Below are 205,450 nucleotides of genomic sequence, written 5' to 3' on the forward strand. Positions count from 1 at the left end.
CTTAATTATTTTCTGCCGCCTGCAAGCCCGCTGATCGGACTGATTACGCAAGTTATTCAAAGCGGTACAGCGGTTAATGAATATCATATTGATCTGTCGTCGCCGCGTATGGGCACAGAGCGTATGGTGGATGTGCAGGTAACGCCGGTCAGTGAAATACCGGATCACGTGGTTATCCTGTTTAAAGAAACAGCCATGGCGGAGAAGCTCAATCGCCAGATGAGTCATCGTGGTGCGGCACGCTCAGTCACCGGTCTGGCGGCAATGCTGGCGCATGAAATCAAAAATCCGCTTTCGGGCATTCGCGGTGCGGCGCAATTGCTGGAAATGTCTGCCCGCGATGCTGCCAACGAAGCAGATTGCGAGCTGACCCAGCTGATCCGTGATGAGGCCGACCGTATTGTCGCTCTGGTCGACCGGATGAATGTGTTTTCTGATGAGCGTCCGATTGAGCGCTCTGCCGTCAATCTGCATACCGTTCTGGGGCATGTCAAAACACTGGCCAGTCATGGCTTCGCCTCTCACGTCACTATTCGTGAGGAATATGATCCGTCCTTGCCACGTGTCTGGGGCAATCGGGATCAGTTGATACAGGTCTTTCTCAACCTGATTAAAAATGCGGCTGAGGCGATTGAGCCGGAAGAACGCACGGGGCGAAAGGGCGAGATCCTTCTGACCTCTGCCTATAAAGCCGGTATGCATATGATCGTACCGGCGACGGGTGAACGCCTGTCTCTGCCGCTGGAATATTGCGTGATTGATAATGGCGGAGGTGTCGCACCGGATATTCTGCCGATCCTGTTTGATCCGTTTATTACCACCAAAACCAATGGCTCCGGTTTGGGCTTGCCGCTGGTTGCGAAGATCATTGCAGATCATGGCGGTATGATTGAGTGCGAAAGTTTTTCAGGAAAAACCATCTTTCGTATTTTGCTGCCGATATGGAAACAGGACAGTGCGGTTATCTAAATTTAAATATTAAAATATCGATCTAATGTGATGTAATATAATATTTATATATGTGGGAGTGAGGCATTGAATGAACTGGTAATCATCGTTGCTGAAGATGATGCAGCCATGCGTACAGTGCTCAATCAGGCGCTGAGCAGAGCAGGTTATGCTGTGCGCCTTGCCAGTAACCGTGCAGCGCTCTGGGCGCTGATTACGAGCGGCGAAGGTGATCTGGTGATCAGCGACGTGAATATGCCGGACGGTTCTGTGTTTGAAATCCTGCCACGTATCCGCAAAGCGCGCCCCGACCTGCCGGTTGTGGTGATGAGTGCGCAAAACACTTTCATGACAGCTATCCGCGCCTCGGAGGCCGGTGCCTATGATTATCTGCCGAAACCATTCGACCTGAGCGAAATGGTAAGTCTGCTGCGTCGCGCACTGTCCGAACCAAAACCGGTGCAGACAAAACAGGATGTGGACGAGCAGGCGGAGAATATGCCGCTTGTCGGTCGCTCGGTCGCGATGCAGGATGTCTATCGTGTGCTGGCGCGTATGATGCAGACTGATCTGACGCTGATGATTACCGGTGAGTCCGGTACGGGTAAGGAGCTGGTTGCCCGCGCTTTGCATGAATATGGCCGCCGCCGTAATGGGCCGTTTGTGGCGATCAATATGGCAGCTATTCCACGTGATCTGATTGAATCTGAATTATTCGGTCATGAAAAAGGGGCATTTACCGGCGCGCAGCAGCGTTTTTCAGGTCGTTTTGAGCAGGCCAATGGTGGTACGTTGTTTCTCGATGAAATCGGCGATATGCCGATGGAGGCGCAGACGCGTTTGTTGCGCGTGCTTCAGCAGGGCGAATATATGACTGTTGGTGGGCGCACGCCGATTAAAACCGATGTGCGTATTGTGGCGGCGACGAATAAGGATTTGCTCAAAGCGATTCATAAGGGGCAGTTCCGCGAAGATTTATACTACCGGCTCAATGTGGTGCCGCTGCGTATGCCGCCATTGCGCGAGCGCAGCGAGGATGTGCCGGATCTGGTGCAGCATTTTTTCCGTCTGGTGGAAAAGGAAGGCCTGTCGCCGAAACAGATCAGTGCCGAGGGACTTGCTGCGCTGCGCCATTACTCATGGCCCGGCAATGTGCGCGAGCTGGAAAATCTGGTGCGCAGGCTCGCGGCACTCTATCCGCAGGATGAAATCAATGCGGAGATTATCCGTCACGAATTACAGCATTTGCCGCCGTCATTGCATGCAGATGAGACAGGGCTGAAAGCCGATCAGATCACCAATTTACGTGAAGCAACAGAGATTTATCTGCGGCAGTATTTTGCCTCCTTCAACGGTGAATTACCGCCGCAGGGGCTCTATGACCGGATTTTGCACGAGATTGAATATCCGCTGCTGGCTGCAAGTTTAACAGCCACATCCGGCAATCAGATCAAGGCCGCAGAATTACTGGGTCTGAACCGCAATACGCTGCGCAAAAAAATCCGCGATCATGACCTCAATATTTTCAGGAATAGCTAATATAGTGAGGATCAGCAGCGATATCGTTGCATATGTGCAACATTCTGTTGCATGACGGCAACGGTTTATAATAGATTAACAGAATGGATAAGACGAGTCTGCTTGAGTGGTTGCGCGAATTTAAACCTGCACGGGTGAGTGAACAAAGACGTTTGCTGGCTCTTCCGGGTGTGATCATTGTTGTCCTGTCGATCATTGCGTCACTTGTCTCCTTTCTGATTATGATCGGTGTTACGCCGATTGTTCCTGATCTGCATGTGACCTTGACGCTGATCATCATCAATGTGGTGCTGGTCGTCAGTTTGCTGGCGCTGATTATTCGCGAGATTTTCCGCATCACACAGGCGCGTCGCCATGGCCGTGCTGCCGCGCGTTTACATGTGCGCATTGTGGCGCTGTTCTCGCTGATTGCGGCAGTTCCGGCGATTGTTGTGGCGATTGTTGCCAGTGTAACGCTCAACCTCGGGCTGGATCGCTGGTTTGAAACCAATACGCGCAATATCGTCAATTCATCGATCAGCCTTGCCAATGGTTATATCAATGAAACCGCACGTAACCTGCAAAGCACGACCTATTCCATGCTGCAGGATATGGATGCGCAACGCACGCTCTATAGTCTCGATCGTAACGGTTTTGTGCAGCTGATGACCTTGCAGGCGCTGGGTCGTGGTCTGCTTGGCGCACAATTATTGCGCGAAGACGGCTCTGTTGCCTTGCGCAGCGAGCAGGGCGGCGCAAATCTGCCGCAACCGCCGTCAGAGGCGGTTGAAACGGCACGGGACGGCAATCCGGTGATTATCCCGCCGGGTCCGACCAGTAACTTCGTTGGCGCGATTATCAAAATGCGTGAGATACCCGATGTGTATCTCTACACCGTACGTGCGGTTGATGCGCAAATTCTCGATTCCATGCGTCTGATGGAGGCGAACACCAAGCGCTATCAGGATATGGAGGCGAACCGTATCCCGACGCAGGTGATCTTTGCCCTGCTTTATTTCGGCCTGATGCTGATTGTTTTGCTACCGGCTATCTGGACAGGTATTGCTGTGGCAGACCGTCTGGTGCGGCCGATCCGCCAGCTGATCGGTGCTGCTGATGAAGTGGCTGTCGGTAATCTGGATATTTCCGTGCCGGTGCGTTCCAGTGACGGTGATCTCGGCGCATTATCCGGCACTTTCAACAACATGGTTGCTGAACTGAAAAGTCAGCGTACGGATCTTTTGGCAGCCAAAGACCAGATTGATGAGCGTCGTCGCTTTTCCGAGGCTGTGTTGTCCGGTGTGACCGCTGCGGTGATCGGTGTGGACGCGCTGGGGCTGATTAATATCGTCAACCGCTCGGCAGAGCAGATGTTCTGCCTTGAGACGGATGAGGTTATCGGCACCAGCCTGAGCACGCATATTCCGGAAATCGGACAGGTTTTTGAAGTGGCGCATGATTCCGGCCGCGCGGTTTACCGCGATCAGGTGTCGATGATGCGTGGCGGTCTGACGCGTACCTTCAATGTGCAGATCACGATTGAGGACGGTACAGGCGATGAACGCTCCTATGTCGTTACGATTGATGATATTACTGATCTGGTGCAAGCGCAGCGCTCAACGGCATGGGCTGATGTGGCGCGCCGTATCGCCCATGAGATCAAGAACCCGTTAACGCCGATCCAGCTTTCTGCCGAACGTATCCGCCGCCGTTATGGCAAGGTTATTACTGAGGATCGTGAGGTTTTTGACCAGTGCGTGGAAACGATCATCCGTCAGGTCGGTGATATTGGCCGTATGGTGGATGAATTCTCGTCTTTTGCACGGATGCCGAAGCCGAAAATGGAAACCATCGATTTGCGGGATTCGCTGAAAGAAGCTGCATTCTTGGTGGAAGTCAGCCGCAGTGAAATCAGTTTTGAGCAGCAATTGAGTGAAGTGCCGCTCTATGGCCATTTTGACAGTCGTCTGCTTGGTCAGGCTTTTGGTAATATTATCAAGAATGCTAGTGAGGCTATTGAAGCGGTTACTGATGAAGATAATTATCACGGACATATTTTGCTGAAAGCCTATCAGGACAAGGATCAGCTGATTGTCGATGTGATTGATAATGGCAAAGGTTTGCCCGGTGATAACCGGCAACGGTTGCTGGAGCCTTATATGACAACACGCGAAAAAGGCACCGGCCTTGGTCTCGCGATTGTCCGTAAAATTGTTGAAGATCATGGCGGGCATATGGAACTGCATGATGCACCGGCTGATTTCTATCAGGGCAGAGGTGCGATGATCCGTATGGTTTTCCCTGCAACGCCACCGGGTATTACAGGCGCGGGTATGGCAGGGACAGATATAAGTGAGGAGTTGCAGGCATGACAGACAGATGCAGGCAGCTGAATGATAAATACCTGCGGATAGATCACTTTGTGGTAAATCTGCGGGATAATGGGAACAAGGCAGGTGGATTAAATGGCTTCTGATATTCTCGTCGTTGATGATGAAACGGACATCCGTGATCTGGTTGCTGGTATTTTAAGCGACGAAGGTCACGAAACCCGTACCGCTTTTGATGCGGACAGCGCATTGGCCGCGATCAATGATCGTGTACCACGGCTGATTTTTCTGGACATCTGGTTGCAGGGCAGCCGTCTGGACGGGCTGGCATTGCTGGATGAAATCAAAAAACTGCATCCGGATTTACCGGTTGTGATGATCTCCGGCCACGGTAATATTGAAACTGCTGTCTCGGCTATCCGTCGCGGTGCTTATGATTTTATCGAAAAGCCGTTCAAGGCAGATCGTCTGATCCTCGTGGCAGAGCGGGCACTGGAAACATCAAACCTCAAGCGCGAAGTTTCTAATTTACGCAAACGCTCCGGTGAGACATTCGAACTGCTTGGCAATTCGCTGGCGATGAACCAGTTGCGCCAGACCATTGAACGTGTAGCACCGACCAACAGCCGTATCATGATTACCGGTCCTTCGGGGTCGGGCAAGGAAATGGTGGCGCGTGCCATTCATGGGCAGTCGAGCCGTGCTAGCGGACCTTTCGTGACTGTGAATGCCGCTGCTATTACGCCCGAACGCATGGAAATCGAGCTTTTCGGTACTGAAATGGACGGTGGGGAACGCAAGGTCGGCGCACTGGAAGAGGCGCATGGCGGTATTCTCTATCTCGACGAAATTGCCGATATGCCGCGCGAAACCCAGAACAAGATTTTACGCGTTCTGGTTGATCAGCAATTTGAACGTGTTGGCGGAACCAAGCGCGTGAAGGTTGATGTGCGTATCATTTCTTCTACGGCTCAGAATCTTGAAGGTATGATTGCCGAAGGGCTGTTCCGTGAAGACCTGTTCCATCGTCTGGCGGTTGTTCCGGTGCAGGTGCCGCCACTGGCACAGCGCCGCGATGATATTCCGTCACTGGTCTCCTTCTTCATCAATCAGGTGGCTGAACAGGCCGGTATCAAGCCGCGCCGTATCAGCGATGATGCGATGGCGGTTCTGCAATCCCATAGCTGGCCCGGCAATGTGCGCCAGCTGCGTAACAATGTGGAACGCCTGATGATTTTGGCGCGCGGTGATGATGTGGATGCGCCGGTAACGGCTGATCTGCTGCCGGCGGAAATCGGTGATACGTTGCCGCGCACACCGACAGATTCAGACCAGCATATTATGGCACTGCCGCTGCGTGAAGCGCGTGAAATGTTTGAAAAGGAATATCTGGTCGCACAGATCAACCGTTTCAGCGGTAATATTTCACGTACGGCTGAGTTTGTGGGTATGGAGCGTTCCGCTCTGCACCGTAAACTCAAGTCGCTCGGAGTGTAATTATGCGCATCATTATCTGCGGTGCCGGTCAGGTCGGCTTCGGTATTGCTGAGCGGCTCGCTGCGGAACATAACGATGTATCGGTGATTGATACATCGGAAAAGCTGATCCACGCCGTGCGTGATCTGCTTGATGTGCGCGGTTTTGTCGGTCACGGCTCGCATCCGGATGTGCTGGAAGCGGCCGGTGCCGATGAAGCAGATATGATTATCGCCGTTACGCTTTACGACGAAATCAATATGGTGGCCTGTCAGGTTGCCCATTCGCTGTTTAATGTGCCGACCAAAATTGCCCGTATCCGTGCGCAGACCTATCTGCAAAAGCAGTATCAGGAGATGTTTTCGCGCGATAATATGCCGATTGATGTGGTGATTTCGCCGGAACTGGAAGTCGGCGACATGGTGCTGCGCCGTATCGCTTTGCCGGGTGCTTCCGATGTGTTGCGCTTTGCCGATGACAAAGTGGTCGCTTTTGCCATTGAGTGTATGGAAGACTGCCCGATCATCAACACACCGCTGAAACAGCTGACCGATCTGTTTCCTGACCTGCCGTCAACGGTGGTTGGTGTGGTGCGTAATGACAAGCTGTTTGTGCCGCATTCCGAGGATCACCTGCTGGCAGGCGATCTGGCCTATGTGGTGACAACGGTAGAGCAGGTGCGCCGTACGCTCGGCCTGTTCGGTCATGATAAACCTGAGGCGCGACGGATCATTATCGCCGGTGGCGGTAATATCGGGCTCTATGTTGCGAAAAAGATGGAAGAGCGCCAGCCGCATACGCGGCTGAAAATCATTGAACATAATCGTGAGCGTTCGGCTTTTGTGGCGGATGAGCTGGATAAGACAATTGTGCTCAACGGCAGTGCGCTGGATCAGGAATTGCTGCGCGAGGCAGAAGTTCAGGATGCTGATCTGATGGTGGCGCTGACCAATCAGGATCAGGCGAATATTCTGTCAGGGATTATGGCGAAGCGCCTTGGCTGTAAGTCGAATATGGTGCTGATTAATAATTCTGCCTATCAGGAATTTATTCATACGGTTGGTATTGATTCTTATGTCAGTCCGAAAAATGTGACGATTTCCAAGATTTTGCAGCAGGTGCGGCGCGGTCGTATCCGCTCAGTCCATAGTGTCTATGACGGGCGGGCGGAGCTAATTGAGGCAGAAGCCCTTGAAACTTCACCATTAGTCGGCGCGCCATTGCGTAATATCGACCTGCCGGCCGGTCTGCGGGTGGGTGCGGTTTACCGTGACGGAAAAGTTATTAAGCCACATGGTGATCTGCATATTCGCCGCAATGACCGCGTAGTGATGTTTGCAACAAGTGATGCGGTGAAGCATGTAGAACAGATGTTCCGCGTGAGTCTCGATTTCTTTTAAAGACCTTATGTCAGAGCAGTTCCGGTTTCTGTTGCATCGTTGGAACTGCTTTGACTGTTTGTTTTAACGTATTGCCGACGCAAAGCAGGCTCCCGCTGTTTGGTTCGGCAATGCTATAAATTGAGTATGCTTTATGGATATTTGTACATTCTGGTACGGCAGCCAATTACGGCCGGTGGATCATATGTGCCTGACTTCCATGGTCAGAACAGGACAGAAGGTTAAGCTGTTCAGCTATCAGCCGGTCGAAAATCTGCCGGAAGGTGTGGAGCAGCATGACGCTGCAACGATCATGCCGATTGAATCATTTCGCCGTCTTGATCCCGGTTTTCCAAACCTGAAAGATAATCTGACAATTGTTCAGTTCAGCGATATTTTTCGCATCAATCTGATGAAACATCGTCAGGGTGTGTGGCTGGATACAGATGTCTATCTGCATAAGCAGTTCCATCCGGATGCATCCAAACCCTATCTGGCGCGTGAAAACAGGGAGCGCGTCGGTGTTTCAGCTTTGTATTTTCCGCCCGATCATCCGGTGATTGCCGAGTTTGATGCCTATATGGCCGGTGATTATCCGCTGCCGAAATGGCTCGGTTTGCGCAGACGGGTTTTACGCCCGCTCTGGTACCGCCTCATTGGTAAGGAAGTGACGCCTGCAATGATCGGCATCACCATCTTTGGCAATGACGGCATCTCAAGGCTGGCCAAGAAATATGACTGTTTTAACGATGCGGCACCTAAAGAGAGCTTCTATTACTGGACGGCGCGTGACTGCCTGAACATTTTTGATCCGAAATATGGTCTTGAGCCGCTGAATCATCCTGAATTTATCGGCTTTCATGTGCATCGCAAAAGTCCGGAAGAGCTGGTTATACGTAAGGGCAGCTTCTATGAATGGATGCTGAAGCAAACAGGTGAGCTGACGGAAACTGTTTAAGCGCCATGAAATGTCCGGTACAGGCGGTTATAAAATATATTTGGCCTGAATGGCATAGTTTTGGCTGTGCGGCAGCTAATCATCCGGCAGCATACAACATTTTGACGTTGCGCAAAAAATAGCGGCCTGTTAACCCTTTGCGGAATGTGGGATTATTCCCGCAACTATTGATTCTGTATCAATATACAGGTGCAATATCTGGGGCAGATGATAAAACCGGAACGCAGGAAAGATTTTCTGCTGTTTCTTCGGAAATGATCTGTTTGTGAACTATGCGCTTCAGGCGGCATGTTTGTAAACAGGGTGGATGTCTCCCCGAAATCAGTGCTGGTTGCGGATCGAAATAAAGGAATAAAAAAATGGCTGAACGATCGCAAAATCTTCAGGATCTCTTTCTGAATTCTGTACGTAAGCAAAAAATCTCTCTGACGATCTTTTTGATTAATGGCGTTAAGCTTACAGGTATTGTCACATCCTTTGATAATTTCTGCGTCTTGCTGCGCCGTGACGGACATTCACAGCTGGTATATAAACATGCCATCTCAACCATTATGCCAAGTCAGCCTGTGCAGATGTTTGAAGGCGAAGAAGAGTAAGTATTACAAGTCATTACGACTGTTTGCTGAAATTTCGAGATGTTTTTATATCCGCAGTGCCTCTAGGCCTGCGGATATATTTGTTTGTAAATACGGGAATAATTATCTGAGGCGCGCTCATTGATGCAGGCAGCCCGGATGATTATCTGATGGGAACAGTAGCCGTGCCGGTATGAAAATGACCGGCAAAGGCGATACATAAATCAGGATACACATTTGAAAAAACGCAATGATCCGGCAGCTGATCTGACGCCAGAAACAGAGATGCCAGAAACATATGAATTATCATCCGATGATCATTATGATGATGGCGCTAAACAGAAAAGCAGCAGAAAGCCTTTCACAACAAAAGTAGAAGATACACGGGCTTTTGTTGTCGTGCCGATTTTGCCGGAACGTTATGCGCTGGTCGTCGATCAGGATGAGAGCGAACGCCCGAAATATCGCCGGAGTGATGAAGCGCGGCTTGAAGAAGCTGCGGGACTTGCACGGGCGATTGATCTGAAAATTATCGACAGTTTTCTGGTGCAGACCTCCCAGCCGCGTCCGGCCACTCTGCTTGGCACGGGTAAGGTTGAGGATATTGCTGAACGCATTGAGCGTGAAGAAATCGAGCTGGTGATTGTCGATCATCCGCTGACACCGGTGCAGCAACGCAATCTGGAGCGCGAATGGAAAGTCAAGGTCATCGACCGTACCGGTCTGATTTTGGAAATTTTCGGTCGCCGTGCGCAGACCCGTGAGGGTAGCCTGCAGGTTGAGCTGGCACATCTGAATTATCAGAAAGGCCGTCTGGTTCGTAGCTGGACGCACTTGGAGCGTCAGCGTGGTGGCGGCGGCTTTATGGGCGGTCCCGGTGAAACCCAGATCGAGGCCGACCGTCGTATGCTGCAGGAGAAAATCCTGCGGATCAAACGCGAACTGGATACAGTTGTGCGTACCCGTCAGCTGCACCGTCAGAAACGCCGTAAGGTGCCGCATCCGGTCATCGCACTGGTTGGCTATACCAATGCGGGCAAGTCTACTTTGTTCAATCGTCTGACTGGTGCTGATGTGCTGGCGGAAGATATGCTTTTCGCGACGCTTGATCCGACTTTGCGTCGTCTGCGCCTGCCGCATGGCGATATGATCATCCTGTCCGATACAGTTGGCTTCATTTCCAACCTGCCGCACCATCTGGTTGCCGCGTTTAAAGCGACACTGGAAGAGGTGATTGAGGCGGATCTGATCCTGCATGTGCGCGATATGTCAGACCCTGACAATGCGGCACAGGCTGAGGATGTGGAAACAATTCTCAGTGGTCTCGGCATTAAAAAAGGCGATGAGCGTGTCATTGAGATATGGAATAAGATCGACCGTTTGAGCGAACCGATGCAGGATAGTGCGGAGAATCTGAGCAGCGGCAGTCATGAAGATGCGCGGCCTTTGCCGCTGTCTGCGCTGACGGGGCAGGGTACGCCTGAATTGCTGGCTTTGATTGAAGGTCGTATTTCCGGTGCGATGGAAAAAGTGCAGGTCAGCCTGCAACCGGATCAGTTCGGTCTGATTGACTGGATTTACCGCCATGGCAGCAATGTGCGTCGTCAGGATGGGGAAGACGGCTCGGTGATTATTGATGTGGATATGACTGCCGGTTCCGCGCAGAAATTCCGCGATAAATATGCCTCCGTAACAAAACGCAGCTAAGGATGTGCAGACTATCTGCCGTCATTTAGATTTCGGTAAGCATGAAAGATTAGACAGGGGCGGAATAGGGCGTTTATAGCGCAACACCTTGCGAAACGGGTACGCCTCGCCCTATGTATTGAGTATTACGAATCCTGACGGCAGTGTTTCGCTCCGTTCTCCGATAGCCAAAGGCAGTTAATGATGAGAGATCCAATTGAAACCGTTATGAATCTGGTCCCGATGGTGGTTGAGCAGACTGCACGCGGTGAGCGGGCCTATGATATTTTCTCGCGTCTTCTGAAAGAACGCGTGATTTTCGTGAACGGTCCGGTTGAAGACGGCATGGCTATGCTGATCTGCGCGCAGCTTTTGTTCCTTGAAGCGGAAAACCCGAACAAGCCGATTGAAATGTACATCAATTCGCCAGGTGGCGTGGTCACTTCCGGCATGGCAATTTATGACACGATGCAGTTCATCAAGCCTCCGGTTTCCACACTCTGCATGGGGCAGGCGGCATCCATGGGCTCGCTGCTGCTGACAGCCGGTGCAACCGGTCAGCGTCTGGCACTGCCGAATGCGCGTATCATGGTTCACCAGCCATCCGGCGGTTTTCAGGGGCAGGCTTCTGATATCGAGCGTCATGCGCAGGATATCATCAAGATGAAGCGCCGCCTCAATGAAATCTACGTCAAACATACCGGCCGTGATTATGAAACCATCGAGCGTACGCTTGATCGCGATCATTTCATGACCGCTCAGGAAGCGCTCGAATTCGGCCTGATCGACAAAGTGATCGAATCACGCGATCTCGGCGAAAAGAAAGACTGATAAATTGGATTCTGATCCGTTTTACCTTTAAAGCGGATCAGTTTTCTGAAGACCGGAATTTCGTAACAAGTGGTTTTCCGGCAGAAATCTTCGGCATTGTATAATTTTAGCCACATTTTTTCTGCCATTACCGCTTTTACTGTACTGTCGTATAAAACAGTGCGGTAGACAGGTTGTAAAACTGTCTTTTGCCTGTTTATGCTAAAGCATGTCGCAGCTAAATGATCTCATTTACGTCCGCGAACATGCAATGAAATAAAAAAAGCCAGAGCGAGCGCAACGCGTATAATGTAATGCGGCACGCTCTGAATGCTGTGTTAAGTGATTGTTTGGGTCTTGTGCCTAGAAAGACGACTGCCGTTCGTGTCGGTTTCGGTCGGGAAGACATGACGGTTAGAACTTGGTGCCTGTTGCGGACAGCGGGCGGCCATTACTGAAAGGAAACTGCGATGAGCAAAGTCAGCAACGGCGGTGGCGATTCCAAAAATACGCTCTATTGCTCCTTTTGCGGAAAAAGCCAGCATGAGGTGCGCAAGCTGATTGCGGGGCCGACCGTTTTTATCTGTGATGAGTGCGTCGAGCTTTGCATGGACATCATCCGCGAGGAAAACAAATCCTCGATGGTGAAGTCGCGTGAAGGTGTTCCGACTCCGCAGGAAATTATGGCGGTTCTCGATGATTACGTCATCGGTCAGAGCCATGCCAAGCGTGTTCTGTCGGTTGCGGTTCATAATCACTATAAGCGTCTGGCTAACCAGCCAAAGAGCGGTGATGTTGAGCTGGCAAAATCCAATATTCTTCTGGTTGGCCCTACCGGTTGCGGTAAGACCTATCTGGCACAGACACTGGCGCGCATCATTGATGTGCCGTTCACCATGGCTGATGCCACGACACTGACCGAAGCCGGTTATGTCGGTGAAGATGTTGAAAATATCATTCTCAAGCTGTTGCAGGCTGCCGACTACAATGTCGAGCGTGCGCAGCGCGGTATCGTCTATATCGACGAAGTGGATAAAATCAGCCGTAAGGCCGATAATCCGTCGATTACCCGTGACGTATCCGGTGAGGGCGTACAGCAGGCCCTGCTGAAGATCATGGAAGGCACTGTGGCTTCCGTACCGCCGCAGGGCGGACGCAAGCATCCGCAGCAGGAATTCCTGCAGGTGGACACAACCAATATCCTGTTCATTTGCGGCGGTGCATTTGCCGGTCTCGACAAGATCATTTCGTCCCGTGGCGAAAAGACCTCCATCGGCTTCAGCGCAACTGTAAAAGCGCCGGATGAACGCCGTATCGGTGCGATTTTCCACGAGCTGGAACCGGAAGATCTGGTGAAATTCGGTCTTATTCCGGAATTCGTTGGTCGTCTGCCGGTTATTGCGACACTGGAAGATCTGGATGTGGCCTCTCTGGTCAAAATCCTGTCTGAGCCGAAAAATGCTCTGGTGAAGCAGTATCAGCGCCTGTTCGAGATGGAAAATGTTGAGCTGACATTCCATGAAGATGCGCTGCTGGCAATCGCAGGCCGTGCGGTAGAGCGTAAGACCGGTGCCCGTGGTCTGCGTTCGATCATGGAAAAAATCCTGCTTGATACCATGTTTGACCTGCCGACACTGGAAGGTGTTCAGGAAGTGGTTATTTCCGGCGAAGTCGTGGATGGCAAAGCGCAGCCGCTTTACATCTACGGTGATCGTAAGGAAGAAAAAGGCACGGTTTCCGCTTAAGGAAACAAACAGCCTGTCAGCTGTGACGAAAATCAAAAACGCTCAGGAGCAATCCTGAGCGTTTTTCGTTTGATGACATATTTATAGAGTCCATGTTTTTATATTTATGAGTTAAAATATCATATTTTATTGTGCTGGATTGTGGACGATAGGGGAAACACGGCGAAACCGGCACTTTAGGCGTTTCTTTAACCGCGAAACCGCTTTAAAAGATGAGCATGAAAATTGCATTTTGATCCGGTGGTCATAAATGCGCTGATTTATTCTGCTGTATGAAGCATAAACAGTGCTTGAAATAGCGGCAACGGGTGGCCAATTATACAGTCGATGCACACAGTGATTTGCTGATGAAACGGGGATCATTGTGTGGCGATCGGGTGGTTAACCCGGGAAAGGACCTAAAATGACGGATACAGAGTTGAAGACATCGGTGGGTGGTCAGGACGGGCTCTATGCCGTATTGCCATTGCGCGATATTGTTGTCTTCCCGCATATGATTGTGCCGCTTTTTGTCGGCCGCGAAAGATCAATCCGTGCGCTTGAAGAAGTGATGGGCGTTGATAAGCAGATCCTGCTTGCTACGCAGAAAAATGCTGCCGACGATGAGCCGGCCAATGACGCGATTTATGAAATCGGTACAGTTGCCAATGTGCTGCAGCTGCTGAAATTGCCGGACGGCACTGTAAAAGTGCTGGTTGAAGGTATTGCACGCGCCAAGATTTCCAAATTCAGCGACCGTGAAGATTATCACGAAGCCTATGCTGACATTCTCGAACTGCCGGAAGAAGAGCCGGTGGAAATCGAAGCGTTGTCCCGCTCGGTGATGAGCGACTTTGAAAATTACGTAAAGCTGAACAAGAAGATTTCGCCTGAAGTTGTTGGTGCGACCAGTCAGATCGACGATCATTCGAAACTGGCCGATACGGTAGCCTCGCATCTGGCGATCAAGATTGCTGAAAAGCAGGAAATGCTTTCGATCCTGTCGGTTCGTGAGCGTCTTGAAAAAGCTCTGGAATATATGGAATCCGAAATCTCGGTTCTTCAGGTTGAAAAGCGCATCCGCTCGCGTGTTAAACGCCAGATGGAAAAGACCCAGCGCGAATATTATCTGAACGAACAGATGAAGGCGATCCAGAAGGAACTGGGCGACGGTGAAGACGGCAAGGATGAACTGGCCGAGCTGGAAGAACGCATTGCCAAGACCAAGCTGAGCAAGGAAGCTGCGGAAAAAGCGCAGGCTGAAATGAAAAAGCTGCGGTCGATGAGCCCGATGTCGGCGGAAGCCACAGTGGTGCGCAACTATCTCGACTGGCTGCTGTCCCTGCCGTGGAACAAGAAGTCCAAGGTCAAAACCGATCTGGCTTTTGCCGAGGAGGTTCTGGATACAGAACATTTCGGTCTGGATAAGGTCAAGGAGCGCATTGTCGAGTATCTCGCGGTACAGTCACGCGCTGCCAAGATCAAAGGCCCGATCATCTGTCTCGTAGGCCCTCCGGGGGTTGGTAAGACCTCGCTGGCGCGCTCAATTGCCAAGGCAACCGGTCGTGAATATGTGCGTATGTCGCTTGGCGGCGTGCGTGATGAGGCTGAAATCCGCGGTCACCGCAGAACCTATATCGGCTCCATGCCGGGCAAGGTTGTGCAGTCGATGAAGAAAGCCAAGAAGTCCAACCCGCTGTTCCTTCTCGATGAGATTGACAAGATGGGGCAGGATTTCCGTGGTGATCCGTCATCGGCTATGCTGGAAGTGCTGGATCCGGAACAGAATGCAACCTTCATGGATCATTATCTGGAGGTCGAATATGACCTGTCCAACGTAATGTTCGTGACGACTGCAAACTCACTGAATATTCCGGGTCCTCTGCTTGACCGTATGGAGATCATCCGTATTGCCGGTTACACTGAGGATGAAAAACTTGAAATTGCCAAGCGGCATTTGCTGCCAAAGGCAATCAAGGAACATGCTTTGCAGCCGAATGAATTCTCGGTTGATGAAGCAGCCATTCTTGCTGTGATCCAGCACTACACCCGCGAAGCCGGTGTACGTAGTCTTGAACGTGAAATGATGAAACTGGCGCGTAAAGCTGTCACGGAAATCGCACGTAAGAAGACCAAGTCGGTTCATGTGACTAAGGATAATATTTCTGATTATCTCGGCGTCATGAAGTTCCGTTACGGACAGATCGACGGCGAAGATCAGGTTGGTGTTGTTACCGGTCTGGCATGGACAGAAGTGGGCGGCGAATTGCTGACCATTGAAGGCGTGATGATGCCGGGTAAAGGTCGTATGACCGTGACTGGTAACCTGCGTGATGTGATGAAGGAATCCATTTCGGCTGCGGCATCCTATGTCCGCTCCCGTGCGGTGGATTTCGGCATCGAGCCTCCGCTGTTCGACAAGCGCGACATCCACGTGCACGTACCGGAAGGTGCGACACCGAAGGATGGCCCGTCTGCCGGTACAGCAATGGTAACGGCAATTGTTTCTGTGCTGACCGGTATTCCGGTACGCAAGGACGTTGCTATGACCGGTGAGGTTACATTGCGCGGTCGTGTTCTGCCAATCGGCGGCCTGAAAGAAAAACTGCTCGCAGCTCTGCGTGGCGGTATCAAGAAGGTGCTGATTCCGGAAGAAAACGCCAAGGATCTGGCTGAAATTCCGGACAATGTGAAAAACGCATTGGAAATCATTCCGGTCTCTTATGTCGGTGAGGTGCTTGAACATGCACTGATCCGCAAGCCGGAGCCGATCGAATGGGTTGAACCGGAAGTATCAGCCATTGCCAAAACCGGCGATGATGATGCTGTTGTGGGCATGGCTCACTAATCATCTGCAATACAAAATCAAAAGCCCCGCAAGTCTGACTTGCGGGGCTTTTTGCAGAGCATTTCACAGTCAAGTTGGTTCAACTTGGACTGTCCGGGATAATGCGACAAACTAAAGAATTGAGACGCGAGCACTGCGATTCAACATGGACGTAAACCGCTCTAGTTCGGATAGATCGGCAAGGTTACATTCCAGCGGTCTTGCGGGGCGGGTCGTCCGGTATCAGCGCAATTGACAGTGATGCGTTTTGCCTGATCCGCATCATCTCGCCATGCTGTATCCAGTGGCAGCAGACATTCAGGTACAGCCACCTTGGCATTAACAACAGGAAATGCCCAATTGCTGTTCTGCTCTATGTTTTGATGATTGATAAAACGCGCGGCAACGGCGGCAATCTCATCAGGATTTTGCATTGTTGTATTTACCTGCCTTTGGTGTTCGGCAAAAATCGCATAGCACATACGCAGATTATCGAGGCCGAAACGCTGGCGGCAATAGATGCGAATGTCATCAATACGAGCCAGCGACAGCTTTTCAAAAGCCTCAACATCACATTCCCCGCAAACAATCGGATTAACAAAGAAGAGTTGCAGAGAGGGCTGTTGCTTGACGAAAAACGTATAATCCGTGTCATGCTCGCGATATTTTACCTCAATGCCTGTGAACAGAGCCGCTGCCAGTAACAGTGGCGTCAGGCCGAGGGCGGCGAACAATGCAAATTTTCTCATGAGAGAGTACCATTCTTAAAACAGATATCTCTGCCATAAGCGGAGACAAAATGAATGGCAAATATAAAAAAGACCAGTATCAAACTGGTCTTTTCACCTTGGGAGGCTTTATATTTTTTAGTGCTCTGCGCCTGAGCCGCCGACAGCAACAATGCTGAATGGCTGATCGGCCACAGGAATGGTACGGTCTTCTTTAAAGCTTTCAATATCAATCAGGCGTACCAGACTATGGCGCGGATCGGTAATCGCAATATGGTCACCCGCAACGGCCAGACGCGGGCGCGGATCACGCCAGTGGCCATCTTTGCTGTAAGGCTCGGTCACCTTCGCAGAACGGGTGATTGTGCCATCCAGAATATTGATGAGATGCAGCTGGCCGTCTTCCGTCAGCACATAGGCATTCTTCAGGCGGGCAGGGTCGAGCACAAAATCCACACGACGGGTTGGCAGATCAATCAGGCGGTAAGGCGTGTCGCTTTCCGGATCGATCAGCGCAATCTTGTCCTCACCATAATTGCCGAGAAAGAACTGCATCGCCTTGCTGCCAAGCAAGGTGCTGACTTTGCCCTTTGGCAGATCAGCACCATAGGTCAGCATTTTCAGTTCCGCTTTTTTATCCTTGGACGGGCTGGCGATCAGCACACCTTCCTCACAACCAAACGCAGCGAGACTGGCGGAGAAGGCTTCGCCGTGCAAGGCCGTGCAAGTCGCAACATCGCCGGTTTGCGCACCGTCAGATTCAAGAACACGCAGGCCAAGGCGTGGCGGCAGGGCATCGGGTTTGGTTTCTGCTTCCAGATTTGGCACGGAAGCCAGATATTGATTGCCGAAAGGCACAATCACACCATGATGCGGCGCAGTTGCATCAATGATTTTTGCCTGCGGCTTGCCTTTCAGAATATCCTGCTCGGACAGTTCATGGCCTTTGCCTTCCTTGTCGAAGAACAGCACAACACTGTCACCATGCATCACCGCATGAACCGGCCGTTTGCCTTCAAATTTCTCATCCAGCAAGGCTGTGTCTGAAACTTCCAGATCGCGATGGTCGCCATGATCGGAAAGGCTGATGCCGGTTTTAATGACATTCACCTGATCGGCATCGGATTGCACGGCAAATACAGTTTCACCGGATGCACTTGCCGTCAGACCGGCATAGCCTTTGATATCAAATTTTCCGAGTTCTTTGCCGCTCTCCAGATCAATTGCGCGAACAACCGGTTTGGTATGATCGGCAATAAACAAACGCCAGACCTGCTTATGTTCCTCATCTGCACCGGCATGACCGGCAATCAGTAGGGAACCTAATATGCCGAGCGTCGTTGCGCATTTTAGCTGTTTTAGCATCATAAACCTCAAGTCGAAATGTAATAACATTACGATTGATAGATGCGTTCACCTGACATGTCTATGCCGCAAAAGAAATTATTGTAATTTTATAACATAAATAGAGCGATTTGATTGAAACTTAATCGTCAGAACCGCTCTATCATTTTTATCCTCGCATTGTCCGACGCAAACCGCTTCGCACTTTGCTGGAAATGCTTTTATGGCTGCGTTTATAAACGCAGCCATTCCTTTGCACGGGTAATATCATCCTGCGAGAGCTGATGACCTGCATTGAGTGTCTCTGCCGTTAAGTTAGCGCCTCTATTGCTGAACCATGTATTCAACCCTTCAGCATATTTGCCGTAAGGATCAGATTTACCGGCCAGTGTCAGCACCTCTGTGCCGGACAGGTCAGCCTGCGGTACAGCTTCCAGCACCTGCATCGGGCGGCACAGAATGGCGCGGCGGATCAGTTTCGGAAAAAGCGCCATCACTGCAGCAGCAAAATTTGCACCATTAGAATAGCCGAGCACCGTGATATCTTCCGGTTTCAGGCCATAGGAAGCAATTGCCCCTTCAAAAAAGGCGTTAAATGCCTCAGCCTCCGAGCGGATATCCGCCTGATCGAACTGCGTGGCGCCAAAGCGGCGGAACCAGCGGGCAGTTCCTTCCTCATGGCTGCGTCCGCGCACGCCGAGCAGGGTAGCGCGCGGGTTGATGCGATGCGCCATCGGCATCAGATCGGCTTCATTGCCGCCGGTACCGTGCAATAGCAGAATAACACTGCCATCGGGATTTTCCGGTGTGTAGAAGCGATGCACAAAGGGCAGGTCACGCATGGCAATTCTTTCCTCTCCGGGTAAAGCAAATTGCGGCATTATTACTTTCAGATCCTGTGCGCGCTCCTGATTATGCGGTGGCACAAACAATGTTTCACCCAGATGCTCCGGTGTTTCATCAATGGTAAAACCGGGTCCGTCGGTTGCCAGCTCGATCAGCGTTCCGCCCGGTTCACGCACATAAAGTGAGGTGAAATATTTGCGGTCATGGAAATTGGTGATTGACGAATTGAGGCGTGACAGTTCTGCTTCAGCCGCTTTGACTGCATCGACATCTTTGGCACGGAATGCCACATGGTCGGCAATACCAGTTCCGGGAATTCCGGGCACAAAGCCGGTGACATTGCGCACGTCCACGAAATCCGTGTCGGAAACCATACGCAGTACGGTTTCTTCACGCTGACCTTCACTATAGCCGAAGCGCTTGATGAAAGCGGCGGTTTCTTCCTGCGTTTCGGTGAAGAGGGTAACGCTGTGCAGGCGGGTGGGTGCAGAATTCCACGGATGTGCAGCCGGCATGTCATGACCGACCAGCTTGACGGTAACGCCATCCGGATCTTTCAGGCGTAATACCGGTTCACCGAATTCACGCTTTGGACCTTCCACGCGAATTTGCCGGGACAGGGCGCGTGTCAGCCAGTCCCCGATTGTTTCCGGCGGGACTGCCAAGGCAATTTCCGCAACCTGACCATGGCCGACACGGCCGCGCGCACCCTCTTCCCAGACGAGAAATGTAATCAGTGAACCCGGTGAGCCAAGCGCATCGCCGTAAAACAGGTGGAGCTGCTCGCCGTCTTCAAAGCCGCCGGTTTGCTTGACCAGACGCAACCCCAGAAAACCTGCATAAAAATCAATATTGGCCTGCACATTGCGGGTGATGAGGGTCACATGATGGATACCGGAGGTCATATTGGCCTTTCTGAAATATGTGGGGCAGAGAATGAAATTTATCTCTGCCGAGCCTGTCTGCGCTTTGTATTATATTATCGCAGATTTGTATTTTTGTAATATGGGCAGGGTGAACAGTGTATCAACACCATTCAACTGCCGAAAAGTTGATCTGCCTCACACGATATAAAAAAAGCCCCGCATTGCAGAGCAATACGGGGCAGATATCGAGTAGGTATCATGAGGAGATCAACTTGGTGAAAATATCATCTGTTGATGGGATCAATATACGCATGAATGCATATTAAAATAGTCCAATATAAGACTGGCAAATATTTGTGGTCTCATCATTTTGAGTTTCATGTAATCATCATAATCGTGTGAAAAATGCAACTCTGGGTGCAATTGTAAGCCGTACCACACGTTACCTTATTTACTTTTAAGTTCATCATATAAGTATATTACCATACGATAAATGTGGGGGTACTTATGAAAGAGCTCTTATTAGCAAGTACAGTACTTAGCGGTGTATTTATTTTCAGTTCAGCTGCGAATGCCGCACCATGTGTAGTCAATGCAAACGGAACCTTTACCGTTAACAACGGCAATAATCAAAACGGATGTTCTGTATCATCTGTCCAAAATATAATTGGTAATACATCTTCAGGAAATGTCGGTTTTCTCATTTACAGTCAGAGACTTAATCGTGTTTTGACAATTGAGAATGATTTCACAACAACGGTTAAGGGAGCTGTAGGTATCTCAGTTTATGGTACGTCTCCTGATTTTACCTCAACATTTGACGCCGCCGGTAAAACAATTAATCTAACGCTTAAAAACACTGATGCAAACTCTGCTACGCCTGCAGGTGATAATGTTCCAAAAGGCGGAGTAGGGGTAAGCCATGGCGGTCTTTTAACCATTGGTACGTTAAATCTTACTATGGAAAATTTACCCGTCATCGGTAATGCATTTAGTTCTGCGGAGCATTATGGTGTTGTTACGGGTTCTTCTGTGAATGCAGCAGAGGGCACTGCTTTCAATGGTAAGAGGTCATCAGCAATCTTTGATAATTTGAATATCAAGATGCAATCCGGCGCAGTCGGTGGATTTTTGGGTGGTGGAAACCCGCTGTTAAACGGTATTCGCGCGATTCAGGGGGCAGGTGGAGGTGCAAATTCCGGACAGGGATCTGCAGGATATGTGGAAGTAAAAGGTAATCTGGCAATCGATATTGATGCGGCGTCAAATGATGCTATCGGTATTTATGTATCAGGTTCAGCGCAAAACGGCAGGGTACCGGAAGTCAGGCTAAACAACAGCAATATTAAAATTAAGAGTACATCCGGTCGTGCCAATGCAATCCGTCTGGGTAAAACTGCTAATGTTGGTACTGGTGAAGGCCGCCTGACCTCACTTGGTCACATGGAAATTGATACAACGGCTGCCGCCAACAGTTCCGCCATCGCTGTTATCTGGCAAGGGGCTGTTTTGGACGCCAATACCAATACTTCAAGTACGACCATTAAGGCCGGCCGTGAAGCCATTAGTGTCAGCGGTAATTTCAATCAATCCAATGCACAGACCGACACGATGTTCAATAATCTTGTTGCGTCTACAACTTCAACAACAGCAAACCTTGTTGAAGTTGCGAGCAATCAACAAAATTATTTGCTGACTGTGCGTGGCACGGATAGTTTGCTGACGGCTGCCAGTGGCGGATATCTGCTTAATGTCGGCGGAACTACTCGTGCCCCAAGTATGACCACATTCAATTTTTCAGAAGGAACGATGCTTGGCCTGACCAATAAGGCCGCTGTATCCACTTTGAATCTGAATCTCGATAAGAAGGCAAAATGGGTTTTGCAGGAGAAAACCGGTTCTGCACCTTCAACCACAGCTGTTTTCACCAAGCTTGACCTTAAAAAAGCCTCCGAAATTGTGGCCTACGGATCAGGCGGTGCTCCCGCTGCGTTTACATTGCAGGGAGACATCAACAACATTGGCGGCATTCTCAACCTGTCAGATAGCAAAACCGGTGATCAGTTGATTCTGCGCGGGCAATATGTGGGCTCACAGGGGGCTGTTGCCCATCTGGATACATTCCTTGGAGCCAGCGGCTCAGCTTCTGATATGATTGTGAATGACGGTGGCACAATTTCCGGACAGACCCTGCTGCGTCTTAATAATAAAGGCACGAAAGACGATGGGACTGATACCGAGCCGGGGCATGGTATCAAGCTCGTAAATTCCATTAACGGCGGGACAACAACCGCAGATGCCTTCATGCTTGATGCCAGTGCAGAGAATGCCTATCAGTTTAACGGCAAAACTGTTGTTGGTGCCGGCGCCTATGCCTATTCCTTATATAAAGGCCCAAATACCAAATCCTCTTCCGCATCTGATGACTATTCAGACAGTGAGATTGCGGATGACTGGTATTTGCGTTCTCAGCTCGACAAGAAAGATCCTGTTGACCCGGTAGATCCAGTTGATCCGGTGGATCCTGTAGACCCGGTCGATCCTGTCGATCCGCACTTTACACAAGGTGTGCCTGTTTATGAGGCTTATCCGCAAATTCTGTTGGCGCTGAACGGCCTGCCAACCCTGCAGCAACGCGTTGGCAATCGTTACTGGAGTCATGCCGGTAATATTATGATCGAGCAGGGCGCGGACGTGATCGGTACTCCGGCTGTTCCGGCGGCTGAAGCCGGAAGTTTTACCGAACGCAACGGCATCTGGGGGCGGATTGAAGGCCAGCATCTGAAATCCAAACCGGCAATCACCACATCAGGTACACAATATGATGCTGATATTTTTAAAATGCAGGCCGGTCTTGATGGTGTTTTAACAGAGACTGATAACGGTCTGCTGATTGGCGGTATTACTGTTCATTATGGCCACGCATCTGCTGATACCCGTTCGGAACACGGTCTTGGTAAAATCTCTGCCGACGGTTATGGTTTTGGTGGCACACTGACCTGGTATGGAAATAACGGCTTCTATGTTGATACACAGGCGCAGGCAACATGGTATGACAGTGATCTGAGTACCAGAGGCGCAACTGCAGTCTCTCTCGTAGATGGCAATAACGGCTTTGGCTATGCTTTATCGGCTGAAACCGGTAAGCGCATTACACTGAATGACCGCTGGTCGGTTACGCCGCAAGCACAGCTTGTCTATTCCAATGTCGATTTTGATAGTTTTACCGATCAGTATAATGGTGCTGTTTCCCTCTACAAGGGCGACAGTCTGCAGGGGCGTATCGGTGTTTCTGCAGATTACCAGAACTCCTGGTACAATGACAAAGGCATGGTAAACCGTTCTTATGTCTACGGTGTTGCCAATCTGTATTATGAATTCCTCGACGGTTCAGCAGTTGATGTATCGTCGGTACGTTTTGCCAGCCGTAATGACCGCTTCTGGGGCGGGGTTGGGCTGGGTGGCAGCTATAACTGGGATAATGATAAATATTCCATCTATGGCGAGGGATCGGTAAACACCAGCCTCAATAATTTCGGAGACAGCTACGCCTATAAAGGAACCATCGGACTTCGCGTTAAATGGTGATAAGGTTGAGAGTATTTTAAAATATAAAAGCCCTGAAGATATTCGGGGCTTTTTTTTATAAGTCAGCAAACATTCTATAATGCAAAAGCGACTTTGAAAGGTAACTGTGCGTTATTTCAGGAGAAAGTGGTGAGCGCGCACGGGTTCGAACCGTGGACCTACTGATTAAAAGTCAGTTGCTCTACCGGCTGAGCTACGCGCTCTTGCAATTTCTGAGACGGAAATCTCTGTCAGGAGCATCTCGGTAATGCTCTGCAAGTGGGGCGATACATAAGATGGTTTGATGTTATCGTCAACACTAAAATCACTGTTTAAATTCAAAATCTTAAGTTTATACACAAGACAGATACAAAGACAGATTCAATGCGCAGGCAAACAAGCTGTTCAAATTTAAGAGAATTTTATGTGATGAGAAAGTGGTGAGCGCGCACGGGTTCGAACCGTGGACCTACTGATTAAAAGTCAGTTGCTCTACCGGCTGAGCTACGCGCTCTTGCAATTTCTGAGACAAGAAGTCTCTGTCAGGAGCATCTCGGTAATGCTCTGCAAGTGCGGCGATACATAGGTGCCGTTATCGCGATCGTCAACACCAAAAATCATTGTTTTTGAAGTGAAAGTGGATTTTTTGAAGTTTTTCCGGTTTTTCCCCATATTGAGGTGCTGAAATCACACTCATATCATGCATATTTGATGTTTTTAGTGTCTCATATGAAAAATCAGAGGGGCGATTCATGCTTTCAAATAAGATTCTCCTAAAAAATGATTCCGGCAAGTCATTGTTTGTATGATTGATTCCTGAAAGCGCCCCGTACTTCTGCCTGAAGCATATGCCTGATATCGAAAATTGACCGATATTCACGCCTGCGGTTTCTATCCTGAACAATAATGGCTATAAGACCGCACGAACATAAGCAGCACCATACCCGTGAGATCGCTATGAATCAGCGGAGCAAGGCTGGAGGTTGCTGAAAGTCGCAGATTTCGTAATTTGACAGGGAATTAATATGGCAATCGACATTTCTTATCTGACTGCTGTTGGTGCCGGTGCGTTATCTTTTCTCTCTCCCTGTGTTTTGCCTCTGGTGCCGCCATATCTTTGTTATATGGCAGGTGTGAGTGTGGATGATTTTCGCAATGGTGGAGAGGCCTCGCAGGCCACACGTAACCGCATCCGGTTGCTGGTGACATCATTTGCATTCGTTCTCGGCTTTACCACTGTGTTTGTGGCACTTGGCGCCGGTGCATCGTCAATCGGCCACTTCCTGCGTCAGTGGCAGCAGGAAATGGCAATTGCCGCCGGTCTTGTTATTATTGTGATGGGCTTGAATTTCCTCGGGCTGATCCGCATCCCGTTGCTGTCACGGGAAGCCCGTTTTCAGGCGAATTCCGCCCCGGCAACACCTTTGGGTGCCTATATTATGGGGCTGGCCTTCGCATTCGGCTGGACACCATGTATCGGGCCGGTATTGGGGCCAATCCTGACGCTGGCAGGCTCAAAGGCATCGGTGCTGGACGGCGCGTCACTGCTGGCTGTTTATTCACTGGGGCTGGGTATTCCGTTTATGCTGGCAGCGCTGTTTTCCGGCCGTTTCATGCGCTTCCTGTCACGTTTCCGCGTGCATATGGGGAAGGTCGAAAAAGTGATGGGTATTTTGCTGGTGCTTGCCGGTATCCTGTTCCTGACCGGCGGTATGGAAGCTTTTGCTTTCTGGCTGCTTGAGACATTCCCTGTGCTGGGCAAGCTCGGCTAATCACAATACGTACCGGATGTTTCTGAAAAGTGACCGGCACAACCATAAATCCGAAACAGGAAACTGTTTAAAAACAGAATAATACCGCGATTCATACAAAATCATCGGCGCCTTGCTTGTTTTGTGTAAATGAATCTATACGTTTTGCCTTTAAAGTGGTTCTGATAATTCAGACCTCTTTGCCAGTTATGAAACACGGAATTAATATGGCTTCCAGATCCTGCCTGACCATTATCCTCGCTGCCGGTGAGGGTACCCGCATGAAATCTTCCATGTCCAAAGTCCTGCATGAGATTGCCGGTTTGCCGCTGGTGGGGCATGTGGTTAAGGCCGTGCAGGGAGCCAATGATGCAAAAAGCGATCAAGCTGATTTGGCCGTTGTAGTCGGGCGCGGCGCGGCGGATGTGCAGAAGGCTGTCGGTAAAATCAGCGATACAGCGCGTTTCTATGAGCAGACCGAGCGTCTGGGCACTGCGCACGCAGTGCTTGCTGCCCGCGAAGCGCTGGCCGAAGCGCATGATGATGTGCTGGTGGTTTTCGGCGATACGCCGCTGATCGAAGAAACATCACTGCGCGCTGCCCGTGGCAAGCTGGCCGAGGGCGCAGATATTGTGGTGATGGGGTTCCGTCCGGAGAATCCGGCCGGCTACGGTCGTCTGGTTGAAGAAGATGGCAAGCTAATTGCAATCGTTGAAGAAAAAGACGCGACGGACGAGCAGCGCAAAATCACATTCTGCAACGGCGGTCTGATGGCGCTGAACGGCAAACATGCGTTGAAGCTGATTTCTGCCGTGAAGAACGATAATTCCAAAGGCGAATATTATCTCACCGATGTGGTGAAACTGGCGCATGCACAGGGGCTGAATGTCATTGCCATTGATGTACCGGTTGAAAATGTCATCGGCATTAATAATCGCGCTGAACTAGCGGAAGCCGAAGCCCTGTGGCAGACACGCAAGCGCCGCGATGTGATGCTCTCCGGTGTGACGCTCATTGCACCGGAAACGGTTTTCTTTGCGCATGATACGCTGATTGAAGCCGATGTGCTGATTGAGCCGAATGTTTTCTTTGGCCCTAAAGTCACCGTTGAGAGTGGTGCAGTCATTCATGCATTTTCCCATATTGAAGGTGCGCATATTGGCGCCAATACCAGCGTAGGGCCGTTTGCGCGTCTGCGTCCGGGTGCAAAACTGGCCGAAAAATCCAAGGTTGGCAATTTCTGCGAAGTCAAAAATGCCGATATCGGTGCAGGTGCCAAGGTCAATCATCTGTCCTATATCGGCGATGCAACCGTGGGCGCTGATACCAATATCGGTGCCGGTGTGATCACCTGCAATTATGACGGCTATAATAAGTTTAAAACCATAATCGGCAGCAATGCCTTTGTTGGTTCCAACTCTGCTTTGGTTGCACCGCTTACCATTGGTAACGGTGTTTATGTAGCCTCAGGCAGCGTGATTACAGATGAAGTGCCTGAGAATGCACTGGCTCTCGGTCGTGCGCGGCAGGTTAATAAAGAAGGCCGCGCAGAAATATTACGCGAAAAATACAAATCTATTAAAGCAAGTAAAAACAAATAATTATCATAAAATCATTATTTTTAGATTTAAAGTGGTGATGGAAATTGTGTGGTCTTCAGTCCGCAAGGTCAGGCCTTTAAAACAAAGACGCAACAGGAACAGACACTTATGTGCGGAATTATTGGTATTGTCGGTAAACAGCCGGTCGCAATGCGGCTTGTGGATGCGCTGAAGCGTCTTGAATATCGTGGTTATGATTCAGCCGGTATTGCGACTCTGGTGGATAATCAGATTGCCCGCAGCCGTGCTGAAGGCAAGCTGGTTAATCTGGAAAACCGATTGGCGGCAGAACCGCTGAGCGGCACAATCGGTATCGGTCACACACGCTGGGCAACCCACGGTGCGCCGACAGAGCGCAATGCTCACCCGCATGCCACCGAACAGGTTGCGATTGTCCATAACGGCATTATCGAAAATTTTGCTGAACTGCGTACAGAGCTGGAAGCTGAAGGCGTAAAGTTCCAGAGTGATACGGATACTGAAACCGTAGCGCAGCTGGTCGCCCGCAATATCCGTTCCGGTGATGCACCGGTTGAAGCCGTGCGTAAAGTGCTTGGCCGCCTGCGCGGTGCTTTTGCACTGGCTTTCCTGTTTACCGGTGAAAATGAAATGCTGGTTGCAGCCCGTCGCGGTTCACCGCTGGCTATCGGCTATGGTGAAGGCGAAATGTTCCTCGGCTCCGATGCTATTGCACTGGCACCGTTCACCGATAAAATCAGCTATCTGGAAGATGGTGACTGGGCAGTTCTGACCCGCGACAGCGTAACCGTTTATGATGAGGGTAATCATCCGGTCACCCGTGTTGTGCAGCAGTCCTCCGGCGCTGCCTATGTTGTCAATAAAGGCAATTACCGCCATTTCATGGAAAAAGAAGTCTATGAACAGCCGGAAGTGATTTCCCGCACACTGGCGCATTATCTGGATTTCTCATCCTCGTCGATCCGCACCGATGTTAATAATATCGACTGGTCAAAGATCAATCGCATGGCAATGTCTGCCTGTGGCACCGCTTATTATGCTGCAACCATCGGCAAATACTGGATGGAACGCTATGCGCGTCTGCCGGTAGAGATCGATATTGCCTCGGAATTCCGTTACCGCGAAATGCCGCTTTCAACCGATACGCTGGCATTGTTTGTCTCGCAGTCCGGCGAAACCGCCGATACGCTGGCCTCGCTACGTTATTGCCGTTCACAGGGGCTGCCGATTGCCGCTGTGGTCAATGTGCGCGAATCTACCATTGCCCGCGAGTCCGATATTGTTCTGCCGACATTGGCTGGCCCCGAAATCGGCGTGGCATCGACCAAAGCTTTCACCTGTCAGCTTTCGGTTCTGGCTTCGCTGGCGCTGTCTGCTGCCAAGGCGCGCGGCACAATCACTCCGGCTGAAGAAAAAGAGCTGGTTGATCAGCTGGGCAATCTCTCCGGTGTGCTGCATGAAGCACTGAAACTGGCACCAAAGGTCGAGGCCATCTGCCGCGATCTGATGAATGTCAAAGATGTGCTTTATCTCGGTCGTGGTACTTCCTATCCGCTGGCCCTTGAAGGTGCGCTGAAGCTCAAGGAAATCTCCTATATTCACGCAGAAGGCTATGCAGCCGGTGAGCTGAAGCACGGACCGATTGCCCTGATCGATGAAACCATGCCGGTGATTGTGATTGCGCCTTTCGACCGCCTTTATGAAAAGACCGTGTCGAATATGCAGGAAGTGGCAGCGCGCGGCGGCCGTATCATTTTGATTACCGACAAGGAAGGCGCGAAACACGCCAATGTGGATGCCCATTCCGTACTGATCATGCCGGATGTGCCGGAACTCATTTCGCCTCTGGTTTATGCTCTGCCGATCCAGATGCTGGCTTATTACACTGCTGTCTTCATGGGGACAGACGTGGATCAGCCGCGTAATCTGGCGAAATCCGTGACTGTTGAATAGGTCAAGGCAGTCTGTTTTTTCAAAGCCCGCTTGTCTCAGATAAGCGGGCTTTTTATTTATAGATCATGAGCAGCGGGAGAGTGGTTATGCTGGTGCAGCAAGGCAGATTGGCAATCCGTGATTTGCAGAAAAACGATGCGCCGGTGATGCTGCACTGGTTGCAGGATGAGCGGGTGCTGGAATTTTACGAAGGGCGCGACAAACACTTCGATCTGCAAACGGTCATTGAAGTTTTTATCGAGGATCAAGGTGAAACCACACCGTGTCTGGTGTTACTGGATGATAAACCGCTTGGTTATGTGCAGTTCTACCCGCTGGATAGCGAAGATAAACAGGCGCTGGAACTACCGGTTGAGGATGTGATCTACGGGCTGGATCAGTTTATCGGCGAACCGGATTTCTGGGGGCTGGGACTTGGCACGCAGCTTGTTTTACTGGTGCGCGATTATCTCATAACAGACAAGGCCGCACAGCGCCTTGTTCTCGACCCGCAAAGCCGCAACTCACGCGCAATTGCCTGCTATGAAAAATGCGGCTTTGAAAAACTCCGCATGCTGCCCGCCCATGAAATGCATGAAGGGCAGCTGCAAGATTGCTGGCTGATGCAGTATTATCCCGCGCGCAGCAGTCTGATGGCTTCGTCACGCCCGAAAATATAGAGCAGCAGGCGCAGCGCCTGACCGCGCTCAGATTGCAGGTCAATATCGCGCTCCAGCATCAGACGGGCATCTTTGCGAGCGATCTCCAAAAGATCAGTATGCGCTTCCATCGACGCGAGCTTAAAGCCTGGTGTGCCGGACTGACGGGTGCCGAGAAGCTCGCCTTCACCGCGCAGTTTCAGGTCTTCCTCGGCAATGCGGAAACCATCTTCCGTTTCGCGCATCACTTGCAAACGTGCCTTGGCAATCTCACCCAGCGGGCCTTTATAGAGCAGCAGGCAAGTGGATGGCTTATCACCACGCCCGACACGACCACGCAGCTGATGCAATTGCGACAGGCCGAAGCGCTCGGCATGTTCGATCACAATCACTGTGGCATCCGGCACATCAACGCCGACTTCAATAACGGTGGTGGCAATCAACAGGCGGGTATCACCACGCTTGAAGGCCAGCATGGCATCGTCTTTTTCCTGTCCGGTCATGCGGCCATGAATGAGGCCGAGCTTGTCACCAAACACCGGTAGGAAGGACTGAAAGCGCTCTTCTGCAGAGGTCAGCTCAACATGTTCTGATTCTTCCACCAGAGGGCAGATCCAGTAGATTTTCTGCCCCTCGGAGATTGCCTTGCGCATCCGGTCAACAATTTCACTCAACCGCTCACTCGGCACAATTGCTGTGGTGATCGGCTGGCGGCCTGCCGGTTTTTCTGTGAGCTTGGAAACATCCATATCGCCAAAGGCGGTCAGAACCAGCGTGCGCGGGATCGGCGTTGCAGTCATCACCAGCATATCCGGCGCAGTGCCCTTGGCCGTCAGCTGCAGGCGCTGATGCACACCGAACCTGTGCTGCTCATCAATGATGACAAACACCAGATCATGATATTCAACTTTATCCTGAAACAGCGCATGAGTGCCGATAATGATATGGATAGTACCATCAGCCAGCTCGTCGAGAATGCGCTGGCGCTCTTTGCCTTTTTCACGCCCTGTCAGCAAAGCAGCTTTCAATCCAGCTTTTTCAGCCAGCGGCGCAATGGTTGCAAAATGCTGTCGCGCCAGCACTTCTGTCGGTGCCATCAAAGCAGATTGTCCGCCCGATTCTGCCGCATGTGCCATAGACAGTAAGCCAACCACGGTTTTACCGGCACCAACATCACCTTGTAGCAGACGCAGCATACGTTCCGGTTGCTTGAGGTCGCCGATAATATCTTTAACCGCCTGTTCCTGACCTTTCGTCAGGCTATAGGGCAGGTTAGCCAATATCTGTGCGGTGATTTTGCCTGTGCCATTGAGCGGGCGACCGGAGAGACGCTTGGTCTTGGCGCGCACCAGTGCTAGTGCCATTTGTCCGGCGAGAAATTCATCATAGGCGAGGCGGCGGCGCGAAGGGCTGTCTTGCGCAATATCTTCCGGCTCTTCCGGCAAATGCAGATGATGCAGCGCTTGCGTGAAAGACGGAAAATTCTCCCGCTGCATCAGCGTCTTGTCCTGCCATTCCGGCAGATCAGGAATGTGAGTCAGCGCATCGCGCATCGCGCGTGCCAGTGTTTTAGGTGAAAGACCGGCAGTTAGCGGATAGACCGGCTCAATCAATGGCAGATCATCACTGCCGTCAATCGGCGCAATATGATCGGGGTGCACCATCGAGGCGCGACCGTTGAACCATTCCACCTTGCCGGAGACGATAACCTTTTCGCCAAGCGGCAGGCTTTTTTCCAGCCACGGGCGCTGAGCACGGAAGAACACCAGCGTTACTTCGCCCGTATCATCATGGGCATAAATGCGATGGGGCACAGAGCCACGCATAAAAGCGCCTGATTTGCCCCCCGATGGTGAGAACTGATATTCATCAACCGTCACCTCCAGCGTGACCACGGCACCTTCCTGCGCAAAAGCCACACCCGGACGGTTGCGCCGGTCGATTACACTGTTCGGTGCCAGAAACAGCAATTGTCCCACACGCGGCTCAAGCATCGCCGCGCTTTCCGCGCCGAGCAGTTTCAGCAGCAAAGCAGAGACTTTAGGCCCGATACCGGTGAGGGTACGAACCGATGCAAACAGGGGATCAAGCAGACTTGGACGCATAAAAACTAACTTACCCGCTTCTTATTGACTTGCAAGGCTGACATCGCGTTCATCCCGCGTTATATGGCTGGTAATGTTATTGAATGCACAGATGTTAATCCGGAGAATGTTATGAGCACAGGCAGTAAATTATCGGGCACCGAAGCAGGCGCACAGCTGGATCCGCGTCGCCGCAAGCTGCTGTTCCGCTCGTGGCACCGTGGTATGAAAGAAATGGATCTGATCTTCGGTCAATATGCCGATCAGCATATTGCGACCATGGATGAAGATACTTTGAATGAATTTGAACGTCTGCTCGAAGTGCTCGACCGCGATCTGTTCAAGTGGATTACCGGTGAAGACAAAACACCTGAGGCTTTTGACACGATTTTGTTCCGTGATCTTATTTTGTTCCGCGATAAAATCGACTATTGATTTTTCTCAATCAGAAGCTCGAGTAATATAGCAGAGACATCCTATGCCCGTATTTTCCAAACTTGGTCTGAAACCGGTTCTCGTCAATCATGTACTGATTGATGGTGTCGCCGATGGTTATGAAGCCTTTGTGCTGGCCAAGATTTTGGAGGAGGCGGGTGATAAGGGGCCTGTCTTGTTCATTGCCCGCGACGGGCAGCGCGTGGCCGATATTGAGCAGGTGATCGGCTTTATCATGCCGGAACTGCCGGTATTGCATATTCCGGCGTGGGACTGTCTGCCCTATGACCGTGTTTCTCCCGGTGCAACAGTCTCTGCCAGACGTCTGAATGCGCTGAGCCAGCTGAGTGCCCTGCGGGAGCAGAAACATCCGGCGCTGATTATTGCCACAGCCAATGCGGTGTTGCAGAAGCTGCCGCCGCGCGCTGTGCTGGCTGAACAGAGTTTCTCCGCACGTCCGGGCAACCGCGTGAATATGGATGAACTGACCCAGCGCCTTGAGCGCAACGGCTTTGAGCGCGTGCCGACTGTGCGTGATGTCGGTGAATTTGCTGTACGTGGGGGTATTCTTGATCTGTTCGTGCCGGGAGCAGAAGAACCGCTGCGACTGGATTTCTTCGGCGATACGCTGGAGAGCATCCGCGCGTTTGATCCGGCCTCGCAGCGTACGACCGAGACACGCAAGGAGTTCACTCTCCAGCCGATGAGCGAGATTACGCTCTCACCGGATATGATCAGCCGCTTCCGTAAGAACTATATCGCTGCCTTTGGTGCGCCGTCACGCGATGATGCGCTTTATGCGGCAATCTCGGAAGGACGCCGCTTTGCGGGTATGGAGCACTGGCTACCGCTGTTTTATGACGAGATGGAAACGCTGTTTGATCATACAGGGCCGATGCCTGTTGTATTCGATCATCTGGTGCCGGAAGCCATTGCCGAGCGCCACAAGCTGGTGCTTGACCATTATGATGCCCGCCAGAAGCAAGCAGAAGGCAAAGAAGCAGCAGATGCTATTCCTTATAAGCCGGTAGCACCGAGCCAGCTCTATATGTCGCTGCGCAAGGTGGAAGAGGCGGCAGAGGCCAATGGCAAGCGCTATGACCTCACGCCTTTTGAAGCACCGGAAGCCAGTGGCCGGCATATTATTCATGCGGGTGCCCATAAAGGCCGCAGCTTTGCTGAGGAACGCGCCGCTAAAGACGTTAATCTGTTCGAGGCCGTAACCAAATATATCGCTGAACTTCGCGCAAGCGGTAAAAAGATCATGATCGCCGCTTGGACAGAAGGTTCGCTTGACCGTCTGTTGCAGGTGCTGGACGAACATGGTCTGGAAAAAATCGAGACGGTTAAAGACCTGCGGACAGTCAAAGCCCTGTCGCGCGATAAGATCACTGCGACTGTGCTGGCGGTAGAAAGCGGCTTTGATGCTGGTGATCTGGTTGTGGTGGCCGAGCAGGATATTCTCGGTGACCGCCTGATCCGACGCACCAAGAAACGCAAACGCGATGCGGATTTTATCTCCGAGGCCGGTAGCCTGACCGCAGGCGATATCGTGGTGCATGTCGATCATGGTATCGGTAAGTTTGTCGGCTTGCGCACAATCACCGCTGCCGGTGCGCCGCATGATTGCCTTGAGCTGCATTATGCCGGTGACGACCGTCTGTTCCTGCCGGTTGAAAATATCGAACTGTTGTCGCGCTATGGCTCGGAAGGCTCATCCGCTGTTCTGGATAAGCTCGGCGGCGGCGCATGGCAGGCACGTAAAGCCAAGCTCAAGAAACAGCTGCTGGAAATGGCCGGACAGCTGATCCGTATTGCTGCGGAACGTGCTATGCGTGGCGCGCCGGTGCTAACCCCGCCGGAAGGGGTCTATGGCGAATTTGCTGCCCGTTTCCCTTATGATGAAACAGAAGACCAGCAACGCGCCATTGATGCGATCTTTGATGATCTTGGTGACGGCAAGCCGATGGATCGTCTGGTTTGCGGTGATGTCGGCTTTGGTAAAACCGAAGTCGCGCTGCGTGCGGCTTTTGTAGCAGCACTCAACGGTTATCAGGTCGCGGTTGTGGTGCCGACCACATTGCTGTCACGCCAGCATTTCAAAACCTTCTCCACGCGCTTTAATGGTCTGCCGATCAATGTTGCCCATGCCTCACGTCTTGTCGGTGCCAAAGAACTGGCGCTGACCAAGAAGGGTGTTGAAGAAGGCACAGTTGATATTGTTGTCGGCACCCATGCGCTGCTCGGCAATTCGATCAAGTTCAAAAATCTCGGCCTGCTGATTATCGATGAAGAACAGCATTTCGGCGTGAAGCATAAAGAACGCCTGAAAGACCTGAAATCCGATATTCACGTGCTGACACTCACTGCAACGCCGATCCCGCGCACCTTGCAGCTGGCGCTTACAGGTGTGCGTGAATTGTCGCTGATCACGACACCACCGGTTGACCGTATGGCGGTGCGTACCTTCATTTCACCTTTTGACGCGCTGGTCATCCGTGAAACACTGATGCGCGAGCGCTATCGTGGCGGTCAGAGCTTCTATGTCTGTCCGCGTATTTCCGACCTTGCCGAGATCAAAGAATTCCTCGACCAGCATGTGCCGGAACTGAAAGTCGCTGTGGCTTTCGGGCAGATGCCTGCTGGTGAGCTGGAAGACATTATGAATGCCTTCTATGACGGGCAATATGATGTGCTGCTTTCCACCACCATTGTGGAATCCGGTCTGGATATTCCGACCGCTAATACCATGATTGTGCATCGTGCGGATATGTTCGGTCTTGCGCAGCTCTATCAGCTTCGTGGTCGCGTTGGCCGTTCCAAGCAACGTGCATTTGCGCTGTTCACGCTGCCTGCGGGCAAAACGCTGACGCAGACAGCCGAACGCCGCCTTAAAGTGCTGCAATCGCTGGATACTTTGGGCGCTGGTTTCCAGCTTGCCAGCCACGATATGGATATTCGCGGTGCGGGTAACCTGTTGGGTGATGAGCAGTCCGGTCATATTAAAGAAGTCGGTTTCGAGCTTTATCAGCAGATGCTGGAAGAGGCGGTTGCCGAGCTGAAATCCGAAGGCCCTGTGGTGGATAGCCATTGGTCGCCACAAATTGCGGTTGGCACGGCGGTGATGATACCGGAAACTTATGTGCCTGATTTGCAATTGCGTCTGGGGCTTTATCGCCGTCTGGCCGATCTGGAAACAACGCAGGAAATTGACGGTTTTGGTGCCGAACTGATCGACCGTTTTGGCCCGCTGCCGGAAGAAGTGCAGCACCTGCTCAAGATCGTGTTTATCAAGGCGCTGTGCCGCAAGGCCAATGTTGAGAAATTGGATGCAGGACCGAAGGGCATTGTTATCCAGTTCCGTGAGAAGACCTTCCCGAATCCGGCAGGTCTGGTGCAGATGATTGCGGCACAGGGCTCGCTGGCGAAGATCCGGCCGGATCAGAGCATTGTGTTTATCCGCGATTATCCGACGGCGGAAAAACGCCTGACCGGTTCAGCCGTAATCATGACGCAGTTGGCAAAAATCGCCGGAGAATAAGCAAAACAGGGGAATAGAATGCAAAAACAGCTTGTTGAAACCAGACATGGTTGCCTTGAGGTCATGACAAGCGCCGGTAAAGGCGCCCCGGTTTTGTTTATTCATGGCAATTCCGCTTGCAAGGAAGTGTTTCACAAGCAGTTTGAATCTTCTCTGGCACATGATTTCCGGCTGATCGCTTTTGATTTGCCGGGACATGGCGCCTCTGCCAATGCTGCGGATCCGCAAAAGACCTATACATTGCATGGCTATGCGCAGGCCGCAGCCGATGTGCTGAAGGCGCTGGATGTATCATCGGTAGCGGTGTTTGGCTGGTCGCTCGGCGGGCATATCGGACTGGAAATGATTGCGCAGCAAGCACCGGTCAGCCGTCTGATGATTACCGGTACGCCGCCGTTTTCTAAAGACCCCGATGCGGTCGGTCGGGCTTTTGTACCAAGTGAAGCGCTGAAATATGGTGGCCAGCGTGATCTGGACGATGCGGAGGCACAATCCTATGCGCGCCATGTGGTGCATCCTGATAAGCCGACACCGGATTTTGTAGTGAATGCCGTGCGCAGAACCGATGGACTGACACGCCAGACAATGTTTGAGAATATTCTGGCTGATAATATCGCTGACCAGCAGCATATGGCTGAAAATTGCCCTGTACCGCTGGCTATTCTCAATGGCGCCGAGGATCATTTCATCAATAATGCGCATATTGCATCGCTGAATTATAAGAACCTCTGGGAAGAGACGATTTTCCTGCTGCCACAGGTCGGCCATGCGGCTTTTCTGGAAAAGCCGCAGTTGTTTAACCGCATATTGGAACGCTTCCTGCGCGGCTAATCTTATGGTTTGCGCAGGCGCACAATCCATGCAATCGGCGTGACGCGCGTATCGGCAACAACGTCTTCTCTTGCGGCCAGTTCTTCCGAGGCCATTGGTTCAACACTGGCCTCGAGAATGAAACCTGCAGCGGTAATCATCCCGATCCATTCGCTCAATGTCCGGTGAAAACGCGGAATATTGAATGGTTTGGATTGTTCACGCTCTTCCTTAGGCAGGCTTGAGAACCACCAAGTCTCCACGTTGCCGTCGATATTGGCAAAATAATCTGCCACTTGTACCGCAACGGCTTTACCACTCTCATCACGAATATTCTTACGAAACGGCGGCACAAAGCACGGATGCAGAATGGTGAACTGGAAGAAGCCTTGCGGTTTCAGAATGCGGAACACTTCTTTCAGCACATCACCTTGTTGCGGCATATCCATCATTGACATAAAGGCGCTGGCAAAATCAAATTGTGCATCATCGAACGGCAGGTGCAAGGCATCTGCGATTTGATAACGGATACCGAGCGGTTCCTTTTGTTCATATTCTGTCGCATGGCGCACAAAAGTCAGAGCAATATCAATACCGGTCATATTGGCACCGGCACGAGCCAGTGAGCGGGTATTCGCACCTTCACCGCAACCGACATCCAATCCGTTTAAGCCTTTGATGTCCGGCAGCATTTCCAAAAAAGCCGGTGTATGCAGCGCGTCACGATAAATGTCGTAACCGGCGCGGACATGTTTCGTCCATGTCTCGGCATTGGCTTCCCAATGGTCAGACACTGAGCGTTTCAGCACATCATTGTCTATTTTTTCTGTCATGGGAAATGCTCCTCGGTTTTACTTATAAAGACGAAAAAGGCTCTCCGGCGTGTGCCAAAGAGCCTTAGAATAGTATTGTTGCAGTGGTTTAAAGATCAGCGATCTTCGCTCAGACCCGGCTCATAACCTTCCGCAATCTGACGGATAGCATCAGCCATGGCCTCGGCGCTCTGTGCACCCATAACCGCATATTTCTGATCGAGAATGAAGCACGGCACACCGGTCACGCCCATCTGGCCTGCTACAGCAATTTCCGCACGAACATTATCGCTGTCCGTGTCACCTTCGAGCAGGGTTTCGATAATGGTATATTCCATACCGGCATCTTCTGCGGCTTCGATGAGGATTTCATGGCTGCCGATATTTTCGCCTTGTTCAAAATAGAGCGAGAATAATTCGCCGACAACGCGATCCTGTACTTCCGCGCTGACTTCACCCGCCCAGCGGATCAGGCGATGGGCATCCAGCGTATTTGGTGCCACTTCAATCGCATCAAAGTCGAACTCGATGCCTTCTTCTTTGCCGATGGCGATCAGCTGGTCATGCACTTCATTCACGCGGCTCTGGGAGCCGAGTTTTTCAACCAGATAGCGTTTGCGCTCTTTGCCTTCAGCCGGAATCGTCGGATCAAGCTGAAACGGACGCCAGCGTACTTCAACATTCAGTTCCGGCAGCATTTCAAGGGCGGCTTTCAGGCGCTGACGGCCGAGAAAGCACCACGGGCAGACGACATCGGAAATAACATCGATTGTGATTTGTTTGTTTGTCATGAAATTACCAGTCATCATTGGTTGGCAGAGGTGGTTTCAGTCCACCATGTAGGGAATTGATAGCCGTAAAGCGAGTTTTTTTGTGGAATTTTGATCCGCTCCCACCGTGCAACCTGCTGTTTCGGCAAATAATAAAGCGGCAGATAATAGCTGCCGGAGATCAGCAACCGGTCAAAGGCGCGCACTGCATCGGTAAAAGCAGAGCGGTCTTTGGCGGCGAGCATAGCTTCAATCATCGCATCAATAGCCGGATCCTGTGCACCCGGATAGTTGAAACTGCCGGATGCATCACGTGAGCCGGAGCCCCAGCGCATCCATTGTTCATTGCCGGGAGAAAGCGAGGCCGTCAGCGCACCGATAATCATATCATAATCGAAATTCTGCAAGCGCTGCTGATATTGCGCATCATCGGCACTACGGATTTCCGCAACAATACCCAAACGTGCCAGATTGCGCTTATAGGCCAGTGCCAGCTTTTCCTCATCAACTGAGCGGGTCATGATTTCAAAGCTCAGACGGGTGCCTTCCGGCGTGGTAGCCACACCGTTGTTAAACGTAAAACCTGCCTGTTCCAGCAAATCATAGGCTTTTTTAGCAGGCTCACGATCATGACCGCTGCCGTCGGTTGTGGTCGGGCGCCATGTGCCGTCCATCGTTTCCGGCAGTATTCTATCCTGATAGGGGGCGAGTAACTGCTTTTCACCGTCGCTCGCCGGACGGCCGACAGACGATAATTCCGAACCCTGCCAGAAACTCGCCATACGATCATATTGACCGGAAAACAGTGAGCGGTTTGCCCATTCAAAGTCAAAGAGTTCGGAGAGCGCGCGGCGCACTTTAACATCAGCAAATTTTTCGCGTCGCGTATTGAAGACAAAGCCGAGCATATTGGCCGGCGTACCTTTGACGAAAGTGTCCTTAATGACTTTTCCTTGCTTTACCGCAGGAAAGTCATAGGCTTTGCTCCAGTGATTAGGTGAGCCGTCAACATAAACATCGATAATCCCCTTCTTGAAAGCCTCGAAATAGGAGGTTTCATTACGGAAATATTCGATGGTGATGGTTTCAAAATTGTTGAAACCGGTGCGGCTTGGCAGATCTTTTGCCCAGTAATCCGCATTGCGCTGATAGGTAATACGTTCACCCGGTTTTACATCTTTAATAAGATAAGGGCCGCTTGCGACCGGAGGCTTCAGCGAGGCCTTGCCGAAAGTCTCTGGATCAACTGCATGTTTCGGCAGCACCGGCATAGTACTTGCCAGGAGCAACGGAAATTCACGGTTCGCCTTATCGTTGAAGGTAATACGAATGCCGTGCTCGCCTGTTTTCTCGATTTTGTCGATCTGCTTCATACGGGCATTAAACGGCGGACGGCCTTTTTCCGTCAGTATTTCATAGGTGAAAAGCACGTCTTCCGGTGTCACCGGTTTGCCGTCTGACCATCGGGCTTTCGGGTTCAGCGTAAATTCAATGAAACTGCGTGCATCATCAATCTCAACGCTTTCGGCCAGTAAGCCATAGAGCGTAAAAGGCTCATCAGTTGAGCGCTGCATCAGCGGCTCAAACACCAGATTGCCGAAATCCCCGTCAATGAACATACCGCGCGCTGTGGTGCGCATGCTCTGCAAAACAAACGGGTTCAGACTGTCGAATGTACCGACGACACCATAGGTGATATTTCCGCCTTTAGGTGCTGCCGGATTGGTATAAGGGAAGTGTTTGAAGTCGGCTGGCAGCGCAATGTCACTATGCATGGACAATGCGTAGGATGGCACGCTGTCTTGTCCGGCAGATGCGGTTTGGGCTTGTGCTGTGCTTTGGGTAAAGGGCAGGCCGGTAGTGCCAAATGCAGTTGCCAGAACAGAGGTTCCCAGCATTGCAAGCAGATGACGCCTGTTGATGATGTGCGGGAAGGGCAGGAACGGCTGTGTCATTGGTCAATCACTATCCGGTAAAATTTTAAGAATGCTCTGATTTGTCAGAATTTTGCGTGTTTTTGATTAATTTTGAGAATGTTTGAGGATTATGCCGGTTCGGTACCATATTTGATTCGTATCAGATGCACTGTATAAACCGCTTTTTTAGCGGGAATATGCAGCAAGCTACAGAATTATAATATGAAATATTGACCGGCCGGTTTTCGTTTTATGATAAGTCAGGCGGGAAATGCGTTGTTTTTATAGCGCAAATCGACGTTAAAAAACTATGGTTAATAAAACGGCACTGGATAATACGTTGCAGTCAGTGTAACACCGCAAATAACGCAGGGTCACGCTGTTGCCGTATTTTATCCGCAGTCATGGTTGCGAAAATTCGGTTCACTTGCTGATCCGCAGGGGGAAAACGTTGTCTTGCCAGTCTCGATGATAATTCCCGTAAAAAATACAGGCTGTTTATTTCTCTGAAACAGCATAGCCAGAATTCAGATCAGAGTGTTGAAAGGAACCTGTTGATCATGACCAGCACGAAGACATTCGCTGCCGCATCGGCAATTGCCGGCGCCGTTGCCCTGCTTGCAACCGCGACCCTTCCGGCCACAGCTCAACAGTTGCCGCCGCAGGGATGGTTCAAGGTCTGCTCGAAGCAGGAAGATAATGATATTTGCAATACACAGAATATTGTGACTGCAGATTCCGGTCAGCTGCTGACCGCGATCAACCTGATCGAAATCAAAGGCAAGATTAATCGTAAGATTTTTCAGGTTTCCGTTCCGACCGGTCGTCTGATCCCTGCCGGTATCGGTATGCAGATTGATGCGAACAAAACCACCAAAGTTGAATACGGCATCTGCTTCCCGGATCGCTGCATTGCAGAAGCTCCGCTGACAGATGAAATGGTCAATGCGCTGAAAAAAGGCGGTAAGCTGACCCTTACATCCGTAAACTTCCAGAATAAGCCAAATCCGATCACTGTTCAGCTCACCGGTTTCTCCGATGCACTGAATGGCAAGGGTCTGCAGCAGAACGAACTTGAACAGCGCCAGAAAGAACTTCAGGACGCAGTTCAGAAGCGCCAGAAAGAATTTGAAGCCAAGATGAAGGCAGAACAGGAAAAGGCGAAAGCCGGTAACTGATCTGGAACATCCGGAAACAGATTTTAAAGGGCGCCTCTGGCGCCCTTTTTTATTGGAGGAAAAATGATAAGACCTGAACTGACAACGCAACGCCTGAAACTACGGATATATACACCGCAGGACGCTGCTGAAATGTACAGCCATATCACACCGACGCTCACCCGTTTTATGGCGTGGGAACCACCTGCATCCTATGAGGAGTTTCTGGAGAACAAACCTTTTTGGGAAGAGCGTTTCCTGCAGGGGACGGATTATCATTTCGTTGCCAGAGATATCCAAAGCGGGCGTTATATCGGTATTGTCGGTGTGCATCGGGCAACAACGAGCACACCCGAATTTGGCGTTTGGATGTGTGAGGACGTGCACGGGCAGGGCTTCGGTAAGGAGGCTGTCACTGCTGTGTTCGGTTGGGCAAAGGAAGCGTTACAGGCAGATTATTTTGTTTATCCGGTGGCCGAAGAAAATCGGGCAAGCCGTAAGATTGCCAAAGCACTCGGCGGGCAGCTTGTCACTTCCGAGCCGAAGCCGAAATATATGTCTGTGACCTATCATATTCCGGCCTGAAACATACGCGGAGTATAGCTGGTAACGTGTAATTTCTTGGAATTGCCGCGTAATGCTGAAGTCATATCATCGGGTTTTCTTTAAAAGGAAGCCCGATGATACCAGAAATTGAAACAACGCGTATGATCCTGCGTCCGTTCAGGGCAGAAGATGCGGATGAAATCTGGCCATGTATGACGGCGAATTTAGCACGTTATATGCTGTGGAATCCGCCGAAAAGCGCTGAAGATTTTAAAAACATCTGGAAGAATTGGCCGGCAATACAAGAAGAAGGTAATTCCTATGTTTTTGTCGGAAGAGTGAGGAAGAATGGCTCTTTGGCGGGGCTGTTTAGTGCGCATAATTTCACCACGCCGGTTCCGCGTCTTGCTTTATGGGTATGTGAGGAGCACCAAAGACAAGGTTATGCCTCAGAGGCCCTGAAGGGGATTATGCATTGGGTGGGGCAACATTTTCAGCCGGATTATTTCAGCTATCAGGTTGCCGAACAGAATGTTGCCAGCCGCAAGCTTGTAGAAAGTCTTGGCGGTAAAGCTGTTGGAGTAGAAGAATATCCCAAGTTCACGCTGATTATTTATCACATTCCTGCGTGAGATTTTTTACATTTATTATGGCCAGATATGTCCTGTCATTGTCCTGATATTGGCTTTTTCATTATGTTTTAGCGCGGTAATTTCTGTTATACAACTTTACAGGAGTTACCTAAAATGTCCGCCAATGATACTGCTATGATCGTTATTGATGTTCAGGAATCTTTTCGCCAGCGCGCCGTGTGGCAGGATGGTATTGCTCGTCCTTTTATCCGGAATGTACAGGCGCTGATCGACGGCGCTGCTAAACGTAATATTCCTGTCGTGCAGATTTTACACACGGATAATGATGATGTGTTTCAGCTGGAAAGTGGTTTTGTGCGCACATTGGAAGGTCTGGAGATCGAGCCAACCGTGCAGTTTTACAAGAAGCGTCACTCTGCTCTTGTGGAAAGCGGTCTGAATATCTGGCTGACGGAGCGCGGTATCCGCAAGCTGATTATCTGTGGCATCAGAACCGAACAATGTTGTGAAACGACAACGCGTCATGCGTCTGATCTGGGCTATCAGGTTGATTATGTAACGGAAGCCACTCTGACTTTTCCGATGCAGCATCCTTCAGGACAGGTCTTCTCCGTTGAGGATATCAAAATGCGTACGGAACTGGTTCTGGCTGGACGTTTTGCGCGCATTGCTACGGTTGAAGAAGCACTTCAGGTTGCCTCAGTATAAGGAAATTTGGTTGTGAATAAGCAAAGTGGCGCAACGGCTCCTAAGGTCATACCTGTCTATGTTGTTGTGCCGCCGCATATCTTGCTGCTGGATGTGGCGGGGCCGGTGGAAGTGTTGCGCCGTGCTAATGCCGAGCAGCAGGACATTTTGTTCGATTATCATTTTGTCTCAACGCAAGCGGAGCAGGTGAGTTCAATCGGGTTGGCTGTTGCAGGGCTTGAACCATTACCTGCACAGCTGCCGGATGATGCCTATATTCTTGTCTGCGGCACCATAACAGCACCGGCAGAAGCAACCGATCCCGAGCCGGAATACCGGCAATTGGCATCATGGTTGAAAGCGGTTTTCCGGCCAACAATGTACCTGGTGACGATCTGCTCCGGTGCCCTGATTGCTGCGCGTGCCGGTTTGTTCGATGGTTATGCCTGCACGACCCATGCATTGTCTGTCGATGAGTTGCGTGAAATTGCTCCGGCGGCGCGTGTACTGGATAACCGGCTCTATGTGGAAGACGGTACGCGCTTTTCGAGTGCAGGTATCTCCACGGGAACTGACCTTATGTTACATCTGGTGGCAAAGCTGACATCACCGGTCGTGGTGCTGAGCATTGCCCGCTATATGGTTGTCTATATCCGGCGTACCGGCGGTGAGCCGCAATTTTCACCGTGGCTGAGTGGGCGTAATCATATTCATCCGGCAATTCATCGTATTCAGGATGCGATTATTGCTGATCCGGCGCAATGCTGGTCTCTGGCAGAACTGGCCGATACCGGTTTTATGAGTGTTCGCAATCTGTCGCGTCTGTTTCAGGAGCATACGGGACTGACGGTGACGGAATATGTCAATCTGATCCGCGTAACACTGGCCAAAGATATTCTGACCAATTCACCGCTGGATATGGAAAATATCGCGGAGAAAACCGGTTTTACCTCAGCCCGCCATCTGCGCCGTGTCTGGTCGAAATATAATGCGGTGCCGCCGAGCCATTATCGCCGGATTACCGGACAGGTATAAGATCACGTTGTGCAATACCGCAAATCACTGCCAGCAATAACAATCCGGCTGAAGCCCACAGGCCACTTGAGAGGCTATGTGTCAGGTCATTGATAAAGCCGATCAGCACAGGGCCGACAATCTGCCCGACAGAGAACATAACGGTCATCATGCCGATTGCTGCTGCCCAGCCTTCCGGCGGCAGATTGCGGCGCACATAGACTGTGGTTGAGGCAACAACTGCGAAAAAGGCACAACCGAAACCGGCAGCAGAAATCATCAGCAGAGACGTGCTGGATGAGAAAATCGGCAGCAGTGATGCAATCAGTGTAATCAGCGAGAGCAGGGCGAAACCATAACCATGCAGCACTTTTTTCTGAATGCCTGCGCAAACCCATGGTGAGGAAATTGCGCCAAGCCCGATCACAAACCAGAAGGCCGATTGCAGCATGGCGCCGCCGCCGGAATTCTGCACCCATGCGATCATAAAGGTCATATAGGCAATATAACCGGCACCGACAAAGAGATATCCGGCTAAAATGCCGCTCATGGCTTTGTAGTCAACACGGTAAGGTTTGCTTTTCTGATCCGGCTTGTAGAGCGTTACATTTTGTCCGCGCGCGCCGATCAGCAACAGTGCCAGAGGGGCGGCGATCAGTGCCAGCAAGGCCCATGCATAAGGCCATGAGCCTGCACCCAAACAGGCAATCAGATAAGGAATGACGAGACCGGACAGGAAAATACCGATGCCAGGCCCTGCATAGAAAATACCGAGAATAACCGAACTGCGCTCCGGATGGCGTTGTGCAAGACCGGTTGTCAGCAGGCCACCGGCCACAAAAGCCAAACCTGCACTGAGTCCGGCAATAAATCGCAGCAGGTTGAGAATAAGCACATCGCGGAAGACCGCGCAGAGTGCCAGTGAAGCGACAACCAGCCAGATATTGATGATCATCATTTTATAGGCACTGATATAGCGCAGCAGACGCGATGCGAGCAAAGCGCCGAACAGATAACCGATCCCGTTGCTGGTATTCATCCAGCCTGCATCCGCATAGGACCAGTGCAGATCGGCACGCATATCCGGCAGCACAAGCGCATAGGCAAAACGCGCAAACCCTAATCCCAGTGCCGGAACCATTGCTAAGGCCAGCACAACGGCTAAGGCATTTTCACTTTTTCCGAACGGGTTTTGGGTTGTCATTACAGGTATTCCGATATTGTTTTACAGTATAACTTATAGCGGATTCACATCGTAGCGGTGATGATTAATCCGCATGAGAGAGCGTGTTCAAATAGAAAAAGCCCCGCCTGATTATTCAGGCGGGGCTTTTACAAATCATGACTGATTAAGCAGCCATTGCTTTCTGCAGGTTTTCGTCGATCTTGTCGAGGAAGCCTGTTGTCGACAGCCAAGGCTGATCGGGACCGATCAGCAGAGCCAGATCTTTGGTCATGTAGCCGGATTCAACTGTATCTACGCAGACTTTTTCCAGTGTATCGGCAAAGCGCTTCAGCTCAGCATTGTCGTCGAGCTTGGCGCGGTGCGCGAGACCACGGGTCCATGCGAAAATCGAAGCGATCGAGTTGGTTGAGGTTTCCTCACCCTTCTGATGCTGGCGATAGTGACGGGTTACAGTACCGTGAGCAGCTTCTGCTTCAACGGTCTTGCCATCCGGTGTCATCAGAACCGAGGTCATCAGGCCGAGCGAGCCGAAGCCCTGTGCCACGATGTCGGACTGCACGTCACCGTCATAGTTCTTACAAGCCCAGACATAACCGCCGGACCATTTCAGAGCCGAAGCAACCATGTCGTCGATCAGGCGGTGTTCGTACCAGATCTTGGCTTCTTTGAACTTCTCAGCAAATTCAGCCTGATAAACTTCTTCAAAGATATCTTTGAAGCGGCCGTCATAGGCTTTGAGAATGGTGTTTTTGGTCGACAGATAAACCGGATAGCCGCGCTGCAGGCCGTAGTTCAGCGATGCACGGGCGAATTCGCGGATGGATTCGTCGATATTGTACATAGCCATTGCTACACCGGCGGATGGTGCATCATAGACTTCGTGTTCAATGGTTTCGCCGTCTTCGCCAACGAATTTGATCGACAGCTTGCCTTTGCCCGGGAATTTGAAATCAGTCGCGCGGTACTGGTCACCGAAAGCATGACGGCCAACGATGATCGGCTGAGTCCAGCCCGGCACCAGACGCGGTACGTTTTTGCAGATGATTGGTTCGCGGAAAATTACGCCGCCGAGAATGTTGCGGATGGTGCCGTTTGGCGACTTCCACATTTTCTTAAGCTTGAATTCTTCAACGCGGGCTTCATCAGGGGTGATGGTGGCGCATTTCACACCAACGCCGTGCTCTTTGATAGCATTTGCTGCGTCGATGGTAACCTGATCATTGGTTGCATCGCGGTGTTCTACCGACAGATCATAATATTTCAGATCGATGTCGAGATACGGATGGATGAGTTTGTCTTTGATAAACTGCCAGATGATGCGGGTCATCTCATCGCCGTCAAGCTCAACAACGGGATTTGCAACTTTGATCTTTGCCATTAAAACCTCTCCTTCATGAAGTTGCGCCTCTCATAGCACTGCTTAAGCGAGAGGCAAAGTGCTAACGACGCCTTGAGAACAGGAATAATAAAAAACGCCGGAGATAACGGGTTTTTATACTGTCAGAGGGCAATTTATTTGTTCACGATGGTGTGAGATATGCTTCGCTTCGCTGCATGAGAGAGCCGGTACAGGTTGCTGGCGATTCAGTTTTTTAAGCTGATACCTGTTTAATTGTTATGCATGATTTGAATTTCACCACTCTTCCGTTTAAGAAAAGCGCGAAAAGCGCATACGGAATGTCTCGTTTTGCGCGCGAAATTTGAGTTTTGAGAAGATTATGGCCGGTACAGACAAACAGCGCCCGATGATTTCAGAAGGTCCAGCAATCATTCTTGTGGAGCCGCAATTGCCGGAAAATATCGGTATGGTGGCACGCGCTATGGCGAATTTCGGCCTTGGCGAATTGCGTCTGGTCAATCCGCGTGAAGCCTTTCCGAATGACAAAGCACGCTCTGCCGCCAGCAAGGCTGACCATATTATCGATAGTGCTGTGCTCTATGATGATCTGCCGTCAGCACTGGCTGATCTGAATTTTGTTTATGCCACGACCGCCCGCGAGCGTGACGGTTTCAAACAGGTGCGCGGCCCTGTGGAGGCAGGTAAAATCTTGCGTCAGAAATTCCGTAACGGTGAGAAAACCGGCATCATGTTCGGCCGTGAACGCGTCGGCCTGAAAAATGATGAAGTCGGTCTGGCTGATGAACTGGTGACTTTTCCGGTCAATCCGGCATTTGCCTCGCTCAATATAGCGCAGGCTGTGCTGCTGATGTCCTATGAATGGATGAAATCCGGTCTGGAAAATGAAACGGACACGGTTTTCCGCGGGCCTGAACTGCAACCGGCCAATAAAGAATATCTACACGGTTTCTTTAATCATTTGGAGGAAGCTCTAGATACGCGCGGTTATTTCCGCCCTGAAGCGCGTAAGGAGATCATGGTGAATAATTTGCGGGCAGTACTGACCCGTCCGGCATTTGCGGAAGCTGAAATCCGCTTGCTGCGCGGCGTGCTGACCTCACTGGATTATTTCTCACCGAAGAGCCCGCGCGGCTCCGGCGCGCCTGAAGGCCGCGCCAGAATACCCAATGATGCCGCGCCTGAAGGACGTGCCAGAGTTTATAAAGACGAGACACAGAATACTGAGCAGGATAAACCGGACGAAAAGTCCTGAGGCAGGTTTGCGATGCACCATCTCGCGCAATATACAGCAACCAATATTTCCAGCAGGCAGGATGCGCCGGTTATCGTTTTTGACAGCGGTATCGGCGGCCTGACTGTGTTGCGCGAGGCGCGGGTGCTGATGCCCGACCGCCATTTTATCTATGTGGCTGATGATGCGGGCTTTCCCTATGGTTCATGGGAAGAACCGGCTCTGCGCGAGCGCATTGTCGGCCTGTTCGCTGATCTGATCCGCCGTTTTCATCCTCAGCTTTGCGTGATTGCCTGTAATACGGCGTCCACACTTGTGCTGGATGATCTACGGCAGGCTTTTCCCGATACGCCTTTTGTCGGTACAGTTCCGGCGATTAAGCCTGCAGCTGAGCGCACACATTCCGGTCTTGTCTCGGTTCTGGCGACACCGGGCACGGTTAAACGCGCCTATACGCGGGATTTGATCCAGTCTTTCGCCTCGCAATGCCATGTGCGTCTTGTTGGTGCCGACCGGCTGGCCACATTGGCGGAAGCGCATATTCGCGGCGAAAAGATTGACGATGAACTGGTGCTGGAGCAGATCACACCGTGCTTTATCGAGCAGGATGGTCAGCGCACTGATATCGTGGTGCTGGCCTGCACACATTATCCGTTTCTGGCGAATGTATTCCGCCGATTGGCACCGTGGCCGGTAGACTGGCTTGATCCGGCAGAAGCAATTGCGCGACGCATGCTCTCTCTGTTGCCGGAGGCGAAGGATAAAAGCCTGCATCACCATGAGGATCTTGCGGTATTTACTTCCGGAAAACCTGATTATGCAATCCGCCGTTTGTTGCAGGGTTTTGGTCTGAGGAACTGATCGATATTTGCTCTAAAATTAAATCTAAACTATAATTACTCTGTATAAATAACTGTATTTATTGTTTTTTTATGGAGTTTTATCGTGAGGATTTTAAAAATTTCTGCGGCGCTTATTATTGCAGTTTCAATGTTTTCCGGTGCCGCTTATGCAAAAACACTGAATTTTGAAAGCAGTTTGTCGGGTAATAAAGAAATTCCGCATGTTGTGACAGCAGCCAAAGGGCAGCTTAAAGCCAGCTATAATACAATCAGCAAAGTACTGAAATGGCATGTCAGCTATAGCGGTCTGAGTGGCACTGCAACAATGGCGCATTTTCACGGGCCGGCAACGACCAGACAAAATGCCGATGTGATTATTCCCATTAAGCCTGATGCATTGAAGAGCCCGATTGAGGGCACTGAAAAGCTGACCAAAGAGCAGGAAAAACAACTGCTGTCAGGACATTGGTATTTCAACATTCATACGGAAAAACATCCGGGTGGTGAGATCAGAACACAGCTGACACACAAGTAAAACTGTTTGTAATCATGATAAAGCGCTTCCTGAAAGGATGCAGGGAGCGCTTATTTTTTGCTGAAGTCAGTTTGTCAGTGAAACTTGCTTGACCTTACCCTAAGGGCAACCCTGCATAGCTTGTGCGATGAGACTCACAAGGAGATAGTATGCTGACAATCGGACAAATGGCGCGCTCACAGGGCGTAAGCACCAAGACCCTGCGCCATTATGATAGTATTGGTCTGTTCAGCCCGACATTGAACGGACAGGATAACGGCTACCGTTATTACCGGCCGGAGCAGATTGTAACACTCGGTCGCATCGTCTGGCTGAAACAGCTGGGTATGGCATTGGATGAGATCAAAACACTGGCAGTTGACGGCGGCTTGGACAGTGTAGAAAAGATGCATGCAGTGCTGGAAAACCATGCCGTTCAGCTGGAAGCTGATATAAACCGCCGTCAGAAAACGCTTGGCCATCTTCATCGCTATCTCGCACAACCGGAGCGCACAATGCCTGAATTACAAAAGCCTGAACAGGTTTTCTTCGCCGCACAGCGTATTATCGGCATGTGTTGGTATCCTGAGGACGAGGGCAGTATTGCGCAAATGTGGGATCGTTTTGAAGCGCGCGAGCATGAGATTGAGCGTCTGGAAGAGCCAGTGGGCACTTTCGGCATTTGTCAACCGCTAGCAGACGGGCAGTGGCGCTATATTGCAGGCCTGCCGGTTGGCGCAGATGCGGCTATTCCTGACGGACTGATCGCGATGGAGATTCCGGGGCGTTATTACGCTAAGGTCGAACATCACGGTGAGGTAACAACTTTGCCGGAAACATTCCGTGCTGCATATTCGGAATGGCTGCCAAGCGCAGGCATGCAGCCTGATGAAGGGATAGAGTTTGAATATAGCGGTGCGCGTTTTCTCGGGCCGATGAATCCGGAAAGCGTGACCGAGATCTATATTCCGCTGAAATAATCAGCATTCAAAGATGAAATGATAAATGAGCGACCTTGATCATGTTTCAGGGCGCTCTTTTTCTATGATTGGATTTTACTGCCGGTAACGAAAAAGAATATCAGCGGAGATTGTAACAATGAGACAGACAGTAACTACATTGGCGGCAGGGTTAAGCATTTTGACACTGACAGGCAGCTTTGCGGCCATGGCAGAGCAGGTTGGTTTCCGGCAAACTGAATTGGCGGATAAGAGCGGCAAACGTGATTTGAAAATTGCGCTTTGGTATCCGGCATCGGACACAAAACCAGTAGAGACGATTGGTGAAAATCCGGTGTTTAAAGGCATTCAGGCAATACCAAATGCAGCGCCTGACGGTAAATCCCATCCGCTTGTGATTTTGTCTCATGGCTATGGTGGCAGTTGGCGTAATCTGAACTGGCTGGCGGGTGAGCTGGTCGGGCAGGGTTATATCGTTGCCGCGCCGGATCATCCGGGCACTACCACATTTAATCGCGATCAAGAGCAGGCTGCAAAGCTCTGGGAACGCCCGCATGACCTTAGCCGTGTGATTGATATTGTGACCTCTGACAGCGCTCTGGCAGGCAGGATTGAGCCTGACCGCATTGCCGCGATTGGCCATTCTCTCGGTGGCTGGTCAGTTGTCGCTCTGGCCGGAGCACAGTTTGATCGGGAGCGTTTTGAGAAAGACTGCAAAGACAATCCCAATCCGCGTACTTGTGGTTTGGCAGAAGAGCTGATCAAGCCGCAGGGTGATGTTGCAGCTGAAAAACTGAAAACAATGAAAGCCGATCCGCGTGTGGATGCGATTGTTTCGCTCGATCTGGGGTTGGCGCGTGGTTTTACACCGGAGAGCCTGAACAGTATTTCAGTGCCTGCACTGATCTTTGGTGCTGGCGTTGATATTGGTGACCTGCCTGCCAAATTGGAATCCGGCTATATCGCAGCGAATATGTCCGATAAAGCCACGCAATATTTCGAGATCGCTGATGCCGCGCATTTCAGCTTTATGCAGATATGTAAGGCGGGAGCAGCTGAGTTGATCGAAGCGGAAACCCCAGGAGACGGTATTGTCTGCAAAGACGGTGCAGGGCGCAGCCGTGAGGCGATACACCGTGAAGTGGCGGACATGATTATTGCATTTCTGGCAAAATCCATTCCCGCCCAATAATACAAAAAGGCCGCTATAAAGCGGCCTTTTCTTTTAGAGAGCCTTGGGAGGCTTATTGAGTTTTCAATTCACTGACTTTACCGACAGTGAAGAACTGGGTTTCACCGCTGGAACCGTCAACACCGTCATTATCGGTCACGACATAGCCAATGCCGTTTTTGTCGATGGCGAAGCCTTCAACCTTGTCCGGTACAAAGCCATTGAGTTTCTTGAGATCAGGAATGAAATCATAAACTAATGTCTTGCTGACGACCGGCAGTTTCTCGCCGATTTTAGCCGGTTTCAGGTCTGCCAGAGCCACTTTGTAAAGGCGCTTGTTGACAGCTTCCTTGCCGATGAGATTATCACGCTCAACGATATAGAGCTGGCCGTCATGGGCAGTCACTTCAGAGAGACCAACCCAGCCCTTTTCTTTCTTATCCAGCGGATAGGCAACCGCAGCCCATTCTTCACTCTTCAGATTGTAGCTGAGGATTTTGACGTTGCCCTTTTCGTCGTCAGCCCATTCGCGCTGTACCACCATCCAGAGCGTTTCATTATCGCCTTCACCGGTACGGGTAATACCTTCAAGACCGAAACGGGTCTGGTGCTTGAGCAGGTCTTCAGGCAAAGCGATTTCTTTTTTGATCTCGCCTTTGTCATTTACATTGAGAATTGCATGCGGAACGAGCTTCTTCTGGTCGCCTTCATTGGCCAGCCAGAAGCCGCCTCTACCATCCGTCGTAATGCCTTCAAGATCAAGCTTTTGCGCTGCATCTTTACCGCGTTTTACCAACAGAGCTGAAGTGATTTTCGCAGGCTTCTGGTTGGCATCAATCGTATAGATGGTTGGTGCTGCATAATAGGCGGAGTCAGAGATGGCATAGAGAATACCGTCTTTGCTTTCATCTGCAACCAGACCGGACAGAGCGCCCCAGCCGATTGGCGTGCCTTCTTCAGTCAGTTCCGAAACCAGCTGCGGGTAGGTGGCAGGTTTGTCCTGCAGTTCATAGATCATCACATGAGAACGGGCACCGCCGTCTTCACCCAGATCGGTTTCATTCGCCGTGACCAGCAGGTTGCGTGACGGGATCGCCAGAACACCTTCAGGGCCGATGCCGGATGGCAGCAGTTGCACGAATTCAGGGTCTTTACCGGTGTCTTTATAAACGCTGACCATCGAGCCGCGTTCGCTGGCGATAAACAGGTAATCTGTATCATCGAAGCGACCAACTTCAGCGCCTTCCAGCTCTACGCCTTTTTTATTGCGCTTTTCAGGATAATGACCGTGCGCTGCAATCTTATGCTCCAGCGTATTGCCTGAATCGTAGAGCACTTTGCCGCTTGTGTCGAAAATGGTGAAACCGCGGGAGCCGCCTTTATAATCACCTTCATTGGCGGTCAGAAGACGGTCATCACCAACCCATTTAATGGTATCCGGCTCGCGGGCAACATTCTTCATTTCGCCGTTGAACTTGATCTGGCCGTCTTTCTTGGTGTCGATCTTGTCGAGATCAACTGTGCCGGCAGAGAAGTGCGATGTGATTTTGCCGGAAGCCGCATCAATAATCGCGATATGGTTGTTTTCCTGCAGGGTAACAGCAATTTCATTCTTGCTGTTGAAGGAAACAAATTCCGGCTCCGGATCTTCCGGCGCGATTTCCGCAATGCCGGTCATATCCACGAGTTTCATGGTTTTGCAGTCAGGCTTACCGTCTTTGAGGTCGAGAATAACCAGATTACCGGCCGGAAGCTGCGGCAGTTCACCGTCATTCAGCTCTTCATCGCGTTCATTCTCAATGGCGACTGCGAGGAATTTCTTGTCAGGAGAAACAGCAACAGAATCCGGCTGGCCGCCGAGATCGCAACTCATTTCAACTTTGCGCGACGCAATATCAATCACATCCAGACGACCGGATGGTTTGACATAGCTTTCTGATGTGTTGACGCCGGCGAGGATGCGTTTGCCGGCGACAGTCACTGAAGTCGGTTCGCCTTCAACTTTGAGTACACCACCGGCTTTCGGGTTTTTAGGGTCGGTAATGTCAACAAAACCGATACCACCATAAGGACTGTCGGAATAGATTAGCGTATTGCCATCTTCCGAAACCGTAATGATTTCCGAAGAGGTTGCTGCTTTGACGTCTGCATCTTTCGGCAGATTGTCTGTTACCGCAAAGCTGGCAATACGGTTGAAAACCGGCTCTGCCGAAGCGGAAAAGGCAACAGAGCTTGCTAAGGTGGCAGTAAGAGCGGTGATGAGAGAAAGTCTCATTGAGCGGCGCGACATGAATATCCCCGAATGTTGCGATAAATTCCGGATCTCTGATCCAAAAGTCGCCTTGCTTTGCTGTAAATGGCTATTTCTGCGCTTCCGGTACTCACGTAATTATATATACGCTGCGTTCCGGTGCTCGAAATCACCATTTTGCTATGGCCTGCCACTTTTTGATTCAGACATTGAGGGGAGGTTTCGCCGTTCTCTGTTGCAGGCAAATGTCACTTCCGTGAAGAAATGATGACATGACTTTTATTAGCATTTTATTCGCTAACAAAACGGTGGGTAAATGGAATGCAATTATGAAGAGAAAACGCTGAAACGCTTGCAGATTGTATTATCTCCGGTGCGATAGCTTTGGAAACCGATTGCGTCATAATAAGCAAGCCCGTTGGCATTATCCGCGCCGATAGTTGCGTCAATATTTTGCAGATTTGCGTTTTCAGCTGCGAGTTTTGTTGCGGCGAACAGAGCCTTGCCAACACCGCGGCGGGCTGCGTTCGGGCTGACATGGGTGCCGATAATGCCCCAGCCTGCTGCGACACCATATTTATTGTCCTCAGCAGCGCGGATCAGCGATTGAAAGCCCAAAACCTCACCATTCTCATCTTCTGCAACGCTGCACAAAATGCCGTGCGGATTATTGATATAAGTGTCGCACACAAAATCCTGATCATGCGGACGCTGCCGTTGTGTAACTGCAATAATATCTGTCAATACACGGCTCATGGCCTCAGCATCATTCAATCGGGCAGGTCTGATAATCATATTTTATCTTCCATATAAATACTTGAAGGCATTTATTTATCTGACGGTGTCTGCGGGCGGGCGAGGTTACCTTTACCAAATGTGTAGCCGGTTTCCACTGTTTTGGAGCCGAATTTGGAGCGTAGCTTATCAATGGCAGTTTCAGCCGCTGCACGCTTACCTGCTTTGATATCCACCAGATCAGGCGGATCGGCTTTCACCGGATCGGTGAGGTCGGTAACACCGATGCCGAGCAGACGATATTGAGTGCCGTCAATTTCCTTTTGCAACATATAAAGACCGGTGCGGAAAATCCTGTCTGCAAGCTGCGTGGGATCGCTCAGACGATGATTGCGGGTACGGCTCTGGAAATCCTTGGTCTTGAGCTTCAGCACCACTGTATGACCGGCAATCTCGCCATGCTTCAACCGTCCGGCAACTTTTTCCGACAGTGCACGCAGAACCGGCACCAGCTCCTCAGCTTTGGCGATATCAATATCAAAAGTGGTTTCATTGGAGATGCTCTTCATCTCGCTTTCCGGCTGCACAGTGCGCGTATCCATGCCACGGGAGAGGCGGTAAAGCCGCTGCCCCATCACGCCATAGGACTTCATCAGCGCAGATTCCTCCATTTGCTGCAGTTGCCCTATGGTCTGAATACCGTCAGCATTGAGCTTGGCATTGAGCGCCTTGCCGACACCCCAGATCATGTTGACAGGTTTGGACTTCAGAAAATTCTGCGCTTCTTTTTCTCCTATCACCGAAAAACCGCGCGGCTTCTCCATGTCTGAGGCAAGTTTTGCCAGAAACTTGCAATAGGACAGACCGACAGAAACCGTGATGCCGATTTCCTGTTCAATACGGCGGGCGAATTCTGCCAGCACAAGAGCAGGCGGTGCACGGTGCAATTTGGCCGTGCCGCGCAGATCCAGAAACGCTTCATCAATCGAAAGCGGTTCGACAAGCGGCGTGAGATCAAACATCATCTGGCGAATCTGATGCCCGACCTTGCGGTATTTCTCCATATTCGGCTTAACGAATACGGCCTGCGGGCAGAGCTCAATAGCTTTGAAGGTCGGCATGGCGGAGCGCACGCCGTGGATGCGCGCAATGTAGCAGCAGGTGGAAACGACACCACGCTTGCCGCCGCCGACAATCACCGGCTTGTCACGCAGTTCAGGATTGTCGCGTTTTTCAATGGAAGCGTAAAAAGCATCACAATCAATATGTGCAAAGCTTAAATCATAAAGCTCTTCATGGCGCACCAGACGCGGACTGCCGCAAGCGCTGCAACGCGGGCGTGGTTCAGTGCGGCGCTTTTTCTGCACAGTCAGGCAATCGCGGCAGAAACCTGACTGCGGATCGGCCTCAGCAAAATAACCGGAAACACCGTTGACCATCGTAAAAACCTGTATCATGATCCGAACATAAGCGGAACATTTGCACAATACAGGCAGATGATTTCAAGTGCCAGCGAATTTTATACACAATCTGCAGCGATGCAAAAGATTGCACTTACATGGATTGGTCGTAAGCACTGTCACCGTTTGGCAGAAAGCGCAGCGCTTGATTCATGCTTTCCGGCTTGTGACCGGTTGCTTCGCAAAACTGCATGAGCGTTGGCTCATGTGCCAGATAGAACTGTAATACACCGGTCAGAAAAGCCGGTTCACCTGCGGCTTCGCGGATGGATGAGACTTCAATGCCGGTGAGGGACAGAAAGCGATTCATCAGATCCGGCTGCTGTGCCAGAAAGACCAGAGCTTCAATGGCCAGATTTTCAGCATCGCTTTGATTCAAGACAGTTTTTGACATTTTATATCCGCTGGCTTTTACGTTTTGGCAACTTTAATTGCATCTTTAGCTGTATGAAAACTGTTTAGGGTCAATTTGGTCATTGTTCAATGCTATGCTCTTCGGGTCGGAATAATTATGGTCTCTGTGTGCTGTACCCGTGAGTGGTAATTGACGTGAGCCGAAAACTACGAAATGCTGCGGCCAGGCACGCGGATATATTCAGATAATATTCTGAGTAATAAGGTATTTTCTCATGACCAAAAAAGTAATGATCGTCGAAGATAATGAGCTGAATATGAAGCTTTTCCGCGATCTGATTGAAGCCAGCGGTTATGAAACCATCCGTACACGCAATGGTCTTGAAGCTATGGATCTGGCACGTATTCATCGTCCTGATCTGATTTTGATGGATATTCAGCTGCCGGAAGTCTCTGGTCTTGAAGTCACCAAATGGCTGAAAGAGGATGACGATCTGAAAGCCATTCCGGTTATCGCAGTCACGGCCTTTGCCATGAAGGGCGACGAAGAGCGTATCCGTCAGGGTGGTTGCGAGGCCTATATTTCCAAGCCGATCTCCGTGCCGCGCTTTATTGAGACAATCAAATCCTATCTCGGTGACCTGTAGTTACAGGACTTCGCCTTATTGAGGTGAATGATGAATGTTCCCAAGTTCCGCATCGTAAGACCGACAGATAATCTGGATGCGCTGCTTCCCTTTTATCAGGATGGTTTAGGACTGACAGTTCTTGATCGTTTTCAGGATCATGATGGTTTTGACGCGATCATTATGGGGCGTGAAAATGTGCCCTATCATTTTGCATTCACACGCACCAACAAACATCATGCCGGTAAGGCACCAACCAAAGAGAATCTGCTGGTTTTTTATTTGCCGGATCAGATTGAGTGGGAAAATGCTGTTGGCCGTATGAAAGCTGCCGGCTTTTTACCTGTGAGCTCCTTCAATCCTTACTGGGACAAGAAGGGGATAACCTTCGAAGATCCGGACGGTTACCGTATTGTGTTGCAGCAGACGGATTGGGTGGCTTAATCAAGGCTTTTACTCAGATTGCCAATCGGAAACGCTCCGTATTCAGGCAATAAAAAAAACCGGACTGATAACAGTCCGGGTTTTTTAATAACCGAAACCAGAATTATTTGATTTTGGTTTCTTTGAATTCGACGTGTGCCTTAGCAACCGGGTCGTATTTACGCTTTGTCATTTTTTCAGTCATTGTACGGCTGTTCTTCTTGGTTACGTAGAAGAAGCCTGTGTCTGCGGTCGACAACAGCTTGATTTTGATTGTTGTAGCCTTAGCCATAACGTTATCCTGCTCTTTAAAAAAATAAAACCGCCTGCGATTCCGGCGATTTCATCCGGGTGCGGGAATTTGGCGCGACACTACGGATACGCGCCGAAAAGTCAAGCCCGCTGTTTACGAACTACCAGTCTGATAAGCAGAATTATGATAAATGCTGCAAAAAAGAGTGATAAAGTGACCGGGAAACCTGTTGCTCCCAGCAAATCCATGCCGACACCAGCTGCCTGAGGCCCTGCCAGCATACCGATACCATAGCAGAAAATGAACGCGGCATTGGCTGAAGCAAGCTCACGTCCCTGCAATTGCGAACCAAGATGGGCGAGGCCGACAGTATAAAGACCGGCAACCACACCGCCCCAGATCAGCAGCAGAACTGCCATCAGATACCAGTTAGTGACAACATAAGGCAGCAGTACCATACCGGCAAAGCCGATGATAGCACAAATTAGCAGCAGAATACGGCGGTCACCGATACGATCGGAGACCAGGCCGAGCGGAATCTGCATCAGCACATTGCCGAGACCGACCATGGTTAGCAGCAGCGCCGCATCACCTTCATTGAGACCAACACGTGTGCCGAAGACCGGAAACAGTGCAAAGCCGCCGGTTTCTACTGCACCATAGACGAAAACCGCCATTGTCGCTGCCGGAACAGCAAAAATATAAGGCAGGAAGGGCACATGCTCGCCTTCCTCGAATTCAGGGCTGTCTTTACTGGCAATCATGACAGGGAAGGCTGCCAGCGCAATAATAACGATGCCGATACCAAACGGCATGAAGCCGCCGCTGCCGATGATTGAGAACAGCCACGGGCCGACTGCGAAGCCGAGAGAAAGACAGGTCGCGTAAATACCAAGTACCAGTCCGCGTTTGGCAGGCGGGGCAGAGGTGTTGACCCAATATTCAGACAGCACAAACAGCACGGTGAGCGCGAAATGTAAGGAAACGCGCAGTGCAAACCATGCAATAATATTCGGAAACAGATAAAAGCCGAGAAAGGACAGACCGCTGATGAACAGCATCAGCATCATCGAACGTGCAACGCCCAGATAGGAGCCAATGCGCGCGGATAGCGCTGCACCAAACAGTGATGCAAGACCGGCAACAGCCGTATTGGCACCGATGGTGCTGGCTGAATAGCCGCGGCTTTCCAGAAGCACACTCAGCAGCGGAATACCAAGGCCGATCGCTGCACCGACAGCGCTGATCGTGGCAATGGCTGCGCCCAGCGAGCGCCATTGTGTTGGCTGTATCACCTCTGAGGCGGGTTCAGTTGAAAGATGGTCTTGCTGCATGAAACTTAAATCACCTCACGGACATGACGGCCATGCCGTTTACGATAGAACGGAACCGGATATATAGAGGACAAATCCCTGTCTTCGAGCAGGAGTTTTTCGATATCCCGTAAAATAATGCGCGTAATCGCTGCAATATTGAGATTAAAGGCCTCGGAAAAGCTCACAAATTTCAAATCAGACAATTCCGGCTCATTATAAGCAGATGATTCTATAGCACTTATGTCAGCCGGATTGCGGTTTCGGGCAGGGAGTTCCGGGCTGATTTCATCCAGAAAACTGGCAAAGAACCGCGCATCATAGCGGCGCACATGACCGGGCGGCGTGATCGCGCGCGCCACATAGCGCAGCTGCGATAAATCAGGCAGGTGATTGCAGCGGGCAAAGCCTGTCCACGGATGTGTTTGCGCCTCCTCATGCGGCGTGCCGAGCAGCAGGCCGGTTTCCTCATAGGTTTCGCGTATCGCGGTCATGGCCAAGGCGCGGGCACGTTGTGTGCTGGAACGCTTGCCAAGTCCTGCCAGCAATTTGGCTTCATCCTGTGGTCTGAGGCTGTTGGCAGCATTAATTCTGCCGTCCTGCGCTTCTGTACCGCCGCCGGGAAAGACAAACATATCCGGCATGAAATGCATCGCACGGGCGCGACGTCCCATGAGAAGACGCGGTTCTTTGCCGTTGCGGTCGATGAGGATGAGTGAGGCGGCATCACGCGGCCGGATCGTGCGGGATGCTGCGGTGCCCTGATTGTTCAGGGCTGCCGCATCATCCGGCCGGTGCATATTCTGTAAAGCGTGGTCTGTTTTATGTCCTGACATTTGCGTCAGATATATTCCTGCTGACTTTCTTTATCAAAGCCATGCATATAGAGCGCCCATTGCAGGCCGATGGTGGCACCTTTGATCGGTTGCAGCAGCACCAGTGACATCAGAATGGTCACCGGCCCCCAGATGGCCAGATGCCCCCAGAGTGACAGGCCGCCCATATTTTCCACCATCATGAACAGCGCGACCACGATGTGGCCGACAATCAGCACAGTCAGATAGGCAGGCAGATCATCGGCGCGCTGCGGCGTGTAATCTTCATTACAGACAGAGCAATTGGCGACCGGACGCAGGAAGGAGCGGAACAATTTGCCGTCACCGCAATGCGGGCAGCGGGAGAGAAAACCGCGCTGCATGGCTTGTCCCAACGGGCGCGGTGTGCGGGCGGGCTTTGTCTTCTCGCCGCCGAAAACCTGCGTTTCCGTCTGTGTCAGGGTCTGATCGCTGCTCATCATCGTCTCCCAGTACCTGTGTCGGGGTTATCTTTTGCTTTTACGCGAAATATGGGCTGGTTTGCCTCTGGCCGGACCGCCGGTGCGGGATTTTCCCGCCTTGCGGCTGAATTTGGTAGCTTTATGGTGCGATTGCAAGGATGCAGGCAGCAAACGCGGTTCTGTCAGCATTTCAAAACGCAGTGCTCCGGCAACCGGCTGCGCTTCAACCAGCCGTACTTCCACACTGTCGCCAAGACGATAGCCTTTGCCTGACCGTTCACCGGCGACAGAATGACCGGCTTCATCATAGTGATAATATTCCCGACCCAAAGTGGAAATGGGAATAAAGCCGTCGGCGCCATATGTCGCAAGGGTCACAAACAGACCGGCTTTGGTCACACCCTGCACACGTGCCTGAAACTCATTGCCAACCTGTTCTGCAAGATGATGGGCAATCAGGCGATCTGTCGTTTCACGTTCGGCCAGCATGGCGCGGCGCTCTGTCTGGGAAATACTGAGCGCAATGGCCGGCAATTCGCCAATCTCGTCATTGCTCAGACCATCGGGACCCAGATTGAGCGCGCGGATCAGTGCACGATGGACGATCAGGTCAGCATAACGGCGGATCGGCGAGGTGAAATGCGCGTAATGGCGCAGATTCAAACCGAAATGGCCGATATTGTCGGTATTATATTCGGCCTGACTTTGTGAACGCAGCACCACCTGATTGACCAGTTCTTCGTGATCTGTACCCCGAACGCGGGACAGAATGCCGTTGAACTGGCCCGGGCGCAGTTCCGCTCCACGGGCAAGGCTGATTTCCAGTGTTTTGAGGAAGTCGCGAAGGGATTCCTGCTTGGTCAGCGACGGCAGATCGTGAATACGATAGATCAGCGGCTGGTTTTTGGCTTCCAGCGTTTCAGCGGCGGCGACATTGGCCTGAATCATAAATTCTTCGATGAGTTTATGCGCATCGAGCCGGTCAGGCACGATCACTTTCAGCACCTGTCCCTGATCGTCGAGGATCAGTTTTTTCTCCGGCAGATCAAGCTCCAGCGGCTCGCGCTTGTCGCGGGCTTTTTTCAGCGCCGCATAGGCCTTCCACAGCGGTTTCAGGCTGATATCAATAACGCGTTCGGTCTTCTCGTCCAGTGCACCGTCAATGGCTGCCTGAGCCTGTTGGTAAGCGAGGCGGGCAATCGAGCGCATCATGATGCGGTGGAAGCTGTGCGAGCGTTTGCGGCCATCTGCGCCGATGATGATGCGCACCGCCATGGCCGGACGGTCAACACCTTCACGCAGCGAGCACAGATCATTGGAAATGCGCTCCGGCAGCATCGGCACCACGCGGTCAGGGAAATAGACCGAATTGCCGCGCTTCAGTGCTTCATGGTCAAGTGAGGAGCCGTGCAGCACATAATGGCTGACATCGGCAATCGCCACGACAATGATAAAACCGCCTTCATTGGCCGGATCAGTATCCGGTTCGGCAAAAACCGCATCGTCATAATCTTTAGCATCAGCCGGATCGATGGTGACCAGCGGCAGTGAGCGCCAGTCCTCACGATGAGCCATAGTGGCAGGTTTAGCGTTTTCCGCCTGCTCAATCGCTCTTTCAGGGAAAATATGCGGAATTTCATATTCGTGAATCGCAATCATCGACAGCGCTTTTTCACTGCCGATCGAGCCGATGACCTGTTCAATCTTGCCCTGCGGCAGACCAAAACGGCTCTTTTGATGCGGGATCGCTTCAACCAGATCGCCCGGTTCAGCGCCGTTCAGATATTGCGCATCAATACTGACTTCACTTTGTTTGCGGTTGACCGGCTCAAGACGGTATTCGCCGCTCTGCAACTGGCGCAAAACACCCAGCACGGCATTATCGCGTTTTTCCAGTTTTTTGATAACGCGACCGGTATAGGGCGCAGCGCTTTTATCGGAACTGGCAAAGATTTTCGCCAGAACCTGATCGCCGACACCAACCGTCGGGCCTTTATCCTTATGCGTCCGGCGCAGCAGAACCAGCGGAGCAGCTGTTTCACTATTCCACTCAATCGGACGTGCAATCAGGCCGCCATCGCTGTCGCGACCGGTAATGGTCAGCGCTGCAATTGGCGGCAGGCTGTTCGGGCGTGACAGTTTCTTGGCACGCTTCTCCACCTGTCCGTCATCGGCCAGTTCGCGCAAAATATCTTTGAGATAAATGCGGGCATCACCCTTGAGATTGAACGCCTTGGCAATATCACGCTTGGCAGCGCGATCCGGATTTTCAGTGATGAAGGTGAGGATATCTTCTTTGCTCGGAAGATAAGCTTCCGAGAGCGGTTTCACTTTGGATTTGCCGGAAAGCGCCTTGTTCTTTTTCTCACCCTTCCGGTTTTTCAATTTGTCCGAACCGCTGTTGCGGTCAGAAGAAGGGGTCATTCTGCGAGCCAATCCGGTCATCCTTAATATTTACTTTTCATAAAGTCCTGAAAACTCTTTAAAGCATTTCAGCACAGAATGGAAACATTTGCTTGCGCTTGTTTCTGCCGGAAAAGATGAACATTATAGCATTTCCAGTAAAAGTGCGGAGCGCCTCCGCAGGGAAATCAGTTCGCCGGACCGATTGATTTCTTTTCCTGCTGCGATGCGTCGGATAATGCACAAAACAAGCAGGTACAGCGGTTCCAACGATTCAGTCTTAACTGGAACCTCTGTAAAAGCAGAGTGCTGTAAATAAAAAGGGCACCATAATGGTGCCCTTTATTCTTAAAACTGATGGCCGGTTATTCCGCGGCATCTGCTTTCTTAGTCTTGGCCGTGGTTTTTTTCGCAGCCGGTTTTTTAGCTGCTGCCTTTTTCACCGGTTTGGCTTCATCATCCGCAGCCTTGGCTTTGGTTGTCTTCTTCGGAGCTGCCGCTTTTTTCGGTGCGGCTTTCTTCGTGGTCTTCTTGGCAGAGCCGGCTTTCGCTGTAATCAGCTCCAGCGCTTCTTCCATTGTCACCGTTGCCGGATCTTTGCCCTTTGGCAGCGTGGCATTGACCTTACCCCAATTAACATAAGGGCCGTAGCGACCGTCACGCACAGTAATGGAGCCGCCATCCGGATGATCGCCAAGCGTTGCCAAAGCAGCCGGTGTCGCGCGGGTGCGACCGCCTTTAGCGGCTTTTTCTGCCAGCACAGTCACAGCGCGGTTGATGCCGATCTCAAACACATCCTCAATACTGTCCACATTGGCGAAAGCGCCGTCATGGGCAATATAAGGGCCGTATCGACCGAGGCTTGCGGTGATCATCTTGCCGCTTTCCGGATGCGGACCCACATCGCGTGGCAGATTGATAAGCTGCAAGGCTTTTTCCAGATCAAGTTCGGCCAATGACCAGCCTTTCGGCAGGCTGGAACGCTTGGCTTCTTTGCCTTCACCGCGCTGAATATACGGGCCGAAACGGCCAGTACGCGCAGTGATATCTTCACCGGTTGCCGGATCCTGACCAAGTACTTTTGGCTCGTCCGATGCAGCTGCCGCATCACCTTCGCCTTCACCACCAAGCTGACGGGTGAATTTGCACTCCGGATAGTTGGAGCAGCCGACGAAAGCACCATATTTGCCGAGCTTCAGCGACAGGTTGCCGGTGCCGCAGGTCGGGCAGATGCGCGGGTCCATGCCATCACCGCGATCCGGAAAGGCAAGAGCGGAGAGCTGCTCATTAAGCGCATCCAGCACATTGGTGACACGCAGTTCCTTGGTGCTGTCGACATTGCCGGAGAAATCCTGCCAGAAGTCGCGCAGCACGTCTTTCCATGCCAGCTTGCCGTCGGAAATCAGATCGAGCTTTTCTTCCAGCGCAGCGGTGAAATCATATTCCACATAGCGCTCAAAGAAGCTTTCAAGGAAGGCGGTGACCAGACGGCCTTTGGCCTGCGGGATCAGCTTGCGCTTATCCATCGTGACGTAATCGCGGTCACCCAGAGTTTTCAGCGTTGCCGCATAAGTCGATGGTCGGCCGATGCCAAGCTCTTCCATGCGCTTGATGAGCGATGCTTCGGAATAGCGCGGCGGTGGTTCAGTTGAATGCTGGGTGGCGTCGATTTTCTCGCGCTTCAAAACCTCACCGGCATTGATCTGTGGTAGACGTGCGCTGTCCTCGTCTTCATCTTCTTCTTCACGGTGATCCGTATAGGCCGCGAGAAAACCGTTGAAGCGAACAACAGAACCATTGGCACGCAATACAGCCGAGCGGGCTCCGTTTTTGGCTTCAATATCAACGACTGTGCGCTCAATATCGGCAGGCTGCATCTGACTGGCAATGGCGCGTTTCCAGATCAGCTCATAGAGGCGGGCCTGATCCTCATCGAGATATTTGCGCACTTCTTTCGGATGACGGCTGAAATCGGTCGGACGCACTGCTTCGTGCGCTTCCTGGGCGTTTTTCGCTTTCGTCGAGTAGTAGCGCGGCTTTTCCGGTACGTAATTGTCACCGAATGTGTTGCCGATCGCTTTACGCGCAGCAGAAATTGCTTCCGGCGCCATCTGCACACCGTCAGTACGCATATAGGTGATCAGACCGGTGGTTTCACCGCCAAGCTCGATACCTTCATAAAGGCGCTGTGCAACCTGCATAGTGCGCGATGCGGAGAAGCCGAGCTGACCGCTGGCTGCCTGCTGCAAGGTGGAAGTGGTGAATGGCGGGCCCGGATTGCGCTTGGTCGGCTTAGCGTCAACGCTCATGACATTGAAGCTTGCGCCTTCCAGCATGGTGCGGATACCGGTTGCCTGCTCTTCATTTTTAATGTCGAGCTTACCGAGCTTTTTGCCGTCAATAACAGTCAGGCGGGCAGTGAAATTATGCTCACGCGGTGTCTGGAGCAGGGCGGCAATATTCCAGTATTCTTCACGGATGAAGCGTTCGATCTCGGTTTCGCGGTCGCAAACGAGGCGCAGTGCCACCGACTGCACGCGGCCAGCAGAACGCGAACCCGGCAATTTGCGCCACAGAACCGGCGACAGCGTAAAGCCCACCAGATAGTCGAGTGCACGGCGCGCCAGATAGGCGTCGACCAGCGGCACGTCGATTTCACGCGGATTGGCCATCGCTTCCAGAACCGCATTTTTGGTAATGGCGTTGAAGACCACACGTTTGACCGGCTTGGAGCCGAGCACTTTTTTCTGACGCAGCACGTCCAGAACATGCCATGAAATCGCTTCCCCTTCGCGATCAGGGTCAGTTGCCAGAATCAGTTCATCACTTTCCTTGACCGCTTTGGCGATCTCGGAAAGGCGCTTGGAAGAGGCCGCATCGACCTCCCAGCTCATGGCAAAATCTTCATCGGGACGAACAGATCCGTCTTTTGCAGGCAAATCGCGGACATGACCGAAAGAGGCCAGAACCTTATAGCCTGAGCCTAGATATTTATTGATTGTTTTGGCCTTGGCGGGCGATTCAACGACAACGACATTCATATTACGGGTCCAGATTAACGTACACAGCCGGATATGCCCGGATTGCGCCAGTGTTGAAAATCAAGCGTTGAAAATCATCAGGCTGGCAGGATATTTGTCATTCAAATGAACAGCGAAATCGGATTGGTCAAGAGCAAGCCACTGTTTTTTACGCAAAACAACGACAGGTTGACATTGTTTGTTTTGTAATCATAGGTTGATTTCAGGCATTGTACATATGAAATTTGTCAGTTCCGGTTTCAATAGAATGACATTTTATTTGGTTTATTAATTTATATATTCGCGCTGAAGGCGGGCTCATGAAGGAAGATAAAGAGAAGTCCTATCATGAAATCATTTATGTTCATGATAAATTACTGGAATTGCGCCACATTGCTCAGTCAAATCACTATCCTATGCTGGCTTATTTCATTGAAATGGCATGGGTTGAGGCATCAGATGTTTTGCGGACCCAGTCAGGCCGGATGACGAAAAACTGATTACTGTGAGGGCAGCAGGGCAACCAGACCATTGTCACTGCGTTGCAACTGCCCCGCGAGATCAAGCTCCAATAATGCCAGATGCACGGCGGAAGCACTCAGCCCTGTGTGGCGGATAATCACATCCGCCGAGACAGGAGTATTGCTGAGAGCGTTGCGGATACGCTCATAATCATTTTGCGCAGAAACCGGACTTTGACCGGCATCAAAACCGGTGCTTGCCGGTTGTTTCATCAAAATCTGTGCTGTGTTTTGATTGAACAATGTTCCGGCCTGCATTGGTGCCGCATCACTTGTGCGCAGCATCGGCTCCAGCGCATCAAGTATATCCTGCGCTTCGGTGAGCATGATGGCGCCGTTTTTAAGCAGGGAATTGGCACCATTCGCCCGCGGATCAAGTGGTGAGCCGGGGACAGCAAAAACCAATCTGCCCATTTCTCCGGCCAGTCGCGCACTGATGAGCGAGCCGGATCGCTGTGCCGCTTCAATCACTGCAAGCCCGAGTGACAGGCCGGCGATAATGCGGTTGCGGCGCGGAAAATCCTGTGCGCGTGGCACCCAGCCCATCGGCATTTCAGTAATAATGACCCCGCCATTATCAATGATCCGGTCGAGCAACGGAATATTTTCCGGCGGATAGGGGCGGTCAAGCCCGCCTGCCAGAACGGCAATCGTACCTGTCTCGAGGCTGGCTTTGTGTGCTGCCGTATCAATGCCACGGGCAAAGCCGGAAACGATGGCGCAACCGGATTGCCCGAGATTGCGAACCAGCTGGCTTGTGAAAGCGCAGGCTGTGGCGGAAGCATTGCGCGCGCCGACAATGGCGACCGGAGGCTTGCTAAAGAGTTCAGTATCTCCAAGCACAGTCACAAGCGGCGGCGGAGTGGGCATCTGTCTGAGATAGGGTGGATAATCCGGTTCACCCATTCCGATAAGTTTGGCACCGGCGCGTTCTATCGCTTCCAGTTCCTGTTCTGCCTCATCAATTGTATGAATACGCAGCGGACGTTTGGCTGTGGAGCGCACCAGCTGGGGCAGGCGCTCAAGTGCGGCAGCTGCACTGCCGCAATAGGCAATCAGATCGCGAAAACTGGCAGGCCCGACATTATCGCTGCGGATCAGCCGCAACCAGTTGAGTCTCTGCTGATTTGAGAGACGAATTCCTTTTGACTGCGAACCCGTCTCTGCGATCATTTATTTTGATCCTATTTTGGTTTCTGTACCGCTCAGTAACCGCTCAATATTCGCACGGTGCTTGATAAAAATTATCACTGTCAGAATTGCAAAGAGCAGAGCTGTTTTCGTCAGTCCGAGATAGAGAATAGAAAGCGGAACGATGATACAGGCGATCAGCGCAGAGAGCGAAGAATAGCGTGTGAGGAGAGCGATAACGATCCATACAGCTGCAAAAACCAGTGCACCCGGCCATGCCAGACCCAGCAGAATACCGAGATAAGTGGCAACACCTTTGCCGCCTTTAAATCCAAGCCAGACCGGAAAAATATGGCCGAGAAATGCGCCAAGCCCTGCGGCCAAGGCATAGTCGCGGCCGAAATAGGCCGCAACCAGCACGGCGATCGTGCCTTTAAGCATGTCGCAAAGCAGGGTTGCAGCAGCAATTTTCTTATTACCGGTGCGCAGCACATTGGTCGCGCCGATATTGCCGGAGCCGATGGAACGCACATCGCCCAGACCGGCCATGCGCGTGAGTAGCAAACCAAAGGGAATTGAACCGAGCAGATAGCCAAAGACCAGCGCTGCAAAAATGCCAGCCGCGCTGCCGGTGATAATCAGTGGTTCAAGCATGAAGTCCCCTCAGAGTGATTTGTCCGCGCAACCGGACAGCAGAAATTAGGCATAAAATCCGCACCAAAACAATATTGATCTGTGGTTAAACTGCAAAGACTGTTTTGCCGTTGACCACAGTACGGATTACGCGCCCCTGAAATTTAGCATCTTCAAAAGAGCTGTTTTTCGAGAGTGAGCGTAATTCTTCAGCCTTCACGACCCATGGTTCATAAAGATCAATCACGGCGAAGTCAGCCTTTGCACCGACCTTCAATGTACCGGCATCAAGACCATAGAGTTTGGCCGGAGCGGTGGAAAGCACTTCAATTAGACGCAGCAGGCTGAGACTGTCATTGTGATAGAGCCGCAGCGCCGCACCCATCAGGGTTTCCAGACCGATCGCACCGGCTTCCGCATCGGCAAATGGCAGACGTTTAGTATCAACATCCTGCGGATTATGTGCAGAAACGATCACATCAATCGTGCCGTTGCGCACAGCTTCAATCATCGCCTGACGGTCATCTTCATTCCGCAGCGGCGGTGAAAGACGGAAGAATGTGCGGTATTCGCCGATATCATTTTCGTTGAGAGACAAATGATTGATCGAGACGGCAGCACTGACTTTTGAATTCGTTTCTTTGGCGCGGCGCAGAACCTGAGCCGACATATCGCAGGAGATCTGTGCAGCATGATAGTTGCCGCCGGTCATGCTTGCCAGACGCAGATCACGTTCCAGCGGAATCACCTCTGCTTCGCGCGGGGCGCCGGAAAGTCCGAGCCAGCTGGCATAAAGCCCGCTATTCATCGCACCGCCGCCTAGATACGGGTCGATGGTTTCATGTGCGATAACGGCGCCGAAATCTTTTGCATAGGTCAGCGCACGGCGCAGCAGCAGCGTATTGGCCAGCGATTTGCGGCCTTCAGTAAAGGCAACCGCACCGGCTTCGCGCAGCAGGCCCATTTCGGTCATTTCCTCACCGAGCAAGCCGCGGGTAATGGCAGCAGCAGGATGCACATTGACGATCGCGGTATCGCGCGCGGTACGCTTGATGAATTCCACAAGCGCCACATTATCAATCACCGGATCGGTATCCGGCATCATGATCATGGATGTTACACCACCGGCGGCAGCCGCCTGACTGGCCGAGGCGATGGTTTCGCGGTGTTCTGTGCCTGGTTCACCAATAAACACGCGGCTGTCGACCAGACCCGGGATCAGTACATTGCCGTTAAGGTCGATAATCTCCGCACCTTCCGGCGTGCCTTGGTTATTGGTATCGGCACCGCTGGCAATAATAATGCCGCCCTGAACAATCAGCGTGCCGTTTTCATCGAGGTTGCGTGAAGGGTCAATGATGCGGGCATTGGTGTAAACTGTAGTGCTCATCATCAGGCTCCAACACCGTTAAAATTTTCAGGATTTCGTCGCGGATCAAGCAAAGCTTCCATCACGGCCATGCGCACGGCAACACCCATTTCCACCTGTTGCTGGATCACGCTTTGCGGGCCGTCAGCAATGTCCGAGGCAATCTCTACGCCGCGGTTCATCGGGCCCGGATGCATTACCAAAGCGTCCGGCTTGGCATATTTGAGCTTTTCTTTATCCAGCCCGTAGAAGTGGAAATATTCACGCACCGACGGCACAAAAGAGCCGCTCATACGCTCACGCTGCAGGCGCAGCATCATCACCACATCGGCGTCTTTCAGACCTTCTTTCATCGAGTTGAAAACTTCAACGCCCATGTTTTCAATGCCGGATGGCAGCAGGGTGGATGGTGCAATCACCCGTACCCGCGCACCCAGCGCATTGAGCAGCAGAATATTGGAGCGGGCCACACGCGAATGCAGGACATCACCGCAGATAGCCACAATCAACCGGCCGACTTTGCCTTTGGCACGGCGGATGGTCAGAGCATCGAGCAGGGCCTGAGTGGGGTGTTCATGGGCACCGTCGCCGGCATTGACCACCGAACAGCCGACTTTCTGCGCCAGAAGTGCTGCGGCACCTGCAGAAGCATGACGGATTACCAGAATATCCGGCTGCATCGCATTGAGCGTCATCGCCGTATCAATCAGCGTTTCACCCTTTTTCACCGACGAGCTGCCAACGGACATATTCATTACGTCGGCGCCGAGGCGCTTACCGGCAAGTTCAAAGGAAGATTGGGTTCGGGTGGAATTTTCAAAGAAAAGATTAATCTGCGTACGACCGCTTAGGATTGTTTTCTTTTTTTCCGGCTGGCGGGAGACGGCAACTTCACTGTCGGCCAGATCCAGCAATGTGGTAATATCGAGAGGAGAAAGGCCTTTAATCCCGAGCAAATGGCGATGGGGAAAAAGGGGCGCGGGAGATTGTTCTGTCATCACAGCTATTCCCATATTTTGTTTGCAGAGAAACTTGTTTGCGGCCTTATATATGCTTTTGCGGCTTTGTCGAATAAACAGTGTGGAGAAAAACGGATTATTGAGGGGATATTTATAATTTTGCCGCAAACAATGCCACAAGGCGGATATTAGAGATTCGCGTATAGATTTTAAATACAAAAACCGGCGGCTGAAATCTCCGGCTAAATGGATGGAATATGTCGGTTAACACTCCTTTAGACGTTTCTGAAGTGACCAATCAGGCGCCGCAGCGCACCAATTTTGCGCCGGATACGTCTCCATATTCCGTGACCAAAAATCTGAACGGGCAGGCTGCTCCGCAATATAACGCCTATCTGAGTGATCCGCTGCTGCTGCAATGCGCCGCGCGTTTTCCGGAAACCTTGCAAAAGGAGCTCGAACAGACCGGCCGTTTTGTCTTGTCTGCCGATGCGCAGGAAATGGCGCGTCTTGCCAATTCCGAAGTACCGCGCTTGCAAACCCATGACCGTCAGGGCAACCGCATTGATCAGGTGGAATATCATCCGGCCTATCATGCTTTGATGCGCCGCTCCGTTGCGCATGGCCTGCACTCATCCATCTGGGAAAACAGCCCGCAGCAATCTCCTGAAGCAGGCCGCCGCCATCAGGCGCGTGCAACACGTTTTTATCTGACTGCACAGCTTGAATGCGGCCATCTTTGCCCGCTGACTATGACAAGTGCATCACTTGCAGTGTTGATGACCTCTCCGGCGCTTTATGATGAATGGTCGCCGCGTATCCTCACCCGTAAATATGACTCGTCCAACAAGCCGCCTGTTAAAAAAGCCGGTCTGACGCTTGGAATGGGCATGACAGAAAAGCAGGGTGGCACTGATGTACGCGCCAATACCACCCGCGCCGATCATGCGGGTAATGGCGTCTACCGTCTCAACGGCCATAAATGGTTTATGTCCGCACCGATGTCTGATGCCTTTATGGTGCTGGCGCAGGCCAATGGACAGGCTGCCGGTGATAACAAGTCCGGCCTGTCCTGTTTCCTTGTGCCGCGTTTGTTGTCGGATGGCAGTGGCAATGGTTTCCGTTTCCAGCGCCTGAAAGACAAGCTCGGCAACCGCTCCAATGCCTCTTCCGAAGTACAGTTTGAAAATGCGCTCGGCCAGATGGTTGGAGAGCCGGGGCAGGGTGTGAAGACCATCATTGATATGGTGACACTGACCCGTCTGGATTGTGCTGTAGCCTCCGCCGGTCTGATGCGCGCCGGTCTGAGTGAAGCTGTTCATCATGCCCGCCACCGGCATGTCGGCGGTGTGCCGCTGATCAGTCAGCCGCTTATGCAGCGTGTTCTTGCTGATATGTCGCTGGATGTGGCGGCTGCTACTGCTCTGTCACTGCGTCTTGCCCGCGCTTTTGATATGGCGGCCAATGATCGTATGGAAGCTGCCTTTGCCCGTGTTATGACGCCAGTGGTCAAATATTGGGTGGCAAAAATCGCACCGGCGCTGCTTTATGAAGCAATGGAATGTCTCGGCGGCAATGGTTATGTCGAAGAAAATCCGCTGGCGCGGCTTTATCGCGAGGCTCCGGTCAATGCGATCTGGGAAGGTTCCGGCAATGTGATGGCGCTGGATATTGTGCGTGTTCTGCACCGTGCGCCGCGCCTGTTTGACGATGTGCTGGAGTGGATCGGCACACAGCTTGGCCGTCGCGGGCAGGGTACTGTTGCCGTGTTGCGGGCTGCGATGCAGGTGACTATGACCGATGAAGGCGCAGCACGTATGCTCACCGAGCAAATGGCGCTTGCGGCCAGTGCGGCCTGCCTGAAAGAGCTTGGTGCCGATGATATCGGCGATGCTTTCATTGAGACCCGCCTTGGCGGCCAATGGCGTACGACTTATGGTATGATCGATGCCCGCCATGATGCGCTGGGCATTATCAATGCGCTTTATCCGCAGGAATAAATCACAGTGTCGCGCTCGGAGCGTCTGCTGGAGCTTTTGCAAATTCTGCGCCGTCACAGGCATCCGGTCAGCGGGCAGGATTTGGCGGCAGAGTTAGGCATTAGTCTGCGAACGCTCTATCGTGATATTGCCAGTTTGCAGGCGCAAGGTGCTGTGATCGAAGGTGAGGCCGGTGTCGGCTATGTGTTGCGCGCCGGTTTTACTCAGCCGCCGTTGATGTTCTCGCAGGAGGAGATCGAAGCTCTGGTGCTGGGATCGCGTTGGGTGACAACGCGGCATGATACGCAACTGGCACAGGCAGCGCGTAATGCACTGGCCAAGATTGCAGCGGTTTTGCCATCAACCTTGCGCGATGACCTTGAGGCTTCCACGCTGCTCGTGGGGCCGTCTGCGAATAAAGAGCGACCGGTTCCGGTTGATCCCGATATTCTGGCGCAAATCCGGTTAGCAATCCGTCAGCAATCCAGGCTTGATCTGCATTATGCTGATGCAGACGGACAAGCATCGCAACGCATTATCTGGCCGTTCGGACTTGGTTTCTTTGATGAGGTACAGGTTGTGCTCGGCTGGTGCGAGTTGCGTCAGGATTTCCGGCATTTTCGCACCGATCGCATTCAGTCTTTGATAATTTTAGAGGAGCGCTATTCCCGCTCACGGCAAAGCCTGCTGAAAGACTGGCGTAAAGCACAGAATATTACGCGCGATTTTTAAACACTGCTGACAGAAACTGACACATGGGCGGTTCATATCCTTTGGTATCCAATGAAGGAGTTATATGATGAACCATCCCGATAATCTGATGCTCTATGTAGCAAAGCCAGAAGCAAGTGCCACATTCTATGCTGAGCTGCTTGGCATTCAGCCAACCGAACAATCTTCGACCTTCGTGCTTTTTATTCTGCAATCCGGTTTGAAACTGTCACTCTGGTCAAGGCACACCGTTCAACCGGCACCGGCGAATAGTGGTGGCGGCTGTGAATTCTCTATGCGGGTTGAAACGCGTGATGCGGTGAATGCGCTTTATGAGAAATGGCGTGATCTGAAGGCCGATATTCTGATGGCCCCTGTGCAGTTGGAGTTTGGCTGGTCTTTTGTGATTGCTGATCCGGACGGTCATCGTCTGCGTTTTTATGCATTGGATACGTAATGACAGAACACGGGCGAAAATACTGGCTTGCTATTGCCAGTGCTGATCATGTGCAACACGGGCGGGCAGAGGGTTTCATGCAGGTTTGTCATGGCAAATCTGCACCTCTGCGCAGATTAAAGAGCGGAGATGGCGTGATCTGTTATTCGCCCGCGACAACCATGGGCGGTAAAGACAGGCTACAGTCTTTTACAGCGCAAGGCTTGGTCAGCAATGATGCTGTTTATCAGGTTGATATGGGGCAGGGTTTCCTGCCCTTTCGGCGCGATGTGCAATGGAATGATACAAAGATCATTCCTATTCGCCCTTTATTAGACCGGTTAGAGCTGACTCAGGGTAAATCAAACTGGGCTTATCCGTTCCGCTTCGGTTTGCTGGATCTCAGTGAGCATGATTTTAAACTGATTGCGGAAGCTATGGCAGAGACCTAATGAGATTTTTGCGTATCAAGATGCACAGCTAATCAGATTAATGTGCACCAGGATACGCGAATGATTTAAGCTCACGCTACACATGAGATGATTATAAATTGCACTATATGATGTAGCGACAATTATTGCAGAAGCGTGCATCCGCATATTGAATATTCTTACAAGCGGGGCAGATTACATTTGCTCTGTTATCGTCATTCCGGCCTTTTGATGCATAATTGCGCTGGAATATCTGGCATACATAATTAATCATAATAATCTCCTGTGGTTGAGGAGGCTTATATAAACAAGCTCTGGTCGCTATAGGAGCAATAGCTAATTTTTATTGTTATGATTTTTTTATAAATAACTGATTTTATAGTATTATTTTGACATTGTAAAACAGTCAGGATTTTGAAAATTCTGACTGTTTCGGGTGTGGTTAAATTGTCCGAGAATGTTTTAAGTCGCGGCTTGCTGACCGCAATTGCCGCAAAATTTTGCACCTGCCATCATCGATTGATTGCAAGAGCTGCATTGAGCCGGAACGAGAGACAAACCGCAATTATTACAAAACCGTGCATCTATGGCCTGAGGTCTGCGGCAGTCAGGACAGTTCTGAGTTTTTGCAGGCGGGAGTTCCATTTGTTGAGGCATTCCATAATAGGAAGTTTCATTGCGGCCATGCTTTGAGCTGTGGCCATGACCACCATAACCGCCGTGGGAATTATAGCCCCCGCGTAAAAAGGATTTGATAAAGCTCATAACAGTCTCCTTAAAAGAAACATCAGGAGATATTTTTGTAAAAGCTCTAACCGCTATAGGAGCAAGACCTAATATTCTTAAATTTATTTAATCTTGCTCGCTGTCACGACGCAGCATATGCAGGCGGTCAAGAGCGCCTTGCAGAATGAATGAAGCGGCCGCGGAATCAATTCGCTCTGCACGTTTGGCGCGGGAAACATCCATGCCGATCAAAGCGCGCTCTGCCGCAACGGTTGAAAGACGCTCATCCCAGTAGATGAACGGAATATCGGTGAGCTTTTCCATATTACGAACAAAGGCTTTCGTGGCCTGAACGCGCGGGCCTTCTGTGCCGTCCATATTGACCGGCAGGCCGATGACGGCAGCAGCAACCTTTTCTTTCTGCAGCAGTTCCAGCAGTTCCTGTGCATCCAGTGTGAATTTACGCCGTTTCAAAACAGGACGCGGATGCGCAAAAGACATACCGAGATCCGAGACCGCAATGCCGATGGTTTTGGTACCCAGATCAAGACCGGCAACCAGCTGTCCGTAGCTCAAGCTTGTTGCAAGCTCTTCAATTGTTGATACAGCCATATCTCGTTTCCTGATCCGGTAATGTCATACTATATTGCAAAGACAGCGCAGTGCATTCTAACTGTGCCTATAACAATATGCATCGGCAAAGGGAATATCATGAAAATCACCTGGCTCGGCCATTCTGCTTTCCGCGTTGAAACTTCGCAGGCGGTAATTCTGATCGACCCTTTTATTAGTCAAAGCCCGACCGGCTCAGGCTTGGATTTTGCTGAAGTGACTAAAGGTGTAACGCATATTGCTCTGACACACGGCCATGGCGATCATGTCGGCGATACAATTCGCATCGCCAAAGAAACTGGCGCAATAGTTATCGCCAATGCTGATCTTTGTGACTGGCTGGCGTATCGCGGCGTGGCAAAGGTCGATCCGGCCAACACCGGTGGCACAGTCTTTCACTCCGGATTTTCTGTGACTTTCGTCAATGCGCTGCATTCTTCCGCGAGTCTGACGGAAGACGGTGTTTCCCATTCGCTTGGCAATGCCAACGGGCTGGTGTTCCATTTTGAGGGCGAAGATGCGCCGGTACTTTATCATATGGGCGATACGGATATTTTCTCCGATATGGCGCTGATTAATGAACTGCATCAGCCGGAGATTGCCCTGGTGCCTGTCGGTGACCGTTTTACTATGGGTGGTGCAGTGGCGGCACTGGCCTGTCAGCGTTATTTCCCTGCGCTTAAAACAGCCATTCCGTGCCACTTCGGTACATTCGGCCTGCTGGAGGCAACCGCTGATGACTTCGTGCACGGTATGGAGAAGGCAAACACTGAGGTGAAAGTGCTGAAAGTTGGTGGCAATTTGGTTGTTTGATAATGGTTTCTCCCTGCTTGTGATCGAGCGGGGAGAATTTCCTGACTAAACTGTTTTTGCTTTATTGGGTTATATACAGGAGCCAATTCTGTCTTATTTCATTTGAATCAGGGTCGATTTGAGCAAGGAAGAGCCTGTCCGTTGCGTGATCATAGAGAAGGTTACGTTTTGTGCTTCCTGAGTTGATATATAGTTCAACAGTGGTTAGTCCGCCGCCTTCTGTAATAAGTTGCATAAAGAATTTGCTGGCAGAATTGGCAGATATGTCGGTGGACAGGAAAACATCGCTTTCACCGGCCGTATTTGTTGAATTTGCAACCTGCATGAATCCCGTTGCACCAGGACAATAAATTGCGGATGCCAGACTTGGCTGAGCGAAATCATTTACAAACTGATGTGAATGCACAAATACAGTTGTGTTGTAGTCAATCGTTGTATTGCCGGTGAATTTATAGGAATTATTTACTGGATTATTTATGTTTACAGATAAATACGGTGTTTGTGTAACTAATGGCTTTAATTGAAATGAAAACATTATTTTACCTTTTGATTTTAAATATTTATTTTTAAAAGTATATTTAATGTTGTGTTTTTTTATTAGCTGTTAAAATTACCAGCCGTAATCCGTGTGAAATAACATCTTACGCAATTTCTGTTTCAAAGTGGTGTGACATGGTCGCGTTATAGAGAATTTATCCGGTTGTATCTGCTTTAATTGAACACAAATATTGCACTTGAGCGGGTGCAGGGTTATAGCCGGAATAAGAGAAATTTCTTGCGGGCTGCATTCATGCCAGGTGACTGGCAGCGATCACCGCATTTCGCATTTATCGGAGAGCGACATGTCCGTCGATTTAACTACAGTCAAGCGCGTTGCGCATCTTGCCCGTATTGCGGTCAGTGAAGAACAGGCCGAAAAAATGACAGGCGAACTCAATGTCATTCTGGGATTTGTGCAATCTCTCGACAGTGTGAATGTCGATGGTGTGGAGCCGATGACCTCAGTTATTCCGACCGCGATGCGTCTGCGTGAAGACAAAGTCTCTGACGGTAATATTGCTTCGGAAATCGTATCCAATGCACCGATCACTGAAGAAAATTTCTTCATGGTACCAAAGGTTATTGAATAATTTCCGCCTTGATCCATCCGACTGCTGTTTCCGTTTTAATACGAGCTGTCACTGCTCCCGACGCGAAGTCCGGTTTTTAAAACGGTGCGGACAGCACATGAAAAGCCCTGAACAGGATTGATAGAATGACTGATTTAACCGCACTCACCATTGCCGAGGCGCGCGACAAGCTGAAGGCAAAAGCCTTTACCGCAACCGAACTGGCTGATGCCTATCTCAAAGCAATTGATGAAGCGAATGGTGCGATCAACGCTTATGTCAGCGTCACCCATGATAAGGCCCGTTCGATGGCTAAGGCTTCGGATGAACGTCTGGCAAAGGGCGAGGCCGGTGCACTGGAAGGTATTCCGCTCGGCGTAAAAGATCTGTTCGCCACTAAAGGCGATCATACGCAGGCCTGTTCGCATATTCTCGATGGCTTCAAGCCGGATTATGAATCGACTGTTACTGCCAATCTCTGGGCAGACGGTGCGGTTATGCTCGGCAAGCTGAATATGGACGAGTTCGCAATGGGCTCCTCCAATGAAACATCTTATTACGGCCCTGTTGTCAGCCCTTGGCGCGCAGAAGGTTCGGAAGAGAAGCTGGTTCCGGGTGGCTCCTCCGGTGGTTCAGCTGCGGCTGTGGCTGCACGCCTGTGCGCCGGTGCAACAGCAACCGATACCGGTGGTTCGATCCGCCAGCCTGCGGCTTTCACCGGTACAGTTGGTATCAAGCCGACTTATGGCCGTGTTTCCCGCTGGGGTACAATTGCTTTCGCATCTTCGCTCGATCAGGCAGGCCCGATTGCCCGTGATGTGCGCGATAGCGCAATTCTGCTGAAATCCATGGCATCTGTTGATCTGAAAGATACAACTTCTGTTGATCTGCCGGTTCCTGATTATGAAGCAGCGCTTGGCAAATCCGTAAAAGGCATGAAAATCGGTATTCCGCGTGAGTATCGCATTGACGGCATGCCGGCTGAAATCGAAAAACTCTGGGCGCAGGGCGTTCAGTGGCTGAAAGATGCCGGTGCGGAAGTTGTTGATATTTCGCTGCCGCATACCGAACAGGCGCTGGCTGTTTACTACATCGTGGCACCGGCGGAAGCTTCGTCGAACCTCGCGCGTTATGACGGTGTTCGCTACGGTCTGCGCGTTCCGGGTAAAGACATTGTTGAAATGTACGAAAACACCCGCGCGGAAGGTTTCGGCAAGGAAGTCAAACGCCGCATCATGATCGGCACTTATGTGCTGTCAGCCGGTTATTATGACGCTTATTACGTTAAGGCGCAGAAAATCCGCACACTGATCAAGAAAGACTTTGAAGATGTGTTTGCTGCCGGTGTGGATGCAATCCTGACTCCGGCAACGCCGTCGGCTGCCTTCAAGCTGGGCGACAAGGAACTGGCCGCTGATCCGGTGAAAATGTATCTCAATGATATCTTCACTGTGACAGTAAACATGGCTGGTCTGCCGGGTATATCTGTACCTGCCGGTCTGTCAGAAAATGGTCTGCCGCTTGGCCTGCAGCTGATTGGCCGTCCGTTTGAAGAAGAAGCACTGTTTCAGGCTGCCCATGTGATCGAACAGGCTGCTGGTCAGTTTGCGCCTAAACGCTGGTGGTAACACCGCATGCAGCTCCGGCAGGCAACAACCGCTGATCTGGCGATGATTGCCCGCATCGGAGCTGATGCATGGGCTTCCCATATATTCAGTCATGAAACAGAAGAGCCGGATCAGCGCAGACGCGCTGAACTGGCTTTTTTGCATTCAGCGCAGGATTATCTGGATTATGTTCTCGTTGCTGAACAGGATGGCGTGATTTGTGGGTGGGGCGCACGCGATACTAACCAGAACTATATATCTGATATCTGGGTTGATCCTGCACATCACGGGCAGGGCATCGGCACTTTATTGGTTGATGCACTGCTGGCGCAGATTGTATTGCTTGGATTTCAAACCGCAGAAATCGGTACCCATGCGCGCAATGTACCTGCAATAAAGCTTTATGAGAAATGCGGTTTCCGGATTATCCGTTACTATGAAGAATGGTCTGCCAGTTTGGCGCGGGTTGTGGAAAAGGTAAAAATGCAGGCAGATTTGTAATTCAGGCTTGCCAAAATCACTTAATGTTCCTATTTTGTTCTGCAATAGTTGCGGAACAAATACCATGCGTAAACCTGATTTGCCGGAGCGGCTTTATCTCGATTTTGACAGTTTTTTTGCCAGTGCCGAGCAGCAGCTGAATCCTGCCTTACAGGGCAGGCCGGTTGGTGTTGTGCCTCACGCCAGTGAATTTACGGGCCTGATTGCGGCCAGTAAAGAGGCCAAAAAGCTTGGTATGAAAACCGGTACATCCGTACGTGAAGCGCGCGCAATCTGCCCTGAAATTGCTATTGTGGAAGCGCGGCCGGATGAATATGTCAAACTTCATCACAAAATACTGGATATTATTGATACGGTGCTGCCAATAGGCAATGTGCGCTCTATTGACGAGCTGGTTTGTCGTTTGTTGCCGTCGGAGTCCCGACAGGCAGAGGCTTTAGGGCTGGCAATTAAAGCGGCGCTGCGTGAGAAATTCGGTTCGGCACTGACCTGTTCTATCGGTATTGCACCCAATGAATTACTGGCCAAAATCGCGGCGGAAATTGACAAGCCGGACGGCTTGGTAATTGTGCAGCCGGAAGATATTCCGCATCGTTTTTTGAAACTACAATTGCGTGACTTGCCCGGCATTGCCGCAGGCGTGGAGGCACGTTTACTCCGCTCCGGTATTGCGACGGTTGAAGAGCTTTGGAAGATCAGTCCGAAACAAGGGCGCGCGATCTGGAATAGTGTTGAAGGCGAGCGCTTCATCGCCGGATTGCACGGCTATGCGGTGGAGAAACAGGAAACGCATCGCCGTATGTTCGGCCATGGCCGTGTGCTGCCGCAGGACTGGCGTCAGCCGGATAGAATTCTGCAATGCGCGCGGCTGCTCTGTATGAGTGCTTCGCGCCGTTTGCGTAAGGAGCATTATCGTGCCGGTGCTCTGGTTTATGGCTGGCGGATCAAGGGGCAGGAATCCGTATCGGTTGAAGGTGTGTTCCCGCCGTCACGGGACGATCATTGTTTTCTCACCTGTCTCTCGCAGTTGCACCGGCGACTGCTCATGCATCCGTCGTTTCGCAAGGCTGATTTCCGGCAGGTCAAGAATGTGCATATTTATCTGCATCATCTGTCCGGTGAGGTGGTCGACAGTCATGATCTGTTTGATGAACCGCAAGACAAACAGCGTCAGCAGCGCTGGGAACAGGTTTCAGATACGCTTGACCGCGTGCGCAAGCAATTCGGCTCGGATGTACTGAGTCTCGGGCCATCCATTGCTCCCGGCTCTTATATTGGCGGAAAAATCGCTTTTGGCCGCATTCCTGATCTGGATGATTATTGATCCGCTTTCACGCAGGGCGCTTAAACGCAGCCAGATGGAGCAGATTCCGGTTGAAACAGAATATCGGCATGACCTGAGAGTGCCTCAAAATACGGCATAGTATATGTCTGCCGGAGGCGTTCCATAGACATAAAGTGATCCGTATTGCCGTTGGATCGCTTGTGTCCGCGCTGCACGGTAACTTCAACCGGAGCATCAACCAGAATGGTGAGGTCTAAAGCAGTTCTGACCGGCTCATGAAGAAGATAAATACCATCACATAACACAATGGACGGAGTATTTTCAGACAAAGCAATATTGTAATGCCCGTCCAGATCGCCAGTTTTCCCGTTCCATGCGCGATTATAACTATAGTGCCCGTTCGCTCTTAAGCCATGGATGGCAGTGACAATATCGTCATAGGCATACCAGTTCTGCGGATTTTCAGCAAAGGCGATATGCTCTGTTATGCCGGAGGCATAGGCACTCTCAATGCTTGCCTGACGGTCAGCATAGCTGTGTGAAGAGAAGCGGTCACAGCTCAGATGTACAATATTGAAACCTGATATTGCTGTGAGCTGCCGACATAAAGTAGTTTTTCCGGCTCCTGCTAATCCGCATATTCCGGCGATTATAACACTTTTATTGGCCGCTTCAGACTCAAGTCGTTGCCGGAGTTCATCAATTGTCCGGATTGTAGTTTTTGCGGCACACATCGGCAGCTCCGGTTGAACGGTCTTGGCAATTCTGATCAGGATATAATGCCAGAGTTGGAGCGCACCTCCAAAAATGTGAAGCGCCTATGCAGGGAAATCAGTTCGCCGGACTGACTTCTTGTCCTGTTTCGGCCGGAACAAAATGCGTGTGAAATCAAAAGAGCGGTTCTGACGTTTCCGTATTCACCGAAACCGCCCCGGATGTCTGATATCATCGCTAATGTACAAGGCGAAGCCTTGAGGCAAAGCCTTAAATATCCAGCTCCTGAACGAATTCAGCATTTTCCTGAATAAACCGGAAGCGGGCTTCCGGCTTGGTGCCCATCAGGTCATCCACCGTAGATTTGGTCGAGCCGTTTTCATCTTCCATCAGATCTACGCGCAGCAAAGTACGTTTCTTCGGATCCATGGTCGTTTCTTTAAGCTGGTCAGCACGCATTTCGCCAAGACCCTTAAAGCGGCCGATTTCGATCTTGCCTTTGCCTGTAAACATAGTGCGAATCAGCTCATCTTTATGCGCATCATCGCGGGCATAGGCAACTTTACCACCCTGACTGAGGCGGTAAAGCGGAGGTACTGCAAGATAGAGATGGCCGCCGGTAATCAGATGCGGCATTTCCTGATAGAAGAAAGTGATGAGCAACGAAGCAATATGCGCACCATCGACGTCAGCATCGGTCATGATGATGATGCGGTCATAACGCAGATCATCTTCACGATAATTCTTGCGCGTGCCGCAACCGAGTGCCTGCACCAGATCACCGATCTGCTGGTTGGCTGTCAGCTTGTCGCGTCCGGCACTGGCTACGTTGAGAATTTTACCACGCAACGGCAAAATTGCCTGATTGGTACGGTTACGCGCCTGTTTGGCAGAGCCGCCCGCCGAGTCACCCTCAACGATGAACAATTCCGCACCGGCAGCCGAATTCTGCGAGCAGTCAGCCAGCTTGCCCGGCAGACGCAATTTTCGTGTTGCAGTCTTGCGGGTGGTTTCTTTTTCCTGACGGCGACGCAGGCGCTCTTCCGCACGCTCAACCACCCAGTCGAGCAGTTTGGAAGCTTCCTGCGGGGAGGCTGCCAGCCAATGGTCAAACGGATCGCGGATCGCATTTTCCACGATGCGCTGCGCTTCAACCGTTGCCAGCTTATCCTTGGTCTGGCCGACAAATTCCGGTTCGCGAATGAAAACCGACATCATACCGGCGGCAGAGATCATCACGTCATCAGTGGTGATCACTGAGGCGCGTTTATTATTGGTCAGTTCCGCATAGGCTTTCAGGCCGCGTGTCAGCGCCAGACGCAGACCCGCCTCATGCGTACCGCCTTCGCCGGTCGGAATAGTGTTACAATAGGAATGAACGAAGCTGTCTCCGCCATACCATGCAATCGCCCATTCAACGGCACCGTGACCACCTTGTTTTTCAGTCTTACCGGAGAAAATCTCTCTGGTGACCATAAATTCTTTACCAAGCGAGGCAGCGAGGAAGTCTTTCAGACCACCCGGAAAATGGAAAACGGCTTTTTCCGGAATGCCTTTTTTCGGATCGAGCAAAGACGGGTCGCAGGACCAGCGAATTTCAACACCACCAAACAGATAGGCTTTTGAGCGCGCCATACGATAAAGGCGCTCAGGATCAAATTTCGCGTTTTTACCGAAAATATCCGGATCGGGGTGGAAACGCACACGCGTACCGCGGCGGTTATGCACTTCTCCCAGTTCTTCCAGATCGCCCAGCGGCAAGCCACGCGAAAAACGCAAACGATAGAGACGGCGGGCACGCGCCACTTCCACTTCCAGCAGGTCGGACAGTGCATTAACCACGGAAACACCAACGCCGTGCAGACCACCGGAGGTTTCATAGGCCTTGCCGTCAAATTTACCGCCCGCATGAAGCTTGGTCATAATCACTTCAAGTGTGGATTTGCCCGGCACCTGCGGGTGAATCTCAACCGGAATACCGCGGCCATTATCACTGACGGTCAGGAAGCCTTCTGCATCGAGATTAACATCAATGAAATTGGCATGACCGGCAACAGCTTCGTCCATCGCATTGTCGATGACTTCAGCAAACAAGTGGTGCAGTGCTTTTTCATCGGTACCGCCGATATACATGCCTGGACGCAAACGTACCGGCTCCAGCCCTTCAAGAACACGAATGGCGGAAGCATTATAATCGCTGCCATCGGAACTTGCCGGAGCTGAACGGAGTTCCGCGACAGGTGCAGAAGTCGGAGCAGGGCGAAGCTCTGCTGCAGGCTTTGAAACAGGCTCAACGACAGCAGGTTTCGCGACAGACGCAGGGCGTAACTCTGTTGCTGGTTCTGCAGCGGGTGCAGGCTCAAGAGGAGACGAAACAGTTTCGGCAACACTGACCGGAGATTCAGACTGTATCGCCTGACGTCCGCGTGCATTGCTGAGAATATTCGAAAAAAGATCGTCGCTATTATCCATGTGAAATGGCTGGCCTGTTCGTTCAAATAGATACGGAGCATTTTGCGGCTGAAAGAATACTCCAGCTTCGCATAAATGCGGGAAAACAAAGTTACGAAACGGATTTTCTGTTTCAGGAAAACCAGAACCGCCTCGGAATTACGGAAAATCGAATCACAGATAGTTTGGCATGTTTATATCGCTAAAGCGATAAAGGTTCTCTTTACGTTCCTGTTTAAATGCCGGTAATCCTGACTTTTCCGCAGATTTATTTTGTTTGAACAATTATGACGGAATTGTCAAATCATGCCGCAGCCAATTCGCTGCCGCGCAGCAGGCTCTGTGTCCTTATGGTGACGGTTTGACACAATCAGACAAGGGGCGGGAGAGAGTGGTTGCTTAAACACAGAAGCCATGATGAGAACAGAGAATGAAATGAAGGCGGCTTTGCTGCAGGGGAATTAAAATGCAAGACCGGTTACAGCCGCATGTGCGCGGAATGATTACGATGATCTGTGCCATGCTTATTGTGCCGCTTATGGATGCAACCGGCAAATGGCTGGCAATGGAAGAGAATATTCCGCCGGCTACCATCAGTTTCATGCGTTTTTTTGTGCAGGGACTGATTAGTTTAGGCGCAATTGTTCTTTTCAGTCGCGGGCTTGGTCTTAAAACAGAGCATCTCTGGGGTAATCTGTTTCGCGGTTGCCTGCTTGCACTCGGCAGCCTGTGTTTTTTCACGGCAGTAAAATATATGCCGCTTGCTGATGCGCTGGCCGTGTTCTTTGTTGAGCCGCTTATTCTTACGGTTCTTTCAATGATTTTTCTTAATGAGAAAGTAGGCTGGCGTCGCCTTAGTGCCGTGCTGGTTGGCCTGCTCGGAACTGTCATTGTAATTCAGCCAAGCTGGAGCGTGTTTGGCTGGGTGTCGGTTCTGCCGATGATTTCGGCTTTTCTATTCGCAGTTTATCTGGTGCTGAACCGTAAATTCGGTCTCAATGAACGCCCAGTGGTTATGCAGCTTTATGCCGGCATCGGCGGCAGTATCATGGGGCTTGCCGTTATGGTCTTCGGTGAGGTGGCGGCTATTCCGGATCTGCAATTTGTATTGCCTGCCTCGCTGTTCCCGTGGTTCATGCTGATCATGATCGGTGTCTTTGCAGCCAGCGGGCATTTGCTGGTAGTGCAGGCATTTCAGCTGGCACCGGCATCAATTCTTGCACCGTTTCAATATGTTGAAATCGTTATGGCAGTGACCGTGGGGCTGATCTTTTTCGGTGATTTTCCAAGCCTGTCAAAATGGTTTGGTATCGCCATTATTATCGGCTCGGGCATTTATGTTTTCATCCGCGAGCAAAAGCGTAGTGCTGAAGCGGAGAAGGTAATGCTTTCCGTATAAGTGAAAGAAAAGGCGGTTTAAAAGCTTTTCCGGTAAAAGTGCGAAACGCCTGTGCGGGGAAATCAGTTCATCGGACTGATTTCTTTTCCCGCTCCGATACGTTGGATAATGTGTAAAACAAAGATTTGGAGCGTTCCAAAATTCAGCTTTAATCGGAATCGCTCCAAATTTTTTTCTTATTTAAAACAATATGTTGTTTATTGTTTTTGCTATTTTACATCACCAAAAACTTCGGTGAAGCTTTGCTTTAGCGCCACATCCAGATCATCCATGGAAACTGGTAGCCCCAGATCAACAAGGCTTGTCACGCCATGCTCGGCAATGCCGCAGGGAACAATGCCGCTGAAATTTTCAAGTTGTGGTTCTACATTGATCGAAATGCCGTGAAAGCTGACCCAGCGGCGCAGACGAATGCCGATTGCAGCAATTTTGTCTTCAGCCATCGAACCATCGGCGAGACGAGGTTTTTCAGGGCGCATAACCCAGACACCCACGCGATCTTCGCGGCGCTCACCTTTGACATTAAAGCTGTCGAGCGTGCGGATGATCCATTCTTCGAGTGCTGCCACAAAGGCACGAATATCTTCGCGACGTCGTTTCAGATCCAGCATGACATAGGCCACGCGTTGCCCCGGACCATGATAGGTGAACTCGCCGCCGCGCCCTGTCTTGTAAACCGGAAAACGATCGGGTGACAGCAGGTCTTCTTCACGCGCACTGGTGCCTGCAGTGTAAAGCGGCGGGTGTTCCACAAGCCAGACCAGCTCATTGGCTGTACCGTCACGAATGGCGGCAACGCGGGCTTCCATAAATGCTTCCGCATCAGGATAAGTTGTCAGCCCGTCAGCGACCTGCCATTCAACAGGTGGTGAGCCGTCAGCAGCCTGAAAACGCGCGGATAGATCATTACGGTTTGTCGCGGGGCGACTCTGTGCAGGGGAATTTTCTGTCATGATGGCATTCAGGTAGAGACTGCAGTTCAAAAAATCCAGATGGCAAATTGACCGCTTTTCACAGCAAGGCCTGGCATTTGTTTATCTGCGACCTGAGATTTACAACCGGATGAATATGATTGTGGACTTACTGGTCGTTTGTCGCCTAACAATGGCGCGGCACTTCGCATCTTCCTGTCTGAAATAACTGTATAGGACGCAAGTGCTGAAGTGGGGGGAGTTGCAATGAAACTACTTTGGAAAAGGACGCTGCAAGTCCACATCTTGTTGTGGGTAGTGCTTGCAATTGTGTCTTACGCAACCGCCGGAATCTATGCATTTGTGAGTTGCTGGCCTTTTATCTTGATTATACCGCCTCTCGGTTTTGTTTTTATTTTTCTGTTCCTGTGCAGTTTAGTGACTTTGATACGCTGGATATTCTATCAGCAGTTTCGCACGAGGCGTTCATTTATAATTGAGAGTCACATCATGATAATTATTTTTGGTGCAGTCATTTGCCGGGTGGCCGCGGATATCGCGGTTGGTCAGGTCAGCTGTCTTTAGATACGATTATCCCGCCTCTGTATGATGAATTTGTATGCCTTCGACGAGGGGACAATCCGATTCATGGCTGCAGCTATTTGCTGGTTGTGCAAAGCTTCAGGCTTGGCTTCACTGCAAGGCATATGAGTTTGTTGTGAGGAATAACTGTCTGAGGTGTTTTGAGGATTTTTAGGCGGTACTGCCAGATGTCGCTCAGGTCTGAATTGTGTAATTCAGATGTAAATCAGTCGTAGTTTTTCCGTGCACGCAGATGAGTGCATTGGGAATTCTGATTTAATTATGTTTTTGAAAAATCAAAATTCTCTAAAGAGAGAATGGTGCGGTCGAGAAGACTCGAACTTCCACGGGTTGCCCCACAGCGACCTCAACGCTGCGCGTCTACCAATTCCGCCACGACCGCACTGTGTGGTAGAAACCGAATTGCTTCGGTGAGGGCGATGTAGCAAATCACTATTGCAGTGACAAGCCAAATTATTCGTTTCATTGCATTTTTTTAAAAGTAATTCACAGAACCGTGTTTTTCTCCTGTAAAATCGCGTTTTTATAATCTCTTCAATAGGATGGAGAGGGAGTATTTTTCTTCATGAGTGTTCGGTCAGGCATATTTATTGGAATCGCGTTATCGACAAGCTGGAAAAGATTCGCTTTTTGCACCTGTTTTTGATTCAAAAGAGTACGCGTTGCAGCCTTTCAATATTTTCCAGCTGTTTGCGGGTTTCCTGATAGCCGATATCAATAGTTTCGGCCGCACGGTGAAACTCGGTCAGGCCGATATGGCCGATACTCGGCATTAATGCGATATCCGGCGGATCGCCGGCCATACGGGCGCGCGAGATTCTGTCTTGTATAATATTGAAGGCATCCATCATCACGCCTGTTATGCCCAAACGTGATTCATGGCTTATTACCCCTGCCTGAGAGCTGACAATATCCTCCTGTCCGGCACGTGCAGGGCTGGTATATTTTACAACAGCTGCGCGGCCGAACTGGTCGTAGTTGAGATTGACGGCCAATACCAATTGTTGCTCATAGGCACGGCATACGGAAACCGGAACCGGATTGACTAATGCGCCGTCAACAAGCAGGCGGTGGTCGTAACGAATTGGTTCAAAAACGCCCGGCAACGCATAAGAGGCGCGCATCGCCATAATAAGCGAGCCGGTGGAGAGCCAGATCTCATGGCCTGTGCGTAATTCCGTAGCAACAGCCACATAAGGACAGGGCAGGTCATCAATATTCAACCCGTCGAGATGTTGGTGCAATTTGCGATCCAGTTTCATGCCGCCGAATAATCCGCTGCCGCGGAATGTAATATCCATCAGGTTGAACATGCGTCTGCGTGTAAGGGAGCGTGCAAACTCCTCCAGTTCATCCAGTTTTCCTGCCAGATAACAGCCGCCGACAAGTGCCCCTATTGAGGTGCCTGCGATCATGGAGATTTTGATATTAGCTTCATTCAGGGCGCGCAATACGCCGATATGCGCCCAGCCGCGTGCTGAGCCGCCCCCTAAAGCAAGGGCAATTGGCTGGGGTGTTTTAAGAATAACAGGTTTGGGAGATTCTGCTTGAGCCGGTGTGTTGGCGGCAGCATTCGTGCGGCGGCGCGGTACCCATGACAGCATGCAATATCTCCCGAATATACCTGTGGTTATGACCAGAATACAGGAACCAGTATATTCAGACTATGGCTTTCATGCGATTGCTGTGCAAGGCAATTAGTGCAGTTATAAATTGCAGAAAACAGATATTGTAATATGAATTATGTAAAATTAATGTATTTTTAATAATTGTTAATTGAATATTAAGTAGTTTTATTGATTGTTATTTGTATTTACTTCGATCATTTAAATTAACGCAATAGTAACCATAAGTTCTTCTGAATATTCGTGTTGCAATATTGTTACAGCATTTTTGTCCGGATGGTGTAAAACAAGATCAAGAAAGATTTTGAGGTTCTCCCATGTTTAATAAAGTCATCCTCGCTGCTTCAGCAGCTGTTCTGTTCTCCGGCACTGCAATGGCTGCAGACGCTATCGTTTACAACGAACCTGCTCCGGCCGTTGAAGTGAATACCTTCAGCTGGGAAGGTGGTTATGTTGGTGCCAATGCCGGTTACGGTTTTGGTAAAATGAAAGAAGACGGCGTCAGCATTAAGCCACGCGGCTTTGTCGGTGGTGTACAGGCTGGTTATAACTGGCAGTTCGATCAGATCGTTGCCGGTATTGAAGCTGACTTCCAGGGCTCGACCATGAAGAAATCGGTTGATTTCTACGATGCAGCCGGCGCTTACGAAGGCACTGTAAAGGGCAAAGTCCAGTGGTTCGGTACTGTTCGTGGTCGTCTGGGTGCAGACATTGCTGAACGCACCATGCTCTACGGTACAGCCGGTCTTGCTTACGGTAAAGTGAAGATCGAAGGCTACGATGCTGCTCTGGATCTGTCTGAAAGCGCTTCCAAGACCCGCGCTGGCTGGACTGCCGGTGCTGGTGTAGAGCACGCTTTCACAGACAACGTAACTCTGAAGACAGAATATCTCTACACAGACCTCGGCAAAGTTAAGTTCAGTGACCAGGTTGATGTGGCTAAAGTTAAAACCAACTTCCACACTGTGCGCGTTGGTGTGAACTACAAGTTCTGATAATCTGACGGGAGGTGAAGGACGCCTCTCATGTCTTCAAGATTTCTTTCGCCGGATTTGATATTTGGCGAAAGAACCGTCCTCCAGACAAAAAGCCCTGCGTAATCAATATTACGCAGGGCTTTTGTGTTTTACGTTAAAAATAAACCTAATATGCTGATTTATTTATGTAAAATGACGTTATTACCTGAAATATCTACCGTGCGGTAAAAGCAGGAATGACGATCTGTGTGGCAAGTCGGACCATTGCCGGCAACTCTGACCTTGAGCCACAGGGCGTCCTGATCGCAATCTGTACGCATCTCAATAACAGTCTGCAAATTGCCGGAGGTTTCACCTTTTTTCCAAAGCGACTTGCGTGACCGCGACCAGTAATGGGCTATGCCGGTTTCCAGTGTCAGGCGCAAAGCTTCACTGTTCATATGCGCAACCATCAGCAATTCGCCGTCATCCACGCTTGTCACAACTGCGGTAATCAGACCTGAACTGTCAAAGCGGGGCGCAAAAACAGCACATTCCTCGGTGCTGTGCTTGTCGGTTTGCGCAGGGAAATCGGCAGGCAATCGGGTCATGAACCGCTCCGCAGCATGGTCATGAACCGAACCTGATTGGCGACATCCTGTTCAAAAGCGCCTGTAAAGGTAGTTGTCAACGTGGTTGATCCCTGTTTGCGAATACCGCGCATAGCCATGCACATATGCTCTGCTTCAATTAAGACAGCAACGCCGAGAGGCTTGAGAATATTCTGAATGCTGTGAGCAATCTGCGCTGTCATGCTTTCCTGTGTTTGCAGGCGATGGGCAAACATATCAACGACACGTGCAATTTTCGACAGGCCGACAACAGAACCATTCGGCAGATAGCCGATATGTGCCTTGCCGATAATCGGCACCATATGGTGCTCGCAATGCGAGAAAAACTTGATGTCTTTTATCAGAACCATGTCTTTATAGCCGGCAACTTCTTCAAAAACAGTGCCGAGCTCTTCTTCCGGTGACTGATGATAACCGGAAAACAGTTCTTTATAGGCTTTTGCCACGCGTTTCGGGGTTTCAAGTAACCCTTCGCGCGACGGGTCTTCGCCCATCCAGAGCAGCAATGTTTTTACAGCGGCCTCTGCCTCAGCCTTTGTGGGGCGTGCAATATTGCTGGTCTGTGAATCGGAAATGTGCTTGTTCATATCGAGCTCCCGTAGTCTCTCTCTGTGGAGAGACGAGTTAAACGGACACTGTTACGAAGCTTGCTCAGGCAGTAAATTTAGCTGTACCGCTGAAGGCTTGGCATTTATGTCGGGGCAGTTATCTGGCGTTTTGCAGAATACAGCCAAAGGTCTGCTCTGCCTGTTTGCATTGACTGTCGCGGAAATATCCGCAAAAGGCAAATGCCTGTTCTATATAAAGTATGTCGAAGATATTAAAAGAGCAAAGACAGCCGATTTATGTCGTATTTCGGTTGTGCTATTCTCTATAGCGGCTTGAAATGAAATATTTATATAGCCACTTATACAATCATGTCCGGCACAGCCCCGGAACATGCTGAAGGAGAGCCGGATGATCAATGATATGTATAATGCCCGGATTCTCGAATTTGCCGGTAACATTCAGCATATTGGCCGTCTTCAGTCGCCGGATGCAACAGCAAAGGCACATTCCAAGCTTTGTGGCTCTACCGTGATTGTCGATCTTAAAGTCAGAGACGGCATTGTCGTGGATTTTGCCCATGAGGTAAAGGCTTGCGCATTGGGGCAGGCGACCTCATCGGTGATGGCACGTCATATTATCGGCTCCACAGAGGCTGAATTGCGCGAATTACAGGCACAAATGACTGCAATGCTGAAAGATAATGGTGCGCCGCCTGAAGGCCGCTTTGAAGATTTGCGTTTTTTCGAGCCGGTTCGTGATTATAAAGCCCGTCATGCATCCACTTTACTGACATTTGATGCTGTTGTTGACTGTCTGGATCAGATTGCCGCAAAAGCTGCTGTGTAAGCGATATGTGCGCGCAGCCTGAAACCAAACCCCGCAAAAAATACAGCCGTAACTATCAGGGCGCATGGCGCAAGACACCGGATCGTTTGCTGGGAACAGGGCTTGTGCGGCTTTATCAGCTGACTTTATCGGGTTTTATCGGTAATTCCTGCCGCCATATGCCAACCTGTTCCGAATATGCCTATGAGGCTATTGCCCGTTACGGTTTGTGGACCGGCGGCTGGATGGGCTTGTTTCGTGTTATGCGTTGCGGGCCGCTCGGCACCTGCGGCATAGATCGCGTGCCGGAAGCGCTGGAGCCGCGCTATAAATGGTATTTTCCGTGGCGTTATTGGCACATTTCGGCTGCAAAACCCGATAATGACTAAGCTTTTATGGGGCAAAGGTTTATTTCCCTGTTTAGATTGATTATAGAGACGCTGCCGGTCGCATCTGCACTTCGTTTTGCAGGAGCCGGTAATTATACATTTACTTTAAACAACCACCCGCAATCGTTGGCGGGACTGGATGAGGATGACAATGTCTGATCTTATTACTCTCGAATTTCCCGACGGCTCACAGCGCGAATATGATCCGGCCATGACTGGTCTGGCGCTTGCCGAATCCATCTCCAAATCACTGGCTAAAAAGTCTGTCGCCTATGCGGTTGACGGCACCGTGCGTGATTTGTCCGAGCCGCTTGGCGCATCAGGCAAAGTCGAGATTCTCACCCGTGAAGATCCGCGCGCGCTGGAGCTGATCCGCCACGACTGCGCCCACGTTCTGGCTGAAGCTGTGCAGGAGCTTTTCCCTGGCACGCAGGTCACAATCGGACCGGTTATCGAAAACGGCTTCTATTATGACTTCGCCCGCAATGAGCCTTTCACACCCGATGACCTGCCGGTTATCGAAAAGAAAATGCGTGAAATCATTGCCCGCAACAAATCGTTCACACGCGAAGTCTGGACACGCGAAAAAGCCAAGCAGGTTTTCTCCGATAAGGGTGAATCCTATAAGGTCGAGCTGATTGATGCGATCCCTGAAGGTCAGGATCTGAAGATCTATTATCAGGGCGACTGGTTCGATCTTTGCCGTGGTCCGCATATGGCGTCCACAGGTCAGATCGGCAATGCGTTCAAGCTGATGAAAGTTGCCGGTGCTTATTGGCGCGGTGACAGCAACAATCCGATGCTGACACGTATTTACGGTACAGCTTTTGCGAATGATGCTGATCTGCAGCAATATCTGACAATGCTGGAAGAAGCTGAAAAGCGCGATCATCGCCGTCTTGGCCGTGAAATGGATCTGTTCCATTTTCAGGAAGAAGGTCCGGGTGTGGTGTTCTGGCATTCCAAGGGCTGGCGTATGTTCCAGAGCCTTGTCAGCTATATGCGTCGTCGTCTTGACGATCATGGCTATCAGGAAGTCAACGCACCGCAGGTGCTGGATAAATCTCTTTGGGAAACATCCGGTCACTGGGGCTGGTATAAAGACAACATGTTCAAGGTCACCACTGCCGGTGATGATACTGAAGATGACCGCGTTTTCGCGCTGAAGCCGATGAACTGCCCGGGGCACGTGCAGATTTTCAAACATGGTTTGAAATCCTACCGCGATCTGCCGATCAAAATGGCAGAATTCGGTAATGTGCATCGCTATGAGCCGTCCGGTGCGTTGCATGGTCTGATGCGCGTTCGCGGCTTTACGCAGGATGATGCGCATATCTTCTGTACAGATGAACAGATGGCCGATGAATGCCTGCGCATTAACGATCTGATCCTTTCGACTTATGCTGATTTCGGCTTCGATCAGATCACGGTCAAGCTCTCCACACGTCCTGAAAAGCGCGTTGGTGATGATGCGCTGTGGGATCGTGCGGAAAGCGTTATGGGCGAAGTGCTCAAGACAATCGAAGCCAATTCCGGCGGCCGCATCAAAACCGGTATTCTGCCAGGTGAGGGTGCGTTCTACGGTCCTAAGTTCGAATATACGCTGAAAGATGCGATCGGTCGTGAATGGCAGTGCGGTACAACGCAGGTTGACTTCAACCTGCCGGAACGATTCGGTGCATTCTATATCGACAACAACTCCGAGAAGCAGCAGCCGGTTATGATCCACCGCGCGATCTGCGGTTCGATGGAGCGTTTCCTCGGTATTCTGATCGAGAACTTTGCCGGTCATATGCCGCTGTGGTTCGCACCAATTCAGGTTGTTGTGGCAACGATCACTTCGGAAGCGGATGAATATGGTCAGGAAGTTGCTAACTTGTTCAAAAAAGCAGGTTTGCAGGTAACGACCGACTTCCGCAACGAGAAGATCAACTACAAGGTGCGTGAGCACTCGCTGCAGAAAGTGCCGGTCATTCTGGTGCTTGGTAAGCGTGAAGCGGAAGAACGTACAGTCAATGTGCGTCGTCTCGGCTCCCGTGATCAGACACCTATGTCGCTGGATGAAGCACTGAGCTCATTGCGTGAAGAGGCAACACCGCCGGATCTTCGCCGTGCATAATTGATATAAGAAAAGGCCGGAGCAATCCGGCCTTTTTGTTTTCTCTAATATTGGGGCACCAATGCGTAGCACTCCATTCTCACAATTCTGGAATAGTATATACTCAGGATCGCTGCCTTTGATGTATCTGTTGCGTGAAGAAAAACGGCAACAGTGGGTACGATTTTACGCATTACCTGAAGGAAAGCGCTACCCATCCAATGAAAGTGAGCAGAAAGAGATTTTAAAACGCTACAATAGCGTGGCCGGTACAATCTTTGCTGAACATGAACCATTATGGCTGGTATCTGATACTGGTGTTGAAAAATCTGAAACCAGCAGATTTTTGAAGCTTCTTACTCTTGGTTTTAAGAGTACTGGCATCAAATCATATACCGATGAAGATGGAGAAAAATGCAGATCTCGTTTTTTCTATAAACAAACTCATTGGAAAAGCGGCGCTTTTAATGATCTGTTTTCTTTGGTTGTCAATGAGAAAATATCAGGCATTCTGTTTGTGAATCAGAAAACACAAATGCTTTATATGTATGATGGCGGGATGGATGTCATCTTGCCAGATACAGCGCAACTCAATCAACTTAAAGAACGATTTGAGCAATGGCGTTCACCGCTTGTAAGCGGGCTTTAATTCAATGGTGCGGCTTTAAAGCGATATTCGCCGTGGCTGTCGATGTCGAAATAGTCACCGATCTGCGGGTGGCGCAGCGGTTCGCCGCTTTCATCTTCTTCCAGATTTTGCTCGGAAACATAGGCTACGTAATCCGTTTCCTCATTCTCCGCCAGCACATGATAAAATGGTTGCTCACGTTTCGGACGTGAAGCTTCAGGAATGGACATGTACCATTCTTCCGTATTGGCGAATTCCGGATCAACGTCGAAAATGATACCGCGAAACGGTAACAGGCGGTGGCGCACCACCTGTCCGATCTGGAAACGTGCATATTTTACTTCAAAAGCACTCATTGTGATCCGTCGTGATGTGGCGTGACAATTGGCAGTGTCGTCTTCTTATTCGCTGCGGTGAAAGACGGTAGCAGGGCTTTGAAACCGCCACCGGGACGCAACCCCTCACGCATGAAGAAAGCACGCAGCGGCGGTACAACACGCAGGATTTCCAGTCCCGTGCCGCGAATGATCTGCGCTGGCAGGAAGTCTGACAGCAGCGTGCGGTTCAACACATCGACCGAGCCGGTACGTGCCAGAATATCAGGGCGGCGGCCGCTGTCGTAGGCGCGGATCACGCGGTCAGAACCGGCATCCTGCTTATCTTTGTTCAGAGCGGAGATCAGTGTTTCCACATCGCGGGTGCCGAGGTTCAAACCTTGAGCGCCGATTGGCGGGAAAACATGCGCTGCTTCGCCGATCAGAATGGTGCGCTTGGCAGCAAATTTCAGCGGCACCAGACCGGAGAGCGGCCATGCCTGCTGTTTGGTGTCGACCGTAATCTGCCCGAGCATGGATTGCATTTTTGTTTCAATCTCGCGGGCGAGCTGTTCGCTGTCGAGCGCCATCAGCTTTTCAGCATGGCGCGGATTGGCAACCCAGACAAGGCTGGAGCGATTGCCGGGCAGCGGCACTTGCGTGAAAGGGCCGTCCTCGGTGTGGAACTCGGTCGAAATATTCTGATGCGGTACTTTATGACTAAAGGAGCATACAACTGCCGTTTGCGGATAGCGCCAGCGGCGGGTTTGAATGCCGGCTGCATCACGCGCTGAGCTGTTGCGACCATCTGCAGCCACGACCAATGGTGTGGTTACAACCTGTCCGTCGCTGAAAGTGACAGAAATACTGTCTGCATTATGCTGATAGGCGGTGGCATTGTTGAAGTTGCGCGCAATGCGCGGATGCGCGGTTACTGCCTCATGCAATGCACGGTTCAGCACCAGATTTGGGATATTATAGCCGAAAGCTTCCGTTCCGATTTCTGAAGCGCGGAATGTCACCGCAGGGCTTCGGATCAGTCTGCGGGTGCCGTCAACAATACGCATGGAGGCGAGGGCTGCTGTATCCGGACGGATGGTTTGCCACACACCGAGACTGTCGAGATATTCAATGGCAGGCATCATCAATGCTGTGGTGCGCCGGTCATCCTGATCGCTTACCGGTCCCGCGAGCAGAATATCATAGCCCGCTTGCGCCATTGCCAGTGCCGCAATCATACCTGCAGGGCCGCTGCCGCTCACAACAATGCGTGCTGAAGCGAACTCGGATGAATGAACGGAGCCTGACATAATGCACCTCTTTGTTTTCCGGCTTTTGTGAATCAAACAGTCAAATCGCCGGAATTAGCCTGCTAAATCTTAAAAACCATAAGCAGATTATTCTGCACATTCTTTTAGGCCATAAGTCGCCGTTACGACACTAAAAACATATGCTTAGAGCGGAGATAGTCACTTATAGCAGGTAACTTCTTTGGATGAGCGACATTTTGTCTATTTTTCAAGTCAGCTTTTCTTGCACTTTTAGTGTTTTTCGACAAAAGCTGTCAGGACTGATAATTCATTAATTTTTTGTAACAGAATCGGCAAAGATCTTGAAAGCGAAACTGACAGACAAACTGAAAGCTAAAAAAGTCACTCTGCCTCAGGTCAGGGCTTTTTCTGTTCACCTGTTAACGGCTTCCGGCTCCTTTCTGGCTTTCTTGTCACTGGTTGCTGCCAGTGAAGAAAACTGGACTGCAATGTTTCTCTGGCTCGGGCTGGCACTTTTCGTCGATGGCATTGACGGGCCGATCGCCCGCAAGCTGGAAGTGAAATATGTGCTGCCAAACTGGTCGGGTGAACTTCTCGATAATATCATTGATTATGTCACTTATGTGCTGATCCCTGCATTTGCGCTCTATCAGAGCGGATTCATGGGGCACGGCCTGTCATTCCTGTCCGGCGCGATCATTGTTATCAGCAGTGCGATTTATTATGCAGATACCGGCATGAAGACCAAAGAAAACTTCTTCAAGGGTTTCCCTGTGGTCTGGAATATGGTGGTCTTCACCTTGTTCATCGTTGGTCCGGGCGAATGGACAGCCTTTGCAGTTGTAGTCGTTTCCGCGATCCTGTCTTTCATACCGCTGAATTTTCTGCATCCGGTGCGCGTGGTGCGGCTGCGTCCGCTCAATCTCACGATTTTTTTGCTGTGGTGTGTTTTCGGCGTGGCGGGCATTTTCTATCAGATGGATGCTCCGCTCTGGGTGCGTATCGGTATTTCCGTTACCGGTATTTATCTCTACTGCATTGGTATCGTGATGCAGTTCCTGCCTAATCTCGGTCTTAAAACTGCTGCGAAATAACAGGGAATTCTGACAATGATAAATGCAATTCTGATCCGTGAAACCGGTGGTGCTGATGTTCTGAAATATGAACAGGTCGAACTTGGTCAGCCCAAAGCAGGTGAAGCGCGTATCCGCCATGAAGCGGTCGGATTGAATTTTATTGATGTCTATTTCCGCACCGGTCTTTATAAAGCGCCGCAACTGCCTTTCATTCCGGGGCAGGAAGGTGCAGGCACAGTCGTCGCTGTTGGTGAGGGCGTTACCAATGTTAAAGTTGGTGACCGTGTGGCCTATACAGGTGCTATGGGCTCTTATGCGGATGAACGGCTGATTGCTGCGGATCGTCTGGTTAAAGTGCCGGATAATATGGATTTGCGCCTTGCCGCTTCAATGATGCTGAAAGGCATGACAGCCTATTATCTGATTAACCTGACCTACAAGGTGCAGAAGGGCGATACGATCCTGATCCATGCTGCCGCTGGCGGCGTGGGACAGATTGCCGGTCAGTGGGCGAAACATCTCGGCGCAACGGTCATCGGTACTGCCGGATCGCAGGAGAAAATCGATCTCGCGCTGTCTCTCGGCTATGACCATGTTATCAATTACCGTGAAGATAATTTCGTCGACAAGGTGAAGGAAATCACCGGCGGCAAAGGCCTGCCGGTCGTTTATGACAGTGTCGGTAAAGATACATTCCCGGCATCGCTGCAAGTTCTGCAACCGCGCGGCTTGTTTGTGAGTTATGGCAATGCATCGGGACCGGTGCCGCCATTCGAACTGGCGCTGCTCAATCAATATGGTTCGCTTTATGCAACGCGTCCGACACTTGGTACTTATATTGCGACAAGGGAAGAGCTTGAGCGTGCGGCGCAGGCGCTGTTTGATGTGGTTGCCAACGGTGCAGTCAAAATCAATGTCAATCAGACCTATGCATTGCGGGATGCAGCACAGGCGCAGCGTGATCTTGAGGCACGCAAAACCACCGGCACAACGATACTGATCCCGTAAAATCATTCCCTGATTTTAAAAATAATATTCCGGCGAAATCTGATTTCGCCGGAATTTCTTTATGTATCTTGCAAAAAGTGTTCATAGAATTGTTATAAATTACTTTTCGGCTTCCCTATTTTTTTGACTATGGCATAAGGTGGGCGGAAGAAATGTCTAGGGGACACATGACAGAACCTTCCGCAAAACCTCAACAATTACTGGCTGAGCAATTACTGGATGTACGGCGTTTAACCAAACAGTTTGGTGCGCTGAAAGCATGTGACCAGATTGATCTAACGATTGAACATGGCGAAATTCATGCGCTGCTAGGGGAAAACGGCGCAGGAAAATCCACGCTCGTTAAAATGCTGTTCGGCTCTTTACAGCCGCAGGACGGCGAGATTTTCTGGAAGGGACGCAAAGTCCGCATGAATAATCCGGCCTATGCCCGCAAGCTTGGCATTGGTATGGTTTTTCAGCATTTCTCTCTGTTTGACAGTCTGACCGCTGCAGAAAATATCGCGCTGTCACTGGATGCGGGTCTCTCCCTCAATGAAGTTGCGCAAAAAGCATCGCAGATCGGTGAAACATACGGCCTGCCGGTTGATACCAATGCGCTTGTCGGCGATTTGTCGGTTGGGGAGCGCCAGCGCATTGAAATTATCCGCTGCCTGTTGCAGGAGCCGCAGCTTATTATTCTCGATGAGCCGACATCAGTCTTGACCCCGCAGGAAGCGGACAAACTGTTTATCACGCTCAATCGCCTGAAAAGTGAAGGTAAATCCATTCTCTATATCAGCCACCGGCTGGAAGAGGTGAAACAGATTTGCGATCGTGCAACCGTGCTGCGTCATGGCAAAGTCGTGTCTCATTGCACGCCTTCGCAGGAAACAGCGGCGTCACTTGCACGTATGATGGTCGGTGAGGATGTGGCACTGGTTGAACGTCCGAAAGCTGAGTTGCAGCCAGCGGAACGGACGACATTACTGGAGATTGACAGGCTTTCACAGGCACCGCGCGGACCGTTCTCAACAGCATTACGCAATATTTCTCTGAATGTAGCTGCCGGTGAGGTCGTGGGCATTGCCGGCGTTGCCGGTAACGGTCAGAGCGAGTTTTTTGAAGCCGTATCCGGCGAGTTGCGGCAAGATCAGGCATCGACCATCCGTATTCGCGGGCAGCAGGCGGGTCTCGCCGGTATCACGCAACGCCGGATGCTGGGTGCAGGTTTTGTGCCGGAAGAACGTCTGGGACATGGCGCTGTACCGGAACTGCCGCTGACGGATAATCTGTTTCTGTCGCGTTACCGTACCGATGCAAAAATGTTCCTGAAGGGCGGCTGGCTCAAAATCATTTCGCAATCTGCATTGTCTTCCGCTGCCAAACGCATCAATGCGATGATGGATGTACGCAAAAATGCGGAAAATCCGGTGGCCGGTGCGTTGTCCGGCGGCAATTTGCAGAAATTCATTATCGGCCGTGAGCTGGATCGCAACCCGTCTGTTCTTGTCGTCAATCAGCCGACATGGGGCGTGGATGCCGGTGCGGCAATGCGTATTCGTCAGGCTTTGGTGGATCTGTCACGTCAGGGCTCTGCCGTGCTGGTCATCAGTCAGGACCTTGATGAATTATTTGAAATTTGTGACCGTATCGCAGTGATGCATCATGGTCAGTTATCCGAAGCCATGCCGCGCGATGTTGTAACGGCTGAAAAAATCGGCCTGATGATGGGCGGGGCAGTCTGATGCGTATTGAACTGATTAAAAGGCCACAACCCTCACGTTGGTTCAGCGCAATTTCTCCGCTGTTAGCACTGGCGCTTGCAATGATTTGCGGCGCCATTTTGTTTGCGCTGATGGGTAAAGATCCTTTTGCTGCACTCCATGCTTTTTTCATTGAGCCGCTGCTGGATATGTGGTCGATCCATGAATTGCTGGTCAAAGCTGCGCCGCTGATCCTGATCGCTGTCGGGCTTTCCGTCTGCTACTTGTCGAATAACTGGAATATCGGTGCCGAAGGTCAGCTGACCATGGGCGCGATTACCGGTTCGATCCTGCCGATATTATATCCGGACGTGCAGGGCTGGTATGTTCTGCCGCTGATGCTGCTGATGGGGATGATTGGCGGTGCGCTTTATGGTGCGGTACCGGCGCTTTTAAAAACCCGTTTTAATGCCAATACGATCCTGACCAGCCTGATGCTGGTCTATGTGGCGCAGTTCTTTCTGGACTGGCTTGTGCGCGGGCCTTGGCGCAATCCGGAAGGCAATAATTTCCCGGAAAGCCGTCAGTTTCATGAATATGCTGTGTTACCGGAAATCTGGTCGGCTGCAGGGCGTGCGCATTGGGGCTTCATCTTCGCCATTATCGCTGCATTCTTGCTGTGGTTCATGCTGCACAGCACTCTAAAAGGTTTTCAGATCAAGGTTGTCGGGCAAAGTCCGCGGGCGGCGCGCTTCGCCGGTTTCAGTGCGGGCAAGATTACATTCTTTGCCTTTCTGGTCTCCGGCGCGCTGGCAGGTCTTGCCGGTATCAGCGAAGTGTCCGGTGCTATCGGGCAGCTGCGTACAACCATCACACCGGGTTACGGCTTTACGGCGATTATTGTTGCCTTTCTCGGGCGGCTTAATCCACTGGGCATTATTGCGGCCGGTCTGGTGCTGGCATTGTCCTATCTCGGCGGTGAGGCGGCACAGCTTTCTATCGGTATCTCAGAAAAATCCGCGCGCGTGTTTCAGGGGATGATCCTGTTTTTCGTGCTCGCCTGCGATACTTTCATTCACTACCGTATTCGTTTTGTCAGTCGCAGTCAGCATGATCTGCGCGGGGAGGCCTGAGCCATGGATATGACACAGGCAATTATGCTGACCATTGCAACAGCTGCCACACCTTTGCTGATTGCCGCTATCGGTGAGCTGGTCGTTGAGCGCTCCGGTGTGCTCAATCTCGGTGTTGAAGGCATGATGCTGATGGGCGCGGTCACCGGCTTCGGTATCGCTCATTTGACCGGCAATGCATGGCTCGGCATGATCGCAGCAATTTTTGCAGGGGCAGCCTGCGCCTTGCTGTTCGGCTTTCTGACGCTGACACTGGTCACCAATCAGGTGGCAACAGGTCTGGCTCTGACTATTCTGGGGCTGGGTGCATCGGCAGTGATTGGTGAGGGCTTTGTCGGTTTACCGGGCGTGCGCCTTGGCGCGATCTATATTCCTTATCTGAGCGATATTCCGCTGATCGGTAAATTGCTGTTCGGACAAGACCCGATTTTCTATATCGCATTGCTGCTGGTTATTGGCGTCAACTGGTTCTTGTTCCGCTCACGGGCAGGGCTGAAACTGCGCTCTATCGGCGACAATCACGGCTCCGCTCATGCCCTTGGCATTCATGTGGTGCGCACGCGTTATTTTGCCGTACTATTCGGCGGTGCCTGTGCCGGTCTTGCCGGTGCGCAGCTCTCCCTCGTTTATGTGCCGCAATGGGTGGAAAATATGACCGCTGGACGTGGCTGGATTGCGCTGGCTCTGGTGGTTTTTGCTTCATGGCGGCCTTGGCGCGTGCTGATTGGCGCCTATCTTTTTGGTGCAGTGACTATCGGTCAGCTCCATGCGCAGGCATTCGGCATCGGTCTGCCGCCGCAACTGTTGTCGGCATTGCCATATCTGGCAACAATCATTGTACTGGTGATTATTTCGCGTAACCGCCGCCTGACAATGATGAATACACCGGCATCGCTCGGTAAGCCTTTCGTGCCGGATAGATAATCCGGCGGCCTATTTGTACCAGACCGCTGATACAAAGTCGTTTTACAGTTTTTTGATTACGGACCTTAACAGGAGAACGGGGACAATGAAGAAAACGCTAACAATTCTTGCCACTGCGGCAACGATTGCCATGGCTGGCACCGCCATGGCTGAAGAAAAGCTGAAAGTCGGCTTTATCTATATTGGCCCTCCGGGTGATTTCGGCTGGACCTACCAGCATGACGAAGCCCGCAAAGAGCTTGAAAAAGAACTGGGTGATAAGATCACAACCAGCTATCTGGAAAGCGTGCCGGAAGGTGCTGATGCTGAGCGTTCGATTGAGCGTCTGGCGCGTGCAGGTAATAAGCTGATTTTCACAACGTCTTTCGGCTATATGGATCCGACCATCAAAGTTGCGAAAAAATTTCCTGACGTGAAATTTGAACATGCAACCGGCTATAAAACAGCAGAAAACGTATCTGCCTATAATGCGCGCTTCTATGAAGGCCGTTATGTGCAGGGTCAGATTGCTGCCAAATTGTCGAAAAACGGTATGGCTGGTTTCATCGGCTCCGTGCCGGTGCCGGAAGTTGTGCAGGCTATCAACTCCTTCATGATCGGGGCGCAGTCCGTTAATCCGGATTTCAAGGTCAAGATCATCTGGGCAAACTCATGGTTTGATCCGGGTAAAGAAGCAGATGCTGCCAAGGCGCTGATTGATCAGGGCGTTGACATTCTCACCCAGCATACAGATTCCACTGCGCCAATTCAGGTTGCGGCAGAACGCGGTATCAAGGCATTCGGTCAGGCTTCGGACATGATCAAATTCGGTCCTGAAACCCAGCTGACAGCGACAATCGACCATTGGTCGCCATATTATATCGAGCGTACCAAGGCTGTTCTCGATGGCACATGGAAATCGCAGGACACATTCAACGGCATGAATACCGGTCTGGTTGCCATGGCGCCGCTGACCAATATGCCTGACGATGTGAAAGCAATGGCTGAAGAAACCATCAAGAAGCTGACCTCCGGCGAGCTGAAGCCGTTTACCGGTCCGCTGAAAAAGCAGGATGGTTCTGAATGGCTCAAAGCCGGTGAAACCGCCGATGATAAAGCGATCGTCAGCATGAACTTCTATGTTCAGGGCATTGACGACAAGCTGCCGCAATAAGCTGTTTGCATGAAGAAATGAAAAGGCTCCGCAAATGCGGAGCCTTTTTTGTATGGTTCAGGCGCGGTCAATACGACCGGAATAACAGCCGCGTCCGGCATTATGCGCATGAATATAGGCGGCGTTCTGATCGCTGAAGAGGCGTTCAATTGCCGCTTCAATATCCGTACCTTGCACAACTTCAGCTCCTATGATCATGCCTGTAGCATTATAGGCCCGCAAAGACAGGAGCCGCGTGCGCATGACTGAGGGAACCTCGTTAATCCGGTCATAGGCCTTGACCGCATTTTCACGAACATAAATCGCATGAGTTGCATAATAGGGTGTTTCGGCACTCTGACATACATGGTTGAGCAGCAGCAGGCTTTCACCGGTTTCAGCCTCACACATCTCAATACGGTCAGGATAACCTCTGTCTTCAGCAATCACGCGTATAGCGCGATGTTGTTTCAGTTCATGATCCGGCAGGCCGAAAAGGTGACGAAACGGTTCCGGTGAAAGTCCTGTAATTCGAAAGTCCATAGAGATTCTCCTGTAAATAACAGGAGGATTAAATTGCAGATGCAATTCAGAAACACTGCAATTCTGCTTTTCAAATTCTGTTTTATAAGACACGTTGCGACGTGTATCCGGCAATAAAAAAGGCTCCGCAGAGCGGAGCCTTTCATTCTAATCGTAAAAACGAATTTATTCAGCAGCATCTGCCGGTGCGGCATTGAGCATGCCGTAGCGTTCTTCGCCGATTTTGCCGAGCAATTCGAGCTGGGTTTCGAGGAAGTCGATATGGCCTTCCTCATCTTTCAGCAATTCGTCAAAAAGCTGACGGCTGACATAGTCACCGGCTTCATCACAGATTTCGCGGGATTTTTTGTAAGAGGCGCGGGCGTCATATTCACCGGCCAGATCGGCTTCCAGAACTTCTTTCACGGTCTGACCAATGCGTAGTGGCGCAACAGTCTGCAGGTTCGGATGGCCTTCAAGGAAAATGATGCGGTCGATGAGGCGGTCTGCATGCTGCATTTCTTCAATCGACTCTTCGCGTTCCTTTTTCGCCAGACGGGTGTAACCCCAGTCAGACAGGAGGCGGTAATGCAGCCAGTATTGGTTTACTGCACCGAGTTCGAGGAAAAGTGCCTCGTTAAGCCGCTCGATGACCTTTTTGTCGCCCTTCATTCCATTTGCTCCCGAATTGTTCACGTAACGCACGAACGCGATCAATATAAACAATGAACTCAGAATCATTGTGCTCGCGCCGAAGATGATATTCTTCAGTCACTCTTATGATCGTTTCAACAACATTTGGGAAGCAGCCGCAGCACCGTCCACGCTTCTTCATAGCATGGTAGACCTTGGCAGGAACAATCAATTGCCAGCAATCTTCATCCAGCATCTGGATGATAGTATTTTCGATCTCTTTGGCAGTAATCACATTGCAATGGCAGACTAGCATGCTGCACCATGCATAGAAAAAACGGTGTTTAAACCGGAAAATACGGAAAATGAATTTGAAATATGTAAATGACCTGAAGAAATCATGTTCTGATTTTCATCCTGGTCGCTGAAAAAGAAAGCAACCTTGGCTGCATTCATAAAATTATACTTATTCATCATTCCTCCAAATGAATGGGTCAAGGCCAAACATTTAAAGTTGCACTGTAACTGTTTGATTTTCTAATGCTTCACAGAGGCGGGCTTGTCAAATCATGCAGATTAAAACCATTCTAAAAATCAACAATTTAGAATGATTTTAAACCTGAGTTAAATACCCATATTAATTGAACTATTCGGTGCGGAAAAACCGCAAAACAGACTATTTGTGGTAAAATCATACCGCTGTGGCGTGTTGTCACACTGCGTATAAAAACGGAATTTCAACAGGATTTTGAAAAAAACAACGCGCCCCGAAGGGCGCGCTGCATCATCTTTTATGTCCGGTTCAACTCAGAACTGGAACTGAGTGGCGACAACGAATGTACGACCCTGACCGGAGCCCGATGTGCTGAGAGCCGGTGTGTATGTTTTATCAAACAGGTTGGTGACTTTGAGGGACAGGTCAACATTTTCATTGAATTTATAGGTCGCGAAAATGTCTACCAGATCATAAGAGTCGGATTTTGTCGGAGGCAGCAGATTGCCCCGTGCATCTGTTGCAGCAACCAGACCGCTGGAAACATACGAATATTTCACACCGGCAGAGAGCTTCTTATCAAAGAAATAGCCGCCGAGGGTCGCTGCAAAAACATCATCCGGCAGATACTGGCTTGCGCCAAGACCCGGTGTCTGAGACGGCAGGTCAGACTTGTTATGGGTGTAGGAAAGGCTGCCGAATACATAATCGGAATTATAATGTGTTTCGAGTTCAAAACCTTTCACGCGGGATGTGCCCGGCAGGTTAACAAACTGCAGCTTGTTGAAAGTCGTATTACGCTGCGCCGCGATATAGTTTTTGACATCCATATCAAAGTAATTGGCTTTGAAACGGATTGTGTCGCCTGCAGTGATCAGATCATCATGCTTCATGTTCAAACCGATATCCCAGCCACGCTGTTCTTCAGGCGCGAGATAAGGGTTAGGCACATAGCTGGATGCTGTTCCGCCGGGATGTGTTCCGCCGATCATTGTTTCCTGCAATGTTGGCGCGCGCATTGACTGCGAATACGTCACATATGGCTGGAGCCAGTCAGTTACATTGTAAGCGAGTGTAACTTTAGGGTTCCACAAGCCTTTGGACTGATTGGCGGAATACATGCCGTTATCTTCAAAGCCCGGAATACCGCTATCGGCTGTACCGTCCAGCTTGTAGAAGTCATAACGCAGGCCGGTCAGAACCTGAAGGCGGTCGTAATTCCACTCGACCTGAGTAAAGGCTGCACCACGGTTCATGCTTGAATCAACCGGATTAACGCCGACTTTCACACCACCGGTATTATCGTGATTGTATTCAACGCCGTATTTCCAGTCGATATACAGATCATTGACTGTGAAACGGGAAGTGTTGGCAACCGAGAAGCCGATGGATTCATTTTTAATTTCACGTCCAAGGCTCGACAGAGTAGGGCTGTTGCCACCGACATAGGTCAGTTTTGTGCTGTTGAAATAACCGTTGATCGCAAGGTCGATCAGGTCATTGTCCGCAGGCTTGTAGACGTAATTGGCTGTGAAGGTACGATTTTGCAGCAGCAGATCATAGTCAATTGTCGGCGGCACAGGCATGAAATTCGTCTGCGATGTGCCGTATTTATTGTTATAGATTACGCCGCCAAGTGTCAGCTTGTGATCTTCGGCAAATCCGAATTCTGTTTTAAACAGGCCGGAAGTCATTTCCTGACCGGTTTTATTCTGGGTGATACCGTCACCGTTTTTATAATCATTGGAATCGCGGCGGCTGAGAGCGGCAACAATACCCACTTCATTGACGCGCATTGCACCGGCAAGCATTTCAGAGAAGCCGACGCCGTTGCTGCCCCATGATGCACGGCCGAGAACGCCTTTGTCCTTGCCTTCCATCAATACGTCATCAACGCCGAGTGTTTTGAAATTAACACTACCGGCAAGACCACTGCCGCCTTCAGTCGTCACTGCACCGCGGGTAATATCAACGGAGGACAGCAGGTTCGGATCGATATAGCTGTACCCTTGAGCATCATGTGCTGTGGTGCGGAAAGTCTGCGGTGCACCGTCGATCATCATATTCACGCGGCCGGAGCCTTCAAAGCCGCGAATATTGACCGCAACACCCGGATTGGAACCGTTAATACGGGTGAATACGCCCGGAGTTTCACGCAGAACCGTATCCAGTTTTTCACGGCCATTCAGTTTGATCTTTGTTTTGGAGATTGTGCTGACCGGTGCCGGACGGGATGTAATATCCTGAGGATTAACGGTTTTAACATTGATTGTGTTGAGCTGCACATCACCGGATGCATTTTCCGCAGCCGGTTTTGCAGTCTGAGCCTGTGCTTGCTGGGCATTGGCTGTGCCAGCCATAATCACAAGGCTGATAGCCGTGCTGCCGAGGCCGATTTTAAGATATCTGGAGAGGTTGGAAGACTGCTGCATTTAAAATCTCCGCATCGTTGCCGCTCATTGGCGGGGCAAGCAAGGCATTAAATTGCGTTCGGAACCTTGGCGCTTGCACCGGAAAAATGTTCTCAGCAACAATCAGCAGTTTTTCGTACTGATCTGCGAGTTCCCTGATCCGGCTGATGCAGGTTCAATTCTGTACTATGCGGAGGCCAGATATTTTCTGTTTTCCACACAACTTTATGGACAATCACGCGATTTTTAATATGACGTTTAAAGTCCACTATTGCTTCCAATAATTAATATGATATTTTGTGTCAAGAAAACTTCCTGAAAATAAACAGGATGGTTGCATTGATGCAACGGGGGCCTGAAGGCGCCGATAAACTGATCCGGTAATTTTGTTAAAAGCCGGATTTGACGATGACACTAATAGACTGCATCCGGGGGATGTGGTCGGTACAGGCGTATAATAATGACTGCAACGCAAACACATTCTCAGTCCCTGACACCGCAAGATATTCTGCGTCTGCGCAGTGAAAATCCGAAATCCCGTGAGAGGGACTTTGCTCAGGCTCATGGTATTACCGAGGCTGATTATGTTGCTGCCCATGTCGGCACATCTGCTATTCGCCTGAATGTGGACATTGCTGCAATTCTGAACGGCGCAACCACCCTTGGTGAAGTTATGGCGCTTACCCGCAATGAAAGCGTTGTACACGAAAAAATCGGACCTTACGAAAAAGTCTCCGTCGGACCACATGCGTCTCTGGTGCTCGGCAAGCAGATCGATCTGCGTATTTTCCCTAAAGCTTGGGCCTATGGTTTCGCTGTAGAGAAAACTGACAGCGAAAATAATATCCGCCGCTCATTGCAGTTCTTTAACAAGGCCGGTGATGCGGTTCACAAAATCCATCTGCGTGATGCGTCCGATCTGGCCGCCTATGAAGCACTGGTTGCTCAGCTGCGCTCGGACGATCAGAGCCAGACAGTTGAAACCAAAGCTGCAGCGAAAAAAGAGCCGACAGACATTGATTCAGTTGATGTAAACGGCTTCCGTGAGCGCTGGACAAACATGACTGACGTGCATCAGTTCGTGATGATCCTGCGTGATTACGCTGTCAGCCGCAAACAGGCTGTTGAACTTGCCGGTGAAGAATTCGCCTGGGAACTGGAAGCCGGTACAGTTGAAGGCATGATGAATACGGTTTCCGAAACCGGTCAGCCGATCATGGTTTTTGTCGGCAATAACGGCTGCATTCAGATCCATACCGGCCCGGTTAAAGAGATCAAAATGATGGGTCCGTGGCTCAATGTTATGGACCCGACTTTCCATATGCATTTCCGCACCGACCACGTTCACACCGTTTGGGCTGTTCGTAAGCCTACCAAAGACGGCCATGTGACATCGCTGGAAGCCTATGACGAGCAGGGCGAAATGATTGCCCAGTTCTTTGGCGAGCGTCACGAAGGTGAAGCAGAACGCACAGACTGGCGCGAGCTGGTTGAGGCGCTGCCGCGTCTGGCACGTTCCGCCGCAGCCTGAAATATCTGAAAGCCATGCAGGGCGGTTTATGCCGCTCTGCATGGTTCACTTTTAAAGTTGCCCGCTGTTTCCCTTGGCGGTGAATATCATCAATGACGGTCAGGATAGTTGTCTTTGGCCGGAACAGTCTCGGATTGACCAATGTCTTTTGCCCGCAGCGCTCTTTTTTCATCCCGGATCAGGTCTTATCGTTTGGTTGCAGCTTTTGCTGCCGGTCTGCTTTCTGCCACCACAGGGCTTTTACCGATCGCCGGTATGATCTCACCTGCACAGGCAGAAGAGGTCAAAACCTTTACGGATACAACACGGCTGGTGAGTGTTGGCGGCGCACTGACAGAAATCATCTATGCGCTGGGTCTTGAAGACAAACTTATTGCCCGCGACCGTACCAGTATTTATCCGGAAACAGTCAAAAAACTCCCTGATATCGGCTATATGCGCCAGCTTTCATCAGAAGGTATTTTGTCTGTTGCACCGACTGCCATGCTGGTGATTGAAGGCAGTGGCCCTGCAGAAACTATGGATGTGCTGAAACGTGCTTCTGTGCCGATGATTATTGTGCAGGATCAATATACCGCTGAAGGCATTACCAATAAAATCAATGCGGTGGGGCAGGCATTAGGTGCTCAGGATAAAGCCGCGGCTCTGGCGGAAAAAGTCCGCACTGATCTGAAGGCTGTTGAGGCTGCGACCAGCAAAATCACCGAGAAAAAGCGTGTCCTGTTTATTCTTTCCCGTCAGGGCGGACGTTTCATGGTATCAGGGCGGGAGACTGCAGCTGACGGCATGATTAAAATGGCTGGCGGCATCAACGCGATTGACGAATTTCAGGGCTACAAACAGCTGACCGATGAATCGCTTGATAAAGCTGCTCCGGACATGATCCTGCTGATGAATACCGGTCCGGACAAAGCGTCGAATGATTATTCGGACCTGCTTGCCAATCCGGCGCTGGCTGCCACACCGGCAGGTCGCAACAAAGCTATTCTGGCCATGGACGGGCTTTATCTGCTTGGCTTTGGTCCGCGCGCTGCTGAAGCCGCGCGCGATCTGGCAGAAGGCCTTTATGGCAAGGCTGTTCAATAAGACATTGAATTAGTTCAGCCCGTTGCCGGAAGATTATCCGGCAACGGGCGACGCATTCTGAAAAGGTAAGAAGCTGTCTTCTGCCGGAATGTGTTTTCATCAAATTTCACATTCGCAGCAGCTTTTCGATTTGCCTGCTGCATGGCTGAAACGGAAAGCATAAGATTTTGACTGATACTGTTGGCGATATGCCTGCTTCCCACTTTGCCAAACGCAATACAGTCGCGGCATCCTCAAATACGATAAAGCCTGCTGAGAGCGGTAAAGGCGCAGCTGTCATGCAAGGTGACCGTTCGCGTCAGGCGCGTATTCTCATTGCACTTCTCGCGGTTCTGCTGGTGGCTGTTGCATTATTCAGCCTGACAGCCGGTGCTTCGCAGGCATCAAGCTGGTCGGTGCTGAAATCCCTGTTCTCCTCACAGATCAATCCTGATGATATTACAGCGCAGCGCGATCATATTATCATTATGGATATCCGCCTGCCGCGTATTGTTCTGGGCATTCTGATCGGTGCGTCACTGGCTGTTTCCGGTGCGGTTATGCAAGGCCTGTTCCGCAATCCGCTGGCTGATCCGGGACTGGTCGGTGTTTCTTCCGGTGCCGGCCTTGGTGCGATTGTCGTTATTGTTTTGGGCAGTACTTTCCTTGCACCGGTACTCGGATTTTTCGGCATGTATACATTGCCGCTGGCAGCATTTATCGGTGGTCTGACTACAACATTGATCCTGTACCGTGTTGCCACGCGCAGAGGCAGAACTTCAATTGCCACAATGCTGCTTGCCGGTATTGCGCTTGGCGCTATGACCGGCGCTTTCAGCGGGGTGCTGGTTTATATTGCGGATGACAGACAGCTGCGTGATCTCACCTTCTGGGGGATGGGTTCACTGGCCGGTGCCACATGGATTAAAATCCTCACTGCAGGACCGATTATTGCGCTGACATTGTTTGCCGCTCCGTTTCTGGCTCGCGGATTGAATGCTCTGGCTCTGGGGGAGGCGACAGCCAATCATCTGGGCCTGCCAATTCAGCGTATTAAAAACGTAGCAATTATTCTTGTAGCCGCCGCCACGGGCGCTTCGGTTGCAGTCAGTGGCGGCATCGGTTTTGTCGGTATTGTTGTGCCGCATTTACTGCGTCTTTCCATTGGGCCTGATCACCGCTATTTGCTGCCTGCCTCTGCATTGCTGGGGGCTTCGATGCTGCTGCTGGCGGATGCTGTCAGCCGCACTATTGTTGCTCCGGCTGAAATCCCGATCGGCATTGTCACTGCATTTGTCGGTGCTCCATTCTTCCTTTGGATTTTGCTGCGTCGCCGTGGTTTGCTGGACTTATAATCATGATAGAAACAAAAAATCTGGCCGTTCAGCTTAGCGGCAAAACCATTCTGAAAAATGTCAATATCTCAGCTAAACCCGGTGAGGTGACAGCCATTGTCGGGCCGAACGGATCCGGCAAGACTACGCTGATCCGTGCGCTTTCCGGCGATCTGCCTTATACGGGGCAGGCGCTGCTTGATGGTGCATTGTTCGAAACCTATAAGCCCTGGCAAATGGCTGAACGCCGTGCCGTGCTTCCACAGAACAGCGCTTTGTCCTTTCCGTTTACGGTGCGTGAGATTGTTAATCTCGGCCTGACAGGCGGTCGTTCCGGCCTGACGGCAGCGGAAGAAATCCGTTTGCCGGATCAGGCATTGGAGCTGGTCGATCTGAGCGGTTTCGGTGGTCGTTATTATCAGGAGCTTTCCGGCGGAGAACAGCAGCGCACGCAACTCGCGCGCGTGCTGTGCCAGGTATGGAAACCGGTGCTCGATGGTCAGCCACGCTTCCTGCTGCTGGATGAACCGGTCTCCAGTCTTGATATCCGCCATCAGATTGTGGTGATGGATATTGCCCGTAATTTTGCGGCCAAAGGCGGCGGCGTCATTACGATTCTGCACGATCTTAATCTGACAGCCCTTTATGCAGATCATGTTGTAATGGTGCATAATGGTGAAATAGATGCCAGCGGCTCTGTTGCAACCACACTGACCAATGACCGTTTGCTGCGGGTCTATGAATGTCCGCTGCAGGTTGGTGTCGCACCGCCTGCCGGTCAGCCTTTTGTGCTGCCGCATTCGGTATTCGGTTAAAATAAAAAAGCCCTGAAACTGATGTTTCAGGGCTTTTTAAATTCATTGATAAACGGGGTTAGAGCGGTTTAGGTCCAGATTGAATCATAGTGCTCGCTCTGGATTCTTTATTTGGTCGCATTATCACGGGCGTCAAGTTGATCCAACTTGACTGTGAAATGCTCTAGTGTGCTGCAGCGACTGCGCGGACTTCCAGCTCATCAATACCCAGCAGCTTGCGTACATTCGGCCGTGCATCAATCAGATCCTGAATGCTGTATTTGCCAAGCACTGTGAAGAAAGCATTCAGTGCTTCGCGCAAAGCAGAATTCAGCGCACAGCTGTCAATCAGCGGGCACTCACTGTCACTGTCGAAGCATTCCGCCATCGCAAAATTATCTTCAGTCACACGCACCACATCAAACAGCGAAATTTCCGCAGCAGGGCGGGCGAGTTTCACGCCGCCATTGCGTCCGCGTACTGTTGTGACAATGTTGTTTTCAACGAGCGGCTGCAAAATCTTGAACAAAAACAATTCCGAGACCGTATAGGCCTTGGCGATTTCAGCAATACGGCTGAGACTGCCTTCATTTGCTGCACAATACATCAGCATCCGAATAGCATAATTGGTCTGTCTGGTAAGACGCATTTCAGGTCCTTTCCCGCAGCGCATCAGGGCACTGCTAAAAACATGAGCGCAGTTTAGAACTATTCTGAATAAATATGAAGTCCTGTTTTGAAATTAAAGTCACTAAAATTAATCATGTTTTAGTGATTTTGCACAGCCCTTGTTTTAAAGTCACATTCCGGTGACCGTTTACAGGCCGTGATTATGTATTCAGCCGGAGCGAAATTGCTGATTCCGCAAGAGATTTGCAATATCTGTCAGAGGCTTACTGACACACATCCACCCATTTTGCATTGGTCAGTTCGGCCAGACGATGCGGATTAATTCGCACAGCACTGTTAACAGCACCGGCCGCAGGCAAAACCTCTTCAAAGGCTTTTAGCGAAACGTCACAATAGATTTTCAGATGTTCTGCAACACCGAAAGGGCAGACCCCGCCGACAGGATGACCTGTGGCCTCCAAAACAGAATCAAAATCCAGCATGCGCGGTTTGTTTTGGAACTGATCTTTGAACTTGCGGTTATCGAGACGTGCATCACCGCGGGCAACAAGCAGAATAATATCTTCACCAAGTTTGAGTGAAAGTGTTTTGGCGATTTGTGCCGGCTCCACATTATGAGCTGCAGCAGCTTCAGCAACAGTTGCAGTGCTGGTTTCCAGCTCAATAACCTGCACATCCGGTGCTTTTTCAGCAAAAAAGGCTTTCACAGTTTCAAGGCTCATGAGATTTCCTGTGCACTTTTGTCAGAACAGTCATATCAAAGGGGAATGGTTCTGAATTTCGGAATTGCCCGCATGATGGTACAGAACATCATGCGGTCTCAACAATTATTTGCAAACAAGCACAATAATTTAAGCGGAGGCGATTGACGAAACGACAAGAGTGCCTGTATGTAGCCTTCATTCGCCATCACAGTGCGTTTCAGGCTGATTTGCCTGAGGAGGGGTGGCCGAGTGGTTTAAGGCACCGGTCTTGAAAACCGGCGTGCGGGAGACCGTACCGTGGGTTCGAATCCCACCCCCTCCGCCATGTTTTATTTCCCCATGTTTGTTGCTGTTTTTATCTGTAGCTGAGCCTTTGTATTTAAAGGTTTCATACGTTTCTTCTTTGCAATTATTGCCGGCTGTACCTCCAAAATTCTGTAAGGCGTTAAGAGTTATGGCAAGTGGCTGCCAAGCAGAGAGCAACCACTGCCAGTGCATATCGCAATGACTCTGCCGGTTTTGCTCCGGCAGGGTATTTTTCTAACCCGACACCGTAATCTTGCCTTTCATATTGGGATGAAAGCGGCAGTAGTAATCGACCGTATCGTCAGCGGTAACGATGTGAGTTGCTACTTTGCCGGGCGGGATCATCACCTCCCAACCACCTTTAATAGTGGCAGTGTGGGCAAAAGGATCCTTATTTGTCCATTCAATGGTCTCACCGGCTTTTACCGTGATTATATCTGGCACGAAGGCCAGCTTTTCAATGACCACGTGGACAGTGCCGTTATGGGCGTGAGCCAATTGTGTTGCGGCGAGTGTCGCAGCACCGGCAGCGAGTAACTGCCGTCGGTTGAGAAGAAACTGGGTCATTTTAGGCTGGCCGCAACATGTTCGGCATGCTGTTCATGGCCTTGAAACAGCTTCAAACCGGTTTCCAGCAGGCCTTTCAGCTCCGTATTCTGAGCAGAAGGGATCAGCAGCGTTTCCAGTGCGCCATTCACCTGCTTGTGATAGGCGACTTCATTATCGATATAAGCCTTGTCGAAGTCAGCTCCCTGAAGCTTTTCTAGTTTGGCGCGCTCTTCTTCACCCGCTTTGGCCAGTGACTGGCTGGTGGCATTATCTTCCGGCGTTACATTGAGTTTTTTGACGAGCGCCAGAGCCATTTCATTGACGGCCGCATGGTCTTTCTGCATCGATTCCGCGAAGGCTTTAACCTCGGGATTCGCCGTTTTTGACAGTGCAAGCTTGGCCGCTTCAATATCGATGGCACCGGCACTATAGGCGATATGAGCGATCTGAGGGTCAGTTGGTTTGTCAGCAGCCATCCCCAGCGAGTTGGTGAATGCAAGGGCGGCAGTGCCGAGTACAGCGATCAGAGTTTTCATCGGACTCTCCTTGGCGCCGTTTTGCTCAGCGCCTGTTTCGGTTAACACTACATTTGATGTCAGCCTGCCGGAGAGGTTCCCGTTATTTTTCGAGACCTAGTTTTGTAATCACGGCTTCAGTCAGCCGGGCGCAGCGCATACCGGCGAATGGGAAGGCGTTGATCAATATCGGCCCGATCTGTTCTTCAAGTCGTGTGCGGATGAGTTTTCTGGCACGGTGCAGGCGGGTCTTGACCGTGGCGACCGGAATATTAAGCGCAGCGGCAGTTTCCTCAGCACTCAGCCCCTCAATCACACGGGCAACGAAGACAAGGCGGAAGCTTTCAGGAAGCGCATCAGTGGCTTCCTCGACGAGAGTGAGAAGCTGGCGCTGCGCCATAATACGCTCCGGATCGGCAGTGGTGGAATGGGAAAGCGGAAAGGGAATAATCTCTGCATCCATGTGTCCCGCTGTCGGAGCTGGCACAGTGACAGCTGTGCGCTTCAGGCGCTTTTGTGCCCGAAGTCGCATCAGTGCCGCGTTGAGCGCAATACGCGACAACCATGTCGAGAGCGAAGCACTGCCTTCAAATGTATCAAGATGGGTAAAGGCGTTCAAATAGGCTTCCTGCAACACATCTTCGGCATCCGCATTATTGCGCAACACCGCGCGGACGAGCCGGTAGAGGCGTTGGTTATGCGTCTTGATGATCTGACGGACGGCTTCCGTTTCTCCGGCGGCAGCGCGGGAGACGAGAGCCGCTTCTTGTGGTTCGGCGGCGGGCAGCAAAACGGACATGAATTTTCTCCTCTCAGAGACTATTGGATGCCGGTTGTTCCATAAGGTTCCGCAGTTTTTACAAATTTAAACGTCATTCAGCTTGTCAGAAGCTGAGTATAGCCTCAAAACCGTTTTTCTGCCCGCTTGGCGGGGAGGAAAATTGCAGGCGGGCGTGCATCTGACCGGCAATTTCAGTGGCAATGGGAATACCAAGTCCTGAACCCGGTGCTGCAGTTGTGCCGCGGCCAAATCTTTTCTGAACACGCAGCAACTCTTCAGCGGTAAGGTTCTTGCCACTATTTATGATGCGGATCGTACCGTTTCTTTCGGCCTGAATGATAACCGGTTCATTCTGCGCACCATGAAGCAATGCATTTTCAAGCAGGTTTCTTATGACAATAGCAAAGGCATCTTCATTGACCGGCTTCATCAGACTGGCCTCAGAGTGGCGTTGATAAATAATCCGGTCATTGGAAGCCATTTTACGCTGAAATTCCTCCACCAGAAGATCAAGGACACTCAGGAGATTCACCGGCTTATCCGCAAGCGCTATATTGGCTTCTGCGCGTGCCAGCTGCATCAGTTTTTCAACCAGTCGTTTCAGTTTTTGCAGCGATGCTTCGATCTGTTCGACCCGCGCTTTGCCTGATGCGCTTTTCACTTCTGTCATCAGCAATTGCGTATGTGCCAATGCTCCGGCAATCGGCGTGCGCAATTCATGGGCGCTGTTTGCGGTGAATGCCCGCTCTGCTTCAAGAGCGGATTGCACGCGTCCCATCAAAATATTGACCGAATGCACGATCGGCTGAAGCTCGATCGTCAGTCCTTCAGCTTTTATCGGTGTCAGATCTCCGCTGTCTTTCTCGGATATTGCCTGCCGCAAATCGCCGATAGGATTAACCGAGCGCCGCGCAACAAGGCGGATAATATAGAGGCTGAGCGGCACAAGCACGAGGATCGGCAGTAACAGGGCAAGCGCACCTTCATTGATGGCTTCGCGCCTGTTTTTCATCTGATCCGCGACCTGAACAAAGATCGTATTATCGGCTGCGGCAACAGTATAGTAACGCGCAGTATCATCCTCCCAGAAACCCTCAGCCAATGGCGCAGGGAAGGCACCGTCGATAATATCCGAGGAGTGAACAAGGATTTTGCCGCTGGCGTCTCTGGCCTGATAGGTCAGATATTGGCGGGATGAGGATTGAGCGCCGTTGTCCAGCGACAGAACTGCACCGGATTGGTCACGATGCATAATGTCGTCGACGATGAGCGGCGTCAGCCGTTCGGTGGTTTCCTGCAAGGCACTGTCAAAAATTTCAGCAAATTCGTCCCGCATCACCAATATGCCGCCGACAGCGGCGACGACCCAAAATGTCACCACAGCCGTGGTTACTGAAAACATGAGACGTCCGATCAGGCTGGGAGACTTCATGTTCTGTCCTCAACTTTGTAACCCACACCACGCACCGTACTTATCCGGTCATGACCGAGCTTTTTACGCAGGCGGCTGATATAGACCTCGACCGTATTGCTTTCAATTTCCGAGCCAAATGCATAAAGTGCTTCTTCGATTTGTGCTTTGGAAACAATAGCACCGGAGCGGTGGAGCAGACATTCCAGCACGGCCCATTCGCGTCCCGAGAGGATAATTTCACCCTGCGGGGACAGGATATTGCGCTCGGAGATTTTGATTTCGAGATCACCGACATGCAGAACCGATGCGCTGTTGCCGCCATATCTGCGTGACACGGCCAGCATACGTGCGGTCAGCTCATCGAGATTAAATGGTTTGACCAGATAATCATCCGCGCCTGCATTCAGCCCTTCAATGCGGTCTGATATCTGGTCATGTGCCGTTAATATAATAACCGGCACCGGATTATTGGCGCTCCGCAAATCTTTGAGAATAGTGAGGCCGCTGCCGTCAGGGAGACGCAGATCAAGCAGGATCAAGCCATAAGCAACGCTTGTCGCAGCCAGTGCCGCATCTTCAGCCGTCTGCATCCAGTCAACAGCATGACCGCTTGCCAGAACATGATCGCGCACGGCCTGACCAAGTGTATCATCATCTTCAACAAGAAGAACTCTCAAGCAGTAATCTCCGGCGGATAGTCTGAAAACAGGCAGGGTGATGGATTATCCGCAGACAATCCGTCACCCTGTAACCGGTTTCAAGTATATAATGTGATTTCTATCTGCGAACAGCCACAGAATTAGCAACCTGCGGATTTGTCTGCCCGTTCACGCGGCAAGAAGAGAGCGTATCCAGAGCCGGAGAATAAACCTGTGTTTTCACCTGCATCAGACCGAGAACTGTATGAAACAGCTTGTCATGAGATTGCGGCTCGGTTGCTTCTTTCGCGAGACAATCCTGCCTGATTGTGGCTTTGGCATCTTTTCCGAGCCACAGCACATAAGGCACGTGAGTCTGCTGTGAGGGTGCTACAAAATAGGGGGCACCATGGAGATAGAGGCCAAATTCACCAACGGATTCACCATGGTCTGACATGTAAATCAGCGAAGTATCGAGCTTGTCCTGCTTGTCGCGCAGCCGGTCGATAACCGATGAAATAATATGATCCGTATAGGCGATACTGTTATCATAGGCATTGAGAATTTCTTCGCGGCTGCATTTTGAAAACTCTGCACTCTGACAATCCGGTGTGAAACGGCGATATTCATCAGGATAACGCAGATAATAAGCCGGACCGTGGCTGCCAAGCTGGTGCAAAACCAAAACGGTGTCCTGTTTTACACCGGACATCCATGTATCGAGCTTGTCCAGAAAGATCCCGTCCAGACATTCGCCGTTTTTACAATATTTCGGATTGTCTGATGTCGACAGCGCTTCACTTGTCACACGATCAGCAACAGATTTGTGACCTGTATTATTATCCCACCACTCCACATGCACACCGGCATGTTTCAGCACATCGAGCAGGTTTTCCGTCTCCAGACCCTTCTCATGGGTGTACTCATCGCGTGTGTAGACCGAGAACATGCATGGCAGGGATACGGCTGTGATGGTGCCGCAACTGCTGGTGTCGGAAAAATAGGTGATATCCTGACGGGCAAGTTCAGGATTGGTGTTTTTCTTATAACCTCCGAGGGAGAAGCTTTCGGCACGGGCAGTTTCACCTGCAATAACAATCGTCAGGCGTGGTTTTCTGTTGCCGGAAACAGCATTTGCAACCTTGGCATCCGTACCGAGCGGCTGCACGATAATATTCTGATTTTTACCGGAGCGGATGCCCAGCTTGACAGCATTGCCAATCGGCATCACCGGATTGAGTGTTGCAATCCATTCCTTATGTTCGCGCCCCAGCGAGGTAAAGGTGCTGGTATTCAGCATAAAGAGCGCCGCAGCAACAAACAGCGCCGGAAAGATGAAAGCAGAATTCTGCTTCACTTTTTGCAGGAAGGAACGGTGCTCGATTTTTACCCATAAAATCAGCAGGGAAGGCAGAATGCCGAACAGAACGATATGGCGTATGAAACCGAAGCTGATGAGATGTCCTGCTTCGGCATTGGTTGTGTCGATGGCACTTTGCAGCATTTCCACATCAATGATGGTTCCGAACTGATCGATGAACCATGATGCAGTGGCCGAAACCATAATGAGAAAAATAAACAACGGCTTGGTGAGATATTTCACGGAAACAGTGATGCAAAGCGCTGCTAACAGGCAGAATATGCCTGCAACAAGCGCCAGAAGCGCGCCGGTTGGCAACAGCTCCTCTGAGCGGTGCCAGAATGTTGCATTGTTTACCGCGGTAAGGTAGCCGGCTGTGATGATGCTTAAGGTTACGCTCTCGATATGCGGGCGGCGTAACTCTGCCGGAATATTCAATGCCATGACTCGTCGTCCTTGAAGTTCTGTACTTTGGACAAACGAGTGAATGGTTTTCCTGACAGGAACCTGAACGCCGGTTTTACTATCGATTATAGTGATTTCAGGAGATCTCTCAATTCAGCAAAGATTCTGCCATTATGGTGTTCTGTAGCGCAGCGCCTCGACCAGTAATTTAAAGGCCGGTGTTGCGCGGCGGCTCGGATAATAGAGGTGATAGGGCGGCAAATGCGGTATCCAGTCTTCCAGAACACTTATCAAACGCCCGTCTGCAATATGTGGCTCAACCTGATCCAGTGGTAAAAACCCAAGCCCGAGACCATTCAGGCAGCTCAGTAAAATCGGTTCCAGCAAATTAAAGGTCAGTTGCCCCTGAACATGTGCGCGGATGGTTCGGCCATTTTTTGCCAGAGGCCATGTATAATCACTATCAGATGTCGGCAGCCGTAAATTAATGCAGAGATGATCGGTTAAATGTTGCGGCTCAAGCGGGAGCGGACGATTGCTGAAATAATCCGGTGAACCGACAATCGCCATAGGAATGGTGGGCGAAATTTGCACTGCGATCATATCTTTGGCGACCTGACTGCCTAACCGTATTCCGGCGTCGTAGCGGCTTGAAACAATATCTGCCAAGCCATAGTCGAGGACAACCTCCACATGAATATCGGGATTATCTGTCAGGATTTTAGGTAAAGCAGGGCAAAGAATGGTTTTGGCGGCATGTTCAACCGAAGTAATACGGATATTGCCTGCCAGTTTGCCACGCATTTCCCCCAGAGCCGCTATTCTGGAATCCAGCTCATCGAGGGTAGGCACAAGCGTTTCCATCAGTTTTTCACCGGCGTCGGTCGGCGCAACACTACGGGTTGTGCGTGTGAGCAATCGCAATCCCAAACGCCTCTCAAGCCTCTGAATAATCTGGCTGAGTGCTGACTGGGATATGCCGAGTTTTGCCGCTGCACGGGTAAAGTTTCGTTCCTCTGCAACCACAACAAAGGCTGTCAGATCAGCCATTTCTTCCCGCTTCATTTATTACTCCTGCTAATGAGTTCAATTATGCATCGAGCATAGTTTAATAACAAAGGGAATGGTAAATTCGATTTCATTTAAACAGGAGATCGTCATGAGTGGAATTTCGAAAGAAAGAATGCAGAAAGCCCGTGAACAGGAAAAAGCTATTTCCAAAGACGATTATGCTAAAGTGAAAGCGCTGGCAGGCATGGTAAAGATGCCGCGGAGCTTCTTATTCAAAACACCTGATGAATATGGAATGGAGGGCTGGAGCGACATCTCTATCCCTTCAGATGACGGCACGCCGCTGGAAGCCTGGTATATTCCGGCCAAAGGCGGTGAGAGTGACAAGCTGGTGATTTTTAACCATGCGCTGCCGATGTGCCGCGCAGGCTATCCCGGACATATGGGAGAGCCGTGGAGTAATTTTGTTGAACCTGTCGAGATCGATTTTGTAATCCAATACAAGCATTTGACCGATGCCGGTTATAATGTGCTGACTTATGATTTCCGCAATCACGGCACCAGCGGCGCTGCCAATAATGGTGTTTGCGGTATTGGCCAGTGGGAATGGCGTGATTGCGTTGGTGTAAAGAAATTTGTCGATGCACATCCGCGTATGAGCAAGATGAAAGTTGCTCTGTTCAGCCAGTGTCTGGGCGGTATTTCGCAATATGCCGCGATCACAAAACGTCCGGATCTGTTCGAGAATGTCTTGTGTATGTGCAGCCCTTTAGTGCCGAATATGTCTTCTGTATTCGAGCGATTTTCGGAAATGCAGGGCATTTCTCAATATCAGGAGCTGATTGATCTGGAAGTCATGAAGCTGGGCGGTTTCCCCGCAGCTGATATGTCGGGTGCCTTATGGGCACCGAATATAAAACTTCCGGTTCTGATGTGGCAGGTGCTGAAAGATGCCATCATCAATAATCCTGATGATGCATTGCACACATTTGACAGGCTGGGGAGTACAGACAAAGAGCTGTACTGGATTGAAGGCACCACCAAACGCTTTGAAGACGGTTACAACTGGTTTGGCCGTCAGCCGGAGAAAGCACTGGCTTTTCTTGATCGCTATATGAAAGCCTGATTTTCGCAAAAAACTAAATACGCGCCGGTGCTTTTGCTCCGGCGCGAGCATATTCAATACATGCCTGCGTTTATTCTGATTTTGTTTTCAGGAATATTTTTGGAACCCAGAAGCCGGGCTTCGGGTCAACGATTGCGCTCAGCGCACGGGCATAGTCAAGAACAAGGCCCGGCGTCCATGCCATGGTTTCTGCGCGCTTGCGCATCATGCTTGCAGCCCAGAGTTCCGGATAGACAATCGCACGAAATGCCGAGAAGATCGGCCAGCGTTTATTCCGGTAAACACCTTCCAATGCGGCATCCAGAGCATCAGCCACTGCGCTGGAGCAATTGCGGTTTGTCAGATTATAGGTGTTGTCGGCCTTGTAGGTTTTCCAGAAAGCGCGCAGCTTATCTTCATCAATATTATTGATAATCACCTGCACTGTAGACTCGCACCAGTCTGCAGCTTCCGATTTATAATCAGCTAAAAATCTGCCTTCGATATTATTATCGGCGGTGGCGCGCAAAGTGCGGCTGAATTCATCAGGAGAGCGGTCAATTTCTACCGCCGGATAGTGACTGATATAGACATCCGGTACCAGTTCCAGAGCCGCATGACCGGTGGAGATGACGCCATTTGCATCAATGGCAGCGATATAGCGGCTGATAGCGCGCTGACGCAGCGGTGTCATGGCCGTGCCGGTTGGCGTCCAGACATGAACGATTAATTCGCCGCGTGTCGGGTTTCCTCCATCCGTATCTTGTTGAAGTGTCATTGCTGATAGCAGGCTGCTGCGGCCGAAAAGACGAGAAAGCGGTGCACCGGCTTCAAGACTATGGATACGAAGCGCAATATGGATAATACCGAAGCTGGTGAGCATAATAACGGCGCCGACATTGGCACCCACTGTGCCTTCATACCAGGTCGGCCATGGCTGCAATGTTGCAACAGCCAGTATGAGCTCCAGAACGCCACCGGCAATACCGGCCTTCTAGCGCGGATAACGCACAACCCATGCGCTGGCGATACGCATGCTGCCGTCGACCAGAAAACATAAACCGAAAACCATGGCCAGAAAGAAATTGCTGGCTGCGCTGGATGTGTAAATGAGAATACCAACAACGAATAATGCAATCCCTTGCACTATGCGCATCTGTCTGGCTGTGCCTTCGCTTCCTGCCGCAGCAAGCAGGCTGAGAGCGGCTTCCGGTACCAGAAAATAAGCGAAAAGATACGGGCGGAGCAGGGTATCTCCGTCCAGTGCATCAATCAGAATAGCAAGACCGACAATAAGCCAGAGAACGCCGATGACGAATAGTGTTTTCCAATGTCTCTGGATGATTTCACGACCCAGAAAAAGAAACAGAATACGTATCATGCAATGATCTCAATTGTTTTCTTGTAATTGCCACAGCGACGCTTTTATTTATTTAAGCGCGAAGAATTTACTATTACATTTAAAATTGTACAGACAGCTAAATAAATATCGCAAAAAGAATAAAAAATCTGCAGATCATAATATTGTCCAGACAGGTTCCCAATTATGCCTTATTCCGCCGCAAAGCATAAGCATCGTTTATTCTTCGGGGAAAATAATGGTTCGTTCTTTGCACAGTTTCGGAAAAACTCTTCTGGCTGGTCTTGCTGTCACTGCATTTGCCTCGCCGGTTTTTGCAGCCAATAATGACAAGAGCCAGCGTATTGAGGTTGCTTTCGTGTTGGATACAACGGGTTCGATGGCCGGCCTTATTGACGGAGCAAAAAAGAAGATCTGGTCTATTGCCAATACAATCATCGATGTGAATCCTGATGCCGATATCCGTATGGCACTGGTGGCCTATCGTGATCAGGGCGATGAATATGTCGTTAAATCCTACGATATGAGCGCGGATGTGCAGGGATTGTATGGCAAGCTGATTAAACTTGAAGCAGACGGCGGCGGCGACACACCGGAATCGGTGAATGAAGCGCTGGATGAATCTGTCCGCAAGCTGCAATGGACTAAAAATGATAATACCAGACGGATCATCTTCCTTGTCGGGGATGCGCCGCCACATATGGATTATCCGAACACATGGCAATATCCGCAAATTCTGAAACGTGCGAAAGAAGATAAAATCACCGTCAATACAATTCAGGCCGGTGATGATCCTGATACGACCAAAGTCTGGCGGGAAATTGCCCAGCTCGGGCATGGGCGTTATATAGCCATTCCGCAGGATGGCGGTAATATCACTGTTATGGAAACGCCGTTTGACAACGAAATTATCGTTGTTCAGCAAAATCTCGATAAGACTGTGATTGCCTATGGCAGTACGAAAGTTCAGGCTGAACTCTCCAGCAAAATGGATGCAAAAGCTGCGGCTCCTGCGGCTGTAAAGGTTGATAATTCACGCTATTACTCCAAAAAAGGCGGCGCTAAAGAGGTTATAACCGGCGGCGGCGATCTTGTTGCGGATGTGCAAAACGGCAAGCAAAAGCTGGATGCCGTGAAGGATGAGGAATTGCCGGAAAATATGCGTGGCAAATCCGGTCAGGAAAAACAGGCAATTCTTGATCGCAATGCACAGGAACGCACGAAACTTGAAGGGGAAATGGCAGGCCTCATCAGCAAGCGTGATGATTATATAGCAAAGAAAACAGCTGAGCTGAGCAAAGACAGCGGCGGAGATTCATTCGATACTGTTGTTAAGGAAACTCTGGTTGAGCAGCTAAAATAATCCGGCCACTCTAATTCAGGCGCTCTGTTCATGGCGGGCAGGGTGCCTGATAGTGTAAGGTACTTTATAAATATATAAGCGGTGAAAGCCCCAGAAGCAGACCAAAAACGGCAACACTGCTTCGCCAGTAGAACACGCCCCACAGACCGGAAATCAAAGCGATTGGTGCCGTAAAAATGCAATATATGATGGCATAGCCGTCATTTCCCGCGCCCCAAAAGATCAGATAATAGAATATCAAGGCTGTCAGTGCGCCGAAAATCACAGATATGATTGCGGACAGGCACCAGTTCTGTTTGCGGGAAGTTGTTTGCTGGTTCATATGTCGTAAGTAATCCGCTCAATATTCCCGTTACCGGATAATCCGAACAGAACATCCTGAGGGGCTTCAAGTTTCAATGCTTCACTTCTCGGGATATTGCCATAAATACTGCGAATTATCCGGCCGGTCACACCATGCGAAACAATGATTTTGATTTGAGCCTTATGTTCTTCAATGGTGGTAAGCACGTCTTGAACGCGGGCGGACATATCTTCAAAATTTTCGCCGTCAGGAGAGTGAAAGAACCATTCATGGCGTTCCAATCCATCGCGGGCGTTCGGCCATTCCTGCTCTATCTCGTAATCCGTAAGGCCTTCCCATGACCCCATACCAATTTCCATCAGGCGCGGATCGAGTATGATGTCATCATGTTTGCCCAGTTTTTCGGCAATTATTTTTGCAGTGCTGTGTGCACGGCCTAACGGACTGGAAAAGAGAATAATATCATCGGAGGTGATAGTTTTGCGAAGAGTCGCACCTGCGGCAGCAGCCTGACGTAATCCGAGTGCAGTTAGCGGAGAGTCGACTTGTCCCTGCCAGCGTGCGGCAGCGTTAAAGATCGTTTGACCATGGCGAACTAAATAAATCACGCTGCATTGCTCCTGCATCCAAGGCTGTTTTGTTTTCGCAGTGATGAGAATACTCAAAAATAATCCCTCAAACCATCTCTGGCTTGAGGGATTATTTGTAAGAGCATAATTCCTTAAACTTGGATCAGTTTAAGGTAAAATTATGCTCTCATTTTAAAGTGTTAGAGCGGCCTTTGTGTGCCAAGTCTGGCACACGGCGCTCTAGTCGATTATATCACCGGTGACAGGGCCTTCCCAGTTCGGTTTCCAGCCAAGGGCAGGAGCCACATATTTGGCAAAAGATTCCAACATATGCAGGTTATAATCCGGCCCGAGCTGGTTCGGAATTGTCAGCATAAGAGTGTCTGCCAACGCAATGGCGCGATCATTCTTCAGCTCCTCAATCAACCTGTCCGGTTCGGCAGCATAGGTACGGCCGAATGTTGAGCGGAAACCGTCAATCATACCTACCCCGTCATATCTTTCAGATGCATTGCCAAAATAAGCGGCATCCTGTTCGTTCACGATCGGAAAGATGCTGCGACTGACTGAAACGCGCGGAGCGCCGGTATGGCCAGCTTCACGATAAGCTTCACGGAAACGAACAATCTGTTCGGCCTGAAGCTCGTCAAAAGGCATTCCTGCATCTTCTGTCAACAAGGTGGACGACATCATGTTCAGACCTTGTTGTCCTGTCCATTCAGCACTTTCACGGGTAGCAGAACCCCACCAGATGTGATCGCGCAATGTGGAGGAACGCGGTTCAATCGGCATCATCTGACCGCCGGTCATACTGCGTTCGCCCGGTGCCAGTCGTTCACCGTCAATTGAGCGCATAAACAAATCGAATTTGGTGCGTGCAATATCAGCGCCGCGCGGATCGGTTGAGCCGGTATAGCCAAAGGTTTCGTAACCGCGCACCACTGTTTCCGGTGAGCCGCGACTGATCCCCAGTGCAATACGTCCGTCAGCAAGAATATCGAGAGCCGCAGCTTCTTCAGCCAGATATAGCGGGTTCTCATAGCGCATATCGATAACACCGGTACCGACTTCGATATGTTTTGTTTTTGCTGCAATCGTTGCCAGCAATGGCATTGGCGATGCCTGCTGACGCGCAAAGTGATGCACGCGGAAATAAGCGCCGTTTACACCAAGTTCGTCTGCGCCAACGCCGATATCGACGGCCTGTTTCAGCATGTCGCTGGCTGTCCGCGCCTGCGAACCCTGTGCATTCACATAATGACCAAAACTTAAAAAACCAAAGGCTCTCATAGAGATACTCCTGCCGCTCAAGCGGTTTCAATAGCAATTGGTCTTGATATAGTATGCGGAAGGAGACAGACAAAGCTCACAAATAGGACACTGTGTTCATCATGTGACCTATAGTGAGACGTGTTTAACAGAATACGTCCAACGTAATTCAAAGCAGCTCAAAACAAGGAGCGTGACATATGCTAACTATTTAATTTTTATAGATTTTTAATAAAGGTGGTGCGGACGGCGGGACTTGAACCCGCAAGCTCTAAGAGCGGCAGATTTTAAGTCTGCTGAGTTTACCGATTTCTCCACGTCCGCAGTGCAAGATGTTTTATGCACCTGAAACCTGCCTTTTGATCCGTGATTTGCTTGCGGAAGTCAAGGCGCAGATTGTGTACTGAGTGAAAAATCTGCCGGAATATCACTCGGCATAAATATATTTTGCAAAAATCAATGTTGATTGAAATCAGTAATTTAGTCTTGTGTAACTCATGTCACATAAGAGAGGCAGCGGCCGGTATAGTCCGGCCGCAGCAAGATACTCTTAAACTGAACGCGTAATGCCGCCGTCAACGCGGATATTCTGGCCGGTAATGTACCCCGCGCCATCAGACGCCAGAAATGCGATGGTTTCAGCAATTTCCTGCTCAGTGCCGTAACGCTGCATTGGTATGCGGTCTTTGAACTCCTGTTTCTCCGGCAGACTGTCGATAAAGCCCGGCAGTATATTGTTCATACGGATATTCTCGACAGCATATTTGTCGGCAAACAGTTTGGTGTAGGAGGCGAGTCCGGCACGAAACACACTGGAGACCGGAAAAGCCGGATCTGGCTCAAAAGCTGCAAAAGTCGAGATATTGATGATTGAACCGCTTTTCTGTGCCTGCATAATTGGTGTGACGAGGCGTACAGAGCGCACCACATTCATGAAATAAACATCCATGCCGCGATGCCAGTCTTCATCTGAAAAATCCAGCAGACCGCCACGCGGCCCATGACCGGCACTGTTCACTAAGACGTCGATACGTCCCCATTTCTGATGCGCGCTATCTACGAGCTTTTGCAGATCATCATTGGACTGGTTGCTGCCGGTGACACCAATACCGTCATAGGTCTTTGCCAGCGCTTCACCTTTGCCTGATGAGGATAAAACTGCAATCTTATAGCCGTTGTCCGCCAGTTTGCGTGCGGCGGCGGCGCCCATGCCTGATCCGCCAGCCGTAATAATCGCTACTTTTCCGTCCATATTCTATCGCTCCCGATTTGAATTTTTCTGAAGCTGCCATGAAAATGCTTTTGCTGTAAAGTATTATATAGTCAGTGTTATAATAATTATTGCGCCGTTTGAATGATGCGGCTTAGCTGTGTAATCCGATGAGATAATTGCTTAAACAATCAAAACAAACTGGTAATTTCCGGCTAAACTTGGCAAAACTGATTTTTGCCTGCGCCGGATATATTTATGACCGGTCATGCCATGGAGGCTATCTTGTCATCATCAGATCTTAAAAAGTCAAAAACTGAAATCAAATCATGGGCGGCATCTGCGCCTGTTCTGGTTGATGTTGCCATGGGGCGCAAGCCAGCTGATATGGTGGTGCGTAATGGTCGTCTGGTCAGCGTTTATTCGGGCGAAATTGTTGCTGGCATTGATATCGCTATTGTTGAAGGGCGTTTTGCCTATGTTGGTCATGATGCAACCCATTGCATCGGTGCGACAACCAAGGTTGTGGATGCCGAAGGCCGCTATCTGGTGCCGGGTCTGTGCGATGCGCATATGCATGTCGAAAGCGGCATGGTGACAGTCACAGAGTTTACCCGTGCGGTTGTTCCGCATGGCACAACCTCTATGTTTATTGATCCACATGAAATCGCCAATGTGCTGGGGCTTGAGGGCGTGCGGCTGATGCATGACGAGGCTATGGCCATGCCGGTCAATGTCTATGTGCAGATGCCGAGCTGCGTGCCTTCTGCACCGGGGCTGGAAAATGGCGGCGCGGAAATCGGTGCAGCAGAAGTGCTGGAAGCCATGAGCTGGCCGAATATTATCGGCCTTGGTGAAGTGATGAATTTCCCCGGTGTTGCCAATAATGACCCGACCATGCGCGGCGTGATTGATGCCACAATGAATGCCGGTAAGACGGTTGGCGGGCATTATGCTTCGCCTGATCTTGGTCGCGCTTTCCACGGCTATGTTGCCGGTGGCCCCGAAGACGACCATGAAGGCACACGCGTTGAGGATGCCATTGCTCGTGTGCGTCAGGGTATGCGCGCAATGCTGCGCCTCGGTTCTGCATGGTTCGATGTGGCAACACAGGTCAAAGCCATTACCGAGCAGGGGCTGGATTCCCGTAATTTTATCCTCTGCACTGACGACAGCCATTCCGGCACTCTGGTGCATGATGGTCATATGGATCGTGTTGTGCGCCATGCAATTGCGCAAGGGCTAAAACCTGTCACCGCGATCCAGATGGCGACGATTAATACAGCCCAGCATTTTCGCTTAGAGCGTGAAATCGGCTCTATTACACCGGGTCGCCGTGCGGATTTCCTGATCGTGTCTGATCTCTCTGCACTGACAATTGAGCGTGTTTACGGACGCGGTGTGTTGCTGGCTGAGCAGGGTAAACTGGTTGCGGAAATTGCACCTTATAAATATCCGGAAAAAGCGAAGAATACGGTAAAGCTTGGTCGTAAGTTTTCGGCACAAGATTTTGATATTAAAGCACCAAAACCAACGAAGAATGTAACGGCGCGCGTTATCGGTGTTATAGAAAATCAGGCGCCGACACGTGCTTTGGAGGCCGAACTTTCCGTGAGCGACGGCATTGTGCAGATGGATCGCCGTAATGATGTTTGCCAGATTGCTCTGGTGGAACGTCATCGCGGTACTGGTCAGATCACCAATGCTTTCGTATCCGGTTTCGGCTATACGCTGGATTGCGCGCTAGCCTCGACCGTTGCTCATGACAGCCATCACATTATCGCTGTCGGCACCAATAAAGACGATATGGCGACAGCCGTTAATCGTCTGGGTGAAATCGGCGGCGGTGTGGTGCTTTATTCCAAGGGCCGAGAACTGGCTTGTGTGGAAATGCCGATTGCCGGTCTGATGTCTGACGAGCGTGCCGAGATCGTTGCAGCAAAAGCGGACAAGCTGGTGAAAGCTATGGCTGCGATGGGCTGCACGCTGAATAATGCCTATATGCAGCATTCGCTGCTGGCTCTTGTGGTGATACCGGAACTGCGCATTTCCGATATCGGTTTGGTGGATGTGCGTAGCTTCGAGAAAGTTGATTTGTTCCTATGAGTGATTTTATACAATCGGTAAAACAGGCTACACAGCAAATGCGCGGCCTGTTCGGCGAAACACCTTTGCTGCGCAATGATTATTTGTCGCGCAAATATGGTGCGGATATCTGGCTGAAACGCGAAGACCTGACGCCGGTACGCTCCTATAAAATCCGTGGTGCATTTAACTTTATTTCTGCCGCGATTAAAAAAGCCGATCCGAATGCGGTTTTTGTCTGCGCATCTGCGGGCAATCATGCGCAGGGTTTCGCCTATGTCTGCCGCCATTTTGGCCGCAAAGGCGTGGTCTTCATGCCGGTGACAACACCGCAGCAGAAAATCGATAAGACCCGCGCTTTCGGTGCCGAGTTTATCGAAATTCGTCTTGTCGGCGATATTTTTGATCAATGCTATGCTGCCTCGCAGGACTATGCCAAAGCTGAAGGCGGGTTAATGGTGCCGCCATTCGATCATATGGGCATCATCACCGGTCAGGCATCAGTTGCGCAGGAAATTTCCGAGCAATTGCCGGAAGGCAAAATCCCTGATCTGATGATGCTGCCGGTTGGCGGCGGCGGTCTTTCTGCCGGTGTAACGCTTTATGTAAAAGCACTGGGCTGGCCGACAGAGTTTCGCTTTGTCGAGCCGCAAGGCGCACCGAGCCTCAAACTCAGTCTTGAAGCAGGTAAACGTATCAAACTGCAGACCGTCGATAATTTTGTTGACGGTGCGGCTGTTGGTGAGCTGGGCGCAGAGAATTTCAAAATCCTCAAAACCTATCCGGCATCATCCGTTATCAATGTGCCTGAGAACCGTCTTTGCGGCACGATGACGGAAATGCTCAATGTTGAAGGTGTGGTGCTGGAGCCAGCCGGTGCCTTGGCAATTGATGCGCTGAAAGATTTCAAGAAAAGCGAACTCAAAGGCAAAACCATTGTTCTGGTGGTTTCCGGTGGCAATTTCGACTTTGAACGTCTGCCGGACGTAAAAGAACGTGCGCTGCGCTATGAAGGGCTGAAGAAATATTTCATTTTCCGCTTCCCGCAGCGTCCGGGGGCATTGCGCATGTTCCTTGATCTGCTCGGGCCGGAAGATGATATTGCACGTTTCGAATATCTGAAGAAATCGGCACGAAATTTCGGTTCTGTGCTGATCGGCATCGAAACGAAAGACGCGAAGAACTTCGCTATTCTTGATAAGAAGTTCAAGGAAGCGGGCTGGGCCTATCAGGATATTACCGATAATCAGGTTCTGGCTGATTTCATCATCTGATGAAGGTTTAAGCAGTGTCCTATGTTTATTTGCATAGGACACTGCTGTTTATTTCATTTGCTTTTTAACACGAAAGCGCCCATATGCAGGTCAGGCGCTTGGGTCTGATGCGAGATATTGCATTAGGGCTTTCCATGCTGGACTTCGTTGCGTCTTGAAACTTTGCCTCATGAAGAGGTGAAATAATCCGGTCATTCCGTGCCGGATACGGCAGCGCAAGTCGCGTGAGAACATCAATGTTCCGGCGCTTCGTCGTATAAAAATTTGTTTCCGGATTGCCAGCTGCGCATGGTGGTCTGATGATGCGTGTGTCCGGTTCTCCCGACCGGCGGCGCATATCGAAAGCTTATATTTTGACAAATCAAAATGAAACTGACCTGACCGCAGTTGCGGAAATTCAGGATACCAGCGGTTTCGCCGCTAAAACTGAAGATAATGCCGGCTTTGCCGCTTTGGGCATTACCGGTCTTTTGCTGAAAAATCTGGATGCAGCGGGCATGACCTCGCCAAAGCCAATTCAGCAGCAATCCCTGCCAGCCCAACTGAAGGGCAAAGACATTCTGGGTATCGCGCAGACCGGCTCCGGCAAGACTGCGGCCTTTTCCCTGCCGATTATCGAACAGATTCTGGCACTCGGTGATAAGCGTCTGCCAAAGACCTGTCGCGCTCTGATCCTCGCGCCAACCCGCGAACTGGCTGTGCAGATTGAAGAAACCGTTCGTGTACTCACCAAAGGCGCACATCTTTCAACCGCATTGATTTTGGGCGGTGTCTCCCGCGCCTCTCAGGTGCGCAAAATGGTGCCGGGTGTTGATATTCTGGTGGCAACGCCGGGTCGTCTGACCGATCTGGTGCGTGATAAATGTGTTGATCTGTCCGCTACCAAATGGCTGGTGCTGGACGAAGCCGATCGTATGCTGGATATGGGCTTTATCAATGATGTGAAGCGCATTGCCAAGGCAACACGTTCTGACCGTCAGACTGCTTTGTTCTCGGCAACTATGCCTAAGGAAATCGTGGCACTGGCTGAAGGCCTGCTGCGTAATCCGGTGCGTGTTGAAGTTTCGCCGGCCGGTACAACTGCGGCTGAAATTACACAAGTTGTTTATACTGTCCCGACCAAGGATAAGAAAAAAGCGCTGTCCGGCCTTTTGACCAATCCTAAGCTGGAAACCGTTATTGTCTTTACCCGCACCAAACATGGTGCGGATGCGGTAACACGCACGCTGGAAAAAGACGGTTATTCCGTTGCAGCCATTCACGGCAACAAATCGCAGAACGCCCGTCAGCGTGCGCTGAACGGCTTTAAAGACCGTTCTGTGCGTGTGCTGATTGCTACTGATATTGCTGCGCGCGGTATTGACGTTCCGGGCATCAGCCATGTCATCAATTATGACCTGCCGGATGAGCCGGAAAGCTATGTGCACCGTATTGGCCGTACCGGTCGTAATGGTGCCTCCGGTGCAGCGATTACGCTTTATGACGGCGGTACAGAACATGCAAAGCTCAAAGCTGTTGAGCGTGTTATCCGCAATAAGCTGACATTGAAAGACCTGCCGCCGCAGTTTGGTCCTTTGCCTGAGCGCACAGAAAAACCAACCTTCGAGCACGAATGGCCAAAGCCTGATCCGCGCGCCACCGGCAAGCGCAAGACCTCGCGCCCGTATAAAAATCTGGATAAAGCACCACAGCGCACCACTGGTTTTTCCGATGTGCGTGAGCTTTATGATGATGCCGCACCTGCCAAGCCACGTGAAGCAAAACCTGCACAGGGCGAACGTGGCCGTCAGAACCGCAATCATTCCGGTCGCAGCGGACAGGGTTCCGGTTATAATTCCGGTCAGGCCAATAGCGGCAAGCCTGCGAATAAAAAGACCTTCCACCGCAATAAGAAACGTGCGGGTCAGGATTGGAACAGCTAATTTATTGTTTTGTCCTAATTTCTGAATAATACTGAAATAAAACACCGCCGGAACGCTTTCCGGCGGTGTTTTTTATTGTCGGATGCAGACTTACAGGAAAACTGTACCTTGAATAAGCTGTTCAGCAACAATAGGTTCGGCGCAGCAATGCGTATTTCTGCGCAGAATTAAAGGACAAATATAATGGTGCAGTCAGGTGTAACAAATTCTGTGATCGAGGCGATCGGCAACACGCCGCTGATCCGCCTGAGTAAAGCTTCAGAGCTCACCGGCTGCGAGATTTTCGGTAAGGCCGAATTTGCCAATCCGGGACAGTCCGTTAAGGACCGAGCAGCGCTTTACATTATCCGTGATGCAGAAAAACGTGGACTTTTGCGCAAAGGCGGCGTGATTGTGGAAGGAACTGCCGGAAATACCGGTATCGGCCTGACCATGGTGGCCAAGGCACTTGGTTACCGCACTGTCATCGTTATCCCTGAAACACAAAGTCAGGAAAAGAAAGACGCTCTGCGTCTGCTGGGTGCAGAGTTGCTTGAAGTTCCGGCTGTTCCTTACAAGAACCCGAATAATTATGTCCGTCTTTCCGGCCGCTTGGCCGAGCAACTGGCCAAAACCGAGCCGAATGGTGCTATCTGGGCAAACCAGTTTGACAGCCAGATCAACCGTCAGGCGCATATTGAGACAACAGCACCGGAAATCTGGCAACAGACAGAAGGTAAAATTGACGGATTCATTTGTGCGGTCGGTTCCGGTGGCACGCTGGCTGGTGTGGCGGCAGGTCTGCGCGGCTTCAGCAAAGATATCAAAATCGGTCTGGCTGATCCGGAAGGCGCGGCGCTCTATTCCTATTACACCACCGGCGAATTGAAGGCTGAGGGATCCTCCATCACGGAAGGTATCGGGCAGGGACGCATCACCGGTAATCTCGAAGATTTCAAACCGGATTTCGCCTATCAGATCAGTGATGCAGATGCTCTGAAAATCGCTTTTGATCTGGTGCAGGAAGAAGGTCTCTGCCTTGGCGGCTCATCGGCTATAAATATTGCCGGTGCTATCCGAATGGCGAAAGATCTCGGCAAAGGCGCACGGATTGTGACAATTCTGGCTGATTACGGTAACCGTTATCAGTCAAAAATGTATAATCCGGCCTTCCTTGAAGAGCGTGGTCTGCCTGTACCGCAATGGCTTTTGACACGTTCAGACATTGCAGTCCCTTACGAGGCATAAAAACCTGTTCAATACCAGGTCTCTTTGTTGTTATCATAGTTTCAGGAAAAGCGGTTTTACTTTTCCTGAAACTGCTTTAAACCTCTCGCAAAAGACTTTTTCTTAAATGTTTGCATGAGGGTATGATGACACAGAGTCTGGAAACCAATCCGCTTTTCCGCGAAGATGCTTATCTGAAAGCGACACCGGCCAAGGTGATCGGTCTCACGGATGAAGGTGGTATTATTCTCGATCAGACTGTGTTCTATGCCACATCCGGCGGGCAGCCCGGTGACAGTGGTTTGTTGCGCCGTGCTGATGGCAGCATCATTCAGATTGTCACCACTGTTAACGGCGCGACCAAGAATGATTTCATTCATGTACCTGCGGAAGGTGAGACACTGCCACAGCTTGGTGAAGAGCTGATTGCAGAGATCGACTGGGAGCGCCGTTTCAAGCTGATGCAAATGCACACGGCCTGCCATTTGCTTTCCGTGATTTGTCCGTTTCCGGTAACCGGCGCTTCGGTCAATATTGATGACAGCCGCATTGACTTCGATATGCAGGGCAATGACCTGACAAAAGAACAGGTGAGCGAAAAACTGATGGAAATGGTCAATGCCGCATCGCCCGTCACAACAGACTGGATCAGTGATGAAGAACTGGCTGCCAATCCAGATCTGGTAAAATCCAAGAATGTGCGCCCGCCGGTCGGGCAGGGACGTATCCGCTTAGTGCTGATCGGCGACAATGGTTCCGTGGACTCACAGCCATGCGGCGGCACGCATGTGGCCAATACGTCCGAAATCGGTGAGATTCATATCGGCAAGGTTGAGAAAAAAGGCAAAGAGAACCGCCGCTATCGTATCCGTTTTGGTAAGGCTCCGGCATAATATCGCTGCTTTTCCATATCATTATCAGGAAAACAAAGCAGTTGAGTTATCGGGCGTGCATAATGAATTATGCACGTCCTGAAATGAAGATCGGAACCCTATGAGCGATCCTACGGATAACGACCACAAATCGCTCGCTGATGAAGTGAGCGTTAATATTACACGGCTGGAAATGGCTGCACCGTTAAATGTTGCGGTGCCTTTGCCTGCCGGTCTCCGGCTGGCAATCATGCTGGCAGAAAATATGCCCGTGCATCTCTATCGCTATCTTTATGAGGTTATCGGCAAGCCGCATCACTGGATGCTGCGTCGTATGCAGAGTGATGAGACTGTTACCTCGATCATTCAGGCAGAGGAAACACGCATATTGCTGCTCTATGTGGATGGTTGTCCTGCGGGTTTTGCTGAAATGCGGCTCAATCTGCCGGAGAGTGTCGATCTGCTCTATTTCGGGCTGGTGCCGGATTATCAGGGGCGGGGTCTGGCAAAATTCTTCTTTGCCGAAGCTCTCGCCGCTGCATGGTCGCATAATCCGGAAAAATTGCGCCTTGAGACCAATACGCTGGATAGTCCGCGCGCTTTGCAACTCTATCAACGCATGGGCTTTTCGCCGGTCTCTACAGCTGAGGATGTGATCACGCTCTGGAAATAGAGCGTAATCACATCAGAAATTGCGCCGGTCTCTGTTTTCTTCCGTATCTGAAATCAGATGAATTTTCTTGGTGTCCGTTTCACCCGCTTCTGCCGGTTCAAAAACAATGCAGTTCCGGCCCTGATTTTTTGCCTCATAAAGACAATGGTCAGCACGGCTGAAAATCTGCGAATTGCTGTCGCTTTTATGGGCAAGGGCACCACCTGCACTGATTGTCAGCGGCTCAACATGGCTCTGGGACACATAAAACGGTGTATTCTCTATTTCCACACGAATGCGCTCGGCAACGCTGATAGCGGCAGCGCGGCTGGCATTGGGCAGGTAAACGCAAAACTCTTCGCCGCCGACACGGCCAACCAGATCGCCCTTACGGGTTACATTCTGCAAAGCATATGCAATCAGCTTTAAGGCGCGATCACCGACTGTGTGGCCGTATTTATCATTAATATTCTTAAAATGATCCGCATCGATGAGCAGTAAAGCACCTGTCTCCTGACGGGAGCGGACAGTGCGCATCATTTCGAAAAAGGCCTCACGATTATAGAGGTTGGTCATATAATCAATTTTGGAGCGTGCCTGTAATTCATGATGGGCTTTTTCCAGATCAGAAAATGCACGGGATAGCTGTGCGTTACGGTGAAACACCACTGTCATCGCCGGAAAAGCAGTAATCAGAGGCAAAATCAGACTCAGGCTGATACTGAGCGTACCAACCGGCTCATTGCGGATAAGTCCGACAATCATGCTGATCGCCACACAAAGCAGCGCAGCAGCAGCGGAAACAATAAAGGCTTTTATAAGAGCTGATTTCATAGTCTGTTCAAATATCCCTGAGCGTATGCTGTAGTCCGAATATTTTCAGTTAATGACTGGAAATGCTGAATAGAAATTACTGGCCAACCCGATATTCTCCTCCACATAAAGGAATAGTTCCTTCAAACCTATTAAAATCAAGGATTGGCGTAAATTCTTTATAAATAAGAGTTTTTTATTTTAGCAATGCATAAATTTATATTATGCCAATAGCCCTGTCAGCGCCAAAATTATCATGCCAAGTCCGACCAGAGAGAAAGCCCAGATCAGGCTCCGCACATAAGCTATGCCGAAAGCATAAGCGGGGATATAAAAGATACGCCCGATAACATAGATCCATGCACCCGTAACTGTGAGGCTGCTTTCACGGCCGGCAATATGGGCAATAATCACAGCAGCGAGAAACAGGGGCAGAGTTTCATAAAGATTGCGCTGCGCCCGTTGCAGCCGTGCAGTGACAATGCCGACAGGTGGTCCTGCCTCATCGCGCGGTCCGGCATTATAGTCCAGACCCGTCTCGCCATTGCGAAAAAATGCAGGAAGCAAAACCTGAATGACTGCAACAACAAGCATAACAACGGCGAGGTTCAGTTCTGTGCTCAAACTCTTTTTCCTTCATAGAGGGCAGATGTCAGTCCGCAGAATTTCTGACGGTGGTTTATTTCAGGAAAGATCAAAACGGAATTTAATCTGTCCCCAGCGAAATATAAACTTGGTTAACGCCGGAGTGGCTATGGAAATCCGCTGCGGCTGTTTCTTGGTAAATAGCAGCGCTGACAGATTTCTTGCCGTTATCCCATGGCAATAAACCATTGTTAATAAAGCAAGTTAATTAAATGAGGTTCGTTGTTTCGTTAACTGTCAAAAAAGAAAACATCTCCCAAAAGATACATTAAAAATCAAATACCGGACTTAAATATGTAGGCGAAAAACCGGGCGGGCAAGGTTTGTGGATTGCTTTGCGGGAATTATTAAGATTCTATCAATTAATTCTTGCGAACAGTCGCCAAATGTTGTGCATTTTCCGCTCTGAATAAAAGTGGAAATAAAGGTTTTGAAACTGTTTCGTTTTACAAGTAACGGGCTGGCATTGTCTGACTGGTATAAATGACAGGGGAAATGCCGGTTTTGTTGCAGACTGAATGTTGTTGTTTGTGATGGGTTTGAGTAGCGTAATGAAGTCATTTCAGAAACAGCCGCATGGGCCTGTTGCAATGAACAAGAGCGGGGGCCGGATGCTGCATTCTTCTCGGGTGAAACATATTCTTTGTCTTGGCGTGGTAGGATTGCTGGTAACAGCCTGTGCTTCTCCTCAGCCGGAAGCGAAGAAGAAAAAGCGTTCTAAAGAATATTTTGCAGAATCCGTCTATGGCGTAAAAGCCAGTCCGCGTGTAGCCAATGGCAAGAAAATCCCGCGCGGCGGCGGCCGTAATCAGGTCGGCAAGCCTTATAAAGTCAAAGACAAATGGTATAAGCCGAAGGAAGACCCGAATTATGTGAAGGTCGGTCGTGCTTCCTGGTATGGTTCGGCGTTTCATGGCCGTCTGACCGCCAATGGCGAAGTCTATGACATGACCCATCTGACAGCCGCGCATCCGACTATGCCGCTGCCAAGCTATGCCCGCGTCACCAATACCGCCAATGGCAGTTCAGTTATTGTACGCGTGAATGACCGTGGCCCTTATTCCAACGAGCGTATCATTGATATGTCGGAAAAAGCGGCTGAAATGCTGGATTACAAGCATCACGGCACCGCGAATGTTAAAGTCGAATATGTTGGCCGCGCACCTTTGCATGGACAGGATGATGCATTCCTGCTCGCCTCTTACCGTCCGGCAGGCGGTGACAATATTGGCCAGCCTGCAACAGGTGTGATGATGGCCATGAACGGCCCGACACCGACATCTGCGCCAAACCGGGCAGAACAAGGTGCTGCCAGCGCATTTGACCAGATTTCCACGCAACCGGAATTGCCTTTCGGATATGCTGACGGTGCTGCACCTGCGCTTCCGAGCGTTATCCCTGTGCCGCTGGATAAGCCATATGGTCTCTATGCTTCCGCACAGAATGATATTCTGGTCAGTGCCTATGCCGGAAATCGCATCGCTCAGGCCAATGAGGCTGTTTATTCCAAAGTGCTGATGCCGGATTCAGCCTCTGCCGAATGGCGCAATGCGCAGGCCGCAAAATATCTGCAGGCCGGTACAGAGCAGGGTGAGTTTGTTGATCTCGGTACTTTCAGCAGCAAGGATGAGGCAGACCGTATAGCCTCAGCGCTTAAAAATATCGGAACAATCAGCAGCAGCATGACCCCGCAGGCTCAGGGCGACTTGTACAGCCTGACTGCAAAATCGCGCAGCGGCAATAATGACGCGTTATTACAGGCAGCATGGGCTGCCGGTGCAAGTGATGCCTTTGTGGTGCGTGCCGAGTAAATCTTCTGTAATCTCATACGTCTTGTTTAAACGCCCGGCTTTGCCGGACGTTTTTGTTTCAGCTTCATTGATCGTCAATCATCGTGAACTATTTTTGAGTCTGTTACAGAGAGAAATCACAACCGGAGAACAAGGTGGCCTGCTTTACCGGCACATACGAAAAGACAAAATTTGCAGGAAAGCTGCATTTTGCTGCTGTGCTGATAATGAGCCAGTTTATACTATCTCATGCGCAAAGTGCCGAGCCGCCATTTGCGGTGAAGTCCGAACAGGTTTTGCTGTTCGATTCCGATACAGGCAGCGTATTATTCGCCCGCAAAGCCGATGCACCGTTTCCGCCGGCCTCTTTGGCGAAGCTGATGACTGCGGAAGTTGCATTTCATGCGCTGACAACCGGAAAATTGCAGCCGGAAGCCAGTTTTACAGTCAGTGAACATGCGTGGCGCACCGGTGGTGCACCTTCGGGTACGGCAACAATGTTTGCCAAAATCAAATCACAGCTGACAGTCAATGACCTGATACAGGGCATTACAGTGCAATCGGCCAATGACGGTGCGATTGTACTGGCGGAGGGTATGAGCGGTAGTGAGCAGGCTTTCACCGTGCTAATGAATCAACGGGCGCAGGAGCTGGGGTTAAAAAACTCCGTTTTTGCGAACCCGACCGGTTTACCGCTGGATGGTGCTACCCAAAAAGTAACGCTGGGCGATATGGTGAAACTCGCACAGCATCTGCATAAAACCTATCCGCAATATTATCCGCTTTATGCGCAGGAAAGCTTTACGTGGAATAATATTATGCAGCGCAATCGTAATCCTTTGCTGCGGTTAAATCTGGGTGCTGATGGTCTGGCCATGGGGGGCACCAAGGATTCCGGCTTTTCTTTTGTCGCATCCGCTGAAACCGGCGGACGACGCATATTTATCGGGCTGAACGGAGCCAAAACCATTCAGGACAGAACCGAAGATGCTGAAAAGCTGATCCGCTGGGCAATGAATGATTTCGTTAAACTGCCGGTTTTTACTGCGGGTACAGAAGTGGCTCAAGGCTCGCTCTATGGCGGAACGCAAGGATCAGTCGGGCTTGTGGTTCATGATGCGGTTTCCGTGCTTGTCCCTGTTCAGGACAAAGGAAAACTGCGTTCGCAAGTGATTTATCAGGGACCGGTATCGGCACCGGTCTCCAAGGGACAGGAAATCGGACGGATTCAGGTGTTGCGGGATAAGGAAATATTGCTCGAACGCCCGGTCTTTGCAGCGCAGGATGTGAGTGAGGGAACTTTGCGCAATAAGTCGATGGATGCGCTCTATGAGCTGGCGACAGGCTGGATACGTCGTTTGCTGAAATAAGACTGCTTGTTTCCTTTGTCAGTTTTATTTGACAAAGCTATGCCTATCCCTCATTAAACTTACATTATTAGAGCGCCGTGCGCCCGATTGGGCGCACAAAGGTCGCTCTAACACTTTAAAATTAGAGCATAATTTCTTAAAATGATTCAAATTTAAGAAATTATGCTCTAACGGTGTACAGCTTAGGATAATCAGAGCTTTGTCAGGATTGCTGATCACATTTGAAGGCGGAGAAGGCGCGGGGAAATCCACGCAGATTCTTGCTTTGGCTGATCATCTGCGCGCTCAGGGCTTTGAGGTTGTGGTCACGCGTGAACCGGGCGGCTCAGCTGGTGCAGAGGCTGTGCGTCATGTCATTCTGAGTGGTGCCGCAGAAACCTATGGCCCTGCCATGGAAGCACTGTTATTCGCCGCCGCCCGCAGCGACCATATTGACCAAAAAATCCGTCCTGCGATTGAAGCCGGACAGATTGTGCTCTGCGATCGTTTTATCGATTCAAGCCGTGTTTATCAGGGCATCAGCGGCAATCTTAATCCGCAATTCATGCGCTCGGTTGAGCGTATTGCCATTGACGGCACCATGCCTGACCTGACTTTCATTCTCGATATTCCGGCAGATAAAGGTTTGGCTCGCGCAGGCTTGCGTCGTGGCAATGAAGTGGCAGATCGTTTTGAAAAAGAAACCATTGCCACCCACGAAGCGCGTCGTCAGGCATTTCTGGCTATCGCCGCCGAAGAGCCGCAACGCTGCAAGGTAATTAATGCGGACCGCTCGGTGAATGAGATTAGCGCTGAAATAGCAGCACTCACCGATACAGTTCTGAGCCCGCAAGAGGTGTCTGCCCATGGCTGAACAGGCGCCAAACAGCACTTATGATGCGATTGACGGGGTTTCGGCACCCAATGAAACCAGCTTCCTGACAGCCCATGAGGAAGTACGCACATTTCTCGCGCAGGCCTATCAGGAAGGGCGCATGCATCATGCGCTGCTGTTTGAAGGTTTGCAGGGTATAGGCAAAGCGACAACCGGATTTCATCTGGCCGGACATATGCTGAAATATCCCGACAGTGCATCAGCACCTCAGCAGCTGAACACGCCTGATCTGAATGCAGCACCTTACCGCCAGATGTCGCAAGGTATGCATCCTGCGCTGTTGCATATTACGCGGCCATTTGATGCTAAAACCGGTAAGTACCGCACAGCAATTACCGTTGAGGAAATTCGCCGTATCACGCATTTTCTGAGCCGTACTTCCGGTGACGGCGCATGGCGCATCGTTATTATCGATCCTGCGGATGATATGAACCGTAATGCTGCCAATGCTTTGCTGAAAACTCTGGAAGAACCACCTGCACGGGCGCTGTTTATTCTGATTTCGCATTCATCCGGCCGTCTGCTGCCGACGATCCGCTCGCGCTGCCAGTCACTGGCTTTCAAGCCGCTGAATGATAATGAGCTGAAGCGCGCGCTGGAAGTTGCAGGCAGAGATGTCGGCATTGATGTACAGGATCAAGCTTATTTCTCTGCACTCAGTGCGCGTGCTGAAGGTTCTGTGCGCAAAGCTTTGTTGCTGGTGGCGCATGGCGGACTGGAAATCACCGATACGGTTGACGCTGTGCTGAGCGGCACTCATTTTGATTTGCCAAAGGCGCAGGCGCTTGCCTCTGTGCTTGGCGGCCGCGAAGCCGATGTGCAGAACCAGCTTTTCCTTGAATATTTGCTGGATAAAGCTGCCGCGCAGGCATTTGGTCTTGCTGAGCAAGGGCAGGCGGTGCAAGCCAGCCAATGGTCGCAATTCTGGGATGATCTGCGTCGCGAGGCGATGGAAACGGAAAGCTATAATCTCGACCGCAAACAGGCAGCACTGATTATGATGGAAAAGATGCATCGCGCTATGCGCAGCGGCATGCCGGTCTGAGGCTTGAGACCGGCTGATGCCGCCGAGCGAGCCGGTCACTGTGAAAGGGCTGAGATGCGCCAGTCACAGGATCAAAAACTGCATAAACAAGCATGAGCTTCTGATTTAGTTGCATTTAGGGCTGACTTACGGTCTGACATGCGATATGCCGGTTTTATCAGTTATCATCATATTGACTTCATGAGATAAAATATCTCGACAAGACGGATCCGACATGAGCCGCGAAAAATTTTATATCACCACCCCGATCTTCTATCCGAACGGTACACCGCATATCGGTCATGCCTATACATCAATTGCCACTGATGCCATGGCGCGCTTCCAGCGTCTGGACGGCAAAGATGTACTGTTTCTGACCGGTACAGACGAACACGGTCTGAAAATGCAGCAGACCGCCGAAAAGGAAGGCATTACGCCGCTTGAACTGGCTGACAAGAACTCTGCCGTGTTCCGCGAAATGCTGACTAAAATCGGCTCAAGCCATGACCAGTTCATCCGCACCACGGAAGAGCGCCATTACAAAGCCTGTCAGGATATCTGGGAGCGCATGGTCGCTAATGGCGATATCTATCTCGACAGCTATGCCGGCTGGTATTCGGTTCGTCAGGAAGCCTATTTCGACGAGAGCGAAACAACCGTTGGTGAAGATGGTGTGCGCCGTGAGCCTATCGGTTCGCCGGTGGAATGGCATGAAGAAGAAAGCTATTTCTTCCGCTTGTCCAAATATCAGCAGCCGCTGATCGACTATTTCGAAAAACATCCGGAATTTGTCGGCCCGTCAGAGCGCCGTAATGAAGTGCTGAGCTTCATTAAATCCGGCCTGCGCGATCTGTCCGTTTCCCGTACCACCTTCGACTGGGGTGTGCCGGTACCAGGCAATGACAAGCATGTGATGTATGTCTGGGTTGATGCGCTGACAAATTATCTCACCGCTATCGGCTATCCGGATATGGATGCGGAGAAGGCACAGTTCTGGCCTGCAACTGCTCATATTCTGGGTAAAGACATTGTGCGTTTCCACGCTGTTTACTGGCCTGCATTCCTGATGTCTGCCGGACTGCCGCTGCCGGAACGTGTTTTCGCGCATGGCTTCCTGTTCAACCGCGGCGAGAAAATGTCTAAATCGGTCGGCAATGTGATCGATCCGTTTGCGTTTATCGACCGCTATGGTCTGGATCAGGTGCGTTATTTCTTCCTGCGTGAAGTGCCATTCGGTCAGGACGGCAGCTATAATCACGAAGCGATTGTCAACCGCACCAATGCCGATCTGGCCAATGATCTGGGCAATCTGGCGCAGCGCTCGCTATCGATGATCGCCAAGAACTGTGAAGGTAAGGTGCCGGAAAAAGCCAACTTCCATGAAGAAGATACGGCTATTCTGAAACTGGCTGAAGAAGCAATTGAACTTGCCCGCAATGCGATGAAGGTTCAGGCCATTCATCAGGCGCTGGCGGCAATCTTCAATGTTGTATCCGAAGCCAACCGTTATTTCGCTGCTCAGGAGCCTTGGGCACTGCGCAAGACTGATCCGGTACGTATGGGCACAGTCTTGTATACGACCGCAGAAGTGCTGCGCCGCGTTGCAATTATGACTCAGGCCTATATCCCGACATCTTCAGCCAAACTGCTGAATATTTTGGGTGTTGCAGAAAATAAGCGCAGTTTTGCTGATCTCGGTGATGTGCTGATCAGCGGTGCTGAACTGCCTGCACCGGAGCCGATCTTCCCGCGTTATGTGGAAACTGAAGAGTAATATCTTATATCAGATACGGGCGAATTATCGCCCGTATCATTTTCCCGAGTGCTAAGCCTCGGGCAGGACTTTTATTATGCTTGTAGACAGCCATTGCCATCTTGATTTCGCTGATTTTGCAGAAGAGCGTGACGCGATTATTCAGCGTGCTCTCGATGCCGGTGTAGAGAAGATGATTACCATCTGCACCCGTGTGAAGAAATTCGATCAGATTTTAGCGCTCGCGGAGAGCTATGATCCGGTTTATTGCTCGGTCGGCACCCATCCGAATAATGCCCATGAAGAGCTGGATGTAACAACTGATGAACTGGTACGTCTTGCGCAGCATCCGAAAGTCGTGGCAATCGGTGAAGCTGGTCTGGATTATCACTATGATTATTCAACACCGGAAGCCCAGCGCCAAGGTTTGCTGACACATATTGAAGCGTCGCGCCGCACACAATTGCCACTTGTGATCCATGCCCGCAGTGCGGATGAGGATATGGCTGCATTGCTGCGCGAGGAAACCGCCAAAGGCGCGTTCCCGTTTATTCTCCATTGTTTCTCGTCCGGCATTGAACTGGCGCGTACTGGTGTTGAGCTGGGCGGCTATGTGTCTTTCTCCGGTATCATCACTTTCAAGAACTCTGCAGAAATTCGTGAAGCCGCAAAAATCGTGCCGCATGATCGTCTGCTGGTAGAGACGGATGCGCCTTATCTGGCACCGATGCCACATCGCGGCAAACGCAACGAGCCGTCTTATGTTGCGCATACAGCTGCGGTTCTGGCGAATGTAATCGGTGTGAGCGATGCGGATATCCGCCGGATGACCGGTGAGAATGTGTTGCGTTTATTCACCAAAATATCACGCTGATAATGTTCGTTCAAACTATCAGATAATCATTTCAACCTTTTGATATTTAATTATTAAAAGGCGTATAAAAGCGGAACTGGCACATGTCTGACTTCTATCGCTTTACGGTTCTTGGTTGCGGCTCATCTCCCGGTGTGCCGCGTCCGAACGGCGATTGGGGTCAGTGCAATCCGGACAATCCGAAAAACCGCCGCCGCCGTGCATCGCTGTTGGTGGAGCGCGTTAGCAATAGCGGCACAACGCGTGTTGTGATCGACACAGGACCGGATTTTCGCTCACAGATCATTGATGGTTTGGCAGGTAAGACTGACCGTCATATTGATGCGGCAATCTATACGCATCCCCATGCCGACCATATTCACGGTATTGATGATTTGCGCAGTTTTGTGCTCGACAGCAAGAGCCTGATGCCAATTTATGCAAACCGTCTGACGCTCAACCGGCTTTATGAGGCTTTCGGCTATTGTTTCGCCACACCTTTCGGTTCAAGTTACCCGCCAATTCTTAAAGCCTATGAAATCGGTAATACCGAGAGTTTTACCATTAACGGGGCAGGCGGTTCGATCCGCTTTAAACCAATGCCGATGGTGCATGGCGATATTACCAGTCTCGGCTTTCGTATTGAAAATGTGGCCTATTGCTCAGATGTGAATGAATTCCCGCCGGAAACAGCCGCTTCTCTTGAAAATCTGGATGTTTTGCTGATTGACGCTTTACAATATAGACCGCACCCAAGCCATTTCAGTCTGGAGGAGGCGCTGGAATGGGTTTCCCGCCTGAAACCGCACCGCGCCATTCTCACCCATATGCATGTGCCGCTGGATTATGATGAAGTGCGCGCTGCTGTTCCGGAAAATGTCGAGCCAGCCTATGACGGTATGGTTTTTGAGTGTGCCGCATCTGCCTGCGGCAACGAACCTGACGAATAATCAGAGCAGTCCACGTTGCAATGTTAAACGGAACCGCTCTGATTATAATAAAAACAAAACCGGGTATGCTCTGGATGAGTTTATAATCATGCAGCAACAGTCTGTCGTTTTTTCAATCTGAGATATTTCCGTGCAATATTGGTCAGCGGCATCTCAATCAGCTTATAGATTAAAATTCCTGTGATGATTGATCCTGCAATGGCGGCGGTCAGATAGAGGGTTCCGTAAAGGGTGCCGGCAGGTAAAATTTTACGGAGCACAGCCAGAAACAGTATATGGCTGAGATAGATGCTGTAAGAAGCCTCGCCGAGCAAAATGCCGAAGCGACGGCTCAATGTTACCGGTTCGAACCGCGAAACCAACGCTATAACCACACAGAGCAAAGGCAGCACAAAAACAATTGGCTGAAGATAAAGCGGCCAGCTGTTTTTGTCCGTCAGAATGCTGCAAGCTATTGTCACCGCGACTGCTGCAATCATCCAGATGATGCCGATATTGACCTGTTCGAATAAGGCCTCATATTTTTTATAAACCACTCCCAGAAGCACGCCGGAAACGAATAACAGAAGCAACGGATTGGCATAGAAAGCAAAACGGCTTGTCGGGTCATTGATTTCTGCTGACGATAAAGTTGTCATTCCCCAGAAAACAAGCGCAAGCATTGTGATTGTGAAACCGGTCACGCCCGCCCGTTTCGGCAGCAGCAGGAATAAAGCAAAGACAGCGTAGAAAAACATTTCATAAGTCAATGTCCAGCCAGGGCCGAGTACAGGCTGCAACAGTGCCTGTCCGGAAGCATCCTGCGGAACAATGAAGAACAGAGACATCAGGAGATAAGAGAATGAGACTTCTTTGCCGGTTGTAAGGATTGTCAGGGCCGCAGCTACGAAGGTCATCACCCAATATAACGGAACGATGCGAATAATACGGTTGAGCATAAACCGTAGCGGCTCTGCCGGCTGACCAAATTTCCTGTCATTTGTCAGTGCCATAACAAAGCCGCTGATAACGAAAAAGATCGTTACGCCGATACCACCGAGTTTCCATGCCATAACATGATATTCCTGCGGTACATCATAGGCAGTTAATATATGAATCAAGCCATGATCGAACACCACCAGCAAAGCCGCAATGGCGCGCAGTAATTGCACAGAGTAAATCGTGTTTTTCTTTTCAGGAGCACTGAAAGCGGTGGCAGTCATCATACGGCCTTTCAAATTTCCTGAATTATGCGTTGTTGAGACAATTTTTGAAAATTTATATTTTTCATCTGATCCATAACATTTATTCATACAATATTTTAATAATCTTATACTTCGCTGAGCGAATACATATGGCTTAACCTGTTTCATAGACAAGTGAAATCCGATAAGTATGTACGCTGGAATGAGGAGGAAACTGATTTATGAAATTTACATTTGCTGAACCTCAGCGCGCGCATAATCCGGCCATGTTTTTATCTGCCGGTGCCCGCAAACCTAATCCGGAAGTACCTGAGCGTATACAGCGGCTTTTAACCGGCGCTAAAGATGCCGGACTTGCAATGATTGCGGCGCAGGATCATGGTCTGGCACCGGTCAGCGCCGTACACAGCCCGGAATATCTGGAATTCCTGCAGGTCATTTACGGGCAGTGGCAAACGATCAGCGGTGCATCTGATGAAGTGATCCCGAATATTCATCCGAACCGCCGTGACTTCTCTTATCCCGCATCACCGGTTGGCCGTGCAGGCTACCACATGGCCGATACGGCCTGCCCGATTGCTGCGGATACGTGGCACTCTGCCTATTGGAGCGCGCAGACAGCGATTGAAGCTGCCAGACTTGTGCAAAATGGCGAACCTGCCGCCTATGCTTTATGCCGTCCGCCCGGACACCACGCCTATGCTGACATGGCAGGTGGCTTTTGCTTCCTGAACAATTCCGCGATTGCTGCGCAGGTTTTGCGCGAGAGCCATGACCGTGTGGTTGTTCTTGATGTAGATTTGCATCACGGCAATGGTACGCAGGGGATTTTCTATCATCGTGCGGATGTGATGACAGTTTCCATCCATGTTGATCCGGCAGTTTTCTATCCGTTTTTCTGGGGGCATGCATCGGAGCGCGGTGAGGGAGCGGGGCTTGGCTATAATTACAATCTGCCTTTAGCGCGTGGCTCCGGCAATCAGGAGTTTCTCGATGCGCTGGATCTGGCGCTGGATCGCATCCGCGCCTATCGTCCGGGGGCTTTGGTGCTGGCACTGGGACTTGATGCTTCTGAGCATGATCCGTTTGGCGGATTTACCGTTAATGAGCAGGGGTTCACCAGCATTGCGCAAAAATGTGCGAGCCTGAATTTGCCTACAGTGATTGTGCAGGAAGGTGGCTATATCTGCGATCAGCTGGGTGGAAATCTCACACATTTTCTGCGCGGTTTTGACGGTTGATCTGTTTTCAATGAGTGTTCAGGAGCAGGTAACAAGATATTTCCTGCTCCTTCAATAAAACTGTTTAAATGAAACTGATTTTGTGTATATTAAAAGCTGTTTTATATAAATTTCATTTGTATTTATTGTAATATTTAAATTATTATATCTTCACTTTTATTTTAGTTTACTTGCATATTCATTCTTAAACAGTCCGGCGTCAAATAATCCTTACAGGGGAAGTATCCGATGTGTTTAGCCTGCAATCCCGGAGTTACAGCCATTCTGAGAAACGCCGCATCACGGCGTAATTTTCTGAAATATATGGGAGTGGCAGCCACTTCCGTTTTTACTGCGTCAGTTATGGATAGCCGAACCGTGCTGGCTGCGGCTCCGGCTGACGGATCTGCTGATGTAATCTTTAAAGGCGGCACCATTCTCACCATGAATAAGGAGAATGCCCGCGCTGAAGCCGTTGCCATTCGCGGTAATGCTATTCTGGCCGTAGGCAAAGCAGATGATATGCAGGCCCTGAGCGGGAAAAATACCCGCATTGTTGATCTTGCTGGCCGCACATTAATGCCTGGTCTTATTGATCCGCATATGCACTCGACCTTTGTCGTGCTGGACGACTGGATTGATGTCAGCCCAATGGCTACACCGACTTTCAAAGATGTCTGGATTCAACTGAAAGATGGTGTCAGCAAGGCAAAATCAGGCGACTGGATTCGCGCGAAGAATTTTGACCCCAGTATTACCAAAGACGCACGTCCGCCAACAATGGCGGAACTGGATGCTCTGGCACCTGATAATCCGTTTTTCATGATGGAGAGCAACGGCCATATTGCCTATGCGAATAGTGTGGCCATGAAGATTGTCGGAATCAACCAGGATACGCCTAATCCGTCCGGTGCGCGTTATGTACGGGATCTGAACGGTAAGCTAAGCGGCAGACTCGAAGAAAGTGCGGCGCAGGAACCGTTTGTTGAAAAAATGCCGCAGCCAACGGCAGCTGAAGTGCAGAAGCGCATCCGCAGATTATTCGATCATGCGGCATCTGTAGGTTGTACCAGTCTGCATGACTGCGGTATCGGCCTTTTGTCCGGTGTGAATGATGTTGCACTTCTCGATGCGGTTATGGCCGATAACCCGCCGGTGCGTTATCGCGGCATGTTAATTTCTACATTGATGGATGAATGGGACAAGCTCGGTATCAAACCCGGACATGGCAATGATCTGTTTCGTATTGATGGTATCAAGGCCTGGGCAGATGGTTCCAATCAGGCAGAAACCGGCTATCAGCGCGAAAATTATCTGGGCAGTAATAGCCGTGGGGCACTGAATTACAGTCTTGAACAAATCACCGAAGTCATAAAGCGTGCGCATGATGGTGGCTGGCAGGTCGGCGTTCACTCTAATGGTGATGCGGCAATTGATACGGTGATTGAAGCCTATCAGACCGTGTTGCAAGGTTCTGCACCGAATGATCTGCGCCACCGGATTGAACATTGCAGTGTTCTGCATCCGGAGCAGATGGAGAAAATGGTGCGGCTTGGTTTGTCACCATCTTTCCTTATCGGTCATGTGCGGTGGTGGGGGAAAGCTTTCCGCGATCGCATTCTGGGGCCGGAACGGGCGAAATATTATGATCCTTGCGCGTCGGCTCTGGCTGCCGGTTTGCGTATTTCGCTGCATTCCGACTGGAGCGTAACGCCGATAGAGCCTTTGCGCTATGTGCAGGATGCGGTTGCCCGTGTGATGAATGAAGGCGGCGGGGTATTCTTCTCAGATGAGTGTATATCTGCAGAAGCCGCGTTGCGTGCTGTAACCATTGATGCTGCATGGCACTGCCATATGGATGATAAAGTGGGTAGTCTTGAAGCCGGAAAATATGCGGATTTTGCTATTTTGGAGCAGGATCCGACAAGTGGTGTCAAAGATATAGGTAAAATCAAAGTCAGCGAAACATGGATGGCAGGCGAGCAACGCTATACAGCCTGACATTTTCGTGAATACCTGTATTTAATACATAACCTGATTTACCATACCTCATCTAATCTTGAGGTTTGATTATGTCGTCGGGTAAACTCAAAGAAACGCTGACGGTGGGCGATGTTGCCCGCCGCAGCGGTGTTCCTGTTTCCACCATCCATTTTTATGAAGCAAAAGAGCTGATTGCCGGATGGCGCACAGCAGGTAATCAGCGGCGCTATCACCGTGCGGTGCTGCGCCGTATTGCTATTATCCGCATTGCCCAGCGTGCCGGAATTTCCCTGTCGATTATTCGTGACGCATTGGAAGATCTCCCGCATGACCATGTGCCGACAGCACGGGACTGGCGGCAATTTACCAATGCATGGAAAGATATGCTGGAGGAGCGCATTGTCAGCCTGATGCAGCTGCGCGATCAGATTGCCACCTGTATCGGCTGCGGGTGCCTTTCTCTGGCCGATTGTCCGTTGCGTAATCCGGACGATGAACTTGGCGAGCAAGGGGCAGGGCCGCGCCGCCTGCTGAGAAAAAAACTTTAACACAACAATACAAATACGGCTTGACCTCAACTTTGGTTGAGGTTCTATAAACGTGTCGGTGCTTGCGACAACTTGTCATTTTAGTCCGGTTGTCACGGCATTCTTTTGAGATGCTGCATGAATTCTCCGTGAAAATCCGGTGATGGCTTGCGGCAGCGAAGGGATCTTTGCGTTTACGCGCATTTTGGAGAGCCGACATGAGAAATGATGCGACGGGCGCAGTATCAGCCGGTGCTGATGCCGCCACGGTAAAAAGAGATAGCGCTCCGGCCGGCTGGGGCGAGTTGTTCAGCGGAAAAAACGGAATCTTTGCGCTTGCCCTCGCGGGTGGCGTAACATTGCATGCCGTAAATATGTATATCGCCACGACGGTTATGCCTTCCGTGATCGTTGAAATCGGCGGACTGGATTTTTATGCATGGACAACAACATTATTCGTAGTCGCATCTATTCTGGGTGCGGCTCTGACCGCTAAATTACTGAAAAGCACAGGGCCGCGCGGCGCCTATCTGGTAGCCACATTGCTGTTTGGCACCGGCACACTGATTTGTTCGCTGGCAATCAATATGCCGGTTATGCTGCTGGGGCGCACTGTACAGGGACTTGGCGGTGGTTTTCTTTATGCGCTTGCCTATGGGCTGACACGGATTGTTTTACCTGAGCATCTATGGGGGCGGGCGATTGGTCTGATCTCAGCCATGTTTGGCGTTGCGACTCTTATTGGCCCCGCAATCGGCGGCGTTTTCGCCGAATATAGCGCATGGCGTGCGGCTTTCTGGTCTTTGCTGCCCTTTGCGGCTTTGTTTGCCGTGCTGGCTTTCACAACTTTACCAAAGCGCAGCTGGGACAAGAATGAGCAATCTTCCATACCGGTTTTACAGCTTCTTCTGCTGACCGGCGCAGTCCTGGCAGTTTCTGCCGGCAGCCTGTCAAAAGAACTGTCATGGAACATGATCGGTCTGGTCGGTGCGCTGGCCATGATTGCCGCCATCGCTCTCGTGGATATGAATGCCAGATCGCGCCTGTTACCTCGCAAGGCTTTCAATATTTCCACACCGCTGGGCGCGCTCTATCTGATGATTGCTCTGCTGATGATGAGTATGCAGCCGGAGGTTTATGTACCCTATCTGTTGCAGAAATTGCATGGTCAGACTCCGCTCTGGGCAGGTTATCTTGCAGCGCTGATGGCAATTGGCTGGACAGCAGCATCATTTCTCAGTTCGCGCTGGCAGAGTAGCGGTGGTTTTCTGATTTTCTTAGGTCCGGTGATGGTCCTGACAGGCTTAATCCTGTTTGCCATTTTCATGCCGGTCAACGGTGGCGGGAATTGGACATATTTGCTGCCTGTCTGTATCGGGCTGGTTCTGATCGGCTTTGGCATTGGTCTGGCATGGCCGGGTCTGGTCACGAGGGTTTACCAGAGTGCACCGTCAACCGAACAGGATCTTGCTTCCGGAGGTATGACCACAGTGCAATTATTCGCCATTGCATTCGGTACAGCCTGTGCCGGCATGATTGCTAATTTTGCAGGCATATCGGATTCAAGCGATATAGCGGGGGCTTCTAATGCTTCTCTATGGCTGGCGGGTATTTTTGCTGCGGCTCCGGTTCTGGCCGTTTTCATGGCGATGAAAGTCATACGTCTTACCGGAGGTGAGAGATAAGCCATGCCTGACATTATTGCAAAAATACTGGATTCGAACTGGTTTGATATTCTGGCGAGAATTCTGCTTACACTGGTTTTCTGGACAAGTGGTCTGGCAAAATTATTTGATTTCACAGCGAGTGCAGGGATCATGGATGACTTTGGCCTGCAGCCGGGCTGGGTTTATAATCTTGTGACACTGATCCTGCAAATCGGTGCATCGCTGATGATTATCTGTAACAAAGGTGTCTGGCTGGCAACCGGCGCGCTGGCGGTTTTTACGGTGCTGACGATACCTGTTGCGCACCCGTTCTGGGCGAAAGAAGGGGAAGAAGCTTTCCGTGATATGACTGTCGCTCTGGAGCACGCCTCAGTTATCGGTGGTTTGGCTGTATTTGCCCTCTATTCCCGCTACAAAGCCCGCAGCTACTGGTAAGCAATACATAATAAGCAGTCACTCCTTTTATGGGAGTGACTGCCGATGAAATATCTGGTGCAATCAGATAAAGGCAGCAACCATATTGGTGAAAAACAGAATAATGCTGAAAATAACAATCAAGGAGATAACCCAGATGCCGAAAGCTTTGATTTCCGCATATTGAGAGCCGGATTTTGCCTCAAGATATTTTCTTTCAGCAAAAGCTGCAATTACAACCGACAGCGGCAGCCCGATAAACAGAAGAGAAACAATGAGCGTGGTTGCCTTGAAAATCATTACATACTCCTGATTTTCCATTTCTGTTTAATAACAACAGCTTCAGTCTATAGGTCTTTACAACATTTGCAACAATGAAACATGTCATGTATGATGAAATGAATAGCGCAATTAATAATTAAATATTTAAATAATACATAAATTACTTATATATAATTTTTAATTCTGTTTTCGACTATAGTATATATTCTTCATTTTCCCTTGAAATTAACCTTGACTTCTGTCATTGCACCCCAAAACGCGGGAGGGGTACCGCATGATGGCATTTCCAATACTCTGCGACGCAATTCGGCAGAGAAGACAAGTTCGTTTTATTTATAAATCATTTCGCTGGATCATCGAGCCCTATTTGCTTGGCTATTCCGCACATGGAAATATGGTTCTGAATGGCTGGGTTGTTGCTCATCGCAGCGAGTCCGGCTGGCAGCAATTTCTTGTTCCGCTGATTTCAAATGTAACGCTGTCTCAAAAACGTTTTTTGCGGGCACGGGCGGATTATAATCCTTATGATGAATCTGTTGCACAGGTCGTTTGGCGTTTTGAAAGCTTCAACACCTCGATTGATATCGAGTAAGCTTGCTTGAAATTATCTCCGTACAGCGATCCTGCGGGACCGCTATACGGAAGACTTCTCTTTTTATCTGACAGCCCTGAGATCCTGCAACCATGGCCCTGCATTACGAGCTTCAAGCTCATGCGGCTCATCACGCCAGATCTCAGCAAGACTTGCAGCATACCAATCCTGCATCGCAGGAAGATCACGTAAACAGGCAGCATAGATTGCTGCTTTGTCGCTGAGCTTGATACCATAGGTCTGGAAGCGGAAAGCGACCGGCGCAAAAAACGCATCAACAGCGCTGAATTCAGCCCCCGCCAGAAACGGCCCGCCAAACATATCCAGCCCTTCATTCCAGAGCTGATCAATGCGGCTGATATCTTTCAGCAGGGAAGGTGTTGTTTGCGCGCTGACATCAATGCGCAAACCGATATTATTGGTGCATATTGAACGCAGTGAATGAAAACCGGAATGCATTTCCGCTGTTGCGCAGCGTGCCCAGGCTCTGGCTTTTTTATGCTGCGGCCAGATTTGCGGATGATTATCTGCCAGATATTCGGTGATACCGAGCGAATCCCAGACTGAAATAATACTACCGTCCCCCTGCTTTTCTGAAAGACAGGGAACCTGTGCCGTCGGTGACGGGTTTTTATCCCAGTCTGCGCTGCCAAATGGGATCAGAATTTCTTCGAACGGGATATCCAGCTGCTTCATCAAAAGCCATGGTCTGAGTGACCATGAGGAATAGTTTTTATTCGCAATATAGAGTGTGTACATGGAATATGCGTCCTGATGCTGATGCAACAGTCATTCCATGAAATCGCCATCCGGTACAGAGGATTAGTACATTTTTCCTGCATTCAGATCAATAAGAAGCAGAAGCCGCCATTTATATACCGGCAGAACGGCCTTTAAATCGAAAGCTGACAATTAAGGCTTGGGCGTCGCTTCCGCTTGGGCATTAAGATAAGCCAGCAAATCATCAATCTGCCCTTCCCAAAGCCCCCAAAAGCGCATTGTTGTGTCGGGGATCATGGTTTTAGGTGATGTCAGAAACTCTTTGAGCGTTGCGTCATTCCAGATCAGACCGTCTTCACCAGCCTGTTGCATACCGGCGGAATATTGAAAGCCTTCAACTGAGCCTGCCTTACGTCCCTGCAATTGCATCAGATGCGGCCCCATACGATTAACCGGTTGATTAAGTATATGGCAGAAGCGGCATTTTTGATAAATTTTCTCGCCGTTTTTGATATCGCCTTCCGCCTGTGCTGCCGCCGGTACTGACAGGCAGCAAACAAGAAGTGAAATTTTAAACAGGCGGAGCATGTCAGATACCAGTCAGTCTTTAATCCGTTTGCGCGGATCTACGCCGGATTACAACCTGCCGCAATATGGCACCGGTCAACAAATGGTGCCGGTGCCATATACTGACTTATTCTGCGCTGATCGCTTTTGTCAGCACCAGAGTAATAAGCGCTGATGTGATGGTGAAACCAGCCAGAGGCAGAATTGTATCGCCGCCAAGCAGCACGACCACAAATGTTCCGGCAATGCTGACAATCAGACTTTCAATGCAGTAATAAATGGCTGTTGCCATACCTGCATAATCGCCGAAGCTCTTCAGTGCTCCGTTTGCTGTTACCGAGCAGGTGAGGGCAATGCCCGCCGCGACGACCCACATAGAGACTATGAAGGCAGGCACAGAAAGCTGCAAAGCCCCGCCGGAAAGCAACAACAGTCCGCCGCCGCACATGATAAGAAGCATACCGCGTCTTAATGTGCCGCGCAGTCCCCACCATTGCGTATAAAAACGGGCAAAGCGGGCAAAAATCACCATAACAATGGCAATGCTGGCAAAACACAGGCTGAACATGACCGGTGACAGGCCAAGACCAGCGATCAGCAGAAGCGGGGCAGTGGAGAAATACACAAAGAATGAGCCCATTGCAGCACTGAAGCCGCTTGTATAAGTCCAGAATAGCTTACTCCCGAGAATGGAGCGCAGTTTTCCCTGTGATTTTGTCAGGCTTGGCATACGGGTTTCCGGCCAGCGCCATGCGGCATGCAAACCCGCTAAAGCACCAAGTGCCGCCAGTACCCAGAAAATACTGCGCCAGCCGAACCGGATATCCAGCAAAGCACCGATCAATGGTGCAAGCGCAGGAACAAAAGCAAGCATAGAGCCGAGCAGGCTGTAGATCACCGCGCCTTCTGGGCGTTGCGCATAAACATCCCGCACAGTAGCAAAAGTCGCCACCAGCATTGCTGCAGCACCTGCGGATTGCAGCAAACGCAAAGCAAGAAAAACATGGGCAGAGCCGGTGATCGCCAACCCTGCAGAGGCACATGAAAAAATCAGTACACCACCCAGTAAAACCGGTTTTCGACCGATCTTATCCGAGAGAGGGCCGAAGATAAGCTGACCGGTACCAAGCACGCCCAGATAGAGGCTGAGTGTAAGCTGTACCATCTCAGGACTGGTCTGCAGAGCCTCCGACATATGCGGAATGACAGGCAGGTAAATATCCATTCCCATAGATGCCAGAAGATCAAACGGCGCCATGAGAAACAGAGCCGCAGCAAGACTAAAATTCCATTGCACCGGCAGAATGCCCTCTGCGGGTTGCAAAGATTTGTTTTTATAGAAAGACATATGTCGAATCCACGCTGTGAGGCGTGCATACAAAAGCAATCATGCAGCGGCGTTTAAACGACCGGCAGAGCGTGGCTTCTGAATGTTACGCCGTAAATTTTCTTCAGATGATGAAATTTACGGCTGAGCGGGTTGCGGATTCGACTTTACTCATAATGCCAGTGTTTAGATATTTGTCGGCATATTGTCAAAGCGCCGTCGTTGTTTTGCCTGAAACTTAGGAACAATTTGCTGTTCCGGTTCCCTGTATATAAATTGCATGTGCATGCTTGCCTGCCGGATATAAGCGGGTGAAAATAAGAGGGGGAGCAATGACAAGGCTGGTTATTGAAAAATATACTAACGGTCAGTTCGGGAAGAAAATAAATGTTCCGCTTCCGCTGATACGGATAGTTGCACGTATTTTACCGGATGCAGCGCTAAGTCAGTTAAAAGCAAAAGGGATTGATCTTTCAGCAATCTGTGCTGCCAGCCATGCCGGTCAGCCTTATGAGACAGTTCTGGATATAAGTGAAAAGCGCCGGAACAAAAAAGTCGTGATCTCCTTACAGCCCTGAAGCGGTATGATTTTACTGATATAAATCTCTGTATCTTGCGGCTGATAAACAAAAATGTGAGCGGTTTATCAGCCATGCGGCACTATGGGCGCGGTAGGAATGTCGGTCTTTGATTGACTGCGCGGTGTATTTTTGCCAAATCAGCAAAAATGATTTTCATAGAAGTGCAGGTTTCTGCCTGTATAATACTTCTGTGTTTATTGCAGAATGTTGCAGCAAATTTTAAACCCGATCAGGCTTGCCGCCACGGTCAGGCAAACTGCAATGTGAGATTGAGATTATGACGTGCGTCAAACGCACAGGAAAGGTTTAGGGCTATGACAGCCGATTTCCGCGAGCTTCGTGTTAATATGGTTGATACGCAGATCCGCACGACGGATGTGACGGATCTTGCTGTTCTGGATGCTTTTCTGGCAGTTCCGCGTGAAGAATTTGTACCGGCTCACCGTCGTGAACTGGCCTATATTGATGAAGATCAGCTGCTGGCAGAAACACCGGAAGGTGCACGCTATCTGATGGAACCGTCACCGGCAGCCCGTCTGGTGCAGCTTGCATCGGTCAAAAAACAGGATGTGGTGCTCGATATCGGTTGCGGCACAGGCTATCTGGCAGCGGTTCTGTCGCAGCTTGCAAGCTCGGTAATCGCTCTTGAAAGCAATGCGGATTTTGCTGCCTCCGCTTCAGAAAAGCTGCAGGCGCTGAGTTGCGACAATGTTGTGGTTGTCAGTGGTGAGCTGACTGCCGGCTACCCTAAAGAAGCCCCGTTTGATGTGATCATCATTGAAGGCGCTGTTGATTTTGTTCCCGAGGCTTTGCAGGCACAGCTCAGAGACGGCGGCCGTCTGGTTGCTATTGAAGGGCAGGGCAATATGGGTGTTGCGCATATTTATGTGAAAGAGGACGGCATCGTATCCCGTCGCGGCGTGTTTAATGCTGCGGTGAAACTGCTGCCGGGCTTCCGTCATGCTGCCGAATTCGTATTCTGATACGAAATAAATTCTTTTCAGAAAGCCTGTCACGGATCTCCGCGGCAGGCTTTTTGTTTATTACCGATATTTAAGCTTAAAATCTCTGTGTAACCTGATATTGTCTCACTCGTTGAAAACCACTATTTTGGGCCTGCAGCTTACAAAAGAGTAAGAATTGTGGCAGACCAGAAATTGTTGTTTTGGCAACAATAACAATTTGTTTATTAATGAATTAAGCTGACGGGTGGAAAATCCGGTTTTTACCCGTTATTAGCAAATGCCCGAATGAGTTTGGGAAATTTGATTCGAATTGTATGGGGTAAACCGTGGTCAATTTACGCAAACAGGTTTTAGCTGTTGCACTATTAGCGAGCACGGTACTCGCACCGGCTCCTGTTATGGCGGAAACGCTGTTCGGAGCAATGCAAAAAGCATATCACAATAATGCTTCGCTCAATTCATCCCGCGCCGGTCTGCGCGCAGTTGATGAAGATGTGGCAATTGCCAAATCAGGCTACCGCCCGACATTGAGCGGCACATATAAATATGGCCGCAGCCGCAACGGCACGACAGATACTTATTCGACAACAGGCGAGGTTGGCATCCAGCTGAACCAGACACTGTTCGATGGTTTCCAAACAAAAAACAACGTGGCGGCGGCCGAAAGTAACGTATACGCCCAGCGCGAAAATCTTCGCAATGACGAGCAGAACCGTCTGTTTGAAGCCGTTCAGGCCTATATGGATGTTTACCAGAACCGCCAGATCGCTTCTCTGCGCCAGAAAAATCTGGCCGCATTGAACGAGCAGGTTCGTGCAGCCAAAGCCCGTCTGGATGTTGGTGAAGGCACCCGCACCGACGTAGCGCAGGCCGATGCGCAGCGCTCAGCTGCTGTTGCCCAGCTCAATGCTGCTCTTGCCAATGTTAAATCGGCAGAAGCAGTCTACCGTCAGGTAACCGGCTCTGCACCGGATAAATTGCAGGCCGCTAAGCCTGCCGGTAAATCGCTGCCAAAGAGCATTGCTCAGGCCTATGCGATTGCTGAAGCCGGTCATCCTGGTGTTAAGGCAATGCAATTTGCCATGGATGCTGCCGGTCATAATGTGAAAGCTAAAGAAGGTGCGTTGCTGCCGACTGTCGGCGTAACAGCTTCCGCTTCGCATTCATCGGTTTATTCCGGTCTGCCAATGGCTGGTAACGGCAATTCCGCTTCGATCGGTGTCGGCGTTACTGTTCCGATTTATTCGGGCGGCAAAACATCTGCAACTGTTCGTAAGTCGAAAGAACAGCTTGGTCAGGCACGTATTCAGATTGACGTTGTGCAGGATCAGGTGCGTGCTGCCGTGGCTTCGTCATGGTCGCAGCTTGAAGCTGCAAGAGCATCTCTGTCAGCCTATCGCGACGGTATCTCCGCGGCACGTCTCGCACTTGATGGTGTGATTGAGGAGCGCAATGTTGGTCAGCGTACAACACTTGATGTTTTGAATGCGCAGAACGAACTGGTTGATGTTCAGATCCAGCAGGTGCAGGCCGAGCGTGATGTTGTTGTGGCAAGCTATGCCGTGCTTTCATCCGTTGGCCGTCTTACAGCGCGCCAGATCGGTCTGCAGGTTGCAGAATATAAGCCTGAACAGCATTATGATGCTGTTAAAGATAAGTGGATCGGTCTGCGTACACCGGACGGCCGCTAATCAGGATTAGATTCAATCTTTAAGAAAAGCGGTGCATCATGCGCCGCTTTTTTGTTTTCAGCAGACATTTCATCGGTCGCAACACGGCTGCAATCCCGACAATAGTTAAAAATCACTTAAGAAATCTGTGTTTTACGCCTGAGCGGTGGCTGCAGGGATTCTCAAATCAGCAATGGTTCTGTACTTTAGAGCTAAGATTCGTTGAATTTTCAGACTGAAGAATTTTACGCATTATTCTGCCGGAGAAAACTTAAGGCTAAACAAGCCGTTTCCGCAGATAAGCGACAGCCAAAGGATGCTGCACGATATGGCTCAGACTTCCAGCGCAACACGTGAACCGTCCATGGAAGAAATTCTGGCTTCCATTCGCAGAATTATTGAAGATAGTGATGTCACAAAACAGGCAACAGCTGATCTGACATCAGCTCCGGCGGCAAAAGCACAGCCTGAAAACCGTGCTGAAACAGTTAAAACTCCAGAACCGCCTGCAGAAAAAAAACGCGGGGAGGTTGCTCAGTTTCCCCGTGCTGTTTCTTTAGAAACAGCGCCAACTAATAATGCTGCTGTTTCTTCAGAAACAGCACAAACAAGCAACCACGCTGTTTCTTCAGAAACCGCTACCGGCGCCGCCAAAGATGCTGAAACTCAGCCTGCCGCACCTTCATTCACGCTGGATGCGATCTTGCGCGGCAGCATTCAGGAACAGACATCGCCTGCACAAAAGCCGGAACTGACACGGGCTGAAATGCATGAGCGCAATGTTGCTCATGTGCGTATTGCGACGGTTAATCCGCCGGTGCCGCCGGTTGTTGTTGCTGTGGCCGAACAACCTAAGAGTGATGCCATAAAAATGTCAGAGGCACTTCTTATGCAGGTTGCAGAAAAGCGGGTTGTTACAATGACCCAGCCAGCAGCAAAAGAAGAGGTTGCATCTGTGTCTGAAAAAACCTTCGAAACCGTGCCGCAAACTGTAGCGGCCCCTGCACAGGACAAGTCTCTGATCTCAGAGGCGGCAGAAAAACAGGTCGCAGCATCCTTCGGCAGCCTTAGTCAGGCTCTTATTGAAGAGCAGAAGCGTCTGCTCAATGAAAAAATGGAAGCCATGCTGCGCCCGATGTTACAGGAATGGCTGGATACCAATCTGCCGCCGCTTGTCGAACGACTGGTGCGTGAGGAAATCGAACGCGTTGTCCGCCGCGGCTGACGAAAAGAACGCTCAACTACGGATTTGCAGCCCCTTTACTGCTGTAAACGGGGCTGTTTTTATGTTTAAAGCCATCCTATATAGAATACGGAAATACCGTGATTTGCTGTGTGAGGCACGCAGTTTTCCTTGATTCTTTGTTTCAAACTTGCTTTGAAACATATCACTGAGACTTGTTTGTACCGGATGGGTGATCGGATCTGCTGCTATTAAGGCAGGATTGAACGATCACTGCTTTCGTTGCGCCTGCCTTCATATAAAGAGACAGAGTTTTTTATGTTAGAGAAAACCTACGATTCCGCGGCTACCGAGCCAAAAATTGCTGATATTTGGGAAAAAGCGCAGGCTTTTAAAGCCGGTGCGGGTTCCAAGCCGGGTGCGGATCCGTTTGCCGTGGTGATCCCGCCGCCGAATGTCACCGGTTCTCTGCATATGGGCCATGCCCTTAATAATACCATTCAGGATATTATGGTGCGCTTTGAGCGCATGCGCGGCAAAAACGTGCTGTGGCAGCCGGGCATGGATCATGCCGGTATTGCAACGCAGATGGTTGTTGAGCGCCAGTTGATGGAACGGCAGGAGCCGAACCGTCATGAGATGGGGCGTGAGAAATTTGTTGAGCGCATCTGGCAGTGGAAAGAAGAATCCGGCGGCCTGATCTTTAACCAGTTGCGTCGCCTTGGTGCGTCCTGTGACTGGTCGCGGGAACGCTTCACGATGGACGAAGGTCTGTCCAAAGCCGTTCTGGAAGTTTTTGTCACGCTCTACAAAGAAGGCCTGATTTACAAAGACAAGCGTCTGGTCAACTGGGATCCGAAATTGCAGACAGCAATCTCGGATATTGAAGTTGAACAGCGTGAAATCAAAGGTCATTTGTGGCACTTCCGTTATCCGCTGGAAGGCGTGGCTTTTGATGCGGAAAATCCGGACACTTATATTGTTGTTGCAACAACACGTCCGGAAACTATGCTGGGCGATAGTGGTATTGCTGTTAATCCGGAAGATCCGCGCTATCAGTCCCGTATCGGCAAAAATGCCGTACTGCCATTGGTTGGCCGTGCGCTGCCGATTGTTGGTGACGATTATGCCGATCCGGAATCCGGTTCCGGTGCGGTTAAAATTACACCTGCACATGACTTTAATGATGCGGAAGTCGGAAAACGTAATAATTTACGTAAAATCAACATCATGTCACCTGTTGCTACCATCTTGCTTCAGGATAATGAGGACTTTGCGGAAGGCCTGACACCATCTGCTGAACTGGATGCGCTGATTGAACGCTTCCACGATCAGGATCGGTTCAAGGCGCGTAAAGCCATTGTTGAGATGATGGAAGAAGGTGGCTATCTCGAGAAAATCGAAGACCACACCCACATGGTGCCGCATGGCGACCGCGGCGGTGTGCCTATTGAACCATTGCTGACTGACCAGTGGTATGTAAATGCTGCAGAAATGGCCAAGCCAGCCATTGCGTCTGTTCGTGAAGGCCGTACAGCGATTGTACCGAAAACATGGGAAAAGACCTATTATGACTGGATGGAAAACATTCAGCCATGGTGTATTTCCCGCCAGCTGTGGTGGGGTCATCAGATTCCTGCGTGGTATGGTCCGGATGGTACAATTTTCGTAGAAAAGAGCGAAACAGAAGCTCTTGCCGAGGCTCAGAAACATTACGGTGAACCGACATCGCTGACCCGTGATTGTGACGTGCTGGATACATGGTTCTCCTCGGCTCTGTGGCCGTTTTCAACCCTTGGCTGGCCGGATAAAACTCCGGAACTCGACACCTATTATCAGACTGATGTTCTGGTAACCGGTTTTGACATCATCTTCTTCTGGGTTGCCCGTATGATGATGATGGGTCTGCACTTCATGAAAGAAGAGCCGTTTCACACCGTTTATGTTCATGCTCTGGTGCGTGACAAGAACGGCGCGAAAATGTCGAAGTCCAAAGGCAATGTTATCAATCCGCTTGATCTGATTGATGAATATGGTGCGGATGCGCTGCGTTTCTCGCTGGCTATCATGGCCGCACAGGGACGCGACGTGAAGCTTGATCCGGCGCGTATTGCCGGTTACCGCAACTTCGGTACCAAACTGTGGAATGCGACACGTTTTGCGCAGATGAACGGCGTGAGCCGTCAGCCTGATTTCAAACCGGAAGATGCAAAACTGGCAGTTAATCGCTGGATCCTGACCGAACTGACACGGGCAACAAAAGCGATTACCGAAGGTATCACGACTTACCGTTACAATGATGCGGCAAGTTCAGCCTATCGTTTTGTCTGGAACCAGTTCTGTGACTGGTATCTGGAACTTCTCAAGCCGATTTTCATGAGCGATGATGAAGATGCAAAGCGTGAAGCACAGTCCTGTGCAGCTTATTGTCTGGATGAAATCTACAAGCTGCTGCATCCGTTCATGCCGTTTATGACGGAAGAACTGTGGAGCCTGACAGCCGGTGAGGGCCAGAGCCGCGATACGCTGCTTGCCCATGCACCATGGCCTGTTTTGTCCTTTGAAGATGCATCGGCTGCTGATGATATCAACTGGCTGATTGAGCTGGTCAGCGGTATCCGTTCCGTTCGCTCGGAAATGAATGTTCCGCCGTCCGCTCAGGCACCGCTTGCGGTTCTGGAAGCCAACGACCTGACCAAAGAGCGTCTGGCACATCATGATGCAGCGATCAAACGTCTGTCGCGTGTTGCTGATATCAGCTTGTCTGATGCCGCGCCAAAAGGCTCTGCACAGCTGGTTGTAGGCGAGGCGACCTATTGTATGCCGCTTGGCAGCCTGATTGATCTTGGTGCGGAAATGCTGCGTCTTGAAAAAGAAAGCGGTAAACTGACAGCCGAAATGGAAAAAATTGACAAGAAACTCTCGAATGAGAAATTCGTTGCCAATGCCAAGCCGGAAGTTGTGGAAGCAGACCGCGCCCGTTTTGCGGAACTGCAGGAAGCACAGGGCAAAATTGCTGTAGCTCAGCAGCGCTTGAAGGATGCGGAATAAGTCAGCCTATTAGTTGCATCCAAAAAATAAAAGCGCCCTCAAATCAAATTGATTTGGGGGCGTTTTCTTTTGGTATTCCATACAGGCACTAACCGGAAAATCAGGCTGCGGATTAATCATATTGATTCTGTGGTCTATTCATGAAAATTGCAACTATTTGATTTTTATTGATTTATTGAAATTTAAATTGAAGTCATGCAATATGAATGCACTGTTTTTAAGAATGACAATGCTGAAGATTTGTTTCAGAAACAGGTTTAAAACGCACACAATCCGTGGTGAAGCATAGGTTTCAAGAGGCGAAAAACGATTGTCTTTTTTGCGTGACATATTTAACACAGCGCTCGTTTTGAGGGCAAAATCATGTCAAAAATGAAGTTTTAGATGTGAATTTATACGACAAGTGGCAAAAAAACTGAGTAAGACGATCAAAAATCTGATTTTCAGCCGGCTTTTGACGAACCGACGGTTCGTTTTCAGTTTTCTTGTACTTGCAGAACCCATTCGGCATGTTACGCTCACGTCAAAATTAAGTATAAAAATTGAGGGACAATATGCTTAAAACTGCCTTGAAATTATCTGCCGTATCGCTGGCATTGTCAGGGGGAATTTTGACCGCTCATGCCGGTGGTCTGGAGCGCAGTTCTCAGGATTTCGATATTTTATTTGAAGAAGGCAATGTGGTTGAAACCGGTGCGACTTTTGTTGCGCCGCAGCGTAAGCTGAAAAACATCCGTGGCAGTGTTTTCCCTGTCAATCCCGTGCCGGGACAAAATACCGGCCGGCCTTTCGATACAGAAGTTGACGAAGGTAAAACCTATTGGGTTCCGAAACTTTCGGCAAAAATTCAGCTGACTGATGAATTGGGCTGTGCGGTTCAGTATCGCGAGCCATGGGGTATTGATACAGATTCAGGCATCAATAATGCCCGTATGTTCAGCGCTATTGAACAAGAGATTTCTTCGCGCGATTACGGTCTGAACTGTGCCTATCGTTTCTCTGCCGGTGAAAAAGGCTTTTTCCGTATTCTCGGTGGCGTAAGCTATCAGGAACTCAAAGGCAGACAGACAAAAATTTCCGGCGTACCGCTGGATCCAAGCAATCCAAGAAACCTGACCTTTGCAAATAGTACACTGGACGTTGACGACAGTGCATTCGGCTGGCGCTTGGGTGCAGCTTATGAAATTCCGGAAATTGCCCTGCGCGCCAGTCTCGTTTATCAGTCCAAGGTCAGCTATGATCTGGATGGTACCGTTGGCGTATCTCTGATTGGTGCGCCTCTGAGCTTTATTACACCGGTCAACGGTAGTGTAGCCACACCGCAATCTGTTGAATTCAAATTCCAGACCGGTATTGCTCCGGATTGGCTGGCGCTTGCTTCCATCAAATGGACAGACTGGAAGAGCATTACCAAAATCGGTTTCGAAAACAGCGGAACAGGACCTTTCCTCGGCCGTTTCCCTGTAGGTGCCGAAGTAACGTCTCTTGATCTTTACTACAAAGACGGCTGGACTGTTATGGGTGGTATCGGCCACAAGTTTAACGACAAATGGTCGGGTGCAGCAACTGTTACCTGGGATCGTGGTACAACAACAGGTCTGACCTCACAGACCGATGTCTGGCTGCTGGGTCTCGGTGCGAATTACAAGGCTACAGAACATCTGGAATTCCGCCTTGCAGGTGCTGTCGGTATCCTGACCTCCGGTACTCTGGATAACACACTTACAGCAAAGAACGGCGGCAGCCAGTTCGGTTCCAAGGCTGATTTTGGTACCGATGTTGTTGGCGGCATGACACTTTCTGCCAAATACCGGTTCTGATCGCATGATCGGATAAAGAAAAGGCGCTGCGATTGTGGTGATCGCAGCGCCTTTTTATTTGCTTTGGAGACGTCCCGTTTACGACTGAATTGCTGAAACTGCTTTAGCCAGCACTTTAACAGCCTATTTTTCAAGGCGCGCGAGCAGGGACGAAGTATCCCAGCGACCGCCTCCAAGCTTCTGCACATCCTTGTAATATTGATCCACGAGGGCAGTCAGAGCGAGCGTGGCACCATTGCGATCCGCTTCTTCAAGGCAGATTTTCAGGTCTTTTCGCATCCAGTCAGCAGCAAAGCCGAATTCATATTCGCCTTTAATCATTGTCGGCGTGCGGTTTTCCATCTGCCATGAGCCGGCAGCGCCTTTAGACAGCACATCAATTACTGTCTGAATATCCAGTCCGGCACATTTTCCAAAGTGAATGGCTTCAGCCAGTCCCTGAACAATACCGGCAATGCAGATCTGGTTCATCATTTTAGCCAGTTGGCCATTACCAACTGCCCCCATTAAACCAACCGAACGGGCATAGGCAGAAATAACCGGTTTGGCTTTTTCGAAAACAGCCTCATCAGCGCCGCACATTACTGTCAGCACGCCATTTTGTGCACCTGCCTGTCCGCCGGATACCGGTGCATCTATGAAATGGAAACCGCGCTGGCGGGCTTCTTTATCCAGCTCACGGGCAACCTCAGCGGAGGCTGTGGTATTGTCGATGAATACAGTATTCTTGCCCATGCTCTGAAACGCGCCATCTTCACCAAGGGTGACAGAGCGCAAATCATCATCATTGCCGACACAGCAGAATACAAAATCCTGACCTCGGGCAGCTTCTGCAGGTGTCGTGGCAAAGCTGCCTTTAAACTCCTGCGCCCAGGCCTGTGCCTTAGCCGTGGTGCGATTATAGACGGTTACTTCATGTTCGCCGCGTGTTTTGAGATGGCCGGCCATCGGATAGCCCATAACACCGAGGCCGATAAACGCAACTTTAGCCATAGTAACTCCCATTTTATCAATGCTCTAAAGATGTTGAATAAAGTAATTTATAAAAGAGAGCCCCGCTATGGATTGTTAAGCGGTAACTCCCGATACATTTGTTCCAAAATCCAGTCTCGAAACTTCTCTGTACCGGATTTAATCTGACGCGATGCCGGAGCCACCAGAAAAATGCTCTTTCCGGCCTTGTAGGAATTCTCCAGCGGTATGACCAGTTTACCGCTTTCCAGATAGCTGCCGATGAGATGCCGCCAGCCGAGCGAAATACCCTGACCATGGATTGCAGCCTGCATTGAAGCGAGATTATCGCTGAACACCACATCATGAGGCAGTTTGGCAGTGGAAACACCCTGATATTCGAGCCATTCACGCCAGCCAATGCGGGAACGGTGCTTTTCTTCAAAATGCAGCAGGCGATGATTGAGTAAATCGGCCGGTGCATGAATCGGGCCGTGCGCGGCCAGATATTCCGGACTGCACACGCAAACAGTTTCCTCCAGACACAGCTGCCATGAGCGCAAGCCTTGCCATTCGCCATTGCCAAGACGGGCGGAGAGGTCAATATCCTCTTCACCGAGATCAATATAATCTTTCGGGCTTTCCTCAATATGCAGCGCGATTTCCGGATAACGGTTTTTAAAATCTGCCAGACGCGGCAGTAACCACAGCGAGATGAACACGGCCGAAAACGAGGCACGCACAATGTCTTTTTGATATTTCCGCTGCAAGGACGTAATCACCATATGCAGATGATCAAAGGAGGCCTGCACTTCCTGATAAAGCCGTTGTCCTTCCGGCGTCAGTTCCAGCCGCGCACTCTCACGGCGAAACAGTTTCAACCCTGTCGATTCTTCAAGTAACCGTATAGTTTTACTCACCGCGGGCTGGCTGACATTCAGCTCTTTGGCCGCAGCGGTGAAGCTTAAACGCCGTGCTGCGGCCTCAAAGGCAAACAGGTAATTGGCGGAAGGAATGAGATTACGGAGTCTGTGCATAATCTGAAGTTATACCTCGGACTATTTTTTTACAAGATCACAAAGCATCTGCCGCATCCTATTGTGAGATCAAAATCAGCCGTAATTTTGCGCGCTGAGAAAACATGAAAACAGTCTGAGACCGTTGCATACGGGAGAGGTGCACCGGTCTTCATAAATAGTAATCGGGTGGAATTATGCAGACATATGCGCGGGTTGTGGTTGTTGGCGGCGGGTGCGTCGGAGTTTCCGTTCTCTATGCGCTGGCCAAGCGCGGCTGGACAGATTGTGCGCTGCTGGAGCGCACATCACTGACTGCCGGCTCAACATGGCATGCGGCAGGGCTTATTCCGTCTTATGCCCGCAGTAATAATGTCGGCCGTATGATTGCGAAAACCATTGAGATTTATGAGGGACTGGAAGCCGAAACCGGCCAGAATGTCGGCTGGCATAAATGCGGCCAGCTGCGTATTGCCAATACGCGCGACCGTATGGATGAATATAAGAGCTATATGGATGTAGCCGAAGCGCAAGGCACCAATGCCCGTCTGGTTTCGCCAAAAGAGGCTATGGAACTCTGGCCGCTGCTGGAAAATAACAAGCATATGATCGGCGCACTCTATCATCCGGATGACGGACATATCGCACCGGCTGACGTGACCATGGCGATGGCCAAAGGTGCCCGTGATATGGGGCAGAAAATCTATCAGAATACACAGGTCAACAGTTTTGAACGCCTGCCAAACGGTGAGTGGAAAGTTTCGACCAATAACGGCGACATCATCTGCGAGCATATTGTTTCCGCGACCGGCAATTATGCCCGCCAGACCGGCGCATTGCTCGGTATCGATATTCCGGCGATCCCGATCCTGCACCAATACTGGATCACCGATACGGTGCCGGAAATTATTGAGCGTAAAAAACAGGGTCTGCCGGAAATGCCGATCCTGCGTGATGAGGGCTTTGCCGGATATCTGCGCGAAGAAGGCGACGGATTGATGTTCGGCCCTTATGAGCGCACAGAACATCTGAAACTCTTTGCCGTGGACGGTGTGCCGGAATGGTTCGGCGCTGATCTGGTGGAAGAGGATTTCGACGCGGTTGAATGGAATTGGGAAGTCGCAACGGACTATGTACCTGCTCTTGCCCGCACCGGCATTAAAGCCAATGTGCGAGGGCCCTTCCAGATGACCTCCGATGAATTGCCGCTGGCCGGTCCTGCATGGGATCTGCCAAATGTATGGTTGGCGGAAGGTGTGCCGGGCGGCATTCTCTGGGGTGGCACACTGGGTTTCCATCTGGCCGAATGGATTATCGACGGTGCTCCGTCCAAGGATATGTCTGAACTCGACCCGCGCCGTTTTTCTAATTATGCCAATAAAACGTGGACACGCCACAAGGTGCAGGAAACTTGGGGCACGCACGCGGATATTCATTTTCCGGGACAGACCATGCCGGCTGCCCGTCCGCAGAAAACCGCACCTTCCTATGACCGCCTCACAGAAATGGGCGCCGTATGGGATGTACTGAATGGCTGGGAAATGCCGCAATGGTTTGCGCCAAGCAAAGAAGAAGCCATTCCTGACCTGAGCTTCCGCCACACCCAGCGTGCGGCTAAATATATCCGTGAAGAAGTCACAGCGGTGCGTGAAGGCGTTGGCCTGATCGAAATGACACCGATGACCAAATTTGAGGTTTCGGGGCCGGGAGCGGAAAGCTGGCTGGACGGTATTCTTGCCAATAAACTGCCAAAACTCGGACGTATCGGTCTTTGTCATCACCTGAATAAAAACGGCGGCGTGGTCAGTGAATATACGGTTATCCGCTTCAAGCCTGATGCGTTTTATCTGATCTCAACCCCGCGCGGTGAGCGGCTGAACTTTGATGAATTATCCAAAATCCTGCCGGATGACCGCAGCGTTACGCTGACCAATGTCACCATGGAACGCGGTGCATTTACACTCGTCGGGCCAAAAGCGCGCGATGTTTTGCAAAAGATCACCGAGGTTGATCTGAGTAATGCGGCTTTCCCGTGGATGAGCATGCAGACCGGTACAATCGGTCTTGCCAGCGATGTGCGGATGCTGCGCGTGACCTATGAAGGCGAGCTTGGCTGGGAACTCTATCATCCGATTGGTTATCAGCGTCATTTGCTGGATGAAATTCTCAAAGTCGGTGAGGAATTCGGCATCCGCATGGTTGGTCTGGCCGCACTGGAATGCTGCCGTCTCGATAAATCCTATCGTGCCATGTATCGCGATATGAATGCCGAACTGACAGCTTTGGAAAGCAGTCTCGACCGTTTCATCAAATTCGATAAAGGCGACTTTATTGGCCGCGATGCTCTCATCCGCCAGCGCGAAGAGGGGCTGAAGCGTCGTATTTGCACCATCACTATCGCCACTGATGGTGCCAGTGTGCAGATGAATGAGGGCGTTTATCACAATGGTAAACTGGTCGGCCGTATTACCTCCGGCGGTTATTCCTGCCATTTCAGCCATGATATCGCCCTTGCTCTGCTGCCGCCTGAGCTGGGCAATCAGATCGGACTGGAACTGGAAGTTCAGGTGCTGAGTGAATGGCGTAAGGCAAAAGTGGTTGAAGAGTCGCTCTACGACCCGACCAATTTGCGTTGCAAAATGTAATTTTAACAGTCTGATACATTGAATTGACAGGATAAAATCATGAAAGTTCTGGTCGCAGTTAAACGGGTTGTTGATTACAACGTTAAAATCCGCGTTAAGGCCGATGGCAGCGGTGTTGACCTTACCAATGTCAAAATGGCGATGAATCCGTTTGATGAAATTGCCGTGGAGGAGGCGCTGCGCCTCAAAGAAGCAGGTAAGGTTTCGGAAGTGATTGTGGCTTCCATCGGTCCGGCACAGGCGCAGGAAACGCTGCGCACAGCACTGGCTATGGGGGCTGATCGCGGTATTCTGGTGAAAGTGGATGACGCTGTTGAGCCGCTTGCCGTTGCTAAAATCCTGAAAAAACTGGTCGAAGAAGAACAGCCGCAACTGGTGATCGTCGGCAAACAGGCGATTGATGATGATGCAAACCAGACAGGCCAGATGCTCTCCGCACTGCTGGGCTGGTCGCAGGCAACCTTTGCTTCGGAGCTGGAGCTGAGTGACGGCAAAGCCGGCGTGACCCGAGAAGTTGATGGTGGTTTGCAGGCGATTGAAGTGAAACTGCCTGCAGTCGTGACCGTTGATTTGCGTCTCAATCAGCCGCGTTATGCCTCTCTGCCGAATATCATGAAGGCTAAGAAAAAGCCGCTTGATGAAAAAAGTGCGTCAGAGCTTGGCATTGATACGGGATTGCGCCTCAAAGTGCTTAAAACTGAAGAACCGGAGAGCCGTCAGGCAGGTATTAAAGTTGCGAATGTGCAGGAACTGGTTGCAAAACTGAAAAATGAAGCCGGACTGATTTGATAGGGAAATAAGATCATGGCAATTTTACTTTTAGCGGAACATGACAACGAGACCCTGTCAGAGCAGACAGCAAAGGCGCTGACCGCAGCGCTTGCAATTGGCGGTGATGTGGATGTGCTGGTTGCAGGGCAGAATGCCAAGCCTGCAGCAGATGCAGCTGTAAGCCTCAAAGGCGTGCGCAAAGTGTTGCTTGCAGAAAATGCCATGCTGGAAAACCAACTGGCAGAACCCCTCGCTGATCTTATTCAGACATTGAGCGCGGATTATGATGTGATTATCGCTGCGGCCACAACTACAGGCAAAAATGTGTTGCCGCGTGTGGCCGCATTACTGGATGTGATGCAGGTGTCGGACATTATCGAGGTAATCTCGGCGGATACATTCAAGCGCCCGATTTATGCCGGCAATGCCTTGCAGACCGTTCAGGCACTGGATGCGAAAAAGGTGATTACTGTGCGTACTGCCGGTTTTGCCGCGGCAGAAAAGGGCGGGGCGGCTGCAGTCGAAAATATTGCTTATGCTAATGACCCGCAATTGTCGAAATTTGTTGAGGCAAAACTATCCGGCGGTGACCGTCCGGAACTGACTTCGGCAAAGATCATTGTTTCCGGCGGTCGCGCTCTTGGTTCTGCAGAGAAATTTCAGGAAGTCATGTTGCCGGTGGCTGATAAGCTCGGCGCAGCAGTCGGCGCAAGCCGTGCCGCAGTGGACGCCGGTTATGCGCCGAATGACTGGCAGGTTGGTCAGACCGGTAAGGTGGTTGCGCCTGATCTTTACATCGCTGCCGGTATTTCCGGTGCTATCCAGCATCTGGCAGGGATGAAGGATTCCAAAGTGATTGTGGCGATCAACAAAGACGAAGAAGCACCTATCTTTCAGGTTGCCGATTATGGACTCGTTGGCGATCTGTTTGAAATTATTCCGGAACTGGAAAAAGCACTCGGCTAATTTTTCCATCAAAATTTATTGAAATTAAAAGGCATTCACCTGTTCAGGCGGATGCCTTTTTGCTTTAACCTGACTTGAGATTTACGGGAGAATTGAGCGATGAGCGAGATAAATGAAACAGTCAACGGTGCCTGTCATTGCGGAACAGTGCGGTTTCGGGTGAAACTATCCGACGGGCTGAATACAGCACGCCGTTGTACCTGCTCTTATTGCCGGATGCGCGGTGCCGTCGCTGTCTCAGCACAGCTTGACGGGCTGGAGATTATCAGCGGGGAAGATGCTCTGACGCTCTATCAGTTCAACACAAAGGCGGCGAAACATTATTTCTGTTCGGTTTGCGGGATTTATACCCATCATCAGCGCCGCTCCAATCCGCAGCAATACGGCATTAATGCTGCTTGCCTTGAAGGAGTAAGTCCCTTTGATTTTGATGAAGTTCTTGTCACTGATGGCATTAATCATCCGTCTGATGGCAAATCTGCAAACAGGTCACCCTATGTCGGCGTGTTAAAATATATCCGTTGCGAATGATACTTACTGATCGTTGATAATTGCCCAGCGTTCATGATCACGCCAGTCGCCGTTAATGTATAAATAGCGCGGGGAAAAGCCTTCTTTGTGAAAACCCGCGCGTTCAACAAGGGCGAGGGATCGCAGATTGTCCGGTTGGATATTAGCCTCAATCCGGTGCAGGCCGATTTCCCTGAAGCCATAAGCAACTGTTTGTTTCAGACCTTCCGTCATCAGCCCGCGACCAGATTGATGCACCATGCCGTAATAGCTCAAATAAGCACTGCAAAACGCCTTCATGAATATCTGGCTGAAGGTAAAAACACCGGCAATTTTACCGCTCTCTGTATCGCGCACAATAAGTGCCTGTGAGGCACTGCTTTGCAGATTACCGAACCAGTCTTCAAAACCGGCGAGATCGGTAAAATTGCGCATCCACGGGTGATGATGGTTTTGGCTCGCAATATTACCCGCAATCAGCTCTGTTGCATCTGTTCTTCTGACGGGTTGCAAATTAATCATTTCATCCTCCAAACCGGATGCGTTTTATCGGCTTATAGTATGTTGTGGAAAAGTAGACACCGGTTTTCCGATACGACATGCGTAAAAACAAATAGATAGAGCGAGCGTAATGGGTACGATTAAACGCAATACGCTCTAACGCAAAGTGCTGACAAGCCCAAACCTGTGTGATGAAGAAGTTTCTCGGCATGTGCATTGCGTGTTGCACCATATTATGTCAGCGATATTTAAGTATGTTTACGAGACTGTGTATGGGGATGCGTTTGACGGGTAATAAACAGATTTGGAAATCCTATCTGACAATATCGGTTATCTGGCTGATCTTGCTATTGCTGTTTGTTGCTTTCACAGCGCGCCAGAGCATTAATCAGGCGCGTGATGAGGTGAAACAAACCGGCACAGCGCTACATCGTGTTCTGTCGCAACGTGCTGCCCAGCATGATGCGCATCTCACCAGCTTGAATGCGCTGATCCTCTCGGCCAGTCCGGCGCCTGTAGATGCTTTGCGGCAGGTGTCGCGCAATATTATCCGCTTTTACCCGCGCATCAGCGTAATAGATGTCATGCTGCTGAACCGCGCCGGTACCGCTGTCAGTGCACAGCCTGTGATGATGGTGGATGAGACTGAGCATGACAATCTCGCCGGTGTTTTTGCCGCTCAAGTCGCAGAGCAAAAACCGGGGGAAGTGCGCACTTATCTGTCTGACAAGCTGGCAGACCGTTATTATCTGGGCAAAAAATCTGACAATGCCAATCCCGGTTATGCGATTTTCATGGCTATCAATCCGGCTCTGATGATTGAGCCGGATGAGCGGCCGGATTGGGCAGACCTGACCCTGTCCATCAATGATAAGATTATTCTTGAACAACAATCCGGCCTGAAAACAGTGGCATCGCGTTTTCTGGAACAACCGGTTTTCTCTCAAAAAATTGACAGCCAGAACCAGCCGCTTTTGCTGCGTCTCAGTCGCCCGATGGCGCTGTCAGATGTGATTGATCCGTTGCGCAGCATTTTGTTTGCGGTTTTGTCCCTGATTGCTTTGACCGGTGCTTATGCACTCTGGCGCTTTCAAAAAGCGACCAGAGAGGCCGAGCAGAAAGTGCAGTTGTCGGAGCATGAAACGCGGCTTGCTCATGCGGCGCGGGTGAATTCTATGGGCGAACTGGCTTCAGGCATTGCCCATGAACTGACCCAGCCGCTGACAGCTTTGCTGAGCCAAAGTCAGGCCGCATTGCGCCTTGAAGCTTCCGGTGAGCGTCCTGAATTATTGAAACAGGCTTTGGCGGCTAATGTGCGCGAAGCATCGCGTGCGGGTGAGATTTTACAGCGTATGCGCAATTATATGAGCAATCATGAACCGCAGCGTAAACCTGTAGAAATCAACCAGATTATCCGCGATGTGGCGGAATTGCTGCGCACGGATCTGGAGCAGCGCAATATCAGCCTGCATCAGCAAACCGAGAAAATATCACCGCTGATTACTGCTGATCCGGTTGAGATGGAGCAGGTGCTGTATAATCTGATCCGCAATGCTGCCGACAGCCTGAGCCAGAGTGAGATCAGCGATAAACACATTACAGTAATCGCTGAGGCCAGAGGCGGGCAACTCGTCCTGAGTATTGCCGATAATGGCGACGGCATTGCCGGTGATGTTCTGCCGCGTTTGTTTGAGCCGTTTTTCACCACCCGTAAAGCGGGTATGGGGCTGGGGCTTTCGCTCTGCGCAACACTGATTGAGCGGATTGACGGGGAAATATCGGCAGCAAATGCACCATCCGGCGGTGCAATCTTTACAATTACCATTCCAATGGCTGAGCCTGAGCATTCAAAGGCGGCAGAATGAAAAATCTCAAAATTTATCTGATTGATGATGATGAAGCTGTGCGCGAAGCATTGTCGCTGTTGTTGCAGACCTATGGCATGCATGTGGAGACATTCCGTGATCCGGCGACATTTCTGGCGCATGTGGATCCTCAAAAGCCCGGTTGTCTGATACTCGATTTGCGTATGCCGATGATAAGCGGCTTGCAACTGCAGCAAAAACTGCTGGAACGCGGGATCGACTGGCCAGCAATCATGATAACCGGTCACGGGGATATCAATGCCTGCCGTCGTGCTTTCAAGGCAGGTATTCTTGATTTTCTGTCCAAGCCCGTGGATGAGCAGATTTTGCTGGATGCACTGGAGACAGCCTCACAAGCGCTGGATAAAATTCTGGAGCGGGCGGAGGCGCAGAAACTGATTGCCAGACTGACTGAGCGCGAATATGAGATTTTCGACCTGATCTGCAAAGGTTTCGGCAGCAAAGAGATTGCCTCTGCGCTAAATATTTCCGTGCGCACGATTGATGCGCATCGCGCCAATATTGCCGAAAAACTGGAAACCAGTTCCGTAGTGGATTTTGTGCGGTTGCAACTATCCGGCAGCAATACAAGGCATCCGTAATTCTACCTAGAGCTTTCAGCGGTATCGCGGATTCACGTTCAATGATTGTTTCACTAAATTGAGTGTCAGAAAGCCGGTTGCTTTCATCAACACTCAGGAGACGATTATGAAACGCATTTTGTTTGCCGGTGCTGCGGCACTTGTACTGACCTCAGCTGCTTCTGCGCAGGTTTTGCAGGAAAAGAACATGCCGCTCAATCTTGCGGTAAACATTGCCAATGAAACAATCGCTGCCTGCTCTGCCAAGGGTTACAATGTAGCCGTAGCTGTTGTTGACCGCGCAGGCGTACTGCGCACTCTGATGCGCGCCGATAATGCCGGTGCTCATACACCTGCCGCAGCGACCGCCAAGGCTTTTACCTCGGCCTCTTCGCGCACTCCAACCGGTGTCATGGCTGAAAATATCCAGAAAAATCCTGCAGCTGCAGAACTGGCTAACATTCCGGGCTTCCTCGTACTGGCTGGTGGTGTACCGGTTAAAATTGGCGATGCAACCATCGGCGCAATCGGCGTCGGCGGCGCACCGGGCGGCCATCTGGACGAAGCCTGTGCAGTTGAAGCACTCGATAAGGTCAAAGACCAGCTTAAATAATTGATCCGGACCGCCGCACTGTTATCTCAGTGTGGCGGTTCACACATGATGCACTTTCAATGAGGAGAGAGACATGTCAAATTTATTGTCCTTGCGGAATATTTTCAGAAGCACTCTGCTTATTGCCGGTTTTATTTTGACAATCACGGGAGTTGCCATGTCTGCCTCAGTCAGCAAAGAACGCAAACTACTGGAGGCTGCAGCCACCGGTGATGTAGCAACTATTCAGAGCTTGCTGAAAGATGGCGTTAATGCCGATACACGCAACGACCACCGCCAAACTGCTTTACTGGTTGCAACTCATAATAATCAGGTTGAAGCGGCTAAAGTTCTGATTGATGCCGGTGCAGATGTAAATGCCAAGGATATGATACAGGACAGCCCGTATCTCTATGCCGGAGCACGCGGCCATCTGGAAATTCTGAAAATGACTTTGAGCCATGGTGCCAATCTGAAAAGCACCAACCGCTTTGGCGGCACGGCACTTATTCCGGCATCCGAGCGTGGTCATGTGGAAACGGTGCGTACGCTGATTGAGGCCGGTGTTGATGTCGATCATGTCAATCGTCTCGGCTGGACTGCGCTGATTGAAGCGGTAATCCTGAGCGATGGCGGGCCAGCCCATGTAGAAATTATAAAGCTTTTGAAAGCCGCCGGTGCCGATCTCTCTATTCCGGATAATGAAGGCGTAACAGCGCTGCAGCATGCTAAAAAGCGCGGCTTTGCTGAAATCGTTGCTGTGCTTGAGAAGTAGTTTCTACAGAACCATCAGACCGATGCCGCTGAGAATATCCGTTGCCTGACTTTTTGAGATAATGGCACCTTTAAGCACAGCGGCATCGTGAAATGTCAGGCTGCCCAGATCGCAACCACGCAGATCAGCGCCTTTGAATTTGCTCAGCCGTAAAGTGGCACCGCGCATCCGGCAATCGTGAAAAACCGCATCACGGAAATCACATTCTCTGAGATCAGCCTCGCTGAAATCCATATTTGTCAGAATTTTATTGCGAAACGACGCACGCGGCAGAAAAGCTGCAATCAGCAAACATTCTGCAAAATCGGTGCCGATCAGGCTGCAATCAGTGAAATCCGCACCGGTTAGCTTGGATCGTGAAAATTTCACGCCATTGAGATTGGACCGGCTCCACAATGTATTGGACAGATCGCAATCGTAAAATTGTGCGGTATTGCCATCAATATTGGACAGGTTTGCACCACTGAGACGGCATTTATTGAATTGCGTTTCAGTGATGATTGCAGCTTTGAAATTACAGTTTGTAAATATGCAATCTGTGAAAATACAGTCAGATAAATCCTGACCGGACAAATCAGCCCCGTCACATATTAAGCCGCTGAAATTGCGGGTGCCGTCACTAATATTCTTTAAAAATGCGACAGGCACAGGGCTGTTCTCAGCGTCTGCGGGTCAGGACAACATAGGCAACGCAACCGGCAAGACCGAAAGCGATAATACCCTGAATAAGAAATACCCACTGTATCATACTCATAACATCACCTTTTCATTGCAGGAAAAATATGATCTGCGCAGTGCTTTATCATTCCCCTGTTGCGATGTCAGCATTTTTAAATAGGAATATTACAAGCCAAAATTGAAAAACGGCGGCGCTTACGCACCGCCGTTTTTCAACCGAACTAGCAGGGATTATTCAGCCAACCATTCTTTGATACGATCAGGATTATCGGCAATATATTTGTCGACGGCCTTATCATAAGAAGTTTCCTGCGCTTCAAACATCGCTTTTTCGAGATCTGCCAGCGGGATATTCATTTTTTCCAGCAAGGAAGCAACTTTCGGATTGTCTTCCTTAAAGCCTTTGCGGGCGAGGGCATTCACATGCTCTGCGGCACCAAGCGCACCTTCAGGGTCTTCCAGATAGCGCAGCTTATATTTGCCGAACATCCAGTGCGGGCTCCATGCCGTCGCCACAAACCAGCCGTCTGAGCGGGTTGCACGATCAACCGTGGTCAGCATCGCTGCCTCACTGGAGATCTGCAGCTTATAATTCAGGCCGTATTTTTTGATCGCTTCTTCTGAAAGACGGGTCAGACCGGCACCCGGATCAATACCCTGAATCTGACCTTTCAGCTTTTCATGAATACCGGCTTTCTTCAGATCTTCAATCGACTTGATATCGCTCTCAGGCACAGAGGCAGGCACAACCCAGCCAAGTTTTGCACCTTCATAGAGCGGCCCCAGATCTTCAACCTTACCTTCAACACGCTTGTAATAATCCGCATGTGTTGCAGGCAACCAGGCCATCATCATGGCATCAAGATCGCCACGGCTCACGCCCTGATAAAGCGGTGCAACATCTGTCTGCACCAGTTCAACTTTCTGATCCAGATTATCCTGAATAAGTTTAGCTGCGAGCTTGGTAACAAACTCAGCATCGGACCAGGGTGCCCAGCCAAGTTTGACCACTTTGGCATCGCCTGCAGCCAATGCTGAAGTTGCCATGGTTCCCGCCAGCAATGCCGCTAGGCTTAGACGTGTCAGTTTCCCGAACATATCTTCTCCTTTATGGTTTCTATAGGTGAATTAAGCTTCCTGCTTGCGCAGGGATGTTGTTTTCTTCGCTCCGGTTTCCGCTTCCGGCTGTTTGCGCAGCGCTGCAAAGCGCTTAAACAGGCCTGGTTGCGGTTTGCCAAAGCTCTGAGTAATCCGGTCAAGCACAACGGCCAGAATGACCACGGCAAGTCCGCCCTCAAAACCGGTGCCGACATCAAGACGCTGAATACCGGTGAGCACTGTATTTCCCAGACCGCCCGCACCGATCATCGAGGCAATCACCACCATCGACAGCGACAGCATAATGGTCTGGTTGATACCAGCCATAATGGAGGGCAGGGCATTGGGAAGCTGCACTTTGAACAGCAGCTGTTTTGCCGTGCAGCCAAAGGCCAGACCGGCTTCAACGAATTCTCCGTGCACCTGCCGGATACCAAGATTGGTCAGGCGTACAACCGGCGGCATGGCAAAAATAACAGTCGCGATTGTACCGGGCACGGCGCCAAGACCAAAGAACATGGCCGCCGGAATGAGATACACAAAGGCAGGCATAGTCTGCATCAGGTCGAGCACAGGACGTATGAAAGATGCCAGCAACTCGCTGCGCGCCATGGCAATACCCAGCGGAATACCAATGACAATGGCAATGATTGTTGCCGCCAGCACCAGAGACAGGCTCTCCATCGTACCCGACCACAGTCCCATATGATGGACGAGTGCCAGTGCGAGAGCAGTGAAGATTGCAAACTTCCAGCCGACACGCCACAGCGACAAGAGTGTCAGAATGGCAATACCCACAACAGCCGGAATTGCCAGCAATCCACCCTGAATACCGCCGGTAACAAAGCCGATAACCGCAGCAATCATATCCAGCGCCGGTGTGAAATGGTCGAGAATGTAATTCACAGTGATATCGGCACCTTTGCCGATACTAAAATTCATATCCATTTTTATACCAATCGTTTCAGCTCAACCGGCGCGGTCGAGCGTTTCCAGAAGTGCCGATTTGGAAATCGCACCGACATATCTGTTTTTTTCATCAACAACCGGAACCGGCCAGCGGCTTTCAGCAACGCGGCCAAGCACGTTGGAAAGCGGTTCGCTTGCTTCAATAGGAGTGATATCGCTTAAGAACGCTTCCCTGTACGGATGCGGGGATTTGGCTTTGACCTTCTCAATCAGGCCGTCCTGACTGATCATGCCGTGATAGCTGCGGTCGCGGCCGACAATAACGGCAACGTCACGCCCCGTTGTTTCCATCTGTTCCAAAGCGGAAGCGGCGGAAACACCCTGACGGTCAAAGATCGTCAGCAAGGTTTTCCGCGCCACATCACCGGCAGAAAACACATGAGACACATCCACATTTTTGAAGAAGGAGCGCACATAATCATTCGCCGGAGCAGAAACAATCTCATCCGGCGTGCCGACCTGCACAACCTTGCCGTGCTGCATAATGCAGATACGGTCGCCAATGCGCATGGCCTCGTCCAGATCGTGGCTGACGAAGATAATCGTGCGACTGTTTTCTGATTGCAGACGGATCAGCTCATCTTGCATTTCAGTGCGGATGAGGGGATCAAGAGCGGAAAATGCCTCATCCATCAGCAGGATTGTCGGTTCATTGGCCAGAGCGCGGGCAAGACCGACACGCTGTTTCATACCACCGGAAAGCTGATCAGGCATGCTCTGTGCATAGGGTTCCAAACCGACGGCGGTGAGCGCTTGCATTGCACGCGCATGGCGCTCGGCCTCAGCCATGCCGGCAACTTCAAGCCCGAAGGCAGCATTGTTGAGAACAGTCCGGTTTGGCAGTAATGCGAAAGACTGGAAGACCATGCTCATATCGCGGCGGCGCAGATCGATCAGCTCGCCTTTGGACATTTTGGTAATGTCACGCCCGTCAACGGCAATCGTGCCGGAGGTCGGCTCAATCAGCCGGTTCAGCAGGCGCAAAAGTGTGGATTTTCCTGAGCCGGACAATCCCATGATGACGAAGATCTCGCCATCCATAATTTCGAAGCTCGCCCCATCAACACCGATTGTGCAACCAGTATCTCTGTGGATCTCTGTTTTACTTTTCCCGGATCGCAATTGGCTCATTGCCTTTTCCGGCTTTTCACCAAAGATTTTGAAAACATCTTTTAAAGATAGTTTTACAGACTTTGGTTCATTCATACTCTCATTAATTGTATAAACAGCCATATAATAAGTTAACCCTGCCATAATGGCAGACCTATTCTCCTTTTGTATTTAAAAATAGAAATATCTGCAAAATTAAAACAAAAATTATGCTTTAAGAAAGATCGAAAATTCGCAGATAATTCTAATTTGATATTCATAATTATAGAGAAATATCAAAAAAAGTCCACCCGACGCATTGGAAATGCTGCAAAACCCCGCATTTTCAGGCTATAGCGCATGATCGGGAAAAGGATGTATAGCTAAAAAATATGCATGCTGATGCGTGTGAAACCGCATTCTATGCAACAGAGATTCTCACCATATCCGCGATGGAAAACCAAATGAAAAATCTGCGATATCGGTAAGACGTGAAGTAAAAGATCAAAAGTTAGCTGCATCAGATAAAATTTTTATTATCAAATATTCAATATTAAATTTTATAAATATACACTTCTATATTCTTAAAAATGCAGTATCATCATGAGCATTGCAATCTTTGATGGATAATACATGGAGAAAGATTGGAATTTTTTTATTATTGTTGAACCAATGCAAGGGCAGATATTTAAAATATCCTGCTGGACCGATTTGTCGGTGTTTTTACTATGCCACTGGCCGGTGAAATACGGAATATCCTATACTGTGGCAGTATGTACCCTGTCTCAAAATTATTACAAAAAATCCAATATTGAACTGATTATTAAACGCTTCATTGCTGCACTCAATGAAGCAAAAATTCCTTATTACTTTGAAACAGACAAGCGTATCGCTGATGCAATTGTATCCGCAGCACTTACGGGACTTTCAGCCACGACCATGAGCGATTAAGTCGCTGCTCCTCACGACAGAGGAATAGCAACCTCAGTACGGTTCCGGCCGTTTTGCTTTGCTTGATACAGAGCCTGATCTGCAGTTTTAATCAGATGACTGAAGTCAGGATGACCATTAAATGTGGAAACGCCAATCGATAATGTAATATTTTGCGATCCGCCATCCGGTAGCGAGAATTGCTGACCGGATATTTTCAGCCGCAGTTTTTCAGCAGTTTCAAAAGCAGTTTTTGTACTTGCCTCAATCAGCACGACAAGAAACTCTTCTCCGCCATAACGGAAGACAAAATCGCTGGCGCGCGAATGCGTGAAAATACTTTCTGCCACATGCTGCAGAATATGATCCCCGCCACCGTGACCGTAAGTGTCATTGATGCGCTTGAAATTGTCGATATCGACCATCATGACACTCAGCTCCATCCGGTTTTGCGAAGCCATTTTGACTTCCCGCGACAGGATAGAGGGCAGAAACCGTCTGTTCAGTGTGCGTGTCAGCGGATCCCGGCCGGTTTCCATTGCTGCGGCGACCTGAAAGAGTTCTGCCAGCAGAAATTTGATCTCTCCGGTTTTATTCTTAAAGGATTCAATCAGTTCTGTGAGGTTTTGATCCGCATCTTCACCGGCACCGGCAATTGCCGGCAACAATACGGTGTCGATATATTTCATATCCGCGCGTATATTTTCCAGAACCGGCGAACCATGAAAAATCATATCGCCTTTATGATGTAGCCACAGACCGAAGTCCGAACTTGAGAGTTGGGGCAGCACAGCTTCACGCCTGTTGCCGTAAAGACTGAACAGAACGGATTGGCTCCATTCCATAAGGCTGGCACGCTGGATTTCCCGCTCCAGAGTCACATCCTGACTCAGTGCAAAAGCACGATAGGCTTCATCAGTCTGGGCATCGCTTTTGGTATTGCTGACAAAAGCCTGGCTCATAAACTCAATAGCAATATTAATGGCATTACCGGCATAATCGGCCATCACAGCAAAGTCACCAAGACTGATTGTCTGACTTTGCAATTGATGGACAATCTCGTTTTTCAGCAGGCGCGCGCCCTGCATAACAACATGAATAGGGACCTGAATACGCGCATGAACCTCGCCGATCTTGCGTTGCTCGGCCACGAACACCGCAACATCCATGGTTCGCTCAACAAAAAGCCGGCGCAACCAGCCGCGCATCGAATGCTGCAAGCGGTCGTGAACCACATCCTGAGAGAGAAACGGACTTGCATCCGGATTTTGCAGCAACCGCTCGTAGAAAACACCAACCAGACGGTCTTTATCGGCCTCGATCAGACAGGCAAGTTGCTTTGCTAGATTATCAGGCAAGCTATGGATGAGGTGTACCCACTCGCTTTCAGATGGCGTCAGGCCGATATGAGGGGTACGGATATCATCGCCGGTTATCTCTGAGGACAGAGGAGGGATATTCATAACCGTCATAGCTTCATCGCTCATATGCTGGGGTGTATTTCAAAAAACCAAAACGCTGAACTGTTTTCGGTTTTTAAAATGCACATAAATTCTAAAAACTGAGCATTTCCAATAGGATTCTCTGACTGAAAATGCCTCACACCTTGTTAAAAAGTGTAGCAGGCGGGGGCGGTATGGAAGCGTTTATGCCGGTGCATATAAATTCCCTTGCCGCAACATATCTTCAAATGAAACATGCTGCGCTGCACAAAGATTATGGTCTGTCTGCTGCCAGACCGGTTTCATAACTATACCGGCCAAGCTCCGCCAATGATCCTCATTATTATGTCTCGTTGATGAATGATACGGTTAAATAGCTGTTTTTAAATGAATACTCTGTTCACAAATATATTACCGGCTTGTCTGCTCAAGAATTTATATGTAGACTGACCTACCTAATAACTAAAAAGAGAAATTATGTCTGCCTCTGCAAAGCCATCCAAAGCTCAATCTGTGCGAGATCGCCTGCTCGATGCGGCGGGTATCCTGTTTTATAATTACGGGATCAACGCAACCGGCATTGATATGATTACAGCTAAAGCAGGCGTTGCCAAAATGAGCCTGTATAATAATTTTGCGTCAAAATCCGAGCTGGTCGCCGCCTTTATTGAGATGAGGCATCAGGAATGGCTCGATTTATATGCTGCTCGTTTAGCAGCAGCAGCCAGCGCGAAAGAGCGTGTTATGGCAGTGTTTGATGCCTACAGAGATCACGCTGAATATGATTATGAGAACGGCTTTCGCGGGTGCGGATTGTTGAATGCCGCAGCTGAGCTCACCGTGGGCGATAAGGGCAGGGAGGCTGTGCGCCGCCACAAAGAAGAGGTGGAGCACCTCCTTGTTCAGCATCTGCAGAAATGGCGCACGAAAACAGGGGACATATTGACAGCGGAGCAGGTGGAAATGACCGCAGAACATCTGGCATTTCTGCTGGAGGGCTCATTCTCACGCGCCGGTCTTGAGGGAAACAGTAAGCGTGTTCAGCAAGCAAGATGTCTTGCAGAAAGTATTCTGGCCGGTTTATGAGCAATGTATCAGTTATCAAAACGGATAGTGCAGGGCTTGGCATTGTCTGCGTTTTAATCGCGTCCTTTCTGTGGGGCACGACCGGCACCGCGGCAACTTTTGCTCCTGAGGTCGGCCCCATGGCCATCGGTGCCGTTGCCATGGGGGTAGGCGGGCTTTTGCAAGCGCTGCTTGCTTTACGGGCTTTGAAACGCGACTACAGAAAATTACAGCAACAATGGCTTCTCGTCTTGTTCGGCGCGGTTTCTGTGGCCGTCTATCCGCTGGCCTTTTACTCGTCGATGTATCTTGCCGGTGTCACAGTCGGCACGGTTGTCACAATCGGTTCCGCACCTTTGTTCTCCGCACTGATTGAATGGGTGATTGATCGTAAAACCCTGAGCAAACAATGGATTTTCGGTGCGGCTCTGGGGCTTTCCGGCATTGTTCTGCTTTGCTTTTTCGGTGGCAGTGACCATCAGACAGCATCAGTTGCATTTTCTGCGGGAGCGACTGCGGCAGGCGTATTGCTGGGTCTTGTCGGCGGACTGACCTATGCTCTTTATGCATGGGCAGCGCACCGGTTGATGTGTAAAGGCATTTCCTCAAAAGCTGCCATGGGATCGATTTTCGGAGCAGGCGGCCTGTTGCTGATGCCGGTATTGCTGCTGACCGGCGGAGCACTGCTGGCATCATGGAATAATGCGCTTGTCGGTGCCTATATGGCTGTTATACCGATGTTCACCGGCTATGTCTTATTTGGCTATGCTCTGGCGCGTATTTCCGTCAGCACAGCGACGACAATAACGCTCACAGAACCTGTGATTGCCGCTTTGCTGGCCGTTGTAATCGTTGGTGAAAACCTATCGCTACTCGGATGGCTTGGCGCTTTGCTGGTGATATCCTGCCTTGTTATTCTCTCTGCTCCGAAGAAGGAGCAGGCGCGGTAAGTTCGTCAGGCAAGCGTTTTGAGATAGTCTTCAAAACGCTTGCCTTTTTCATCTCGGAATACTCGGTCTGTAAACTGAATGACTTCAATACGATCAGCGCGCAGATTACGGAAATCCATGCGACTCTCACACCAGACAGTCAGAAGCCAGACCTGCTCAAACATTGTCAGGCCAAGCGGGCGAACGCTTCGCTGACTGCGTTTATTCTCCAAGTCGCAATAGGTAATATTTAATACGGCTTTATCGCGTAAAGCAGTGCGCAGGATTGTAAGATGTCCGGATGCCTTGTCGTTCTCAGAGCTTTGTCTTGCAACAGCACGTAATGGCAGACGCGTATAGGCTTCACCTTTATCGTAACCAATAGCAGCACTGATTTTGGCCGAGACACGACGGGCAGCTGCAGCCAGTGCTTCATCGCCGCGGGAAGCGATCAGGCGGGTTCCGAGCATCAAAACATCCAGTTCATCAGGATCGAAATGAAGAGGGGGCAGAAAATAACCCTTCTCCAGCTGATAGCCAATGCCGGCCTCTCCGCGCAAGGGCGCTCCCATAGCCTGCAAAGTCGCCATATCGCGATAGATTGTGCGGACTGAAACCTGCAGTTCCTGTGCCAGCATTTCTGCTGAAACCGGCCCTGTTCGGCCCCGTAAATGATCGAGGAGAGCAAAAAGGCGAAGTGTACGCATGGAGTATCTATACAGCATCCTGACAGAAACTGTCAGGAGAATTATTGTATGCAACGCTCCTCAAACAAGGAGTTAATGCAATGCAATCAGTTAAAAACCAGACATCCCTTCAGGCAAAAATATCCGGTCTCGAATTGGGGCGTTTTCGTCTTAAAAACGGTGTCAATGAAGCGGATATGCACACTGCCTATGAATTGATGATTGCAAGCCATTTGTCCAAACAGAATGGCTGGTGCAGCCAGCATCTGGTAAAGCTTGGCGATGGTGCTTTTCTTGATATTGCTTTTGCGCTGACTGAGGACCATGCAAAGGCAATTTGTGCAAGCTGGCGCAATCAACCCGTTTGCGATGCTTTTCTGGCACTGATTGAGCCTGAGAGTATGGAATTCGGAACAATTCTATAAAACTTGTCCGGTTTCAACGATCTCTGGCGAACAGATCAGGATTGCGATAATGCAAGCAAATATGCAGGTAGTTTCTTACTGACCTGCAATATCCCGATCAGTTGCCCGTTGCTATTGAAATCCAGATTGATTTCCTCGTTCGTTTCGCGCGGATCACAACAACATGTAAAGCGTGACGGCTGTTTCATTCTCATCAGATTTGAGCTGAATATAAGGCATCAGCAGGCGCATCATATGTCATCTTCATGATCGCGCCCTGACCGGCTTTAAACATAGGAAAACCAGCAGTTTCACTCCATTTGCAGAGCAAATTCATTCATCAGTTTTTCAAAATCTTCAAACGGCGGAAAAGCTTCATAATGGTGTAGTGCCGGTGTCTGTGCCCAAGGCAGCTTCTCTTTTGTCATGGTCTCCAGAAAAGGTACAAACCAGCTATGGTCATCAAACAGCGATGGCCGGACGTTGAGGAAGGCATCAATGCCTTCAATGCGCGTGAACATCCATGTCATGCAATAAGCGCAGAAATAATGGTGCTGTTGCGGGCCATGCAGACCACCGATCACCGGCTTACCCTCCGTGACTTTAAAGCCGGAAGAGGGGATCATCGCCGTTAAGGAAAATGCACTGCTGCTCATTGTCTGACACCCTGTGCAATGACAGGCGGCAGTCATGATTGGGGCGGCGCTGACCTCAATTCTGACTTTTCCGCAGCGGCATTGTCCGTTCAAAGGCAGTCGGGGTGTTTTCATCACTGATATCCTTATAAAATTGGTATCTCATTGATTTTATAAATCATATTCTTCATCAGCTGCCGCGCTTCAGACCATGTGCTATGAGCCGGTCGAGAATCTGAGTATAGCTGACACCGCTTACAGCCATTACTTTCGAATACATGCTGATATCGGTAAAGCCCGGAATCGTATTAATTTCATTGAGAATGATGCGCATATCATCCGTCACAAAAAAATCCACGCGCGCCATCGCATCACAACCTGTAGCACGGAACGCTTTTTTCGCCATCTCACGGATCTGCGTTTCAACAGATGACGGCAAATCGGCCGGCACTTTTAAAGCCGCACCGTTTTCGTCTGTATATTTCGCATCATAGCTGTAGAAACCGTGGCTTTCAGCCGGCGTGATTTCGCCGCAACGAGAAACGAAAAGCGTACCATCGGCATCCTCAAGCACAGCACATTCAATTTCTCGGCCACGGATAAATTCTTCTGCGAGAAGTTTATTGTCATGCTGGAAACCTTCATCCAGCGCCAGTCTGTAGTCTGCCGGTGTTGTAACCTTACTCACACCCACGGATGAGCCTTGCCGTGCAGGCTTCACGAAAAAGGGCAGGCCGAGCGCGTTCTCAACCACTGCAAATTCCGGTACATTTCCCGAATGGAGTGTCACAGCATGTGCAACAGGAACTGCAGCTTCTCGGTTAACGCGTTTGGTCATGTCCTTATCAAGTGCGACAGCAGAACCGAGAATACCACAGCCAATCAGCGGAACGCAGGCAACTTCAGCCAATCCCTGTACCGCACCATCTTCACCATGAAGCCCGTGCAAAACAGGAAATAAAGCATCAATTTTCGGCAATTCATGAAGCCCGTTATGTGCATCAACACCGATAATCCGCCCGTAACCGCCGGAAACAAGGCAAATTTCAGTACCGGAGGAGGGCTTTGCCAATTGCCCCTGCTCAAAGGTGCTGAGTAACCATTGTCCTTCGCGGGTCACAAAAACCGGTACAGTTTCGTATTTATTGGCATCCAGCGCCTGCATCACATTGGTAGCAGAAAGCACCGAAACATCATGCTCCGGTGAGCGGCCGCCAAACAGCACAGCAATACGCAATTTACTTTGTTTTCCGGTCATGACACCATCCGTAATATCAATATTTTCAATAAGATGCGGGAGATAATGAATATCGTTTTTCAGCCAGATCATTTTCCGGAAATCCGGCCATATTAAGTTTCATAGATGCACAATCTTGAAAGCCGCGGCTTTTGAGTTTTTATGGTAAATAAAGACTGTATTCCGAATGAGGTTGAGGTGAACCACATGCAAAAACAAGCAGCAATTCTCGAGCGCACAGAATGGGCCGAAAAGCCTGATGTTTGGCACGGAGAGTTTGAAGGAAAGCATTTTGGTACGAATGTATCAGTGATGTTTTATACGACCGAGCATATCGGGCGCGGGCCAAGACTGCATAAACATCCTTATGATGAGATCTTTATCATACGTCAGGGCCGCGCTTTGTTCACAGTCGGTGACCGGCAGTTTGAGGCTGTAGCGGGACAGATCATCTTCGGACCAGCCAACATTCCGCATAAATATGTCAATCTCGGCCCGCATAGTCTGGAGATGACGGATATTCATGTTACCGACAAGTTTGAACAGGAAAATCTGGACTGATCCGAGACGGTCAGGCGGCTCACTGCCAATTGGTCAAAGCCATGCATTTAAATCACATAAGATAGATTATGGAACTAATTGTGATATGGAAGAACGGCAGACACCACATCTGCCGTCCTGTAATCCTTGGATTTTAAGGCTTAAACCTTACGGGCAATATATAAATGGCCAGGAACCGGCTTACCTTGTTCGCTGCGCACAGTGATATCCGTCACGCGCAGCATTTTAATGCCATGGCTCAGCAGCAGCTTTTCAACATAATCCCGCTTGTGCGCAAAACGCTGATGCGGCCCGACGGTATAATCACGGCCGGCAAAATCCTTGTCAGCCAGCGTTTCGCTTGAAAATGCGAAAATGCCATTGCGGTTCAAATTCAGCGGGATTTTCGAGAAAAACGACTCCAGCTCACCCATATATGGCAGCACATCCGTAGCGATAATAATATCCCATGCCGGTGCGGTTGTCTGGTCAAGGAAGTTCACAACTTCGCCGACATAGAGCGCATTATAATCGCCTTTTTCATCCGCAATCGCGATCATGTTTTCAGCAATATCAACGCCGGTGCGATGCTCGGTCATTTCGAACAAGGCATCCGCACCAAGACCGGTGCCACAGCCCAGATCGAGCATACGGGCATAATGTGCATCAGGATCAATTTCTTCCAGCTGGTCGGCCAGCTGCAGCGGCACATCATAACCCAGCTCGTCTACGAGGATCGTGTCAAACATCTCTGCATGCTGATCGAACAAAGTGGCGACATAGGCCGGAGGCGCGCTCACAGGCACAGCGCCTCGTCCCATACTGGCCAGTCTTACAGCAGCGCCGCCATGGTCTGCCGGATCAATCTCCAGCGCCTTTTGATAGGCTTTTGCGGCACCGTCAAAATCACCGGATTTTTCCAGTTTCAGCGCTTCATTATAGGCTTGTTCCAGCGCGTCTTCATCAAATATCGGCGTCTCAGACATGTTTTATAACTTTCTGTATTCAGGAATATGCTGCACAAATACCGGAACTGTTGCGCTGCTTATACTTTGATCCGGTGGAGTCATTTCACATCACACCCTCAAGGGAGATTATCATGAACAGTACAACAGATAAAATCAAAGGCCTTGCTAACGAAGCCGCCGGTAATGTCAAGCAGGCAGTTGGCAAGGCTACCGGTTCTGCAAAACTCGAGGCAGAGGGTCGTGCACAGGAGCTGAAAGGTGAAGCCCAGCAGGCTAAAGGCAAAGCCAAAGATACAATCAAAAAATTCGTCGATAAAGCCTGATGAATGCGCATAAATTATAAAGATATATCATAATCTTAAAGAGAAGAGGGTGATGCACCCTCTTCTCTTATTCTGTCAAAGTCCCTGCTCTGCCTGACTGTTTTCAAGCGCATCCGCCTGTGCCGCATATCTTCTGGCAAGCACAGCACAAGCCATGAGCTGTATCTGATGAAAAATCATCAGTGGTAGTACAATTCCGCCCACCATCGCAGCCGGAAAGATCACGCTGGCCATTGGTGCGCCGCTGGCAAGGCTCTTTTTAGATCCGCAAAAAATGATTGTAATCCGGTCTGCACGCGAGAAGCCGAGTATTTTAGCAATGAAGCCGGTAAACCACAGAATGAAGGCCAGCAAACCGATATTCACGGCAATCATAATCGCCAGATCATGACCGGAAACTTCCGTCCACAATCCCTGTACCATCGCTTCACTGAAAGCGAGATAAACGACCATCACGATAGAGCCGCGATCGACAAGCCCCAGCGCTTTATTATGACGGCGTATAAAATGCCCGATCCATGGCTGCAAAATCTGTCCGGCAACAAAAGGAACCAGCAATTGCAGCAGGATGGACTCTAATGCATCAAGCGAAATGCCCGCCTCACCTTGCGTTGTGAACAGCAATCCGACCAGCAGCGGTGTCAGAAACATGCCGAGAATATTTGATGCGGAAGCGGAAACAATCGCGGCAGGTACATTGCCTTTGGCGATGGAAGTGAAAGCGATGGATGACTGAACCGTTGATGGCAGGACGCAGAGAAACAGAATTCCCGCATAGAATGCTGAATTTGCGAAACCCGGAATAGCCCAGCCAAGCGAAAGCCCGATCAGCGGAAATACAACAAAAGTAACGGCCAGTACGACAAGATGCAGCCGCCAGTGCACAATGCCCTGCACAACGGCTTGCTGCGATAATCTTGCCCCATGCAAAAAGAACAGCAATCCGATTGCAAATTTCGTCGCCAGTCCGAACCAGTAAGCAGCCTCACCTTTGACGGGTAAGAGCGAAGCGACCAGAATAGCCAGAATGAGAGTCGAGATAAATTTATCGGGAAGAAAACGCATATATCCAACTCATTTCTGTATTCTGAATCTGATGTAATAGATTAAAATAATGGTGTATATCATTATAATTAAATGATTTTATGACAGATATAATTTTTGCTTTGCATCATCGGCATGATGCAAAGTAAATATCTTTCAGACGATCTTAATCCGCATATCCGTTCGGATTTTTTGACTGCCAGTTCCACATATCGGCGCACATTTCACGCAGATTCTTCTTGGCGCTCCAGCCAAGCAGTTCTTTGGCATGAGCAGGGTCCGCATAGCAGGCAGCAACATCACCGGGACGGCGCGGTGCAATTTCATAACGGATTTGCTGGTTGGAAACATGCTCAAAGGCTTTGATAACATCCAGCACGCTATAGCCCTCGCCTGTGCCGAGATTGATGGCCATGCATTTTGGTTCATCAAGCTTTGCCAGTGCTTTGAGATGCCCTTCGGCAAGATCGGTCACATGGATATAATCGCGCACACCGGTACCGTCCGGTGTCGGATAGTCATTGCCCCAGATGCTCAGTTTTTCGCGGCGGCCGGTGGCAACCTGCGCAATAATCGGCATCAGATTATTCGGAATGCCCTTCGGGTCCTCACCGATCAGCCCGCTTTCATGAGCGCCGACAGGGTTGAAATAGCGCAGAATAGCAATGCTCCACTCAGGATCACTATTATAGAGATCGCGCAGCATTTCCTCGATCATCTGCTTGGTGCGGCCATAAGGATTGGTCGCGGATAATGGATGGTTTTCATCCAGCGGCAGTCGTTGCGGATCACCATAAACAGTAGCAGAGGAAGAAAAGACCAGCTTTTTCACACCGGTACTGCGCATGGCCTGCAGCAGGCGCAAAGTGCCGAGCATATTGCAGTCGTAATAATAAAGCGGCTTCTGGGTCGATTCCCCGACAGCTTTCAAACCGGCAAAATGGATCACCGATGTGCATTGATAGGTCTGAATGACTTTCTGGAGAAATTCGCGGTCACGGATATCACCGGTTTCGCGTTTCGGCGTTCTTCCGGTGATCTGCTCAATACGCTGAAAAACCTCCGGATGGCTGTTGTCGAAATTATCAACCACGACCACATCATGGCCGGTTTCAAGCAGGCGTACGCAGGTATGCGAGCCAATATAGCCGGCACCGCCGGTTACCAGAATTGTCATTCGTCTCTCGCTGATTTGTTTACAGACGGTTTTCTTGTGCCCGATTTTATGGCACCAGTAGGTTTAAATTGCCATATCATAAACCGGAATTATTTCCGGTCGCCGTTCAGACAGGAACCAGACATGCAGCCTTCCCGTGATATTCAAACCCTTTTAGACATTATGGTGGCACTGCGTGATCCGGATACCGGCTGCCCGTGGGATGTGGAGCAGGATTTCAGCACTATCGCGCCTTACACGCTTGAAGAAGCCTATGAAGTCATTGATGCCATTGAGCGCGATGATATGGATGATCTGCGCGAAGAACTCGGAGATCTGCTGCTGCAAGTGGTGTTCCACTCCCGTATTTCCGAAGAAAAAGGCGGCTTCCATTTCGGAAATGTTGTTGAGGCTGTCACCACTAAAATGATCCGCCGCCATCCGCATGTCTTTGGCGATGACGAGGCGCGCTCGGCTGGTATGGCCAAAGGTTCATGGAACCGCATCAAACAGATTGAAAAAGATGAGCGCATTGCCCGCCGCACCGCGCTTGGTCTTGAAACCACTGAGAAAAAAGGCTTTCTCGATGACGTACCTACTTATCTGCCGGCATTAGTCAGTGCGCTGAAATATCAACAGAAAGCGGCACGCGTCGGTTTTGACTGGGCGGAAGCAGCGCCTATTCTGGATAAGGTTGCGGAAGAAACGCAGGAACTGCGTCAGGCTATGGACAATCAGGACAAGGCCAATATTGCTGAAGAATATGGTGATCTGCTGTTCGCCATGGTCAATCTCGGGCGCCATCTTGAACTGGAGCCGGAAATGGCACTGCGCGCAGCCAATGAGAAATTCAAACGCCGCTTTCACTTCATTGAAGACGCACTGAACAGTAACAGCCATTCGCTGGAAGCAGCCACTCTCGATGAGATGGAAACACTCTGGAATAAAGCGAAACAGGCCGGAAAGTAAGATTTACAGTTCTCCGGCCTGCCCGCAGATTATGGAACAGATTATTCGCCCCATTTGGGGCGGAACATCTGATAAACCGTGTCGGTTGTAGCGAAATCCATATAGCCAAGACGGGTTACCGGTCTGGATTTGCTGATATCAATCAGACCATCGGTGAGAATAGCCTCATCAATATGCACACCGACAACCTCACCGATCACCATATAAGAATCTGTCGGCTGACCATCCCTGCCCTGTAACTGTCTTATATCTACGGCAACGCATTCCAGCGATGCATAGGCCTCCGCAACACGCGGCGCAGCAATCTGCTCACAGGAAGCCGCCGTTAAACCCGCATAGTCGAACTCGCTGGCACCGCGCGGCGCATTGACGGATGTTGCATTCATCTGTTTTGCCAGATGCTCACCAACCATATTGGCAGTAAATTCCCGTGTTTCTTCAATGAAAGCCACACTATCCTTGTAACCTGACGAACTGAACATCAGCAAAGGCGGAGTATCGCAAATCATATTGAAAAAGGAATAGGGGGCAAGGTTCAACGCCCCCTCTTTCGAGCGCGTACCGATCCATCCGATCGGACGCGGTGCAATAATGGCTTTGAGCGGATTATGCGGCAGGTCATGCCCGTTTTGCGGCTCATAAAACATCAAATTACTCTGCTCTTCTGTTTCGGCATGCCCGTTCAGCCCTGATATGGCCCGCTATAGTCAGAAACAATTGCCTGCAAATCAGGGCGCGGACGATCCGGCGCCGGAGCTTTAGGTGTACCTAAATGCACAAAACCGGCTACTTTTTCATGTGGCGCAACTCCGAGCAGGCGCTTGCCCTCCTCATCATCAGAATACCAGTTGGTAATCCAGTTGCTGCCATAGCCCAATGCATTGGCAGCATTGCAAAGCTGCATCGCCGCAGCACCTGATGACAGGAACTGCTCCCATTCAGGAATGCGGTCTGTATCACGCGGGCTGCAAATAATACCAATAACAAGCGGCGCACGGGAAAAGCGCTTCAGCTCTTTTTCACGATGGCTGTCAGAGAACTCTTCATTATTCTCCGCTGCGCGCTGTGCCGCACGCTCTGCCAGCATTTCACCGATCTGGACACGGGCATCGCCGCGATAAATGATAAAACGCCACGGATTGAGCTTACCGTGATCCGGTACACGGGAAGCAATGGTCAGGATCTGCGCCAGCTCATCTGCCGAAGGTGCAGGCTCAATCAGGCCGACAATCGGTGTGGAACTGCGGGTTTTCAAAAAATCAATGAGATCTGACACGTTTTTTCCTGTCTGTTCTGTTCGATTCCGTCATTATGACCGTCTTTATTGCCAATTCTGCTCTGCAATGACAGAGCGCATATGCAGTAATATGTGTTTATAATGCAAACGGGCGATATTTTGCTGGGCGCAGCCTTGAAAATGCCTTTACACTGCGGTCAAACAATAAAGACTTGAGACTTTGAAATTCAAATGAGTACCGGCTTATGAAATTCAGCCCTGTTCTGCACGCCAGAAACTTATCAGCCAATAACACACGGCGTGTAAAACAATGCCGCAATCTCTGCGCTTTTGCATTGGTTTCGACGGGTCTGATTATCAGTGATTCAGCCTTAGCTCAGGCACTGCCTCAACCGCAGGACGGTTTTTCCATGCGCGTTGTGCCGGGCGCGCAATTCGACAAGCTGCAATTACCTAAAATTTCAGTACCGGAAGGCGGTACGCCGGACAACACACCGCCGACCGGTGCAATTATGTCGCCTGCAGCTCCGGCAGCAGGCATCACACCTTATGCAGATCCCCGCAGCCCGCAGAATTCACCGCTGGTCAATCAGAATGAGTTGCTGCTGGAAGCGCAGCTGACACCGGACGGCCCTGCCCTGAGCCAGGGGCTGGTATGGCGTGTATTCTCACCGGAGCCGAATGATGAAGACAAACTGCCGCTGATTGCAACAGCAACGGGCGGAACTGCCAGCTTTTCACTGCCGGAAGGCAGCTATCTCGTCCATGTCAGCTTTGGCCGCGCCGGAGCAACCAAGCGTATTACCGTGCGCAATGCCAGCCGCCATGAAAAGCTGATCCTTGATGCAGGCGGTCTGAAGCTCAGCGCCAAACTGCCGGACGGCAAGGAAATTTCTGATAAGTTCCTGCGTTTTTCTATTTATGAGAATGATGATGAAGGCAACGAACGTTCACTGATCGTACCGAATATCAAGCCGGACACGGTGGTGCGCCTGAATAGCGGCACCTATCACGTGGTTTCCAGCTACGGCAATGCCAATGCCACAATCCGCGCCGAGATTGTGGTCAGCGCCGGCAAACTGACCGAGGCAACCGTTGAGCATAATGCGGCGGAAGTCACCCTGAAATTGCTGCGCGATGTCGGCGGTGAAGCACTTGCCGATACATCATGGAATATCGTCAACACCAATGGCGATATCGTTTTTGAAAGCGTGAGCGCTTATGCGTCGCTGGTGCTGGCTGCCGGTGATTATATCGCTGTGGCCAAAAACAAAGATCGCCTCTATCAGCGTGAATTTACCGTGGAATCCGGTAAAAACGAAGATGTCGACGTATTTGCCAAAGCAGAGAATGAAGTCGACAGCGATCAGGTTGATTAAAGCATTTCCGGCAAATAGGGGAACCGATCCGACGTCAGGAAATGCGTAGAAACAAAGAGACAGAACATTAAAGTCAGTTTAAAACTGATTTCAAACAGTAATAAAAAATCCTGCAATCATGTGATTGCAGGATTTTTATTTATATCAATATGTTGATTAAATTTGTTAATGTAGCAAGTTCAATCAAATACCCGCGCCCTGACTGAATCCCTGACCTTCATGGGTCAGTGTATTCACGAAGCGGCGTGTACGGTCTTCCTTAGGTGAACGGAAGATGGCCTGCGCGGTACCGCGCTCAACAATCACACCATTATCGATAAACAATACATCCTCCGCAATTCTCGATGCCAGCCGCAAATCGTGAGTCACCATAATCATTGTAGTGCCTTCTTTGGCCAGCTGCGCCAGCACATCGACCACCTCGCCGGACAATTCCGGATCAAGTGCCGAAGTCGGCTCGTCGCAGAGCAGAATTTTAGGCGACGGAGCCAGTGCACGGGCGATGGCGACACGCTGTTGCTGACCACCGGAGAGGGTTGCAGGCCATGCATCGGCCTTCTGCGACAGGCCGACCTTTTCAAGCAGCTGTTTTGCCCGCTCCCTCGCCTTCTCCTTCGGCCATTTCTGAACTGTAATCAGACCTTCAGTGATGTTCTCGGTGACTGTGCGATGCGGAAACAGCTGAAAATTCTGAAAGACCATGCCGGAATGACGGCGGATCAGGTGAATTTCTTTCTGGCTGACTTTGCGGTCAGGAGAAAAACTCAGTCTGTCACCCGCAATTTCAATATCACCGGAAGTAGGCACTTCCAGCAGATTGAGACAGCGCAGCAGCGTGCTTTTACCGGCACCGGACGGCCCGATAAAGGCTGTCACACTGCCCTCGGCAATCGACAGGGAGATATTGTCGAGCACGGTATGGTTGCCGAATTTTTTTACGATATTTTTGAGTTCGATCATCATGAACGGACCTCCAGAAAGCCGCCATAACGCTTCAGACGTGCTTCCAGACGGGTTTGCAGATAAGACAGCACAGAGCTGAGTGCCAGATAAAGGAGCGCGGCTTCCACATAAAGGATCAACGGCTCATAGGTAACGGCAACGATACGCTGCGCCACCTGAAACATTTCAGGCACGGTAATTGCGGCGGCCAGAGATGTGTCCTTGACCAGAGAAATAAAGCTGTTGGACAGTGGCGGCACGGCATTGGGTGCAGCTTGCGGCAGGATCGTTCGGCGCATTGCCTGCCCCCAGCTCATTCCCGTTGCATAGGCCGCTTCCCACTGTCCTTTCGGCACCGCGACAATCACACCGCGGAAAATTTCAGAGGAATAAGCGCCGATGCTCAGTGTAAAGCCGATCAGAGCAGCCGGAAATGCATCCAGTGTGACGCCGAGGCTCGGCAAGCCATAAAATATCAGGAAGAGCTGTACCAACAGCGGCGTGCCACGGATCAGCCAGACATAAAAATTGACAATTGCTGCTATAGGACGCGGTGCAAACAGCCTTATGAGAGCTACAAAAAGCCCGAGCGTTGTACCGAAAAAAAATGACAATAATGTCAGTGGAATAGTGAATATCAGAGCCGCCCACAACAGCGGCCCCAAAGATTCAAGCATAAGTGATAAAACGTCAGACATTGAATGCGTCCCCGTCATAATTGTTTCCCCTCAGACGGAATTGCTGAGGTTGAAAATGGTTGCTGCCCCGCTGCCTGCGCAACGGAAAACCGGCGATAATATATCGCCGGTATCAAAGTTCCGGGAGGAAAACTTATTTAGAGACGTCTGCTCCGAAATATTTTTCGGAGATTTTGGCATAAGTGCCGTCGCTTTTGATCTGCTCAAGCGCTTTATTGACTTCAGCAAGCAAATCTTCCTCGCCTTTGCGCAGCAACACGCCGGAGCGATCAGCATTTTCAAGTTCGGCAGCGACTTCCAGCGGCACATCAGGCTTCTGCTTTTTGAAGTCGAGGAAAGACAGGCTGGCATTCACTGTTGCTTCTGCACGGCCGCTCAGAACCAGCTGAACCGACTGGTCAAAGCCGTCATTGGCAACGATTTCCGCACCATATTCACGAGCAATTTTACCGTAATTGCTGCTCAGCGACTGTGCGGCTTTACGACCCTTCAGATCTTCAAATTTTTTGATATCCGTATTACCGGTTTTAACAATCAGCACGGCTTTTGAAGCGATATAAGGCTCGGAGAAATTGTATTTTTTCTGGCGTTCCGGCGTGATGCCAACCTGATTGATCACTGCATCATAGCGGTTGGCATCGAGACCGGCGATCAGGCCATCCCATTTGCCTTCAAGGAATTTGGCTTCAACGCCAAGGCGCTTGGCAATTTCCTGACCGATTTCAACGTCAAAACCGACCAGCTTGCCGTCTTTGTCATGATAGGTGAACGGCGCGTAAGTGCCTTCTGTACCAATCTTCAGAACGCCTTCCGCTTTGATGCGGTCCAGAGCAGCATCAGCGAAAGACTGGCTGGTCATAACGCCCGAAGCCAGAACGGCTGTCTGCAACACACCAACTGCAAGAATAGACTTAAACCAGCTCATATACCTTGTCCTTTTAAACGCACCTTTTCACTGAAAAGGTTATTTCATATTATAAAAAACCTTCCGTCCGGAGCTGCGGTGCTGCAGTCCGTGTTGCGAATAAGATGTCACGGCCACTCGAAGCATCACAGATATAATTCCACGTCCTGCAATTTATTATGCAAAAATAAATTCCTAATTTTGTCTCATTGTAGAATTTTATGCCAGTCAAAATCTTCAAGCCCTAAGAATGAAAAAACACATTCTACAGAAACGCTTATTCTCCCCTCTAATTTTCTGAATAATGCATGAACCGGTGTTTTGTTGCCTGAAGGACGAAGATTTTTGCTCAAATCAGACTATATTGCAGAAAATCATTCATCCAGGCTTCATATTTGCGTCGCTATAAGAAGCTGTCACTTGTCTGAAGTTCCTTTTAATACTGCCCTCAGGAATTTTTCTCATGTCCGCAGAAACTACCCCGACAAACCGTATCCGTATTGCTGCTGCAATTCTGATGGCTCCGGACAACCGGATCTTGCTGGTACGTAAGGCGGGCACGACCGCATTCATGCAGGCAGGCGGCAAGATTGAAAACGGAGAAACACCGGTCGCGGCACTACAACGCGAACTAAGTGAAGAACTGGGGCTGACTGTTAATCAGGATCAGGCGCATTATCTGGGAGCTTTCTCGGCTCCGGCTGCGAATGAACCGGGCTTTACGGTTGAAGCTGAGATATTTCGCATTGCTCTCACCCAGCCGGTCGCCAAGGCTGCAGAAATTGAGGAAATTGTCTGGGTTGACCCGCTGCAAAAAGTGGAACTGCCGCTGGCACCTTTGACAGAGAATTATTTACTGCCGTTATGCAAGAAATTTATACCTGTCGCAAAACGATAACCAGATTGCCTGCTTTTAGCCTAAAAACATCCGTAATTCGTTGAAATATAGCATTTAAACCGATTTCATCATCAGGAGAAACTATGACACATCGTAAAACAGCCGCCCTTTTCGCTTCAGCATTTCTTGCGGTTTCTTTTGCCAGTGCGCTTTCGCAACCGGCCTTTGCACAGGAGAAAAATGTGTCAGAAAAACAGCAGGCATTTATTGTCATCACCGGTGAAGGTGAAGTTCAGACCGCTCCGGATATGGCTATTCTCGACCTGACCGTATTGCGCGAAGCTAAAACTGCCCGCGAAGCCATGACCAGCAATAATAAGGCAATGTCTCAGGTACTGGCTGCCATGAAAGAAGCCGGTATTGAAGACCGCGATTTGCAGACTTCCGGCGTGAATATTCAGCCGACCTACACCTATCCGAGCGACAAAAACGGCCTGAAAGCACCAAAAATCATCGGCTATAACGTAACCAACGGTCTGACCGTGCGTGTGCGTGATCTCGATAAAGTCGGCGACCTGCTGGATAAGTCCATTGATCTCGGCGTCAACCAGAGCGGCGGCCTGCGCTTCGTCAATGATGATCCGTCAAAAGTCCTGATGGATGCCCGTAAAAAAGCCATGGAGAATGCCATGGAAAAGGCAAAAACCCTGACAGAAACTGCCGGTGCAAAGCTCGGTCGCGTGCTTGAAATCACTGAATATAGCAACAATCCGCGCCCGATGCCGATGGCACGCACCAAGATGATAGCAATGGCTGCAGAACCCTCGGCTGATTCAGTGCCTATGTCAGCCGGTGAAAACAGCTACAATGTAAATGTGACCGTGAAATTCGAAATCACACAATAAGAACCGGTCATGGAATAATCAGAACCCTGCCCTTGCGGCAGGGTTTTTTATTATGCGGCGGGGAGTTGCGGAAGAAAATCGCGCCGCGTCACTGCACATGATCAAGAAAATAGGCAAACTCTGTATTTTCCACATTTTACGTCCTGTTTTCATGGAAAAACTGAATATGCGGCCCTTCATTATGATGTTTGTGCTGATGTTCCTGTGATGTCCGGTGCTCTATGAAAACAAAGCTTATTCGGCTTTGTCGTAGGAGAACTGGATACCGGCGGTACCGCCGGTCTGGATAAACAGATCCATAAATTGCGGAACTGTTTCCTTGCGTTGCCAGTCGCGCTGCAATTCGCAGAACAGCTGCACCACGCTGATCATCTTACCGCCCGCCTGTTCTATACGCCGCAATGCAGCTTCATGCGCCTGCACCGAAGTGCCGCCAACGGCATCGGCCACGACATAGACTTCATAGCCTTCAGCAAGCGCATCAATCGCCGGAAATGTCAGGCAGGCCTCTGTCCAGAGCGCCGTCATAATCAGTTTTTTGCGTCCGGCCTGCTCTACCGCCTTACGGAACTCGACATCTTCCCAGGAATTGATCGTGGTACGGTCAATCGTCGGAATCCCTTCAAGCACCTTGCGGATTTGCGGAATAGGAGGCTTATTGAGACCGGTTTTTACATTCACGGTCGAATGAATAACCGGCAAATCATAAACGCGTGCAGCTCTGGATGCGCCAACGATATGATTGATGAGCAATTGCCTGTCCATGGAGGCAATGGAGTTCACCTGCACAGGTTGATAATCAATGATGATAAAGGCTGAGTTTTTCGGGCTGAGCAGCCTGTCTTTTACAGGGTCACGAATGGGTTCGCTTGTCATTGCATAGTCTCCTCCAACACAGGGAAAACAATTCCGTATCGTCACGATCCGTAAGCATAAAAGCCTCGATCTATGAAAAATTCTGATTTTATTTCAATCAGATAAGACGATATTTACTTACGGATAACGCAATATGCCGACTGTTGTTTTCTGAAAAACAACAGTGCCGTGAATAGTAACATCGGGCATTATATTAGAAAAGTCTTAAGCAATGAAACGCAGCATTCTGTATTTGCAACGATGCAAAACCTGAACGACTTGTTCACTTTTGTCCAAGTGGTATTGCATGGCGGCTATGCTGCTGCGGCACGGATAACGGGTTTGCAAAAATCGACCTTAAGCAGGCACATTGCCAATCTGGAAGATTTTCTGCAGGCAACCCTCATTTACAGATCAAGCCGCCGTTTTGCACTCACAGAGGTCGGAGCGGAATATTACCGGCAATGTCTTGTTGTGCTCGAAAATTCTGAAGCAGCAATAGGTGGTCTGGATATCGCATCATTGCCGCTCTGGGCTGTTGGTGATGATATAAAAACGGGACAGCTGATACAAATACGTCCCGATTACCGGCTCTATGAACCGGTAATTCATGCTGTTTACCCTGCAACCAAAGCGCGGGCACCCAATATTCGTGCCTTTGTCAGTTATTTGTCAAAGGTGCTGAGCCTGCCTAACCAATAAAAGCTGTCTTATTGTTTCTTCAGGTTCTGATCCTGCTGACCATAGGCGCGCTTGGCTTCAATCAGCAGATCTTTTTTGGTGTCACTCGCAAAATTCAGCACCCGCTCAACTGTAGCATCGCCGAGCTTCAGCACATCTACATCCAGATAATTACCGGAACCTGCGGTTAGTTTGGCGACAATCATTTCAGGATTGCCGTCGCCGGTTATATCCGCGAAACTGACACGCGGCTTACCATTATCGTCAAAAACAGCACCGTCACGTGCAAAGATTCCACCACCGAGATAGTCAATCAGCCCATCATCCTTGTAAAGCGCAACAGTATAACTGCCGATAGATGCCGGTTCCAGATCGCCTTCTGAAATCACTGCAATCCGTTTATCAGGCAGTGGTATCATAACGGCATTTCTGGCGGATGCAGGCGCAATCAACAGTGTTGAGATCAATGCTGTGGCTAAAATCTGCTTTGAGTATTGCATTGTTTTTCCCGGATCTCTTTGAAAAATCACTCAATGAATTTTCCAACGATGCCCCCACAATTAGACTTTCCTGTGATGCAAATCTACAAAGCGTCACTGTTTGAGCGCCGCCCTTTCCTCTTCTGCAGACAGCGGTGCACCGGCCTGAATTGACTGTAAATAAATATCGACAGTTTCCTGTGCTGAGGCAGGGATATAATTTTGCGTATCCTGTTGTGAAGCCAGCGCAAAACGCAATTTCCAATCCTCCTGCTCAAGACAAGACACAGCCACATAGCCGGACTGTCCCGCATTGTTCAGACGAAACTCACGGCAGAGATGATTTTCCCCGTCACGGAAACTGGCAATCACCTGCATTGAGGCATTCTGTTCAGCCAGATTGACAGTCTCACCGGAAGCAGACTTGTGCAATTGCAGCTGCACGGCAGATGCTGTGAGCGAAGCAAGCCCTGCGCCTTCAGGTTGCGTATTTTGCAAGCCGCTCTGCCCCATGAAATAACCGCTGAAACCGGTAACCGCGGCCAGCAAAACAGCTGCAGCGGCTGCCGGCCAGTTGGCTGCAAAAAGCGGTTTAAGCGGCTTTGCACGAAACGGAACAATGACATTCTCGCGCTCTGCATCCGCTGAAACCGGCTCTGCCACCTCAACAGTTTTCTGCTGCTTTTCCTGTTCATGGCGTGCAACCATGCCCTGTACGGCGGCCATTAATACATCCGGCACAGGCTCATCCAGCATCGGCCGCAAAGCGTCCTGTGCTGCAACGCGGGTTTCCATAAACAGTGCAACACGTGCAATCAGGGCATCGTCATGCTCCATAGCTGCTTCAATGCGCGCCGTTGTCTGTTCATCCAGCTCGCCATCGGCAAAGGCCATCAGCTCTTCATCGCTGAAATCTTTATGCGGTTGGGATTGTGTCATTGATTACCGCCTTTCACAGGGGATAAACGCATGGGATCCTTGTCTATTCCCGTTCGTTCAGCAAGATTTTTCCGTGCTCTCGCCAGTCTGCTCATCACAGTACCTATCGGTATCTCAAGCAGCTCCGCAGTTTCTTTATAGGAAAGCTCTTCCACGCAGACCATAAGCAGCACCTCGCGCTGCTCGTCAGGCAAATGCCCGATTGCTTCCGACACATTTTGCAGGGTCATACGGGCAATAGCCGCATCTTCACCTGATGGTGTGCTGATATCTTCATGATTGGCAATATCATCGCTGATACCGGCAGTTTTCTGCCTGCGTAATGTATCAATCCAGATATTGCGCAGGATGCGGAACATCCATGCATCAAAGCGCGTGCCGGGCTGAAAACTGTGCTCTGCAGCCAGTGCTTTTTCACAGGCAGCCTGCACCAGATCGTCCGCTAACTCGCGGGAGCGGCACAAAGCGATAGCAAAACGGCGTAAATTCGGTAAAAAACCTATTAAACGCTGTGAAAAACTTAGTCCGTCATCTGTCATAAGAGGATTCTGTCCGAAAAATCGAATAAAACACCGAGCCATACGTTCTGCATTTGGGCAATCTTACGATCAAGCCCATCAACAGAAAACTGGAACAGATCAATGTTAAATTGTCTATACAGACATACCGGCAGGCTTCTCCGCTCTGCCAGTCTTTTATTTGTTGCGACGGGTATTGTAACAACTGCTCCGTCGCTGATGCTTTCCGCTGAGTTCTCTGTCGTCAGTGCCGCTTATGCAGATGATGATGACGGCGATGATGGTGGCAGTGGTGATGACGGGGGTGCTGGCAATAGCGGGCGCTCCGGCAGTGACGGCGGCAAACGCTTTCGCGGGCCGCAGACGCTGATGGACTATCTGGACAACCGCCGCCAGATACAGACGCCCAGAACCCGCAGCACGGCAAAAAAACGTCAGCAGGCGGCACCTGTTTACGAGCCCCGCAGGCTTGTGGCACTCGGTCTCAGCGATGAGAATATTGCACAATTGCAGCAACAGGGTTTCTCTGTGGCTGACAGAGTGGAAATGCGCCTGACAGGAGCACAGCTCACGCGCCTGCAAATACCTGCAAAAATGTCATTGCAAACTGCACGCCAGCGAGTATCCGCACTCGTGCCGGATGCGGTGGTTGATTTCAACCATTATTACCAGCCGGAACAGACAACCGCTCCGGAAACAGAAACAAAACCGGCTCCCGCAGCTTGCAACGGCACAGACTGCACGCTGATGCGTGATCTGATCGGCTGGGATCAGCCGCAAGCCGGTGCAGCAACCTGCACCACCCTTCCAAAGATCGGTCTGATTGATACGGCTGTTAATCCCGATCATGAATCGCTCAAACAGGCGCGTCTGGAAATCATCCGCCTCAGCGATGATGAACTGCCGCAATCAGGCACACAGCATGGTACAGCCGTTGCTGCTCTGCTTGTCGGGGCTGAAAACAGCCGTGCACCGGGCTTACTTCCGCAGGCAGAACTGATTGCAGTGGATGTGTTTCACGGCACCAAAGGCGATAATAACCGTGCCACAACCTATGACCTGATCCGCGCAATTGATCTTCTGGCGGCAAAACAGGTGCCGCTCATCAATATGAGCCTTTCAGGACCGGATAATTTATTGCTGCAAAAGGCCGTTGAGGCGGCGGCACAGCGTAAAATTACACTGGTTGCAGCTGCGGGTAATGAAGGTCCTCATGCCAAACCGGTTTATCCTGCCGCCTATCAGAATGTGATTGCGGTAACAGCGGTTGACCGCAACGGCAATCCGTACAGACGCGCTGTGCGTGGCGAGCATATTGATCTGGCCGCACCGGGTGTCGGCGTCTGGACAGCAGCCTCCGTATCCGGCGCACGGCAAAAGACCGGCACATCTTTTGCAGCACCATTTGTCACTGCCGCAGCAGCAAGGCTGAAAGCTGAAAAGCCCGATCTGGATAACCGGCAGATTGCGGAAGAGCTAAGCCGTCAGGCCAAAGATATGGGAAAACCAGGTCATGACCCTGTCTTCGGCTGGGGGCTGATTAATGCGCAGTCTCTTTGTAGCAGCTAGAGCGCCGTGCGCCCCATTGGCGCACAAAGGTCACTCTAACGCTTTAAAATTATGCTCTGATAAAAATTAAGCCCTGAAACTGATGTTTCAGGGCTTATAATTAAGGCGCTTGTTTTGTTCAGGCAGCCATCCGATGGTTCATCATCATACCGATCATCACCATGCGTACGGCATCTTCCGAGGCATGTGCCAATAATTTAGGGGCGGCATCAATCGCATCCTCCAGTGAGCAGGGGCGGCTCAGGATAGATGCAAAAGCATCAATACCGTGATCAAGATTGAGGCGTACGCCCTTCCCGATTGTACCCGCCAGCGCGATCACCGGAGTACCGCGTTTTTTGGCGCGTAAGGCCACTTCTGCAGGGACTTTACCGAATGGTGTCTGCCCGTCCAGACTGCCTTCGGCAGTAATCACCAGATCAGCATCCGTCAGATAACGGTCAAGATCGAGATATTGCATAACGATCTCATAACGCGGATGCAGCTTGCCGCAGAGCAGACCCAGCACAGCAGCACCCAAGCCGCCGGAGGCCCCTGCCCCTTGCGCAGAACCGACATCTATACCGGTCGCCAGACCGATGTGATGCGCATAATTTTCCATAGCATGTGCCAGTATTTCCACCTGCTCCGGCGTAGCGCCTTTCTGCGGGCCAAAAACACGAGCCACACCACGCTCTCCCAGCAACATATTATGCCAGTTCACAGCCGCATCAATCTGCACAGTTTCAAGACGCGGATCGCGATTACTGATATCAATTGCGGCAAGTTTTCCGAGAGCAGCGCCACCGGCATCAAGCACGCGCCCTGTACTGTCGAGCAGTTTAATGCCGAGCGCCTGCGCCATACCTGCACCGCCGTCATTAATACCGCTGTCACCGCAGCCCAGCAGAATGCGCTCGGCACCGGCATCCAGTGCGGCTTTGACCAATTCGCCCACACCATAACTGGTGGTCAGGCATGGGTTGCGCTGGTCACGGGGCACGAGGCTCAGCCCTGCGGCCGAGGCCATTTCCAGAACGGCCGTGCGCTTGGCGTCACCATTGGCACCGCGTGTGCCCAGAAATCCGAAATGTGCCTGCACCGGCTGACCGACCGGACCGGTCACCATCACCTCATGCAATGTACCTTGCGTGGCATTAATCAGCGCTTTGGTAAAACCTTCGCCGCCGTCTGCCATCGGCGCTTTAATAATATGTGCATTCGGCACAGCCCGTCGAATGCCTTTCTCAATCGCATCTGCAGCTTCATCCGCGGACAGGCTTTCTTTGAAACCTGATGGGGCAACCAGAACAGTGATAGACATTGTGACAGTTTCCTTTGCAAATTGTGACAATTGAATTGCAAGGGAAGAACGGCGGCTGATGCGGTTTATTCCGCAAAATTTTATTTATTTTCAAAAAACATAAAAAAAGCCCCGATTTTCATCGGGGCTATGTAACTCTTTGAATTATTTCAGGCTCATACCCTGTATCGGCCATATCAGCAAGGCGAATATCATCAGCAAGGCAATGAATGGCACGATCAGCCAGAGTGCCAGCCGCAGCAAGTCCCGCTGGTTGAAAGGTTGCGGATCGGCTGTGCCGAACAATGTGACAGGCTTTGCGGAAACCAGCAGTGTCTGGCAAAATCCGCTGGCCAGTGTAACCACAAGAATAAGCGGCGTGACT

At 50.5% G+C, this 205,450-nt stretch carries 188 protein-coding genes, 5 tRNA genes and 2 pseudogenes (1 of these 195 cut by a window edge); 105 read left to right on the top strand and 90 right to left on the bottom strand.

Going from position 1 to position 205,450, the window contains the following annotated elements; genetic code table 11:
- From HBA93_RS04920 to lon, 11 genes are all read left to right on the top strand, one after another.
- Positions 1-969, top strand: partial view of a two-component system sensor histidine kinase NtrB gene (locus HBA93_RS04920; protein ID WP_221722522.1) — the 3' portion only. Its footprint begins 153 nt before the window's first position; 969 of the gene's 1,122 nt are visible here — the last part of the coding sequence; its start codon lies beyond the left edge, outside the window; it ends in the stop codon at positions 967-969.
- Positions 970-1,077: 108 nt separating this feature from the next.
- Entirely contained in the window at positions 1,078-2,487 is a 1,410-nt protein-coding gene (ntrC, locus tag HBA93_RS04925) for a nitrogen regulation protein NR(I) (RefSeq protein ID WP_502910047.1), read from the top strand.
- Between the two features lie 83 nt (positions 2,488-2,570).
- Positions 2,571-4,838 carry a sensor histidine kinase NtrY-like gene (locus HBA93_RS04930; RefSeq protein WP_221722524.1) on the top strand — a complete coding sequence of 756 codons (2,268 nt, stop codon included), beginning with the start codon at positions 2,571-2,573 and terminating at the stop codon, positions 4,836-4,838.
- Between the two features lie 93 nt (positions 4,839-4,931).
- The gene (gene ntrX, locus HBA93_RS04935; RefSeq protein ID WP_121992626.1) at positions 4,932-6,293 is read left to right on the top strand and encodes a nitrogen assimilation response regulator NtrX; all 1,362 of its coding nucleotides are present in this window, start codon (positions 4,932-4,934) and stop codon (positions 6,291-6,293) included.
- A 2-nt stretch (positions 6,294-6,295) separates the two neighbouring features.
- Positions 6,296-7,672 (top strand): Trk system potassium transporter TrkA, encoded by a 1,377-nt coding sequence (gene trkA, locus HBA93_RS04940; protein WP_075655375.1) that lies wholly within the window; start codon positions 6,296-6,298, stop codon positions 7,670-7,672.
- Between the two features lie 133 nt (positions 7,673-7,805).
- Complete coding sequence (locus HBA93_RS04945) at positions 7,806-8,609, top strand: capsular polysaccharide synthesis protein (protein ID WP_221722525.1); 804 nt, start codon at positions 7,806-7,808, stop codon at positions 8,607-8,609.
- A 359-nt stretch (positions 8,610-8,968) separates the two neighbouring features.
- Positions 8,969-9,205 (top strand): RNA chaperone Hfq, encoded by a 237-nt coding sequence (gene hfq, locus HBA93_RS04950; RefSeq protein WP_022712353.1) that lies wholly within the window; start codon positions 8,969-8,971, stop codon positions 9,203-9,205.
- Positions 9,206-9,469: 264 nt separating this feature from the next.
- Positions 9,470-10,891: a GTPase HflX gene (gene hflX, locus HBA93_RS04955; RefSeq protein ID WP_221722644.1), complete on the top strand. Its 1,422-nt coding sequence runs from the start codon at positions 9,470-9,472 to the stop codon at positions 10,889-10,891.
- A 183-nt stretch (positions 10,892-11,074) separates the two neighbouring features.
- Positions 11,075-11,701, top strand: a complete 627-nt coding sequence (locus tag HBA93_RS04960) for an ATP-dependent Clp protease proteolytic subunit (RefSeq protein ID WP_022712351.1) — start codon at positions 11,075-11,077, stop codon at positions 11,699-11,701.
- 449 nt (positions 11,702-12,150) lie between these two features.
- The gene (gene clpX, locus HBA93_RS04965) at positions 12,151-13,425 is read left to right on the top strand and encodes an ATP-dependent Clp protease ATP-binding subunit ClpX (RefSeq protein WP_075655371.1); all 1,275 of its coding nucleotides are present in this window, start codon (positions 12,151-12,153) and stop codon (positions 13,423-13,425) included.
- A 403-nt stretch (positions 13,426-13,828) separates the two neighbouring features.
- Complete coding sequence (gene lon / locus HBA93_RS04970; RefSeq protein WP_075655370.1) at positions 13,829-16,252, top strand: endopeptidase La; 2,424 nt, start codon at positions 13,829-13,831, stop codon at positions 16,250-16,252.
- Positions 16,253-16,413: 161 nt separating this feature from the next.
- Here lon and HBA93_RS04975 read toward each other — a convergent pair whose 3' ends face one another.
- The 3 genes from HBA93_RS04975 to HBA93_RS04985 all read right to left on the bottom strand — a co-directional run bounded on the left by HBA93_RS04975 (position 16,414) and on the right by HBA93_RS04985 (position 20,054).
- Complete coding sequence (locus HBA93_RS04975) at positions 16,414-16,980, bottom strand: hypothetical protein (RefSeq protein WP_221722526.1); 567 nt, start codon at positions 16,978-16,980, stop codon at positions 16,414-16,416.
- A gap of 117 nt (positions 16,981-17,097) precedes the next feature.
- Complete coding sequence (locus HBA93_RS04980) at positions 17,098-18,327, bottom strand: metallochaperone AztD (protein ID WP_221722527.1); 1,230 nt, start codon at positions 18,325-18,327, stop codon at positions 17,098-17,100.
- Positions 18,328-18,536: 209 nt separating this feature from the next.
- Positions 18,537-20,054 (bottom strand): VOC family protein, encoded by a 1,518-nt coding sequence (locus HBA93_RS04985; RefSeq protein WP_221722528.1) that lies wholly within the window; start codon positions 20,052-20,054, stop codon positions 18,537-18,539.
- 993 nt (positions 20,055-21,047) lie between these two features.
- Here HBA93_RS04985 and HBA93_RS04990 point away from each other — a divergent pair.
- Entirely contained in the window at positions 21,048-23,603 is a 2,556-nt protein-coding gene (locus tag HBA93_RS04990; protein WP_353619319.1) for an autotransporter family protein, read from the top strand.
- 127 nt (positions 23,604-23,730) lie between these two features.
- Here the strand turns inward: HBA93_RS04990 and HBA93_RS04995 are convergent.
- The 3 genes from HBA93_RS04995 to HBA93_RS05005 all read right to left on the bottom strand — a co-directional run bounded on the left by HBA93_RS04995 (position 23,731) and on the right by HBA93_RS05005 (position 24,462).
- Positions 23,731-23,806, bottom strand: a tRNA-Lys gene (locus HBA93_RS04995).
- Between the two features lie 214 nt (positions 23,807-24,020).
- Positions 24,021-24,096: transfer RNA gene (locus tag HBA93_RS05000), tRNA-Lys, on the bottom strand.
- A gap of 90 nt (positions 24,097-24,186) precedes the next feature.
- On the bottom strand, positions 24,187-24,462 hold the full coding sequence (locus tag HBA93_RS05005; RefSeq protein WP_221722530.1) for a hypothetical protein: 276 nt from the start codon (positions 24,460-24,462) through the stop codon (positions 24,187-24,189).
- Between the two features lie 145 nt (positions 24,463-24,607).
- Here HBA93_RS05005 and HBA93_RS05010 point away from each other — a divergent pair, with 145 nt between their 5' ends.
- The 4 genes from HBA93_RS05010 (at position 24,608) to aac(6')-Ian (ending at position 29,525) form a co-directional block, all read left to right on the top strand.
- On the top strand, positions 24,608-25,354 hold the full coding sequence (locus HBA93_RS05010; protein WP_022712343.1) for a cytochrome c biogenesis CcdA family protein: 747 nt from the start codon (positions 24,608-24,610) through the stop codon (positions 25,352-25,354).
- Between the two features lie 206 nt (positions 25,355-25,560).
- Entirely contained in the window at positions 25,561-26,934 is a 1,374-nt protein-coding gene (gene glmU, locus HBA93_RS05015; protein ID WP_221722531.1) for a bifunctional UDP-N-acetylglucosamine diphosphorylase/glucosamine-1-phosphate N-acetyltransferase GlmU, read from the top strand.
- Between the two features lie 108 nt (positions 26,935-27,042).
- Positions 27,043-28,866, top strand: a complete 1,824-nt coding sequence (gene glmS / locus HBA93_RS05020) for a glutamine--fructose-6-phosphate transaminase (isomerizing) (RefSeq protein WP_221722532.1) — start codon at positions 27,043-27,045, stop codon at positions 28,864-28,866.
- 86 nt (positions 28,867-28,952) lie between these two features.
- Positions 28,953-29,525, top strand: coding sequence for an aminoglycoside N-acetyltransferase AAC(6')-Ian (aac(6')-Ian, locus tag HBA93_RS05025; protein ID WP_221722533.1), 573 nt, complete (start codon positions 28,953-28,955; stop codon positions 29,523-29,525).
- On the opposite strand, the gene recG is transcribed toward aac(6')-Ian, so the two are convergent.
- A complete protein-coding gene (gene recG, locus HBA93_RS05030) occupies positions 29,477-31,609 on the bottom strand; it encodes an ATP-dependent DNA helicase RecG (RefSeq protein WP_221722534.1) in 2,133 nt (710 codons plus the stop codon). The two genes, aac(6')-Ian and recG, sit on opposite strands and share 49 nt — an antisense overlap.
- A 111-nt stretch (positions 31,610-31,720) precedes the next feature.
- Here recG and HBA93_RS05035 point away from each other — a divergent pair, with 111 nt between their 5' ends.
- Genes HBA93_RS05035 through HBA93_RS05045 form a run of 3 tightly spaced genes read left to right on the top strand, consistent with a single transcriptional unit; the run spans position 31,721 to position 36,395 of the window.
- Entirely contained in the window at positions 31,721-32,023 is a 303-nt protein-coding gene (locus HBA93_RS05035; RefSeq protein WP_113943233.1) for an FAD assembly factor SdhE, read from the top strand.
- A gap of 43 nt (positions 32,024-32,066) precedes the next feature.
- The gene (gene mfd, locus HBA93_RS05040) at positions 32,067-35,564 is read left to right on the top strand and encodes a transcription-repair coupling factor (protein WP_221722535.1); all 3,498 of its coding nucleotides are present in this window, start codon (positions 32,067-32,069) and stop codon (positions 35,562-35,564) included.
- Between the two features lie 18 nt (positions 35,565-35,582).
- On the top strand, positions 35,583-36,395 hold the full coding sequence (locus HBA93_RS05045) for an alpha/beta fold hydrolase (RefSeq protein ID WP_221722536.1): 813 nt from the start codon (positions 35,583-35,585) through the stop codon (positions 36,393-36,395).
- A 2-nt stretch (positions 36,396-36,397) separates the two neighbouring features.
- Here the strand turns inward: HBA93_RS05045 and HBA93_RS05050 are convergent, their stop codons facing one another.
- The 3 genes from HBA93_RS05050 to HBA93_RS05060 form a co-directional block, all read right to left on the bottom strand.
- Complete coding sequence (locus HBA93_RS05050) at positions 36,398-37,207, bottom strand: class I SAM-dependent methyltransferase (protein WP_221722537.1); 810 nt, start codon at positions 37,205-37,207, stop codon at positions 36,398-36,400.
- A 95-nt stretch (positions 37,208-37,302) separates the two neighbouring features.
- The gene (locus HBA93_RS05055; RefSeq protein ID WP_122092176.1) at positions 37,303-37,977 is read right to left on the bottom strand and encodes a DsbA family oxidoreductase; all 675 of its coding nucleotides are present in this window, start codon (positions 37,975-37,977) and stop codon (positions 37,303-37,305) included.
- Positions 37,978-37,991: 14 nt separating this feature from the next.
- Positions 37,992-39,854, bottom strand: a complete 1,863-nt coding sequence (locus HBA93_RS05060) for an extracellular solute-binding protein (protein WP_221722645.1) — start codon at positions 39,852-39,854, stop codon at positions 37,992-37,994.
- 578 nt (positions 39,855-40,432) lie between these two features.
- On the opposite strand from HBA93_RS05060, the gene HBA93_RS05065 reads away from it, so the two are divergent.
- The 5 genes from HBA93_RS05065 (at position 40,433) to HBA93_RS05085 (ending at position 43,890) form a co-directional block, all read left to right on the top strand.
- The gene (locus HBA93_RS05065) at positions 40,433-41,050 is read left to right on the top strand and encodes an invasion associated locus B family protein (protein WP_075655347.1); all 618 of its coding nucleotides are present in this window, start codon (positions 40,433-40,435) and stop codon (positions 41,048-41,050) included.
- A gap of 63 nt (positions 41,051-41,113) precedes the next feature.
- Positions 41,114-41,614 (top strand): GNAT family N-acetyltransferase, encoded by a 501-nt coding sequence (locus HBA93_RS05070; RefSeq protein ID WP_221722538.1) that lies wholly within the window; start codon positions 41,114-41,116, stop codon positions 41,612-41,614.
- Between the two features lie 122 nt (positions 41,615-41,736).
- Positions 41,737-42,207, top strand: a complete 471-nt coding sequence (locus HBA93_RS05075; RefSeq protein ID WP_221722539.1) for a GNAT family N-acetyltransferase — start codon at positions 41,737-41,739, stop codon at positions 42,205-42,207.
- Positions 42,208-42,321: 114 nt separating this feature from the next.
- Positions 42,322-42,876 (top strand): isochorismatase family protein, encoded by a 555-nt coding sequence (locus HBA93_RS05080; protein WP_221722540.1) that lies wholly within the window; start codon positions 42,322-42,324, stop codon positions 42,874-42,876.
- Between the two features lie 12 nt (positions 42,877-42,888).
- Positions 42,889-43,890 (top strand): GlxA family transcriptional regulator, encoded by a 1,002-nt coding sequence (locus HBA93_RS05085; protein WP_221722541.1) that lies wholly within the window; start codon positions 42,889-42,891, stop codon positions 43,888-43,890.
- Here the strand turns inward: HBA93_RS05085 and HBA93_RS05090 are convergent.
- Both HBA93_RS05090 and HBA93_RS05095 read right to left on the bottom strand, forming a co-directional pair.
- On the bottom strand, positions 43,874-45,073 hold the full coding sequence (locus tag HBA93_RS05090) for a YbfB/YjiJ family MFS transporter (RefSeq protein ID WP_221722542.1): 1,200 nt from the start codon (positions 45,071-45,073) through the stop codon (positions 43,874-43,876). The two genes, HBA93_RS05085 and HBA93_RS05090, sit on opposite strands and share 17 nt — an antisense overlap.
- Before the next feature lie 145 nt (positions 45,074-45,218).
- Complete coding sequence (locus HBA93_RS05095) at positions 45,219-46,433, bottom strand: NADP-dependent isocitrate dehydrogenase (RefSeq protein WP_022712327.1); 1,215 nt, start codon at positions 46,431-46,433, stop codon at positions 45,219-45,221.
- Between the two features lie 340 nt (positions 46,434-46,773).
- Here HBA93_RS05095 and HBA93_RS05100 point away from each other — a divergent pair, with 340 nt between their 5' ends.
- The 5 genes from HBA93_RS05100 to HBA93_RS05120 all read left to right on the top strand — a co-directional run bounded on the left by HBA93_RS05100 (position 46,774) and on the right by HBA93_RS05120 (position 51,153).
- Positions 46,774-47,667, top strand: a complete 894-nt coding sequence (locus HBA93_RS05100) for an RNA methyltransferase (RefSeq protein ID WP_221722543.1) — start codon at positions 46,774-46,776, stop codon at positions 47,665-47,667.
- A 12-nt stretch (positions 47,668-47,679) separates the two neighbouring features.
- A complete protein-coding gene (murI, locus tag HBA93_RS05105) occupies positions 47,680-48,507 on the top strand; it encodes a glutamate racemase (RefSeq protein ID WP_221722544.1) in 828 nt (275 codons plus the stop codon).
- An 84-nt stretch (positions 48,508-48,591) separates the two neighbouring features.
- Complete coding sequence (locus HBA93_RS05110) at positions 48,592-49,023, top strand: CHRD domain-containing protein (RefSeq protein WP_221722545.1); 432 nt, start codon at positions 48,592-48,594, stop codon at positions 49,021-49,023.
- Between the two features lie 149 nt (positions 49,024-49,172).
- The gene (locus HBA93_RS05115; RefSeq protein ID WP_221722546.1) at positions 49,173-49,982 is read left to right on the top strand and encodes a MerR family transcriptional regulator; all 810 of its coding nucleotides are present in this window, start codon (positions 49,173-49,175) and stop codon (positions 49,980-49,982) included.
- 118 nt (positions 49,983-50,100) lie between these two features.
- The gene (locus HBA93_RS05120; protein WP_221722547.1) at positions 50,101-51,153 is read left to right on the top strand and encodes an alpha/beta hydrolase family protein; all 1,053 of its coding nucleotides are present in this window, start codon (positions 50,101-50,103) and stop codon (positions 51,151-51,153) included.
- Positions 51,154-51,205: 52 nt separating this feature from the next.
- Here HBA93_RS05120 and HBA93_RS05125 read toward each other — a convergent pair whose 3' ends face one another.
- The 4 genes from HBA93_RS05125 to HBA93_RS05140 form a co-directional block, all read right to left on the bottom strand.
- A complete protein-coding gene (locus HBA93_RS05125; RefSeq protein WP_221722548.1) occupies positions 51,206-53,422 on the bottom strand; it encodes an esterase-like activity of phytase family protein in 2,217 nt (738 codons plus the stop codon).
- Positions 53,423-53,710: 288 nt separating this feature from the next.
- Entirely contained in the window at positions 53,711-54,178 is a 468-nt protein-coding gene (locus HBA93_RS05130; RefSeq protein WP_221722549.1) for a GNAT family N-acetyltransferase, read from the bottom strand.
- A gap of 32 nt (positions 54,179-54,210) precedes the next feature.
- A complete protein-coding gene (locus tag HBA93_RS05135; protein WP_221722646.1) occupies positions 54,211-55,557 on the bottom strand; it encodes a DNA polymerase IV in 1,347 nt (448 codons plus the stop codon).
- A 115-nt stretch (positions 55,558-55,672) separates the two neighbouring features.
- Positions 55,673-55,972, bottom strand: coding sequence for a DUF3572 domain-containing protein (locus HBA93_RS05140; RefSeq protein ID WP_121992602.1), 300 nt, complete (start codon positions 55,970-55,972; stop codon positions 55,673-55,675).
- A gap of 235 nt (positions 55,973-56,207) precedes the next feature.
- On the opposite strand from HBA93_RS05140, the gene HBA93_RS05145 reads away from it, so the two are divergent.
- Both HBA93_RS05145 and HBA93_RS05150 read left to right on the top strand, forming a co-directional pair.
- Complete coding sequence (locus HBA93_RS05145; protein ID WP_121992601.1) at positions 56,208-56,579, top strand: response regulator; 372 nt, start codon at positions 56,208-56,210, stop codon at positions 56,577-56,579.
- 27 nt (positions 56,580-56,606) lie between these two features.
- Positions 56,607-57,002 carry a VOC family protein gene (locus HBA93_RS05150; protein ID WP_286201761.1) on the top strand — a complete coding sequence of 132 codons (396 nt, stop codon included), beginning with the start codon at positions 56,607-56,609 and terminating at the stop codon, positions 57,000-57,002.
- Between the two features lie 103 nt (positions 57,003-57,105).
- Here HBA93_RS05150 and rpmG read toward each other — a convergent pair whose 3' ends face one another.
- From rpmG to topA, 6 genes are all read right to left on the bottom strand, one after another.
- Positions 57,106-57,273, bottom strand: a complete 168-nt coding sequence (rpmG, locus tag HBA93_RS05155; RefSeq protein ID WP_022712316.1) for a 50S ribosomal protein L33 — start codon at positions 57,271-57,273, stop codon at positions 57,106-57,108.
- A 101-nt stretch (positions 57,274-57,374) separates the two neighbouring features.
- Positions 57,375-58,568, bottom strand: coding sequence for an MFS transporter (locus HBA93_RS05160; RefSeq protein ID WP_121992600.1), 1,194 nt, complete (start codon positions 58,566-58,568; stop codon positions 57,375-57,377).
- 5 nt (positions 58,569-58,573) lie between these two features.
- Positions 58,574-59,383, bottom strand: a complete 810-nt coding sequence (locus HBA93_RS05165; protein WP_502910039.1) for an NUDIX hydrolase — start codon at positions 59,381-59,383, stop codon at positions 58,574-58,576.
- A 5-nt stretch (positions 59,384-59,388) separates the two neighbouring features.
- Complete coding sequence (locus HBA93_RS05170; protein ID WP_121992911.1) at positions 59,389-59,841, bottom strand: DUF983 domain-containing protein; 453 nt, start codon at positions 59,839-59,841, stop codon at positions 59,389-59,391.
- A 27-nt stretch (positions 59,842-59,868) separates the two neighbouring features.
- Complete coding sequence (gene rnr, locus HBA93_RS05175; protein WP_221722550.1) at positions 59,869-62,247, bottom strand: ribonuclease R; 2,379 nt, start codon at positions 62,245-62,247, stop codon at positions 59,869-59,871.
- A gap of 344 nt (positions 62,248-62,591) precedes the next feature.
- On the bottom strand, positions 62,592-65,267 hold the full coding sequence (gene topA / locus HBA93_RS05180; protein WP_221722551.1) for a type I DNA topoisomerase: 2,676 nt from the start codon (positions 65,265-65,267) through the stop codon (positions 62,592-62,594).
- Positions 65,268-65,566: 299 nt separating this feature from the next.
- Between topA and HBA93_RS05185 the strand changes: the two genes are divergently transcribed.
- Entirely contained in the window at positions 65,567-65,746 is a 180-nt protein-coding gene (locus HBA93_RS05185) for a hypothetical protein (RefSeq protein ID WP_121992597.1), read from the top strand.
- Here HBA93_RS05185 and dprA read toward each other — a convergent pair whose 3' ends face one another.
- The 4 genes from dprA to HBA93_RS05205 form a co-directional block, all read right to left on the bottom strand.
- Entirely contained in the window at positions 65,747-66,937 is a 1,191-nt protein-coding gene (gene dprA, locus HBA93_RS05190) for a DNA-processing protein DprA (protein ID WP_502910048.1), read from the bottom strand.
- A 3-nt stretch (positions 66,938-66,940) separates the two neighbouring features.
- Entirely contained in the window at positions 66,941-67,552 is a 612-nt protein-coding gene (plsY, locus tag HBA93_RS05195) for a glycerol-3-phosphate 1-O-acyltransferase PlsY (RefSeq protein ID WP_121992595.1), read from the bottom strand.
- Between the two features lie 85 nt (positions 67,553-67,637).
- Complete coding sequence (locus HBA93_RS05200; RefSeq protein WP_502910040.1) at positions 67,638-68,924, bottom strand: dihydroorotase; 1,287 nt, start codon at positions 68,922-68,924, stop codon at positions 67,638-67,640.
- The gene (locus HBA93_RS05205; RefSeq protein ID WP_121992909.1) at positions 68,924-69,898 is read right to left on the bottom strand and encodes an aspartate carbamoyltransferase catalytic subunit; all 975 of its coding nucleotides are present in this window, start codon (positions 69,896-69,898) and stop codon (positions 68,924-68,926) included. Before HBA93_RS05205 ends, HBA93_RS05200 begins: the two co-directional genes overlap by 1 nt.
- 218 nt (positions 69,899-70,116) lie before the next feature.
- On the opposite strand from HBA93_RS05205, the gene HBA93_RS05210 reads away from it, so the two are divergent.
- The 4 genes from HBA93_RS05210 (at position 70,117) to HBA93_RS05225 (ending at position 73,437) form a co-directional block, all read left to right on the top strand.
- The gene (locus HBA93_RS05210; protein ID WP_221722553.1) at positions 70,117-71,859 is read left to right on the top strand and encodes an acyl-CoA dehydrogenase family protein; all 1,743 of its coding nucleotides are present in this window, start codon (positions 70,117-70,119) and stop codon (positions 71,857-71,859) included.
- A 6-nt stretch (positions 71,860-71,865) separates the two neighbouring features.
- Positions 71,866-72,570: a helix-turn-helix transcriptional regulator gene (locus HBA93_RS05215; protein ID WP_221722554.1), complete on the top strand. Its 705-nt coding sequence runs from the start codon at positions 71,866-71,868 to the stop codon at positions 72,568-72,570.
- A 64-nt stretch (positions 72,571-72,634) separates the two neighbouring features.
- Positions 72,635-73,006 (top strand): VOC family protein, encoded by a 372-nt coding sequence (locus HBA93_RS05220; RefSeq protein WP_353619320.1) that lies wholly within the window; start codon positions 72,635-72,637, stop codon positions 73,004-73,006.
- Positions 73,006-73,437 carry an EVE domain-containing protein gene (locus tag HBA93_RS05225; protein WP_221722555.1) on the top strand — a complete coding sequence of 144 codons (432 nt, stop codon included), beginning with the start codon at positions 73,006-73,008 and terminating at the stop codon, positions 73,435-73,437. The genes HBA93_RS05220 and HBA93_RS05225 overlap by 1 nt, the downstream gene beginning before the upstream one ends.
- A gap of 441 nt (positions 73,438-73,878) precedes the next feature.
- Here the strand turns inward: HBA93_RS05225 and HBA93_RS05230 are convergent, their stop codons facing one another.
- Both HBA93_RS05230 and ruvX read right to left on the bottom strand, forming a co-directional pair.
- Entirely contained in the window at positions 73,879-74,181 is a 303-nt protein-coding gene (locus tag HBA93_RS05230) for a zinc ribbon domain-containing protein (RefSeq protein ID WP_121992590.1), read from the bottom strand.
- An 87-nt stretch (positions 74,182-74,268) separates the two neighbouring features.
- Complete coding sequence (gene ruvX / locus HBA93_RS05235) at positions 74,269-74,754, bottom strand: Holliday junction resolvase RuvX (protein WP_221722556.1); 486 nt, start codon at positions 74,752-74,754, stop codon at positions 74,269-74,271.
- A gap of 99 nt (positions 74,755-74,853) precedes the next feature.
- Between ruvX and HBA93_RS05240 the strand changes: the two genes are divergently transcribed.
- A complete protein-coding gene (locus tag HBA93_RS05240; RefSeq protein ID WP_221722557.1) occupies positions 74,854-75,567 on the top strand; it encodes a metal-dependent hydrolase in 714 nt (237 codons plus the stop codon).
- A gap of 61 nt (positions 75,568-75,628) precedes the next feature.
- On the opposite strand, the gene HBA93_RS05245 is transcribed toward HBA93_RS05240, so the two are convergent.
- Entirely contained in the window at positions 75,629-76,102 is a 474-nt protein-coding gene (locus tag HBA93_RS05245) for a hypothetical protein (protein ID WP_221722558.1), read from the bottom strand.
- Positions 76,103-76,409: 307 nt separating this feature from the next.
- Between HBA93_RS05245 and gatC the strand changes: the two genes are divergently transcribed.
- The 4 genes from gatC (at position 76,410) to HBA93_RS05265 (ending at position 80,108) form a co-directional block, all read left to right on the top strand.
- Positions 76,410-76,697: an Asp-tRNA(Asn)/Glu-tRNA(Gln) amidotransferase subunit GatC gene (gene gatC / locus HBA93_RS05250; RefSeq protein WP_122091952.1), complete on the top strand. Its 288-nt coding sequence runs from the start codon at positions 76,410-76,412 to the stop codon at positions 76,695-76,697.
- Positions 76,698-76,822: 125 nt separating this feature from the next.
- Positions 76,823-78,304 (top strand): Asp-tRNA(Asn)/Glu-tRNA(Gln) amidotransferase subunit GatA, encoded by a 1,482-nt coding sequence (gene gatA, locus HBA93_RS05255; RefSeq protein WP_022712300.1) that lies wholly within the window; start codon positions 76,823-76,825, stop codon positions 78,302-78,304.
- 6 nt (positions 78,305-78,310) lie between these two features.
- Complete coding sequence (locus HBA93_RS05260; RefSeq protein WP_122091954.1) at positions 78,311-78,784, top strand: GNAT family N-acetyltransferase; 474 nt, start codon at positions 78,311-78,313, stop codon at positions 78,782-78,784.
- 64 nt (positions 78,785-78,848) lie between these two features.
- On the top strand, positions 78,849-80,108 hold the full coding sequence (locus tag HBA93_RS05265) for a Y-family DNA polymerase (protein ID WP_221722559.1): 1,260 nt from the start codon (positions 78,849-78,851) through the stop codon (positions 80,106-80,108).
- Positions 80,109-80,128: 20 nt separating this feature from the next.
- Here the strand turns inward: HBA93_RS05265 and HBA93_RS05270 are convergent, their stop codons facing one another.
- Positions 80,129-80,803, bottom strand: coding sequence for a nucleoside/nucleotide kinase family protein (locus tag HBA93_RS05270; RefSeq protein ID WP_221722560.1), 675 nt, complete (start codon positions 80,801-80,803; stop codon positions 80,129-80,131).
- Between the two features lie 250 nt (positions 80,804-81,053).
- Complete coding sequence (gene parE, locus HBA93_RS05275) at positions 81,054-83,255, bottom strand: DNA topoisomerase IV subunit B (RefSeq protein ID WP_221722561.1); 2,202 nt, start codon at positions 83,253-83,255, stop codon at positions 81,054-81,056.
- A 445-nt stretch (positions 83,256-83,700) separates the two neighbouring features.
- Between parE and HBA93_RS05280 the strand changes: the two genes are divergently transcribed.
- The gene (locus HBA93_RS05280; RefSeq protein ID WP_221722562.1) at positions 83,701-84,633 is read left to right on the top strand and encodes a DMT family transporter; all 933 of its coding nucleotides are present in this window, start codon (positions 83,701-83,703) and stop codon (positions 84,631-84,633) included.
- Between the two features lie 209 nt (positions 84,634-84,842).
- On the opposite strand, the gene lipB is transcribed toward HBA93_RS05280, so the two are convergent.
- The 3 genes and pseudogenes from lipB to HBA93_RS24725 all read right to left on the bottom strand — a co-directional run.
- Positions 84,843-85,586 carry a lipoyl(octanoyl) transferase LipB gene (gene lipB / locus HBA93_RS05285; protein ID WP_221722563.1) on the bottom strand — a complete coding sequence of 248 codons (744 nt, stop codon included), beginning with the start codon at positions 85,584-85,586 and terminating at the stop codon, positions 84,843-84,845.
- Between the two features lie 858 nt (positions 85,587-86,444).
- Positions 86,445-86,529, bottom strand: a tRNA-Leu gene (locus HBA93_RS05290).
- Positions 86,530-87,091: 562 nt separating this feature from the next.
- A pseudogene (locus tag HBA93_RS24725) lies at positions 87,092-87,667 on the bottom strand (patatin-like phospholipase family protein); the annotation flags it as partial.
- Between the two features lie 422 nt (positions 87,668-88,089).
- Between HBA93_RS24725 and HBA93_RS05300 the strand changes: the two are divergent.
- Complete coding sequence (locus HBA93_RS05300; protein ID WP_221722565.1) at positions 88,090-88,767, top strand: outer membrane protein; 678 nt, start codon at positions 88,090-88,092, stop codon at positions 88,765-88,767.
- 161 nt (positions 88,768-88,928) lie between these two features.
- Here the strand turns inward: HBA93_RS05300 and hisI are convergent, their stop codons facing one another.
- Complete coding sequence (gene hisI / locus HBA93_RS05305) at positions 88,929-89,339, bottom strand: phosphoribosyl-AMP cyclohydrolase (protein WP_221722566.1); 411 nt, start codon at positions 89,337-89,339, stop codon at positions 88,929-88,931.
- Positions 89,336-89,947 carry a GTP cyclohydrolase I FolE gene (folE, locus tag HBA93_RS05310; RefSeq protein WP_121992578.1) on the bottom strand — a complete coding sequence of 204 codons (612 nt, stop codon included), beginning with the start codon at positions 89,945-89,947 and terminating at the stop codon, positions 89,336-89,338. Before folE ends, hisI begins: the two co-directional genes overlap by 4 nt.
- Positions 89,948-90,317: 370 nt before the next feature.
- On the opposite strand from folE, the gene HBA93_RS05315 reads away from it, so the two are divergent.
- The 4 genes from HBA93_RS05315 (at position 90,318) to HBA93_RS05330 (ending at position 93,870) form a co-directional block, all read left to right on the top strand.
- On the top strand, positions 90,318-90,755 hold the full coding sequence (locus HBA93_RS05315; RefSeq protein WP_221722567.1) for an iron-sulfur cluster assembly scaffold protein: 438 nt from the start codon (positions 90,318-90,320) through the stop codon (positions 90,753-90,755).
- A gap of 5 nt (positions 90,756-90,760) precedes the next feature.
- Positions 90,761-91,123 (top strand): membrane protein insertion efficiency factor YidD, encoded by a 363-nt coding sequence (yidD, locus tag HBA93_RS05320; RefSeq protein ID WP_221722568.1) that lies wholly within the window; start codon positions 90,761-90,763, stop codon positions 91,121-91,123.
- 151 nt (positions 91,124-91,274) lie between these two features.
- The gene (gene thrS / locus HBA93_RS05325; RefSeq protein WP_075655266.1) at positions 91,275-93,242 is read left to right on the top strand and encodes a threonine--tRNA ligase; all 1,968 of its coding nucleotides are present in this window, start codon (positions 91,275-91,277) and stop codon (positions 93,240-93,242) included.
- Positions 93,243-93,363: 121 nt separating this feature from the next.
- A complete protein-coding gene (locus tag HBA93_RS05330) occupies positions 93,364-93,870 on the top strand; it encodes a DUF3885 domain-containing protein (protein WP_221722569.1) in 507 nt (168 codons plus the stop codon).
- Here HBA93_RS05330 and hspQ read toward each other — a convergent pair.
- Both hspQ and HBA93_RS05340 read right to left on the bottom strand, forming a co-directional pair.
- Positions 93,867-94,205: a heat shock protein HspQ gene (gene hspQ, locus HBA93_RS05335; protein WP_221722570.1), complete on the bottom strand. Its 339-nt coding sequence runs from the start codon at positions 94,203-94,205 to the stop codon at positions 93,867-93,869. The two genes, HBA93_RS05330 and hspQ, sit on opposite strands and share 4 nt — an antisense overlap.
- A complete protein-coding gene (locus HBA93_RS05340; protein WP_221722571.1) occupies positions 94,202-95,473 on the bottom strand; it encodes a UbiH/UbiF family hydroxylase in 1,272 nt (423 codons plus the stop codon). The genes hspQ and HBA93_RS05340 overlap by 4 nt, the downstream gene beginning before the upstream one ends.
- A 302-nt stretch (positions 95,474-95,775) precedes the next feature.
- Between HBA93_RS05340 and pcsA the strand changes: the two genes are divergently transcribed.
- The 6 genes from pcsA (at position 95,776) to HBA93_RS05370 (ending at position 102,413) form a co-directional block, all read left to right on the top strand.
- Positions 95,776-96,528 (top strand): phosphatidylcholine synthase, encoded by a 753-nt coding sequence (gene pcsA, locus HBA93_RS05345; protein WP_122091965.1) that lies wholly within the window; start codon positions 95,776-95,778, stop codon positions 96,526-96,528.
- 15 nt (positions 96,529-96,543) lie between these two features.
- Positions 96,544-97,518: a quinone oxidoreductase family protein gene (locus HBA93_RS05350; protein WP_221722572.1), complete on the top strand. Its 975-nt coding sequence runs from the start codon at positions 96,544-96,546 to the stop codon at positions 97,516-97,518.
- Between the two features lie 167 nt (positions 97,519-97,685).
- Entirely contained in the window at positions 97,686-99,245 is a 1,560-nt protein-coding gene (locus HBA93_RS05355; protein WP_221722573.1) for an ABC transporter ATP-binding protein, read from the top strand.
- Positions 99,245-100,336, top strand: a complete 1,092-nt coding sequence (locus tag HBA93_RS05360) for an ABC transporter permease (RefSeq protein ID WP_151159202.1) — start codon at positions 99,245-99,247, stop codon at positions 100,334-100,336. The genes HBA93_RS05355 and HBA93_RS05360 overlap by 1 nt, the downstream gene beginning before the upstream one ends.
- A gap of 3 nt (positions 100,337-100,339) precedes the next feature.
- On the top strand, positions 100,340-101,260 hold the full coding sequence (locus HBA93_RS05365; protein ID WP_221722574.1) for an ABC transporter permease: 921 nt from the start codon (positions 100,340-100,342) through the stop codon (positions 101,258-101,260).
- Between the two features lie 85 nt (positions 101,261-101,345).
- On the top strand, positions 101,346-102,413 hold the full coding sequence (locus HBA93_RS05370) for a BMP family ABC transporter substrate-binding protein (RefSeq protein ID WP_121992570.1): 1,068 nt from the start codon (positions 101,346-101,348) through the stop codon (positions 102,411-102,413).
- A gap of 57 nt (positions 102,414-102,470) precedes the next feature.
- Here the strand turns inward: HBA93_RS05370 and HBA93_RS05375 are convergent, their stop codons facing one another.
- From HBA93_RS05375 to HBA93_RS05390, 4 genes are all read right to left on the bottom strand, one after another.
- On the bottom strand, positions 102,471-102,935 hold the full coding sequence (locus tag HBA93_RS05375) for a DUF1203 domain-containing protein (protein WP_221722575.1): 465 nt from the start codon (positions 102,933-102,935) through the stop codon (positions 102,471-102,473).
- 165 nt (positions 102,936-103,100) lie between these two features.
- Positions 103,101-103,586: a bacterioferritin gene (bfr, locus tag HBA93_RS05380; protein WP_022712114.1), complete on the bottom strand. Its 486-nt coding sequence runs from the start codon at positions 103,584-103,586 to the stop codon at positions 103,101-103,103.
- Entirely contained in the window at positions 103,552-103,863 is a 312-nt protein-coding gene (locus HBA93_RS05385; RefSeq protein ID WP_075655248.1) for a (2Fe-2S)-binding protein, read from the bottom strand. The genes bfr and HBA93_RS05385 overlap by 35 nt, the downstream gene beginning before the upstream one ends.
- A 491-nt stretch (positions 103,864-104,354) precedes the next feature.
- Entirely contained in the window at positions 104,355-106,472 is a 2,118-nt protein-coding gene (locus HBA93_RS05390; protein WP_221722576.1) for a TonB-dependent receptor domain-containing protein, read from the bottom strand.
- Between the two features lie 439 nt (positions 106,473-106,911).
- Between HBA93_RS05390 and HBA93_RS05395 the strand changes: the two genes are divergently transcribed.
- From HBA93_RS05395 to HBA93_RS05410, 4 genes are all read left to right on the top strand, one after another.
- Positions 106,912-107,982: a hemin-degrading factor gene (locus HBA93_RS05395; protein ID WP_221722577.1), complete on the top strand. Its 1,071-nt coding sequence runs from the start codon at positions 106,912-106,914 to the stop codon at positions 107,980-107,982.
- Positions 107,983-108,123: 141 nt separating this feature from the next.
- A complete protein-coding gene (locus tag HBA93_RS05400; RefSeq protein WP_502910041.1) occupies positions 108,124-109,068 on the top strand; it encodes a heme/hemin ABC transporter substrate-binding protein in 945 nt (314 codons plus the stop codon).
- A 278-nt stretch (positions 109,069-109,346) separates the two neighbouring features.
- Positions 109,347-110,402 carry a FecCD family ABC transporter permease gene (locus tag HBA93_RS05405; RefSeq protein WP_121992903.1) on the top strand — a complete coding sequence of 352 codons (1,056 nt, stop codon included), beginning with the start codon at positions 109,347-109,349 and terminating at the stop codon, positions 110,400-110,402.
- 2 nt (positions 110,403-110,404) lie between these two features.
- Positions 110,405-111,196 carry a heme ABC transporter ATP-binding protein gene (locus HBA93_RS05410; RefSeq protein WP_121992566.1) on the top strand — a complete coding sequence of 264 codons (792 nt, stop codon included), beginning with the start codon at positions 110,405-110,407 and terminating at the stop codon, positions 111,194-111,196.
- A 163-nt stretch (positions 111,197-111,359) separates the two neighbouring features.
- Here HBA93_RS05410 and rirA read toward each other — a convergent pair whose 3' ends face one another.
- Entirely contained in the window at positions 111,360-111,824 is a 465-nt protein-coding gene (gene rirA, locus HBA93_RS05415; protein ID WP_022712105.1) for an iron-responsive transcriptional regulator RirA, read from the bottom strand.
- Between the two features lie 244 nt (positions 111,825-112,068).
- Complete coding sequence (locus HBA93_RS05420) at positions 112,069-112,527, bottom strand: YbaK/EbsC family protein (protein ID WP_022712104.1); 459 nt, start codon at positions 112,525-112,527, stop codon at positions 112,069-112,071.
- Positions 112,528-112,744: 217 nt separating this feature from the next.
- Here HBA93_RS05420 and HBA93_RS05425 point away from each other — a divergent pair.
- Positions 112,745-112,834: transfer RNA gene (locus tag HBA93_RS05425), tRNA-Ser, on the top strand.
- A gap of 215 nt (positions 112,835-113,049) precedes the next feature.
- On the opposite strand, the gene HBA93_RS05430 is transcribed toward HBA93_RS05425, so the two are convergent.
- The 7 genes from HBA93_RS05430 to HBA93_RS05460 all read right to left on the bottom strand — a co-directional run bounded on the left by HBA93_RS05430 (position 113,050) and on the right by HBA93_RS05460 (position 119,542).
- Positions 113,050-113,382, bottom strand: coding sequence for a cupredoxin domain-containing protein (locus HBA93_RS05430; protein WP_221722578.1), 333 nt, complete (start codon positions 113,380-113,382; stop codon positions 113,050-113,052).
- Positions 113,379-113,900, bottom strand: coding sequence for a DUF4142 domain-containing protein (locus HBA93_RS05435; protein WP_221722579.1), 522 nt, complete (start codon positions 113,898-113,900; stop codon positions 113,379-113,381). The genes HBA93_RS05430 and HBA93_RS05435 overlap by 4 nt, the downstream gene beginning before the upstream one ends.
- 82 nt (positions 113,901-113,982) lie before the next feature.
- Positions 113,983-114,678, bottom strand: coding sequence for an RNA polymerase sigma factor (locus HBA93_RS05440; protein WP_221722580.1), 696 nt, complete (start codon positions 114,676-114,678; stop codon positions 113,983-113,985).
- An 85-nt stretch (positions 114,679-114,763) separates the two neighbouring features.
- Positions 114,764-116,092: a sensor histidine kinase gene (locus HBA93_RS05445; RefSeq protein ID WP_221722581.1), complete on the bottom strand. Its 1,329-nt coding sequence runs from the start codon at positions 116,090-116,092 to the stop codon at positions 114,764-114,766.
- Positions 116,089-116,751 (bottom strand): response regulator, encoded by a 663-nt coding sequence (locus tag HBA93_RS05450; protein ID WP_220159632.1) that lies wholly within the window; start codon positions 116,749-116,751, stop codon positions 116,089-116,091. Before HBA93_RS05450 ends, HBA93_RS05445 begins: the two co-directional genes overlap by 4 nt.
- A gap of 100 nt (positions 116,752-116,851) precedes the next feature.
- Positions 116,852-118,516, bottom strand: coding sequence for a phosphoethanolamine transferase (locus tag HBA93_RS05455; protein ID WP_221722582.1), 1,665 nt, complete (start codon positions 118,514-118,516; stop codon positions 116,852-116,854).
- Positions 118,517-118,648: 132 nt separating this feature from the next.
- Entirely contained in the window at positions 118,649-119,542 is an 894-nt protein-coding gene (locus tag HBA93_RS05460) for a LysR substrate-binding domain-containing protein (protein ID WP_121992544.1), read from the bottom strand.
- 94 nt (positions 119,543-119,636) lie between these two features.
- Between HBA93_RS05460 and HBA93_RS05465 the strand changes: the two genes are divergently transcribed.
- Positions 119,637-120,614 carry an alpha/beta hydrolase family protein gene (locus tag HBA93_RS05465; protein ID WP_221722583.1) on the top strand — a complete coding sequence of 326 codons (978 nt, stop codon included), beginning with the start codon at positions 119,637-119,639 and terminating at the stop codon, positions 120,612-120,614.
- Positions 120,615-120,684: 70 nt separating this feature from the next.
- Here the strand turns inward: HBA93_RS05465 and HBA93_RS05470 are convergent, their stop codons facing one another.
- Together HBA93_RS05470 and HBA93_RS05475 are read right to left on the bottom strand one after the other, a co-directional pair.
- Positions 120,685-121,536, bottom strand: coding sequence for a hypothetical protein (locus HBA93_RS05470; RefSeq protein ID WP_221722584.1), 852 nt, complete (start codon positions 121,534-121,536; stop codon positions 120,685-120,687).
- A 51-nt stretch (positions 121,537-121,587) separates the two neighbouring features.
- The gene (locus HBA93_RS05475; protein ID WP_221722585.1) at positions 121,588-121,974 is read right to left on the bottom strand and encodes a hypothetical protein; all 387 of its coding nucleotides are present in this window, start codon (positions 121,972-121,974) and stop codon (positions 121,588-121,590) included.
- Between the two features lie 217 nt (positions 121,975-122,191).
- Between HBA93_RS05475 and HBA93_RS05480 the strand changes: the two genes are divergently transcribed.
- Positions 122,192-123,316 (top strand): vWA domain-containing protein, encoded by a 1,125-nt coding sequence (locus HBA93_RS05480; RefSeq protein WP_221722586.1) that lies wholly within the window; start codon positions 122,192-122,194, stop codon positions 123,314-123,316.
- Between the two features lie 64 nt (positions 123,317-123,380).
- Here the strand turns inward: HBA93_RS05480 and HBA93_RS05485 are convergent, their stop codons facing one another.
- The 5 genes from HBA93_RS05485 to HBA93_RS05505 all read right to left on the bottom strand — a co-directional run bounded on the left by HBA93_RS05485 (position 123,381) and on the right by HBA93_RS05505 (position 126,710).
- A complete protein-coding gene (locus HBA93_RS05485; protein WP_221722587.1) occupies positions 123,381-123,638 on the bottom strand; it encodes a hypothetical protein in 258 nt (85 codons plus the stop codon).
- Positions 123,635-124,285: a histidine phosphatase family protein gene (locus tag HBA93_RS05490; RefSeq protein ID WP_286201762.1), complete on the bottom strand. Its 651-nt coding sequence runs from the start codon at positions 124,283-124,285 to the stop codon at positions 123,635-123,637. The genes HBA93_RS05485 and HBA93_RS05490 overlap by 4 nt, the downstream gene beginning before the upstream one ends.
- A gap of 144 nt (positions 124,286-124,429) precedes the next feature.
- Positions 124,430-125,479 carry an LLM class flavin-dependent oxidoreductase gene (locus tag HBA93_RS05495; RefSeq protein WP_121992539.1) on the bottom strand — a complete coding sequence of 350 codons (1,050 nt, stop codon included), beginning with the start codon at positions 125,477-125,479 and terminating at the stop codon, positions 124,430-124,432.
- 217 nt (positions 125,480-125,696) lie between these two features.
- Positions 125,697-125,782, bottom strand: a tRNA-Leu gene (locus tag HBA93_RS05500).
- Between the two features lie 226 nt (positions 125,783-126,008).
- Positions 126,009-126,710, bottom strand: a complete 702-nt coding sequence (locus tag HBA93_RS05505; protein ID WP_221722588.1) for an SDR family oxidoreductase — start codon at positions 126,708-126,710, stop codon at positions 126,009-126,011.
- Positions 126,711-127,034: 324 nt separating this feature from the next.
- Between HBA93_RS05505 and ade the strand changes: the two genes are divergently transcribed.
- From ade to HBA93_RS05535, 6 genes are all read left to right on the top strand, one after another.
- Positions 127,035-128,774, top strand: coding sequence for an adenine deaminase (gene ade, locus HBA93_RS05510; protein ID WP_286201774.1), 1,740 nt, complete (start codon positions 127,035-127,037; stop codon positions 128,772-128,774).
- Positions 128,771-130,027: a threonine ammonia-lyase IlvA gene (gene ilvA / locus HBA93_RS05515; protein ID WP_121992537.1), complete on the top strand. Its 1,257-nt coding sequence runs from the start codon at positions 128,771-128,773 to the stop codon at positions 130,025-130,027. The genes ade and ilvA overlap by 4 nt, the downstream gene beginning before the upstream one ends.
- 377 nt (positions 130,028-130,404) lie before the next feature.
- Positions 130,405-131,949, top strand: coding sequence for a DEAD/DEAH box helicase (locus HBA93_RS05520; protein WP_502910049.1), 1,545 nt, complete (start codon positions 130,405-130,407; stop codon positions 131,947-131,949).
- A 183-nt stretch (positions 131,950-132,132) separates the two neighbouring features.
- Positions 132,133-133,176: a cysteine synthase A gene (locus HBA93_RS05525; protein WP_221722590.1), complete on the top strand. Its 1,044-nt coding sequence runs from the start codon at positions 132,133-132,135 to the stop codon at positions 133,174-133,176.
- Between the two features lie 125 nt (positions 133,177-133,301).
- Positions 133,302-134,048 (top strand): alanyl-tRNA editing protein, encoded by a 747-nt coding sequence (locus HBA93_RS05530; protein WP_221722653.1) that lies wholly within the window; start codon positions 133,302-133,304, stop codon positions 134,046-134,048.
- 100 nt (positions 134,049-134,148) lie between these two features.
- A complete protein-coding gene (locus HBA93_RS05535; RefSeq protein ID WP_221722591.1) occupies positions 134,149-134,700 on the top strand; it encodes a GNAT family N-acetyltransferase in 552 nt (183 codons plus the stop codon).
- Positions 134,701-134,712: 12 nt separating this feature from the next.
- Here the strand turns inward: HBA93_RS05535 and HBA93_RS05540 are convergent, their stop codons facing one another.
- The gene (locus tag HBA93_RS05540) at positions 134,713-135,513 is read right to left on the bottom strand and encodes a GGDEF domain-containing protein (protein ID WP_121992532.1); all 801 of its coding nucleotides are present in this window, start codon (positions 135,511-135,513) and stop codon (positions 134,713-134,715) included.
- Positions 135,514-135,714: 201 nt separating this feature from the next.
- Positions 135,715-136,116, bottom strand: coding sequence for an MAPEG family protein (locus HBA93_RS05545; RefSeq protein WP_221722592.1), 402 nt, complete (start codon positions 136,114-136,116; stop codon positions 135,715-135,717).
- A gap of 632 nt (positions 136,117-136,748) precedes the next feature.
- Here HBA93_RS05545 and HBA93_RS05550 point away from each other — a divergent pair.
- The 7 genes from HBA93_RS05550 (at position 136,749) to HBA93_RS05580 (ending at position 144,751) form a co-directional block, all read left to right on the top strand.
- Positions 136,749-137,948: a septal ring lytic transglycosylase RlpA family protein gene (locus tag HBA93_RS05550; RefSeq protein ID WP_286201763.1), complete on the top strand. Its 1,200-nt coding sequence runs from the start codon at positions 136,749-136,751 to the stop codon at positions 137,946-137,948.
- Positions 137,949-138,154: 206 nt separating this feature from the next.
- Positions 138,155-139,297, top strand: a complete 1,143-nt coding sequence (locus tag HBA93_RS05555; protein ID WP_221722594.1) for a D-alanyl-D-alanine carboxypeptidase family protein — start codon at positions 138,155-138,157, stop codon at positions 139,295-139,297.
- Positions 139,298-139,496: 199 nt separating this feature from the next.
- Positions 139,497-140,150, top strand: coding sequence for a dTMP kinase (gene tmk, locus HBA93_RS05560; protein WP_221722595.1), 654 nt, complete (start codon positions 139,497-139,499; stop codon positions 140,148-140,150).
- Positions 140,143-141,216 (top strand): DNA polymerase III subunit delta', encoded by a 1,074-nt coding sequence (locus tag HBA93_RS05565; RefSeq protein ID WP_221722596.1) that lies wholly within the window; start codon positions 140,143-140,145, stop codon positions 141,214-141,216. The genes tmk and HBA93_RS05565 overlap by 8 nt, the downstream gene beginning before the upstream one ends.
- Positions 141,217-141,430: 214 nt before the next feature.
- Positions 141,431-142,969: a methionine--tRNA ligase gene (gene metG, locus HBA93_RS05570; protein ID WP_221722597.1), complete on the top strand. Its 1,539-nt coding sequence runs from the start codon at positions 141,431-141,433 to the stop codon at positions 142,967-142,969.
- 76 nt (positions 142,970-143,045) lie between these two features.
- Positions 143,046-143,822 (top strand): TatD family hydrolase, encoded by a 777-nt coding sequence (locus tag HBA93_RS05575; protein WP_221722598.1) that lies wholly within the window; start codon positions 143,046-143,048, stop codon positions 143,820-143,822.
- An 83-nt stretch (positions 143,823-143,905) separates the two neighbouring features.
- Positions 143,906-144,751, top strand: a complete 846-nt coding sequence (locus HBA93_RS05580; protein WP_221722599.1) for an MBL fold metallo-hydrolase — start codon at positions 143,906-143,908, stop codon at positions 144,749-144,751.
- Between the two features lie 86 nt (positions 144,752-144,837).
- Here the strand turns inward: HBA93_RS05580 and HBA93_RS05585 are convergent, their stop codons facing one another.
- Positions 144,838-145,956: an acyltransferase family protein gene (locus HBA93_RS05585; protein WP_221722600.1), complete on the bottom strand. Its 1,119-nt coding sequence runs from the start codon at positions 145,954-145,956 to the stop codon at positions 144,838-144,840.
- Positions 145,957-146,156: 200 nt separating this feature from the next.
- On the opposite strand from HBA93_RS05585, the gene HBA93_RS05590 reads away from it, so the two are divergent.
- The 5 genes from HBA93_RS05590 to HBA93_RS05610 all read left to right on the top strand — a co-directional run bounded on the left by HBA93_RS05590 (position 146,157) and on the right by HBA93_RS05610 (position 151,767).
- The gene (locus HBA93_RS05590) at positions 146,157-147,176 is read left to right on the top strand and encodes a histone deacetylase family protein (RefSeq protein ID WP_221722601.1); all 1,020 of its coding nucleotides are present in this window, start codon (positions 146,157-146,159) and stop codon (positions 147,174-147,176) included.
- A gap of 228 nt (positions 147,177-147,404) precedes the next feature.
- A complete protein-coding gene (locus HBA93_RS05595; protein WP_221722602.1) occupies positions 147,405-149,156 on the top strand; it encodes an amidohydrolase in 1,752 nt (583 codons plus the stop codon).
- Between the two features lie 71 nt (positions 149,157-149,227).
- Positions 149,228-149,686, top strand: a complete 459-nt coding sequence (gene soxR / locus HBA93_RS05600) for a redox-sensitive transcriptional activator SoxR (RefSeq protein ID WP_022712071.1) — start codon at positions 149,228-149,230, stop codon at positions 149,684-149,686.
- A 197-nt stretch (positions 149,687-149,883) separates the two neighbouring features.
- The gene (locus HBA93_RS05605; RefSeq protein WP_221722603.1) at positions 149,884-151,350 is read left to right on the top strand and encodes an MFS transporter; all 1,467 of its coding nucleotides are present in this window, start codon (positions 149,884-149,886) and stop codon (positions 151,348-151,350) included.
- 3 nt (positions 151,351-151,353) lie between these two features.
- Positions 151,354-151,767, top strand: coding sequence for a DoxX family protein (locus HBA93_RS05610; RefSeq protein WP_221722604.1), 414 nt, complete (start codon positions 151,354-151,356; stop codon positions 151,765-151,767).
- A 63-nt stretch (positions 151,768-151,830) separates the two neighbouring features.
- Here HBA93_RS05610 and HBA93_RS05615 read toward each other — a convergent pair whose 3' ends face one another.
- Positions 151,831-152,046: a hypothetical protein gene (locus tag HBA93_RS05615; protein WP_121992519.1), complete on the bottom strand. Its 216-nt coding sequence runs from the start codon at positions 152,044-152,046 to the stop codon at positions 151,831-151,833.
- Positions 152,047-152,302: 256 nt separating this feature from the next.
- Between HBA93_RS05615 and HBA93_RS05620 the strand changes: the two genes are divergently transcribed.
- Positions 152,303-152,620 carry a WYL domain-containing protein gene (locus tag HBA93_RS05620; RefSeq protein WP_162994476.1) on the top strand — a complete coding sequence of 106 codons (318 nt, stop codon included), beginning with the start codon at positions 152,303-152,305 and terminating at the stop codon, positions 152,618-152,620.
- A gap of 63 nt (positions 152,621-152,683) precedes the next feature.
- Here HBA93_RS05620 and HBA93_RS05625 read toward each other — a convergent pair whose 3' ends face one another.
- From HBA93_RS05625 to cml, 3 genes are all read right to left on the bottom strand, one after another.
- Positions 152,684-153,379, bottom strand: coding sequence for a glutathione S-transferase family protein (locus tag HBA93_RS05625; protein WP_221722605.1), 696 nt, complete (start codon positions 153,377-153,379; stop codon positions 152,684-152,686).
- 153 nt (positions 153,380-153,532) lie between these two features.
- On the bottom strand, positions 153,533-153,784 hold the full coding sequence (locus HBA93_RS24730) for a c-type cytochrome (protein ID WP_502910042.1): 252 nt from the start codon (positions 153,782-153,784) through the stop codon (positions 153,533-153,535).
- Positions 153,785-154,034: 250 nt separating this feature from the next.
- Positions 154,035-155,255 carry a CmlA/FloR family chloramphenicol efflux MFS transporter gene (cml, locus tag HBA93_RS05635; RefSeq protein ID WP_221722606.1) on the bottom strand — a complete coding sequence of 407 codons (1,221 nt, stop codon included), beginning with the start codon at positions 155,253-155,255 and terminating at the stop codon, positions 154,035-154,037.
- Between the two features lie 311 nt (positions 155,256-155,566).
- On the opposite strand from cml, the gene HBA93_RS05640 reads away from it, so the two are divergent.
- The 6 genes from HBA93_RS05640 (at position 155,567) to HBA93_RS05665 (ending at position 164,504) form a co-directional block, all read left to right on the top strand.
- Entirely contained in the window at positions 155,567-155,812 is a 246-nt protein-coding gene (locus HBA93_RS05640) for a hypothetical protein (protein WP_221722607.1), read from the top strand.
- 317 nt (positions 155,813-156,129) lie between these two features.
- A complete protein-coding gene (locus tag HBA93_RS05645; RefSeq protein WP_121992513.1) occupies positions 156,130-156,798 on the top strand; it encodes a protein-L-isoaspartate O-methyltransferase family protein in 669 nt (222 codons plus the stop codon).
- A 308-nt stretch (positions 156,799-157,106) separates the two neighbouring features.
- Positions 157,107-158,471 carry a TolC family outer membrane protein gene (locus HBA93_RS05650; RefSeq protein ID WP_502910043.1) on the top strand — a complete coding sequence of 455 codons (1,365 nt, stop codon included), beginning with the start codon at positions 157,107-157,109 and terminating at the stop codon, positions 158,469-158,471.
- A gap of 307 nt (positions 158,472-158,778) precedes the next feature.
- Positions 158,779-159,675, top strand: coding sequence for a PopZ family protein (locus tag HBA93_RS05655; RefSeq protein ID WP_221722608.1), 897 nt, complete (start codon positions 158,779-158,781; stop codon positions 159,673-159,675).
- A 276-nt stretch (positions 159,676-159,951) separates the two neighbouring features.
- Positions 159,952-162,684: a valine--tRNA ligase gene (locus HBA93_RS05660; RefSeq protein WP_221722609.1), complete on the top strand. Its 2,733-nt coding sequence runs from the start codon at positions 159,952-159,954 to the stop codon at positions 162,682-162,684.
- 554 nt (positions 162,685-163,238) lie between these two features.
- On the top strand, positions 163,239-164,504 hold the full coding sequence (locus HBA93_RS05665; protein ID WP_221722610.1) for an OmpP1/FadL family transporter: 1,266 nt from the start codon (positions 163,239-163,241) through the stop codon (positions 164,502-164,504).
- 123 nt (positions 164,505-164,627) lie between these two features.
- Here HBA93_RS05665 and HBA93_RS05670 read toward each other — a convergent pair whose 3' ends face one another.
- Positions 164,628-165,497: an NAD(P)-dependent oxidoreductase gene (locus HBA93_RS05670; protein WP_221722611.1), complete on the bottom strand. Its 870-nt coding sequence runs from the start codon at positions 165,495-165,497 to the stop codon at positions 164,628-164,630.
- A 65-nt stretch (positions 165,498-165,562) separates the two neighbouring features.
- A complete protein-coding gene (locus tag HBA93_RS05675; RefSeq protein ID WP_221722612.1) occupies positions 165,563-166,492 on the bottom strand; it encodes a LysR substrate-binding domain-containing protein in 930 nt (309 codons plus the stop codon).
- 176 nt (positions 166,493-166,668) lie between these two features.
- Here HBA93_RS05675 and HBA93_RS05680 point away from each other — a divergent pair, with 176 nt between their 5' ends.
- From HBA93_RS05680 to HBA93_RS05695, 4 genes are all read left to right on the top strand, one after another.
- A complete protein-coding gene (locus tag HBA93_RS05680) occupies positions 166,669-169,116 on the top strand; it encodes a GcvT family protein (protein ID WP_221722613.1) in 2,448 nt (815 codons plus the stop codon).
- Between the two features lie 39 nt (positions 169,117-169,155).
- Complete coding sequence (locus HBA93_RS05685) at positions 169,156-169,905, top strand: electron transfer flavoprotein subunit beta/FixA family protein (protein ID WP_122092003.1); 750 nt, start codon at positions 169,156-169,158, stop codon at positions 169,903-169,905.
- Positions 169,906-169,920: 15 nt separating this feature from the next.
- Positions 169,921-170,853: an electron transfer flavoprotein subunit alpha/FixB family protein gene (locus tag HBA93_RS05690; protein WP_122092004.1), complete on the top strand. Its 933-nt coding sequence runs from the start codon at positions 169,921-169,923 to the stop codon at positions 170,851-170,853.
- A 99-nt stretch (positions 170,854-170,952) separates the two neighbouring features.
- The gene (locus HBA93_RS05695) at positions 170,953-171,384 is read left to right on the top strand and encodes a GFA family protein (protein ID WP_221722614.1); all 432 of its coding nucleotides are present in this window, start codon (positions 170,953-170,955) and stop codon (positions 171,382-171,384) included.
- Positions 171,385-171,387: 3 nt separating this feature from the next.
- Here the strand turns inward: HBA93_RS05695 and HBA93_RS05700 are convergent, their stop codons facing one another.
- A complete protein-coding gene (locus tag HBA93_RS05700) occupies positions 171,388-171,885 on the bottom strand; it encodes a GNAT family N-acetyltransferase (RefSeq protein ID WP_122092018.1) in 498 nt (165 codons plus the stop codon).
- Between the two features lie 263 nt (positions 171,886-172,148).
- Between HBA93_RS05700 and HBA93_RS05705 the strand changes: the two genes are divergently transcribed.
- From HBA93_RS05705 to HBA93_RS05720, 4 genes are all read left to right on the top strand, one after another.
- Positions 172,149-173,729, top strand: a complete 1,581-nt coding sequence (locus tag HBA93_RS05705) for a sensor histidine kinase (protein WP_221722615.1) — start codon at positions 172,149-172,151, stop codon at positions 173,727-173,729.
- Positions 173,726-174,331: a response regulator transcription factor gene (locus HBA93_RS05710; protein WP_221722616.1), complete on the top strand. Its 606-nt coding sequence runs from the start codon at positions 173,726-173,728 to the stop codon at positions 174,329-174,331. The genes HBA93_RS05705 and HBA93_RS05710 overlap by 4 nt, the downstream gene beginning before the upstream one ends.
- Before the next feature lie 106 nt (positions 174,332-174,437).
- Complete coding sequence (locus tag HBA93_RS05715; protein WP_121992499.1) at positions 174,438-174,923, top strand: GlcG/HbpS family heme-binding protein; 486 nt, start codon at positions 174,438-174,440, stop codon at positions 174,921-174,923.
- Positions 174,924-175,080: 157 nt separating this feature from the next.
- Positions 175,081-175,677, top strand: a complete 597-nt coding sequence (locus tag HBA93_RS05720; protein WP_221722617.1) for an ankyrin repeat domain-containing protein — start codon at positions 175,081-175,083, stop codon at positions 175,675-175,677.
- Between the two features lie 3 nt (positions 175,678-175,680).
- Here the strand turns inward: HBA93_RS05720 and HBA93_RS05725 are convergent, their stop codons facing one another.
- The 4 genes from HBA93_RS05725 to proV all read right to left on the bottom strand — a co-directional run bounded on the left by HBA93_RS05725 (position 175,681) and on the right by proV (position 179,628).
- Positions 175,681-176,325: a pentapeptide repeat-containing protein gene (locus tag HBA93_RS05725; protein WP_353619322.1), complete on the bottom strand. Its 645-nt coding sequence runs from the start codon at positions 176,323-176,325 to the stop codon at positions 175,681-175,683.
- A 261-nt stretch (positions 176,326-176,586) separates the two neighbouring features.
- A complete protein-coding gene (locus HBA93_RS05730) occupies positions 176,587-177,453 on the bottom strand; it encodes a glycine betaine ABC transporter substrate-binding protein (protein WP_221722619.1) in 867 nt (288 codons plus the stop codon).
- A 30-nt stretch (positions 177,454-177,483) separates the two neighbouring features.
- Positions 177,484-178,401 carry an ABC transporter permease gene (locus HBA93_RS05735; RefSeq protein WP_075655154.1) on the bottom strand — a complete coding sequence of 306 codons (918 nt, stop codon included), beginning with the start codon at positions 178,399-178,401 and terminating at the stop codon, positions 177,484-177,486.
- A gap of 21 nt (positions 178,402-178,422) precedes the next feature.
- Positions 178,423-179,628 (bottom strand): glycine betaine/L-proline ABC transporter ATP-binding protein ProV, encoded by a 1,206-nt coding sequence (proV, locus tag HBA93_RS05740; protein WP_221722655.1) that lies wholly within the window; start codon positions 179,626-179,628, stop codon positions 178,423-178,425.
- A gap of 516 nt (positions 179,629-180,144) precedes the next feature.
- Here proV and HBA93_RS05745 point away from each other — a divergent pair.
- The gene (locus HBA93_RS05745) at positions 180,145-180,462 is read left to right on the top strand and encodes a hypothetical protein (RefSeq protein ID WP_221722620.1); all 318 of its coding nucleotides are present in this window, start codon (positions 180,145-180,147) and stop codon (positions 180,460-180,462) included.
- A gap of 11 nt (positions 180,463-180,473) precedes the next feature.
- Here HBA93_RS05745 and HBA93_RS05750 read toward each other — a convergent pair whose 3' ends face one another.
- Positions 180,474-181,904, bottom strand: coding sequence for a GGDEF domain-containing protein (locus tag HBA93_RS05750; protein WP_221722621.1), 1,431 nt, complete (start codon positions 181,902-181,904; stop codon positions 180,474-180,476).
- 456 nt (positions 181,905-182,360) lie between these two features.
- On the opposite strand from HBA93_RS05750, the gene HBA93_RS05755 reads away from it, so the two are divergent.
- The gene (locus HBA93_RS05755) at positions 182,361-182,969 is read left to right on the top strand and encodes a TetR/AcrR family transcriptional regulator (RefSeq protein WP_221722622.1); all 609 of its coding nucleotides are present in this window, start codon (positions 182,361-182,363) and stop codon (positions 182,967-182,969) included.
- Positions 182,966-183,898 carry a DMT family transporter gene (locus HBA93_RS05760; RefSeq protein WP_221722623.1) on the top strand — a complete coding sequence of 311 codons (933 nt, stop codon included), beginning with the start codon at positions 182,966-182,968 and terminating at the stop codon, positions 183,896-183,898. Before HBA93_RS05755 ends, HBA93_RS05760 begins: the two co-directional genes overlap by 4 nt.
- A 5-nt stretch (positions 183,899-183,903) precedes the next feature.
- On the opposite strand, the gene HBA93_RS05765 is transcribed toward HBA93_RS05760, so the two are convergent.
- On the bottom strand, positions 183,904-184,584 hold the full coding sequence (locus tag HBA93_RS05765; protein WP_221722624.1) for a helix-turn-helix transcriptional regulator: 681 nt from the start codon (positions 184,582-184,584) through the stop codon (positions 183,904-183,906).
- An 80-nt stretch (positions 184,585-184,664) separates the two neighbouring features.
- Between HBA93_RS05765 and HBA93_RS05770 the strand changes: the two genes are divergently transcribed.
- Complete coding sequence (locus HBA93_RS05770; protein ID WP_162994472.1) at positions 184,665-184,988, top strand: hypothetical protein; 324 nt, start codon at positions 184,665-184,667, stop codon at positions 184,986-184,988.
- A gap of 290 nt (positions 184,989-185,278) precedes the next feature.
- Here the strand turns inward: HBA93_RS05770 and HBA93_RS05775 are convergent, their stop codons facing one another.
- Both HBA93_RS05775 and HBA93_RS05780 read right to left on the bottom strand, forming a co-directional pair.
- Positions 185,279-185,737, bottom strand: a complete 459-nt coding sequence (locus HBA93_RS05775) for a GFA family protein (RefSeq protein ID WP_121992489.1) — start codon at positions 185,735-185,737, stop codon at positions 185,279-185,281.
- A gap of 55 nt (positions 185,738-185,792) precedes the next feature.
- Entirely contained in the window at positions 185,793-186,860 is a 1,068-nt protein-coding gene (locus HBA93_RS05780) for a D-alanine--D-alanine ligase family protein (RefSeq protein WP_221722656.1), read from the bottom strand.
- Positions 186,861-187,046: 186 nt separating this feature from the next.
- Between HBA93_RS05780 and HBA93_RS05785 the strand changes: the two genes are divergently transcribed.
- Entirely contained in the window at positions 187,047-187,400 is a 354-nt protein-coding gene (locus tag HBA93_RS05785; protein WP_221719579.1) for a cupin domain-containing protein, read from the top strand.
- Positions 187,401-187,540: 140 nt separating this feature from the next.
- Here the strand turns inward: HBA93_RS05785 and HBA93_RS05790 are convergent, their stop codons facing one another.
- Complete coding sequence (locus HBA93_RS05790; protein WP_122095004.1) at positions 187,541-188,365, bottom strand: methyltransferase domain-containing protein; 825 nt, start codon at positions 188,363-188,365, stop codon at positions 187,541-187,543.
- Between the two features lie 113 nt (positions 188,366-188,478).
- Between HBA93_RS05790 and HBA93_RS05795 the strand changes: the two genes are divergently transcribed.
- Positions 188,479-188,670, top strand: coding sequence for a CsbD family protein (locus HBA93_RS05795; protein WP_075655140.1), 192 nt, complete (start codon positions 188,479-188,481; stop codon positions 188,668-188,670).
- Between the two features lie 75 nt (positions 188,671-188,745).
- On the opposite strand, the gene HBA93_RS05800 is transcribed toward HBA93_RS05795, so the two are convergent.
- Positions 188,746-189,735, bottom strand: coding sequence for a bile acid:sodium symporter family protein (locus HBA93_RS05800; RefSeq protein WP_121992486.1), 990 nt, complete (start codon positions 189,733-189,735; stop codon positions 188,746-188,748).
- A 145-nt stretch (positions 189,736-189,880) separates the two neighbouring features.
- Positions 189,881-190,891 carry a UDP-glucose 4-epimerase GalE gene (gene galE, locus HBA93_RS05805; RefSeq protein WP_221722625.1) on the bottom strand — a complete coding sequence of 337 codons (1,011 nt, stop codon included), beginning with the start codon at positions 190,889-190,891 and terminating at the stop codon, positions 189,881-189,883.
- 123 nt (positions 190,892-191,014) lie between these two features.
- Here galE and mazG point away from each other — a divergent pair, with 123 nt between their 5' ends.
- Complete coding sequence (gene mazG / locus HBA93_RS05810; protein WP_221722626.1) at positions 191,015-191,839, top strand: nucleoside triphosphate pyrophosphohydrolase; 825 nt, start codon at positions 191,015-191,017, stop codon at positions 191,837-191,839.
- A gap of 41 nt (positions 191,840-191,880) precedes the next feature.
- Here mazG and HBA93_RS05815 read toward each other — a convergent pair whose 3' ends face one another.
- Positions 191,881-192,486, bottom strand: coding sequence for a flavin reductase family protein (locus HBA93_RS05815; protein WP_221722657.1), 606 nt, complete (start codon positions 192,484-192,486; stop codon positions 191,881-191,883).
- A 35-nt stretch (positions 192,487-192,521) separates the two neighbouring features.
- Positions 192,522-193,115, bottom strand: a complete 594-nt coding sequence (locus HBA93_RS05820; protein ID WP_121992482.1) for a nitroreductase family protein — start codon at positions 193,113-193,115, stop codon at positions 192,522-192,524.
- A 371-nt stretch (positions 193,116-193,486) separates the two neighbouring features.
- Between HBA93_RS05820 and HBA93_RS05825 the strand changes: the two genes are divergently transcribed.
- On the top strand, positions 193,487-194,455 hold the full coding sequence (locus tag HBA93_RS05825) for an RgsD C-terminal domain-containing protein (RefSeq protein ID WP_502910050.1): 969 nt from the start codon (positions 193,487-193,489) through the stop codon (positions 194,453-194,455).
- A gap of 183 nt (positions 194,456-194,638) precedes the next feature.
- On the opposite strand, the gene HBA93_RS05830 is transcribed toward HBA93_RS05825, so the two are convergent.
- From HBA93_RS05830 to HBA93_RS05840, 3 genes are all read right to left on the bottom strand, one after another.
- A complete protein-coding gene (locus tag HBA93_RS05830; RefSeq protein ID WP_122095042.1) occupies positions 194,639-195,415 on the bottom strand; it encodes an amino acid ABC transporter ATP-binding protein in 777 nt (258 codons plus the stop codon).
- Positions 195,415-196,095, bottom strand: coding sequence for an amino acid ABC transporter permease (locus HBA93_RS05835; protein WP_121992480.1), 681 nt, complete (start codon positions 196,093-196,095; stop codon positions 195,415-195,417). The genes HBA93_RS05830 and HBA93_RS05835 overlap by 1 nt, the downstream gene beginning before the upstream one ends.
- 133 nt (positions 196,096-196,228) lie before the next feature.
- Positions 196,229-197,020, bottom strand: coding sequence for an amino acid ABC transporter substrate-binding protein (locus HBA93_RS05840; RefSeq protein WP_221722627.1), 792 nt, complete (start codon positions 197,018-197,020; stop codon positions 196,229-196,231).
- A 442-nt stretch (positions 197,021-197,462) separates the two neighbouring features.
- Between HBA93_RS05840 and HBA93_RS05845 the strand changes: the two genes are divergently transcribed.
- Positions 197,463-197,897: an NUDIX hydrolase gene (locus HBA93_RS05845; protein ID WP_221722628.1), complete on the top strand. Its 435-nt coding sequence runs from the start codon at positions 197,463-197,465 to the stop codon at positions 197,895-197,897.
- 83 nt (positions 197,898-197,980) lie between these two features.
- A complete protein-coding gene (locus tag HBA93_RS05850) occupies positions 197,981-198,742 on the top strand; it encodes an SIMPL domain-containing protein (RefSeq protein WP_122095020.1) in 762 nt (253 codons plus the stop codon).
- A 234-nt stretch (positions 198,743-198,976) separates the two neighbouring features.
- Here HBA93_RS05850 and HBA93_RS05855 read toward each other — a convergent pair whose 3' ends face one another.
- Positions 198,977-199,618, bottom strand: coding sequence for a hydrolase (locus HBA93_RS05855; RefSeq protein WP_221722629.1), 642 nt, complete (start codon positions 199,616-199,618; stop codon positions 198,977-198,979).
- A gap of 258 nt (positions 199,619-199,876) precedes the next feature.
- Here HBA93_RS05855 and HBA93_RS05860 point away from each other — a divergent pair, with 258 nt between their 5' ends.
- Positions 199,877-200,299 carry a LysR family transcriptional regulator gene (locus HBA93_RS05860; RefSeq protein ID WP_286201764.1) on the top strand — a complete coding sequence of 141 codons (423 nt, stop codon included), beginning with the start codon at positions 199,877-199,879 and terminating at the stop codon, positions 200,297-200,299.
- Positions 200,300-200,307: 8 nt separating this feature from the next.
- Here HBA93_RS05860 and HBA93_RS05865 read toward each other — a convergent pair whose 3' ends face one another.
- The 3 genes from HBA93_RS05865 to HBA93_RS05875 form a co-directional block, all read right to left on the bottom strand.
- Positions 200,308-200,778 (bottom strand): PliI family lysozyme inhibitor of I-type lysozyme, encoded by a 471-nt coding sequence (locus HBA93_RS05865; protein ID WP_121992474.1) that lies wholly within the window; start codon positions 200,776-200,778, stop codon positions 200,308-200,310.
- 93 nt (positions 200,779-200,871) lie between these two features.
- Positions 200,872-201,696 carry an anti-sigma factor family protein gene (locus HBA93_RS05870; RefSeq protein ID WP_221722631.1) on the bottom strand — a complete coding sequence of 275 codons (825 nt, stop codon included), beginning with the start codon at positions 201,694-201,696 and terminating at the stop codon, positions 200,872-200,874.
- Positions 201,693-202,235 (bottom strand): RNA polymerase sigma factor, encoded by a 543-nt coding sequence (locus HBA93_RS05875; RefSeq protein WP_022711802.1) that lies wholly within the window; start codon positions 202,233-202,235, stop codon positions 201,693-201,695. Before HBA93_RS05875 ends, HBA93_RS05870 begins: the two co-directional genes overlap by 4 nt.
- A gap of 102 nt (positions 202,236-202,337) precedes the next feature.
- Here HBA93_RS05875 and HBA93_RS05880 point away from each other — a divergent pair, with 102 nt between their 5' ends.
- Positions 202,338-203,783: a S8 family serine peptidase gene (locus HBA93_RS05880; protein ID WP_221722632.1), complete on the top strand. Its 1,446-nt coding sequence runs from the start codon at positions 202,338-202,340 to the stop codon at positions 203,781-203,783.
- A 118-nt stretch (positions 203,784-203,901) separates the two neighbouring features.
- On the opposite strand, the gene HBA93_RS05885 is transcribed toward HBA93_RS05880, so the two are convergent.
- Both HBA93_RS05885 and HBA93_RS05890 read right to left on the bottom strand, forming a co-directional pair.
- Entirely contained in the window at positions 203,902-205,086 is a 1,185-nt protein-coding gene (locus HBA93_RS05885; RefSeq protein WP_221722633.1) for a glycerate kinase family protein, read from the bottom strand.
- A 144-nt stretch (positions 205,087-205,230) separates the two neighbouring features.
- Positions 205,231-205,450: pseudogene (locus HBA93_RS05890) on the bottom strand (SLC13 family permease); the annotation flags it as partial.

Origin of the sequence: Ochrobactrum sp. SFR4 (genome assembly GCF_019730395.1) — a bacterium.
Taxonomy (GTDB): domain Bacteria; phylum Pseudomonadota; class Alphaproteobacteria; order Rhizobiales; family Rhizobiaceae; genus Pseudochrobactrum.

Excerpts from the sequence above, each read along its gene's own strand:
- HBA93_RS05620 (WP_162994476.1), top strand. The coding sequence starts at position 152,303 with ATGATGGCATTTCCAATACTCTGCGACGCAATTCGGCAGAGAAGACAA.
- HBA93_RS05800 (WP_121992486.1), bottom strand. The coding sequence starts at position 189,735 with ATGCGTTTTCTTCCCGATAAATTTATCTCGACTCTCATTCTGGCTATT.
- HBA93_RS05695 (WP_221722614.1), top strand. The coding sequence starts at position 170,953 with ATGAGCGAGATAAATGAAACAGTCAACGGTGCCTGTCATTGCGGAACA.
- HBA93_RS05375 (WP_221722575.1), bottom strand. The coding sequence starts at position 102,935 with ATGGACTTTCGAATTACAGGACTTTCACCGGAACCGTTTCGTCACCTT.
- HBA93_RS05370 (WP_121992570.1), top strand. The coding sequence starts at position 101,346 with ATGAAGAAAACGCTAACAATTCTTGCCACTGCGGCAACGATTGCCATG.
- rirA (WP_022712105.1), bottom strand. The coding sequence starts at position 111,824 with ATGCGTCTTACCAGACAGACCAATTATGCTATTCGGATGCTGATGTAT.
- HBA93_RS05710 (WP_221722616.1), top strand. The coding sequence starts at position 173,726 with ATGAAAAATCTCAAAATTTATCTGATTGATGATGATGAAGCTGTGCGC.
- HBA93_RS05825 (WP_502910050.1), top strand. The coding sequence starts at position 193,487 with ATGCGCGTTGTGCCGGGCGCGCAATTCGACAAGCTGCAATTACCTAAA.
- folE (WP_121992578.1), bottom strand. The coding sequence starts at position 89,947 with ATGAACAAGCACATTTCCGATTCACAGACCAGCAATATTGCACGCCCC.
- HBA93_RS05360 (WP_151159202.1), top strand. The coding sequence starts at position 99,245 with ATGCGTATTGAACTGATTAAAAGGCCACAACCCTCACGTTGGTTCAGC.
- HBA93_RS05165 (WP_502910039.1), bottom strand. The coding sequence starts at position 59,383 with ATGTCAGGACATAAAACAGACCACGCTTTACAGAATATGCACCGGCCG.
- HBA93_RS05610 (WP_221722604.1), top strand. The coding sequence starts at position 151,354 with ATGCCTGACATTATTGCAAAAATACTGGATTCGAACTGGTTTGATATT.
- gatA (WP_022712300.1), top strand. The coding sequence starts at position 76,823 with ATGACTGATTTAACCGCACTCACCATTGCCGAGGCGCGCGACAAGCTG.
- HBA93_RS05675 (WP_221722612.1), bottom strand. The coding sequence starts at position 166,492 with ATGCACAGACTCCGTAATCTCATTCCTTCCGCCAATTACCTGTTTGCC.
- HBA93_RS05065 (WP_075655347.1), top strand. The coding sequence starts at position 40,433 with ATGACCAGCACGAAGACATTCGCTGCCGCATCGGCAATTGCCGGCGCC.
- HBA93_RS05750 (WP_221722621.1), bottom strand. The coding sequence starts at position 181,904 with ATGAATATCCCTCCTCTGTCCTCAGAGATAACCGGCGATGATATCCGT.
- HBA93_RS05145 (WP_121992601.1), top strand. The coding sequence starts at position 56,208 with ATGACCAAAAAAGTAATGATCGTCGAAGATAATGAGCTGAATATGAAG.
- lon (WP_075655370.1), top strand. The coding sequence starts at position 13,829 with ATGACGGATACAGAGTTGAAGACATCGGTGGGTGGTCAGGACGGGCTC.
- HBA93_RS05395 (WP_221722577.1), top strand. The coding sequence starts at position 106,912 with ATGACTGCAACGCAAACACATTCTCAGTCCCTGACACCGCAAGATATT.
- HBA93_RS05850 (WP_122095020.1), top strand. The coding sequence starts at position 197,981 with ATGACACATCGTAAAACAGCCGCCCTTTTCGCTTCAGCATTTCTTGCG.
- HBA93_RS05505 (WP_221722588.1), bottom strand. The coding sequence starts at position 126,710 with ATGGACGGAAAAGTAGCGATTATTACGGCTGGCGGATCAGGCATGGGC.
- HBA93_RS05870 (WP_221722631.1), bottom strand. The coding sequence starts at position 201,696 with ATGACACAATCCCAACCGCATAAAGATTTCAGCGATGAAGAGCTGATG.
- HBA93_RS05565 (WP_221722596.1), top strand. The coding sequence starts at position 140,143 with ATGGCTGAACAGGCGCCAAACAGCACTTATGATGCGATTGACGGGGTT.
- HBA93_RS05585 (WP_221722600.1), bottom strand. The coding sequence starts at position 145,956 with ATGATGACTGCCACCGCTTTCAGTGCTCCTGAAAAGAAAAACACGATT.
- HBA93_RS05090 (WP_221722542.1), bottom strand. The coding sequence starts at position 45,073 with ATGACAACCCAAAACCCGTTCGGAAAAAGTGAAAATGCCTTAGCCGTT.
- HBA93_RS05865 (WP_121992474.1), bottom strand. The coding sequence starts at position 200,778 with ATGCAATACTCAAAGCAGATTTTAGCCACAGCATTGATCTCAACACTG.
- parE (WP_221722561.1), bottom strand. The coding sequence starts at position 83,255 with ATGGATAATAGCGACGATCTTTTTTCGAATATTCTCAGCAATGCACGC.
- HBA93_RS05405 (WP_121992903.1), top strand. The coding sequence starts at position 109,347 with ATGCAAGGTGACCGTTCGCGTCAGGCGCGTATTCTCATTGCACTTCTC.
- HBA93_RS05550 (WP_286201763.1), top strand. The coding sequence starts at position 136,749 with ATGCTGCATTCTTCTCGGGTGAAACATATTCTTTGTCTTGGCGTGGTA.
- HBA93_RS05680 (WP_221722613.1), top strand. The coding sequence starts at position 166,669 with ATGCAGACATATGCGCGGGTTGTGGTTGTTGGCGGCGGGTGCGTCGGA.
- HBA93_RS05240 (WP_221722557.1), top strand. The coding sequence starts at position 74,854 with ATGAAAATCACCTGGCTCGGCCATTCTGCTTTCCGCGTTGAAACTTCG.
- HBA93_RS05880 (WP_221722632.1), top strand. The coding sequence starts at position 202,338 with ATGTTAAATTGTCTATACAGACATACCGGCAGGCTTCTCCGCTCTGCC.
- thrS (WP_075655266.1), top strand. The coding sequence starts at position 91,275 with ATGTCTGATCTTATTACTCTCGAATTTCCCGACGGCTCACAGCGCGAA.
- HBA93_RS05785 (WP_221719579.1), top strand. The coding sequence starts at position 187,047 with ATGCAAAAACAAGCAGCAATTCTCGAGCGCACAGAATGGGCCGAAAAG.
- HBA93_RS05060 (WP_221722645.1), bottom strand. The coding sequence starts at position 39,854 with ATGCTGGGAACCTCTGTTCTGGCAACTGCATTTGGCACTACCGGCCTG.
- HBA93_RS05575 (WP_221722598.1), top strand. The coding sequence starts at position 143,046 with ATGCTTGTAGACAGCCATTGCCATCTTGATTTCGCTGATTTTGCAGAA.
- HBA93_RS05150 (WP_286201761.1), top strand. The coding sequence starts at position 56,607 with ATGATGAATGTTCCCAAGTTCCGCATCGTAAGACCGACAGATAATCTG.
- topA (WP_221722551.1), bottom strand. The coding sequence starts at position 65,267 with ATGAATGTCGTTGTCGTTGAATCGCCCGCCAAGGCCAAAACAATCAAT.
- mazG (WP_221722626.1), top strand. The coding sequence starts at position 191,015 with ATGCAGCCTTCCCGTGATATTCAAACCCTTTTAGACATTATGGTGGCA.
- HBA93_RS05555 (WP_221722594.1), top strand. The coding sequence starts at position 138,155 with ATGAGCCAGTTTATACTATCTCATGCGCAAAGTGCCGAGCCGCCATTT.
- HBA93_RS05080 (WP_221722540.1), top strand. The coding sequence starts at position 42,322 with ATGTCCGCCAATGATACTGCTATGATCGTTATTGATGTTCAGGAATCT.
- HBA93_RS05095 (WP_022712327.1), bottom strand. The coding sequence starts at position 46,433 with ATGGCAAAGATCAAAGTTGCAAATCCCGTTGTTGAGCTTGACGGCGAT.
- HBA93_RS05700 (WP_122092018.1), bottom strand. The coding sequence starts at position 171,885 with ATGATTAATTTGCAACCCGTCAGAAGAACAGATGCAACAGAGCTGATT.
- HBA93_RS04960 (WP_022712351.1), top strand. The coding sequence starts at position 11,075 with ATGAGAGATCCAATTGAAACCGTTATGAATCTGGTCCCGATGGTGGTT.
- HBA93_RS05685 (WP_122092003.1), top strand. The coding sequence starts at position 169,156 with ATGAAAGTTCTGGTCGCAGTTAAACGGGTTGTTGATTACAACGTTAAA.
- plsY (WP_121992595.1), bottom strand. The coding sequence starts at position 67,552 with ATGCTTGAACCACTGATTATCACCGGCAGCGCGGCTGGCATTTTTGCA.
- HBA93_RS05355 (WP_221722573.1), top strand. The coding sequence starts at position 97,686 with ATGACAGAACCTTCCGCAAAACCTCAACAATTACTGGCTGAGCAATTA.
- HBA93_RS05365 (WP_221722574.1), top strand. The coding sequence starts at position 100,340 with ATGGATATGACACAGGCAATTATGCTGACCATTGCAACAGCTGCCACA.
- HBA93_RS05755 (WP_221722622.1), top strand. The coding sequence starts at position 182,361 with ATGTCTGCCTCTGCAAAGCCATCCAAAGCTCAATCTGTGCGAGATCGC.
- HBA93_RS04930 (WP_221722524.1), top strand. The coding sequence starts at position 2,571 with ATGGATAAGACGAGTCTGCTTGAGTGGTTGCGCGAATTTAAACCTGCA.
- HBA93_RS05300 (WP_221722565.1), top strand. The coding sequence starts at position 88,090 with ATGTTTAATAAAGTCATCCTCGCTGCTTCAGCAGCTGTTCTGTTCTCC.
- HBA93_RS05485 (WP_221722587.1), bottom strand. The coding sequence starts at position 123,638 with ATGAACCAGCAAACAACTTCCCGCAAACAGAACTGGTGCCTGTCCGCA.
- HBA93_RS05170 (WP_121992911.1), bottom strand. The coding sequence starts at position 59,841 with ATGAGCAGCGATCAGACCCTGACACAGACGGAAACGCAGGTTTTCGGC.
- recG (WP_221722534.1), bottom strand. The coding sequence starts at position 31,609 with ATGCGTCCAAGTCTGCTTGATCCCCTGTTTGCATCGGTTCGTACCCTC.
- glmS (WP_221722532.1), top strand. The coding sequence starts at position 27,043 with ATGTGCGGAATTATTGGTATTGTCGGTAAACAGCCGGTCGCAATGCGG.
- ntrX (WP_121992626.1), top strand. The coding sequence starts at position 4,932 with ATGGCTTCTGATATTCTCGTCGTTGATGATGAAACGGACATCCGTGAT.
- HBA93_RS05245 (WP_221722558.1), bottom strand. The coding sequence starts at position 76,102 with ATGTTTTCATTTCAATTAAAGCCATTAGTTACACAAACACCGTATTTA.
- HBA93_RS04945 (WP_221722525.1), top strand. The coding sequence starts at position 7,806 with ATGGATATTTGTACATTCTGGTACGGCAGCCAATTACGGCCGGTGGAT.
- HBA93_RS05035 (WP_113943233.1), top strand. The coding sequence starts at position 31,721 with ATGAGCACAGGCAGTAAATTATCGGGCACCGAAGCAGGCGCACAGCTG.
- HBA93_RS05795 (WP_075655140.1), top strand. The coding sequence starts at position 188,479 with ATGAACAGTACAACAGATAAAATCAAAGGCCTTGCTAACGAAGCCGCC.
- HBA93_RS05655 (WP_221722608.1), top strand. The coding sequence starts at position 158,779 with ATGGCTCAGACTTCCAGCGCAACACGTGAACCGTCCATGGAAGAAATT.
- HBA93_RS05115 (WP_221722546.1), top strand. The coding sequence starts at position 49,173 with ATGCTGACAATCGGACAAATGGCGCGCTCACAGGGCGTAAGCACCAAG.
- HBA93_RS05045 (WP_221722536.1), top strand. The coding sequence starts at position 35,583 with ATGCAAAAACAGCTTGTTGAAACCAGACATGGTTGCCTTGAGGTCATG.
- HBA93_RS05735 (WP_075655154.1), bottom strand. The coding sequence starts at position 178,401 with ATGGATATGAATTTTAGTATCGGCAAAGGTGCCGATATCACTGTGAAT.
- HBA93_RS05280 (WP_221722562.1), top strand. The coding sequence starts at position 83,701 with ATGCAAGACCGGTTACAGCCGCATGTGCGCGGAATGATTACGATGATC.
- soxR (WP_022712071.1), top strand. The coding sequence starts at position 149,228 with ATGTCGTCGGGTAAACTCAAAGAAACGCTGACGGTGGGCGATGTTGCC.
- clpX (WP_075655371.1), top strand. The coding sequence starts at position 12,151 with ATGAGCAAAGTCAGCAACGGCGGTGGCGATTCCAAAAATACGCTCTAT.
- HBA93_RS24730 (WP_502910042.1), bottom strand. The coding sequence starts at position 153,784 with ATGGGGCCGCATCTGATGCAATTGCAGGGACGTAAGGCAGGCTCAGTT.
- HBA93_RS05815 (WP_221722657.1), bottom strand. The coding sequence starts at position 192,486 with ATGTTTTATGAGCCGCAAAACGGGCATGACCTGCCGCATAATCCGCTC.
- HBA93_RS05540 (WP_121992532.1), bottom strand. The coding sequence starts at position 135,513 with ATGAAATCAGCTCTTATAAAAGCCTTTATTGTTTCCGCTGCTGCTGCG.
- HBA93_RS05535 (WP_221722591.1), top strand. The coding sequence starts at position 134,149 with ATGAGCGATCCTACGGATAACGACCACAAATCGCTCGCTGATGAAGTG.
- HBA93_RS05385 (WP_075655248.1), bottom strand. The coding sequence starts at position 103,863 with ATGCTAGTCTGCCATTGCAATGTGATTACTGCCAAAGAGATCGAAAAT.
- cml (WP_221722606.1), bottom strand. The coding sequence starts at position 155,255 with ATGTCTTTCTATAAAAACAAATCTTTGCAACCCGCAGAGGGCATTCTG.
- trkA (WP_075655375.1), top strand. The coding sequence starts at position 6,296 with ATGCGCATCATTATCTGCGGTGCCGGTCAGGTCGGCTTCGGTATTGCT.
- HBA93_RS05205 (WP_121992909.1), bottom strand. The coding sequence starts at position 69,898 with ATGACAGAACAATCTCCCGCGCCCCTTTTTCCCCATCGCCATTTGCTC.
- HBA93_RS05125 (WP_221722548.1), bottom strand. The coding sequence starts at position 53,422 with ATGTCGCGCCGCTCAATGAGACTTTCTCTCATCACCGCTCTTACTGCC.
- hisI (WP_221722566.1), bottom strand. The coding sequence starts at position 89,339 with ATGACCCGATTGCCTGCCGATTTCCCTGCGCAAACCGACAAGCACAGC.
- HBA93_RS05790 (WP_122095004.1), bottom strand. The coding sequence starts at position 188,365 with ATGTCTGAGACGCCGATATTTGATGAAGACGCGCTGGAACAAGCCTAT.
- HBA93_RS04975 (WP_221722526.1), bottom strand. The coding sequence starts at position 16,980 with ATGAGAAAATTTGCATTGTTCGCCGCCCTCGGCCTGACGCCACTGTTA.
- HBA93_RS05390 (WP_221722576.1), bottom strand. The coding sequence starts at position 106,472 with ATGCAGCAGTCTTCCAACCTCTCCAGATATCTTAAAATCGGCCTCGGC.
- proV (WP_221722655.1), bottom strand. The coding sequence starts at position 179,628 with ATGAATGAACCAAAGTCTGTAAAACTATCTTTAAAAGATGTTTTCAAA.
- lipB (WP_221722563.1), bottom strand. The coding sequence starts at position 85,586 with ATGACAGAAAATTCCCCTGCACAGAGTCGCCCCGCGACAAACCGTAAT.
- HBA93_RS05185 (WP_121992597.1), top strand. The coding sequence starts at position 65,567 with ATGAAGGAAGATAAAGAGAAGTCCTATCATGAAATCATTTATGTTCAT.
- ntrC (WP_502910047.1), top strand. The coding sequence starts at position 1,078 with ATGCGTACAGTGCTCAATCAGGCGCTGAGCAGAGCAGGTTATGCTGTG.
- HBA93_RS05530 (WP_221722653.1), top strand. The coding sequence starts at position 133,302 with ATGACACAGAGTCTGGAAACCAATCCGCTTTTCCGCGAAGATGCTTAT.
- HBA93_RS05745 (WP_221722620.1), top strand. The coding sequence starts at position 180,145 with ATGGAGAAAGATTGGAATTTTTTTATTATTGTTGAACCAATGCAAGGG.
- HBA93_RS05855 (WP_221722629.1), bottom strand. The coding sequence starts at position 199,618 with ATGACAAGCGAACCCATTCGTGACCCTGTAAAAGACAGGCTGCTCAGC.
- HBA93_RS05830 (WP_122095042.1), bottom strand. The coding sequence starts at position 195,415 with ATGATCGAACTCAAAAATATCGTAAAAAAATTCGGCAACCATACCGTG.
- murI (WP_221722544.1), top strand. The coding sequence starts at position 47,680 with ATGCACCATCTCGCGCAATATACAGCAACCAATATTTCCAGCAGGCAG.
- HBA93_RS05265 (WP_221722559.1), top strand. The coding sequence starts at position 78,849 with ATGCGTAAACCTGATTTGCCGGAGCGGCTTTATCTCGATTTTGACAGT.
- galE (WP_221722625.1), bottom strand. The coding sequence starts at position 190,891 with ATGACAATTCTGGTAACCGGCGGTGCCGGCTATATTGGCTCGCATACC.
- HBA93_RS05075 (WP_221722539.1), top strand. The coding sequence starts at position 41,737 with ATGATCCTGCGTCCGTTCAGGGCAGAAGATGCGGATGAAATCTGGCCA.
- HBA93_RS05775 (WP_121992489.1), bottom strand. The coding sequence starts at position 185,737 with ATGAAAACACCCCGACTGCCTTTGAACGGACAATGCCGCTGCGGAAAA.
- HBA93_RS05495 (WP_121992539.1), bottom strand. The coding sequence starts at position 125,479 with ATGAGAGCCTTTGGTTTTTTAAGTTTTGGTCATTATGTGAATGCACAG.
- HBA93_RS05135 (WP_221722646.1), bottom strand. The coding sequence starts at position 55,557 with ATGGTCAACGGTGTTTCCGGTTATTTTGCTGAGGCCGATCCGCAGTCA.
- HBA93_RS05340 (WP_221722571.1), bottom strand. The coding sequence starts at position 95,473 with ATGTCAGGCTCCGTTCATTCATCCGAGTTCGCTTCAGCACGCATTGTT.
- HBA93_RS05625 (WP_221722605.1), bottom strand. The coding sequence starts at position 153,379 with ATGTACACACTCTATATTGCGAATAAAAACTATTCCTCATGGTCACTC.
- HBA93_RS05845 (WP_221722628.1), top strand. The coding sequence starts at position 197,463 with ATGTCCGCAGAAACTACCCCGACAAACCGTATCCGTATTGCTGCTGCA.
- HBA93_RS05430 (WP_221722578.1), bottom strand. The coding sequence starts at position 113,382 with ATGACCCAGTTTCTTCTCAACCGACGGCAGTTACTCGCTGCCGGTGCT.
- bfr (WP_022712114.1), bottom strand. The coding sequence starts at position 103,586 with ATGAAGGGCGACAAAAAGGTCATCGAGCGGCTTAACGAGGCACTTTTC.
- HBA93_RS05460 (WP_121992544.1), bottom strand. The coding sequence starts at position 119,542 with ATGAAGCGGGAAGAAATGGCTGATCTGACAGCCTTTGTTGTGGTTGCA.
- HBA93_RS05410 (WP_121992566.1), top strand. The coding sequence starts at position 110,405 with ATGATAGAAACAAAAAATCTGGCCGTTCAGCTTAGCGGCAAAACCATT.
- HBA93_RS05330 (WP_221722569.1), top strand. The coding sequence starts at position 93,364 with ATGTATCTGTTGCGTGAAGAAAAACGGCAACAGTGGGTACGATTTTAC.
- HBA93_RS05475 (WP_221722585.1), bottom strand. The coding sequence starts at position 121,974 with ATGATACGTATTCTGTTTCTTTTTCTGGGTCGTGAAATCATCCAGAGA.
- hspQ (WP_221722570.1), bottom strand. The coding sequence starts at position 94,205 with ATGAGTGCTTTTGAAGTAAAATATGCACGTTTCCAGATCGGACAGGTG.
- HBA93_RS05010 (WP_022712343.1), top strand. The coding sequence starts at position 24,608 with ATGGCAATCGACATTTCTTATCTGACTGCTGTTGGTGCCGGTGCGTTA.
- ade (WP_286201774.1), top strand. The coding sequence starts at position 127,035 with ATGGGGCGCAAGCCAGCTGATATGGTGGTGCGTAATGGTCGTCTGGTC.
- HBA93_RS05660 (WP_221722609.1), top strand. The coding sequence starts at position 159,952 with ATGTTAGAGAAAACCTACGATTCCGCGGCTACCGAGCCAAAAATTGCT.
- HBA93_RS05455 (WP_221722582.1), bottom strand. The coding sequence starts at position 118,516 with ATGGCATTGAATATTCCGGCAGAGTTACGCCGCCCGCATATCGAGAGC.
- HBA93_RS05400 (WP_502910041.1), top strand. The coding sequence starts at position 108,124 with ATGTCTTTTGCCCGCAGCGCTCTTTTTTCATCCCGGATCAGGTCTTAT.
- HBA93_RS05665 (WP_221722610.1), top strand. The coding sequence starts at position 163,239 with ATGCTTAAAACTGCCTTGAAATTATCTGCCGTATCGCTGGCATTGTCA.
- HBA93_RS05780 (WP_221722656.1), bottom strand. The coding sequence starts at position 186,860 with ATGACCGGAAAACAAAGTAAATTGCGTATTGCTGTGCTGTTTGGCGGC.
- HBA93_RS05715 (WP_121992499.1), top strand. The coding sequence starts at position 174,438 with ATGAAACGCATTTTGTTTGCCGGTGCTGCGGCACTTGTACTGACCTCA.
- HBA93_RS05605 (WP_221722603.1), top strand. The coding sequence starts at position 149,884 with ATGAGAAATGATGCGACGGGCGCAGTATCAGCCGGTGCTGATGCCGCC.
- HBA93_RS05645 (WP_121992513.1), top strand. The coding sequence starts at position 156,130 with ATGACAGCCGATTTCCGCGAGCTTCGTGTTAATATGGTTGATACGCAG.
- hflX (WP_221722644.1), top strand. The coding sequence starts at position 9,470 with ATGCCAGAAACATATGAATTATCATCCGATGATCATTATGATGATGGC.
- HBA93_RS05070 (WP_221722538.1), top strand. The coding sequence starts at position 41,114 with ATGATAAGACCTGAACTGACAACGCAACGCCTGAAACTACGGATATAT.
- HBA93_RS05200 (WP_502910040.1), bottom strand. The coding sequence starts at position 68,924 with ATGATGAGCACTACAGTTTACACCAATGCCCGCATCATTGACCCTTCA.
- HBA93_RS05260 (WP_122091954.1), top strand. The coding sequence starts at position 78,311 with ATGCAGCTCCGGCAGGCAACAACCGCTGATCTGGCGATGATTGCCCGC.
- HBA93_RS05465 (WP_221722583.1), top strand. The coding sequence starts at position 119,637 with ATGAGTGGAATTTCGAAAGAAAGAATGCAGAAAGCCCGTGAACAGGAA.
- HBA93_RS05435 (WP_221722579.1), bottom strand. The coding sequence starts at position 113,900 with ATGAAAACTCTGATCGCTGTACTCGGCACTGCCGCCCTTGCATTCACC.
- HBA93_RS05225 (WP_221722555.1), top strand. The coding sequence starts at position 73,006 with ATGACAGAACACGGGCGAAAATACTGGCTTGCTATTGCCAGTGCTGAT.
- HBA93_RS05770 (WP_162994472.1), top strand. The coding sequence starts at position 184,665 with ATGCAATCAGTTAAAAACCAGACATCCCTTCAGGCAAAAATATCCGGT.
- HBA93_RS05130 (WP_221722549.1), bottom strand. The coding sequence starts at position 54,178 with ATGATTATCAGACCTGCCCGATTGAATGATGCTGAGGCCATGAGCCGT.
- yidD (WP_221722568.1), top strand. The coding sequence starts at position 90,761 with ATGTGCGCGCAGCCTGAAACCAAACCCCGCAAAAAATACAGCCGTAAC.
- HBA93_RS04980 (WP_221722527.1), bottom strand. The coding sequence starts at position 18,327 with ATGATGCTAAAACAGCTAAAATGCGCAACGACGCTCGGCATATTAGGT.
- HBA93_RS05440 (WP_221722580.1), bottom strand. The coding sequence starts at position 114,678 with ATGTCCGTTTTGCTGCCCGCCGCCGAACCACAAGAAGCGGCTCTCGTC.
- HBA93_RS05140 (WP_121992602.1), bottom strand. The coding sequence starts at position 55,972 with ATGTCAAAAACTGTCTTGAATCAAAGCGATGCTGAAAATCTGGCCATT.
- HBA93_RS05595 (WP_221722602.1), top strand. The coding sequence starts at position 147,405 with ATGTGTTTAGCCTGCAATCCCGGAGTTACAGCCATTCTGAGAAACGCC.
- rpmG (WP_022712316.1), bottom strand. The coding sequence starts at position 57,273 with ATGGCTAAGGCTACAACAATCAAAATCAAGCTGTTGTCGACCGCAGAC.
- ilvA (WP_121992537.1), top strand. The coding sequence starts at position 128,771 with ATGAGTGATTTTATACAATCGGTAAAACAGGCTACACAGCAAATGCGC.
- HBA93_RS05525 (WP_221722590.1), top strand. The coding sequence starts at position 132,133 with ATGGTGCAGTCAGGTGTAACAAATTCTGTGATCGAGGCGATCGGCAAC.
- HBA93_RS05640 (WP_221722607.1), top strand. The coding sequence starts at position 155,567 with ATGACAAGGCTGGTTATTGAAAAATATACTAACGGTCAGTTCGGGAAG.
- mfd (WP_221722535.1), top strand. The coding sequence starts at position 32,067 with ATGCCCGTATTTTCCAAACTTGGTCTGAAACCGGTTCTCGTCAATCAT.
- HBA93_RS05445 (WP_221722581.1), bottom strand. The coding sequence starts at position 116,092 with ATGAAGTCTCCCAGCCTGATCGGACGTCTCATGTTTTCAGTAACCACG.
- HBA93_RS05050 (WP_221722537.1), bottom strand. The coding sequence starts at position 37,207 with ATGACAGAAAAAATAGACAATGATGTGCTGAAACGCTCAGTGTCTGAC.
- gatC (WP_122091952.1), top strand. The coding sequence starts at position 76,410 with ATGTCCGTCGATTTAACTACAGTCAAGCGCGTTGCGCATCTTGCCCGT.
- HBA93_RS05480 (WP_221722586.1), top strand. The coding sequence starts at position 122,192 with ATGGTTCGTTCTTTGCACAGTTTCGGAAAAACTCTTCTGGCTGGTCTT.
- HBA93_RS05100 (WP_221722543.1), top strand. The coding sequence starts at position 46,774 with ATGGCCGGTACAGACAAACAGCGCCCGATGATTTCAGAAGGTCCAGCA.
- HBA93_RS05590 (WP_221722601.1), top strand. The coding sequence starts at position 146,157 with ATGAAATTTACATTTGCTGAACCTCAGCGCGCGCATAATCCGGCCATG.
- HBA93_RS05220 (WP_353619320.1), top strand. The coding sequence starts at position 72,635 with ATGATGAACCATCCCGATAATCTGATGCTCTATGTAGCAAAGCCAGAA.
- HBA93_RS05350 (WP_221722572.1), top strand. The coding sequence starts at position 96,544 with ATGATAAATGCAATTCTGATCCGTGAAACCGGTGGTGCTGATGTTCTG.
- HBA93_RS05730 (WP_221722619.1), bottom strand. The coding sequence starts at position 177,453 with ATGTTCGGGAAACTGACACGTCTAAGCCTAGCGGCATTGCTGGCGGGA.
- HBA93_RS05765 (WP_221722624.1), bottom strand. The coding sequence starts at position 184,584 with ATGCGTACACTTCGCCTTTTTGCTCTCCTCGATCATTTACGGGGCCGA.
- HBA93_RS05615 (WP_121992519.1), bottom strand. The coding sequence starts at position 152,046 with ATGATTTTCAAGGCAACCACGCTCATTGTTTCTCTTCTGTTTATCGGG.
- HBA93_RS05315 (WP_221722567.1), top strand. The coding sequence starts at position 90,318 with ATGATCAATGATATGTATAATGCCCGGATTCTCGAATTTGCCGGTAAC.
- HBA93_RS05690 (WP_122092004.1), top strand. The coding sequence starts at position 169,921 with ATGGCAATTTTACTTTTAGCGGAACATGACAACGAGACCCTGTCAGAG.
- HBA93_RS05875 (WP_022711802.1), bottom strand. The coding sequence starts at position 202,235 with ATGACAGATGACGGACTAAGTTTTTCACAGCGTTTAATAGGTTTTTTA.
- ruvX (WP_221722556.1), bottom strand. The coding sequence starts at position 74,754 with ATGGCTGTATCAACAATTGAAGAGCTTGCAACAAGCTTGAGCTACGGA.
- HBA93_RS05670 (WP_221722611.1), bottom strand. The coding sequence starts at position 165,497 with ATGGCTAAAGTTGCGTTTATCGGCCTCGGTGTTATGGGCTATCCGATG.
- HBA93_RS05120 (WP_221722547.1), top strand. The coding sequence starts at position 50,101 with ATGAGACAGACAGTAACTACATTGGCGGCAGGGTTAAGCATTTTGACA.
- rnr (WP_221722550.1), bottom strand. The coding sequence starts at position 62,247 with ATGACCCCTTCTTCTGACCGCAACAGCGGTTCGGACAAATTGAAAAAC.
- HBA93_RS05230 (WP_121992590.1), bottom strand. The coding sequence starts at position 74,181 with ATGAGCTTTATCAAATCCTTTTTACGCGGGGGCTATAATTCCCACGGC.
- HBA93_RS05580 (WP_221722599.1), top strand. The coding sequence starts at position 143,906 with ATGTCTGACTTCTATCGCTTTACGGTTCTTGGTTGCGGCTCATCTCCC.
- HBA93_RS05420 (WP_022712104.1), bottom strand. The coding sequence starts at position 112,527 with ATGAGCCTTGAAACTGTGAAAGCCTTTTTTGCTGAAAAAGCACCGGAT.
- hfq (WP_022712353.1), top strand. The coding sequence starts at position 8,969 with ATGGCTGAACGATCGCAAAATCTTCAGGATCTCTTTCTGAATTCTGTA.
- glmU (WP_221722531.1), top strand. The coding sequence starts at position 25,561 with ATGGCTTCCAGATCCTGCCTGACCATTATCCTCGCTGCCGGTGAGGGT.
- metG (WP_221722597.1), top strand. The coding sequence starts at position 141,431 with ATGAGCCGCGAAAAATTTTATATCACCACCCCGATCTTCTATCCGAAC.
- HBA93_RS05210 (WP_221722553.1), top strand. The coding sequence starts at position 70,117 with ATGTCGGTTAACACTCCTTTAGACGTTTCTGAAGTGACCAATCAGGCG.
- HBA93_RS05885 (WP_221722633.1), bottom strand. The coding sequence starts at position 205,086 with ATGTCTATCACTGTTCTGGTTGCCCCATCAGGTTTCAAAGAAAGCCTG.
- HBA93_RS05160 (WP_121992600.1), bottom strand. The coding sequence starts at position 58,568 with ATGCAGCAAGACCATCTTTCAACTGAACCCGCCTCAGAGGTGATACAG.
- HBA93_RS05720 (WP_221722617.1), top strand. The coding sequence starts at position 175,081 with ATGTCTGCCTCAGTCAGCAAAGAACGCAAACTACTGGAGGCTGCAGCC.
- HBA93_RS05760 (WP_221722623.1), top strand. The coding sequence starts at position 182,966 with ATGAGCAATGTATCAGTTATCAAAACGGATAGTGCAGGGCTTGGCATT.
- HBA93_RS05840 (WP_221722627.1), bottom strand. The coding sequence starts at position 197,020 with ATGAGCTGGTTTAAGTCTATTCTTGCAGTTGGTGTGTTGCAGACAGCC.
- HBA93_RS05835 (WP_121992480.1), bottom strand. The coding sequence starts at position 196,095 with ATGTCTGACGTTTTATCACTTATGCTTGAATCTTTGGGGCCGCTGTTG.
- HBA93_RS05055 (WP_122092176.1), bottom strand. The coding sequence starts at position 37,977 with ATGACAAACAAACAAATCACAATCGATGTTATTTCCGATGTCGTCTGC.
- HBA93_RS04985 (WP_221722528.1), bottom strand. The coding sequence starts at position 20,054 with ATGACCTCCGGTATCCATCATGTGACCCTCATCACCCGCAATGTGCAG.
- HBA93_RS05270 (WP_221722560.1), bottom strand. The coding sequence starts at position 80,803 with ATGTGTGCCGCAAAAACTACAATCCGGACAATTGATGAACTCCGGCAA.